This window comes from Peribacillus asahii (assembly GCF_004006295.1).
GTDB lineage: Bacteria > Bacillota > Bacilli > Bacillales > DSM-1321 > Peribacillus > Peribacillus asahii_A.
Genome location: NZ_CP026095.1, coordinates 730,001 through 960,686, shown reverse-complemented (window position 1 = coordinate 960,686; position 230,686 = coordinate 730,001). Strand labels below are relative to the sequence as shown.

The 230,686-nt window shown below is 36.9% G+C and carries 221 protein-coding genes, 16 tRNA genes, 2 rRNA genes, 8 pseudogenes and 4 riboswitches (2 of these 251 cut by a window edge); of the genes and pseudogenes, 90 read left to right on the top strand and 157 right to left on the bottom strand.

The genetic code is table 11. From position 1 onward, the window contains the following. A protein-coding gene (gene addB / locus BAOM_RS04840) for a helicase-exonuclease AddAB subunit AddB (protein WP_127759288.1) crosses the window boundary here: on the bottom strand, positions 1-999 show its start. It extends 2,493 nt beyond the left edge of the window; the window shows 999 of its 3,492 coding nt (coding positions 1-999); the start codon lies at positions 997-999; the stop codon falls past the left edge of the window. Positions 1,000-1,253: 254 nt separating this feature from the next. Further along, positions 1,254-1,868 (bottom strand): TVP38/TMEM64 family protein, encoded by a 615-nt coding sequence (locus BAOM_RS04835; RefSeq protein WP_127759287.1) that lies wholly within the window; start codon positions 1,866-1,868, stop codon positions 1,254-1,256. A gap of 248 nt (positions 1,869-2,116) precedes the next feature. On the opposite strand from BAOM_RS04835, the gene BAOM_RS04830 reads away from it, so the two are divergent. Then, complete coding sequence (locus BAOM_RS04830) at positions 2,117-2,515, top strand: YhjD family protein (protein ID WP_127759286.1); 399 nt, start codon at positions 2,117-2,119, stop codon at positions 2,513-2,515. Here BAOM_RS04830 and BAOM_RS04825 read toward each other — a convergent pair. Then, positions 2,498-3,070 carry a competence protein ComK gene (locus tag BAOM_RS04825; protein ID WP_127759285.1) on the bottom strand — a complete coding sequence of 191 codons (573 nt, stop codon included), beginning with the start codon at positions 3,068-3,070 and terminating at the stop codon, positions 2,498-2,500. The two genes, BAOM_RS04830 and BAOM_RS04825, sit on opposite strands and share 18 nt — an antisense overlap. A gap of 301 nt (positions 3,071-3,371) precedes the next feature. Here BAOM_RS04825 and BAOM_RS04820 point away from each other — a divergent pair, with 301 nt between their 5' ends. Continuing rightward, positions 3,372-3,608, top strand: a complete 237-nt coding sequence (locus tag BAOM_RS04820; RefSeq protein WP_127759284.1) for an IDEAL domain-containing protein — start codon at positions 3,372-3,374, stop codon at positions 3,606-3,608. A gap of 166 nt (positions 3,609-3,774) precedes the next feature. Here BAOM_RS04820 and BAOM_RS04810 read toward each other — a convergent pair whose 3' ends face one another. The 4 genes from BAOM_RS04810 to BAOM_RS04795 form a co-directional block, all read right to left on the bottom strand. Further along, complete coding sequence (locus BAOM_RS04810; protein ID WP_127759283.1) at positions 3,775-4,584, bottom strand: YitT family protein; 810 nt, start codon at positions 4,582-4,584, stop codon at positions 3,775-3,777. A gap of 178 nt (positions 4,585-4,762) precedes the next feature. Then, the gene (locus BAOM_RS04805) at positions 4,763-6,025 is read right to left on the bottom strand and encodes a M48 family metallopeptidase (RefSeq protein WP_127759282.1); all 1,263 of its coding nucleotides are present in this window, start codon (positions 6,023-6,025) and stop codon (positions 4,763-4,765) included. A 333-nt stretch (positions 6,026-6,358) separates the two neighbouring features. Next, positions 6,359-6,886 (bottom strand): HD domain-containing protein, encoded by a 528-nt coding sequence (locus tag BAOM_RS04800; RefSeq protein ID WP_127759281.1) that lies wholly within the window; start codon positions 6,884-6,886, stop codon positions 6,359-6,361. A 170-nt stretch (positions 6,887-7,056) separates the two neighbouring features. Continuing rightward, positions 7,057-8,604, bottom strand: a complete 1,548-nt coding sequence (locus tag BAOM_RS04795) for a fatty acid--CoA ligase family protein (RefSeq protein ID WP_127759280.1) — start codon at positions 8,602-8,604, stop codon at positions 7,057-7,059. A gap of 321 nt (positions 8,605-8,925) precedes the next feature. Here BAOM_RS04795 and BAOM_RS04790 point away from each other — a divergent pair, with 321 nt between their 5' ends. Then, positions 8,926-10,137 (top strand): CynX/NimT family MFS transporter, encoded by a 1,212-nt coding sequence (locus tag BAOM_RS04790; protein WP_127759279.1) that lies wholly within the window; start codon positions 8,926-8,928, stop codon positions 10,135-10,137. 269 nt (positions 10,138-10,406) lie between these two features. Here the strand turns inward: BAOM_RS04790 and BAOM_RS04785 are convergent, their stop codons facing one another. The 3 genes from BAOM_RS04785 to BAOM_RS04775 all read right to left on the bottom strand — a co-directional run bounded on the left by BAOM_RS04785 (position 10,407) and on the right by BAOM_RS04775 (position 13,495). Continuing rightward, positions 10,407-11,186 (bottom strand): SDR family NAD(P)-dependent oxidoreductase, encoded by a 780-nt coding sequence (locus BAOM_RS04785; protein ID WP_127759278.1) that lies wholly within the window; start codon positions 11,184-11,186, stop codon positions 10,407-10,409. A 553-nt stretch (positions 11,187-11,739) separates the two neighbouring features. Continuing rightward, a complete protein-coding gene (locus BAOM_RS04780; RefSeq protein WP_127759277.1) occupies positions 11,740-12,729 on the bottom strand; it encodes a lipoate--protein ligase in 990 nt (329 codons plus the stop codon). A gap of 25 nt (positions 12,730-12,754) precedes the next feature. Beyond that, positions 12,755-13,495 carry an MBL fold metallo-hydrolase gene (locus BAOM_RS04775; RefSeq protein WP_127759276.1) on the bottom strand — a complete coding sequence of 247 codons (741 nt, stop codon included), beginning with the start codon at positions 13,493-13,495 and terminating at the stop codon, positions 12,755-12,757. 308 nt (positions 13,496-13,803) lie between these two features. On the opposite strand from BAOM_RS04775, the gene yhfH reads away from it, so the two are divergent. Then, positions 13,804-13,932 (top strand): protein YhfH, encoded by a 129-nt coding sequence (yhfH, locus tag BAOM_RS04770; protein WP_127759275.1) that lies wholly within the window; start codon positions 13,804-13,806, stop codon positions 13,930-13,932. A 291-nt stretch (positions 13,933-14,223) separates the two neighbouring features. Here yhfH and BAOM_RS04765 read toward each other — a convergent pair whose 3' ends face one another. From BAOM_RS04765 to hemE, 4 genes are all read right to left on the bottom strand, one after another. Next, positions 14,224-16,431, bottom strand: coding sequence for a YhgE/Pip domain-containing protein (locus BAOM_RS04765; RefSeq protein WP_127759274.1), 2,208 nt, complete (start codon positions 16,429-16,431; stop codon positions 14,224-14,226). A 70-nt stretch (positions 16,432-16,501) separates the two neighbouring features. Next, complete coding sequence (locus BAOM_RS04760; protein ID WP_127759273.1) at positions 16,502-17,080, bottom strand: TetR/AcrR family transcriptional regulator; 579 nt, start codon at positions 17,078-17,080, stop codon at positions 16,502-16,504. A 315-nt stretch (positions 17,081-17,395) separates the two neighbouring features. Beyond that, a complete protein-coding gene (gene hemH / locus BAOM_RS04755; protein ID WP_127759272.1) occupies positions 17,396-18,325 on the bottom strand; it encodes a ferrochelatase in 930 nt (309 codons plus the stop codon). Positions 18,326-18,362: 37 nt separating this feature from the next. Next, positions 18,363-19,406, bottom strand: coding sequence for a uroporphyrinogen decarboxylase (hemE, locus tag BAOM_RS04750; protein WP_127759271.1), 1,044 nt, complete (start codon positions 19,404-19,406; stop codon positions 18,363-18,365). A 215-nt stretch (positions 19,407-19,621) separates the two neighbouring features. On the opposite strand from hemE, the gene BAOM_RS04745 reads away from it, so the two are divergent. After that, complete coding sequence (locus tag BAOM_RS04745) at positions 19,622-20,131, top strand: antibiotic biosynthesis monooxygenase family protein (protein WP_127759270.1); 510 nt, start codon at positions 19,622-19,624, stop codon at positions 20,129-20,131. 97 nt (positions 20,132-20,228) lie between these two features. On the opposite strand, the gene BAOM_RS04740 is transcribed toward BAOM_RS04745, so the two are convergent. The 5 genes from BAOM_RS04740 to BAOM_RS04720 all read right to left on the bottom strand — a co-directional run bounded on the left by BAOM_RS04740 (position 20,229) and on the right by BAOM_RS04720 (position 25,052). Continuing rightward, the gene (locus BAOM_RS04740; RefSeq protein WP_127759269.1) at positions 20,229-20,690 is read right to left on the bottom strand and encodes a PaaI family thioesterase; all 462 of its coding nucleotides are present in this window, start codon (positions 20,688-20,690) and stop codon (positions 20,229-20,231) included. Between the two features lie 157 nt (positions 20,691-20,847). Continuing rightward, positions 20,848-21,552, bottom strand: coding sequence for an EcsC family protein (locus BAOM_RS04735; RefSeq protein ID WP_127759268.1), 705 nt, complete (start codon positions 21,550-21,552; stop codon positions 20,848-20,850). Between the two features lie 223 nt (positions 21,553-21,775). After that, on the bottom strand, positions 21,776-22,981 hold the full coding sequence (locus BAOM_RS04730) for an MFS transporter (protein WP_127759267.1): 1,206 nt from the start codon (positions 22,979-22,981) through the stop codon (positions 21,776-21,778). A 126-nt stretch (positions 22,982-23,107) separates the two neighbouring features. Then, positions 23,108-24,316, bottom strand: coding sequence for an ABC transporter permease (locus tag BAOM_RS04725; protein ID WP_127759266.1), 1,209 nt, complete (start codon positions 24,314-24,316; stop codon positions 23,108-23,110). After that, a complete protein-coding gene (locus BAOM_RS04720) occupies positions 24,309-25,052 on the bottom strand; it encodes an ABC transporter ATP-binding protein (protein WP_127759265.1) in 744 nt (247 codons plus the stop codon). The genes BAOM_RS04725 and BAOM_RS04720 overlap by 8 nt, the downstream gene beginning before the upstream one ends. A gap of 713 nt (positions 25,053-25,765) precedes the next feature. Here BAOM_RS04720 and BAOM_RS04715 point away from each other — a divergent pair. The 3 genes from BAOM_RS04715 (at position 25,766) to BAOM_RS04705 (ending at position 28,230) form a co-directional block, all read left to right on the top strand. Then, the gene (locus BAOM_RS04715; RefSeq protein ID WP_127759264.1) at positions 25,766-26,188 is read left to right on the top strand and encodes an HIT family protein; all 423 of its coding nucleotides are present in this window, start codon (positions 25,766-25,768) and stop codon (positions 26,186-26,188) included. Positions 26,189-26,481: 293 nt separating this feature from the next. Further along, positions 26,482-27,567 (top strand): 3-phosphoserine/phosphohydroxythreonine transaminase, encoded by a 1,086-nt coding sequence (gene serC, locus BAOM_RS04710; RefSeq protein ID WP_127759263.1) that lies wholly within the window; start codon positions 26,482-26,484, stop codon positions 27,565-27,567. Between the two features lie 138 nt (positions 27,568-27,705). After that, complete coding sequence (locus BAOM_RS04705) at positions 27,706-28,230, top strand: tryptophan transporter (RefSeq protein ID WP_127759262.1); 525 nt, start codon at positions 27,706-27,708, stop codon at positions 28,228-28,230. A gap of 82 nt (positions 28,231-28,312) precedes the next feature. On the opposite strand, the gene BAOM_RS04700 is transcribed toward BAOM_RS04705, so the two are convergent. Further along, positions 28,313-28,492, bottom strand: a complete 180-nt coding sequence (locus BAOM_RS04700) for a membrane protein YhzF (RefSeq protein WP_127759261.1) — start codon at positions 28,490-28,492, stop codon at positions 28,313-28,315. A gap of 327 nt (positions 28,493-28,819) precedes the next feature. Here BAOM_RS04700 and BAOM_RS04695 point away from each other — a divergent pair, with 327 nt between their 5' ends. Both BAOM_RS04695 and BAOM_RS04690 read left to right on the top strand, forming a co-directional pair. Then, positions 28,820-29,188, top strand: coding sequence for a YtxH domain-containing protein (locus BAOM_RS04695; RefSeq protein ID WP_127759260.1), 369 nt, complete (start codon positions 28,820-28,822; stop codon positions 29,186-29,188). 190 nt (positions 29,189-29,378) lie between these two features. Then, entirely contained in the window at positions 29,379-29,960 is a 582-nt protein-coding gene (locus tag BAOM_RS04690) for an HTH-type transcriptional regulator Hpr (RefSeq protein ID WP_127759259.1), read from the top strand. Here the strand turns inward: BAOM_RS04690 and BAOM_RS04685 are convergent. After that, positions 29,954-30,286 (bottom strand): DUF1878 family protein, encoded by a 333-nt coding sequence (locus BAOM_RS04685; RefSeq protein ID WP_119117099.1) that lies wholly within the window; start codon positions 30,284-30,286, stop codon positions 29,954-29,956. The two genes, BAOM_RS04690 and BAOM_RS04685, sit on opposite strands and share 7 nt — an antisense overlap. A gap of 361 nt (positions 30,287-30,647) precedes the next feature. On the opposite strand from BAOM_RS04685, the gene BAOM_RS04680 reads away from it, so the two are divergent. Further along, positions 30,648-30,830: a hypothetical protein gene (locus BAOM_RS04680; protein WP_119117098.1), complete on the top strand. Its 183-nt coding sequence runs from the start codon at positions 30,648-30,650 to the stop codon at positions 30,828-30,830. A gap of 43 nt (positions 30,831-30,873) precedes the next feature. Here BAOM_RS04680 and BAOM_RS04675 read toward each other — a convergent pair whose 3' ends face one another. Beyond that, positions 30,874-30,966: a YjcZ family sporulation protein gene (locus BAOM_RS04675; RefSeq protein ID WP_127759258.1), complete on the bottom strand. Its 93-nt coding sequence runs from the start codon at positions 30,964-30,966 to the stop codon at positions 30,874-30,876. A 171-nt stretch (positions 30,967-31,137) separates the two neighbouring features. After that, positions 31,138-31,224: a YjcZ family sporulation protein gene (locus BAOM_RS04670; protein WP_127762448.1), complete on the bottom strand. Its 87-nt coding sequence runs from the start codon at positions 31,222-31,224 to the stop codon at positions 31,138-31,140. Between the two features lie 195 nt (positions 31,225-31,419). On the opposite strand from BAOM_RS04670, the gene BAOM_RS04665 reads away from it, so the two are divergent. Next, complete coding sequence (locus BAOM_RS04665) at positions 31,420-32,277, top strand: peptidylprolyl isomerase (RefSeq protein WP_127759257.1); 858 nt, start codon at positions 31,420-31,422, stop codon at positions 32,275-32,277. Positions 32,278-32,337: 60 nt separating this feature from the next. On the opposite strand, the gene BAOM_RS04660 is transcribed toward BAOM_RS04665, so the two are convergent. The 5 genes from BAOM_RS04660 to BAOM_RS04640 all read right to left on the bottom strand — a co-directional run bounded on the left by BAOM_RS04660 (position 32,338) and on the right by BAOM_RS04640 (position 37,183). Beyond that, positions 32,338-32,520: a sporulation YhaL family protein gene (locus tag BAOM_RS04660; protein WP_127759256.1), complete on the bottom strand. Its 183-nt coding sequence runs from the start codon at positions 32,518-32,520 to the stop codon at positions 32,338-32,340. Positions 32,521-32,615: 95 nt separating this feature from the next. Next, positions 32,616-33,554: a 3'-5' exoribonuclease YhaM gene (gene yhaM / locus BAOM_RS04655; protein ID WP_127759255.1), complete on the bottom strand. Its 939-nt coding sequence runs from the start codon at positions 33,552-33,554 to the stop codon at positions 32,616-32,618. 125 nt (positions 33,555-33,679) lie between these two features. After that, positions 33,680-34,600, bottom strand: a complete 921-nt coding sequence (gene cysK / locus BAOM_RS04650; protein ID WP_127759254.1) for a cysteine synthase A — start codon at positions 34,598-34,600, stop codon at positions 33,680-33,682. Positions 34,601-35,046: 446 nt separating this feature from the next. Further along, on the bottom strand, positions 35,047-36,291 hold the full coding sequence (locus tag BAOM_RS04645; RefSeq protein ID WP_127759253.1) for an ABC transporter permease: 1,245 nt from the start codon (positions 36,289-36,291) through the stop codon (positions 35,047-35,049). Further along, a complete protein-coding gene (locus BAOM_RS04640) occupies positions 36,284-37,183 on the bottom strand; it encodes an ABC transporter ATP-binding protein (protein ID WP_127762447.1) in 900 nt (299 codons plus the stop codon). Before BAOM_RS04640 ends, BAOM_RS04645 begins: the two co-directional genes overlap by 8 nt. 153 nt (positions 37,184-37,336) lie before the next feature. Here BAOM_RS04640 and BAOM_RS04635 point away from each other — a divergent pair, with 153 nt between their 5' ends. Further along, a complete protein-coding gene (locus BAOM_RS04635; RefSeq protein WP_127759252.1) occupies positions 37,337-37,525 on the top strand; it encodes a YhzD family protein in 189 nt (62 codons plus the stop codon). A gap of 93 nt (positions 37,526-37,618) precedes the next feature. Here BAOM_RS04635 and BAOM_RS04630 read toward each other — a convergent pair whose 3' ends face one another. From BAOM_RS04630 to BAOM_RS04620, 4 genes are all read right to left on the bottom strand, one after another. Further along, a complete protein-coding gene (locus BAOM_RS04630; RefSeq protein WP_180319843.1) occupies positions 37,619-39,235 on the bottom strand; it encodes a long-chain fatty acid--CoA ligase in 1,617 nt (538 codons plus the stop codon). 310 nt (positions 39,236-39,545) lie between these two features. Continuing rightward, entirely contained in the window at positions 39,546-40,211 is a 666-nt protein-coding gene (locus BAOM_RS04625) for an HAD family hydrolase (RefSeq protein ID WP_127759250.1), read from the bottom strand. A gap of 420 nt (positions 40,212-40,631) precedes the next feature. After that, positions 40,632-40,790 (bottom strand): hypothetical protein, encoded by a 159-nt coding sequence (locus BAOM_RS24170; protein ID WP_164853126.1) that lies wholly within the window; start codon positions 40,788-40,790, stop codon positions 40,632-40,634. A gap of 296 nt (positions 40,791-41,086) precedes the next feature. Then, positions 41,087-42,583, bottom strand: a complete 1,497-nt coding sequence (locus BAOM_RS04620) for a serine hydrolase domain-containing protein (RefSeq protein ID WP_127759249.1) — start codon at positions 42,581-42,583, stop codon at positions 41,087-41,089. A gap of 636 nt (positions 42,584-43,219) precedes the next feature. Between BAOM_RS04620 and BAOM_RS04615 the strand changes: the two genes are divergently transcribed. After that, on the top strand, positions 43,220-43,663 hold the full coding sequence (locus tag BAOM_RS04615) for a universal stress protein (RefSeq protein WP_127759248.1): 444 nt from the start codon (positions 43,220-43,222) through the stop codon (positions 43,661-43,663). Between the two features lie 597 nt (positions 43,664-44,260). Here BAOM_RS04615 and BAOM_RS04610 read toward each other — a convergent pair. The 15 genes and pseudogenes from BAOM_RS04610 to BAOM_RS04545 form a co-directional block, all read right to left on the bottom strand. Beyond that, positions 44,261-45,547, bottom strand: a complete 1,287-nt coding sequence (locus BAOM_RS04610) for an IS110 family RNA-guided transposase (protein ID WP_127759247.1) — start codon at positions 45,545-45,547, stop codon at positions 44,261-44,263. Between the two features lie 287 nt (positions 45,548-45,834). Beyond that, entirely contained in the window at positions 45,835-46,713 is an 879-nt protein-coding gene (locus tag BAOM_RS04605; RefSeq protein WP_127759246.1) for an IS3 family transposase, read from the bottom strand. Between the two features lie 8 nt (positions 46,714-46,721). Next, a complete protein-coding gene (locus BAOM_RS04600) occupies positions 46,722-47,012 on the bottom strand; it encodes a helix-turn-helix domain-containing protein (protein ID WP_127759245.1) in 291 nt (96 codons plus the stop codon). Positions 47,013-47,273: 261 nt separating this feature from the next. Then, complete coding sequence (locus tag BAOM_RS04595; RefSeq protein WP_127759244.1) at positions 47,274-47,714, bottom strand: SRPBCC family protein; 441 nt, start codon at positions 47,712-47,714, stop codon at positions 47,274-47,276. 266 nt (positions 47,715-47,980) lie between these two features. Continuing rightward, complete coding sequence (locus tag BAOM_RS04590; RefSeq protein ID WP_127759243.1) at positions 47,981-48,490, bottom strand: YfiT family bacillithiol transferase; 510 nt, start codon at positions 48,488-48,490, stop codon at positions 47,981-47,983. 556 nt (positions 48,491-49,046) lie between these two features. After that, entirely contained in the window at positions 49,047-49,481 is a 435-nt protein-coding gene (locus BAOM_RS24855) for a CBO0543 family protein (RefSeq protein ID WP_306821307.1), read from the bottom strand. Between the two features lie 150 nt (positions 49,482-49,631). Further along, positions 49,632-50,075: pseudogene (locus BAOM_RS25450) on the bottom strand (CBO0543 family protein); the annotation flags it as partial. A gap of 411 nt (positions 50,076-50,486) precedes the next feature. Then, positions 50,487-52,001, bottom strand: coding sequence for a coproporphyrinogen III oxidase (locus BAOM_RS04580; RefSeq protein WP_127759241.1), 1,515 nt, complete (start codon positions 51,999-52,001; stop codon positions 50,487-50,489). A 221-nt stretch (positions 52,002-52,222) separates the two neighbouring features. Further along, entirely contained in the window at positions 52,223-53,038 is an 816-nt protein-coding gene (locus tag BAOM_RS04575) for an urease accessory protein UreD (RefSeq protein ID WP_127759240.1), read from the bottom strand. Beyond that, positions 53,035-53,652, bottom strand: a complete 618-nt coding sequence (ureG, locus tag BAOM_RS04570; protein ID WP_127762446.1) for an urease accessory protein UreG — start codon at positions 53,650-53,652, stop codon at positions 53,035-53,037. Before ureG ends, BAOM_RS04575 begins: the two co-directional genes overlap by 4 nt. Positions 53,653-53,706: 54 nt before the next feature. After that, positions 53,707-54,408, bottom strand: a complete 702-nt coding sequence (locus BAOM_RS04565; RefSeq protein ID WP_257467632.1) for an urease accessory protein UreF — start codon at positions 54,406-54,408, stop codon at positions 53,707-53,709. After that, positions 54,386-54,832, bottom strand: coding sequence for an urease accessory protein UreE (ureE, locus tag BAOM_RS04560; RefSeq protein WP_127759239.1), 447 nt, complete (start codon positions 54,830-54,832; stop codon positions 54,386-54,388). Before ureE ends, BAOM_RS04565 begins: the two co-directional genes overlap by 23 nt. Before the next feature lie 10 nt (positions 54,833-54,842). Then, complete coding sequence (gene ureC / locus BAOM_RS04555) at positions 54,843-56,552, bottom strand: urease subunit alpha (RefSeq protein ID WP_127759238.1); 1,710 nt, start codon at positions 56,550-56,552, stop codon at positions 54,843-54,845. Next, entirely contained in the window at positions 56,549-56,872 is a 324-nt protein-coding gene (locus tag BAOM_RS04550; RefSeq protein ID WP_127759237.1) for an urease subunit beta, read from the bottom strand. Before BAOM_RS04550 ends, ureC begins: the two co-directional genes overlap by 4 nt. A 12-nt stretch (positions 56,873-56,884) precedes the next feature. Next, positions 56,885-57,187, bottom strand: a complete 303-nt coding sequence (locus tag BAOM_RS04545; protein ID WP_127759236.1) for an urease subunit gamma — start codon at positions 57,185-57,187, stop codon at positions 56,885-56,887. Between the two features lie 357 nt (positions 57,188-57,544). Here BAOM_RS04545 and BAOM_RS04540 point away from each other — a divergent pair, with 357 nt between their 5' ends. After that, a complete protein-coding gene (locus BAOM_RS04540; RefSeq protein WP_127759235.1) occupies positions 57,545-58,000 on the top strand; it encodes a DinB family protein in 456 nt (151 codons plus the stop codon). Positions 58,001-58,113: 113 nt separating this feature from the next. Here the strand turns inward: BAOM_RS04540 and BAOM_RS04535 are convergent, their stop codons facing one another. The 3 genes from BAOM_RS04535 to BAOM_RS04525 all read right to left on the bottom strand — a co-directional run bounded on the left by BAOM_RS04535 (position 58,114) and on the right by BAOM_RS04525 (position 60,710). Further along, positions 58,114-58,980, bottom strand: coding sequence for a Cof-type HAD-IIB family hydrolase (locus tag BAOM_RS04535; protein ID WP_127759234.1), 867 nt, complete (start codon positions 58,978-58,980; stop codon positions 58,114-58,116). A gap of 113 nt (positions 58,981-59,093) precedes the next feature. Continuing rightward, on the bottom strand, positions 59,094-59,450 hold the full coding sequence (locus BAOM_RS04530; protein ID WP_127759233.1) for a YlbF/YmcA family competence regulator: 357 nt from the start codon (positions 59,448-59,450) through the stop codon (positions 59,094-59,096). Between the two features lie 126 nt (positions 59,451-59,576). Then, positions 59,577-60,710 carry a DUF445 domain-containing protein gene (locus BAOM_RS04525; protein ID WP_127759232.1) on the bottom strand — a complete coding sequence of 378 codons (1,134 nt, stop codon included), beginning with the start codon at positions 60,708-60,710 and terminating at the stop codon, positions 59,577-59,579. Between the two features lie 137 nt (positions 60,711-60,847). On the opposite strand from BAOM_RS04525, the gene BAOM_RS04520 reads away from it, so the two are divergent. From BAOM_RS04520 to BAOM_RS04495, 6 genes are all read left to right on the top strand, one after another. Next, positions 60,848-62,206, top strand: coding sequence for a YheC/YheD family endospore coat-associated protein (locus BAOM_RS04520; protein ID WP_127759231.1), 1,359 nt, complete (start codon positions 60,848-60,850; stop codon positions 62,204-62,206). A gap of 21 nt (positions 62,207-62,227) precedes the next feature. Further along, positions 62,228-63,298, top strand: coding sequence for a YheC/YheD family endospore coat-associated protein (locus BAOM_RS04515; protein WP_127759230.1), 1,071 nt, complete (start codon positions 62,228-62,230; stop codon positions 63,296-63,298). Between the two features lie 7 nt (positions 63,299-63,305). Continuing rightward, on the top strand, positions 63,306-64,670 hold the full coding sequence (locus tag BAOM_RS04510; protein WP_127759229.1) for a YheC/YheD family endospore coat-associated protein: 1,365 nt from the start codon (positions 63,306-63,308) through the stop codon (positions 64,668-64,670). After that, positions 64,667-65,866, top strand: coding sequence for a YheC/YheD family endospore coat-associated protein (locus BAOM_RS04505; RefSeq protein WP_127759228.1), 1,200 nt, complete (start codon positions 64,667-64,669; stop codon positions 65,864-65,866). Before BAOM_RS04510 ends, BAOM_RS04505 begins: the two co-directional genes overlap by 4 nt. A 64-nt stretch (positions 65,867-65,930) precedes the next feature. Next, positions 65,931-66,140 carry a YheE family protein gene (locus BAOM_RS04500; RefSeq protein ID WP_119117058.1) on the top strand — a complete coding sequence of 70 codons (210 nt, stop codon included), beginning with the start codon at positions 65,931-65,933 and terminating at the stop codon, positions 66,138-66,140. A gap of 163 nt (positions 66,141-66,303) precedes the next feature. Beyond that, positions 66,304-66,492 carry a hypothetical protein gene (locus BAOM_RS04495; RefSeq protein ID WP_252283078.1) on the top strand — a complete coding sequence of 63 codons (189 nt, stop codon included), beginning with the start codon at positions 66,304-66,306 and terminating at the stop codon, positions 66,490-66,492. A gap of 51 nt (positions 66,493-66,543) precedes the next feature. Here the strand turns inward: BAOM_RS04495 and BAOM_RS04490 are convergent, their stop codons facing one another. Both BAOM_RS04490 and BAOM_RS24850 read right to left on the bottom strand, forming a co-directional pair. After that, positions 66,544-67,179 carry an MBL fold metallo-hydrolase gene (locus BAOM_RS04490; protein ID WP_257467628.1) on the bottom strand — a complete coding sequence of 212 codons (636 nt, stop codon included), beginning with the start codon at positions 67,177-67,179 and terminating at the stop codon, positions 66,544-66,546. A gap of 7 nt (positions 67,180-67,186) precedes the next feature. Further along, on the bottom strand, positions 67,187-67,357 hold the full coding sequence (locus BAOM_RS24850) for a hypothetical protein (RefSeq protein WP_257467627.1): 171 nt from the start codon (positions 67,355-67,357) through the stop codon (positions 67,187-67,189). A gap of 365 nt (positions 67,358-67,722) precedes the next feature. Next, positions 67,723-67,826: riboswitch (SAM riboswitch) on the top strand. 60 nt (positions 67,827-67,886) lie between these two features. Here BAOM_RS24850 and BAOM_RS04485 point away from each other — a divergent pair. The 5 genes from BAOM_RS04485 (at position 67,887) to BAOM_RS04465 (ending at position 72,570) form a co-directional block, all read left to right on the top strand. Then, complete coding sequence (locus BAOM_RS04485; RefSeq protein WP_127759226.1) at positions 67,887-68,897, top strand: methionine ABC transporter ATP-binding protein; 1,011 nt, start codon at positions 67,887-67,889, stop codon at positions 68,895-68,897. Beyond that, positions 68,890-69,552, top strand: coding sequence for a methionine ABC transporter permease (locus BAOM_RS04480; protein WP_373995316.1), 663 nt, complete (start codon positions 68,890-68,892; stop codon positions 69,550-69,552). The genes BAOM_RS04485 and BAOM_RS04480 overlap by 8 nt, the downstream gene beginning before the upstream one ends. Positions 69,553-69,618: 66 nt before the next feature. After that, a complete protein-coding gene (locus BAOM_RS04475) occupies positions 69,619-70,461 on the top strand; it encodes a MetQ/NlpA family ABC transporter substrate-binding protein (RefSeq protein ID WP_127759224.1) in 843 nt (280 codons plus the stop codon). A gap of 633 nt (positions 70,462-71,094) precedes the next feature. Continuing rightward, entirely contained in the window at positions 71,095-71,556 is a 462-nt protein-coding gene (locus BAOM_RS04470) for a dehydroquinate synthase/iron-containing alcohol dehydrogenase family protein (protein WP_435873557.1), read from the top strand. A 687-nt stretch (positions 71,557-72,243) separates the two neighbouring features. Further along, positions 72,244-72,570, top strand: coding sequence for a hypothetical protein (locus BAOM_RS04465; RefSeq protein WP_127759222.1), 327 nt, complete (start codon positions 72,244-72,246; stop codon positions 72,568-72,570). Between the two features lie 304 nt (positions 72,571-72,874). Here BAOM_RS04465 and fumC read toward each other — a convergent pair whose 3' ends face one another. Next, the gene (gene fumC / locus BAOM_RS04460; RefSeq protein WP_127759221.1) at positions 72,875-74,257 is read right to left on the bottom strand and encodes a class II fumarate hydratase; all 1,383 of its coding nucleotides are present in this window, start codon (positions 74,255-74,257) and stop codon (positions 72,875-72,877) included. Positions 74,258-74,550: 293 nt separating this feature from the next. After that, positions 74,551-74,665, top strand: a riboswitch (SAM riboswitch). A gap of 85 nt (positions 74,666-74,750) precedes the next feature. Here fumC and BAOM_RS04455 point away from each other — a divergent pair. The 3 genes from BAOM_RS04455 to BAOM_RS04445 all read left to right on the top strand — a co-directional run bounded on the left by BAOM_RS04455 (position 74,751) and on the right by BAOM_RS04445 (position 79,447). Continuing rightward, positions 74,751-75,860 (top strand): methionine biosynthesis PLP-dependent protein, encoded by a 1,110-nt coding sequence (locus BAOM_RS04455; RefSeq protein WP_127759220.1) that lies wholly within the window; start codon positions 74,751-74,753, stop codon positions 75,858-75,860. Further along, positions 75,860-77,044, top strand: coding sequence for a cystathionine beta-lyase (gene metC, locus BAOM_RS04450; protein ID WP_127759219.1), 1,185 nt, complete (start codon positions 75,860-75,862; stop codon positions 77,042-77,044). The genes BAOM_RS04455 and metC overlap by 1 nt, the downstream gene beginning before the upstream one ends. A 309-nt stretch (positions 77,045-77,353) precedes the next feature. Beyond that, on the top strand, positions 77,354-79,447 hold the full coding sequence (locus BAOM_RS04445; RefSeq protein ID WP_373995332.1) for a peptidoglycan D,D-transpeptidase FtsI family protein: 2,094 nt from the start codon (positions 77,354-77,356) through the stop codon (positions 79,445-79,447). A gap of 306 nt (positions 79,448-79,753) precedes the next feature. Here BAOM_RS04445 and BAOM_RS04440 read toward each other — a convergent pair whose 3' ends face one another. Beyond that, positions 79,754-80,626 carry a YitT family protein gene (locus tag BAOM_RS04440; RefSeq protein ID WP_127759217.1) on the bottom strand — a complete coding sequence of 291 codons (873 nt, stop codon included), beginning with the start codon at positions 80,624-80,626 and terminating at the stop codon, positions 79,754-79,756. A 477-nt stretch (positions 80,627-81,103) separates the two neighbouring features. Here BAOM_RS04440 and BAOM_RS04435 point away from each other — a divergent pair. From BAOM_RS04435 to BAOM_RS04415, 5 genes and pseudogenes are all read left to right on the top strand, one after another. Continuing rightward, positions 81,104-81,727, top strand: a pseudogene (locus BAOM_RS04435) (TIGR00266 family protein); the annotation flags it as partial. 203 nt (positions 81,728-81,930) lie between these two features. Continuing rightward, positions 81,931-83,271 (top strand): tyrosine-type recombinase/integrase, encoded by a 1,341-nt coding sequence (locus tag BAOM_RS04430; RefSeq protein WP_127759216.1) that lies wholly within the window; start codon positions 81,931-81,933, stop codon positions 83,269-83,271. Next, positions 83,268-85,631, top strand: coding sequence for a tyrosine-type recombinase/integrase (locus tag BAOM_RS04425; RefSeq protein ID WP_127759215.1), 2,364 nt, complete (start codon positions 83,268-83,270; stop codon positions 85,629-85,631). Before BAOM_RS04430 ends, BAOM_RS04425 begins: the two co-directional genes overlap by 4 nt. After that, entirely contained in the window at positions 85,612-87,510 is a 1,899-nt protein-coding gene (locus BAOM_RS04420) for a tyrosine-type recombinase/integrase (protein ID WP_257467623.1), read from the top strand. The genes BAOM_RS04425 and BAOM_RS04420 overlap by 20 nt, the downstream gene beginning before the upstream one ends. After that, positions 87,468-88,028, top strand: a complete 561-nt coding sequence (locus BAOM_RS04415) for a hypothetical protein (RefSeq protein ID WP_127759214.1) — start codon at positions 87,468-87,470, stop codon at positions 88,026-88,028. Before BAOM_RS04420 ends, BAOM_RS04415 begins: the two co-directional genes overlap by 43 nt. 50 nt (positions 88,029-88,078) lie before the next feature. Here BAOM_RS04415 and BAOM_RS04410 read toward each other — a convergent pair. The 8 genes and pseudogenes from BAOM_RS04410 to BAOM_RS04375 form a co-directional block, all read right to left on the bottom strand. Continuing rightward, a pseudogene (locus BAOM_RS04410) lies at positions 88,079-88,866 on the bottom strand (TIGR00266 family protein). Positions 88,867-89,337: 471 nt separating this feature from the next. Beyond that, positions 89,338-89,805, bottom strand: coding sequence for a hypothetical protein (locus BAOM_RS04405; RefSeq protein WP_127759213.1), 468 nt, complete (start codon positions 89,803-89,805; stop codon positions 89,338-89,340). A gap of 179 nt (positions 89,806-89,984) precedes the next feature. Further along, the gene (locus BAOM_RS04400) at positions 89,985-90,290 is read right to left on the bottom strand and encodes a hypothetical protein (protein WP_127759212.1); all 306 of its coding nucleotides are present in this window, start codon (positions 90,288-90,290) and stop codon (positions 89,985-89,987) included. Positions 90,291-90,700: 410 nt separating this feature from the next. Further along, on the bottom strand, positions 90,701-91,276 hold the full coding sequence (locus tag BAOM_RS04395; RefSeq protein ID WP_127759211.1) for a hypothetical protein: 576 nt from the start codon (positions 91,274-91,276) through the stop codon (positions 90,701-90,703). Positions 91,277-91,405: 129 nt separating this feature from the next. Then, on the bottom strand, positions 91,406-91,834 hold the full coding sequence (locus tag BAOM_RS04390; protein ID WP_127759210.1) for a barstar family protein: 429 nt from the start codon (positions 91,832-91,834) through the stop codon (positions 91,406-91,408). A gap of 155 nt (positions 91,835-91,989) precedes the next feature. Next, positions 91,990-92,181 (bottom strand): hypothetical protein, encoded by a 192-nt coding sequence (locus tag BAOM_RS04385; protein ID WP_127759209.1) that lies wholly within the window; start codon positions 92,179-92,181, stop codon positions 91,990-91,992. A gap of 43 nt (positions 92,182-92,224) precedes the next feature. Beyond that, positions 92,225-92,665 (bottom strand): YaiI/YqxD family protein, encoded by a 441-nt coding sequence (locus tag BAOM_RS04380; protein ID WP_127759208.1) that lies wholly within the window; start codon positions 92,663-92,665, stop codon positions 92,225-92,227. 424 nt (positions 92,666-93,089) lie between these two features. Continuing rightward, positions 93,090-93,407, bottom strand: a complete 318-nt coding sequence (locus BAOM_RS04375; RefSeq protein ID WP_127759207.1) for a hypothetical protein — start codon at positions 93,405-93,407, stop codon at positions 93,090-93,092. Positions 93,408-93,614: 207 nt separating this feature from the next. On the opposite strand from BAOM_RS04375, the gene BAOM_RS04370 reads away from it, so the two are divergent. Then, a complete protein-coding gene (locus BAOM_RS04370) occupies positions 93,615-94,148 on the top strand; it encodes a tubby C-terminal domain-like protein (protein WP_127759206.1) in 534 nt (177 codons plus the stop codon). Positions 94,149-94,271: 123 nt separating this feature from the next. Here BAOM_RS04370 and BAOM_RS04365 read toward each other — a convergent pair whose 3' ends face one another. The 4 genes from BAOM_RS04365 to BAOM_RS04350 form a co-directional block, all read right to left on the bottom strand. Next, on the bottom strand, positions 94,272-94,892 hold the full coding sequence (locus BAOM_RS04365) for a hypothetical protein (RefSeq protein ID WP_127759205.1): 621 nt from the start codon (positions 94,890-94,892) through the stop codon (positions 94,272-94,274). 167 nt (positions 94,893-95,059) lie between these two features. Next, positions 95,060-95,566, bottom strand: a complete 507-nt coding sequence (locus tag BAOM_RS04360; protein ID WP_127759204.1) for a DUF3916 domain-containing protein — start codon at positions 95,564-95,566, stop codon at positions 95,060-95,062. 164 nt (positions 95,567-95,730) lie between these two features. Continuing rightward, positions 95,731-96,219: a hypothetical protein gene (locus BAOM_RS04355; protein WP_127759203.1), complete on the bottom strand. Its 489-nt coding sequence runs from the start codon at positions 96,217-96,219 to the stop codon at positions 95,731-95,733. Positions 96,220-96,406: 187 nt separating this feature from the next. Next, on the bottom strand, positions 96,407-96,805 hold the full coding sequence (locus tag BAOM_RS04350) for a hypothetical protein (RefSeq protein WP_127759202.1): 399 nt from the start codon (positions 96,803-96,805) through the stop codon (positions 96,407-96,409). A gap of 808 nt (positions 96,806-97,613) precedes the next feature. On the opposite strand from BAOM_RS04350, the gene BAOM_RS24165 reads away from it, so the two are divergent. From BAOM_RS24165 to BAOM_RS04335, 4 genes are all read left to right on the top strand, one after another. Next, positions 97,614-97,760: a hypothetical protein gene (locus tag BAOM_RS24165; RefSeq protein WP_164853125.1), complete on the top strand. Its 147-nt coding sequence runs from the start codon at positions 97,614-97,616 to the stop codon at positions 97,758-97,760. 155 nt (positions 97,761-97,915) lie between these two features. Further along, entirely contained in the window at positions 97,916-98,422 is a 507-nt protein-coding gene (locus BAOM_RS04345; RefSeq protein ID WP_127759201.1) for a hypothetical protein, read from the top strand. 171 nt (positions 98,423-98,593) lie between these two features. Then, positions 98,594-98,941, top strand: a complete 348-nt coding sequence (locus BAOM_RS04340) for a DUF2750 domain-containing protein (protein ID WP_127759200.1) — start codon at positions 98,594-98,596, stop codon at positions 98,939-98,941. A 125-nt stretch (positions 98,942-99,066) separates the two neighbouring features. Beyond that, complete coding sequence (locus tag BAOM_RS04335; protein WP_127759199.1) at positions 99,067-99,540, top strand: hypothetical protein; 474 nt, start codon at positions 99,067-99,069, stop codon at positions 99,538-99,540. Between the two features lie 530 nt (positions 99,541-100,070). Here BAOM_RS04335 and BAOM_RS04330 read toward each other — a convergent pair. From BAOM_RS04330 to BAOM_RS04320, 3 genes are all read right to left on the bottom strand, one after another. Continuing rightward, positions 100,071-101,843: an ATP-dependent helicase gene (locus BAOM_RS04330; protein ID WP_127759198.1), complete on the bottom strand. Its 1,773-nt coding sequence runs from the start codon at positions 101,841-101,843 to the stop codon at positions 100,071-100,073. Between the two features lies 1 nt (position 101,844). Then, entirely contained in the window at positions 101,845-103,836 is a 1,992-nt protein-coding gene (locus tag BAOM_RS04325; RefSeq protein WP_257467621.1) for an ATP-dependent nuclease, read from the bottom strand. Between the two features lie 1,023 nt (positions 103,837-104,859). Beyond that, positions 104,860-105,579, bottom strand: coding sequence for a hypothetical protein (locus BAOM_RS04320; protein ID WP_127759197.1), 720 nt, complete (start codon positions 105,577-105,579; stop codon positions 104,860-104,862). A 455-nt stretch (positions 105,580-106,034) separates the two neighbouring features. Between BAOM_RS04320 and BAOM_RS04315 the strand changes: the two are divergent. After that, positions 106,035-106,196 (top strand): annotated as a pseudogene (locus BAOM_RS04315) (TIGR00266 family protein); the annotation flags it as partial. Positions 106,197-106,237: 41 nt separating this feature from the next. Here the strand turns inward: BAOM_RS04315 and BAOM_RS04310 are convergent. From BAOM_RS04310 to sigY, 8 genes and pseudogenes are all read right to left on the bottom strand, one after another. Then, positions 106,238-106,760 (bottom strand): annotated as a pseudogene (locus BAOM_RS04310) (glutathione peroxidase). 107 nt (positions 106,761-106,867) lie between these two features. Further along, a complete protein-coding gene (locus tag BAOM_RS04305; protein WP_252283469.1) occupies positions 106,868-107,629 on the bottom strand; it encodes an ABC transporter permease in 762 nt (253 codons plus the stop codon). A gap of 7 nt (positions 107,630-107,636) precedes the next feature. After that, positions 107,637-108,545, bottom strand: a complete 909-nt coding sequence (locus BAOM_RS04300; protein ID WP_127759195.1) for an ABC transporter ATP-binding protein — start codon at positions 108,543-108,545, stop codon at positions 107,637-107,639. Between the two features lie 16 nt (positions 108,546-108,561). Further along, entirely contained in the window at positions 108,562-108,762 is a 201-nt protein-coding gene (locus BAOM_RS04295) for a PLD nuclease N-terminal domain-containing protein (RefSeq protein ID WP_252283074.1), read from the bottom strand. A 34-nt stretch (positions 108,763-108,796) separates the two neighbouring features. Then, a complete protein-coding gene (locus BAOM_RS04290; protein ID WP_127759194.1) occupies positions 108,797-109,111 on the bottom strand; it encodes a YbjQ family protein in 315 nt (104 codons plus the stop codon). Next, complete coding sequence (locus BAOM_RS04285) at positions 109,092-109,310, bottom strand: sigmaY antisigma factor component (protein ID WP_127759193.1); 219 nt, start codon at positions 109,308-109,310, stop codon at positions 109,092-109,094. The genes BAOM_RS04290 and BAOM_RS04285 overlap by 20 nt, the downstream gene beginning before the upstream one ends. Then, entirely contained in the window at positions 109,303-109,656 is a 354-nt protein-coding gene (locus BAOM_RS04280; protein WP_127759192.1) for a YxlC family protein, read from the bottom strand. Before BAOM_RS04280 ends, BAOM_RS04285 begins: the two co-directional genes overlap by 8 nt. Then, the gene (gene sigY / locus BAOM_RS04275; protein WP_127759191.1) at positions 109,610-110,173 is read right to left on the bottom strand and encodes an RNA polymerase sigma factor SigY; all 564 of its coding nucleotides are present in this window, start codon (positions 110,171-110,173) and stop codon (positions 109,610-109,612) included. Before sigY ends, BAOM_RS04280 begins: the two co-directional genes overlap by 47 nt. A gap of 218 nt (positions 110,174-110,391) precedes the next feature. Here sigY and guaC point away from each other — a divergent pair, with 218 nt between their 5' ends. Continuing rightward, the gene (gene guaC / locus BAOM_RS04270; RefSeq protein WP_127759190.1) at positions 110,392-111,375 is read left to right on the top strand and encodes a GMP reductase; all 984 of its coding nucleotides are present in this window, start codon (positions 110,392-110,394) and stop codon (positions 111,373-111,375) included. Between the two features lie 208 nt (positions 111,376-111,583). On the opposite strand, the gene thiT is transcribed toward guaC, so the two are convergent. Further along, positions 111,584-112,159: an energy-coupled thiamine transporter ThiT gene (thiT, locus tag BAOM_RS04265; RefSeq protein ID WP_306821295.1), complete on the bottom strand. Its 576-nt coding sequence runs from the start codon at positions 112,157-112,159 to the stop codon at positions 111,584-111,586. A gap of 107 nt (positions 112,160-112,266) precedes the next feature. Then, a riboswitch (TPP riboswitch) is annotated at positions 112,267-112,369 on the bottom strand. Between the two features lie 233 nt (positions 112,370-112,602). Here thiT and BAOM_RS04260 point away from each other — a divergent pair. The 3 genes from BAOM_RS04260 (at position 112,603) to BAOM_RS04250 (ending at position 116,394) form a co-directional block, all read left to right on the top strand. After that, positions 112,603-113,481: a cation diffusion facilitator family transporter gene (locus tag BAOM_RS04260; protein ID WP_127759188.1), complete on the top strand. Its 879-nt coding sequence runs from the start codon at positions 112,603-112,605 to the stop codon at positions 113,479-113,481. A gap of 225 nt (positions 113,482-113,706) precedes the next feature. Beyond that, a complete protein-coding gene (locus BAOM_RS04255; RefSeq protein ID WP_164853124.1) occupies positions 113,707-114,783 on the top strand; it encodes a sensor histidine kinase in 1,077 nt (358 codons plus the stop codon). Between the two features lie 279 nt (positions 114,784-115,062). Continuing rightward, the gene (locus BAOM_RS04250) at positions 115,063-116,394 is read left to right on the top strand and encodes a hemolysin family protein (RefSeq protein WP_127759186.1); all 1,332 of its coding nucleotides are present in this window, start codon (positions 115,063-115,065) and stop codon (positions 116,392-116,394) included. Between the two features lie 157 nt (positions 116,395-116,551). Here the strand turns inward: BAOM_RS04250 and BAOM_RS04245 are convergent. From BAOM_RS04245 to BAOM_RS04235, 3 genes and pseudogenes are all read right to left on the bottom strand, one after another. Then, positions 116,552-117,183, bottom strand: a pseudogene (locus tag BAOM_RS04245) (DedA family protein). Between the two features lie 112 nt (positions 117,184-117,295). Continuing rightward, a complete protein-coding gene (locus tag BAOM_RS04240) occupies positions 117,296-118,015 on the bottom strand; it encodes a FixH family protein (RefSeq protein WP_127759185.1) in 720 nt (239 codons plus the stop codon). Between the two features lie 106 nt (positions 118,016-118,121). Further along, positions 118,122-118,745 (bottom strand): YitT family protein, encoded by a 624-nt coding sequence (locus BAOM_RS04235; protein ID WP_306821294.1) that lies wholly within the window; start codon positions 118,743-118,745, stop codon positions 118,122-118,124. A gap of 522 nt (positions 118,746-119,267) precedes the next feature. Between BAOM_RS04235 and BAOM_RS04230 the strand changes: the two genes are divergently transcribed. Then, a complete protein-coding gene (locus BAOM_RS04230) occupies positions 119,268-120,629 on the top strand; it encodes a hemolysin family protein (RefSeq protein WP_127759184.1) in 1,362 nt (453 codons plus the stop codon). A gap of 324 nt (positions 120,630-120,953) precedes the next feature. On the opposite strand, the gene ytvI is transcribed toward BAOM_RS04230, so the two are convergent. The 3 genes from ytvI to BAOM_RS04220 all read right to left on the bottom strand — a co-directional run bounded on the left by ytvI (position 120,954) and on the right by BAOM_RS04220 (position 123,390). Continuing rightward, positions 120,954-121,997 (bottom strand): sporulation integral membrane protein YtvI, encoded by a 1,044-nt coding sequence (gene ytvI, locus BAOM_RS04225; RefSeq protein WP_252283071.1) that lies wholly within the window; start codon positions 121,995-121,997, stop codon positions 120,954-120,956. 169 nt (positions 121,998-122,166) lie between these two features. Further along, on the bottom strand, positions 122,167-122,298 hold the full coding sequence (locus BAOM_RS24845) for a DUF6254 family protein (RefSeq protein ID WP_252283070.1): 132 nt from the start codon (positions 122,296-122,298) through the stop codon (positions 122,167-122,169). Between the two features lie 66 nt (positions 122,299-122,364). Then, positions 122,365-123,390 carry an NAD(P)H-dependent flavin oxidoreductase gene (locus BAOM_RS04220; protein ID WP_127759183.1) on the bottom strand — a complete coding sequence of 342 codons (1,026 nt, stop codon included), beginning with the start codon at positions 123,388-123,390 and terminating at the stop codon, positions 122,365-122,367. A 159-nt stretch (positions 123,391-123,549) separates the two neighbouring features. On the opposite strand from BAOM_RS04220, the gene trhO reads away from it, so the two are divergent. Together trhO and BAOM_RS24840 are read left to right on the top strand one after the other, a co-directional pair. Continuing rightward, entirely contained in the window at positions 123,550-124,506 is a 957-nt protein-coding gene (trhO, locus tag BAOM_RS04215) for an oxygen-dependent tRNA uridine(34) hydroxylase TrhO (protein WP_127762439.1), read from the top strand. A gap of 171 nt (positions 124,507-124,677) precedes the next feature. Beyond that, a complete protein-coding gene (locus BAOM_RS24840) occupies positions 124,678-124,812 on the top strand; it encodes a hypothetical protein (protein WP_257467618.1) in 135 nt (44 codons plus the stop codon). A gap of 82 nt (positions 124,813-124,894) precedes the next feature. On the opposite strand, the gene BAOM_RS04210 is transcribed toward BAOM_RS24840, so the two are convergent. The 3 genes from BAOM_RS04210 to BAOM_RS04200 all read right to left on the bottom strand — a co-directional run bounded on the left by BAOM_RS04210 (position 124,895) and on the right by BAOM_RS04200 (position 129,981). Continuing rightward, positions 124,895-128,407, bottom strand: coding sequence for a hypothetical protein (locus tag BAOM_RS04210; RefSeq protein WP_127759182.1), 3,513 nt, complete (start codon positions 128,405-128,407; stop codon positions 124,895-124,897). Positions 128,408-128,945: 538 nt separating this feature from the next. Then, on the bottom strand, positions 128,946-129,344 hold the full coding sequence (locus tag BAOM_RS04205) for an IDEAL domain-containing protein (protein WP_127759181.1): 399 nt from the start codon (positions 129,342-129,344) through the stop codon (positions 128,946-128,948). 403 nt (positions 129,345-129,747) lie between these two features. Beyond that, a complete protein-coding gene (locus BAOM_RS04200) occupies positions 129,748-129,981 on the bottom strand; it encodes a DUF1450 domain-containing protein (protein ID WP_127759180.1) in 234 nt (77 codons plus the stop codon). A gap of 132 nt (positions 129,982-130,113) precedes the next feature. On the opposite strand from BAOM_RS04200, the gene hppD reads away from it, so the two are divergent. The 3 genes from hppD to BAOM_RS04185 all read left to right on the top strand — a co-directional run bounded on the left by hppD (position 130,114) and on the right by BAOM_RS04185 (position 134,170). Beyond that, positions 130,114-131,232: a 4-hydroxyphenylpyruvate dioxygenase gene (hppD, locus tag BAOM_RS04195; RefSeq protein ID WP_127759179.1), complete on the top strand. Its 1,119-nt coding sequence runs from the start codon at positions 130,114-130,116 to the stop codon at positions 131,230-131,232. A 421-nt stretch (positions 131,233-131,653) separates the two neighbouring features. Beyond that, the gene (gene fahA, locus BAOM_RS04190; protein WP_127759178.1) at positions 131,654-132,961 is read left to right on the top strand and encodes a fumarylacetoacetase; all 1,308 of its coding nucleotides are present in this window, start codon (positions 131,654-131,656) and stop codon (positions 132,959-132,961) included. Positions 132,962-133,015: 54 nt separating this feature from the next. After that, positions 133,016-134,170: a homogentisate 1,2-dioxygenase gene (locus tag BAOM_RS04185; RefSeq protein WP_127759177.1), complete on the top strand. Its 1,155-nt coding sequence runs from the start codon at positions 133,016-133,018 to the stop codon at positions 134,168-134,170. A gap of 153 nt (positions 134,171-134,323) precedes the next feature. Here the strand turns inward: BAOM_RS04185 and BAOM_RS04180 are convergent, their stop codons facing one another. After that, the gene (locus tag BAOM_RS04180; protein WP_127759176.1) at positions 134,324-135,253 is read right to left on the bottom strand and encodes a manganese-dependent inorganic pyrophosphatase; all 930 of its coding nucleotides are present in this window, start codon (positions 135,251-135,253) and stop codon (positions 134,324-134,326) included. A 257-nt stretch (positions 135,254-135,510) separates the two neighbouring features. Beyond that, positions 135,511-135,691, top strand: a riboswitch (cobalamin riboswitch). A 172-nt stretch (positions 135,692-135,863) separates the two neighbouring features. On the opposite strand from BAOM_RS04180, the gene BAOM_RS04175 reads away from it, so the two are divergent. The 3 genes from BAOM_RS04175 (at position 135,864) to BAOM_RS04165 (ending at position 139,707) form a co-directional block, all read left to right on the top strand. After that, the gene (locus tag BAOM_RS04175) at positions 135,864-138,110 is read left to right on the top strand and encodes a ribonucleoside-diphosphate reductase subunit alpha (RefSeq protein WP_127762438.1); all 2,247 of its coding nucleotides are present in this window, start codon (positions 135,864-135,866) and stop codon (positions 138,108-138,110) included. A gap of 83 nt (positions 138,111-138,193) precedes the next feature. Next, the gene (locus BAOM_RS04170; protein ID WP_127759175.1) at positions 138,194-139,246 is read left to right on the top strand and encodes a ribonucleotide-diphosphate reductase subunit beta; all 1,053 of its coding nucleotides are present in this window, start codon (positions 138,194-138,196) and stop codon (positions 139,244-139,246) included. Further along, positions 139,243-139,707: a flavodoxin domain-containing protein gene (locus tag BAOM_RS04165; RefSeq protein WP_127759174.1), complete on the top strand. Its 465-nt coding sequence runs from the start codon at positions 139,243-139,245 to the stop codon at positions 139,705-139,707. The genes BAOM_RS04170 and BAOM_RS04165 overlap by 4 nt, the downstream gene beginning before the upstream one ends. Before the next feature lie 38 nt (positions 139,708-139,745). On the opposite strand, the gene BAOM_RS04160 is transcribed toward BAOM_RS04165, so the two are convergent. Then, positions 139,746-141,251: a LysM peptidoglycan-binding domain-containing protein gene (locus BAOM_RS04160; protein WP_252283066.1), complete on the bottom strand. Its 1,506-nt coding sequence runs from the start codon at positions 141,249-141,251 to the stop codon at positions 139,746-139,748. A gap of 160 nt (positions 141,252-141,411) precedes the next feature. On the opposite strand from BAOM_RS04160, the gene BAOM_RS04155 reads away from it, so the two are divergent. After that, positions 141,412-141,585, top strand: coding sequence for an SNARE domain-containing protein (locus BAOM_RS04155; RefSeq protein WP_127759173.1), 174 nt, complete (start codon positions 141,412-141,414; stop codon positions 141,583-141,585). Positions 141,586-141,623: 38 nt separating this feature from the next. Here BAOM_RS04155 and BAOM_RS04150 read toward each other — a convergent pair whose 3' ends face one another. Both BAOM_RS04150 and BAOM_RS04145 read right to left on the bottom strand, forming a co-directional pair. Then, complete coding sequence (locus tag BAOM_RS04150) at positions 141,624-141,821, bottom strand: cold-shock protein (RefSeq protein ID WP_110928937.1); 198 nt, start codon at positions 141,819-141,821, stop codon at positions 141,624-141,626. Positions 141,822-142,027: 206 nt separating this feature from the next. Further along, the gene (locus BAOM_RS04145; protein ID WP_127759172.1) at positions 142,028-142,507 is read right to left on the bottom strand and encodes a hypothetical protein; all 480 of its coding nucleotides are present in this window, start codon (positions 142,505-142,507) and stop codon (positions 142,028-142,030) included. A gap of 188 nt (positions 142,508-142,695) precedes the next feature. Between BAOM_RS04145 and spx the strand changes: the two genes are divergently transcribed. Beyond that, positions 142,696-143,091, top strand: coding sequence for a transcriptional regulator Spx (spx, locus tag BAOM_RS04140; RefSeq protein WP_119117017.1), 396 nt, complete (start codon positions 142,696-142,698; stop codon positions 143,089-143,091). Between the two features lie 43 nt (positions 143,092-143,134). On the opposite strand, the gene BAOM_RS04135 is transcribed toward spx, so the two are convergent. The 3 genes from BAOM_RS04135 to BAOM_RS24160 form a co-directional block, all read right to left on the bottom strand. Further along, positions 143,135-144,568 (bottom strand): HAMP domain-containing sensor histidine kinase, encoded by a 1,434-nt coding sequence (locus BAOM_RS04135; protein ID WP_127759171.1) that lies wholly within the window; start codon positions 144,566-144,568, stop codon positions 143,135-143,137. Beyond that, positions 144,552-145,247: a response regulator transcription factor gene (locus BAOM_RS04130; RefSeq protein WP_127759170.1), complete on the bottom strand. Its 696-nt coding sequence runs from the start codon at positions 145,245-145,247 to the stop codon at positions 144,552-144,554. Before BAOM_RS04130 ends, BAOM_RS04135 begins: the two co-directional genes overlap by 17 nt. A 262-nt stretch (positions 145,248-145,509) precedes the next feature. Further along, positions 145,510-145,653, bottom strand: a complete 144-nt coding sequence (locus BAOM_RS24160; RefSeq protein ID WP_164853123.1) for a hypothetical protein — start codon at positions 145,651-145,653, stop codon at positions 145,510-145,512. Positions 145,654-145,812: 159 nt separating this feature from the next. Between BAOM_RS24160 and BAOM_RS25445 the strand changes: the two genes are divergently transcribed. Continuing rightward, positions 145,813-145,944: a YjcZ family sporulation protein gene (locus tag BAOM_RS25445; protein ID WP_119117015.1), complete on the top strand. Its 132-nt coding sequence runs from the start codon at positions 145,813-145,815 to the stop codon at positions 145,942-145,944. A gap of 23 nt (positions 145,945-145,967) precedes the next feature. Here the strand turns inward: BAOM_RS25445 and BAOM_RS04120 are convergent, their stop codons facing one another. Then, positions 145,968-146,564 (bottom strand): DedA family protein, encoded by a 597-nt coding sequence (locus BAOM_RS04120; RefSeq protein WP_127759169.1) that lies wholly within the window; start codon positions 146,562-146,564, stop codon positions 145,968-145,970. 296 nt (positions 146,565-146,860) lie between these two features. On the opposite strand from BAOM_RS04120, the pseudogene BAOM_RS04115 reads away from it, so the two are divergent. The 3 genes and pseudogenes from BAOM_RS04115 to BAOM_RS04105 all read left to right on the top strand — a co-directional run bounded on the left by BAOM_RS04115 (position 146,861) and on the right by BAOM_RS04105 (position 150,603). After that, positions 146,861-148,394, top strand: a pseudogene (locus BAOM_RS04115) (spore germination protein). Then, positions 148,394-149,491 (top strand): GerAB/ArcD/ProY family transporter, encoded by a 1,098-nt coding sequence (locus BAOM_RS04110; RefSeq protein WP_127762436.1) that lies wholly within the window; start codon positions 148,394-148,396, stop codon positions 149,489-149,491. Before BAOM_RS04115 ends, BAOM_RS04110 begins: the two are co-directional and overlap by 1 nt. Further along, positions 149,488-150,603 carry a Ger(x)C family spore germination protein gene (locus tag BAOM_RS04105; protein ID WP_127759168.1) on the top strand — a complete coding sequence of 372 codons (1,116 nt, stop codon included), beginning with the start codon at positions 149,488-149,490 and terminating at the stop codon, positions 150,601-150,603. Before BAOM_RS04110 ends, BAOM_RS04105 begins: the two co-directional genes overlap by 4 nt. 356 nt (positions 150,604-150,959) lie before the next feature. Here BAOM_RS04105 and BAOM_RS04095 read toward each other — a convergent pair whose 3' ends face one another. The 4 genes from BAOM_RS04095 to BAOM_RS04080 form a co-directional block, all read right to left on the bottom strand. Beyond that, on the bottom strand, positions 150,960-152,342 hold the full coding sequence (locus BAOM_RS04095) for an allantoinase (protein ID WP_127759167.1): 1,383 nt from the start codon (positions 152,340-152,342) through the stop codon (positions 150,960-150,962). A 7-nt stretch (positions 152,343-152,349) separates the two neighbouring features. Then, the gene (locus BAOM_RS04090; protein ID WP_164853122.1) at positions 152,350-153,603 is read right to left on the bottom strand and encodes a pyridoxal-phosphate-dependent aminotransferase family protein; all 1,254 of its coding nucleotides are present in this window, start codon (positions 153,601-153,603) and stop codon (positions 152,350-152,352) included. Positions 153,604-153,618: 15 nt separating this feature from the next. Next, positions 153,619-154,863: an allantoate deiminase gene (gene allC / locus BAOM_RS04085; RefSeq protein WP_127759165.1), complete on the bottom strand. Its 1,245-nt coding sequence runs from the start codon at positions 154,861-154,863 to the stop codon at positions 153,619-153,621. A gap of 224 nt (positions 154,864-155,087) precedes the next feature. Continuing rightward, on the bottom strand, positions 155,088-156,140 hold the full coding sequence (locus tag BAOM_RS04080) for an aromatic ring-hydroxylating oxygenase subunit alpha (protein ID WP_257467616.1): 1,053 nt from the start codon (positions 156,138-156,140) through the stop codon (positions 155,088-155,090). Between the two features lie 204 nt (positions 156,141-156,344). Here BAOM_RS04080 and BAOM_RS04075 point away from each other — a divergent pair, with 204 nt between their 5' ends. From BAOM_RS04075 to uraH, 4 genes and pseudogenes are all read left to right on the top strand, one after another. Then, positions 156,345-157,961 (top strand): PucR family transcriptional regulator, encoded by a 1,617-nt coding sequence (locus BAOM_RS04075; protein ID WP_127759164.1) that lies wholly within the window; start codon positions 156,345-156,347, stop codon positions 157,959-157,961. A 195-nt stretch (positions 157,962-158,156) separates the two neighbouring features. Further along, positions 158,157-159,469: pseudogene (locus tag BAOM_RS04070) on the top strand (nucleobase:cation symporter-2 family protein). A gap of 15 nt (positions 159,470-159,484) precedes the next feature. Then, positions 159,485-160,033, top strand: a complete 549-nt coding sequence (uraD, locus tag BAOM_RS04065) for a 2-oxo-4-hydroxy-4-carboxy-5-ureidoimidazoline decarboxylase (RefSeq protein ID WP_127759163.1) — start codon at positions 159,485-159,487, stop codon at positions 160,031-160,033. Next, a complete protein-coding gene (uraH, locus tag BAOM_RS04060) occupies positions 160,030-160,389 on the top strand; it encodes a hydroxyisourate hydrolase (protein WP_127759162.1) in 360 nt (119 codons plus the stop codon). The genes uraD and uraH overlap by 4 nt, the downstream gene beginning before the upstream one ends. Before the next feature lie 59 nt (positions 160,390-160,448). Here the strand turns inward: uraH and ggt are convergent, their stop codons facing one another. Then, a complete protein-coding gene (ggt, locus tag BAOM_RS04055; RefSeq protein ID WP_127759161.1) occupies positions 160,449-162,023 on the bottom strand; it encodes a gamma-glutamyltransferase in 1,575 nt (524 codons plus the stop codon). A 221-nt stretch (positions 162,024-162,244) separates the two neighbouring features. On the opposite strand from ggt, the gene BAOM_RS04050 reads away from it, so the two are divergent. Both BAOM_RS04050 and BAOM_RS04045 read left to right on the top strand, forming a co-directional pair. After that, a complete protein-coding gene (locus BAOM_RS04050; RefSeq protein ID WP_127759160.1) occupies positions 162,245-162,841 on the top strand; it encodes a chromate efflux transporter ChrB in 597 nt (198 codons plus the stop codon). Further along, the gene (locus BAOM_RS04045; RefSeq protein WP_127759159.1) at positions 162,838-163,377 is read left to right on the top strand and encodes a chromate efflux transporter ChrA; all 540 of its coding nucleotides are present in this window, start codon (positions 162,838-162,840) and stop codon (positions 163,375-163,377) included. Before BAOM_RS04050 ends, BAOM_RS04045 begins: the two co-directional genes overlap by 4 nt. Before the next feature lie 201 nt (positions 163,378-163,578). On the opposite strand, the gene BAOM_RS04040 is transcribed toward BAOM_RS04045, so the two are convergent. Together BAOM_RS04040 and BAOM_RS04035 are read right to left on the bottom strand one after the other, a co-directional pair. Next, entirely contained in the window at positions 163,579-164,052 is a 474-nt protein-coding gene (locus BAOM_RS04040) for a chromate efflux transcriptional regulator ChrS (RefSeq protein WP_180319817.1), read from the bottom strand. 452 nt (positions 164,053-164,504) lie between these two features. Next, entirely contained in the window at positions 164,505-165,449 is a 945-nt protein-coding gene (locus tag BAOM_RS04035; RefSeq protein WP_252283051.1) for a DMT family transporter, read from the bottom strand. Between the two features lie 126 nt (positions 165,450-165,575). Here BAOM_RS04035 and BAOM_RS04030 point away from each other — a divergent pair, with 126 nt between their 5' ends. Further along, entirely contained in the window at positions 165,576-166,466 is an 891-nt protein-coding gene (locus BAOM_RS04030; protein ID WP_127759157.1) for a LysR family transcriptional regulator, read from the top strand. A gap of 92 nt (positions 166,467-166,558) precedes the next feature. Here the strand turns inward: BAOM_RS04030 and BAOM_RS04025 are convergent, their stop codons facing one another. Further along, positions 166,559-167,356 (bottom strand): enoyl-CoA hydratase/isomerase family protein, encoded by a 798-nt coding sequence (locus tag BAOM_RS04025; RefSeq protein WP_127759156.1) that lies wholly within the window; start codon positions 167,354-167,356, stop codon positions 166,559-166,561. Between the two features lie 520 nt (positions 167,357-167,876). Between BAOM_RS04025 and BAOM_RS04020 the strand changes: the two genes are divergently transcribed. Then, entirely contained in the window at positions 167,877-168,527 is a 651-nt protein-coding gene (locus BAOM_RS04020; RefSeq protein ID WP_127759155.1) for a hypothetical protein, read from the top strand. Between the two features lie 79 nt (positions 168,528-168,606). Here BAOM_RS04020 and BAOM_RS04015 read toward each other — a convergent pair whose 3' ends face one another. Next, complete coding sequence (locus BAOM_RS04015; protein WP_127759154.1) at positions 168,607-169,200, bottom strand: hypothetical protein; 594 nt, start codon at positions 169,198-169,200, stop codon at positions 168,607-168,609. Between the two features lie 190 nt (positions 169,201-169,390). Between BAOM_RS04015 and BAOM_RS04010 the strand changes: the two genes are divergently transcribed. Beyond that, positions 169,391-170,248, top strand: a complete 858-nt coding sequence (locus BAOM_RS04010; RefSeq protein ID WP_127759153.1) for a manganese catalase family protein — start codon at positions 169,391-169,393, stop codon at positions 170,246-170,248. A 146-nt stretch (positions 170,249-170,394) separates the two neighbouring features. Continuing rightward, the gene (locus BAOM_RS04005; RefSeq protein ID WP_127759152.1) at positions 170,395-171,054 is read left to right on the top strand and encodes a biosynthetic peptidoglycan transglycosylase; all 660 of its coding nucleotides are present in this window, start codon (positions 170,395-170,397) and stop codon (positions 171,052-171,054) included. Between the two features lie 245 nt (positions 171,055-171,299). Here BAOM_RS04005 and BAOM_RS04000 read toward each other — a convergent pair whose 3' ends face one another. The 3 genes from BAOM_RS04000 to BAOM_RS03990 form a co-directional block, all read right to left on the bottom strand. Continuing rightward, on the bottom strand, positions 171,300-172,715 hold the full coding sequence (locus tag BAOM_RS04000; protein ID WP_127759151.1) for a SpoVR family protein: 1,416 nt from the start codon (positions 172,713-172,715) through the stop codon (positions 171,300-171,302). 81 nt (positions 172,716-172,796) lie between these two features. Continuing rightward, positions 172,797-173,111 carry a DUF3889 domain-containing protein gene (locus BAOM_RS03995; RefSeq protein WP_252283047.1) on the bottom strand — a complete coding sequence of 105 codons (315 nt, stop codon included), beginning with the start codon at positions 173,109-173,111 and terminating at the stop codon, positions 172,797-172,799. A gap of 48 nt (positions 173,112-173,159) precedes the next feature. After that, complete coding sequence (locus tag BAOM_RS03990; protein WP_127759150.1) at positions 173,160-174,143, bottom strand: M14 family zinc carboxypeptidase; 984 nt, start codon at positions 174,141-174,143, stop codon at positions 173,160-173,162. A gap of 132 nt (positions 174,144-174,275) precedes the next feature. Here BAOM_RS03990 and BAOM_RS03985 point away from each other — a divergent pair, with 132 nt between their 5' ends. Then, positions 174,276-174,521 carry a YhdB family protein gene (locus tag BAOM_RS03985; RefSeq protein WP_127759149.1) on the top strand — a complete coding sequence of 82 codons (246 nt, stop codon included), beginning with the start codon at positions 174,276-174,278 and terminating at the stop codon, positions 174,519-174,521. A 150-nt stretch (positions 174,522-174,671) separates the two neighbouring features. Here the strand turns inward: BAOM_RS03985 and BAOM_RS03980 are convergent, their stop codons facing one another. Further along, the gene (locus BAOM_RS03980; protein ID WP_119116992.1) at positions 174,672-175,199 is read right to left on the bottom strand and encodes an NADPH-dependent FMN reductase; all 528 of its coding nucleotides are present in this window, start codon (positions 175,197-175,199) and stop codon (positions 174,672-174,674) included. A 267-nt stretch (positions 175,200-175,466) separates the two neighbouring features. Next, positions 175,467-177,197: a phospho-sugar mutase gene (locus BAOM_RS03975; RefSeq protein WP_127759148.1), complete on the bottom strand. Its 1,731-nt coding sequence runs from the start codon at positions 177,195-177,197 to the stop codon at positions 175,467-175,469. A 353-nt stretch (positions 177,198-177,550) separates the two neighbouring features. Between BAOM_RS03975 and BAOM_RS03970 the strand changes: the two genes are divergently transcribed. Next, positions 177,551-178,018, top strand: coding sequence for a thioredoxin family protein (locus tag BAOM_RS03970; protein ID WP_127759147.1), 468 nt, complete (start codon positions 177,551-177,553; stop codon positions 178,016-178,018). A gap of 138 nt (positions 178,019-178,156) precedes the next feature. On the opposite strand, the gene BAOM_RS03965 is transcribed toward BAOM_RS03970, so the two are convergent. Then, positions 178,157-178,573 carry a DUF5365 family protein gene (locus BAOM_RS03965; protein WP_127759146.1) on the bottom strand — a complete coding sequence of 139 codons (417 nt, stop codon included), beginning with the start codon at positions 178,571-178,573 and terminating at the stop codon, positions 178,157-178,159. A 230-nt stretch (positions 178,574-178,803) separates the two neighbouring features. Here BAOM_RS03965 and BAOM_RS03960 point away from each other — a divergent pair, with 230 nt between their 5' ends. Beyond that, on the top strand, positions 178,804-179,709 hold the full coding sequence (locus tag BAOM_RS03960) for an RluA family pseudouridine synthase (RefSeq protein ID WP_373995331.1): 906 nt from the start codon (positions 178,804-178,806) through the stop codon (positions 179,707-179,709). A 41-nt stretch (positions 179,710-179,750) separates the two neighbouring features. Here BAOM_RS03960 and BAOM_RS03955 read toward each other — a convergent pair whose 3' ends face one another. After that, complete coding sequence (locus BAOM_RS03955) at positions 179,751-181,217, bottom strand: alanine/glycine:cation symporter family protein (protein ID WP_127759144.1); 1,467 nt, start codon at positions 181,215-181,217, stop codon at positions 179,751-179,753. Between the two features lie 477 nt (positions 181,218-181,694). Further along, a complete protein-coding gene (locus BAOM_RS03950) occupies positions 181,695-182,525 on the bottom strand; it encodes an aldo/keto reductase (protein WP_127759143.1) in 831 nt (276 codons plus the stop codon). 276 nt (positions 182,526-182,801) lie between these two features. On the opposite strand from BAOM_RS03950, the gene BAOM_RS03945 reads away from it, so the two are divergent. The 4 genes from BAOM_RS03945 to ald all read left to right on the top strand — a co-directional run bounded on the left by BAOM_RS03945 (position 182,802) and on the right by ald (position 187,055). Then, complete coding sequence (locus BAOM_RS03945; RefSeq protein ID WP_127759142.1) at positions 182,802-183,419, top strand: DUF47 domain-containing protein; 618 nt, start codon at positions 182,802-182,804, stop codon at positions 183,417-183,419. A gap of 16 nt (positions 183,420-183,435) precedes the next feature. Next, complete coding sequence (locus BAOM_RS03940) at positions 183,436-184,434, top strand: inorganic phosphate transporter (RefSeq protein WP_127759141.1); 999 nt, start codon at positions 183,436-183,438, stop codon at positions 184,432-184,434. 110 nt (positions 184,435-184,544) lie between these two features. Then, complete coding sequence (locus BAOM_RS03935; protein WP_257467607.1) at positions 184,545-185,807, top strand: PucR family transcriptional regulator; 1,263 nt, start codon at positions 184,545-184,547, stop codon at positions 185,805-185,807. A gap of 114 nt (positions 185,808-185,921) precedes the next feature. Then, positions 185,922-187,055, top strand: coding sequence for an alanine dehydrogenase (gene ald / locus BAOM_RS03930; RefSeq protein ID WP_127759140.1), 1,134 nt, complete (start codon positions 185,922-185,924; stop codon positions 187,053-187,055). Between the two features lie 157 nt (positions 187,056-187,212). Here ald and proC read toward each other — a convergent pair whose 3' ends face one another. After that, the gene (gene proC, locus BAOM_RS03925; RefSeq protein WP_127759139.1) at positions 187,213-188,022 is read right to left on the bottom strand and encodes a pyrroline-5-carboxylate reductase; all 810 of its coding nucleotides are present in this window, start codon (positions 188,020-188,022) and stop codon (positions 187,213-187,215) included. A gap of 119 nt (positions 188,023-188,141) precedes the next feature. On the opposite strand from proC, the gene BAOM_RS03920 reads away from it, so the two are divergent. Next, positions 188,142-188,750 (top strand): DNA-3-methyladenine glycosylase, encoded by a 609-nt coding sequence (locus BAOM_RS03920; protein ID WP_127759138.1) that lies wholly within the window; start codon positions 188,142-188,144, stop codon positions 188,748-188,750. 96 nt (positions 188,751-188,846) lie between these two features. On the opposite strand, the gene cobT is transcribed toward BAOM_RS03920, so the two are convergent. Continuing rightward, positions 188,847-189,881, bottom strand: a complete 1,035-nt coding sequence (cobT, locus tag BAOM_RS03915; RefSeq protein ID WP_373995330.1) for a nicotinate-nucleotide--dimethylbenzimidazole phosphoribosyltransferase — start codon at positions 189,879-189,881, stop codon at positions 188,847-188,849. Positions 189,882-190,130: 249 nt separating this feature from the next. Between cobT and BAOM_RS03910 the strand changes: the two genes are divergently transcribed. The 5 genes from BAOM_RS03910 to BAOM_RS03890 all read left to right on the top strand — a co-directional run bounded on the left by BAOM_RS03910 (position 190,131) and on the right by BAOM_RS03890 (position 195,650). Beyond that, positions 190,131-191,204 (top strand): GerAB/ArcD/ProY family transporter, encoded by a 1,074-nt coding sequence (locus tag BAOM_RS03910; protein ID WP_127759137.1) that lies wholly within the window; start codon positions 190,131-190,133, stop codon positions 191,202-191,204. A 153-nt stretch (positions 191,205-191,357) separates the two neighbouring features. After that, positions 191,358-192,956: a spore germination protein gene (locus tag BAOM_RS03905; protein ID WP_127759136.1), complete on the top strand. Its 1,599-nt coding sequence runs from the start codon at positions 191,358-191,360 to the stop codon at positions 192,954-192,956. Between the two features lie 33 nt (positions 192,957-192,989). After that, positions 192,990-193,220 carry a hypothetical protein gene (locus BAOM_RS03900; RefSeq protein ID WP_127759135.1) on the top strand — a complete coding sequence of 77 codons (231 nt, stop codon included), beginning with the start codon at positions 192,990-192,992 and terminating at the stop codon, positions 193,218-193,220. Positions 193,221-193,255: 35 nt separating this feature from the next. Then, on the top strand, positions 193,256-194,464 hold the full coding sequence (locus tag BAOM_RS03895) for a Ger(x)C family spore germination protein (RefSeq protein WP_127759134.1): 1,209 nt from the start codon (positions 193,256-193,258) through the stop codon (positions 194,462-194,464). Positions 194,465-194,534: 70 nt separating this feature from the next. Further along, positions 194,535-195,650 carry a GerAB/ArcD/ProY family transporter gene (locus BAOM_RS03890; RefSeq protein ID WP_127759133.1) on the top strand — a complete coding sequence of 372 codons (1,116 nt, stop codon included), beginning with the start codon at positions 194,535-194,537 and terminating at the stop codon, positions 195,648-195,650. Between the two features lie 26 nt (positions 195,651-195,676). Here the strand turns inward: BAOM_RS03890 and yhbH are convergent, their stop codons facing one another. The 7 genes from yhbH to queG all read right to left on the bottom strand — a co-directional run bounded on the left by yhbH (position 195,677) and on the right by queG (position 203,654). Further along, the gene (yhbH, locus tag BAOM_RS03885; protein WP_127759132.1) at positions 195,677-196,846 is read right to left on the bottom strand and encodes a sporulation protein YhbH; all 1,170 of its coding nucleotides are present in this window, start codon (positions 196,844-196,846) and stop codon (positions 195,677-195,679) included. A gap of 305 nt (positions 196,847-197,151) precedes the next feature. Beyond that, positions 197,152-197,445 carry an SCP2 sterol-binding domain-containing protein gene (locus BAOM_RS03880; protein WP_127759131.1) on the bottom strand — a complete coding sequence of 98 codons (294 nt, stop codon included), beginning with the start codon at positions 197,443-197,445 and terminating at the stop codon, positions 197,152-197,154. 131 nt (positions 197,446-197,576) lie between these two features. Beyond that, positions 197,577-199,472, bottom strand: a complete 1,896-nt coding sequence (locus BAOM_RS03875; RefSeq protein WP_127759130.1) for a PrkA family serine protein kinase — start codon at positions 199,470-199,472, stop codon at positions 197,577-197,579. A 377-nt stretch (positions 199,473-199,849) separates the two neighbouring features. Continuing rightward, positions 199,850-200,599 (bottom strand): oxygen-insensitive NADPH nitroreductase, encoded by a 750-nt coding sequence (gene nfsA, locus BAOM_RS03870; protein ID WP_127759129.1) that lies wholly within the window; start codon positions 200,597-200,599, stop codon positions 199,850-199,852. Between the two features lie 289 nt (positions 200,600-200,888). Then, complete coding sequence (gene trmL / locus BAOM_RS03865; RefSeq protein WP_127759128.1) at positions 200,889-201,377, bottom strand: tRNA (uridine(34)/cytosine(34)/5-carboxymethylaminomethyluridine(34)-2'-O)-methyltransferase TrmL; 489 nt, start codon at positions 201,375-201,377, stop codon at positions 200,889-200,891. A 68-nt stretch (positions 201,378-201,445) separates the two neighbouring features. Further along, the gene (locus tag BAOM_RS03860) at positions 201,446-202,312 is read right to left on the bottom strand and encodes an amidase domain-containing protein (RefSeq protein WP_127759127.1); all 867 of its coding nucleotides are present in this window, start codon (positions 202,310-202,312) and stop codon (positions 201,446-201,448) included. Between the two features lie 208 nt (positions 202,313-202,520). Beyond that, positions 202,521-203,654: a tRNA epoxyqueuosine(34) reductase QueG gene (gene queG / locus BAOM_RS03855; protein WP_127759126.1), complete on the bottom strand. Its 1,134-nt coding sequence runs from the start codon at positions 203,652-203,654 to the stop codon at positions 202,521-202,523. A gap of 92 nt (positions 203,655-203,746) precedes the next feature. Here queG and BAOM_RS03850 point away from each other — a divergent pair, with 92 nt between their 5' ends. Beyond that, complete coding sequence (locus BAOM_RS03850; RefSeq protein WP_257467605.1) at positions 203,747-204,415, top strand: B3/B4 domain-containing protein; 669 nt, start codon at positions 203,747-203,749, stop codon at positions 204,413-204,415. A 148-nt stretch (positions 204,416-204,563) separates the two neighbouring features. Here BAOM_RS03850 and BAOM_RS03845 read toward each other — a convergent pair. The 3 genes from BAOM_RS03845 to BAOM_RS03835 form a co-directional block, all read right to left on the bottom strand. After that, positions 204,564-204,637 (bottom strand) — tRNA-Gly (locus BAOM_RS03845). Positions 204,638-204,878: 241 nt separating this feature from the next. Next, on the bottom strand, positions 204,879-205,670 hold the full coding sequence (locus BAOM_RS03840; protein ID WP_127759124.1) for an HAD family hydrolase: 792 nt from the start codon (positions 205,668-205,670) through the stop codon (positions 204,879-204,881). Positions 205,671-205,916: 246 nt separating this feature from the next. Beyond that, positions 205,917-207,242: a short-chain fatty acid transporter gene (locus tag BAOM_RS03835; RefSeq protein ID WP_127759123.1), complete on the bottom strand. Its 1,326-nt coding sequence runs from the start codon at positions 207,240-207,242 to the stop codon at positions 205,917-205,919. 238 nt (positions 207,243-207,480) lie between these two features. Here BAOM_RS03835 and BAOM_RS03830 point away from each other — a divergent pair, with 238 nt between their 5' ends. After that, entirely contained in the window at positions 207,481-208,395 is a 915-nt protein-coding gene (locus tag BAOM_RS03830) for a LysR family transcriptional regulator (protein ID WP_127759122.1), read from the top strand. A 150-nt stretch (positions 208,396-208,545) separates the two neighbouring features. Here BAOM_RS03830 and fabG read toward each other — a convergent pair whose 3' ends face one another. The 3 genes from fabG to phaQ all read right to left on the bottom strand — a co-directional run bounded on the left by fabG (position 208,546) and on the right by phaQ (position 210,411). Further along, on the bottom strand, positions 208,546-209,280 hold the full coding sequence (gene fabG, locus BAOM_RS03825) for a 3-oxoacyl-ACP reductase FabG (RefSeq protein WP_127759121.1): 735 nt from the start codon (positions 209,278-209,280) through the stop codon (positions 208,546-208,548). Between the two features lie 90 nt (positions 209,281-209,370). Further along, the gene (locus BAOM_RS03820; RefSeq protein ID WP_127759120.1) at positions 209,371-209,901 is read right to left on the bottom strand and encodes a hypothetical protein; all 531 of its coding nucleotides are present in this window, start codon (positions 209,899-209,901) and stop codon (positions 209,371-209,373) included. An 81-nt stretch (positions 209,902-209,982) separates the two neighbouring features. Beyond that, complete coding sequence (gene phaQ, locus BAOM_RS03815) at positions 209,983-210,411, bottom strand: poly-beta-hydroxybutyrate-responsive repressor (protein WP_127759119.1); 429 nt, start codon at positions 210,409-210,411, stop codon at positions 209,983-209,985. A gap of 176 nt (positions 210,412-210,587) precedes the next feature. Here phaQ and BAOM_RS03810 point away from each other — a divergent pair, with 176 nt between their 5' ends. From BAOM_RS03810 to phaC, 3 genes are all read left to right on the top strand, one after another. Then, positions 210,588-211,043, top strand: coding sequence for a polyhydroxyalkanoic acid synthase subunit PhaR (locus BAOM_RS03810; protein ID WP_127759118.1), 456 nt, complete (start codon positions 210,588-210,590; stop codon positions 211,041-211,043). A 65-nt stretch (positions 211,044-211,108) separates the two neighbouring features. Then, positions 211,109-211,852, top strand: coding sequence for a 3-oxoacyl-ACP reductase (locus BAOM_RS03805; RefSeq protein WP_127759117.1), 744 nt, complete (start codon positions 211,109-211,111; stop codon positions 211,850-211,852). 52 nt (positions 211,853-211,904) lie between these two features. Beyond that, positions 211,905-212,999: a class III poly(R)-hydroxyalkanoic acid synthase subunit PhaC gene (gene phaC, locus BAOM_RS03800; protein WP_127759116.1), complete on the top strand. Its 1,095-nt coding sequence runs from the start codon at positions 211,905-211,907 to the stop codon at positions 212,997-212,999. Positions 213,000-213,084: 85 nt separating this feature from the next. Here the strand turns inward: phaC and BAOM_RS03795 are convergent, their stop codons facing one another. The 12 genes from BAOM_RS03795 to BAOM_RS03740 all read right to left on the bottom strand — a co-directional run bounded on the left by BAOM_RS03795 (position 213,085) and on the right by BAOM_RS03740 (position 223,623). Next, complete coding sequence (locus BAOM_RS03795; RefSeq protein WP_127759115.1) at positions 213,085-213,816, bottom strand: alpha/beta fold hydrolase; 732 nt, start codon at positions 213,814-213,816, stop codon at positions 213,085-213,087. 469 nt (positions 213,817-214,285) lie between these two features. Beyond that, the gene (locus BAOM_RS03790) at positions 214,286-214,828 is read right to left on the bottom strand and encodes a histidine phosphatase family protein (RefSeq protein WP_127759114.1); all 543 of its coding nucleotides are present in this window, start codon (positions 214,826-214,828) and stop codon (positions 214,286-214,288) included. Between the two features lie 71 nt (positions 214,829-214,899). Further along, positions 214,900-215,361 (bottom strand): hypothetical protein, encoded by a 462-nt coding sequence (locus BAOM_RS03785; protein WP_127759113.1) that lies wholly within the window; start codon positions 215,359-215,361, stop codon positions 214,900-214,902. A 110-nt stretch (positions 215,362-215,471) separates the two neighbouring features. Continuing rightward, the gene (locus tag BAOM_RS03780; protein ID WP_127759112.1) at positions 215,472-215,975 is read right to left on the bottom strand and encodes a flavin reductase family protein; all 504 of its coding nucleotides are present in this window, start codon (positions 215,973-215,975) and stop codon (positions 215,472-215,474) included. A gap of 85 nt (positions 215,976-216,060) precedes the next feature. Continuing rightward, on the bottom strand, positions 216,061-217,617 hold the full coding sequence (locus tag BAOM_RS03775) for a solute symporter family protein (RefSeq protein WP_127759111.1): 1,557 nt from the start codon (positions 217,615-217,617) through the stop codon (positions 216,061-216,063). Positions 217,618-217,620: 3 nt separating this feature from the next. Then, positions 217,621-217,992, bottom strand: coding sequence for a DUF485 domain-containing protein (locus tag BAOM_RS03770; protein ID WP_257467602.1), 372 nt, complete (start codon positions 217,990-217,992; stop codon positions 217,621-217,623). Between the two features lie 98 nt (positions 217,993-218,090). Then, a complete protein-coding gene (locus BAOM_RS03765; protein WP_127759110.1) occupies positions 218,091-219,257 on the bottom strand; it encodes a homogentisate 1,2-dioxygenase in 1,167 nt (388 codons plus the stop codon). Positions 219,258-219,290: 33 nt separating this feature from the next. Further along, positions 219,291-220,598: a fumarylacetoacetase gene (gene fahA / locus BAOM_RS03760; protein WP_127759109.1), complete on the bottom strand. Its 1,308-nt coding sequence runs from the start codon at positions 220,596-220,598 to the stop codon at positions 219,291-219,293. Further along, positions 220,595-221,548, bottom strand: coding sequence for a hypothetical protein (locus tag BAOM_RS03755; protein ID WP_127759108.1), 954 nt, complete (start codon positions 221,546-221,548; stop codon positions 220,595-220,597). The genes fahA (BAOM_RS03760) and BAOM_RS03755 overlap by 4 nt, the downstream gene beginning before the upstream one ends. An 86-nt stretch (positions 221,549-221,634) precedes the next feature. Beyond that, positions 221,635-221,931 (bottom strand): hypothetical protein, encoded by a 297-nt coding sequence (locus BAOM_RS03750; RefSeq protein ID WP_127759107.1) that lies wholly within the window; start codon positions 221,929-221,931, stop codon positions 221,635-221,637. A gap of 33 nt (positions 221,932-221,964) precedes the next feature. Beyond that, positions 221,965-222,381, bottom strand: a complete 417-nt coding sequence (locus tag BAOM_RS03745) for a riboflavin kinase (RefSeq protein ID WP_127759106.1) — start codon at positions 222,379-222,381, stop codon at positions 221,965-221,967. Positions 222,382-222,555: 174 nt separating this feature from the next. Further along, positions 222,556-223,623, bottom strand: a complete 1,068-nt coding sequence (locus tag BAOM_RS03740; protein WP_164853121.1) for an LLM class flavin-dependent oxidoreductase — start codon at positions 223,621-223,623, stop codon at positions 222,556-222,558. 389 nt (positions 223,624-224,012) lie between these two features. Here BAOM_RS03740 and BAOM_RS03735 point away from each other — a divergent pair, with 389 nt between their 5' ends. Further along, the gene (locus BAOM_RS03735; RefSeq protein ID WP_127759104.1) at positions 224,013-224,789 is read left to right on the top strand and encodes an IclR family transcriptional regulator; all 777 of its coding nucleotides are present in this window, start codon (positions 224,013-224,015) and stop codon (positions 224,787-224,789) included. Positions 224,790-225,035: 246 nt separating this feature from the next. Here the strand turns inward: BAOM_RS03735 and sdaAA are convergent, their stop codons facing one another. Then, complete coding sequence (sdaAA, locus tag BAOM_RS25310) at positions 225,036-226,598, bottom strand: L-serine ammonia-lyase, iron-sulfur-dependent, subunit alpha (RefSeq protein WP_127759103.1); 1,563 nt, start codon at positions 226,596-226,598, stop codon at positions 225,036-225,038. Positions 226,599-227,625: 1,027 nt separating this feature from the next. Between sdaAA and BAOM_RS03725 the strand changes: the two genes are divergently transcribed. After that, the gene (locus tag BAOM_RS03725; RefSeq protein ID WP_127759102.1) at positions 227,626-228,180 is read left to right on the top strand and encodes a site-specific integrase; all 555 of its coding nucleotides are present in this window, start codon (positions 227,626-227,628) and stop codon (positions 228,178-228,180) included. Positions 228,181-228,192: 12 nt separating this feature from the next. Then, positions 228,193-228,387: a hypothetical protein gene (locus tag BAOM_RS03720; protein WP_127759101.1), complete on the top strand. Its 195-nt coding sequence runs from the start codon at positions 228,193-228,195 to the stop codon at positions 228,385-228,387. A gap of 213 nt (positions 228,388-228,600) precedes the next feature. On the opposite strand, the gene BAOM_RS03715 is transcribed toward BAOM_RS03720, so the two are convergent. The 17 genes from BAOM_RS03715 to BAOM_RS03635 all read right to left on the bottom strand — a co-directional run. Further along, positions 228,601-228,682 (bottom strand) — tRNA-Leu (locus BAOM_RS03715). Positions 228,683-228,687: 5 nt separating this feature from the next. Next, positions 228,688-228,761 (bottom strand) — tRNA-Cys (locus tag BAOM_RS03710). 7 nt (positions 228,762-228,768) lie between these two features. After that, positions 228,769-228,843: transfer RNA gene (locus BAOM_RS03705), tRNA-Gly, on the bottom strand. Between the two features lie 5 nt (positions 228,844-228,848). Next, a tRNA-Gln gene (locus BAOM_RS03700) sits at positions 228,849-228,923 on the bottom strand. Positions 228,924-228,941: 18 nt separating this feature from the next. Further along, positions 228,942-229,017, bottom strand: a tRNA-His gene (locus BAOM_RS03695). Positions 229,018-229,031: 14 nt separating this feature from the next. Continuing rightward, a tRNA-Trp gene (locus tag BAOM_RS03690) sits at positions 229,032-229,105 on the bottom strand. A 5-nt stretch (positions 229,106-229,110) separates the two neighbouring features. Further along, positions 229,111-229,194, bottom strand: a tRNA-Tyr gene (locus BAOM_RS03685). Positions 229,195-229,210: 16 nt separating this feature from the next. Further along, positions 229,211-229,286: transfer RNA gene (locus BAOM_RS03680), tRNA-Thr, on the bottom strand. Between the two features lie 3 nt (positions 229,287-229,289). Beyond that, a tRNA-Phe gene (locus BAOM_RS03675) sits at positions 229,290-229,365 on the bottom strand. A gap of 16 nt (positions 229,366-229,381) precedes the next feature. Beyond that, positions 229,382-229,458: transfer RNA gene (locus BAOM_RS03670), tRNA-Asp, on the bottom strand. Between the two features lie 3 nt (positions 229,459-229,461). Continuing rightward, positions 229,462-229,535: transfer RNA gene (locus BAOM_RS03665), tRNA-Met, on the bottom strand. 25 nt (positions 229,536-229,560) lie between these two features. After that, positions 229,561-229,636: transfer RNA gene (locus BAOM_RS03660), tRNA-Val, on the bottom strand. 11 nt (positions 229,637-229,647) lie between these two features. Beyond that, positions 229,648-229,722: transfer RNA gene (locus BAOM_RS03655), tRNA-Glu, on the bottom strand. Positions 229,723-229,735: 13 nt separating this feature from the next. Continuing rightward, a tRNA-Ser gene (locus BAOM_RS03650) sits at positions 229,736-229,827 on the bottom strand. A 4-nt stretch (positions 229,828-229,831) separates the two neighbouring features. Continuing rightward, a tRNA-Asn gene (locus tag BAOM_RS03645) sits at positions 229,832-229,906 on the bottom strand. A 9-nt stretch (positions 229,907-229,915) separates the two neighbouring features. Then, positions 229,916-230,031 (bottom strand): 5S ribosomal RNA (rrf, locus tag BAOM_RS03640). Positions 230,032-230,144: 113 nt separating this feature from the next. Next, positions 230,145-230,686 (bottom strand): 23S ribosomal RNA (locus tag BAOM_RS03635); it runs 2,392 nt beyond the window's last position.

The following is a 230,686-nucleotide window of genomic DNA, read 5'->3' as shown; positions in this document are numbered from 1 at the left end:
ATCCCGAACGAGCTTCACAATTGTTCTCGCAACCCCCTCCACTTCGGCACGTCGATTGACCGCCTGCGATACCATTACGTTCGCTGGACTCTCATATGGACGAACAGGCCGCACTGCAAAATGCTGCTCTAAATGTTTCAATACAGGATTTTCACTAAAGCGACCAACTTCTGTGAAGACCTTGTCTGCTTCAATCGGCACGCCTAATCGAAGCGCTGTTTGATAAATCTCATAATACGTTGTCCCGGTTTGTCTAAACAGTTCTAGAGGATCCGGCGGCATCGATGAATAAGGTCGATCCAGCGTTAAAGCGACCGTAACAGAGCAACCTCTTTTCATCATTTCTTCAAGAATAAGCAGCTCTTGTTGAGTCAAACTATAAAAGCCATCGACATAAATTTGTGCATTCGCGATATAAGAAGAATCTGCTAGTTTTTCAATCAATAGCGTAAAGTAATCCTCGGATTGAAGGTATTTGTCCATCAATTTCTCTTCAAACGATTGATAAATTAATTCTAAATCGTGTAATTTATCTTGAATGACACCGCTTGTTGCAGCTGACTGTTCTAAAAAACTTTGCAATTGTTCCGGCTGTATACAACAGCGCTTAAACTCAACGAGCATCTGCTCCATTTGCGTAACAAACCCCTGCTTGTCTGCAGAGCGTCGAAAAACCTTCAGCTCTTCTTTCTTTTCCTCCATAATTTTACGAATAAGCATATTCACCCCTACGCTATCTAAGTGAATACGGCTCATTCCTCCTGTTTCTTGAAGGACGCGCCAAGCAAGTCGACTAAAGCTGAACACTTGAGCCCGAATCATTCCTTCAAGTCCTGGTGTCTTAATTAATTTATATTCAGACAAAAATGTCATCTGATCGGGAACAAGATAGATGATAGGGTTTCCTTCTGGATGATGAGCTAATGTACTTCGGATTTCGTCTAACATAAAAGACGTCTTCCCGGTCCCGGATCTCCCCAATAAAAAACGAAGCGTCACCTGCTGTCCCTCCTTTTTCTACAAAAATTTCAATGTACTATCTATGATAACAGAAAAACCGACTTGCTTATGTCGATTTCATTTTCCATTTTTTCTACTTGTATTATAGTGCATCCACACCCTAAAATACAATCGTATGTTCGCCTTTTAAAACTGGTTTGGTTATATAACGCTGTTGATGTTATCAACAATATTGTTTGACAACACAAAAAATAAGTCGTTCGGTTTTCTGTATATAACCGAACGACTCTTTTCTAATATCCTCTTTCTCGTTTCATATTTTTATCCAAATGACGCTCAATCCTTTTCCCGACATACCAAAGAATAAAAATAACAATCAATACAATCACGGTTCGAACCGGTTGATGAATCAAGGAGGGAATGTCATACCCAATGAAACTAATTGTAAAAATCATGACCATCTTTCCCGATATAACCGCTAAAGCATATTGCCATAAACTTACTTTTGAAAGTCCCGCAACAATATTCACGACCGCTGACGGTGTAAAAGGAAAACAAAGCATTAAAAACAATGGACTAAATCCATGATTTTCAACCCAGTTCATAAGTTTTTGAACTTGCTTATGTTGTTGCAAAAAATGAAAAAACCTTGCTTGTCCAAATTTCCGGACAACTAAAAAAACAAGAAAAGCACCTATGACCGCCCCAAGCCAAGAAAATAAAAATCCCCACCACAACCCAAAGGCCGTTGCATTGGCCATAACAAAAATAAACAAAGGTAAAAAAGGTAAAAAAGCTTCTAACAATGGCAATACAATTCCCGCAATGGGTCCTAACGATTGATATTGCTGCATAATGTCTAATATGTTTTCAAGCGTCAGCCATTCCCGTAATGCTTCAAAATCCATAACAATCTCCCTCATATCAAGTTACGTAGCCATTCTCTATGTACTCTCATTATTTCACATATATAACATTCTTCTTAAAAGGCAAATATCGTTCCTTTTTCTTTATCATAACACTCCTTTTTTTCAGATTCCATAATCTATGTATGTAATCCGGAACGAGGCCTTGCATAATAAAACTTCATCATTTAAAATAGAACAAACGTTCCAAAAATAACCAAATCTTATATAGAGAGAAAGGAGATTGAACAATGGCTCGTATGACAAAACAGGCTCAAACAATGATTGAACAAGCCATTTATTTGCCAATGGTACTAAAGATTCTAAAAAGGGATTTACAAATCATCGAAACAAGCGAATTGAAGTTAAAAAGACCTTATCAGGATCTCATAAAAGACGTTTTCAAAAAAGTAGAACGAGACTTAGCAGCCGTTCTTACCTATTTACAGCATGAGGAGATTACAGTTAACGAAGTAGAGCGAGATGAAACGTTTACGATGTACTGCTTCACCTATAAAGGGCAGGAAGAACGCCATAATTATTTTAACCCCCGCCTAAAAAAACAAACGGAAAACTTACTGACGTATTACTTCTTTCAAAAAAGTCCTTATTCTGTTAGCCCATCCGCTGACTCAGGTTCGGCGCAATAAAGTATACTTGGATGGTACTTCGGCAGTTTGTGCCCAGTCTAACTGATTAGCTAAATCTTGCAGCATTCTTTGTATTTCCTCCAGTCGTGGAAGGAGCCTCGTTTTCAGAAAGGCTGTTCGATGCAGTTGCGTCTTAAATGAGCTGATTGACATATTAACAACTATACTTTGTTTATTACGAAGAACAACTGTAGTTTGTTTGGAGTCTAGGCGAGTAAATGACAGGATATGATCATGTGCCAACCAAATACATTGAGGACGTAAAGGAGAGGCAGTTGGAAAGAAGAAAAGCGAGCCAGAAGGATCAATCGTAATCGGAGCTTTATGTGTAAAACCTGTTATTTTCTTTGTTCCTGACCTCCTGCCTTCATAACTCACCCCCAAATATTCACAACTTTTCTTAATAATATCCGTTGGCTTAAGGGGACAAATAAATTCACCTTCTAATTCAATAATTCGCGAATATACTTTACTTCCATCTTGAACAGGTAACAGAGCAAGCGTATAAGGCGTCACTGTATATTCTGCCCTGAAATTGTTTTGATTGTGTTCCATATCATTTCTCCCTTCTTAATGAATAAATCCAAAACTTGCCCTAATCATACCACATACATAGGTATAAAGTATTGATTTCACAAAATATTCAAAAAATAACTACTCCTATGGAACACTCCACCTATCGACACAATTCCATAACTATATATATTCAACTTGTTAAACCGACATAAGAATGTTTATTTACATGCACTGTTGATTTATATACATACGTTAAAATTAATTTAATTTTTTAAAAAATCATACTACTTTTATCGCATAAACACTCATATATTAATAAAAAGGGCAGGGGTGATTTCCAATGAAAAATGACAAATCCTATTCAGAATTGGTAAAGGCTCACTCGACGAAAAAAGCCAAGAAAAATGAAACGATGCAGGAAATACTCATTGAGATGATTATTCGTGAATCCATCCTTAAGAGGAAACGAAACAAGCTGGCTCAGCAAATTGACGATGCCCTTGACAATAAAGACAAACCGTTATTTTTACAATTAAGCGCTGAAATGAAACAATTAATGAAACTATTTGGCAATTAAAAAAAGCTAACCAATCGTTCAGATTACGAACCTTTCTCACAGTCATCTATCCGGTGGAACTAGACAGCAACACAGGTTGAACATGTTATCTTTTGACAAAGCCTCCCATTATTTTGGGAGGCTTTACTTATGACAGATTAACCCTGTCGAAGAGAAACATTTCCTTTCACCCTCGATGGAAAAATCCAATTACTTCTGTTGTTTGTGTAATATTAACAAACGCATCTGCATCCACTTTATTCAGGATTGCCTTCACCTCTGCTAATTGATAACGTGTAATAACAGTCATTAATATTTTTTGTTTGTTGCCAGAATAAGCTCCTTCCCCATCCATGATTGTAATTCCCCGGTATAAATTAGCTAATAGCTGTTCCTTCACTTCATCGCCTTTTTTCGTCACAATCAGTAACGTTAATTTAATATGACTCGTATGAATCGTATCAATAACCTTACCAGCAGCATAAATCCCTACTAATGTGAGTAAAGCAGAATTCCAGTCAAAAATAAAACCGGAAATCACCACCACAACCGCATTCATTACGGAAAGTAACGTTCCAAGCGGGAAATCCCGTTTTTTTGTAAGTAACATGGCCAAAATATCAAAACCGCCAGAAGAACCCGATGCTCTAAAAATAATGGCAACTCCAAGGCCCGATATCACGCCGCCAAATAAACAAGATAGAAACTGGTCTGTTGAAATCGCTTCAACAGGAATCACATATAAGCTAACGGATAATACAACAACTGATAGAATAGTGTAGCAAATAAATTGTTTTCCTAATTTTAAAATGCCAATAATTAATAAAGGTAAATTTAATAAAAAATTCAAAATTCCTGTGTTAATAGGTGTGACGATTCCCAACATCATAGCAATTCCGCCTAAGCCGCTGCTCAATATTTGATGAGGAATTAAAAATAAATTAAATGCCAACGCCACAATGACTGAACCTATAATAATCGATACTATATTACGCATACCCCTTCTCCTTTATTTCTTTCTAACAATCAAGTTCTTTCCTTACTGTTAATCTGCGGTAAAAGTTGTATTCATTATAGTCAATAATCATATGCTGCCAAAAGTAAAAGTTTTTTCTAAACATTTACACTTTTTAGACATTAAAGCAAAAAAAGCCAGCCGCGTTAGCAGCCGACTCTTATTCATCCTTATCATACTTCTCAATAGTAGAAATTCGCTCAAGCATAGAAGGATGTGTATAACGAAGCCATTTAATCAGTAAAGGCGGATGAACTTGACTAAGTCCTGTACGTGTCAAGTCTTGAAAAGCATGAATAGCCGCTTCTTGATCTCCAGTCATTTCAATCGCATAGCGGTCCGCTCTCGTTTCCTGATAACGCGACACATAATTTGAAAGAGGATTAGAAGCGAATAGTAAGACACCAGTTAGTAATAGAAATAATGGCAGCGAGCTAATAGTGTCAACAGCAGAAATCTTTAATAGTTTCCCCCATCGCTCCACAATGTAATTCATCAGTCGTGAAATGAGCCAAAGCCCCACAAACGTTAGAGCTAAATAGCCTGCAATTCCAATATAAATATGCTTCTCAACATAATGAGCCATTTCATGCGCCATAATAAATAAAATTTCATCTTCCTGTAATTTGTTTAACGTCGTATCCCACAGAACAATTCTTGAATTCGCCCCAACGCCTGTCACATAAGCATTTAAAGCATTCGTTTCCTCTGACTTGTTCACTTCATACACATGCTCTGCCGGGATATTCGCTCGATCAGCGAGCATTAAAATCTTTTCCTCTAATTGTTTATTTTTTAATGGATAAAAGTCATTATAAAGCGGATCAATCAAAACAGGTTGTACAAACATAAGTAAAAAGGAAAACGGAACCGAGAGAAGCCATGCGTATAACCACCATTTTTTTGAGCTTTTTTTCATTAACCAATATAATACGGAGATAATGAGAAACATGAGAGCAAAGTTAACCCAAAATCCAATAATCTCATCCTTCATCCAAGCACTAAAGGATTGCGTATTAATATTATACGCTCGACTAAATGTATAGCTAATATATTGTATAGGGAATACAGTGATATAAGTAAGCAACGATAACCAAAATAAATAAATTCCCGTTTGGGCAACTCTCCATTTAGAGATCGACATCGACCATCTCTCAAATACCCTTGATACTCCACACAGCAAAATGAAAAAATAAATCAGCCATTCAAATGGAGTATTAACTAGAAAGATAAAGTTACGGATGTTGGAATATTCCTCACTTAACACAAGCTCTCTTGCGTTTAAAAAGGTTTGCGGATCTGCCGCCGTACCTTTTAAAACTTGTGGAATCGATGTATCCGCAAACAAAAAAATGTAGCCATACATACAAGCCACATAGACTAAATAAATGATAATAGCATAGCCTGCCCATTTTCTAGCCATCGTCCTTCCCCCTTAGTTGAAAACTACCTCTAACTGCCTTCTAGCTAGACGCCCAGTTGCTCTTATACTTTCCACGTAAAAAACAATATATTTACTATATTGTAAGCAAAGTTAGACAAGTTAGAACCTTTAACCTCTCAAGCAGATGGATAAACATTCTATTCCAGTTTATCCTCAATGTTTCGTAAATGGATGTAACAGGACCATTAACTCTGGACGATTCGCCGCATTCATTTTTGAATAAACTAAAAGGCGTGTGACGAGCAGGAGCAAAAACCAACAGCGTCATATAATAAAGCCTGTACATAAAAAATAAGCTACCATCCTATTCGCCTAGGATGATAACTTATTGTTTGCTTCTTTATCAATCAATTGGTCTAAGCGGATAATCATATCTTTTGCTCGAAGTGAATCGATTGTACGATAATGATGTTTGCCGCCTTCTTCTTCGTCTTTCTCATCAGCCCATTTTACAATCTGTTGTAATGGGGTGCGCATAATATCATTGGAAGGTAAAAATGAATCGGTGTGAAATAAAATAGCAAGGGAAATCGTTTTTGCTTTAATAGGATTTTCACCAAGTCGAATAAGAAGCTTGTGCGCTCTTTCGGCTCCTTTAATCGGGTGAATATCATTTTGACGATATAGGTCATAATCCCAATTTCCATTACGGTACCAAGTAAAGTGACCCATATCATGAAGAAACCCAGCTTTCGCAGCGATGTCCGGATCCACATTATGCTCCTTTGCTAAATGGAAAGCGTGGTAGGCAACAGCAATAGCATGCGCCATTCCAGAACGGTTCAAATACTTTTGTGTAATAGGATGTTCGTAAAGTTGCAATAAAGTAACCTCTCTCATCTAATCTCCCTCCTACTACTAAATTTTTACTATCTTATCGCGGATTATCCAAGAAATCAAGTTCCTAATTTTTTACATTAGTTTATGATTTCACACATAAAAATGTTTGTACAAAAGAGACTATAGCGAAGAAAATCGCGATAATCTCTAAAGGAAAGACAGCTATATGATTATTGTGTCATTTTAGTCTTTAATGCACGCCGTAAAATCTTACCTGTTGTATTTTTGGGAAGCTCCTCTATAAATGTAATACAAGCTGGAACTTTGTATTTCGCTAAGTGTTTTATACAGTAAGCTTTTAATTCTTCCTCTGTTAAAGCTGGATCTTTTTTCACTACAAAACAATGAACCACTTCACCTTGATTAGAATCAGGTACGCCAATGGCAGCCGCTTCTATAACATCCGAGTGAGCGAATAACACTTCCTCTACTTCACGCGGATACACATTGTATCCCCCAACAATAATGAGTTCTTTCTTACGATCGACAATATAAAAATAGCCGTCCTCATCCATGCGCGCTAAATCACCGGTATATAGCCAGCCATCTTTCAATACAGCGTTTGATTCCTCTGGCATTTTATAATAGCCTTTCATCACATTTGGACCGCGGACAATCAATTCCCCGACTTGACCCACTGGTACTTCTTCTCCAAGTGCATTAACGATTTTGTTTTCAACATTCAGAATCGATGTGCCGATAGAGCCTGGTTTAGCCGGGCGATCTAATGGGTTGAAGCATGTTACTGGTGACGCCTCAGATAACCCATATCCTTCTGAAACCGTAACATGAAACTTCCGTTCGAATGATGTTAAAAGAGCCACCGGCATAGGAGAGCCACCTGAAATCCAACGTTTAACAGACTGTACATGAGCGGCCGTTCCTTCCGGATACTGATACAAGAAATTATACATAGTTGGTACACCGGCAAAAACGGTTGCTTCATATTCCTGACTTAGTCTAAAAATTTCCTTCGGACTAAACTGCGGTACAATCAACAGCGTTCCTCCACTTATCAGCGGTGCATTTAAAGTGACGGTTAAACTAAAAACATGAAACATCGGCAGCGTTGTAATGACACGGTCGTTGGCACCTATTTTTAAATAGTCTGCAACATCTCGCGCATTGGAATAAAGGTTCCGATGTGTCAGCATCGCCCCCTTCGGCTTTCCTGTCGTTCCTGACGTATACAAGATAAGAGCTGTCTCCTCTTCATCTGGCACAGGGCCCTGAAATTGCAAATCCCCAGAAGCAATAACCTCCGCAAACGATTTCATCTTTGAATAAATAGAAACTGGACTGTTACTTGACTGTTCGTTGCTTGAATCTGTTTCACAAATAATATATTGCTCAACAGTTGTTAGGAGCGGATCGATTTTCTCTAGCATTGGAATAAGAAGATCGAGGGCAATAACTGCCTTCACATCCCCATTATTGACAATGTAACTAATTTCATCTGGAGTATAAATTGGATTGATTGGAATAACTGTTGCACCTGCTCGCAATGCACCGTACATCCCAATAATAAAATGTGGAGAATTCCCTAAAAGCATAGCAACATGATCACCCTTTGAAACACCTAGCTTATGTAAACCATCTGCGAATTTGGTCACCGCAGCATCTAATTCACCGTACGAAGTCGATTGGTCTAAAAAATAATAAGCAGGTTTTTGTGCATTTTCTATGGCGGTTTTATGAAGCTGTTCAGATAAATTCATTCTTCTCCCTCCATTTAGACACAATGAATGAACAATCATTCACAAAATCTGTAAATTAATTACAATTTTATTATAATAAATGAATTTAATTCCAGCAATGTTTTTTATACAAGAAAAGTCAAATGAGTTTTATCACTAAAGTTAAGTTCGCTTTACATACTAGTATTATTGGCCAAATCTCACAGACCTTCTGCTTACCTGCGTTTCTTTTTTTCTAAATTTCACCAATCGATGAAGCAGATGCGAAATTCATTTTATCTCTGCCTTAAATTACTGTAATATATTGTAGGAAGTTTGTTCATCTAGGAGGAGATTATTTTAATGGAATTACAAAAGGTACAAAAGGAACATGCTAATACGAACTCCTTTTATACTTTCTTGCTCATTGCTGGTATTGTGCTAGTAGCATTTAATTTGCGGCCAGCTATTACATCATTAGGACCATTAGTTGGGATGATTCAGGAAGATATCGGGTTAGCCCATTGGAGTGCAGGCTTATTAATGAGCTTGCCATTAATTGTTTTTGCCGTGATGTCACCCATCGTTCCCAAGATAGCCACCCGTTTAACCAATGAAAGGACCTTACTATTAGGTTTGCTTTTTCTTTTAATTGGTATATGTATTCGATTCATTCCGATGGTGTTTTTTCTTTTTATCGGAACTCTATTTGTCGGTATAGGCATTGCCATTGGAAATGTTCTTTTGCCCGTTGTTGTAAAGGATAAATTCCCAACAAAATTCGGTCTAATGACAAGTGTTTATTCCACTTCAATGGGGTTGATTGCATCGTTAGCATCGGGGGTTAGTGTTCCTTTAGCCACTGGTTTAAATCTAGGATGGCAAGGGGCCTTAATCGTATGGGGGATACCAGCATTGGTCGCTATCTTGATTTGGTTTTTTCTGCTCAGGTTTAGTGATAAAAATCATCAAGTAGTGAGAAATGTCCGTTCTAACTCTAATCGAATTTGGCGTTCGCCGCTTGCCTGGCAAATAGCTATTTTTATGGGATTTCAATCCTTTTTATTTTATGTAACAGTTGCTTGGTTACCTGAAATATTACATAGTCATGGAATAACTATAGAGACAGCCGGCTGGTTACTTTCGTTTACTCAACTAATGGGATTGCCTGCTAGTTTCTTCGTCCCTGTTCTGGCAGCACGTTTCCGTTCTCAAGTATGGCTTGCCTTCATATTAGGTATGTTCCCGATTGTTGGTTATGGAGGATTACTGCTAGGTTCATCATATCCCGTTTTAATAGCAAGTATTATTTTAATTGGCATTACATTAGGCGGGTGCTTCCCATTGGCTCTAAGCTACATAGGGCTTCGTACTCGGAATACAAGTCAGGCTGCAGAGTTATCCGCGATGGTACAATCAACAGGCTACCTGCTTGCTGCTGTAGGTCCTATGTTTATTGGATATTTGTATGATGTCACTCATGTGTGGACTGTTCCACTCATCACCCTAATCATTGTTTCTGTAGTAGTTATGACATTCGCTACGGCCTCTGGACGAAATCAGTATGTACAATAGTTTGGATCTAGAGTGAATAGTTTGCATACGTATTCAGATTGAATGAAAAATAAATAACTTAATCTCACATTTCGCACTCCCTTGAAAATTTCAAATTCAATGTATTTTAATCTCTTGGTATCTATGAATCTCTTCCATTTAGATAGATTATCCAATGCCTATCATTTATTGAAAAGCCCGTTATATCAAGACTTAAAAACACATCAGAAATTTTTCTTTAGAGTCCGAAATGTGAGGTAATACTAACACCAGTAATTGTTTAATAACGTTTAATACATAACTACTCCAGAACTCACATTTACATCTTCTCCAGTGATTCCAATTGCCGCGTCGGTCGATAAAAATACGGCCGTCTTGGCAATTTCTTCTGGTTTGACAAAACGTTTTAATGGAGATGAACTTTTTAATTCACGTTCCACTTCCTCTTTATCAATTCCTCTTACTTTTCCTTGGTTTGAAATAACACTATCAATTCGTTCACCTTCAACAAATCCAGGACAAATTGCGTTAACGGTAATGTTATGTTCACCTAGTTCAGCTGCTAGTGTTCTTGTTAAACCTATGACTCCCATTTTAGCCGCACAATATCCTACTCGATATGGCAGAGCGCGCTTTCCTGAAACAGAAGATAGGTTAATGATACGACCTGATTGGTTTTCCATCATGTTTGGAACGACAGCTTTAATGCATAAGAATGTACTTGTTAAATTGTCATTTAGAACAGCTTGAAAATCTTCAACTGCCAAATCTTTAACAGAGGTAGTTGGACCTGCAGTTCCAGCATTATTCACCAGTACATCAATTTTGCCGAATACCTCAATTGTTTTTTCTGCCATATGTTTTACTTGTTCTTCGTTGGTAACATCAGCAATGACACTAATAACATTTGGATTTTCCTCTTTTAATTCTAATTCTACCTTTTCTAAAGCCTCTTTCGACCTGCCTACTAAAACAAGATTTGCTCCTTCTTTTGAAAAGGAATAAGCAATAACCTTTCCAATCCCTCTGCTTGCACTCGTAACGATAACAACTTTATTTTTTACTGACATATGATCCTCTCTTTCTCACTAGTTCTCGCTGAATTATACTTGGAATCTAGAGTTTGTTTGAAATTTACTAATGACATTAACGTTCGGTCACGCCACATTCTTCGTTGTTCTAACTCATCGTGATTTAATAGTGACCTTCTTTGAGATTCAATCTTTTCAATCTTTTTCTATGTAACAAACATAGTTAATGAATTTGAATACGTATGCAAAATAAGACATAATTTCTACTTTTATTACACCTTTCCTTTTTGAATACGTATGTACACATACGTCAAATTTTGGTTTTTTTAAGTAAAAATGTAAATATTTATTTTTAAATATAGTTATAAAATTTGGAGGTGTCAACATTTTTTTGGTAATTCTATTAACGGTGTATTAGAGAAAATTAATTAATAAAATATTGAATTTGCTAGAAATAAGCCCCTTACTTAGCTCCCCAGCATCCGCCCCCAAGAAACGAAGGTGCTTAAATGAGCCGAAAATCAACAACGTTATTTAACAGAACCTCTACACACAAAAAAACGCCCTAACTAAGCTAGGACGGATTTTCCAATTAAAAAATCAATTTCAATATATCTTCTTTTGTTACATTGCCAAAATAATGTTGTACATCGACCTCTTCTAATACCGCATCAATCGCTTGTTTTTCATAACGAACGCCCGTTAATTTGTGTTCAATGTCTGTTACTTCTCCTACACCGAAGAAATCACCATAAATTTTACAGTTTTCAATTATCCCTTTATTTACTTCTAGTCTTATATCAATCGAACCAACTGGAAAACGATGAGAATGCTGTAAATTAAACTTTGGAGATCGACCATAATTCCAATCCCATTGCTGATATCGTTTTTCCGAGATTTTATGAATCTCCTTCCAATCCTCTTCCGTTAACACGTATTCTGGAATTTCCTCAGTTCCTTCAAAAATATTTTTTAATAAGAAGCTGCGAAATTCTTCAATTGTCATTGGTTCTTTTAAGAAGTCTGCAATATTGCCAACACGGCTTCTAATAGACTTAATGCCTTTGGATTCGATTTTATCTTTCTTTACTTTCAATGCTGATACGATATGCTCCATTTCAGAGTTAAACAATAACGTACCGTGACTGAACATCCGTCCTCTTGTCGCAAACATCGCATTGCCGGAAATCTTCTTCCCTTCCGCCATAATATCGTTACGCCCGCTTAGCTCGGCTTGAACGCCCAGCTTCCCAAGCGCTTTCACAACAGGTTCAGTGAATTTTTTAAAATTATGAAAGCTATCTCCATCATCTTTCGTAATAAAGCTAAAATTCAAGTTGCCTAAATCGTGATAAACAGCTCCACCACCGGAAAGACGACGAACAACCGTAATGCCCTGCTCATCTACATAGTCCTGATTAATCTCTTCAACCGTATTTTGATTCTTCCCGATAATAATCGCATTTTTATTAATATAAAATAATAAGTACGATTCATTAATATCTAAATGTTTTAGCGCGTATTCCTCAATCGCCAAGTTAATTCGTGGGTCGGTAATTCCTTTGTTATCAATAAAAAGCATCCTTGCTCCTCCTTGTGTTCATTCGTCAAAGCTGAAACTCTAAGCAGCTTTTCGCCAGTGCAATTTCACGCATAAATACTTCACCGGCTTCTTTCTTTAACTGCTGGTGATCTCCGTAATGCGGTAAATGAGTTAAAATTAAGAGCTGTACATTCGCCTTCTCCGCAATCATTCCTGCTTCTCGCGCTGTCATATGCCCTGCTTTCGAAGGGTCTGTATTTGTATCGCTGTAAAAGTTACTCTCGCACAACAATACGTTAGCCTCGCTCGCAAATTCCGCCAATTCATCCATATATGTAGTGTCTCCCGTATATACGAGCGTGTCTCCTCCTGCTTCAATTCTCATGGCAAAGCATGGAGCCGGGTGATTCGTTTTCATAAATCGAAACGTAAAGGGGCCGATTTGTACGGGCTTTTCAGTTGAATAAGCGATTCCCTTTGTAATGTTTTTATATGAAAGTTTATTAAATTCAATCTGATCTAAAGAATGTCCATAGATTGGAAGTGTTTTCTGCTTACTGCCCAGCATTTGTTGAATTAAGAGCGCATGCTGTAATACCCCAATATCCGCCACATGATCTGGATGATAATGACTTAACACAACCGCATCTAATTCTTCTGGTTTCAAATGGTTTTGCAATTGAGCTAACACACCGCTGCCACAATCAAGCAATACGCGATAATCCTCATATTCCAATAAGTATCCTGAACTTGCTTCATTTTTCGCTGGGTATCCACCCCAAAAACCAATAACGGTAATCTTCATGCTTATTGTCACTCCTTTTATCGCTTCTGCATTTAGTCCATATTGAATGGACAATAAAGTGAAACTTCTATCAATGGAGGTACTTTTGACTGTTGATGATTTGAACTGAAACTGCGGCTTCAGACGCAATGAGCTACCCATTATTTTATGAAAAAATATTGAGCAACGAAGCCTACCACAAATATAAACTATTTGCTTACGTTTTGCATCTTTTCAAGAATGTTATAAAACATATATTGACACAACGAAACTGTTATAATACAATCAAGTCATAGATAACCGATAAGTTGAACAGGAGGATGGATTTCATGATTAAAAGTAGCGTTGAATTCTTCAAAAACCTACCACCGAAGCAATGCGTAGAATGTGGAAAAAAAATCGAAGAACAACATGAATGTTACGGAAACAAATGTGACCATTGCTTGTCTACAAAATAACTTTTTTAAAATTGGTTCCATCATCCACTTTTTTAAAGTAGATGCTTCTATATAAGGGCTAGTTCACCACTGGCCCTATCCCCAAATTGTAAGACGGTTCTTTTTAATGGGAATCGTTTTTTTTATTTATTGGCTTTACTACAAGGTGTGTAAGGATAGGGTTTCACACGAGCAAGAGCCAAACATCAACATTGTTCTATAACAAAATAAGAGTCACCAAAAGACAACAAACAATCTTTTGGTGACTCTTATTATTTTCTATCTAATCTAAACGAGCTAGTTCCGCTCTTCTTATTCTTCTGCTAATTCATTAACACCGGAATACTTCTTTTTATGGCTAATCACAAAATACAACAATGTCAACACCATAAAACTTACCATAAAGCCGATGAGCACATATCCATTTTGCCACATTAAACTAAAGTTCCCACTAGAAATGACTTCTTTATAGCCTCGAACGGTATATGCCATTGGCAATAAGCCATTGAAATCTTGTAGTGGCTGCGGAACTAATTCAATCGGAAATGTTCCCGCACTTGTTGTTAATTGTAAAATTAAGATGAGAATTGCTATAAAACGGCCTGGGTCTCCTAATGTTGTCACTAATAATTGAACTAATGTAATAAAGACTAAGCTTGTTAAAATAGAATATAGAATAAACAATGGTACACTTTGAACATCCATATCTAATACCCATAATGTGACTCCTGAAGCGATTAAAGCTTGGATTGTTCCAATAACCGTGATAACACTTAGTTTACTAGTAAACCAGCTAAACCCGCTGCGCGGAATATCAACTGGATCTTTATATGGAAATACAATAGAAAGTATTAGCGCTCCAACAAACAATCCTAACGATAAGAAATAAGGAGCAATACCTGTTCCGTAGTTTGGAACTTTATTTATGCTTTCTTTTTCAACAGTTACTGGCTCTGCGACCATATTATACGTTTTGTCGTTTGCCTGAATCTCGGATGCCTCTGTTGCTGCTTCATTGATTTCATCTTTAAATTCTGTAGAACCCTCTGCTAACTTATTAGTTCCATTCACGATTTGACTAGAACCTTCTGCTAGTTGACTAGACCCATCTGCTAATGCTGTTGAACCTGTTTGTAACTGATTGACCCCATCAACAAGTGTTGTCGAACCTTTAGCAAGATTTTGACTGCCGGCCGATGCTTCAGACAGCTTCTCACCAAACGTCACTAAGCCCACCCGTAATTGAGTTTGCCCTTCTGTTAATTGAGCGGCACCGTTTTTCAACTGCTCTGTCCCGTCGCTCAGTTCAGAAATCCCTGTTTGAAGTGCTTTTTGTCCGTTATTTAGTGTTGCGATTTTCTCAGATAACGTGGATGCTCCCGACTCTATTTGGCCTGCAGAGCTAGCTAATGTTTCATTGCCTTCTCCAAGTTTTGTTGCTCCTGCTGACAACTGTGCTAGTGCTTGCTTCAAGGCAGCCTGTTGTTCTTCAGGCAACGCGGGCATAACAGGCTCTAATTGTGATTGCAGTGCAGCAACTCCCTCTTCTAATTCCTTTGCCCCTTGAGCCGCACTGTTCGCTCCTGTTTGAAATTTTTGTAACGAACCCTCCAATTGCTCGCTGCCCTGATGAATTTGATCCGTTCCTGATACAACTTCGTTCATTTTCTCCTCAACTGTACCTATGCCAGTATGAGCTTGATCAATTCCAGCTTGAAGGCTTCCTGCTCCCTCTTCTGCTTTTTGCGCTCCTTCAATCAACTGATTTTGAGCATTGGCCAACTGACTTAAACCATCTGCAAGTGTTGCTGCTCCTTTTTGCAGCTCAACAGTCCCATCATGTACTTTTTTCGTACCGCCTGTAAACTCGACCTGCTTTTTAGCTAATAAGGTTAATTTCTCTTCTAGTGTTTTCGCTCCTTCATCAAGATCCATAATGCCATCTTTCAATTTTCCAGCTGCTTTGTCTGTAGACTCATATCCATCGGCCAGTTTCGTCATAATATCAAACATCGTTTCGGCATAAGTCTCTGTTACTTTTTCTGATAGCGCCTTTTGAATTTTAGCAACCGCTGTCTCGCCAATTTGAGCTGATAAAAAGTTAAAGCTCTCATTCGGCACGTACTTTAACTGTAACTTTTGCGGATCTTCATCCATCAATGTTGTTGCATTTTCTGAAAAGTTCTCGGGAATTTCGACTAATAAGTAATATTTTTGATTCTCTAAGTTTCGATAACCGGTTTCTCGATTCACAAACTGAAAATCAAAATCTTTGCTTTCCTTTAACTTATCAACAAATTCATCTCCAAGCTGCAACTTTTCTCCTTCCATTTCAGCCCCTTTATCGTTATTCACAATTGCTACAGGTAAATCTTCTAAATGACTGTATGGATCCCAAAAGGCCCATAAAAACGTCCCGCTATATAAAATTGGAATAAACAAAATAGCAATAATCGAGACGAGCATTTTTTTATTTTTAAACAGTTCGACTACTTGCTGTTTTAATAAACTCGGTTTCAAAGTATTCCCTCCTAAACACAATTGACCATTTCATTCAATTGGTCATAATGTTGCAAAAAAATATGGATTATCATGGAGCAATCGACAATCCAGTAAATAAATATAACTCAAATAGTTCAGCTATTTCTTTTTTTTCAAGAGGCTTATGATTTCGTTCCCAATCAGAAATAAACGCTAAATACAGCTTGAACATTAAAAAAGCGGTGATTTCAGGGTCACATGGGCGTATATATGCTTTCTCTATCGCTATCGAAATTTTTTCCTTCAAATACGAAACGATAGCAAGCTCCACCTCATTGAGCATCTCTTGAACAGCTGGTGTTCCCATTTCCTTTTCTTCTTGAACTAATTTAAGCGATAATTGATGCTCTTTTCTAAATTCAAGAATGCGATATACAGCTCGATGTAAATTCTCTTTGAAGCTTAATTCAGGCTGGATGGCTTGGTCCGCCTCCTGCTTCATTTCCTCAATCATCTGCAGTACAATCTCTTTAAATAACTGCTCTTTATTCGCATAAAAAGTATAAATCGTCCCTTTTCCAACATTCGCAATTTTTGCTACTTGATCCATTGTAGTCGCCTTATATCCAAACAACGAAAAAGACTTCGTAGCCGCTTCTAAAATGAGTTGCTTACGATCAATAGACATATCTCACCTCTCACTGACCATTTTTCAAAATCGGTCATTCGGTTCTTTATGATGGTAACAAATTTTATTTTTCATAGCAAGCACTTTTCAAAAGACTTGATAAAACACTACTGATTTTTGGCTCATTTCGTGTGAGACCTCGGTCTCACACGCCTTTCAGCATAGCTGAATTAAATGAGCCAAAAACCATTTGCAATCTTCTCTAACATTCCCACCTTACGAAAAGCAAAAAGCGCTAGAATTAGACAACAAAAAATCTATCAAAAACTAAAAAAGAATGACCATCCCACAACATATTGGACAGTCATTCCTTTTTTATCCTTGTAATTTATTTAACACAATTGTTGCTAAAGCATCAATGAACGCTGGCTGCACATCCGGCATAGCAGGTCTATAATAGCTCGCCCCAATTTCATCCGTTACGACTTTACATTCATAATCATTATCATAGAGAACTTCTAAATGCGTCGATACAAATCCAACTGGGATATAGATAAACGCTTTATATCCTTTTTCCTCATATAAATCTCTCGTTAAATCTTGAACATCCGGGCCAAGCCAAGGTTCCGGTGTTTGTCCAGCGCTTTGCCAGCCAACTGCATAATTTGAAACGCCTGCACCATCAGCAATCAGTTGAGCAGTTTCTTCTAGCTGCTTCGGATACGGATCGCCCAATTGTACAATCTTTTCTGGTAAGCTATGAGCCGAAACAATTAATGCATAATTGTCTCGTTCTTCTGCTGTCATGCAATCAATGACATCGTTTAACTCATTCACCCAAAATTGAATAAATTTCGGCTCGTCATACCAGCTTTCAACAGAAGTAATTTTTAGACCGTACTTTGCTGCCTCATCTTGAGCACGTCCATTATAAGATTTTACACTAAACGTTGAAAAATGCGGTGCTAATACAATGCTTACGGCTTCTGTAATTCCATCATCAGCCATTTGTTTCACCGCGTCTTCAACAAACGGCTCGATATGCTTGAGTCCTAAATACGCTTTAAATTCAATCTCATCTTGAATCTCATTTAAGCGTTTTTCAAGCCCTTCTGCCTGCCCTTCTGTAATACGTGCGAGCGGAGACAAACCGCCAATCGCTTTATATCTTCCTTTTAAATCTTCTAGTAATTCATCCGATGGTCTTCTGCCATGTCTAATATGTGTATAATATCTTTCAATATCCTCTTCTTTATTCGGTGTTCCATAGGCCATAACTAAAAGCCCTATTTTCTTCCTTGCCACACATGTCACCTCTTTAGATTCATCTACATTCCATTATTTATTTTTGACTAGCAGAATATTCATGGATAAAATTCGTTAATCGTTTTAAAACATCCGGATTCACAGAAGGGAACACACCGTGTCCAAGATTAAAGATGTATCCGTCTTGTGCCATACCTTCATCAAGGATTGCTTTTGCCCGCTCCTCAATGACTTCCCAAGGAGCTAGTAGAATAGCTGGGTCTAGGTTTCCTTGTACGGTTTTGTGTATCCCGATGTTTCTTGCTTGCGAGATTGGTAAACGCCAATCTAAGCCAACTACATCAAGAGGTAAATCGTTCCACTCTAGTGCTAGATGACTCGCACCGACTCCAAACATAATTAACGGGACATTTTCTTCTCGTAAAGAGGAGAAAATTCGCTCCATCACAGGTTTAATAAATACGCGGTAATCCGCTACATTTAATGCCCCTACCCAAGAGTCAAAAATTTGCACAGCTTTTGCGCCTGCTTGAATTTGAGCCTTCACATATACGATAATCGTATCAGCTAATTTATCCATCAATGCGAACCAAGCTTTAGGTTCTGCATACATAAACGCTTTTGTTTTATTGTAGTTTTTCGATGGGCCGCCTTCAATCATGTAAGAAGCAATCGTAAAAGGAGCACCCGAGAAACCGATTAACGGAACGGATAACTGCTCCGTTGTTAATAGTTTAATCGTATCTAAAACGTAAGGAACATCTTGCTCAGGATGCAATTCGCCTAATCTTTCTACATCTTGCAGTGAACGAATCGGATTTTCAATGACAGGGCCGATTCCCGCTTTTATATCTACATCTACACCGATTGCTGGAAGCGGTGTCATAATATCTTTATAAAGAATCGCCGCATCTACACCATACTGTTCAACTGGTAATCTAGTTACATAAGCTGCTAGTTCCGGCTGATGCGTAATTTCAAATAGAGAGTATTTCTCTTTTATTTTTCGATATTCAGGCTGAGAACGACCTGCTTGACGCATATACCAAACCGGTACATGATCTGTCTTTTCCCCGCGTGCCGCTCTTAAAAATGTATCATTCGTAATTTCCTTAGACATTCAAATCCACCTTTCAAGCATGTCAAAGTATTTATATTTTTTATAGTTACCTACAATAGAATATCAGATGAAAAGAGAATTTCAAATCGTAACACATTGAGGCTCGCCATTTCATAAAGATAAATATAGACAACTTGTGAACATCCCGAAGCGCTTTTATTAATATGGAATTTATTGATAATATATAGGAAAGAATAATGACTTGAGGTGAATGTATGAATATATATATGACAACTGGAACGTATGATTTTTTAAAGATTAAAAAGAACAAACATCCAAATGAAAAAATCTTTTTAATGCAAAATCCTCAAAACACTTTGCTATTGCATGAAACATCCGGCAAAACGGTCTTTGCCTCACCGCGCCGTTTTGAAATCGTGGAAGGAAAAGGGGAATTACAGGACCGAGGTTTTGTTGTCATGAATAATATTCCTGTTACCGAAGAAGGGCGGCCGAACTTAGAATATCAGTTTAAAAACCGAGCAGGCTTAATTGAGAAAGAACCAGGCTTTATCGCTATGCGAGTTTTACGTCCTATTAAATCAGATACGTATGTCATTTTAACAGTATGGGAAAAGGAAAGCGATTTCGATAAGTGGACACGTTCTCAGTCCTTTAAAGAAGCACATAATATAGAAAAACCAAAACCAACTTCTACTGGGCACCTCTTTTCTGGCGCACCGTACATTACAAAGTATTCTATGGTTTCGAAAGACAAAGAGTAAAGTGAAACTTTCATCTAAATAAAGGTATTTACAGGTTGGACACAACTAACCTGTAAATACCTTATTTTTTAAATAGAGCAAAAAATAATATCGTATTCTACACTTGAACTTGTTCATCAAGTTCAATGAAATAGTGATCCTTACGATAGGACACTGCCTCCATGGTTGCTATCAGATTTTGTTCATGTAAGATGTCAATTCGGTAGAACCCTGTACGATAGTTTCGTTTTACTTCTGTTGCACGGGCAACTATCTGATTTCCAGGTTTAGCTGATTCAATAAATTGAATAGTTGTCGAGAGTCCTAAGGATGTCTTTCCATATGCATTACAGGCTACCGAAAAAGCGTGATCTGCTAAAGCATAAATAACTGCCCCATGAACAGTTCCATATGCATTTACCATATGGCTTTGCACTTCTAACATTGCTTCTGCAAAACCAGCCTCAAATTTTGTTAACTCAATTCCTAATGACTGCGCATACGGATCGTTTTTTACTTGCTTCAAAATTTGTTCATGATGTTTTTCATAAATTAGTTCCTCATCAATTTTCTTTTTCAATCTAGAAACCTCCCTACTTATTTCGCCGAACCTATTTTAACTATTTTTACAAATTATATAAAAATATGTAAAATATTCAGCTCATAGGACATTTTTTTACATAGTTAAAGAGGATAGACGCCCTCATTCGACATCGTATCCTCTTCTAATTATCGGTTTACCTTTCTTGAGCAATCAATCGAATACGATAACAATTCATCGCCGTTTCCCCTAATTGGTCAATGAGTTGACGATTCGCATATGCTCCTACCACCGCTCCAATTCCTGGAATGAGCTGAAACATCTTCACTAAATCAATATGATCCCGATATTCCTGCTGCAGCACTTGCCAATCAATATCTGTTGCTTCGCCCCATCGCTCAATAACCTGCAGCGTTTCGACTCTTTTTTCATCGCTGCAAAAAGCAAGCTGAAATACATATAAAATAAATAATCGTTCTTCATATTGTTTCGCATCAAAACCATATAAACGAGCGATTTCAAATAATAATTTCATTTTAATACTGAGCAGCAAAGGAAAATCGGCTAAGCCTAGGAACAAACCGCCAGCTCCCGTTCCAGCCCCCTCTACTACCGCCGTTTTCCGGTACGTCGAAATCGTCTCCTTCACCCATTCTTCTTTTTGTTGAAGAGACAACAGGTCTACCTGTTTCTCTTTTGAAATATAAGAAGAGCCTGATAGCACCCCTTCAACAAGTCCTTTGATACTTTCCGTTATAGCTCGATGTACTTTTTCGGGGATATATTGATTAATTTTTCCTTGTGTTTTTTTCGAAATACGTTCAAATGTACTCGGCTTATGAAACATTTTCTTTTTCCAAGCGATTACTTCTTGCCAGACTTCTTGCTCATAGCGTTCCATTATTACTCCCTCCATTCATTCCCGCTTTAAATTTGCAGAGTTAAAAAAAAGCCCTCGCCTGGCAGCGAAGGCATAAAGAACCTTATTTCCTAAATCTATATCTCTTATGGATAAATTATGTGTTTCCCTTATTAACATCCTAACATATCAGCCTATATAACTCTTCTCCAAAAGGCTTAATACTTTACTCTTTAAAGCTAATTTGCAAGCAAACTCAACGAGATTATGCCCCTTCTCTTTGTGAGTCAACTATTCTTTCATTTTTACGTTTGCGACTAGACAGTTGTTTGTACACAGGAATGGTTATGACGACTATGATGCCACAAATGATATAAAGCATCGAATAGCCAAGATAGGATGAAATAATCCCTAGCACGAATGCACCTGCAGCCATCCCAGAATCAAACAATGTGAAGAAAGTCGATGTAGCATGACTGCTTCGATGTTTCTCAGCAGATTGGATCGCCAGCGTTTGAAAACAAGGTACGATTGATCCATAGCCCATCCCTATCAGCGCTCCAGCTATAAGCAACATTGTTACTGAATGCATACTACTTAATACGAATAAGCCGATTGCAAAGAAAATGAAGGAAGGGTAGATCACATAGTTCGGTCCTCGTCGATCATAGAGTCGACCGGTAAACGGACGAACAAGAATCATTGCTGAAGCAAAGACAACAAAGAATAAACTTACATATTCAAATACACCCTCACCTTCTGCGTAAACAGAAATAAAAGATATAATACTTGAATAAGAAAAGGCCGTTAAACACCCAACAATGGCAATCGGAATAGCCCGTACTTCAAATAAATCATGAATAGATAAAGGTTTGCGTTCTAAAATGATTGGTCGATTTTCTGAAATTTTTATACTAAACGAACCTAGAAAGCCAATTACTATAGCAACAGCCAGGCCTAAAAATAACGATTGATATGGAAAAAATTGAACGGCCGTTAAGGCAATAAATGGACCTACTACGATAGCTAGGTTCATAGACATAGCAAAATAACCAAGACCTTCCCCTTTTCGTTTATCTGGCACAATATCATTAGCAATGGCAATTAGTACAGTCGTTACAATACTAAACCATATTCCATGAAAAAAGCGTAAGGCCAACAATAAATACAGGTCATCCACCCATAAATATAAAAAAGTAGAAAGACCAAAAAACAATTCAGCAACAATTAGTGTTTTCCGCTTCCCTAGTACATCAATAATCTTTCCAGAGAATGGACGAACAAGAATTGCTGATAGCATAAATATAGTCATCATAAGACCAGCCTGTACCTCTGACCCTTTTAACTCCCTTATTACATAAACAGGTAAAATAGTTATAAGAGAATAATAAACAATAAAAAGAAAAAAATTGTTAATTAGGGCCACAAAGAAAGGCATCGTCCAGATTTTTGATGCGTTTGTATAATTCATAAAAATTCCCCTTTTTGTCTATAAGGCTATTATAGACCTAATTCATTCATTTCCACAGTATATATAGTAATAACTATAATTAAAAGAGCCACCCAAAAGTAAACTTTTGGGTGACCTCTCGTGCTCTTAAAACGTTCTTATTTTTTTCACCGCATAGCTTTTAAAGCCAACAATGAACAGAATACCGACTATTAGCGCAAGTCCCGCACTCATCCATTCACCTTTACAAAGCAACACAACAACAAATACCACAGCTTCTAGTGATAAAAAGTAAGAAATCCATCGAATAACCGCTGCCTCACGCATGTTAGCTGGTAACGGATACAACGAAACCCAAATTTTCCATTCATGTATTTTCCATACTGGTAACAATTGAATCGCTGTTATAAATAAGAATAAAGCAACGACAAATAAATAGGCCCATTGATTGGACAGTACAACTAAAATAACTGAACCGATTAAGGTTAAACGAACTAACAAACCTGCATAATCATTCGCCCGTAAAAATGTACGTCCATATAAGTACATATATGTTGAGGATTGTTTATATGGAATAAAGGATAAAAGAAAGTCCAACCACTTTCTTCTCGCCACTTTGCTTCCTAAGCTTGGTACATCGGTAAACAAATTGGCCAGCCTGTAAAAAGCTTGAAGCCGTTTGCTTTCAAGTGCCACTAACCGCTCCCATTGCAAAGCTTTTTGACGAGTAGCTCCGCGATAATAAGCAAACAAGCCAAGCAAAATACATAGGATAAGGACTGACACCCAAATGGACGCTTTATCCAATACAACATACAGCAATACTACATTAATGACAAAACGAAGCAATAAATCGATACGACTTGTGGAAACCTCTTGATACTTCAACACATACCACTGAATATTCAAGTTGATTATTTTTACAAGCAATAGCACAATCAGCACGGTCACAAAGTCGTTCATACCTGAGCCTGTCACTTTCGCATACATTGGCATTAAAGCCGCTAATACAAGCAGCAACATATAGCTTTGCAAAAACCAGCTTAATAAAATAGAACGTGTAAAATAAGGCTTTAACTGCGTTTCAACAGGTAAAATAAACACGGTATCTGCTTCTCTTAAAAACGTATGAATCGGACTTCGTGTCACAAGAAGCGCCAAAATAACAGCCATAATCGGCACAGCAGGAAAATCACTATGTAACGTTTTCACCCAGTTGCTATAATAATACGCTGCTCCCCCAAAGGCTATCACCATTACGAATACTAGATGACCATTGAAAATATAACGCAAATACTTTTGCATTTCTTTGCTGTAGCTGACAAATCGCTCTTTCCAAAACTGCCCGCTATTCATGACGATGATCTTCTTTCGTCAATTGAATATAAATATCATCAAGCGTTGCTCCCGGCATCGCAAATTGAGTACGAAGCTGTTCCAAATTCCCTTTCGCTCGAATTTCACCATTATGTAGAATAACAAAGGAATCACAATAGCGCTCCGCTGTTGCTAAAATATGAGTAGACATTAAAATTCCTGCCCCACTCTCTTTCATTTTCGTCATTAAATCAAGCAAAGATTGAATCCCTAATGGATCCAGCCCTAAAAACGGCTCATCAACAATATAAAGCGAGGGCTGAACTAAAAAGGCACACATAATCATCACCTTTTGTTTCATCCCTTTGGAAAAATGAGCAGGAAACCATTTCATCCGCTTTTCCATCCGAAATTCCTTCAACAATACACCGATTCGCTTTTCATAGACCGTTTCCTCAATTCCATGAGCCATTGCCGTTAAACGTAAATGCTCCTCAAGTGTTAATTCATCATAAAGAATCGGCGTTTCCGGAATATACGTAAATTTCTTACGATAGCCATCGGGATCTTCTGAGAAAGTTTTCCCGGCAATCGAAATGCTGCCGCCCTTTGGCTCCATTAAACCGATAATATGTTTAATCGTCGTACTTTTCCCAGCTCCATTCAATCCAATTAAACCGACTAATTCATTCGGCTGAATCGTAAAGCTGATGCCTTTTAATACAGGCGTCTTTGTATACCCCCCGACAAGGTCTTTAATATCTAATAAGGACATAAATAACGATCCCTTCTTTATAAGCTTTGTGACGCTGTTCATGAACAAAGCCTTAAATAAAATATGTTTATAGTGTAGCAAATTTCTGTTTGATTATATAGTGACGCCCTCTTTTACTCCCTAAATAAGCAAGTCCGAAAATCATTTCATCAAAAAAAATAAAAAGGATGTATATAACTCGCAATTACTGGCCATGATAAATAAGGAAGAAGGGGTTCTTCATTACAAGTGATTCACATCATATTGTAAAATGAGGTGTCAGTTAAAGAAACTATAACTGCTTTCTAAAAGAAACTTCCTTACAAATGAATCATATCATGTTGTAAATGAGGTGTCAGTTGCAGACTACTAACTGAAAGACCCAGAGAAATTTGCTTACGAAGTCATTTCATTAGGAGATGGTTCGCTTGCACGTAGAAGAGATTCAATTCAACAGTTATCAAATATACTTTAGTCGTTCATAAAACGATGAAAATATAGGAGATGGTTGCCTTGAATACAAAATCTTTTATCCAATAACCGTAATTTACAAAAACGTAAATGAGGTGTTGATCAAAGGTTATTCTCGTTGATACGCCAAGAAAAGCATACCCCTTTTTCAAACGACAGGGTGCAACGTAAAGTTGCATCCTGTTTTTCATTTCACTTTTCTAAGGCAGTCATCTTGTGGTACGATTAACAATAATTTCATAAATTAGAAAGGAAGTTAAACGATGAGCGATTGTATTTTTTGCAAAATCATTAAGGGAGATATTCCAAGTACAAAAGTATTTGAAAATGAGCAGGTCGTAGCGTTTCTCGATATTAGCCAAGTAACGAAAGGCCATACACTCGTTATTCCAAAAGTACATAAAGAAAATGTGTTTGAATTAACGCCGGAAATTGCAAAAGAAATATTCGCCGTTGTCCCTGAAATTTCTCGTGCCATTAAACAAGAATTCAATCCAATCGGCTTAAATCTAGTTAATAATAATGGAGAAGCGGCTGGACAATCTGTTTTCCACTACCATATGCACATCATCCCTCGCTATGGTGAAGGTGATGGCTTCGGAGCAGTTTGGAAAACGCATGACAGCGAATACACACCAGAAGATTTACAAAACATTGCAAACGCCATTGCACAGCATATTCAATAATGTATATCTGATTCTTCACATATGTGGAGAATCTTTTTCTTGATACGAAAAGTATAGGTGAATCGCTGTCGGAAAGCATTCCCTGCCTTCCGAAGCGATTAGCTAAAATAAATCTGATGAAGCTAAATATCAAAAAATGTCGAAAAATTCCGTCTTTATTTGTCTAAAAAAGTGAAATTTTCTTAAAATACAAAATAAAAAATCGAATTTCCTCTCCAATTAAATTTATTTTTCTGTTAGGATATAATAGACTTAGTACAGTAACTACATTTATTTTTTAGGAGGAAGAAAAAGTGAAACGTGCACGGAATTTTAACGCTGGGCCAGCAGCCCTTCCAGAAGAAGTATTAAAACGAGCTCAAAATGAATGGTTAAATATAGAGGACTCAGGTATGTCTGTTATGGAGCTTAGCCACCGCAGTGCTCAATTTGAAAAAATTCATAACCATGCAATCGCAACACTTAAAGAATTAATGTCGATTCCAGAAAATTATGAAGTGCTTCTACTTCAAGGCGGTGCGAGCCTGCAATTCTCAATGGTTCCAATGAACTTATTGAAAGAAGGTAAACGCGCAGATTATGTTTTAACTGGAGCTTGGTCAGATAAAGCATTAAAAGAAGCGAAAAAAGTTGGCGAAACAGCTGTTGTTGCTTCTTCAAAAGAGGAAAAATATTCATTCATCCCTTCATTAGAAGACATTAAAGTAAATGAAGATGCTGCTTATCTACATATTACAAGCAATAACACAATTTACGGAACACAATGGAAACAGTTCCCTGAAACAGGAAATGTTCCATTAATCGCTGATATGTCAAGCGACATCCTAAGTGAAAAAGTGGACGTAAGTAAATTCGGCATCATCTATGCAGGTGCACAGAAAAACCTTGGACCATCTGGTGTAACGGTTGTGATTATCCGCAAAGATTTAATCGAAGATAACGACCAATTACCAACGGTGTTAAATTACGCAACTCATGCAAAAAATAATTCTTTATACAACACACCGCCAACATTAGCGATTTATTTATTATCTCTAGTATTAGACTGGGCAAAAGAACAAGGCGGCGTGGAAAAAATAGCAGAAATCAATCACCAAAAATCAAAAATCATTTATGATGCGATTGATGAAAGCAATGGTTTCTATAAAGGACATGCACGTCCAGACAGCCGTTCACACATGAATGTAACATTTAACCTACAAACAGAAGAAGCAGAAAAACAATTTTTAGCTGAAGCAAAAGCTGCCGGCTTTGTTGGTCTTAACGGTCACCGTTCTATCGGTGGTTGCCGTGCATCTATTTATAATGCGGTACCAACAGCTCACTGCCAAGAGCTTGCTGACTTCATGAAAGAGTTCCAAAAAAACTACCAAAAATAAGCTTCTATACTAATTAGAAACCACTTCTAAAAAAACGAAGCGCATGATATACTGATGTATACTTTTCGCGGCAGGCAACGAGTGCACTGCCGGAAAAGTATACATTTTTTAGTTGAGAAGAGAAGAGGAGAGATTCATATGAACACAAAAACACTTGTATCAATTGCCATGTTACTCGGAATTGGAACGGCACTACATTTTATCATTCCAGGATATTTATTAATGAAGCCGGATATGATGCTATTGATGATGTTTTTAGCGATTGCTTTATTTCCTGAGAAGAAAAATGTATTCGTCATTGCTCTAGGTTGCGGATTACTTTCAGCTATAACAACATCCTTCCCTGGAGGTTATATTCCAAACATCATTGATAAATTTGTTACTGCGTTCTTGTTTTATTTCTTAATCGTTACTTTTAAAAAGCTTTCAACAAACGTTGCTGGTTTAGTTGGCTTAACAGTCATTGGAACGCTTATTTCTGGAGTCGTTTTTCTTGGATCTGCCTACCTAATCGTTGGCTTACCAAAAAGCTTCGTTCTTTTAGTCGGAGGCGTGGTTGTACCAGCTATGGCAGCAAATGCAATCGTTATGGCGATTATTTATCCAATTATTGCGAAAATCTTGAAAAAGACGTCCATTCCTTCTGCTTCTGTAGAAGCCTAACATCAGCATACAGTAAAAAAGCGCCGGTTTTTCTCCGGTGCTTTTTTACTAAATTATTATATTCATCAACTATATGACATCCCTAACGAATAAAGAGCATCACAAACCAAATAAAAAAACAACATCCACTAGCCATTCCCCATTTTCTTGCACGTGATTGCACGACCCTTTTAGGCGGATAAATCCCCGATTTGCGTAAAAGAGCTGCATAGTACCCCGTCACACATAAACAGACGACCCATATCATTAATAGCATGTTCATCTATGCCCCACCAGATTAGCTGAATTTTTATCCCACACTGACGCAAGTTTCACTGTACTATGTATATGTGTTTTCTGCTTATAATATGTCCATTCCCATATCTTGTTATCGTCAAATATCTTATCAAAAAATTGTTACATCCCCTTAATTATTTTATCAATATAAAGATAAAATAACAGATACTCTTCCCCATTAAAGCAAATTATGATATTTTGTAATCATTAGTCTTATTATATAACCTATATTCTTTTTCCAATTAAACTTTGATATTTGGAAGGGATTTGGCTATTTCAGAGCGAAATAAATAAAACATGAGGTGATAATACAATGAAGATTAAATCATTGCTTATTGGATTTGTAACAGGAGCAGTCGTAGCAGGAGCTGCAACCCTCCTCTCTGCCCCCAATTCTGGTAAAGACTTACGAATTCGCTTACAAACTAGTAAACAAAATCTAAGTGCATCGATTGAGGAAGTATTAACCAAAATTCAAGACATAAAAAGTGAAGCAATAGAAGCCGCTCAAACAAGCAAAGATTCATTAAAATTGTTCGTTTCTGACGTCCAATTGCTCATAGAGGATTGGAAACGAGATATTGAACCGAATAAAACCGAATTATTTAAAAATATCGAAGAAATCGAGCAATCTTTAAAAGAATTGGAAGAAATCATTCCTGCACGTTCGAACAAAGAGTAAGCGTTAAGAAGCCCAGTTGTTTATTCTTTTTACAAAAATTTTATAATCCCTATATAAAATTGGAAATTTTCTATTTTATCAGGATTATCGGAATAAAATTTCTAAAAATTTCGCAAACTTTTACTTTATTAATTTTTATTTTATTGTCATAATAAATGTACACACTCTGATAAGTAGGTGATCTTAAATCATGCAAGATAAAAATTATTCTATGAAAGAAGCAATGATTTTTAGTCAAAGAGTTGCTCAGCTAAGTAAAGCATTGTGGAAAGCTGTTGAGAAGGATTGGCAGCAATGGATTAAACCACATGATTTAAACATTAATGAACATCATATTCTTTGGATTTCGTATCACTTAAATGGCTCCTCTATTTCCGATGTTGCGAAGTTCGGAGTCATGCATGTATCTACAGCATTTAACTTTTCAAAAAAGTTAGAAGAGCGCGGACTGCTAAGATTCTCCAAAAAGGAAAATGACAAGCGAAATACGTACATCGAAATTACACCCGAGGGGGAAAAGGTGTTACTAGATTTAATGGAAACCTATGACCCTGGCAAAAATTCGGCTTTTTCAGGTGCACTTCCCCTTCGTGAACTTTACGGAAAATTCCCTGATTTAATTGAAATGATGGCCATTATTCGCAATATTTACGGAGAAGACTTTATGCAAATCTTCGAGCGTTCATTTGCAAATATCGATCAGGAATTTACAGATGTAGATGGAAAAATTACTAAGAAGGAAAATGAACAGGAAATTGAGTCTGTTCAATAATAAAACTTAGACATTTCTTGCATGAATGATTTATGTAAACCTTGAGCAAGAAAAGCTTCAATAACTTCTTTTACAGTAAGCTTAGGTGTTAAATGCTTCTGTAAGTCATTAAAAAGCGGTTGAAAGTTCATGTACCCCTCCGCTTTTTCTGTTACAAACTTTTTGCTCAACGATTCACAAAGTTCTAATAATTGTTGAGCCTCCTCTTTTGTCATGTTTTTTTCAACAATTAATAAATCCAGCTTCGCCTTCGGATTTTGAATAATCTTTAGCAATAATTGTTGATGATAACGCAGTGTTTCAATTTCTTTCTCTAAATGTCGCATACCTTCTAATCCCCCGTCAGTCTAAATGAATCTACTGTCTATTTTACATTATGACCTCAAGTTTGACCTTTTATATAGCTATCTTTTCATTATACATGTCTTTTTCTCTCCAGGTCGAATACTAATTTAATAGGAATGAATTAATCTAAATTGATTTCCCATCTAGTTGACGGAACGATGTCTGGCTTCCTTTTAGCTATGCTGAAAGGGAGTCAAACATCAACAGAGTATTGAAATAAACATTGTTATGTCTCGTTAACAAGTTGAACACACATAAACAAGCAACATTTTTCAGTATCTTTTTTCGTCATTATTTGGTATCGTTATAATACATGAATGTTTTGCAAGGAGGGATTCAGGCTTGGTCTCATTTTGGTTTATCTTGTTTTCGCTCATTATTTTATACAATATTAATAGAATGACAGATTCTTTATGTGTACAAAAGGAGATTCCTGAAGACCGACAACCTAAGGTATTCAGAACGATTAATATTTTAATTACCATTATGCTCCTATCTTCTTATGTAGAAATACTGTATACATAGCCAAATAAAAAGGGTGAAGCATTATGCTTCACCTTTTATTTTGTTAGAACCATGAAGCCCCGATAATAATTAACAAAATGAACAGAACGACAATTAAAGCAAAACCGCCGCCGAATCCAAAACCACCACCAGACATGGAATCTCCTCCTTTCAAATAACCATTCAAGCTATAGGCACACTCGTATTTAACACGTTCAACTTCATTTAATGATCTCACTTGTACATAGCGTCCAACAATAATTGAGCGGCTACTTTATCCTATTCACCATTCCAATAAAGGGACTGGGCACTTTATTTATTACGAGAATCAACAGAAGAATGCTGCCCCTACAATAATTAACAAGATGAAAAGGACTACTAACAAAGCGAAACCGCCACCGCATGTATGACCCATTTTCTGTACCTCCCCTTTGCTGTCTTCGTTCTATACTATGTTTGGGTTCTAAAATGGGGTAGACCATTACCTATTTTTTATGAAATAACTTCTAATTTTTGTACGATTTTTTTTTGAAAAAATTCATTATATGTTATAGTAATATTTATGGATTTACTCACACAAACCAGAATTTTAAACTAGGAGTGTTTTCTCATGAAGAAATGGGTATTAACTGCTGCTGTTACAGCTGGATTAATGGGGCTAACAGCTTGTAGCGGTGGAGATTCGGAAACAGTCGTTGAAACAAAAGCAGGCGATATTACAAAAGAAGAATTTTACACAGCTATGAAGGATAAGTACGGCGAACAAGTTATTCAACAACTAGTTTATGAAAAAGTATTGTCTGATAAGTATGAAGTAACGGATAAAGAAATTAACGCAAAATTGGACGAGCTCAAAGAACAAATGGGTGATAATTTCCAAATGGCATTAGCATCTTCTGGATATAGCTCAGAAGAAGATTTAAAACGCGACTTAAAAATAGGGCTCCTTCAAGAAAAAGCGGCAACTGCAGATATTAAGGTAACCGAAAAAGAACTAAAAGAAGCTTACAAAAATGTTAAGCCAGAAGTAAAAGCGAGACATATTCTTGTTGAAGACGAAAAAACAGCTAAAAAAGTCAAAGCTAAACTTGATAAAGGGGAAGACTTTGCAAAATTAGCAAAAGAGTACTCTAAAGATACTGGCTCTGCTGCAAATGGAGGCGACCTTGGCTGGTTTGGAGCAGGGAAAATGGTACCTGAATTCGAAGAAGCAACATATGCTTTAAAGAAAAATGAAATCAGTGAACCTGTTAAATCTGAACATGGCTACCACATCATTCAATTGTTGGATAAAAAGAAAAAAGAATCATACGAGAAAATGAAAGACAAACTGGAATACGATTTAAAAGTATCCAAAATCGATCAAGCGAAAGCACAAAGCATTTTAGATAAAGCGGTTAAAGATGCTAAGGTAGAGATCAAAGATAAAGACTTGTCATCTGCCATTCCTACAGGTGAAGAGAAATAATTACTTCCATGCTGCCCCTATCTATAGCATATAAAAAAGCGACCGTAATGGTCGCTTTTTTTATATGCCATGTTCCGCTTCACTCTTCCGCTTTTCCTGTTCGAGCTTCATCCGTTCTATATACTTTTGTCCTTCCTCCTCAATCCAGGCGTTTTCCGTCATTCGTTCTTGTCTAGCTGCTCGAATCGCCATAATGGCACTAACTACTATTCCAATAAAAACGAACCAAATCCAAATAGGCATGTCCCTTCCTCCTTCCTAAAATTTCAATCGTATTAGACAATATGCAAGTAAACAAAAAATATGCTTCCTCTTCATGAGAAGAGAAAGCATATTTTTTAAAAGTTTGGTTTATAAAATGAACGATTATCTAGTGCAAATACTCTTTCCGTAAATTCACCTGGTCTAACTTTTTCTAACGCACGATCCATCATATTAATTTTAGCATCCAAATTATCGATATAGTGCAGCACTTCTGCTTCACGAACTAATGGCGGCTTCGGACTCCCCCACTCTGCTTTACCATGATGACTTAGTACAAGGTGCTGCAAAATCATAATTTCTTCTGCCTTAATCTCTAATTCCTCTGCTGCTTTACCAATTTCATTTACCATAATGGTAATATGTCCAAGCAAGTTACCTTCTACCGTATACACCGTTGACACGGGACCTGATAGCTCGAAAACTTTTCCAAGGTCATGAAGAATAATCCCCGCATACAATAAGTCTTTATCGAGCGATGGATATAGCGCTGCAATTCCTTTGGCCAAATCCAGCATAGACACAACATGATACGCAAGGCCTGACATGAATTCATGATGGTTTTTTGTCGCTGCAGGAAAAACTAAGAAATCCTCTTGATACTTCTTAAGAAGATGACGTGTTACTCTTTGAATATTAGGATTTCTCATTTCAAAAATATATTGTGTAACTTTCTCCAGCATCTCTTCTTGGCTTAATGGAGCTGTTTGAATTAGATCACTTCTCTTCACACCATCATTATCTGTTGTTAAGCGAATCTGACGAATTTTTAACTGACTGCGTCCGCGAAAGTTTTGAACCTCGCCTTGTACCTTGACCGTCGCTTCAGCCGCATACGCTTTCTCATCGTTGTCTGAAACATCCCATAACTTTGCTTCAATTTCACCTGTTTTATCTGCTAATATTAATGTTAAAAACGGTTTACCGTTACTTGCGACTGCCTTCGTGCTTGTTTTTATATACATATATGTATCTACAGTCTCGCCAAACCCATAATGAACAATTCCTTTTTTCATTCGCGATTGCCTCCGTTCAAGGAAATATCAACATTATACCATAGCCAACACGTCCACGCCGTATTGTTGATAAAGAAAACCCGAATTCCTTAGCATATGCGTGAAATTCGGGTTAAGTGATGTAATTAAAAAATATTCATACTTAAGTAGCGTTCACCATTATCCGGGGCAATACAAAGGACGCGTTTGCCTGCTCCTAAACGGCGTGCTTCTTGAAGCGCAGTCCATACAGCCGCTCCAGCCGATGGTCCTACTAGAATCCCTTCCTTAGCAGCTAAAGCTTTCATCGTATTAATAGCATCATCATCAGCTACTTGAACGATTTCATCCAATATCTCCATATTTAAGATGCTTGGAATAAAGCCAGGGCTCGTTCCAACAAGCTTGTGAGGCCCTGGTTGTCCACCTGATAATACAGGTGAACCTTTAGGCTCTACAACCACGACCTTTACATTAGGAAGCTCAGCTTTTAACGCTTCACCCGTTCCTGTAACCGTGCCCCCCGTACCAGCTGTCGCCACAAACACATCTAAATTGCGGTCCATTTGTTCCAATATTTCTACTGCTGTCGTTACACGGTGAATATCCGGATTGGCATGGTTTTCAAACTGCTGCGGCATGAAGCTTCCCGGAATTTCTTCAAGTAAACTCTGTGCTTTACGAATCGCACCTGGCATTTTCTCATCAGCAGGTGTTAGCACCACTTCTGCGCCATATGCTTTTAAAATATTAATACGTTCTTTTGACATATTATCTGGCATAACCATAATAGCGCGATATCCTTTTGCTGCTGCATTCATCGCTAGACCAATGCCTGTATTCCCGCTCGTTGGCTCGATAATCGTCGCCCCCGGCTTTAATACTCCATCTTCTTCCGCCTGCTTAATTAAATTGTATGCAGCACGGTCCTTTACACTGCGGCTCGGATTGAAATATTCCAATTTCACATACACTTCCGCGTCTCCTTCTGCTGTTAAACGATTTAACTTAACAACAGGAGTATTACCAATTAACTCTGTAACATTATTAACAATTCGTACAGTCACGTCTTGATGCCCCTTCCATCTTACCTATTAACGATATATCACTAAGTTATCCACTCTTTATCCCACACTTAACGGGCAGTAGGCCCCTCACCTCAAGCGCATGAGGAACCAAAGAAGATAGGTGGGGGACAACTGCCCTCATCTAGCTGCGGCTCCTAGCCCCTCGAGGTCATAAGCTGTAATGCTCTGTGGCAAACTGCGCCACGCCGCATTTCATCTTATGCTTGTCGGGGCTGAACAGTCGCCTCGCTTTTGTAGTAAAGGTCCGATTGGTGAGATACAGTGAAACTTACCTTTGTGGTTTTCAAAGGTATAGTTGAATCAATCAGGTTCGTACGGTCACTTGATTGCAGCGAAGCGGAAATCTTAGTGACCGTAGAACGTGACTAACCATCAGTGAGGGATAAAAGCCCCCCACTGATGGAAGTTTCACTTTATTATACCACTTAATCTTTTTTTGTTAATTGCAGCGCTTTTCTTATATTTTTTAACGATTTAGCACTACCATACATTAAAACGCCGCCTTTATATACTCGTGCACCGAATACAGCTAAAATGATGATACTCGCAACCAGCAGGCCGATACTTAAACTAATCTCCCAAAATGGGACATCCAGCATCCCTACCCGAAGGAACATAATCATTGGTGCAAAGAAAGGAATAAAAGAGGTCACGGTAATATAGGTAGCCGATGGATTATTTAACCCAAACATCGCTAGCATAAAAGCAGCAACCACAAGCATGATCATCGGTGTAATCATTTGCTGAACATCCTCAATTCGGCTGACAATTGAACCTAAACAAGCAGCTAATGTGGCATACAAGAAGTAACCAAGTAACGTAAAAATAATCGCATACATAATCGTCGACATACTCGTACTTCCAAAACCCATAAACGAAAAAATACCTTCATTCATATCGGATAAATTTCTTTTAATACTCCAATATCCGACCCCAAAGAAAAGAAGCATTTGCGTTAAACTTAGCAACGCAATTCCCAGGATTTTAGCAAACATTTGTTGAACTGGTGATACGCTAGAAATTAAAATTTCCATTACGCGTGATGTTTTCTCAGTTGCCACTTCCATCGCAATCATGTTCGAATACATAATCACAGCCATATAAATGATAAATAAAATAATATAGACAAGCCCTCTGGCTTGATTCAATTCTTCTTCTGTCTTAGCATTTTCTTCAAAAGCAACCGTATCTAATACAACTGGAGAATGTAACGCCGCGATTTGCTTATCCGTTAATTGCAGTTCATTGGCAATTATTTTTGTTTTTAGTTGTGACAGCACAACAGCAAGCTCCGAGCTAACCGTTGTATCAGCTAACGTATTGGCCTTATACGTCCCTTTTATTATCTCTTGTTCATCGCTTTTAATCATTAAATAAGCAGTTAATTCTTCTGAATCGATAAGTTTCTCTGCTTCTTCTTCCGTTTTAAGTTCGATTAACTCTACATCCTCATCAATGGCCTTCATTCCAAGTTGTACATCACCAAACATGGTTCCCGTTTGATCGATGACCCCAATCTTCTCTTCTGAATCATCAAATAAAGCAATAATTTTTGTAATATTGCTCAAACCGATTACAAGAAGAAGCATAATGGCTGTTGTAATGAGAAATGACTTCGTTTTTAGCTTCATCAAGTATGTATGAAACAGGACAATCCAGAACTTATTCATAAGCAGCCCCTACCTTTTCAATAAAGATATCGTTTAATGATGGCTCCTGTAATTCAAACTTCCGAACAAACCCTCGCGGTACAAGTGCTTGCAGCATTTTCTCCGCAACCGTCTCATCTACTACTTGTAATACTTTCCCTTCCATTGTCGTTTTAACTTTCGTTACACCAGAAAATGTTTCAAGAAAATCTAAATTAAAGTCGGCATGTACAACGACATTTTTCTTTCCAAAAGAGCGCTTGATTTCTTTTAAATGACCGGCAACTACAGGAGAACCTTTTTGTAAAATGCATAGATTTTCACATAATTCCTCGACATGCTCCATCCGATGACTGGAAAATACAATCGTCGTTCCTTGATTTCGCAAGTCAATGACTGCTTCCTTCAACATTTCCACGTTCACCGGATCTAACCCGCTAAACGGTTCATCTAAGATAAGTAACTTCGGCTTATGCAGCACCGAAGAGATTAATTGAATTTTTTGTTGATTTCCCTTTGACAGTTCCTCAACACGCTTATTCTTATATTCAGGCACTTTAAAACGTTCAAGCCAAACATCCATTTCTTTATTGGCATCCGCCTTACTCATTCCTCTTAATCTCGCAAAATACAATAGCTGCTCACTTACCTTTAGTTTTGGATATAACCCCCGCTCTTCCGGTAAATAACCAATTAACGAACTCATCGATTGATCAATCCGCTTACCTTCCCATGTAATTTCCCCTTTTGTAGGCTGAAGCAATCCAATAATCATTCGAAACGTTGTCGTTTTTCCCGCTCCATTTGCCCCTAACAGACCAAACATTTCTTGCTCGGGTATCGTAAAATCTAATTCATTCACAGCCGTATAATCTCCAAAGCGTTTCGTTACATTATGAACATGTAAGACCATATAAGTTTCCACGCCTCCTATCACCTTGATAGTTTAATAGTATCGAAAGACATCCCCCTTTACAATATAATTGGCAAAACATACAAAAAATGATAAAATATTTTACAATAGTTATATTTTATGTAAATTTATGATAAAAGAGAGGCGTTTCATATGAGTAAAACTTATAAATTAACAGTGTTTGAACCTTCCGGAGAAAAACTATTAGACGAAGCGTTTACAGCAGAACATGATAAGCAAGCGAAAGAAATTGGCGAAAGACTATTAAAAGAAAAAAACTACTCTCAATTTACTCATCGTTGTACATCATCAGCAGGGAAATTAGTTTTATTTCATATCTAAGGAAAAAGGCCATTCCATTTACACGTGGAAGGCCTTTTTGCTTCTTTATTTTCCAATAAAATTCGGTTTTCTTTTTTCAACGAACGCCTTTAATCACTTCTTTAAGTATTGATCCTTCAGCTGCTCTCGCAACGCCCGTTTTAAAAACTTGCCGACGGATGTTTTCGGAATATCTTTTACAAACAACACTTCATCTGGCAGCCACCATTTAGCAAATTGCGGTGTTAAAAATTCAAGAATGTCTTCCTGTGTTACTTTTCCAACGTACCCTTCCTTCAACACGACACAAGCAAGAGGACGTTCCTGCCATTTTTCATGCGGCACAGCAATAACTGCCGCTTCAAAAATCGCTTCATGCGCCATTAATGCGTTTTCTAAATCAACGGATGAAATCCACTCTCCCCCGCTTTTAATTAAATCCTTCGTACGATCGACAATTTTCACATATCCTTCTTCATCAATTGTCACGACATCTCCTGTATGCAGCCAGCCATCTTTAAAGGCTTCTTCCGTTTTTTCATTTCGATAATATTCGCTAGCAATCCAAGGACCGCGAATCAACAGTTCCCCCATCTCTTTTCCATCCTGCTTCACTTCACCATCTTGTCCGACTACTTTTATATCAATCATCGGAACGACAATGCCTTGTTTTGCTTTTAAATCCAGCAATTCTTCGTCCGACAAATCATCTTGGTAGCTTTTTGGCTTAGAGATGACAACAAGAGGGCTTGTTTCCGTCATTCCGTAAGCATGCAAAAATGGGATTGAATACTTCTGTTCAAACGTCTTAATTAAACTTTTCGGAGCAGCTGCACCTCCGCATAGCAGAGCACGTAAACTGCTTGTATCATAGTTTCCAGTCTCTAGCTCTTGTAATAATCCGAGCCAAATCGTTGGAACACCAGCGGAAATCGTCACTTGTTCCGACTGAATAAGCTCAGCCAGAATTTTCGGTGTAAAATAAGGACCTGGCAACACTTGTTTCGTCCCAAACCATAGGCAGGCAAAAGGCAAGCCCCATGCATTCACATGAAACATTGGAACAACCGGCATCGCGACATCCCGCTCACTCACTGCTCCTGTATCTACTAACCCAAGCGCCATACTATGAAGAACAATGCCTCGATGTGAATAGATGACACCTTTTGGATTACCTGTTGTGGCCGATGTATAACACATGCCCGCTGGAGCATTTTCATCTAAATCTTGTCTCAACGCTTGCTTTGGATTTCCTTGTGCTACTAATGTTTCATAATGGTACACAGGAGAAAGAGAAGTTTTTGGAAGCTCGGCTTGATCTGTCATGATGATGTATCCTTCAACGGACTTTAATTGTGGAGAAATAGCCTCAATAAGCGGAATCAAATCCGCATCGAGAAGCAATAACCGGTCTTCCGCATGATTGATGATATAGGCCACATGCTCAGGGGACAATCGAATATTAATCGTATGCAATACAGCACCATAACAAGGAATCGCAAAATAAGCTTCAAGATGCCGGTGATGATTCCAAGCAAGTGTACCAATCCGGTCTCCCTCTTGAATCCCTAGCTTCTCAAAGCTGCTTGCTAATCGTCTTGTTCGCTCCGCAATTTGTGCATACGTAAGTGTATGGATTCCTCCATCTGTTCTCGATACAACTTCTTTCTTCGGAAAATATTTCTCCACTCTTTCAATCATTTGCGTCAAAATCAAAGGGGTATTCATCATCATAATCTCCTCCTTTTATAGAAAACGCTCTCATTTTATAGTATTCGCTCACCTTTTTGGTAAATCCTGTTAATACACCTTAGGCTTTTTTATTTTCTAGGAAAAATGTGACTTTGAAATAAAGGTTGATCAAAAACACCTCACAAACTCGTATTTTACGATAAATAAAAAGAATCCATTTTGAAAAAGAGTAATCAAAATGGATTCTTATCTAGTAGATTTAAATCTTATTTTTATAAAAAAAATTTGATAATTTCTGTAATCCTTATGCCATTAAAGCGTCCTTAGCTAAATAATAACATGTCGTCATTTATTCAACTTTACTTGCTATTAGAATCTCTTTTATCTCTTCAACACTATTGACAATATGTGTAGGGTGAGAATCACTTAATTCTTCAAATGAACCATATCCATAAGTTACTCCAATAGAGTCAATACCCGTATTTTTCGCACCAATCATATCGTATTTTCTATCGCCAATCATAACAAAATCATCCAGCTTATACTTATTATACTTATCAAGTATGTATTGAATAATTTCAGTTTTTGCTGTTCTTGTTCCATCAAGGTTACTTCCAACAACAAGGTCAAAATACTGGTCAATATTAAAGTACTTAAGTATTTGTTCAGAAAATACAGTAGGCTTTGAAGTTGCAACAACTAAAGTATATTGTTGTTCTTTTAATGATTTTAATAGTAAAGAAATATTTGAATATAGCTTATTCTCAAACATCCCCTTATCTTTGAACCTTTCCCTGTAATAATCAATTGCCCTTTGTGCATTTTCCTCATTAAAATCGTAATATTCAGCAAATGAAACTTTAAGGGGCGGACCAATAAAACATTCAAGTTTATCAATATCAGGCTCATCAATGCCCATTTTCTGTAACGCATATTGAACAGATTTAGTTATACCTATTTTTGGGTCTGAAAGAGTTCCGTCTAAATCAAATAAAATTACTTGGTATTTTTTCATATTAAGATTCCCTTCTACATCTAATGCCTCCTCATTTTACCATATAAAATTCAGAATAATTTCAAATTACTCCTTCTTCCATTAAATAGCCCGTTAATGGAAGAACGAAATATGATCTCAATCATAAAATCCATTCTTTCTTCTAAAGAATGATACGATTCTCCGTTACTGGTCTAAACGCGGTTTTTGACAAGGTTTCGTAACCTGTGATTTTCTGGACAAATATGTTGGTAGTAATATTTACACAACAAAATATATAGTTTAAGAAGGAATCCGGTCCTTATTCGTTATTAAGCAAACAGGCCCGGTTGCAACCGGGCTTTATCATTAAAATTGTAGCATTTCTATCAAATTGAAATGAAGGATGTAAAGTATTTAATTTTTGAAGTAGAAAAATAAAAAACCACTCAGAGTGGTTTTTTAATCGCGCATTGCTCCTGCCTCTCGGGAAGTCATTGCACCTTGTCCTTCGCTTACATCTTTTTGAATTTCTTGTTTTACTTTTTGCGCATCAGTTCCGGCAAATCCTGATTTCATAATAGAACTCAAATTCTCAGTGGCTTGTTGATCTGGTTGCATACTAATCCTCCTCTATAATATATTATTTAACAATCTTATTTTTCACAAAAACACTCGGTATATCCCGAGGTGTCACTTTAAGCAATAATTTGCGCTGATTTTAAGTGCTATTTTGCACATCCAATTTTAAAATCTAGCCGTCTTCACACGGATAGCATCAGGAAAATGCGGATTTACAGCGTTAAAGAAAATCCAAATATAAAAAGCCTAATTTCTCGGTGTTGTAAGAAATTAAGCTTTAATTACTTCATAAAAGCGCCCGATTGTGGAAGTTCATGCAGAAAAGCAACCCTTTGTTATGAAGAATAATTTGAATGTAATTTTTTTTGGTTCCTCCATACTTTATCAAGTACTAGTTTACCAATATTAATTACTCCAATAATTATAAGGAATAATGGAATGATGAATAAAGCATGCCCAATACCTGGAGCAAATATTGTTGCCACTGACAATGGTACTACTTGAGTTACAAAATACAATAGTAAAAATGGTAATAAGAAGTTAAAAACAATCAAAGACACTACATTAAGAAACAACCTGAAAGATGTTATTTTACGTTTTTGTTGGTTAAATATTTTATAGATAGAAAAGAATATGTATGCTATCGCTACAGCAATTATTAAATCAAACATAATATAAATCATAAAAGGATTCTCTTCACTGGCTTTAAGAGGTTCATTATGTTTAATAAAATTGTATAGATTCGTCATTATCTCATCGTACCGATTACTATTATAATAATCGAATGAATTGATCAGTAAGGTAATTCCATACTCTTCATCTAAAATGACTCTTGAATATGTATTTTCCGTCCAGCCATTATGAGTAATCACATCCTTATTTACTTCCCATCCCATCGCATAATAAATATCATTCCCAATGAAAGATGATGGTTGATGCATTTCGTTTATACTTTGTTTTGATAAAACACTCTCACCTTTAAATTGTCCTTTTTTTAATATTGCAATCATATAATTTGCCATATCTTCAGCACTTGAAATGAGATAACCATGAGGAACGTTCGCTTCATGATTTAATTGTTCTGTTGGCATTTTAAATCCAAACATCGTTTGATATCCAACAGCTATCGTATTGTTTTTATCTTCTTTTGAATCTGCATAACTATTTTCCATCTGAAGCGGTTTAAAAATATTGCTGCTTATATATTCAGCATAAGGAGTCTTCGTGACTTCTTCGATGACTAAACCTAAAATACTGTAATTCAGATTGGAATATTGGTATGTTTCACTAACTCCTTTTGTTAGGTGTACATCCCTTAAGCTCTCTACAAGTTTTTTAATCGATTGATCACCTTGAGAAATAGCAACTTGTCCATCATATTCAGAGATTCCACTCGTATGATTTAATAAATGTCGGATGGTAATTTCTTTTGATGCTTCCTCATTTGCCAAAGTAAACCAAGGTATATATTGTTGAACTGGATGATCCAATTGAATCATTCCCTGATCTACTAATTGCATGATGGCTAGTGCAGTAAATGACTTACTAACAGACCCCAGGACAACGGGCGTCTGTGATGTCATTTCCTTTCCATTAGGACCTGATATTCCATAACCTTTGATATACTGTACCTTTTCATCTTTTACTATCGCTATTGAAGCACCAGGGATATTAAGTCTCTCAAGTTCATTATTCATGTATTCATCAATTTTAGAAATGTCTACATCATTATGATTTTCGGTTGCCAGAACCTTCTCGTTTAATGATGTAATAAAAAAGAAAAGAATGATTAGTATTAGTTTTCCGATTTTTGATAGTTTTACATTTTTCATGGTATAAGGTCCTCCAAATTCTATAAAACGAACTATATTCTAATATCAATGAAAAATTGTCTATTCCTTTATTTCCAATACGTGTTTTTATATCTGCTTTATTCACACTTGTAAAAGTTATTTAATTTAATATTATTTATCTCCTCTTCTCAGTATTTCAATATTTGAGTATGAAATCCAAAAAAACCATAATTTTACCATAACATCTCAATTATTAAATTTAAATAATGTTATTAATTTGTTAAAAATTTCAAATGGAATAAAACTTAACCCGGCGTAAGTTGTATCGATACTATCTTATTCTGTATCCTTGGAATAAAGTTTGATTAAATTAACTTAATAAACCTTAATAAAAGAGCAAATAGAAAAAGCGTGTTTTGAAAAAAGATTGATCAAAACACGCTTTTTCTATAATCAATTGAATCATCCTTTTATAAAAAAGTTTGATAATTTTTGTGATCCTTGCCCAATTAAAGCGCCCGATTGTGGAATAGAATGAATCACATTTTTTAACAACTTTATTGTAAATAAAATAACTTTTTAATATTCACAAAATTGTCTTAATATTCACAAAATTGTTTCAAATCCTTTTCATCGCTATTGTTATAATAGATTTATAAAAGGAGGAGATATATCATGAGTGAACATTATAATACTATTTTAGCAGCTGTTGACGGTTCCAAAGAAGCAGAATGGGCTTTTAATAAAGCGCGTACAATTGCCAAAAATAATAATGCAAAACTAATTTTAGCGCATATAATTGATACAAGAAGTTATCCGATTATTGAAGAATACGATACAACTATTCGTGATCGTTCTGAAACATTCGCTGACGATCTTGTTAAAAAATATAAAGAACAAGCAAAAGCTGCTGGTATAGCAAATATTGAAACAGAAATCGTATTCGGTTCTCCTAAAGCACAACTTTCAAAAGAATTACCTAAAAAGCATAATGTAGACTTAATTGTCTGTGGTTCAACAGGTCTAAACGTAGTAGAACGTTTCTTCATCGGTAGCGTATCAGCAGCTATTGTTCGCCATTCTCGTTGTGACGTTGCTATTGTTCGCACTAATGATTAAGAAGCGTAATAACAAATATTGTACATAAAAAACCTTGCTCCAAAAGGGGATGCAAGGTTTTTTACATTGCTTATTAAACATACTGCGAAACTTCCATATTAGTTAATTTTCTTTTAATTGTATTTATAAAAGAAAATTTTGGGTAACGGTATATATTGTAAAATCCCTCTTGAACTATACTCCCTCTATAAAATAAGGAATATCTCTTGTTTTCTCCTGTTTTCTTAGAATTTTAAAGTCGCTTACAGGTGTTAGTCATTCTCTTATTGGGATTAGAAGGAAGTGAAGGATATTTTTGGAGCCAAGGAGTAAAAAAACCTTTAGCCACTTAACCACCTTTATCCAATAAGTGGGTATCCAGTTAAATTATAGTTGCACTAGTGGTCTCCACGTCTCTCATGGAGGTCAACCCTCCCATGTCTCACAGAGTCTTCGCTCCAAAATTCCTTCGTCCAACCTTTCCATGAGGTGGATGTCAGTTTATGCTGCCCGACAGGGTCCTTGCCCGAAATTTAGTTGAATACTGACTAATCCGTGCTTCAAATGTCTACTAAACCATAAACGTTCCTTTATTCTGATTAACAGGGCTACAAAAGCCTAAGCTACCTTCAGCATCACAGCCATATGAGGGATGTCCTGTAACATTCTTTCTTCGCTAAATTCACATTGTTTTTTACCGATGGTAAACAATACACGTATCAATTTATTGCACAGGGCGATAAGAGATTGCATCTTTTTTAAAGGATGGTTCGGACGTTTTGTATAGTACGCATGTAGGGCTTTAAAAGCAGAGTTCTTGGCGACTAATGGCATGACAACTCGGAAAAGGAGAGCTCTCAGCGTCTTCCTACCTCTCTTCGTAATCTTCGTTTGTCCCTTATGTTTACCTGACGTATTTTCTTTTAAGCTTAGTCCTGCCAACTTAATGATTTGGCGAGGATGTGAATAATCGTTTAGGTCTCCGACCTCTGCCAAGAATCCAGCCACTGTATCTTTACCAATCCCTTTGATTGCCAGCATTTGATGAACACCGGGTATCTGTTCAAGTAAGGCATCTATTCTAGGTTCCAGTTCTTCGAACTTTTGTTTAATGAGATCATACTTGTCTAATAAAATGCGAATCTCTAATTTCGCCAGCTCTGATCCCTCACGAATGCCGATTGAAAGACCGGCGACTCGTTTTAACTCTCTTACTTTCCCAAGACCAACTGCACGTTTTACGGCCTTTTTAAGATGGGCTAAGATTTCTTCATCAGAGATCTTTACTAGCTCACTTGGCAGTAAGCTGAGCCTTAATAATTGTAGTGCTGCTTTTCCCTCCCAGTCTTTAAAAACCGTGAGAAACTCAGGAAAATACCGATCCAGCCAGTTGTGAATTTGCCCTTGTACGGATTGAAGATCAACAGATAAAAGATCACGTATTTTTCTTGCCGCACGAAGTTCGGCATACACTCCCTGCGGAATCTTAGGTTCAGCATATCTTCCATCTTTGACTAGCTGTGCAATCACTCTGGCATCTTTGACATCATTTTTGGTAGGTGAATTATCATCTAATTCTTTACTTTTCTTGACGTGCATAGGGTTCACGACCACAAACTTAACGTCCTGTTCTTTCAAGAAATGAGCTAGATTCAGCCAATAATGACCGGTCGGCTCCATCCCTACGATAGCCTGATCCATGTCATGTGTAGTGATAAGCTGTTGAATCCAACTCGAAAATCCATCAAAGCCAGGCTTTGTATTTTCAAAGTATAAAGGTTTCCCAAACTCCATTCCTCTAAAGTCCTGTGCACGTGCAACATGTTTCGATTTGGCAATATCAACACCGACAATAAGTGTTTGGGAAGTGATTTGAGCGATTTTTTGATTTTGGTTATAATTCATAGTGAGCCTCCTGGTATGCGAATAAGTAGTCCTTTTTGCCGGCAAGCTTTAGGACCCTCTTATCATACCAAGAGGTGTTTTTTATGTTCAAACCCTCTATTTCTTCATTACAGGAATGCTGCCCGTTCGTTTAAGTGCAAACCTTCACAATCTCTTCTGTATTTCAAACACAAATATCTAATTTTCAATACAGGTGCTGTTCAACAATCTGGCCCTTAAATGAAAATTAGCGCTATTCCTTATTTTGATCTGACCCCTGTCAAGTAGACATAAAAAAATAAGCGCAGTTAAGAAGCCTGACTTCTATATTCGATAGGAGTCAGGTTGTTTAGCTTGGTTTGAAACCTTTCGTGGTTATAAAAGTGAATGTAGTCTTTAATAGCCCTTCTAACCTCTTGTGAAGTTTTAAAAGTATGCAGGTTAAAACATTCTGTTTTTAAATGACTAAAGAAATTTTCCATACTAGCGTTATCCCAACAGTTGCCCTTTCTAGACATACTAGCTTTCATTTTATTTCTTGTGAGTAGCTGATTATAGTTATGGGAAGTGTATTGGTATCCTTGATCACTATGGAGAAGGAGTCCCTTTACATTCCTTCCTTTTATGGCTTTTTTAAGAGTATCCAAGACTAGTTTATAATCATTACGTCTACTAATTTGGTACGCAACAACTTCGTTATTATATAGGTCTTTGATGGCAGACAAGTATAGTTTCTGTCCATTGAAAATGAGGTACGTAATATCCGTTACCCACTTTTCATTAGGGCGAGAAGCGTAAAAGGATCTATTTAAATAATTATTCGAGATAAGATAAGGTTCTTTCTTACCGTAATAAATTCGTTTCTTCCTGATAATTGCTTTAATACCTAGCTCACTTAGTAACCGTTGAACTTTTTTGTGATTAATATGAATATCATAGGTCCTCTTTAACCAAATTTGTATTCTTCTATAGCCATAGATGCCCTTATATTTCTGATGACATTCTATTATTTTCTGCTTTAGCTTCTCATCCTCTATCTGCTTTTCCGAAGGTAATGCTTTACGCTTTATCCACTTGTAGTATCCACTTCTTGATACTTTAGCTAGATGACAAAGTAGCTGTATAGAGTGAGCTTGTTTAGATAAATCATTAATGATTGGAAATAGAATACTAGGTTTTAGATTCATTCCTCCTTTCACATCTTTAAAAGCTTTTTTAACAGTTCATTCTCAGCTTCTAATCGCTTTATTTTCTGTTGGGTATTTTCAAAGGTAGATGAAGAGACTCTACTAGACCCACTTTTTCTGCCACGTTTTTCTCTAAGACCAACCATCCCATCTTCACTAAACTGTTTAACCCATCGTTGTATGTTTTTTCGATGAGTGTTTAATTCTCTGGAAACGGCTGCATAATTCTTCTTTTGATGAAATAAATCCACTGCTTTTTTCTTGAATGATATATCATAAGTCTCTGCTTTTTTCTCCATAAAAAATACCCCCTTAATAATAGACAGATTAATGCGCTTTTTAAAACGTGTCTACTATAAGGGGAGCATACCAATTTCAGGAAAGCGCCCGATTCTCGAATATTGAAAAAAGAGACCATCCTTTTTTGAACAGTCCCCTTTCCGCTAATTATAAAATTTCTAGTAGAACTTCTATATCATTACATTGGTCACTTCAGAATGTTACCATCTATACTTCAGAGAAGGTATCTCCAAAATGAATCGACTTTCAATCTTTGAAAACTATGAGAATACTGCAATTTTACGTGCGATAGATTCTGTTAAACGAGAGGCTACTTTCGGAACAGCCCATTTAATAATTGGTGTTAATACGGCACCAGATAATCCACCTGCACGGACTTCTACCGTACAAGTCATTATTGTTTCACCATTAACATCTTCTGCAGTAAAGTGACCGCTTCCTGTAAAATTATCTGATAAACCTTTTAGTTCAAACTTAATATTTGAAGGTTCATTCCATTCGGTAATATCTACCTGCGCTTGTATTGTTTTTTTAATACCTTTCACACTGCCTTCAAATGTCCAAATAGATTGCTTGTCATTTATGATTTCATGTTCTTTATAGGCTGGTACTGTCGTTGCCCATTTTTCAAGATCACTGACATAATCCCAAACTGCTTGTACATCTGCTGGAACTACTACAGTATGCGTTCCCGTTGCCATTATGATCCCCACCTTCACTATGTATGAATTGTAACTTTACATCTCTACAAAATAATTATTACATAAAAAGCATAAACTTACATCATTAATTATACATAGCTTTCCTTCTTCCAATCCTCCACAACCTGGTCCTAAAATGAAAATAAACGCTAATCCTTGCTACAGGATAGTGCCCTTTAGTTGAATAAAACTTCTATAATTATTCCTTATTTTAATTTTAAAAGTGGCTTATCGAGGTTCGATAAGCCACTTTTATACATATTGTATTATTTTGATAATGCGATTTTTATATGGGCTAAATGATGCTCTTCGTGCCAAGCTAATTTTGCAACTTTTGTTGCGACTGTTATTATACCATTTATCTGGTGAGTAAAAGCTCGATTTAATTGCTCTTCAGTTAAATTATGTCCTAAAGATACGATGCGCTCATTTATACCTTCTAACATTTTAATAGAACTTTCTACAGGAAGCTTTGTATCCGGTTGAATAGCCCACTTTTCTTCATCAAAAGCTGGTACTGTTGGATTCTCATCTGTTAAAGCCAGCTTCAAACGTTGATACATGTTCAACTGAGAATCTGCAATGTGATGAACAAGTTGACGAACTGTCCAGCTACCTTCACGATAAGTTCTACCTAATTCCTCATCACTTAATGAATCGACAGTTTCTCTTAATCGAATCGTGTAAGTTTCGATTTCCTTTAGCCATTCTTGAATATTTTCTAATGTTACTTTTTCAGGAACTTGCAGTTTCCCAATTGGGTATCTTACATCCATTTTCAATCCCCCTTTTCCTTATTCTTTATTTCATTATATTTCGGTATTAACGTTTAATTTTATTTAATTATATCACTTCAACAAACTGTATCGTAATTGAAAAGCTTATTCAATTTATAGTAATAGGTAAGCTTTTGAAGTTATCGCCATCTTTTCTCTCACTTCACACCGTACGTGAGACTTTCACCTCATACGACGTTCCACAGGCTATTACCCCTTTAAAATTTATAGACTCGATGTGAAACTCATAATCTATCTACACATAAAAAGAGAATATGCCGAAATAAAGAATATCAAATTAAGCATTCTTAAAATGGTGAAGAAGGTAACGCGACTGGAATAAACCTTGAGCAGATAGAAAAAGTACAATTCTTACTGCAGAATTGCGCCCTTTAATGGAATGACAGAACTAGGGCTTTAAACATCTTATTGTTAATCAACATTATGAATGCTATATTGCTGCTAAAAGTCGAAAAGGAATTTAGTCCCTGTTTTATAAACGTTTAAAGCTTATACATATATCCTTCTTATAGACTTACGGGTAATATTTCTCGTTTTATCTTTCCTGCTTGTTAATTAATTGCATCAGGATACGGATAAACATGAATAAAAAAAAGATACTGATAAACGTGTGTATCCATGTCCATGTATGATATTTAATTAAATCTGTATACCTTTCAAAAATAACCTCAATGATCGTTAAAAAAGCGGTATACAATGTACATTTCAGAATAATGCTGGGATATCTTGAATAATAAGTTGCTTGATAAAAGTAAATACAGACAACTGGAAGTATAAGATATTCATACAGAATGCTAGAACTGAAATAGTTACTTAAAAAGCTTATAGGATATTCGAGCATTTTTTCTTCTACAACAATAACACCAAGAAATGTTGAGAAAAAAGAGGTTAATAAGAAAATTAAAATCAAATCTTTAGTTGGTGGTTTTCTTAAACTAAAAAAGAGTAGGGCGATTCCTATTATGAGCATTGACCATAAAATTATTCTTTCCATGATAATCAATCCTTCAAAAATTGTTAATTTGCTCAACAATCATTGCAACCAAAGTCAGGAGTTGCCGAACACCTTATGAATATACCACTTTTTCTTACTAAAGGAATTCACCCGTAACTTCAAAAATTATTTCATTTTATTTAAAGGAAAATCAAATTCAATGATAAGTACTATAAATATTCCTAATACTATCAGCCATGCTAACAGTGGTTTTTTATAATGAATAGGAAATACAATAAACATAGCAATAACGAATAGAACCGAATTCCACATACTCCAACCATTATGATGAGATATTAAACCAATTTGTAGGTTGATATATTCAACTGCAACATATAGAACAACCCAAAATATGAAGTGAAATATTCTTACTCTCCATTTGTTCGTTCCGAAGAAATATTTTAGATAAATCAAAATGGTCACAGGATAACGAACAAACATAATCATTAGCGAAATAATTGTATGGTTAAAGAATGGCAATGAAAATGCTGTTTCTTCAAAGTGCCAAAATGGGTGATTATAGGTTAAAAAGTTATGTAGAAGGTCATTTAAGATAAAGAAGAGTATTGTTGGATAATACTTTTCCTAATTCCTCCCATCACCCCATCGCCAACCAGCTAATAAAAATAAAAAGTTATAGATGATGTGCATAGATGTATCATTCCTAATGTAGTTTGTGGACTATATATCTTATATCTTCTACATTTATTGGATTCTCTAATCCATTTCTAAAAAGTAACAAATACCAAAACTGCCTATAATAATTTTTCTTGAAATAACCTGCTTCGTTCAGTACAAATTTTCACAATCTGGCCCGAGTGTTGAACAAAGAAATACTCTACAAAATAGATCTTTTTATCAAACTTTATTTTAAATCAACAAAAACACAACTTATCGCCCTAATGGCGAAAGCCGATGTAAAATACTTCCTTTAATCCTTTAAAGAAATTAAACTTCTTAACGTACAAAAAACCCCAAGCATTAAGCTTGGGATTTCTCATTATCCAATAACTCTTCCAACATTTCAATTTTCTTTTGTGTATAATGCTCGAAATGATCATTGTACGATTTTGGATCTTTCGGATTTGCAAAGTGAGTAATTTTCCCTGTCACTGGGTCAATAAATTTACTCGCTGCACCGCAGCCAAGGCCGAGAATCGTTTGCTGCTCTTCCATAATCATAATGTTATAAATGCTTTCCTGACCTGGCAATGAATAGCCGACATTTTCTAAATTACCGAGAATGTTTTTCTGACGATATAAATAATAAGGAACATATCCATGATCCGCTGTCCACTTCTCTGCTGCATGCATCATTCTTTCTACTTCATCGCGAGATGCGACTTTATACTTTTGTTTATTCTTCGTCATTTCTGAAGCACGTTTAAAAGAAAGTGTATGAACGGTTAAAGATTCCGGCATCAATTTTTCCGTTTCAGCCAGCGTTGTTTCAAACTCCGGTAATTCTTCACCAGGGAGACCGATAATTAAATCCATATTGATGTTATTCATCCCCATGCTGCGTGACAAGTGGAATTTATCAATCGTTTCTTGAACAGTATGATGCCGGCCAATCGCTTTCAATGTTTCTTGGATGTACGATTGCGGATTTACACTAATTCGGTCGATATTCCATTTCTTCAACACTTCCAGCTTCTCAGGTGTAATGGTGTCTGGTCTTCCCGCTTCAACCGTAACCTCACGAACATTGGCGACATCAGGGAAGGAAGTGTACATTTCTTCATACAACATATCCATTTCTTCGGCTGTAATACTTGTCGGTGTACCACCGCCATAATAAATCGTCGTAATCTTAATGCCTTTTTCTTTTAAATAACGACCCATTTCTCTTATTTCATAATGAAGACCGCCAAGGAAAGAATTAACTGAACCTTGACGTCCATTAATCGCATAAGCAGGAAATGTACAATACGCACATTTCGTTGGACAAAACGGAATCCCAATATAAATACTCACTTCTCTTCTTAAATCATACAAATCTGGAACAGCCGCTAATTGACGTTCGGTAATTTTTTGCATTAAGTCAATTTTCTCATCCGAAATTAAATAATCTTCCTTTAACTCCGCGTGCGCTTCTTCCATAGATAACCCTTGCTGAAGCTTTTTATGAAGCAGCTTGGTCGGACGAATCCCTGTCAAAATCCCCCACTTTTGAATCGTACCCGTAAGCTGCTGCAGCACTTGTAAATAAGCATGTGACACCGCACGCTTCACTTGCATGAATTGTTCTTTTTCTGTAGCTGGCAATACAAGCGCTTCTTCGTGTGCTGCCTCAAAGCGTTTGTTCGTTGATTGCTCTATCAGTACTGCGGAAACAGTAATTTGCTCTGTAACATGCCACTCTAAATGAACAACGAGTTCCGCGGCTTCTTCTTCCCCAAACTGAATGGTTGTTTCTTCAAAAAATAAATTAGCTATATTTTGAAGCGGTCGTCGAAACCGCTCATCTGTAATACCATGTATCGCAATTTGCAAATTAATCACCTATCTAATTTTTTTATCCTTTAAGAAAGTTTACCTTGTTTAAAGGATTAAAGCATAAGAAAAAACAGCGACTTTCACCATTAAGAGTAATAAGTCGTGTTTTTCTAATAAATATCCATGATAAGTGTACCTAATCGAGATAACACGGTCAACAGAGGAGAAACTGGGAAGAAATAGAATAATCCATATAACTGTTCTCGCACTCTACCAACTTAATATTTCCGATAAAAAACAGCTTCTTTTTGCAACACTTCGCTTCGTAAAATCGTTTCACAAATCGCAAAGATTTTCTCGATTATTTGAGTTTGATTGGCCAAAACCCGTAAAAGCAGACCGGCAACCGGTAAGCGGGAGAGGCCGACTCTTGCCTCATTTTCAAATATATGTAGTGCCTCTACTAATTCATGAAAAGCAGCATCATTCAACTTTTCATGAATAAAAAGCAGAGAACCAAAATGGGTATAACCTTCTAATAAGAGGATGGAATCTAGTTGATCCTTAGGCTGTAATAAGAGGTGATCGATTACTATTTTCCTTCGATCATAAATGACTGTCATATCGGAGTGAATCCAATCATAGGTAAAGCTCTGTTGCGTCGCTGACCAGCCTGGAGTGTACATATCTGTTAGTAATAAGCTAGAGCCTGCTTCCATTTCAATGGTCGTTTCTTGTATATACTTTGCCTGTTCATAAGCAATAACAGGATCTTGTAAATACGTTAGAAAACTACCTTTTTCAAGAAAAATCGTTGTTTGCTGCTTAGCAGGTAACGCTGTCGTTTTATAGACTTTCGTCGCTGACTGGGTCGTTAATGTTAGCACAGCCCCTTCTTCTAAATGAAAGCATTGATTGTATCGGTCTCCACCTACATAGCCGCCGCCGACATGAATCAAAAAATAAGTTGGGGAGTCCTCTTCTAAAAAAACGGGACGAGATACTTTAAACGTCCCTTCATAATAGCTATCACATAAAATGGTCTTCCCATTTTTTAATGAAGCCGTTAAATGTAATTGTCCCGTCCAATTCATTGCTCTAAACCTATTAAGAAAACCTCTGATTTAATCCAATTCACAACATCGTCTAAGCCTTGTTCATCTTTTAAATTAGTAAAGAAAAACGGCTTATCTCCACGAGTCATTAACGTATCTCGCTCCATGATTTCTAAGCTTGCACCAACATAAGGAGCCAAATCTGTTTTATTAATAATAAAAAGATCAGATTTAATCATACCTTGCCCGCCCTTACGCGGGATTTTCTCTCCTTGTGCTACATCGATAATATAAATCGAGAAATCAACAAGCTCTGGACTAAATGTGGCGGCTAAATTATCACCGCCGCTCTCGACAAAAATAAGATCCAAATCAGGATGATATTCCATCAATTCATCAATTGCTGCAAAGTTCATGGAAGCATCTTCTCGAATGGCTGTATGCGGACAACCGCCTGTCTCCACTCCAATAATTCTCGTTTCAGGAAGCACCCCGTTTCTCATTAAAAAGAGCGCATCTTCCTTTGTGTAAATATCATTTGTTACAACGGCCATACTAAAATCATTCGCCATCGCTCTCGTTAATTTTTCCACAAGCATCGTTTTTCCAGCTCCAACCGGACCACCTACACCAATTTTAATAACATCTTTCATCAACTATGGGCCTGCCTCTTTCTCCAGAGACAAACCTCTTCACCTCTTTTCCTATTAGCTCATAAATAGTCTTACATGTAATTGTTCATGTCTCATTTGCGCAATTTCGAGACCTGGTTGAGTTCGGCCAAGTGCTGATTCAGATAGCCCTTCGACCACCTCAACAGCCGATTGGATAACTTCATGCGCCCATAATAATAATAATTGTCCGTCTGTTTGCCCTAAAGGAATACCACGCACAGCATTTTGGATAAGAGAAGATACTCCTGCATATAAACAACTCATAACTGCTAACTCTCTTGAAATAGTAAGCTCATAACATACAAGCGCAAATACAAGTGCTGGATGGCCGTAACATTGCTTTTTCTTAATCTTCTGTTGATAATCGGCCAATGTATCAGATGGATATAACACTAAACAAATACGTGCCATTTGCTGGCCAATCCGCCGCGATGCTTCGCGTGATTCTGCAGAAGAACAGCTTGCATATAAGACTTCATCTAACCCCCACAACTCTTCAAGCTTCTGTTCTGCTGCTAAATCATAGGCAATCCGGCAGCCAAGCCCATCTGTATACGTTAATGATTTCAAAATATATACATGTAAAAACTGTTTAAACTCCTCAACAGTAGTTACATAGTCTTCTTGAATATACGTTTCCAATCCAAAGGAATGGGAAAACGCTCCAGATGGAAAGTTCGAATCACAAAGCTGAATTAACGGAAGAATTTCTTTAATCATGCGCATGTCCGACATGACGAAATGCTTCTTTAACCTTTCTTTTCTCACGACGATATTGAACCTTCATATCAGTCAATAGCTTTTCAACGAGATAATCATATTGAACGAGCATTTCGTCTCCTTCAAACTGCGCTGGTAAATGGCGATTGCCTAATTGATGTGCAACTTCTCCCATTTGACCAATAGATGCAGGCTGAATAGCTAATACATCATCAGCCAATGTTTGAATGGCAATGATATTCTTTTCATCCATATATAGAATGTCGCCATCTGCTAAATCTTTATTTCCTTTTAAACGAATCCCTAACTCTTTTCCATGATCGGTTTTAACGCGCTGAATTCTTTTACGAAGTGCATCACTTTCTAAATAGATGCGTTCAAGATGTCTTCCTGCTCTATCAACCTCACGTAAGTTTCCAATTACTTTTTCAATAATCATCTATTTCACCTCAGAATAAGAAATATCGTTGTGCCATTGGTAAAATTTCAGCTGGCTCACATGTAATCAATTGCTGATCCACTGTAACTTCATATGTTTGCGGATCCACTTCTATGACAGGAGTTTCTCCATTAAACTTCATATCCTTCTTTTGAAGCTGACGAACATTACTCACTGGTTTAATCAGTTTGTTTAACCCTAATTCATGATGAACGCCTGCTTCATAGGCTGCCTTAGAAAGAAAAGTAATGGATGTTGCAGCAGTGGCCTTGCCAAAGCTGGCAAACATCGGGCGATATGTGACAGGCTGCGGAGTGGGAATAGACGCGTTCGGGTCTCCCATGATGCTAGCAGCAATCATTCCGCCTTTTAAAACTAAATCCGGCTTCACTCCAAAAAAGGCGGGGTCCCACACAACTAAATCAGCGAATTTCTCGACTTCTATTGAACCAACTTCATCCGCTATGCCATGTGCGAGCGCAGGATTGATTGTGTACTTGGCCACATATCGTTTCACGCGAAAGTTATCGCCTTCACACGTTTCTTCGCTTAAACGTCCATGTTGTTTTTTCATTTTATCTGCCGTTTGCCATGTGCGCATAATGACTTCTCCAACTCGACCCATCGCTTGGGAATCCGAGCTGATCATGCTGAATACACCTAAATCATGTAAAATATCTTCAGCCGCAATCGTTTCTTTTCGAATACGCGAATCAGCAAAAGCAATGTCTTCTGGGACAGAAGGGTCTAAATGATGACAAACCATCAGCATATCTAAATGTTCTTCAAGAGTATTAATCGTATAAGGTCTCGTTGGATTTGTTGAGGATGGTAAAATATTAGGAAAACTGGCTACTTTAATAATATCGGGTGCATGACCGCCGCCTGCTCCCTCTGTATGATATGTATGAATAACACGACCGCCAATTGCTTTAATCGTGTCTTCTACAAACCCTGCTTCATTGAGCGTATCGGTATGGATGGCAATTTGAATATCATATTCATCCGCAACCGTAAGGCTCGTATCAATCGCTGCAGACGTAGTTCCCCAGTCTTCGTGCAGCTTCAGACCAATAGCGCCAGCTTCAATTTGTTCAATTAGAGGCTCTTTTGCCGAGGCATTTCCTTTTCCTAAAAATCCTAGATTCATAGGGAAGTGTTCAGCAGCTTGAAGCATACGGTGAATATTCCAAGCACCTGGTGTACATGTCGTGGCATTCGTTCCCGTTGCTGGTCCCGTCCCACCGCCAATCATCGTTGTAACTCCGCTCGAAAGTGCCGTTTCGATTTGATCGGGGCAAATAAAATGAATATGGGCATCAATGCCGCCAGCTGTAACAATCATCCCTTCAGCAGCAATAATCTCTGTAGCGGCTCCAATCACCATTGTCACATCATCCATGAGCAGCGGGTTTCCTGCTTTCCCAATGGCAGCAATTCTCCCATCTTTCACCCCGATATCCGCTTTAATAATCCCGGTATAGTCAAGAATAATCGCGTTCGTCAAAACTAAATCCATTACTTCACTTCTAGATGCAAGCGGGTGCTGACCCATACCATCACGAATGACTTTTCCTCCGCCAAATTTCACTTCATCACCATACACCGCATAATCTTGTTCAATTTCGATAAATAGCTCTGTATCAGCGAGTCGTATTAAATCTCCCTTTGTCGGACCGAACATATCAGCATATTGCTTACGTGACATTTCAAGGCTCACACTTTCCCCTCCCCATCTAATTTTCTATCGGTCTGATTATTTAAGCCGTACACTTCTCGTTTTCCGCTAAAAGCCACGAGCTCAATTTCCTTCGCATCCCCTGGTTCAAAGCGGACAGCCGTTCCTGCTGGAATATTCAACCTCATACCAAACGCCTGGCTACGTTCAAATTCCAACCCTCTGTTCACTTCAAAAAAATGAAAATGAGAGCCCACTTGAATTGGACGATCACCACGGTTAATTACGGTTAATTTTGTTACTTCTTTGCCTTCATTGCACACAATCGGCGTTTTTTTCAATCTATATTCACCAGGTATCATCTGTTCCTCTCCTTACTGAATCGGATTATGAACCGTCACAAGCTTCGTCCCGTTCGGAAATGTCGCCTCAACTTGAATATCATGAATCATATCGGGAATTCCTTCCATTACGTCTTCACTTGTTAATATCGCTTTTCCAAACTGCATCAGCTCAGCTACAGTTTTTCCGTCGCGGGCCCCCTCCATCATTTCGTATGTAATCAGAGCAACCGCTTCAGGGTAATTCAACTTCAAACCACGATCCTTACGTCGTCTTGCTAAATCAGCAGCGACTACAACTAACAATTTCTCCTGCTCCCTGGATGTTAAGCGCATAGAATCCTCCCTTCAAAACCTACAATAATATAACCTACTCACGTTACTTTTCCTCACATTAATAACTTCATTATAATCAATTTTCTGACATTTTCAAGTAAAATTTACAATATTCAAAATGGAATATACCTCCAATCAAATAAAAGCCCCTTCCATTTTCAAAGGGGCTCACAAAGTATGAAACTTATTTAAACAACCAAAAACTGTTCAATATCCTTATAATTAATTTTCTGACAACTTCAAGTGAAATTTTATTATTCACAATCTCAATATTTGCTTCTATAGGAAACTACTTGCTATAATTTCATTTATGCAATCGTTTTAATTCAAATAATTATAATTAAGGAGACTTTCCACATGAACTATTTAAACAGTCAACTTCAATTGACACGTCAAAAAATATTAAGCGAAATCGAAGGAATCAATCCGGAGCTGTTCGATATCCAAACGAAGGGCTTCAATAACACACTTCATTGGCATATCGGCCATATCTTAACTGTCACTGAGCAATTTTTACTTGGCTATCCTCACACAAATCACCTGCCTGCTAATTATGGTGAATTATTTGGATATGGATCGAAACCAGCGGATTGGAAAGGGGACGTACCAAGCGTCGAAGTATTAGTACAACAACTGCAAGAGCAAGCGAACCGCATTCTTGCCATTCCAGAAGAACGCTATAGCGAAAAATTGGCACAGCCTTTTTTAGGCCTTGAAACAGTAGGGGAAATATTTACGTTTGCTTTATTCCATGAGTCTAATCACCTTGGACAAATTCACGCGATGAAACGCGTGATTGATGCAGCTAACTAAGATAAACTAAAAAGGTGTACGAGACTACAGTCACACATACCTGAACCAAAAGATCTTATAAAGCGAAACCATCAAACAACAAGCCCTTCACTCATTAAGTGAAGGGCTTGTTGTTATTTCAACATATTCATTTTTTGTAAAAATTCAATAGGCGGCTGTTTACGGAAAAACTCTTTCAACATGTACGCTACACCATTCTCATCATTAGAACGGGTTACCCATTTAGCTACTCGCTTCACTTCTGGTGCAGCATTTCCCATCGCCACACCGAGACCGACTCCATTAATCATATCTATATCATCTAGACCATCACCAATGGCGACCATATCCTGCCTCTTGATTCCTAAATAGTCGGTTAAATATAGCAGCCCGCTCCATTTTGACACACCTTTTGGTACAAGTATCAGCCTTTGATCGGATTGATCAATCACTTCTACTTCCGGAAACAACTCTCCAATCAACCTCTTTATATCTCGTTGGTCCATTCCTTTTACAAATTGAATATCAATTTTTATTGGTTCACACGGCTTTTTTTGAAGCTCCTCACTAAGCACTTCTACATACTGCTGCGCAAACATACTTGGTTCATTTAACGTCATTTTAGCTCGACTTACTAGTTTTTCCGGAAGATGAATTCTATTTCCTAACGATCCTTTTTCATGAATAAGCTGAATCTGACACGATGTCGTTTCTAGCAATCGGACGATTTCTAACGTAAGCTCCTCTGTCAACCTCTTTACAAATAAAGGCTTTTCAATCGTCTCTCCAACAAAAGCCCCTTGATGAGCGACCATCATTGGATTTACCTTGAGCGCCTTCGCTACTTTTTTAGCAGAGTAATAATTTCTATTCGTTACAAGTGCAATGTGCACACCTTTTTGGGATACGTATTCAACGGCCTCTTTCGTAACTTTATTTAAACGGCCATTTGACTGCAGTAACGTTCCGTCAATATTAACCGCTAATAGACGATACACCATGTTGATCTCTCCCATCTGTAATGTCTACCCTAATTTATGAATGAACTACGCTAAGTAGAACAAAACGGAGACCGTAAAAAAACTCCCTACTATTCAAAGCAGGGAGTACAAGCTTATGATCCTTGACCAGGAAGACCGTATAGTTCTTCAAGAGGCTTCATAATAATCTTATTTAAATCTGCAATTACTACACTCATTCTTTGTTCCGCTTCCATCAATTGAGCAATTGTTGGATGCTGTTGAACAAGTTGAACCGTTTTTTGCGCTTGCTCAATTTCTTCGGGTGTAATTTCTTGACCCATCATTTGTTTTTGCTGAAGCATCATTTGGATGTTACGAAAGTTATCAAACATTCCCTTTGAAGCCGGATCAGCGTTCACAAGATCATATAATCGTTTTAATTCTACATATTCATTACTAGAACGAATCGCTCGCTCCATTGCATAAGCTGCATCATATGAATTACTCATGTTTCTCCCTCCTCCTGTCCATTATATTATTACATCTTCCCCACTATAACATAATCATCCTAATAAAGCCGAACTAATCGTCGTCTCTATTTTTTTCAGAAGGGAATAGTATTGAATCATATTAGTCTATAAAAGCGTAACGAATAATCCTTGAAACAACCCAATAATCCCGCCTAAAAGCGCTCCTAAATACGTAATCATTGCCAGCTCGCGCTTTGCAATTGCTATAACTACTTCTTCTAATTTTTGAACTGAAAAAGCCGCTACTTGTTCTTCAACGATTTCGTCTAAACGAAGCCTTTTAACTAACGCTGGCATATGTTCACTTACACGGTCTACCAACTGATCCAGCATAGCCGGCACAGCTTTATCAACAATTGAATCAACAAATGGACCTGCTACGTCTTTTACCGGCTTGTTCATAACAGCATCCACTGAAATCCATTCAGATGTTTTTTCGATAACTACTCGTTTTATCTCATGCGGACCAACTAGATTCTCAACTTTTTGAATCTCCCACTCACTAATCTGACCCCACTCTTTTTGTAACAGTTCTTCTACAAAATTGGTTGTACGTCGTTGCTCCAAAAATTTCAAAATTTCTGGTTGTATTTTATCAATTAAAGCATCATTTCCAATAAACATTTGAATTAAATTAATCAGCTTTCCGCGCTCTTTAAAAAAATCATCCAACATCGCCTCTAAGCGAGCTTTCCCTTCCTTACTTCGGAAGTATTCTTTCCCCTTCGTAACAATGTAAGCAGAAAGTTCCGGGATTTGTTCCGTCACTTTTTCATGCAGCTCAGGTGAGATAATTTGGCGAAGGTTTTTGCCGCGATTCGCTGCCATCCACTCTTCATATTTGTCAAGCACAAAAGCTTGTACACGCTGCTCTACTGTCTCCCCCACACGACTTAACCCATATTGTTCTAATAACTCTGCAATACTTTTTTCAGTCGTTAACACTTTCTTCACTTCTGCCCCAACAAACTCTTTCATATTTTGTTTAGAGGTATCATTAACAATACGTTGTTGCAGACTCTCAGGAGTAATTAGATATTCCACTACAACCTTCCCAAGCTGATGTGCCAATTCTCCTTGACGTTTCGGCATTAAACCAGGAGTAAACGGTAGTTGTTTCCCAAAAATATACACCGCTTTATACGGACGGAACAACATTTTAATGGCAATTAAATTCGTAATTCCTCCAATGATTGCACCTACCACAACCATGAATACAAGTTTCATCCATAAATCCATGATGATTTCTCCTTTTATTGCTAAATGTATTGATTTCTAGACACACTCTATTTCCACAAAACATAGAATACTTTATCCACATTTGCCCATTGTCTTATTATAAAGCATCCGAAACTAAGTGCAAACGGGGAATATACATGAACGGTCATTCTTCTAAATTATTGATATCTACTATTCAAGAAAAAAAAGCATTGATGTATATCGATGAAACTACCTTTACAAAATGGCAGCTTCAATACGGGGAAACTCTTTCGCTCAAGGCTGGTCAACGTTCTATAGAAATAGCAGTGGAGTCCTTTTCTTCAACAAGCAGGGAATGCAAATTATCAAGTTTCGCTTCACAATACTTAACTCTTCCACCATTCACTCACCCAATCTCCGTCACGTTCTTACCATCCACTAAAACCGTTATCATCGGCCCATTTCTTGCCCTATTAACCAATCAATCTCTTCTTACAGATGGAACATTCGGTGAGATAGACGTTTTTTTTCAAGAGATGCATACCTACTCTACTACTCTAGGCATCCCCTTTTATTTAACAACGTTACAGTCGCTTGAAAGTGAAGTCATTACGGGTTATTGGTTCCATGAGAACGGTTGGGAGCCCTGTGTTCTTCCATTTCCCAGTGCACTATACAATCGGATTCATTCACGTCGTTTAGAAAGGACCGATCGTTTTGAACAATTCACAGCCCATTTACAAGCAAAAAAAATCCCACTCTTTAACTCGTGCTTTCTTTCTAAATGGGAAGTCCATGAAATGCTCGTACAAGACGAAAGCCTGCAGCCGCACTTACCAGATACCATTTTACTCAGAGCGCAAGAAGCCTTCTATTCTTTTCTCCAACATCATGCTGTTATTTATGTAAAGCCGATTTTTGGAAGTCAAGGCAAACATATTGGCAAAGCGACCAAACTGGAGAAAGGCTGGCTATTTGAACATTCGGGTAACACTCAGGATACTCACTTTGTTCAATCGGAAGCGGAACTGTTCTTTTACCTAAAGAAATTTTGCAAGAAACACTCCTTTATTATTCAAAAAGGGATCCCCTTGCTTGAATGGGAACAGAAGAAAGTCGATTTTCGTATACTCCTTCATCAAACGAAGGAAGACGTTTGGAAGGTAACCTCTGCGGTTGCGCGAATCGGCGATACTGGACATATCGTCTCCAATATAGCACGTGGAGCAGAAATGAAGAATGGCATTCAATTTTTAAAAGAGCTATTCGATCGCCAGCAGGCCATTCACCTTTATCACACTCTTACTCACCTTGCTAAAAAGACGGCTCACTCCCTAGATAAACAACATGAAGGATTACTAGGAGAGTTAGGGATTGATTTAGCACTTGATGAACAATTCCATCCATGGATTATTGAAGTAAACTCTAAACCTTCTAAACGATTTGATGGTACAAGGGATAAATTACGACCATCAGTAAAAGCACTTATTGATTACATGAGTACGCTTCATCATACTTTAAAAAATGAAGGATGATAGAAAGGAGTTTGTCTCTATATGCTATTTGGAATTATGACGACAAATTTCTCAAATGAACAGCAGTATGTAACGGAATTAGCCAAAGCTGCCCAGCAGCATCAAGTGGAGGTTTGTCGTTTCTCGCCTCTTCAAATTGATATAAAAACAAAGGAAATCCAAGCAGAGATATGGGACTCCGAAAAGGAAAGCTGGATGAACAAAACGGTCCCTCTGCCCGATTTTGTTTATGATCGCAGTTTCTATGGTTTAACTCGTGAAACAACAGAAATCACAGAAAAAGTAAATTGGCTCAAAAAACAGAGCGTCTTTTTAGGGTACGGTCTCCCTAGTAAATGGGATGTCTATAAAGCGCTGAAAGACCATCCGCTTTTACAAGCATTTTTACCGAAAACCGTACAAATTGAAACAGCAGAAGATATGTGGACACAGCTAGCGGAGCACGAACGAATCGTTTTAAAACCCTCTTTCGGTGCACGCGGAACAGGCATTTACTTACTCGAGAGAACAGATGCCGGCACAAACGTCACAATGACGAAGAAAACAGAAACTTACAAGCGCCTCTTTCAATCGAAATCGCAATTAAATAAATGGGTCGATCGCTTATTACAACGCTACAGTTACCTTTGTCAGCCTTATTTAGAACTGGCCACTGCTCAAAATGAACCATTCGATTTCCGTATTCTGATGCAAAAAGACAAACGAAATCAATGGGTGGAAAAAGGGCGCGGCATTCGACTCGGACAAAAAGATCATATTACCGCTAACATCGCTACAGGCGGACTCTTTCTTCCAATTACAGCCTTCTTACAGCAATACCGTGACATCCTTCCACTAGCCGCCGAACAAACGATTCACCATATTTTGCGGACACTGCCTGAACAAGTAGAAGCAACCTTCCACCGATTATTCGAACTTGGCATTGATCTTGGAGTCGACCGAAGTGGTCAGGTGTGGATTTTAGATATTAATTCAAAGCCAGGAAGAAAAATGATTGAGGTACTCTATCCTGACCAATACGATCGGCTCTATCACTCCCCTATTTTATACAGTCAATATTTAGCTCACTCTCTCTTGAAAGCAGGTGAATAATTACTTTATGAAGAACGTGTATCCTGTTGAGATTACAAAGCTTCCGAACGATATACTTTTCTATCCTTCAGAGCTAGAATTTGCTGCCATTGACATCGTTTGTTTTGGGCAGCATTCCTGTCCCGCTGCTGCAAAACGAAATCCTGCTAATACACAGAAGATTGTCCTATCAGAAAGCTTAGCAAACTCTTTACGATTTACCGAAACAAATACGCCACTTCATCTATTCGCAGATAAAAACCGACTTCATATTGGACCGCTCGTTGGTATCTTTTCATCTGGATTTACTGGATTTCATAATAAACCACTAGGCGAACGGTCTCATTTTTTCTCTAAATTACTTTCACTTAATACAGAAACAGGTTGTATTCCCTTTGTTTTCGGTGAGCAGCATATTAATTGGGATGATGAAACGATTCATGGTTTTATATACGAAGAGAATGAATGGAAAATGAATGATTTTCCACTTCCAAATGTCATCTACGACCGGCTTCCGAATCGAAGAACAGAGAACCAAAGCGGTCCCAAAGAAGTAAAACGCAAATTCCAAAAACTATATAGGATTCCATGGTATAATCCAGGATTTTTTAATAAATGGGATGTCTATGAACGATTAAGTGATGATGAAAAAGCACTCCCTTACTTACCAGAAACATATCCTCTTTCTTCTTTTTCTACAATCGAGCATCTACTTTCAAACTACCGACAAGTGTTTATTAAACCCATTCACGGAAGCCTTGGACTTGGCATTCATCAAATTTTATATGATAAGCATGAACATATGTATTATTGCCGATATACAAACGAAGAAGAAGAAACTAAACTACAACGTTTTTCATCTTTAGAAGCTCTAATGAATCATGTTTTTCGAAATCGCCCATTGGAAAACCTAATTGTTCAACAAGGAATTTCCCTTATGCGTTCTGAAAAACGCCCTGTTGATTTTCGAGTTCATACGAATAAAAACAACCAAGACGAGTGGCAAGTCACCGCTATCGCAGCAAAAGTAGCGGGTTCCGGCAGCATTACGACTCATGTAAAAAACGGCGGGGTCATTAAAACCATCCAAGAACTATTCGAAGATCGCCAAACGACACTAGAGATAGAACAAAAGCTAACAAAAGCTGCGCTTACTTTAAGTGAAAGCATTGAAAATCACCTTGATGGAATTATCGCGGAAATCGGCTTTGACCTAGGGGTTGATAAACATGGTCAAGTATGGATGTTTGAAGCTAATTCCAAACCTGGCCGCTCTATCTTCTCCCATCCTGAACTTCAAGAGTTTGAACTTTTAACGAGGAAAATGAGCCTAGATTATGCCGTTTATCTCGCCGAACAATCGATTACACACGCTATCGGTGGCGTAAAATGAAAATCTTTTATAACTCATCGACTAAACAGTGGTGGCACGGGCAAAACGGATTCACCGTTACGTTTGGGGCTGATCAAATAGAAATTCCTTATCAACATCCCTTATTTCTTCAAGATGTTCGAAGCTTTGACGTAAAACCCTTTCATAGGAACGAAATATTAACAATTGGCATTTTAACAACAAGTGGAAAAAACAAAATAGGATTGGGCGGGAACCTTCCCTTGTTCCAATCCTTGCATTCTTATTTATTACAGCACGGTATTTTATGTTATGTTTTCACAGCAAACGATATTCTGCAGGAACAACCTTATGCATTTATATACTGTTCCGAACTAAATACCTGGAAAAAAATCACCGTCCCTCTCCCTCATATTGTCTATAATCGAATTCCATCCCGTCCCTTTGAAGCATCCGACTCCTTTCAACAACTAAAAACTCTATTCTCCAACAAGCACATTAAGATGTTCAACCCTTGTTTTATTGATAAATATGAGATGTATACAACCTTTCAACAACACGAAAGGCTCAAGCAGCTTCTACCGAAAACGATCGTTGTCGACAATGTAAATCAACTAGCTTCTTTTCTCCGCACCTATTCAACCATTTATTTAAAACCTAGAGATGGAAATCGGGGCAAAGGGATTCATACCTTAACTTGTAAACGAGATAAATCCATCCAATTAGTAAGCCCGACAGAGGCAGAGACATTCCCTACTCTTCAAGCCTATTGGGATGTTTACAAACAGCAGCTTCAATCGAAGAAATATTTAGCCCAACAAGCGATTGTTCCTAAGAAGAAAAATGGACATCGCTATGATTACCGCCTGCTTGTTCATTACGAACAAGGTCGTTTCAAGCTAAGCGGTAAAGGCGTCAGGATGTCACAAACACAAGAAATCACAACTCATGTGCCAACGGGAGGGAAAATCATTCCTTATCATGAAGTGACAACACCAGCTTTAGATCAACAATTAACAGAAATTGCTCAAACTTGCGGTGCCGTTCTATCTCATCAATTAGGCTTTATCGGTGAATTTTCAATTGATCTTGGTGAAAACGCAGCAGGGGATCTCTTTATTTATGAGGTGAATTCAAAACCGATGCAATTCGATGAAACCGATATTGAAACAACTCGACTGCATCAATTAAAAAATTTATTTATTGAATTAAAATACCCAAATGATGATAAAAAATAACCTCTTCTATTCTTTTTTCCAGTATAATGAAACAAATGAGAATAGCTATAGAGGAGGTTTTTTCATGATTACTCATTTTCAATGGAAACCGTTGTTCAAAGACAATACTTTACCTGGCTGGAAAATTTCTTTTTATGTAAACAAACAACATTATCAAGCCATTTACCATAAAGATGGACAAATTGAATGGAAGAACATACAGCCTTCGGATCATTTAGAAGCTGAATTAAAACAAGCTATACATGAGCTCATGCTATTTCATGTATATGAGTGATACAACTGGTCCTCTGCGTTACAAATATACACTGAATAAAAAAGACCCTTCCCTGCTCAAACTATAATAACAACTTCCGTCAGTATTTCATTGCCCTGATGGCTAGTTGAATTAAAGATAGCACTGTATGTTGCAAACTACAGAAGCTAAGGAGGGACTTTTTTTGGACAAAGATAAGTTTTTAAAAGATTCGGAATATGATAAGAAAGATTCTGTCTACTTAGACATTGATCGGATTATCAACGAAGGAATGGCTGGAGGAAATGTCTATACATCAGGTAATAACCAAAACATCGAAGAAGCTCATGAGTTCTATGATGAAACGCCTCCAAATGTAAATCGTTTAGATTAAATAAATGTGAGCTGGTCCTATAAGGTCAGCTCACATTTATTTACTACCTATTCATCTTACACTAGTGGATTGCGCCTCTCTAAGAATGGACGTAATAATATGTTTCGAATCCCATTCATAGTCCGAGTACTCTATAATCGGATACTGCTTCGGTAAAACCTTCTGTTGAATCTCCTCAACGGTTAACCCTTGTTGATGCAGTCGAATAATTTCTCCCTGTAAATTTTCTAAATAGTCAAGCTTCACTTGAAATAGTTCCCTTCCATTTGGAAGATAGCCTGCATGACAACAGAAAACTTCTTGAAAATCATATCGCAATACCTTCTTAATAGAATGTATAATTGTCGGAATAGACTCCTCCTGCAAAATCACTTTCGTTTTTGGCGTAACAAATAAATCACCTGAGAAAAGTACACCGTTGCTTTGATTCAAATAAGATATATGATCCCTTGCATGTCCCGGTGTAAAAATAGCCTTCCATGTATGATGACGGGATTGTATCGTTTCTCCAATTGGTCGTGCTTGAAACCCTTCTCGCACTCCCCAAATCCGTTTACGATAATCCGGATATTCTCCCTGTTTTGAACAAACATCAAGCGACATCGAATGAATAAATAATGGTACTTGTTTATGTTTTTGAATCCAAGCGCAACCACCTGTATGATCTTCGTGATAATGCGTAAGCACTACTTGATCAAAATCGACCGACTGAAAAAAAAGGAATCAAGCCAGACAGTAAAGACTCTGACCCTGTATCAATCATTAGACCATCTGTTACAAAGACATTTACACCCATCTTAGATTGCGCAGATTCTACTTTTCCATGTACCCATTCTACATCTCCTACCCGCTTCCTTTCTATCATCCTTATCCCCCATTCGTTTTTATTGATGTCTATCAGATGAAGCCTTATTACTATTAACTGTATATAAGACGCATAACACTTACAAGGAATATATGGAAAATATTAAGAATGGAAAGGCACACTTCCATGACGAATAATAAATTCATCAAAATCACAAATCTATTTCTTATCTAAAAATAACAAATACACCTAAGCTTCAACTAACAATTTTCAGATAGGAAGAGTAAGTTAAATCCTATAATGTAATAATATACAAGGGTTTTTTGAATATTATTACATTATTCACTGAAAAAATATATTGACTTTTCAAACTATAACAAATAATATTCTAATATAAATATTCTAAAATATCTCAAAATAATAAATACTTATCGAGAGTGACGGAGGGATCAGGCCCAATGACGTCCGGCAACCTCCTATTTGGGAACGGTGCTACTTCCTGCAGAGATACAATTCTGGAAGATAAGTCGTGATATAGATTATGTCGCCTCTTTCACTCAGAAAGAGGCTTTTTTAGGGGGGAACGTCCATGATTGAAATTCAATCGTTACGAAAGGAATACATCACGAAGAAAAGTCGAGTTGTCGGAGTTGATGATGTATCCTTGACGATTCAAAAAGGAGAAATTTTTGGAATTGTTGGATATAGCGGTGCTGGTAAAAGCTCCTTAATTCGTTCGATTAATTTATTAGAACGTCCGACAAAAGGCCAAGTAATTATTGATGGTGTTGATTTAACGAAATTATCGGGTCAAGCATTACGAAAACAACGACTGAAAATCGGAATGATTTTTCAGCACTTTTCACTCATCAGTTCGAAAACAGTGTTTGATAATGTTGCTTTCGCCTTAAAAGCTGCACATCAATCGCCTGAAGCCATTCGCAAACGTGTGCTTGAATTACTCGAAATCGTTGGTCTTAGTGATAAAAAAGATGTATACCCTGCTCAATTAAGCGGTGGACAAAAACAACGTGTTGGAATTGCCCGTGCATTAGCAAACAATCCTACCGTTCTTTTATGTGATGAGGCAACATCTGCCCTTGACCCAACAACAACAAAAGCCATTTTACAATTACTGAAAAAAATTAATAAAGAGTTCGGAATTACAATCGTCTTAATTACCCACGAAATGGAGGTTGTAAAAGAACTTTGTCATCGGGTAGCCGTTATGCAAGATGGGCGCATCATTGAAGAAGGCGATGTATACAGTGTGTTCGCTCAGCCTAAACAAGCATTAACGAAACAATTTATCGAAAGCGTCTTAGATTTTGAACTTCCTTCTCATTTAATTACGGAAAGTAAAGGAAGCATTATCAAAATTCAATTTGAAGGACAGCTCGCTAGTGAGGCCGTTCTTTCAGACTTATTACAAGAACATCCTGTAAAAGCCAATATTTTGCACGGAAAAATCGAATATATCCAAAACATTCCTTTAGGCATACTTATTGTTGAATTAACCGGTAACACTAATGACATTCAAGCGGCTTTAGACTATATCAACAAACGAACTAGCTATGTGGAGGTGATACATCATGCTTGAATCGATTACAGCTATACTTCCCGATCTTAATAAAGCATTCCTAGAAACGGTGTATATGGTTGGCATCTCGCTTATCATCGCCCTGTTTCTCGGTTTACCACTTGGAGTTTTACTGTTTATAACAGCGAAAAATTTATTTTTTGAAAATTCGTTTATCAATAGTCTGCTTGGATTCATCGTAAACCTTGTACGATCTATTCCATATATCATTCTATTAGTAGCATTGCTTCCTTTCACTAACTTAATAACAGGAACAACGATTGGACCAATCGCTGCCTCTGTTTCATTATCCGTAGCAGCGATTCCGTTTTTCGCTCGAATCGTTGAAACCTCTTTACGTGAAATTGATAAAGGCATTATTGAGGCGGCGATTGCCGTTGGCGCTTCACCATGGATGATCATTAAAGATGTCCTGCTCGCTGAAGCAAAACCAGGCATCATTCAAGGTCTAACCTTAACAACGATTTCACTCATTGGATTCTCAGCTATGGCAGGGACAATTGGCGGCGGAGGAATCGGCGATTTAGCTATCCGCTTCGGGTACTACCGCTACGACAATACCGTTATGATTCTGACGATTATTGTTCTCATTTGCCTTGTTCAAATCATTCAAATTATCGGGGATAAGCTTTCTTATTTAGTTGATAAACGATAAGCACAATTATTGCTTTCTTCATAGAAAGTTTTAATACATTATTCAATATTTAGGAGGATTTACAAGATGAAAAAATGGGCATCCTTATTACTCGTTCTTGTTCTTGCCCTTGCTTTAGCAGCTTGCGGCAATAACAAAGACGAAGAAAAAGATACGGCTTCAAACACAACTGAAGAGAAAAAAGAACTTAAAATTGGTGCAACAAGCGGTCCTTTTGCTGACATGGTTAAAAAAGCGATTCAACCATCACTTGAAAAAGCCGGATATAAAGTAGAAGTCGTTGAATTTAGTGATTATGTTCAACCAAACCTTGCTCTAAGCAATGGATCCATTGATGCAAATCTATTCCAACACAAATACTACATGGAAACATTTGCAAAGGAAAACAACTTACAACTTTCTGAATTGATTGTTGTTCCAACAGCACCAATGGGAATTTATTCAAAAAAATATAAATCTTTAGATGAAATAAAAGACGGTACATCTATCGCTGTTCCAAATGATCCATCTAATATGGCTCGTGCGCTAAAAATCCTAGTAGATGCCAAACTAATTGAAGTTGATCCAGCTGCTAATCAGTTAACATTGTCAGAAAAAGATGTAACAAGTAACCCGAAAAACATCCAAATTAAACCATTAGAAGCAGCTCAATTACCACGTGCTACAGATAGCGTTGACTTATCTGCTGTACCTGGAAACTTTGCTATTGCAGCAAAAATGAAAATCGAAGATGCAATTGCTGTTGAAAATATGCCAGATGAGTATCGTAATCGTGTCGTAGTGGATACGAAAAATGTAGACGCTCAATTTGCTAAAGATATTAAAGCAGCTGTTGAATCAGATGAATTTGAAGCAGTTATCGACAAAGAATTTAAAGGCTTCGGTAAACCGGAGTGGATGAAGAAATAATTAAACAAACGACAAAAGGACCTGCTCCACTATCGGAGATCAGGTCCTTTATCTTACATATTTTGCGAAAAGAAAGCCCATTACGGTGCGCTGGCACCCCCTTTAGGAATGGGATGAATGTTTGCTCAAATGCGGTGTACAGATAAAATATCGAAAATACGTTCTGTACACTATGCATTTGAAATGGTATGATTTGGTACACGGGATGTTCTTTGAAAACTGAACATAGGTGGTTGTGACAGGAAAAACGTCTGTCACGTAAAATGTTCAACGTTCTGCCGACCAACACTCTTCATAGAAAGAGTGCGGTATCATAATCCTAGACAAGTATCGCCGATTGAACGGCGTAGTTGGCACCGACCTTGCCCTCTTGAAAGACTGTTTTTCTCTCAAGCGTTGCTCACCCAAGTCTCGCCTCTGCCTCTTCTTATGGAAGATGGTAAGTGAGATATTTGTGAGAAAGAACCCCAGCGGCTTTAGCCATGGGAGTGGTCAGGAGCAGGTATTGGCGATACACTTGCCAAATGGTACGAAGGAAACGCACTAGTCGAACGTTTAGAGGAAACATCCGTTTGCATTGACCTTGCCCACCTTTCTGCCAAACAATGTAAATCAGTTTTAATCGAGAATAGTATGCAAGCTCTTACAGACTTAGAAAATGGTTCTTGGACAAATGCACTCAAGAGAGTCATTGAAACAAATATTGTAACAAGCGGACTAGTTGGCGGTTTCGGAAATCAATACCTTCGCATTGCGGGCGCTCACTCCATTCACAATGGAATGACAAAGATTCCACATACACACCATTTGCTTCATGGAGAAAAAGTAGCCTATGGTATTCTCGTACAGTTGGTGCTAGAAAATAAATTCGAGGAGCTTGAACAACTGCTTCCTTTCTATGAATCCGTTCACCTCCCTAGCACATTAGCGGATATTGGATTAACCATTAATCAACAAGCAGAGTTGCTGCAAATCGCTCGGTTTGCCGTTCAGCCTGGTGAGGATATTTATCTCCTCTTTCCAAACATCACAGTAGACGAAGTACTAAAAGCAATGACTGAACTCGAAAACCTTATGACAAACTATGTAAAATAATTGTTATAAAAGAGACGATCTGATGGAACGCTTCCTTTAGACCGTCTCTTTTTAAACGCTGGATACATATAAAAAATCATTACATTTTTCCACTATCCACAAGTCTTGCGTGCCACTTCTTACTGATTAAGGAACCTTATCTAAAAAACACAACACTCCCTTTTTATTACAACTCAGGATGAATAGAAATCGATTGTCTAGCCGTCTATATTCAATGGAACCATGAATCTTTACTAAGAATGATTGATACCTATAAATTAGTACTACCCCCTATATCCGTTGCATATAATGAAAATCATCCATAGATAAGGCTTCTTCCTAAACTAAAATTTTTTATAGTACGAATAGATATTCCTCACATTATTCATACTAAAGATTGAAGTAAGATTCACGCTCATTATGTCACAAGCGAAGTAAGAATAGTTGCCTTTCCAAGAAACCGACACCTTTTACTACAATAATAATAAAAAGGAGGTTTTTTTATTTTCTTCTTTATTTAAATAAAGAGCTTTGTTTGAAATTTGGATTAAAACAGTATTTTTTTCACATATTCAAGCATTTATTCACCTGATAAAAACAACGTACAATTGTGAATTTTCCGTAAAATTTTAACTTTTTAGGTATTTTTGTATTTTTTATTTTATCTGTATATGTTATAATTGGAATAATATAGAAAGGAGTGATAATATGCAGTTTGCTGATGTATATTTATTCGAAAAAAAGACGGATTCTAATCCAGTAGAGTGGAAACAAGTAGAGGTCCTCTTCGAGAGTAACGGTATTCAGAAAACGACTCCTAGTTTTGAAGTAGCAATAAACTTAGAAGAAGAGTTAGAAAGACTTCGGCCATTTGAAGGCGAGCTTCTTCGTCTAAAAACAATTGAAGTAGATGATGATGAAATCCCAACTAGATACCTTTGCTATGATTTGGCGAATTGGAGCTTTTCTGGTAACCGTTTAATCGTCACAAATCCAATTGAAAATGTCCACCAATACACCCTCCCTTTTAATTAAAACCATCATTTAGAAAGGCATCTCTTCATTGGATGTCCTTTCAACAAGCATTACCACCTGTTTGTCTTAAGCTTAGATTATCCCATGAATTATGAAGTATGGAACTTGCCCATTCAGTACTGAATGGGGAAATCCATCACTTTTCTTCAAAAATAGATTGATTCCTCATAGATGTTATCTCCACTACGATCATTCATTAATTTCTACTTTATTTTCCTCGCATATGAAGTGTACATGTGCATATTTCTGAGACCATGACAAATGTACCCTTTCACAATCATGCGAAAGGGTACATTAAACTTTCTTATTTATTCACCATATTAGCTGGGACGACCCATTTATCGAATTCTTCTTCTGTTAAATAACCAAGTTGAAGGGCTGCTTCTTTCAAAGTAGAATTCTCCTTAAATGCGTGTTTCGCAATTTTCGCCGCCCTTTCATAACCGATGTATGGATTAAGCGCCGTAACAAGCATAAGAGATCGTTCTACATTTTGTTTAATAGCTTCTTCATTCGCTGTAATTCCAACCGCACAGTTGTTATTGAAGGAAAGAATTCCTTCTGTTAATAATTTAACCGATTGTAAAAAATTATAAATAATAACCGGTTTAAAGACATTTAGCTCGAAATTACCTTGGCTGGCTGCAAATCCAATGGTCGCATCATTTCCAACGATTTGAGTCGCAATCATCGTTAAGGCTTCACTTTGAGTCGGATTTACCTTACCTGGCATAATAGAACTTCCTGGTTCATTTTCTGGAATCGCAATTTCGCCAATACCGCTTCTTGGACCACTTGCTAACCATCTAATATCATTAGCAATTTTCATTAAGTCAGCAGCTAGTGCTTTTAACGCACCGTGGACGTAGACCATTTCATCATGACTTGTCAGTGCATGAAATTTATTATCAGATGTTTGGAACGGATGTCCCGTATCCTCAGCAATTTGTTTCGCTGATTCCTCTGGAAATTCAGGGTCTGTATTAATCCCTGTTCCTACCGCTGTCCCACCAAGAGCTAAGTTCAATAATTTTTGACTGCTCTCTTCTATCATAGCTAAACTCTTATCTAACATCGCTCTCCATCCAGATATTTCTTGACCTAATGTAAGAGGCGTCGCATCTTGAAGATGTGTTCGACCAATCTTCACTACATCCCAAAATTCTTTTTCCTTCTCTTTAAACGTATCACGCAGTACTTTAATAGCTGGAATTAGTTGATTGACTACTTCCATATAGGCAGCAATATGCATCGCCGTTGGAAACGTATCGTTCGAACTTTGTGCTTTATTTACATCATCATTTGGATGAAGTCTTTCCGATTCTCCAATCTCCTCCAACCACTTATTACCTTTATTAGCAATAACCTCATTGACATTCATATTACTTTGCGTCCCACTACCCGTTTGCCAAACAACAAGCGGAAAGTGCTCATCAAGCGTTCCATTCAAAATTTCTCTACAAATCGTTATAATAGCATTTTTCTTCGCTTCTGATAAATCTCCAAGCTTATGATTTACTTTAGCTGCTGCTTGTTTTACATAAGCGAATGCCCGAATTAATTCAATTGGCATCTTTTCCTTACCAATTTTAAAATTATTGCGACTTCTCTCTGTTTGAGCTCCCCAATATTTATCAGCAGGGACCTTTACCTCACCCATCGTGTCACTTTCAATTCTAAATTCCATTATTCCTTGCCTCCCATTTACATATAAAATCATATAGTCCGTTAATTAGTTTCTCTTAATAGACCACATGCCATTCATTGATATTGATTCTCATTTACATTGTACAAGTTTTCCATGTATATAGCAAAAAAATAGCTTATTTTCGTACGTTATACGATAAAATTCATTAGTTTATGTATGTCTGTAAACAAAATAGACAATATAAAGATTGACGATATCATCGAACAAATTTTCCATTGGTATTGACATTAAGAAAAATGTATAGTAAATTCAAAAAAAACAAACTATTTGAACTCTTATCCAGAGAGGTCGAGGGAATGGCCCGTTGACACCTCAGCAACCTTCATTGACCCGTGATCAATGAAAAGGTGCTAATTCCTCAAGTTCCTGTAACTTGGCAGATAAGAAGAATGACTCAACTTACTCAAATTAAAGTCTTCTTCTTAAAGAAGACTTTTTTTTATTTCGTATCTTTAAAGGAGCCGTGATGGTGATGTATAAAAAGGAAACATATCTTGCTCAAATTGGAAATAGAAGCGAAACAACTACAGGAACAGTCAACCCTCCTGTCTATTTCTCAACTGCTTATCGACATGAAGGAATTGGGCAATCGACTGGATTTGACTATACTCGTACTGGAAATCCAACTCGCCAAATTCTTGAACAAGCAATCGCTGATCTTGAATCCGGCGATCGAGGCTTTGCTTGCAGTTCAGGCATGGCAGCCATTGCGACAATCTTAGCTTTATTTGAATCAGGCGATGAATGGATTGTTAGCGGCGATTTATACGGTGGAACGTACCGCCTTTTAGAACAAGGGTTTAAAAAATGGGGCTTAGGCTGTAAATATGTAGATACTTGTTGTTTGAGTGAAATTGAAGGAGCAATTACTCCGCAAACAAAAGCCATCTTTCTAGAAACCCCAACAAATCCCCTTATGCAGGAAACAGATATTCGAGCTGTTGCCGACATTGCTAAGAAATATAACTTAATATTAATTGTGGATAACACATTCTATACCCCACTCCTTCAACAGCCAATTTTAGAAGGTGCTGATATTGTCATTCACAGTGCAACGAAATATTTGGGCGGGCATAATGATGTACTAGCTGGATTGATTGTCGCAAAAGGAACAGAATTATGTGACGCGTTAGCGTTCCACCATAATGGATACGGCGCTGTATTGAGCCCATTCGATTCTTGGCTTCTTATGCGCGGAATGAAGACTTTAGCTCTACGCATGAAACAACATGAACAAAATGCTAAAGCACTTGCTGAATATTTAACAAATCATGAATGCGTTACAGATGTACTTTATCCAGGAAAAGGCGGCATGCTTTCCTTCCGCATTATCGATGAAAAAGCCGTTAATCCATTCTTACAATCTTTACAATTAATTTGTTTCGCTGAAAGCCTTGGCGGAGTCGAAAGTTTCATTACGTACCCTGCAACGCAAACACATGCTGATATTCCGTTAGAAACGCGACTTGCAACTGGCGTATGTAATCGACTGTTGCGCTTCTCTGTTGGCATTGAAGATTATAACGATTTAACTCAAGACCTAGAACAAGCTTTTGCTCGTGTAAAACAGGAGGTATTATAATGAAAAACGGGGAACAATTTAGCTTTGAAACACGTTTGCTTCATAATGAACATAAAGTAGACCCATCAACTGGTGCCGTTAGCGTTCCGATTCAGCACGCATCTACGTTCCATCAATTTGATGTTGATCAATTTGGTAAATACGATTATAGCCGCAGTCTAAATCCAACTCGTGAAGCATTAGAAACGATTATTGCTGAACTAGAAGAGGGAACACATGGTTTCGCTTTCGCATCAGGAATGGCGGCCATCTCAACAGCCTTCCTATTATTATCAGCAGGTGACCATATCGTCGTTACAGAAGATGTATACGGTGGAACATTCCGAATGGTCACAACTGTATTAAACCGCTTTAACATTGACCATACATTTGTCGACATGACAGATTTTGAAAGCGTGAAAGCAGCGGTTCGACCGAATACGAAAGCTATTTATATGGAAACACCATCAAACCCAACTCTTAAAGTAACCGATATTAAACAAATTTGTGATTTCGCTAAAGAAATTGGAGCCTTAACGTATGTAGACAATACATTCCTAACTCCAGCTTTACAAAAACCACTTCAACTAGGGGCCGACATTGTACTTCATAGTGCAACGAAGTTCCTATCTGGACATAGCGATGTTGTAGCAGGACTTGCTGTTGTGAAAGATCCCGAGCTAGCAGCTAGACTTGGCACACTTCAAAATGCATTCGGAGCAGTACTTGGCGTACAAGATGCTTGGCTAGTAATGCGAGGGTTAAAAACATTATCTGTACGGATGGAGCATTCTCAAAAAGGAGCTCAAAAAATAGCGGAATATTTAAATCAGCATCCACTTGTTAAAAGCGTCTATTACCCAGGGTTAGCTGATCATCCGCAATACGACATTCAACATAATCAAGCAAGCGGAGCTGGCGCGGTTCTTTCATTTGAACTAGAAAATGAAGAAGCACTCCGAACATTTGTCGATCACGTACAATTACCTGTTTTTGCAGTGAGCTTAGGGGCCGTTGAAACGATTCTATCTTATCCTGTAAAAATGTCTCATGCAGCTATGCCTGCTGATGAACGTGAAAAGCGCGGCATTACTAATAGCTTACTTCGAATTTCCGTTGGATTAGAAAATGCTGATGATTTAATTCAAGACTTTGAACAAGCGCTGCAAAAGATCCAAGCAAGCCACACGATAACTGCACAATAATTGATAATCGCTAGGATAATTCATATATCCTAGCGATTATTTGTTACTGAAGCAAAAATAGCACTTATGACTCAATTAACTTTATGTCCCCCTACTTAATATACAGATTAATACAAATTCCTTACTTTTTAATAGTTTTATATACCCACTTATTGCATTGATTCATTTTTAAAAAGAGACTTAAGCACATTCAAGCTTTTTCTCTTCTAAACTGACTTATTGTAAAACTCCTGTAATTTTTGCAAAACCATAGAAATAAAAGTGAATTTTCTATATCATGGAACTAACGATATTTGTAAGGAATGATGAATATTGAATAAAGGGAAAAAGAAAAAGAAAAAAAGGAGAACCGTCTCTCTTCGATTGAATTTTCTATTTTTTATCGTTTTTTTATTATTTTCTGGTTTAATCATCAAGCTTGGAGTCGTACAAATTGTATACGGTGATGAATATTTACGCGAAGTTGAACGAACGGAAAATGATACTATTAGCACACCGGTTCCCCGTGGCAAAATGTATGACCGATACTTCAATCCAATTGTGGATAATAAGCCGCTTAAAGCGATTACTTATACGAAGTATCCAAATACTAAATCAAATGAAATGCTTGAAACAGCAGAGAAGCTTGCTACATTAATTGAGCAAGATACGGAAAAAATTACGGAACGGGATAAAAAAGATTTTTGGCTTTTAACACATCAGAAAGAAGCAGAAGCTCTTATTACTGATAAAGATTTAGAACTAGTTAAAAACCATAAATTAGAAGAAAAAGATTTATATAAACTTCAGTTAGAGAGAATTAAAGAAACAGAGTTGGATAAATTCACAGATGATGAGATGGAAGTATTAGCCATTTTCCGTGAATTCAACAGCGGCTACGCTCTCACCCCTTCTATTGTGAAAAATAAAGATGTAACAGAGCAAGAATTCGCAAGAGTGAGTGAACGACTAGACTCCCTGCCTGGCGTAGGTGTTACAACTGACTGGGAAAGAGACTATCCTTATGACGAAACGTTGCGCTCTGTTATTGGGAAAGTATCTTCTTCTGACGAAGGTCTCCCACGCGACAATATCGACTATTACTTAGCACGGGGATACAGCCGTAACGATCGTGTTGGGCTTAGTTATCTAGAGAAGCAATATGAAGATATTCTTCATGGGAAGAAAGCGAAGATGGAAGCCGTATTACGACAAGGAGAAGTCGTCGATACAAAACCACTTTCCGAAGGAGAACGAGGCAAAGACTTAGTTTTGACCATCGATATGGAGCTGCAATTAGCTGTTGAAGAAATTATCGAAACAGAATTACGAAGAACAAAAGCAAAAGGAAATACATACTTACTAGATCGAGCATTCGTTGTGTTGATGGACCCGAATACAGGGGAAGTATTAACAATGGCAGGAAAGCAATATGTACGAAACAGCGAAACTGGAGCCATGGAAATTAAAGACTTTGCACTAGGAAATATTACAACGTCCTATACGATGGGGTCATCTGTCAAAGGAGCAACCGTCTACACAGGCTTTCAACTAGGAGCCATTTCTCCAGGAACAACATTCTATGATACAAAGATGCGTATTGGCAGAACGTTAAAAGGTTCCTATGCGAATTTAGGTCCTGTCAGTGATGTTACAGCTTTAAAGAAATCATCCAACGTATACATGTTCCAAACAGCAATTAAAATTGGCGGCGGAAACTATGTTCCAGGTCAAGCTCTAAGAATAAATCCAAATGCCTTTTCCGTTATGCGAAATCATTATGCCCAATTCGGTCTTGGCGTACGAACTGGTATCGACCTTCCAAACGAAACACCTGGAGCAAGAGGACCAGATACTCTTCCTGGTTTATTACTAGACTTATCGATCGGACAATACGATACCTATACTCCGATGCAATTAGCTCAATATGTTTCCACGATTGCAAATGGCGGGAAACGTCTGCAGCCGCAAATCGTGAAAGAAATTCACGAGCCTAGTAATGAAGAAACGATTGGACCAGTCTTTCAACAAATTCAGCCGAAAGTATTAAACGATTTGAACGGCCAGGAAGTATGGATTGATCGTGTACAAGAGGGATTCCGCCAAGTCGCTCAAGAAGCCGGTGGAACAGCTGCTAAGTATTTCATGGGAAAATCATATAGACCAGCTGCTAAAACAGGAACAGCAGAAGCTTTCTATGACGGACCGCGTAAAAATGAGTTCAGCGGGCTAGTACCAACGACTAATTTAACACTCGTTGGTTATGCTCCTTATAATAATCCAGAAATCGCTATGTCTATCGTTGTACCTTGGGCCTATCAAAGCGGCGGCTCTGACGACATTAATAAACGAATCGGCCAGCAAGCTTTAGATACGTATTTTAAATTAAAAGAAGAACGAGCATCTGGTAAAAAAAGCGAATAGAAGAAGTTCACGGCTTTAAAATGCAGAACACAAAAAAACATAATAATAGCAAGAGGCTGTCCCAAAAAGTCATAAAAAATGGCTTTCAGGGCAGCCTCTGCGCTTAAATGGACAATTATCATATTTATTTTTTTAGATATATCTATCTTAAATCAATAAATATTTTGTTAAAACGCCTAAACTTTATGAGCCTATGCATCTCTAATAAGGAAAAAGGGATTTGCCGCAGCAAATCCCTTTTAATCCATTCATATATGTAACAGCGTCACGTTAATGACTTTAGTTGTTCTATTTTCACGTATGTAATTAATGAATATCCTGCTTTTTGAAGTTGCCTCCCCTAACTTCTGCTACGTCATATACCGTAACAAAGGCAGTAGGGTCAATTTCACGAATGATTTCTTTCATTTTGCTTTCTTCTAAACGGTTAATCACACAAGTAATTTCTTTAAATTGTTCGTTTGAATAGCCGCCCTCAGCCAGTTTATACGTTGCCCCGCGACCTAAGCGATCACGAATTGTCTCTACCATTAATTCAGGTTGATTTGTAATAATGTTAAAGGTTTTAGAACCGCTTAACCCTTCTTCAACGATGTGAATGACTTTAGAAGCAATAAAGTAAGCGATTGCCGATAAGATAGCGCCTTGAAGACCGAATATCGTGGAAACAACAATAAAAACAAATATGTTTAAGAATAAGATGAGATCACTTGTTCCAAAAGGTAATTTTCGAGAAAGTAATACGGCTAACATGTCAATTCCATCTAATGCACCGCCGTTTCGTAATGCTAGCCCCATTCCAAAACCGATGATAATACCACCCACAACGGTTACTAACAATGTATCACCTTGAATAATAGTTGGTACATGATGCATAAGAATAGTGCCGACTGCTAGTGAAGCAATACCGATAACCGAATAAATAGCAAAGCTTTTCCCAATTTGTTTATATCCTAAAAATACGAATGGAATATTCAATACTGCAATTAGAAGTCCCAGAGGTAATCCAATTAATTGTGAACCAACGATACTTAGACCTGTCACACCACCGTCTGATACGTTGTTTGGGATTAATACCGCTTCTAGTCCATATGCTGTTGTAAAGGCCCCAATAATAACCATTAATGCGCGTAAAACCGCCTTAAGTTTACGGGGTTTTTGCTTTGTAATTGCACTCATTCTAATGTCCTCGTTTCAAACTTTTTTCGTTTTTACACTTTTTTCAAGCATTTATGTAATCACACTTTAACCTTTTAGCCCCTCTCCAAGCTTAATTATATTCGTATCTTATTTTTTTGGCAAAGCACTTTTGAAAGCTCGAAGAACAATATAGTTCATGTTTATCTTCTTGCTTCTGTTATAGGACGTTGTTAGTTTTGGTATCCTACTCGCTCTCCCCAATACAATAAAAATAAGACTGTCCCCAAAGTCATGAAGGATATCATTCTAGGAATCCAGCCAGGGAATGTCCCTCATTAAGGTCATGAAGGACATCTGCCCAGAATCCAGCCACGAACATGGCCCTCATCAGAGTGATGAGTGAAACCTCTATCGGTAGAGCCACCACTTAAAGAAGCAATTTTTGTAAAAAACAGTCGCACATTTATTCAACCTCTTTTACAATGAAAGAAGACGTATAAAAATGGAGGTAGTCGGATGAATAATCATGAAATTGATTACAAAATTTTTGGCGATGATATGCAATTTGTTGAAGTAGAATTAGATCCGAAAGAAACAGTCGTTGCCGAAGCCGGAAGCTTTATGATGATGGATGGTAATATTAAGATGGAAACCGTGTTTGGTGATGGATCAGCGGGAAGTAGTGGAATCATGGGCAAACTGTTTGGTGCGGGCAAACGTATCCTAACCGGGTAAAGTTTGTTTATGACGACTTTTACAAACGAAGGAACGGGAAAAAGCCATGTATCATTCGCTTCTCCTTATCCAGGAAAAATCATTCCAATGGATTTAAGTGAACTAGGCGGCAAAATTATTTGTCAAAAGGACTCCTTCCTTGCTGCGGCCAAAGGAGTTTCAATTGGTATTGAGTTTCAGCGTAAGCTTGGGGCAGGATTCTTCGGTGGTGAAGGGTTTATTATGCAAAAGCTTGAAGGCGATGGCATGGCCTTCGTTCATGCTGGGGGTACTATTCACGAAAAACAACTGGCTCCGGGCGAAATGCTGCGTGTTGATACAGGCTGCTTAGTCGCTATGACGAGCGGTGTGAATTATGATATTGAATTTGTTAAAGGAGTAAAAACAGCCTTGTTCGGCGGTGAAGTTATCCAACGTTGGGAATATGTCCATCAGAACAAGTTAATAGAGGCTAAAGAAAACACAAGGATGTTTTTTTTATGCCCCTACCATACATTAAGCTACCTTGAATAGTGTCCACTATTATGATATGTTTATTTATAAGAGGATTGAGAGATTTATTAGAGAAACTTAGAGATTACTAGGGATTTTAGAGAGTAGGTGGATATGTGGATAAGATTATTGAATATAAGGGGTATTTTGGAGTTAAGTATAAGAGGCTTAGAGAAAATAAGCCATATGAAGTTATGGTAGCTGGTATCACCAAAGAATATAACGATTTTACATATATGATGGTTATAGGCACGAATGGGAAAGTTTATTTTGATACTTATAAATATCTGAATGGAGAATTAGGAAATGAGGGATTTAGCAAAAGAGAATTAGCACTTCGTGCTTTGAAATTGCTTTACTCATACATTGAGCTTTTTAACACTGAAATAAGATATTTAGATGTGGATGATAAGAATAAAATTATAGCTTTCCTTCAAGGTGGTCAAGGTATTGGGCAATATATATCGTATGACTTTAAGACCGTTCGAAAGAATGATACTGTAAATAATTATTTGGGCGTGTATAGAAGTTTTTTTCGTTATTTAGGAATTAAAAACAGCATATTTGAAGAAATAAGTGGAACGAAAAAAATCATAGGTAGTGGAAGTGCTTTTAACTCTAAAGCTAACGCACTAGAAGTACAAACATACTCAATGAACTTAAAGGAAATTAAAACGAAGGTAGTTCCAAAATACATAAGGTACTCTGAGTATTTGGATATCATAAAGCTAATTGAGGATAAATATACACTACGAGAGAAGATTATTGTTAAATTGATGTACGAATACGGACTTAGAATTGGTGAGGTTTTAGGTTTAACCTTGGAGGACATTCAAGGCGAGGACATAACAAAGCAAAAAGGCAAATGCCGATTAATATTAAGGAATCGTTTTACAGATGAACCTTGGCAAAAAGCAAAAGGTTGTTTACCGGTTATATCACGCGATACTTACAATAAAGATGAATATTATGAAGAAGATAACGGTTTTCAGATTGTTAAAATTCTACCTACAACGTTTGATTTGATTCAGGAATATATTGATGAAACTACCTCCCCTTTTTCAATGAGTGATAAAGCATACCAAAACTACTCCGAGAAGAATATAGCCGATAAAGTTAGCCAAATCGATATTGATAGAAACGCATATGTTTTTATTAGTAAGAACTATAAACCAATATCCGGTGGAGGTTGGAATGAGATTATGAAAAAAATTTTTAAAGAAATTGGGATTAAAGTTGATAAAGGAAAGAAAACTGACAATTTGAACCATCGTTTTCGTCACGGTTTTGCGATGTTTAAAGTGTTACAAGAAGAGTTTGATGAGTTCAAGTTAGCTCACGTTATGCGTCATTCAAATATAAACAGTGTTAAGAAGTATTTTAACCCTACAGAAGATGATTTAATTGATTTCGCTATCAAGCAAGACGAACTAACTAAGAAGGGTTTAAATCTGTGAGACGACGGACAGATGATAAACTAAACAATCAAGAAGTAACAACTGTTAAACAGCATATACAAACACACCTAAAAGATGAAAAATTTAAGTCCTTATTTTTGAACTTTTTTGAGGATGATTATTCACAACGAATTTTTACAAGACATAACCGTCAGACAATTATAAAATGTTTTGAAGAATACTTAATTACCATATTTGGAAACTACACTATCGAACTCATTTCTTGGAAACAGTATTGTTTAAGTATGAAGATTATCCGTGTTCGAAATTGGGGTGACCGGTCCTCCAGCGAACTGCGTTTAATTCAAAGAAATGCAAGAAAAATGTTGTCAGATTTATATCATTACCTAATAGAAAATGTACATTTGAATACGGAAGGTTTTAATGAAATCAAAGAAAATAAAGAATTTCTAATTTGGGAAGAACGAAAGTTCTTAGAAATAGACGAGTATCTAGTAGATAGAGTTGGCACTAACTTCCCTCTTGAGAGCTCACTAGATCAGTTGCATTTTATTCCGGAAGATCAAATGATAACGAGAGATAATAAGAGTAGTAATTCTAACATACTTAACTTAAACATTTCTAAAGTTGAAATAAAAAACTTACTTATAGGATTTTATCAAAGTGAGAATCGACAGACCCCTTTGTTAAGATGTTTTTTATACTTGTTACGGTACAGTTTAATGGCGGTGGATAAAGAACCTCAATCCATTACTGACTTTACATTTGAAGTTTTCAAAAAGCAGTATCGGTTTTATCAGAATCAGAGGCTGAATTATGTATTTCGTGCAAGTACTGATAGTAGTTATACACTTTCTCGATATCTCGTTCGATTTTATACATATCTTTGTAAGGTTATAAAAGAGCAGAACATTCAACACAATATCTTTGAGGGAACACTCTACAACGAACACATTTTAGGAAAAAACTCTTTTTCGGTTTACTATGAAAGAGGATATAAATTAATTCCTTATAATCCTTTTGAAGAGGTGCCGTTTGAAAATAGATGGCAACTAATACCTTCTGATAGTTATGCAAACACTAGTAAAAATAGGCCCTATGGTATTGATTTTTTACAAATTAAAGATAAGTCTCTTCGTGAAGATTTAAAACATTACGTTTGGAAACAGTCTAGTATGTCGGTAAGTTCGGTGGCAAGAAATATTTATACGGTCATTGAATTTCTGAATTGTATCTCTATCTATAAACAATTAAACGAACTTAATGATTATGTTGATGTGGATTTGTTGGAACAATGGAGTTTCTATATAGGAAGTAAAGAAACAAGCACAATGAATTGTTATGTCAAGAATTGTAGAGCTTATTTGAGATTTTATAAAGATAAATATCAAATTCCGCAATTGTTAATCGATATACTCAAGCAAAAACCACAAGATTATGATGGCGGTAACCCAATGACTAAACACGATGTCGATTTATTTTCTAAAAAGTTTCAAGAACAAAGATCACGAAGTATTATGGGAGAACTTTGTTACATAATTTTTAATTTGGCTGCAACAACTAAACTTCGTTCGGGCGAAATTTTAAATTTAGATAGAGACTGTATTTTAGAAAAATCTGAGCAAACTGGAGTAATTCAATATTATTCAAAAGTAACCGGCAACCAAAAGATTAAGTTAACCCTAGCGATTGAAAAGATTAACCTTATTGAAAAGGCTATACGTCTCACAGAAGATGCACATAGTAAAGCTAGTGCAGATATTGCAAAATATATATTTGTGAAAGAAGATGCCCAAAGAAAAGGTAGGATCGTAGATTTTATCTATCAATTTTGGAATGTCTTTTCTAAGATTCAAAAAAAACTAGAAGGACAACTTGATGGCAAATATCGTCCTTATGATCTTCGAACTACTTTTATAGACACTATATATACCGAAGGTATAAACGATGGACTACCGACTGCTGTAATCGCTGAAATGGCTGGTAATGGTGTTCACACAGCTAGGAAGTATTACCGTAAAACAACTGAAGCTCAAGAATATGCCGAAATATTTGCGGGAGTGACAATTTCGGGAGTTGATGTTTATGGAAACATTTTAAATGAAAAAGATGTTGAGGAACTTAATCCAGTGGAACAGGGACTTGGTGGATGTACACAAAAAGGTTGTGTAATTGACGATGAACAATACAAATGCCTTGTTTGTCCTCATTTCGCTACCACTGTGAATAGAATACCGTTATTTAAGAAACACATAACAAGGCTAAAAACACTTAAAGAGAGTACATTAAATAGCCAAGAACGAAGTCTAATCGACGCTGAACTTAAGTTATATACAGCCTATTATGTAAGACTACTCGAAAAAATTGGAGTTGAGCAAGATGTTTCAGACGATGTTTGAGTCCGTAAAGGAATTACCAACTTATACAAATGTGCGGGCGCAACTTATCGATATAAAACCCAAAACTTTTGTAGATTTTTCTGTAACTCCTACTATAAATTTCGCAGATGATTTATGGGTCTTTAACGAATTCAAAAGATTTCCAGGTGAGGATTGGGCATATAGTTACGATTTTAGGCAACTAGATATAACATATAAGAATTACGCTAAATATATGATTTTAAGAGAGTTATTTAATAAACATAATCGTTTTACAACTCTAAAGAAAAAATTCTACACCATAAGAAATTTTATTAATTATTTGTCCGAACATCATATGTTCTATCCAAATCTTATTGATACTTCTTTTCTAAAAGAATTTTTAGCTGACGCTCGATCGGAACGTAATCTATCAGATCAAAAACAGGCCATTAAGATGTTTTTGTCGGAGATAGAACTTAGAGTATCGGGTGTTAATTTTTCTGAGTGTTATAAGTATCTTAACAAGATTGATGGCAGAAAAATTAAGGCTGAGAGAGAACGAGGAAAACATAAATTTGTTCCGATACATATACACAATAAAATAATTTCTATCGCCATTAAAGATTTACGCAATGAGAATTTACGCATCACTCAACGCGCAGCTGCCTGTATGATTGTTTTATTAGCTGAAACGGGAATGCGTATTGGCGAATTTAGAATTTTGGAAGTAAATAGGTTGGAAGAAACAAGGGTTAAGGGTGAGCCTAAAGCCTTTCATCATCTCAACTTTAAGACTTACAAGACAGTGAAAGAAAAAGATTTCAAATGGACTAGAAGTTTTATTACAGAAAATGCCCTACTTGCTTATAAAACACTTACTGAGATATACAGAGAAAGAAGGAAGTCTCAATATTTGTTTGTTAATGATAAAGGAATGGCAGTATCAAAAACGATGTTACGTATTCGCCTCGTGCAATTCTTTTATCGACATCAAAATGAATTCCAGATTGATAAAATTATCGACCACGAAGTAAACCAATTTGCCGTGACGAGAAAGAGAAATTTTAAAACACTAGATTTTGTTCCAAATGATGAAATGGATAAAGATATATACTATGTTACTTTCCATCAATATCGAGTCGTACTAGCTACGATTTTATACAATAAGGGTTATCATTTAGATTGGATTCGTCAACATATGAACCATTTAACCGAAGAAATGACCCAACATTATATTCGACTTCAAGAGATGGAAAAATTAGAGGTAAATGCTGTCGAAACGTTGATGAAAAGGTCATCTAAGGACGGTTCGACACTTATCACAGATACAAATAAATCCTCTGATAAATATATAAGAGAAGAACTTCAATCTGAGCAATATCAAGAAATTTATGACCAAATAAATAAGTTTTTGAAAAAGAATAAACTTAATATTTTCAAGGATATAAACGAGATCGTATCTGTACTTTCAAGAACTAATAACCCGATTGCAGATATGGAATTAGGTATATGTGCGAAGTCCTTCAACAAACTATGCGAACGGAATCAATATATATCAAGTATTAATGATGCTTATTATCTCGGTGTTCAGATTCATTCGTTAGACGATTTACCACATTCGGTAAAAAGATTTCAGGAAAAAGCTAGCATCATTGCATACAATGAAAGCTTGTACAAAAAAAATACAAAGTATCGTAATGAATTTGAAAGAGAATTAAAAGGTATCAAAAAGTATATTGAGCGAAAATTGAACCCTGAGTTAATGTTACTTAAAGATGAGATAAGTATAATCGGACTTGAAACAGTTCAAAACAAATACCCCCAATTGGCAGAAATTATTGGGAACATTAAATTGATTGAAGAGGAAGCAGAAAAATGGAAAGAGAAAACATTATTGCCGCAACCCAGAACCGTTTAAAACAGTTTAGTATGAGCGATTTTAATCATTATAAAGAAAATACCCAAGAACAGTTTATTAAGATTGAAAAATACTTTCTAGAAGCTGAGGAGCGTATTTATAAGGCACTTAAAGTAGTAAATTCCATAAAATTCAATATGCGTGAGGTGTGTAATGAGATAAACATTTCTAAAAGCACCATCTATAATAATCCGAATACTCTACGTTTTTATATTGAAAAACGTATTGAAGATATTGAAAAGCAAGACCTACTACCAAAAAATAAACAAGAAAAGACACAGAAACGAATGTCAGAACTTGAGGATTTCCTTGATAGAGCCATTATAGATCAAATAGAATTTAATAATTTGAAACTGCATAATGAACAATTGCAAACTGAGGTTAATCGACTTGCCGAAAAAAATGAGTTGTTGAACTTGGAACGTGCCGAGCTTGTTAAAAAACTAAATGATATGGAACTAGAACTTAGGAGATTACGAAATAAAAAAGGAAATGTTGTTTCGATTAATAATGAATAATGGAACTAAGAGATTGGTTCCGTCAGCAACGGTTCCAACCTCTTTTTTTATTACTTATCACTGAACAAATTAAATAAGTTACCTATACCGCCTTCATCCGTTGATTTGCCATTATGCGGCATAGCAGCAAAGACGCGACTAGCAAGTCTACTGAATGGAAGGGATTGTATCCATATGGAGCCTGGACCACTCAACGTTGCCAAAAATAACCCCTCCCCACCAAATAATGCTGTTTTGATTCCTTTAGCAAACTCTATATCGTAACTGACATCACTCGTCATTGCTACCAAGCAACCAGTATCAATACGCATTGTTTGACCAGGAAGGAGGTCCTTCTTAATAATGGTGCCACCAGCGTGAACAAAAGCAAGTCCATCCCCTTCAAGACGTTGCATAACAAAACCTTCCCCCCAAAAAATCCAACACCGATTTTCCTTTGAAATTCAATTCCAACTGAAACACCTTTTGCGGCTGCTAAAAAAGCATCCTTTTGACAGATTATTTTTCCGCCTAATGTGCTTAAATCCATCGGAATAATTTTACCTGGGTATGGTGATGCAAAGGAGACACATTTTTTCCCCATTCCTTCATTTGTATAAGCCGTCATAAATAGACTTTCACCGGTAAGTACTCGTTTTCCAGCACTAAACAGCTTGCCCATTAAGCCTCCACCGCCGCCATTTGCCCCATCACCAAAAATGGTCTCCATCTTAATTCCATCTTCCATCATCATCAAACTGCCAGCTTCAGCTATTACTGTTTCTTTGGGATCCAATTCAACCTCAACAAATTGCATATCATCCCCATAAATCTTGTAATCAATATCGTGATTATTCATAATTTTACCTCCTAAAATCATTTTGTATTACTGTGTTTTTTTGTAATTATATATAAATTATACCAATTTAAACAGAATACCGATATATCGATAAATTACATAATGAACACTTACAAGCTAAGGTTGATTGGATTGCCACAAAAAATAAGTTATGGGTCTCGGAACGTGCCAGCTTGTAAAAAGCTAAATGATATGAAACTAGAACTTAGGAGATTGCGAAATAAAAAAGCTGCCTCAGCAAATATACTGTATCCTTCCGTTACTCTCATCCGGCTCCCTCTTATTCCAAGAATCCTCTTCCATCTCCCTCAAAATGTGTAACTTTTAATTCAATAGTTAAAAAAACGCGACCTTCTTAAGGTCACGTCATTCTTGTATAGTAGTGCATAAAGCCTTGCATATTTTAGGCTCTTTAATTTTATTCCTTATTGTGTTAAAGCTATCCGTTAGTTGAAGAAATCATATCCTTGTTTAGTTTCCCAAATATACGACACTGTTGCTTCTTTCTACTTGAAAATTTAGATCATCCTTAACATTAAGCATATAACCAGTATCTTTATAATCCTCAGACTCAAAAGATATACCATATCCATTATTCTCAGGATACCCATATAAATAGCAGACTACTTTTCCATCTTTCAAAAATACAATTTGATTCATTCCTTCATTTACAGTTTCGCTAATAGTATCCCATTTATAACCTACCGTTTCATATATATTTTCTTTCGGGGTATATGGTTTAAAGGAATATACTACATCCCAGTCAAATGGTGTTACATCTAATAAATTTATCGTTTCAACGGAATGTCCAATTGATACTACTTTTTCTTTTAACAACTCTTCGTTTACATCCCATAAATCCTTTTTTAATAGATTTATTATGATAGCTATACATATTATACTGAAAGCAATAATCACTACTGTCTTTTTAGATTTCATACTTTATACTCCCCTTGAACAGCAACTTTCCTAACGACGATTTCTCACTCCATTATAACAATGATTTCCAAAATAAGCGTAAATTCTTATTGAACTAAACTGCCCCTTAGCACAATAAGAAAAGCGATACCTCTTATTCAAGTATCGCACCCTATAGTTGAATAAGGATGTGATGTTTACTAATCGCCAGCAATATGGACTTTACCTATATCTGACCTAGAAATTTGTTTAATAAATTCCTCGTATTCGTTCAGTTTATTGACCGAAATAAATAATTTGTAATTATTAAGGTCTGAAATTAGATTGGATAACCTTTCTCCTGAAAAGATTTCGTCAGTAAGATAATAATCGCTTAATCTTCTAAGTTCCGAATAACTTCGCCACATTTTATTTGAATCAAATATTTCATTATGGAGATGTTCTGTTAATTCGATTAGTCGAAGTTTACGACCTTCGCGACTGTATAAGACCACATCAAATCCCATATAAAGCACCACCTTAAAGCCTTTTTACTCAACTTTATCATATTAGATTTCTTCGCTTCTTTTCACATTATCCTGCGCCGTTAGCACAATAAGCAACTGTTCTTATTGAACAATCGCACTCCGTTAGTGAAAGAACCGAAAATAAAGTGCGACCAGATAATTAACAATTATAAAAATGCAATAAATTTTAAATATAGATGTAAAGATGCCTTTGTCTTTTCGTGTGAAAATTAAGTAGCCAATACAAAATATCAGTTGAATAATATACAAGGGGGCTACCGCGAGTTTTGAATATAGTTCTGGTAAGGGTGTTTCCATAATCTTGTCATCCACTATAATTTCTCTCCTAAATTAAACTAATGCACCCGTAGTTCAACGAGGAATCGGCACTTCTGTCACTCGTTCATTTCTTACTGTCGTATAAATAAACCATTTTCTTCGACAATCTCCTTACATTTCTTAAAACCTATTGATGTCTTAGAATAAACAGGAAAAGACAATTCATAACTCCCGATTATCACTGTATCAAGAGAAGGAAAGAAAAAATTTGAAAAATGCAGTTCATTTACTGAAAGTTTCGTTAAAAAAATAAGGGCTTCCACATCACCTATCTTATAAATTCCCTTATTGGTAGAAAATAGTTTTCGAAAAAGACTTGCCTCTGCTCGATTTAAGGAAGCTAATATAAATTTGAACACTTTTTTGTTTTGTATAAACCCTTTTTTATAAATGTGTACATACACCTCATTATCTTCCATATGAAAAAGTTGAGTAAATGTACTAACGAATTTTGTGCCGTGCTTTAAATTATGGCTTCTTCCCAATAGCTCACTTGCCTCTTCTTCAGTAAGAACACGATTAAATACATCCATAATACCAATAAAAGGATACATCTTTCTTGGCTCTTCAAGAAGATCGGTATTAAATTTTTTAAACTTTAAATGCAGCATATTAATTTCTTCATTCGTTGCCAATGTTAACTTCATAATTTTACCTCGTTGTTCATTTTGTTCTAACAATATTTTATCATCTTGTTACGCTAACCTGACCGTTACTTGAATAAGAAAAAGGCTTCACTCCATATTGAAGTAAAGCACCCGTTACTTGAAGAAGAATTACTCTAAAATCAAAGTTACATTTTTGTTATCTAGTATGATTTCTTCTATCAAATCAAATAAGGTTGGACCTTTTTCCATCTTTGCATTACTAATTTCTTGGATTACCTTTTCTTCATTACTTGGATGGCAACTTTCCAACACTTTATATAGTCGTTTTATTGTTTCACTATAACCTAAGTCTTTTCTTGATTTAGTAGTGTTTTTCCAAATAATTGTATATTCTTCTTCGCCTTCTATATCTCCGAAGCCACCCCATAAAATATCATTAAACGCGTCAAGACTTCCATTCCATTGATATTTTCCTGAAAGAACTATATTGGAAAACTCCTTACAAAATCCTTTAAAGTTATTAAAATTTTCTCCATCGATAATAAAAACTTTATTCATAACAGCACCTTTACCAACTATTTTTCCTGATTTTATCACGAGACCTTATTCAACTAAACTGCCCGTTAGCTTAATAACTTCCGCAAAAAGGGGACTTATCCTTCTTAAAGATAAGCACCCCTTTAACTTAATTCACCTATAACCATCCAACATTTATAACAAAATTTTAGTAAGAATAAACAAAAGAAAAGAATTTACTTTTTGGACTGATCAAGTGCTTGGTAAGCTACCTGGTACTTTCCTCCATCGGCAACTTCCGAATGGTACAAGGCCTTGAGGGCATTGTTTTTTTCAAGACCCATTTCTGCCTTCAGTTCTTTAAAGCGGGTATGCAGTTCTTTATTTTCCTTAATTAGTTGTTGCATTTGCGATTTTATGTACTTCAAAATATTTAGCTCCTTTCTGAATCTCTGAGTTTAGCCTAATTTTTTAAATAGAAATAACCTGTTTAAAAAGACCCCTAAATCGCTCCCGGTCTTCTGCTGTAAAAGGCTTTGGTCCCTTTGTTCGCTGTCCGCTTTTTCGAGCCATTGCACTTAAATAACGTGTTTGCAATAATTGGTCAATATTTTCATTTGTATAACTGAATCCTGTATGGTGGAGGACGATAATTCCTTTTGCTAAACCTAGCGACGCAAGACCATAATCTTGCGTCACAATAATATCCCCTTTTTCTACCAACTTCACAATCCGATAATCTGCAGCATCTGCTCCAGAATCAACATAAATGGTTTCCACTCCTGTTGGCTGTTCTGCATTAGAAAAATGAGAAAAGCTTGTAACAAGGATAACCGGGATTTCTAAATTCCTTGCTTCAGAAATAATAATATCTTTCACCGGACAAGCATCTGCATCCACATAAATTTTCATCCTTCTTCCTCCTGTTAAGAAGTTCGACTTACTATTTAACTGAATCTTTTTCAACTATAAAAGGGACTAGTGACTTTTATATAATAATATAAAGGAGTTCTTCTGCTGTATTTTTATCCTCATATTATACTTTATAGGATTTTTTGGCAATTGGTCGTCCAAGTTAAACGCCCAGAAAATAGGTTGCTAAATCATCTGCTTTTAGTTACAAGTCAACAAAGCATCTAGGATACCTTAGAAATAAATACTTGATTATACTGTCACACATTTTATAGGTGTAAAAGAAAAAGGATAGATGAACAGAATGATTACCTGTATAAATTAAACTGCTTCGTTAGTGAAGCAAGAAAAAAAGGCTCTACTCCTTATTGAAGTAAAGCTACCCGTTAGTTCAATAAGAATCTTTATAATTCATCGCTTTTTTTTATTCGTTGACTGGTTCTATCGTTTCAACTTCTAATTTATTTTCCTTTGTGTAACCTTTTCTTAAGGTAACAGGCACTTTATCCCCTTCTTTTATCTGATTGTAATAGTCCGAATGGTCATATCCATATACGATGACGTTATTTTTATATCGGAGGGTGAGTTCCCATTCCGACGCATCATCTCTTACGTGTTCTTTTTTGACTACGGTTGCTTCTACTATTTTCTCTTCAAAGTGGTCAATCGGAGGACCTTCGGAACAACCAGATAACATACCTATTACGATTAATAAAACCCATACTACATTCATTATTTTCATTTTGCGAACCTCATTCCTTACACCCTCTAAAAAAGAATAAAAAACTAAACTGCCAGTTAGTACAATAAGAAAACGGGATCGCCGCAGCCATCCCTTCTTTAACATAAGCACTCCTTTAGTTGAAGAAGAATTCTAATAAAAATGGCTTTTCATAATGAAACTTTTTTATATAATAATAATTGATGAATCTAATTGCTGGGGGAAGCTATGGAACAGTTTACTTATCAAGTACCTGAAGAGATGCATATTTCAACAATAATACCGATAATAAACGAACAAAGAGAAGCTGTATTCGAAATAAGAAAACAACAACATAAATTCCTTGCCCGTTTTGTTCACAATACATTACGTGGTGGCCTTCCCTATAGTTATAAAATAGCTAATGCGTATGGAAAACCACTTTATACCATAGTCTGTGCGTTTCCTGGCATTAGGTACAAATTAACTGACCATTTATCCTCACAAACCGTGCCGATAGCTTCCCATAGAGTTCACTTAATTGAAAAAGCGTATCATTTTAGATTAGATAACCTCGAATACTCTTTTGAAAAAGATTATAAGGATGTTGGTTACTTAAAATGCAACAATAAACAAGTAGCTACTGTTTCGATGCCTATCAAGACAAATATTTCGTTGTTTAAAAAGTTGGAATTGGATACTATTATTATAAAATCAACGACGCAGGAAGTTGCATCTCTTGCTGCTGTGTTATATCATACGTTTTATTATTACGATGCTTAAAAGTAATGTACAAAAATCAAACTTTTGTTCAACTAAACTGCAACGTTATGACAATAAGAAAAGCTGCCTTCGATAGCAGCTAGATTTTAAACATAAGCACCCGTTACTTCAATAACAAATATTTTATTCGTATTCACATTTTGTCGGTTTAACAAATGGTGGTAAAGTTTCGCAAATAGTTTCATAAGTAGAGAAATCTGTGTTGTCGGAAAGCGCAACAATACTATGTCCGTCATAACCTATCCAGAAAACACTTTTCTCCTTACCGATTTTTACGACAACCACCTCGCCAATTTTCCCTTCCCAATTACCTTTCCATTCACGTTCTTCTACACGAAAAAAGTCTTTATTTGTTGACCATATCACTAAGTCATTACTACTGCCAATAGAAATAAAGATAGGGAAAATCTCACGAAATTGATTTATATCTATAATTTCAGTAACGGACACGGAGAATCTAGAATTATTAGATAAATATTTATATTTAATGTTACATTTCCCACATAATTCCTCATATTCTTCTTTCCAATAGGAGGGAATTTCAGCACAAAAATATACTGGAAATGCTTTAATATTTTCCATCCATAGTGGAACAAAATCCTCATTACAATCAGGAAGGTAAAATCCGTCCATTGAAAAGACGTATAAAGGAAGTTCTCCATCTATAGCAAACGGAAAATGCCCCCCAGCATTAGGTTGGGGACTATAATAATATCTAGGAAAATACCCAATTTCTATTTCCATCTTGGTTTACCTCCGTCTATTCATATTATTCCTAATTATACACTGAAGGTTGTACTGAAATGGTTATTTAACAGTTTCCTTCTTCCACTAAACTGCTTCGTTACTTCAATAAGAAAAAGTGATCCTGTACTATTAAAGCATCGCACTCGTTACTTGAAGAAGAAATTTTACAATTCACCAATAAACCAGATTTCTCCATTATAAATTTCTCCATCTTCATCAGTTATCACTTCTTTAAAGCCTTTTACAATCAAATTTTTTGAGACATTTATTCTCCACTCACTTTCAAAGTTCCTATCTTTAGAAATGGGTGTCCACTTCTGATATTCGTTATCCCTTTCAAAGAAACCATCAAAGTGTGAATTACCAGAAAACACTATAATTTGGGAGTTCCACAACCCTGGTAAATCTATTGCAATCACTACACGAGTTTTTTCGGATGTCATTGGCTTTATTTTAATTAAGTGTTCAGCCCTAGATATAAGAGTTTCAATACATATCTTCCTAATTCCAATAGGTGTATTACTTGAAGAAATAAAATCTTGTGAAACTGGCAAGTGTAAATGCCAATATCCGTTATAAAAATCTGAAGGGAACTTAATTGTTTCTTGTACAATTCTGTTAACCATATTTCTTGTTTTTCGTTTTAAACCTCGTATTTTTTTATCACGCATTTATTAACCCCTTATTATTTTAAATTTAAGATATTTTAATTATATATTTTTCTTATGGAACTAAACTGCTTTGTTAGCACAATAAGAAAAGCGATACCCCTTATTGAGGCATCGCTACCCATTACTTTAATAGCTTTCGTATAAATCTCACTGAAATTGTGGCACTAATGTAAATAAGGAGAATTAAAATTCTCAACAAATAACCCAGAAGCTCTAACTTTTTTACGGGCGTTAGGACAATCCTTATTTGCTCCAATGTACATATAGTAATCGTATCCGAAATGAACAAAAAAATCATTTTTGTAACTTAACTTACACCAAATAACATTCCTTAAAGTTAACTTTGCCAACTCATTGATTTCTTGAGTAGTTACACCTTTGCCCACCCACATTTTTGATAAAAAGCCAGAAGCATTTTGATTCGCAACCTCGTCAGACCACATCTCTAAAGCATTTAAATAAACCCTATTTAAACCCATCTCACCCATAAAAGTAGTGATTGCGTTTATGTAATTTGATTCTGTTCTTAAATAATCTTCTTCGCTTACTTTAGTTCCTACCTCTGAAAAACAAGTCCATTCCCTGCCATCAAGATAAGAGCCTCTTTCATCTCTGTTTTTAGGATTATATTTTGTTATCCGCCAAGAAAACAATTAGTTTCACACCTACTTTTTTATCTTTATTATAAGGGTATTGTATAGATTATGAGATAATTTCTTCTTACACTAAACTGCCCGTTACTTCAATAAGAAAAAGCCCACAAAATACTGCGGGCTTTCAAATCCGAATTCATACGGTCCGTTCTTATCAAACATAAATTTTCTTGCATACAGATATATACTAATTGTCTTTATTCATTGCATCCCTCAAATTTTTTATAAAAAAATATGGTGAATTAGCAGAACCAGAATACGGAAGAAAAGCAAATTCTGGCTTACCTGCCGAATCTAATTCAATTCTCGCAGTAGCGGTTTTTTTACCTCTAGCAGACTTAAAACAATACTCCAATGCGTTACCAACAATTTCTGCTTTCAAGCCTCTAGATGTATTTAAGGCAATCTCATTTAATTCACTTTCCTTGAGTCCAGCAAAGGTCTTTTCTGGATTAGTTGCAGAATTAGAAACAGCTTGGGCTATGCCAGAAACCACGCTAGATGACTTTTTCCCCTTTATTACAGCATAACCAAGAAGTGCTGCTGCCGGAATTATCAGCGGCTTAATCACTTTTGACATTTTCATATCCACATCTACCCCCAATTCTAATTTAATCAATTTTACGTGTCATACGAACAATTTCTTCAGCGTGATTTGTTTACAGTTCCAAATTCATCTCTACTTTACTGACAATTATATCAAAATTCTCAATTTTATGTTCTACTTACAACGTTAGTTGAACGAGAACATAATAATGGTTAATGATTTATTACAATTTTTTGGTATTCCAATGGTTACTAATCTGCAACGTTAGTACAGTAAGCACTGCTTCATAATTATGTATAAATATTAGAACCTATACAGCTTCTCTTTGATTAATGATTCAAAAAGATTAATAAACATACTGCCGAAACATACATCAATTAATTGCCAGAAACAAATCGGTAGGTAAATCTTCACTAATATCAAATAAATCGATAAGTGAAATTCCTAATGCTTCAGTAATTTTCAGAGGAGTATCAACAGATGGAGACTGAACATTTCGTCGCACCCTTAGCTTAATGTTGAATTTTTTTATATTTTATTTCCAGGTTAGCCGATATAAAAGTAAAGCTTTTTTATATTTTTCGTAAAATTATTAATATATCAAGAAAATATAAATAAGAGGAGAAATCAACCTCCATCTAGACCTCCCCCTTGTTTTTCTCTTAATCTTCCCTTGACCTTACCTTAATTTCCTTATTTTCTTAAAAAATATTATTAATTAGAAGAATTCTAGCAGGATTCTTTATTGTTATTCTAGAAATAACAATAAAGGTTTATTCTTCCATTAATTTAATTATTCCTATTGATTTAATATGTTTAAATAATTGAATGTAAGGAGGATTATTCAATGTTTGGTTTTAGAAGAAAATTAACTGAAAAAGAAGAGAAAGAAAGAAAGAAAAAAATACTCAGGAAAATGCTTAAACACTCTCAAAAATTCGGACCTATAAAAAAAATCCGGATTCATTACAATAAACCTGATGAGAATGAATAGATTTTTATGATAGCTTTCGAAAGATAGAAAGTGCAAGGTGGTGCGATTTTCTAAGTGGGAGAATCACTTTATTCTTATTCAAGTAACGGGGCAGGTTAGCTCAAGAAGAAGTGGGCTTAATATATGAAGAATATGTAATAAGAGAGGCAATGAAAATGATAGAGAAAGGTAAAGGGAAAATTAACGAAATAGTGTACAATAACACTGTTTACTACAATGGAAAATATAGATATTACCCGACCATTACAGAGTTAAAAGGAATATTAGATGAGATTATTAGTTCTGATTCAACTACCGAATACATTAGGATTACACCATTCTATATAAATGAAGAAGTAGATATGCAAATTGAATTCGAGGAATTTATGTTTTATATAGAATGTAGAGATTGGTTTGATGAGAAGATTCAAGAGATGCACATCCTAGATTGTCTCAACCCCATTGATACCCAAAGAACACTTAATAATTTAAGATTAGGGGCAATTTTATATCCTTTATGTAAGAATAACGATGTGGATTCTTATCAAAAAGCACTTGAAAAATATAAAGAATCTTTAAGGGAAATCCTGCCCAAAATGATGGAAATTGCAAAATCAGAAATGGAATTAAAAGAAGAACATTTGCCTTTTGGATATTTCTACTTTGAAATTCATAGTGAGTAATATGTTGTTCCACTAACGAGTGCTTATGTTTAAGATCTAGCTGCTATCGAAGGCAGCTTTTCTTATTGTGCTAACGTCGCAGTTTAGTTGAACAAGAACTGGTGATAAAATAGCAGAAAATGATATTTTAATAATCGAAAAAGGAATAATGCTAATGAATAGGAAGCAGTAATGAAACAACCACCAAATATTAGATACGAGTATTTCATAAAAAAGGTTGTAGATTTTGAAGAAGTTTGGGGCTTGTACAATGATGGTTGGGCAACAGGACAGAATGAGGAAGGTAATACAATTATTCCATTATTCCCCAAAGAGGAATTTGCAGAAGCCTGTGCTAAAAATGAATGGTCAGAATGTAAAGCTAAACCGATTGACTTGAATGATTTTGTTGATAAATGGCTTACTGGAATGAAAAATGATGGCATAAAACCATCTATTTTTCCAACTGATGATGATACAGCAGTGGTTAAAATAGATGTAATCTTAAAAGATTTAGAAGTTGAACTTGAAAATTATTAAACTAATGGGTGCGATGCTTCAATAGCGCAGAACCGCCTTTTCTTATTGAAGTAACGGAGCAGGTTTGTTCAAGAAGGAATGGAGAATATAAGCTATAGAAAATTATAAATGAGGTTGGTTGCTTAATGAAACTTCCTAATGGCGTAACTGGTTTTTATAATGCAGAACATAATAAACCAGCAACAATTGATGAAAAACAATTTAAACAGATATGTTTTAGTCTGATTAGCAGGAATGGCGGAAAAGTGTTGGATTTTAAAGAACCACAGGTAGCCACTAATTTTTTTGATGTCGAAGCTAAAGTTTTTAATAAACATTTGCATATATTGCTTAATGTACATTATCCTTATATGGCTTTTGCTTTTGACGTAGAATTTGGAAAGATTACTTTTATTGATGAACCTGAGTTATTCAAACAGTTTAGCCCTTTTTATAATGTTCTGGATACTAAGGAACTAAATGCACCCGTAATACTAAGGCTAGGTTCTAAAAAGAGTATTTTACAAAATAACAATGAATTGAATAGTGCTGAATTGGAACTAATAGCTTTTTGGAAGCCTGAAAGAATTGGAGAGATAATCTTTAATTGTTGGGATTAGAACTACGTAAATCGAAATTGTCTTATTCAACAAACGGGTGCTTAAACACAATAAAAAATTAAATAAAAGAGCCTGAAATATGCAAGTTTTAATGCACTTCTTATATATTCCGGCTCTTTTTCCATTCAGAAAACATACTGCCATAACCAGCATTTTTCGATTACCGAATACACTACCGATTTAGTAAACTTGGTTAATACAGCTAAAAAATTGACTCCTCATCAAAGGTAAAAAGTTACTGAAATGATTCAATCATTTTTAAATTAGTATAGTCGCGTGACTTATATTGTTTAAACCAACAAAAAGAGACTAGTCGCTAGTCTCTTTTTGTTGGTTATATGCTTTTTACTTGCTATGTTAATACTATAAAAAATGCGTTTTAATGATTTCAGATATAATGTCTTAATAGAGATCACATTTGATCTTTTGTTCCTTTTGCTTATGCTGGTTCATCAAATCACCCTAAAACAGGAAAGTTTTTAAGCAAAACAGAAATACGTTACTTAGATGTACCTCAGATCAAGGAATCATTATTCTTCTTTGATTGAGGTAAAATCAATATCTTTTATAAATCTGGATGGTTCTTTCCTATATCCAGATAAACTTTTTGACATTAAGAAATAACAAATTGACTCAGCTCTAGTCAATGATACAAAAAATATTCTTTTTTCCTCTTCCATTTCAGATTCTTTAACTCTATAAAATGGGAATGTCCCTTCTTCCATCGCAGGCATAATAACTACTTCATACTCTAATCCTTTAGAACTGTGCATTGTAAGTAATGATACAGTATCACCTTGAACACCTAAATTTGAAAATTTCTCAATATCCAATTTTTCTTTATTCTCTGTAATAAACTTTACAAAAGCTCTCAAATCTTTAGTATCATCAATATGTCTAGAAGATGAAACAATATTTTTCTTTAAATCTAAATTAATAAAGATATATTTTACCCACTCTACAAGGTTTGATATATGTTCTTTAGAATTTATTAACGTTAAGTATAAAAATATTCTTTCTTCATTAACTATTTTACTTGATGGTGCTGTATCATACTTAAAAGTAATCCATTCATTAAAAAGATCTTTAAAGTAAATTTTGCGATTATTTAATATCCAAGCAGCACTGTCTTCTAAGAATCTAATAAATTTCCCTCTGTTAAAATCAAATACCATTACATAGTGTGGAATACCGTTTTGCTCAAGAATTTTTTGACAATCTTTCACTTTATTTTTCGCTCTAATAAGAATTGCAATTTTACTGTATTCTATGCCCTTTTCTAAACAAGTAGGTATTATTTCATCAGCAATATATTGATATTGAGCAATATGGTCCCCTTTAAGTTTTATGAGATTGATTTCTGGTGCTTTTTTAACAAGTTTCTTAGCATTAAAAAAACCTGCGGGTAAGTTCATAGTATTTGACGATATATCTAATATTTTTTGATGACTTCTATAATTATTTTTCAATTCTACACTTTCAAACTTTTCTATGTTTTCAAGTTCTAATAAATATGCCGGTATTGCACCATTAAATCCATAAATAGTTTGGTTTGGATCACCTACAACTACTATCTTTATATTTGTCTTTTGAATTAGTGTTAATACCATTTCGTGTAGAGGTTTTCCTAAATCTTGATATTCATCTATCAATATATAAGGAAATTTGGCCTCTAAACATTTCCTCAGATAAGGTTCATTTTGTATCATTTCTGTAGCAATTTTTACCATCGAGATAAAGTCGACCATATTGTTCTCTAAAAGTCTTTGTTCAAAGGCTTTGGCGACTCGTAAAGCAATATCAAATATTTCAATGCTCACTTGACTATCGCCTTCTATCATATATGTTCTTTCTTTATCAATCTCTGTGATACTTAGCATATCTGGACTAATAGATAAGTTTTCTTTGATCTCGTCAATCCACTTAGCTTTATCCTCTTTTGAAATAATTTTAAAGTCTTTGTTTATCCCATATTCAAAGAGCTTTACATACGGCTTTAATATTTGGGATAAACAAAAAGAATGAATAGTACCTATGAACGAGTTATTCTTATCATAGTCAATTAGTTGCTGAACCCGTTCTTTAATTTCCTTAGTAGCTTCATTACTGAAAGTTATACACGCAACTTTTCTTGGAAACTTAATTTTTTCTTTTAACAACTTTGCCATTTTTAGAGTTAAAACATTTGTTTTTCCACTTCCTGGTCCAGCCTTGATAACAATTGATCCCTTAGAGTTATATGCTATTGTCTGCTCTCTATCATTTTCTAACATTTTCACTTTTTCTAAGTAAGTTTCATTCACCTTAATCACCTGTTATTTTTGATATAAGACTTTTCAAACCATTTTCAATATACGAAGGGACCAGTAAGTGTGAATATGTAGATAACCTTTGGGCAAATCTTCCTTTACCTACTTTATTTTGACTGTTTTCAATCTTTCTTAAGCAACTATAGAAATCTCCTGCTTCAAAATCATTTGTAAAATTTTCTTTTTGTTGATCTCCTCCTATTGTTAATTCTTTAAATGTATTACAAATAGATTCTGAAGCCACTCTGTCTCCAGCATTCACAATCATTAAATCAATTTCTAGAGTATAGTGACTAAAATAATAACCTTCTTTATTATAATCCTCTTCCGAAGAACCATCCTTATCCGAATTAAATATCCTTAATTCTTTTAATGCATCGTAAGCTAGATCTAAGCCTAACCACCCTTTATTTTTGTGATCATCTTTTTCTAATTCGTGATATATTCGTTTAGTTTTAGCTTTTGAAGAGGAATTATCTTCAATTTCATAATAATAGTCACCGTCTGTGAAAATTATATAAGGAATACCAAGCTCCCTAAGTAGAGCAATATAAGGTTTAAAGTTAGTAGAATTGATATTACAACATACGATCCCATAAAAGTCTAAATCTATCCCTAAATTTAAAGCTAATCGTGGTATCAAGTATTCCTCGGCAATTCCTTCGACTAGTATTACACCTTTTCCAAAATATAATTCACTTCTTTTTACATCCATATATCTTTCTATATCTAACTTATCTTTTGTATTAAGATTAATATTATTGGTTGAATGTATAGATGTCGAGTCTTCTTCCAGTCTCAAATGAACAATTGAGTTAATAGGAGACACTGACGTTATATCTGTAGAATGAGTTGTTAAAATAATAGACAATGGCTTTCGCATTACATCTCTAAAAATACACCGTTGTAAAATAGGATGTAGATGTGCCTCAGGCTCTTCAATCACTAAGATTGTGTGACCCTTATCAGAATCATAATTATTACTAAAGAATTTATATAACTCAAGAGAGATTTCTTTTTCTTGAGATAATTTATAATATCTTTCTCCCTGTACTTCATAAAATTCATCCAGTAGATTTTCACTATCAATTTCTCTTAATTTCTCTAACTCTTCTTTTATTATTAAAGTAGGAATAGTTTTATCCTCTAAAGAGAGTAACACTAAAGATATGTATAGTATATTTGTGACACCTAAACTTACTTCTGACGTAGGACGTTGTTTATTAGAACCAATCATTAACTTTAATGTATTTAGAATTTTATCAGGATTAATATCAACAGTTTCTAAAGAAATATCAGAGTAGGAAGTTTGATTACCTACAATCTTGATAATATTTTTATTAATTTTTTCTTTTAAATCGATTAACTCTTCAAAACTCAAAATAGATTTGCCTTCATCTTTCATATTTTGAGCTATCTCTTTTAAAACCGCTTTATCAAAATCATATTGTTTAAGTAATTGATTTAGGGGAGATTTTCTTAAATTTTTAAAGTCACTATTTGCATCTCGTAGGCCATTAATTACTTTTAAATTTAACATTTTACGATGTTGATGGGTGAAAGCAAAACTTTTATCTTCGCCCAAATAGATTAAATAACCATATTCTTTATCGCTAATTGGGGCAAACTCATATGTAATTCTTATAGTTGGTGGATTTGTATTAATAGTTGCATCACAAAATGTCGCTAAAAGTGCTGTGTTATGTTCGAATCCCTGAATTTCTAATGATATTTCAATTATCTCCTTATTATCGAACGGTGTTTCGATTGTATCATTAAAATCTGTCTCTTCTAAGTACCTATCATAGTCTGATAAATTAGGATCTAAGACTAATTGTAATGCTTTTATAAAATTTGTTTTTCCAATATTATTTTCTCCAAGGATTACTTGTTTATTAGTTAAATCAACATCTACATTTTTGAAATTTCTAAAATTTTTAATAATAACTCTCGATATGAAAGGATATTTTATCGTTTCTTTATCCAAAATATATCACCTCTTAAATGAATCATAGCATAAAAAACACATAATATTCCAATTGGATTTTTTGAAGAAATGCTCTTTATTTTATATCACTTAAAAATAAATTGGGCTGTCTTATAGAAATAAAGTATACGCCAAAAGCAACGCCAAGAAATTTTATTTAAAGACCTAAAAAGTTTTAAAAACCTTGTAAAGCAAAGGCCTTTATATAAAGTCACACATAAAAGGAACGTGAGTCACGTTCCTTTTTGGTTGTTGTGGAAGAGGTCTTATTAGAGATCTAAAACAACAAAATAAATCGTTTATACAATGTGTGACATCAAATAAAGACACAAGCAAATCAATGCTTTGTGCCTTATTTAATTTTACATAGTAGCGTTGCTTTTATAACTCTTGCACCTGTTAGTTCAATAAGGATTTCAATAAAAGGGGCGTTAATCCCACATTGTTTAATGCACCGTTATAATAGTTTAAATTTAAGCGATTTGAAGTCTTAATCGATGCTAAGAGCTCTCTGCTAGATTTACAACAAAAATATTATTGATTTGTTCTATCATTCCAAATTCTCTCATTTTCGGTTTTGACACTTCAAGTGCATATAAAATATCAGACCCACGTTGATTGTCATAATGTTCTTCGTTAGCGAATCGTGCGAAACTAGAATTCGTTGACCGTGCCCTCCAGCTATAAGTTTTTTAAAAGTGGTTATTCTGATTTTATCAGTTGGTGCCTTCAAAGGATTCAGGAAAGCGAAACGTGGAGCAGTAAATATATCAAATTTCAAGGAAAACATCACGCTTTGTAAGTTCTACCACTAAACTCACCCTTTCCTACAGGAAAAGCGACTTCAATGTGAGCGATAATGACTTTGTGTGGTGGAACACCCTTCTCCGTTAGGATTTGGACAATATCCACCGGAGATAGTGAATTAAAACCTGGATGGACCATAAATAGGTGCTCCCGTAAAATTAACAGCATCATTTAACAGAGTCAGATTCTTGTTAAAAGAACAGGGGTATTAGTTACCTACAATAATTTTTTTAATTTCACATTAAATTCTTCCTTTATAGAAAGATTTGTTTCACTTATTGTATCTTTTTGTTGGTTACCGTTACTCCAAATAATATTTAAAAGTAAAGGATATCCAACATATTTATTATTGCTTATTGAGTCGAAGGTTCTTTTAGACCATACTTGTAAGTTTATTTTATTCTCTTTTTTCAGAACTCTTCTTAGCCAACAGCCCCTTAGTTTACGGAAAACTTCTATACTTTGTGTTTTATACTCTTGTTCTTCGGACCCACGAAACAAAGCTATGTTTTTTTTAACCATCTTTGGAGTAAAGTCAGGGCTTCTACACTCATATAAAAATGGTTCTCCATCGGGTTCGCAACCAAAAATCATTGTAATAGAAGTACCATCATAAGCCTGTTGATTATATGTCTTGCTATACACATTGGCAATTTCATTAACAATCTGCTTGTAAGACTTTCTTGTTCCATTATTATTATTAATTTTATCTATTATATAAGAGCCAATCCGAAGATGATCATCAATTGAGGGAATATACTCTCCCTTTAAAACTGTTCCAATTGTTGCAAAACTTATATTATAATTATCTAGCCAATATAGTTTTCTTGAACCCTCTTTAGTTTCTTGAGGACCATCACTATTTTTTATAGTTGCTCTGGTATCAATAGCTGCAAATACAAACTGTTCTGTTCTAATGCCCATAAAGATTGTCATCAATAAAACCTCTCATTCATAAGAAAATTTCCCCACTAATATTCTAACAAATAAATTAAGTTTATCATCTTTAACTGAAAATATTTCTAATTGATTCAATGGATTTGGCCTTTTATTGGAAGCATAAGAAAATAGGTTTTAGGCAAACACGCTACTTTTTAGGTAACGGGTTCAGTTTTGAAGTACAAAAATGCAATTAGTAACTGAAACCGCAATCAAATTAGCCCCTAGATTGAAAAGTAAATTAACATTAAGTAGAATAAAAATTGCTCAAGACCAATAAAAGCGTCCAATAAAAATGGGTAAATTAGGATATTGTTTCACGCTCACGAACTCTCGATTTCCCATTTTAACCATTTTCACATAAAAAGAGTGTCCAGAAGACTGCGATAGAAAAACTCAATGTCCTACTAGGTTTGCCTTTAGTGGACATATTTCAAGGTAGTATAAGAGCAGGCTTGTTCTTTGCTACATTGCGCGGCCCTGGTAAAGTGTGGATTCAATCCCTTCCATTCAGCCGTCTATCAAGCCGTGTTTTTGCAGCAATGCCGCATAATGGCGGTTCTTCTGATGAAGGAAGTATCGCAAAAGGAATCTTTAATTTATTTGAGAAATAAAAAAGAAGACTGTCGAGCTTTCGACAGTCTTTGTTTTCCGCTTATAATAACTTTTCAATATCCTCTTCCATATCAAGCGGGCTATCTGTTGATTCAAATCGCTTCATAACATTTCCATCGCGGTCGATTAAAAACTTGGTGAAATTCCACTTAATAGAATCTCCAGGCAATAACTCAGGATATTCCTGCTCTAATCTTGCTTTCAACAGTTTCGCATTGAAACTGTTTGTTAAACCTTCAAATGGCGCTACTGAAGTTAAATATTTAAACAAAGGATGAGCACCTTCTCCTCTTACTTCCACCTTACTAAATAACGGAAAAGAAACACCATAGTTCAACTGACAAAAAGCTTCTACTTCTTCATTTTCCCCTGGTTCCTGTTCTCCAAATTGATTGCAAGGGAATCCAAGAATCGTTAATCCTTTATTCTCATATCGTTTATACAGCTTCTGTAAATCCGCATTTACTAGCAGTATTTACAATAACGAGTACCTCTCCCTTATATTTCTCTAAAGATACTTCCTGTCCATTCATTCTTCTAGCTGAAAAATTGTAAATACTCATGTCATTCCTCCTAGTTGTATACGGCACAATTATATAAAATTTATAAATAAACCAAAAGGAATATGCATAAATACCCATTTTAAATATAAAAATATCTCATTATAATCTTAAATTTCCTGTTTTCTAAATACATATGTGCCTAACAATAACAAAACGGAAATTAGACATAAGGTGCTAAACAAAGGAACCATAATTTCATACGAATCTCCATTTATTACTTGATTTGCATTTTGTATCAGATTATAAGGTGAAATAGATTGAAGCGAATCATGCAAATATTGAGGAACTTTTGTAATCACAAGATACGTAACAAACGCAAGCAAACCACCTGATACAGAATTTTTTACAAAAGAAGAAAAAAAGATTGAAAGTGTAATAACAAATAATAAAATAGGTAGATACAACAAGGTGCCCAGAGCCATATCTCCCCAAATTAGTTTTTCCTCAAAAAGATAATTCGTATAATAACTTGTTATTGTCATTCCAATTAAAAAGCTTACACTAGCTAATAAGGAATAAGTGAACCATTTAGATAGAAAGTAGACATTTCGGCCGACTGGCTTAACTAAAACCATCGGTGCAATCGATTTATCTCTCTCACCAGAAATGGTTCCCATCGAAATAAGAATAAGAATTAATACACCCATCATTTCAAAATTCAAAAAGACGTTTGCCATAATTTCATGTGCAGTAGGCATCGGTATATCCACAGTAGCCCCTTTTGGTAATTCCCTCTCTAACAAGGTAGGAAGAAGCTTGATTGAAATTGGATACGTAATCATCAAAATAATCGATACAATCGGTACAATTAACAATTTATGTGAGCTTACTAATTCATTCATTTCTTTTTTTAATAACGTATAAAACATAGACACATTAACTCACCAACCTTAAATAAATATCCTCTAATGACGCAGTTTCAATTCGATAATTAATTAACGTCAAATTTTGATTCGTGATAAGTTTTGGTAACTGTCTTTTAGCCATCTCTAGTTCTTTCACTGTCACTTGGTATTCATTAAGATTCATTCGAACCGTTTCAATCCACTCTTGATTATTTAAAATGTGAAGAAACTCATGATTCGTCTCTAGCAGTTCAAATGTAATAATCGGGTGTGAATGCCTATTTTTTAATTCTGCTAAACTCGATGTAATCAGGATGTTCCCTTTATCAATAACCGTAATATGATCCGCCACTTTTTCGACATCTTCTAGAATATGACTAGACATAAAAATCGTCATATCTCTCTTTAGTTTTGAAATCATCTGTAATACTTCATAGCGTCCAACAGGGTCTAAAGCCGAAACAGGTTCATCTAAAATAAGCACTTTCGGTTGATTAATTAACGCTTGAGCCAAACCGAGGCGTTGTTTCATTCCTCCACTATATTCTCCAATTTTCCGATTTCGTGCTTCCCATATTCCACAATCTTTTAATAATGATTCCGTTCGCTCCGCAATCACTTCTTTAGACAAACCAAATAATTCTCCAACCCAATACATCCACTGTTTTCCAGTCATATGGTCAAAGAAAGCAGGATGTTGCGGAAGATATCCAAGAAGATGAGCAATCTTATCTTTTTCTTTCACAACATCAACACCTGCTACTTTTATTTCTCCAGATGTTGGTTTAGCGAGCCCCGCGAGCATTCTTAAAGTTGTCGTTTTCCCCGCACCATTTCCCCCTAAAAAACCGAAACAACCAAATTGATTGATATCTAAATTAATGCCTTTCACAGCGGTTGATGATTGAAAAGTTTTCACTAAATCTTTACAATAAATCATAAAAAAATTCCCCCATCTACCCTTTTTTCTTTCCAATCACTAAATACATAATTGGACCGATTATATTAATAAACAAAATTACTAATACCCAAATGAGCTTACTTTCTCCTTGTAAAGTCGATGCGTCCCGTTTCGCTACATCTAGTAAAGTAATAATGATTAAAATAAGCTGCAGCATGACTAATGGCAAAATTAACATAAAATCAAATGTTTCCATATGCCTCCACCCTTTCAAGCTTCATAAAGAACGCCTATTCCACATAAACAGCCGTACCATACGCAATAATCTCACATGCATTTTGCATGATCGATGAAGTTTCTAATCGAACGGCAATAATTGCATTAGCTCCTTTTGCCTTTGCATCTTCTGTCATCCTGCCAATAGCCTTCTGCCTCGCCTCCGTCATCATTTCTGTATATTCGTCAATTTCACCACCGACAATCGTTCTAAGCCCTGCCAGAATATCCTTTCCAATATGTTTGGACTGTACGCAATTCCCTCGAACAAATCCCTTTAATTCTGTAATTTCTTTTCCTGGTACAAAATCAGTAGTCACGATAATCATTTAATTCATCCTCCTCTTTTTTTCGCGAACGTTTAACTAATAAATAAAAGATAAGCGGCATAGGTGTTTGAATTAACCCAATAATGCCCCAAAACCAATAGTTCATTCCATTTTTTCTAGCGTCCGTAAACAAATAAATACTTTGAACGAGCAGCAGCAGGGCAACTATAGGCAGTATATATAAATCGACTTTACTCATGACGTACCCGCTCCTTTCCCTTCCTAAATTCATACCCTGTATAGCCAACTAAAGAAATGACAGTCGCAACTTGTAAAACGACAAATACATAGGGCTGTTGAAAAAACGCTGTAAACATCAGGCTAAGGATAATGATGGCTATCGTACTAAACAGGAGAAGATCCTGACGCCACTTTTTCCGTATTTGCTTTTTTTGTTGTGCAATTTTTTGTTCAAAAAAATTGACATCTGGAGTTGTAAATGAAAAGGATTGCTCTAATTTTTCAAAACTATGATTCATAGATTGTACAAACTCTGCTTCAGTTTTGCTCGACTGTTTTTCCGACGGGATATTGTCCTTTGTCATCTTCATTTAACTCCTTTCTCACCATTTGAATTCCTTTATGAACACGGGACTTTACCGTTCCTTCTGCTATTTGCAGCATAGCGGCAATTTCTTCGTACGAATACCCATAGTAATGTTTTAGCAAAATGGGGATTCGAAAATCATCCTTTAACTTTCCTAATGACTCTAACATCATGTGCCAATCTTCATTAACGGATTGTGCCTGCCACCGAATCATCCTTAACGCTTGCTCCTGCTTTTGCCACGATTGTTCTCGTTTTTGCCTTCGTTTTTGATCGATATATAAGCGTGTGGCAATGGAAATCAGCCATGTTGAAAACTTCGATTTTCCATTGAACTTCGCTACATGTTCAATCGCTTTTGCCATTGTATCTTGCGCTAAATCTTCTGCCTGCTCAAGGCTATATGTTAACTTAATTAAATAATGAACAAGAAACGAATAATTTTGTCGAAACAACTGAGCTAACGCGTACTCATCTCCCTTTTTTGCAGCAGTAACCCACTCTCTTTCTTCCATGCTCTCCCTCCCTCCGCCGCTTCGATTTATTATTATGACGTTTTGCTTTCCAATTTCGTTCACTCGATTTTTAAAAAATTTTTAAATCAGAAAAAACACTAAGCGAAATCTTATAGTATAAAAAGCTTTGACAAACTGATAATAATGATGTAAATTACCCATTAGACGAACATTTTTATTTATTGTTAATTAAATATTCGTATTTAGAGGTGTAAAACATGGATAATGTGTTTGATTATGAAGATATTCAATTAATTCCGGCAAGATGTATAGTACAGAGCCGTTCTGAATGTGATACAACGGTAACTTTAGGGAAACATACATTTAAGTTACCTGTAGTACCTGCCAATATGCAGACTATTATAGATGAAAAGATTGCTATTTACTTAGCAGAAAATGGCTACTTTTATGTGATGCATCGCTTCGAACCAGAGAAGCGAGTATCTTTTATTAAAGATATGCAATCACGAGGATTAATCGCATCGATTAGCGTTGGAGTTAAAGATGAAGAGTATGAATTTATCCAACAATTAGCAGAGGAACAGCTTGTGCCTGAATATATTACGATTGATATTGCACACGGTCATTCGAATGCAGTCATAAAGATGATTCAACATATTAAAAAATACTTACCTGATAGTTTTGTGATTGCTGGAAATGTAGGCACTCCAGAAGCAGTAAGAGAATTAGAGCATGCTGGTGCGGATGCGACAAAAGTAGGCATCGGGCCAGGAAAGGTATGTATTACAAAAATTAAAACCGGATTTGGAACAGGTGGTTGGCAATTAGCTGCACTGCGTTGGTGCGCAAAGGCAGCAAGCAAGCCGATTATTGCTGACGGAGGAATTCGTACACACGGCGATATCGCTAAATCGATTAGATTTGGTGCAACTATGGTCATGATTGGTTCATTATTTGCTGGACATGAAGAATCACCAGGAGAAACGTTTGAGAAAGATGGGAAACTCTATAAAGAATACTTCGGTTCCGCTTCAGAATTTCAAAAAGGCGAAAAGAAAAACGTAGAAGGCAAGAAAATGTTCGTCGAGCACAAAGGTTCTTTGCAAGATACATTAACAGAAATGGAGCAAGATCTTCAGTCCTCTATCTCTTATGCAGGTGGAAATAAGTTAGAAGCAATCCGCAATGTAGATTACGCTATCGTTAAAAACTCTATCTTTAACGGTGATAAAGTGTATTAAAAGCTTTTAAGCACCCTGGATAGTCAACCATATCCATATGATTTTTTCATACCAAGCTGAGCGAGAGACTTTCATACTTGCTCAGTTTTTTTCATAGATTAATTTGTGGCTCATTTAAGCCACAAATCAAATGGAACAACCATATTCACGAACACTTAAAAATTAAACGATAGAAAAAGCCGGACCTATAACAGATCCGACTGAAGATTTAATACGCTTTTCTTATTAATACATTTCTTGCCGTTGAATAAAGCATGGCCACGATAATAGCAGATAGTACAAAGCATCCTAGCATATACGTGCCGTTATAAACGAGCGAGTAAAGCGCGACTGGTTGGCCTGGCGGCGCATACTCTCCATAAAGAATAATACCAGAAGCAAAATGACATAAAAATCGTAAAAAGCTTCCTAACAGCACTCCGCTTATAATGTAAAAGTTAGCTTTCGAATAGTTCCCTTCCCTTAAGCTCACATTTACCTTATTCACATATACACCAGCGAACCCTACCACTCCAAAAGCTAAGAAATAATCTATAATCCATGAAGCAAAATGATACGGAATGGCTCCCGTTATAATTTGCAATCCTCCTAATAAAACTCCAGTAAGGACTCCGCCTTTAACTCCCCAACGAAAGGCCATTAGAAAAACAGGAACCATCGCAAGGGAAATAGAACCTCCTTGCGGCCAAAACCTTCCCATAATCGCACCTGATACAAAATCAAGCAGCAACGCCAAAGCAGCAAAAATCGCTACTTCCACTAAAAATAGTGTTTTATTATTCATTATACTTCCTCCTTCTCCTATTTAGAGAAGCGTGATGAGCTGCCCGTATTGCTTTTTTTCCAAATAAAAAAGCAATACTAGGGCGGTAATGGATGGCCCGTATTGCTTTATATCCAAAACCACATCCCTACGCTAGCATTAACTAACAGGTTCATAGGGTCAGAACTCATTCGCTCACTCTCAGCCTCTTCGGCTCCCCTTGTGGACGTATTTAATTTTTATCCTAGGTTAGAATATACTACTAGTTTATTCATAAAACAAGTACTAATCTTTTCTCCCTTCCTAATTAAGGATGTATTTTTAGCTGTGACCAACTTATTTTTAGCCCATCAATACAAATGCAAAGATACAATTTAGATGGATGAGGGAGACATTGTTGCTATAGACCCACTACGGTTTCATTTGATATCGTTAATACGCAAGTTTGCAATGGGGGTACAATCATGGATACAGATCAAAATTCTCTTTCAGCTGAAAGAGGGGCCTATATTAGTATCATCGCTTACATATTTTTAGCATCGCTGAAATTAACGGTGGGCTATTTTGGTCACTCCAAAGGCTTATGGGCTGATGGATTAAATAATGCGACCGATATTGTCGCTTCGGTTGCCGTATTAATTGGATTAAAAATTTCAAAAATCCCGCCAGATAAAAACCATGCATATGGCCATTTGCGTGCAGAAACAATCGCTTCTTTAATCGCTGCTTTTATCATGATTACGGTCGGTATTGATGTCATTACCGGTGCTATTGAAGATTTTTTTACAGAAGATACTCAATCACCAAGCATATTGACAGCAATTACAGCATTATTCTCCGCGGCGTTTATGTACGGTATTTATCGTTATAATGTAGCGCTTAGTCGAAAAATAAACAGCGCTTCTATTTATGCGGTTGCACAGGATAATCGATCGGATGCACTCGTTAGTGTAGGGGCTTTAGTTGGAATTTTAGGAACCTATATCGGCATCGCATGGCTCGATGGAGTCGCTGCTATCGTTGTCGGAATTATTATTTGTAAAACAGCTGTCGAGATTTTCCTAGACGCTTCCCACTCCTTAACCGATGGCTTTGATGAAGAGTTATTACAAAAAATTGGAGTGACCATTTCAAAAACAGAAGGCGTTAAAGACATGAGCGCAATTAAAGCTCGTATGCATGGAAATGAAATTCTTGTTGAAGCAACCATTCATGTAAACCCGCTTTTAACGGTTATCGAAAGCCATGAAATCACGGTTCAAGTCGAACAAAACTTACTATCGGAACATAATGTTAAATATGCAATCATTCATATAGAACCTTATACGACTTCACAACAGTAACCAACAGCTATTTTGTTGGTTACTTTTTTATTGGCTCTATTATATGACTTTGTTGATTACTGGCTTATTATTGAATACAACCTTTTTACTAGTTATAAAGACACAAAAAAACGTTTTTTTAGAATTTTTGCATAATTTTCTTTAGAAGTTAAAGGATTTTCGTTTCCTATTAGCGAAATAGGAATAATCAACGAAAAAAATCTTTTCCTGTCAATGGAGGGCGAGATGCTATTTAATAACGCTACAGCAATTGATTTCTTAATGGATCATAAAGATCGTATTATTAGCCAGTGGACGCAATTCTCCCTTTCCGGAGAAAAAGTCGAACATTTTTTCAAACTATTTATAGAAAAAATGAAAAAGCAGCAATCAACGCTTGAAGAGTGCTTAGATTCATTATCGGAAAATATTGCGACAGAACAATTTCTTCAGATTATGAGTATGGAGGAATTCACTAAAACGATTACAGCTGGAAGATCCATTATAATAGAAGAAGTACTTACTTTACATTTAACACCCTGTGATTCACTTCGTCTCATTAATGAAATTAACCGTTCACTCGATCAATTGATTCAACAGACCATTACTTATTACGCAAAATTACAAGCAAAATCGCTAGAAGAACAGTACTATTTCATTAGTCAGACACATAAAGACCGCTTGACTCTGCTCGGTCAAATGACATCTAGCTTTGTTCATGAATTTAGAAATCCATTAACATCCATTATGGGATTTATCCAATTGCTACAATCGGAACATCCAGAAGTAAAATATTTAGATATTATCTCAAGTGAACTTAATCAACTAAACAGTCGAATCACACAATTTCTAAATTTATCAAAGAAAGAAAAAGCAAGTGAATATATTGATTCCTTTTCTATTTCAAAGCTTGTCGATGATGTTATTGAATTTCTTTACCCAAGCATATTAGAAGCGAATGCTACCGTTTCGTATGCCATTCCAGACGATATAATGATTAGCGGCTCTAAGGAAGAAATACGTCAAGTATTGTTAAATATTATCTTAAACGCACTAGATGTCATTCCCACAACCTCTGTACCGACTATTACTATTTCTGGTACACAATCTAGAGAAGGATTACTCTTAACGATTGCTAATAACGGTCCAAAAATCCCAGACGATGTATTGCCAACTATTTTTGATCCTTTCGTCACCACCAAAACAAAAGGAACTGGACTTGGCTTATTTGTTTGTAAAGAAATTATTGAAAAACATGGCGGCTCTCTTACATGTAATTCTTCAAATTTCTTAACAACCTTTACGATTCATCTTCCTATTTGAAGGTGAATTTTTTTATGGGCATTATTTCATAGAAGGATACTATTGATTTTTTAATGGAATGAATCCTATTTCCGTATACTAATATTAACTTTCCATTAGGCTATGAATAAGATTTAACGAAGCTTTCAATTAAAATGAATAAGCGATAAAATAATAAATAGTTGGAACTACTTTCATACCGTTATTGAAGCAGAGGTATGATTTTATAAATTTTATTGTATTTTGGGAGGTGACTGAGATCGATCAAACTCCATAGATTTGATTTGTATCTCGCACTAATTGGACACTTTTAATTTAATACTAGTTATTCTTTTAATTGCATTAACAGCTTTCTTCGTTGCTTCGGAATTTTCTATTATCCGAGTTCGCAGCTCTAGAATTGATCAGCTCATCGAAGAAGGAAATAAAAATGCAATGGCCGCAAAAAAAGTGATATCCAATCTGGATGAATATTTGTCGGCAACACAACTTGGGATTACCATTTCAGCTTTGGGATTAGGATGGCTTGGTGAACCTACTGTTCTACATCTCATTAAACCTTGGTTTGATTTATTACATATTCCAGCTCAAGCAGCCGAAATTTTATCATTTGTTATTGCCTTTTCGCTTATTACTTTTTTAAACGTTGTTGTAGGTGAATTAGCGCCCAAAACGGTCGCTATCCAAAAAGCAGAACAAGTGACGCTGCTGCTTGCTAAACCGTTACTATTCTTTCATAAAATTGCCTTTCCTTTTATTTGGCTGCTGAATCATTCAGCTCGTGCCGTAGTAAAAATGCTTGGATTTAAGCAAACGAATGAAAATGAAGCCCATTCTGAGGAAGAATTACGATTTATCTTATCCGACAGTTATGAAAATGGAGAAATAAACCAGTCAGAATTCAAATATGTAAGTAATATCTTTGAGTTTGATGATCGTCTTGCCAAGGAAATTATGGTACCGCGAACAGAAATTTTGACCATTTCAAAGGACGAAATACTTGAAGATTTCGTCAACATGGCGAAGCAAGAACGGTATACACGCTATCCTGTTGTGGAAGGCGATAAAGACCATGTAATTGGCTTAGTTAACCTAAAAGAAGTGTTCGCTGATTTAATCAAAAAACAAGATAATCGCTTTAACAAAATTGAAACATATACTCGCCCTATCATCCGAGTAATGGAAAATATCCCGATTCATGATCTGCTGCTAAAAATGCAGAAAGAACGGATTCATATGGCGATTGTTATGGACGAATACGGCGGGACCGCTGGGCTTGTTACAGTGGAAGACATACTCGAAGAAATTGTCGGTGAAATTCGTGATGAGTTTGACAATGACGAAGTACCGTCTATACAAGTTCTTTCAGATGGACATTATATTCTTGATGCAAAATTACTCGTTAAAGAAGTCAATGATTTACTAGATTTAGAAATTGATGATGAAGATATCGATACGATTGGCGGCTGGATTTTAACAGAAAATTATGATGTATCTCTTGGCGATATCATTCAAAAACAAGATTTTGCTTTTAAAGTTATCGAAATGGAAGATCATACAATTAAATTTATTGAAGTACAGAAAGTGAAACAACCGATATTACAAGCAGACAATCAACTAGAAGAATCCTGACAAAAGGAGCTGTCTAAAAACGGACAGCTCCTTTGCTTGTTTCCTGGATTTTGTCCTTCATGATTCCGTTGAAGAACATTTCCCTTCCTGGATTCCGGATTTTGTCCTTCATAACTCCTTTGAAGGATATTTTCACTTTTAGGACACCCTTCTTCCTCTAGCCCTTCCGATTATAATCGTTCATTTTCTTCACGGTTATAATCGGGGGTGTGCGTTTCTGACTCCACATAATATATCCACTAATAAACAATACAGATAGCACAGTTAGCGGAATAATATATGGCGTCGCAAAGCTTCTCACCTCTTGCCAATTTTCCCCGAGCAATTTCCCTAATAGCAAAAATAAAACGGTCCATGGAATAATCGCCGCAACAGTATAAATAAGAAACTTCCAATGAGACATTTTCGCAATGCCTGCCGGGATGGAAATGGCATGGCGCACAACAGGAATGAAGCGTGCCGTAAAAATTACCGCTACCCCATAACGCTCAAACCACTCCTCTGCCATCGTTATATGCTTTTCTTTAATCAATACATATTTACCATATTTCAATAAAAATGGCCTGCCTCCAAAATAACCGGCCCAATATAGAAAGAGCTGGGCTAATGTCCCCCAATTACCCCTGCAATTAAAGCTCCACTAAAAGTCAATTGTCCAATTCCTACTAAATATCCACCGTACCCTAGTACTAACTCACTTGGGATGACTTCCACCATCAACCCTAACATAATGCCTATGTACCCTAAATCCGAAAAAAACTGCAAAGCTAACATAATCCATTCTGACATAATTAGCCCGTTCTCCCTTATTGTATTTTCGAAATCGCTCGTCCCTCTATTCATAAAGTTATTTCAACTTCACAAAAAAAAGACCAACTTTACAGTTAGTCTCTTCCCTGTCTTACTCCACTTCAATCGTTTGTAATTGATGCTCATGGAGCTCGCCTTTTTCTACATGTACTTGGATTTTATAAGTACCTTCGTCTTGGAAGGATACTTTATTTTGATATTTCCCGCTCTCTTTTTCAATCGCTTTAATAAAATGGCTTTCTTCGCTTCCCTCTTTCCAAACTTCAAAGCTCACATTGGCCGCTGTTAACGGTTTTCCATCTAAGATTATAGCTGCTTCCACATCAGACTTTTGTCCAGCTTTTGCCCGGTTATTAAAGAACTCAATAGAAAAGTCCGAACTTGGATGAGCCGATGTTTCTGAAGGCTTATGCTCTTCGATTACAAATTCTTTCTCTGGCATAACATGAAGACCCTTTGTCGTTACATGAGCGATTACAAAATATTTTCCGCTATCCGGGAACGTATGTAATACTTGATACTTACCTTCTCCAATATTTTTCGCACCTAACATCGTTCGCTCATCGCTTCCAGATTTTCGAATTTCAATAAGCACTTCATCCGCTTCCTGAATGACTTCCTTTCCTTGTTTCACTGAAGCCTCAATAATAATCTCCTTGCCTGCTACAAGATCGCCCACACTTGAAATTGAAGCGACTAACGGAGTAGTAACCGTACTATTTACTTCCTTCCCCTCTGGCATTTCTGTTTCTTGACATCCTGCTAATAGTACAAGTACAAGCAGTATACTAAACGCTGGTAATTTCTTCATCGCATAACTTCCTTTATATTAAAATGAAATATAGTGGAATATTTGTCTTCACCAACCTCCACTAAATTCCATATTTACCCAAAAGGAATGATTTTATACAAAAAAATCACCAGGATCTCCTCACCGTAATCGACGTCATAAAAGCTCCAGCAATAATGGTGAGCACAGAATAACAAAAAATGCTTACACCAACAATATTAATACCTGATACGAGTACACAACTATCTAGGAACAAAATAATTAACCCGACATTCCATCCGCTTTTTTTAGAAATAATGTGAGCCAGCATATCTGTTCCTCCTGTTGATGTTTCATAACGAAGCATAAGACCAATACCTAACCCAATTAATAAACCGCCTACTATAGCACTAAGCGCAATTGGCACCTTCCAATGTATAATAATGTTTGAACAAAGATCGATACACAAGGAAGAAACGAGTAAACCATTTAAACTGCGAAAGAGCCAACTCCTTTCAAAGAACCAAACATATGCATAAAGGGGTGCACTAAGTAAAATAATGCTTAATCCAGCAGGAAGATGAAAATAATAATGAACAATAAGCCCAAGTCCAATCAATCCGCCATCTAATAAATGATAAGGAACTAAAAAAAGGTTGATAGCAATTCCAAGAAGCAAGCTACCAACAATCGTCGCTGCTACCTTTTCAATATATGATATATAAATCCCCCCATCATAAGCTCGTCCGTTTCTACACAATATGTCATACAAGATAAAAAAATTAATCTTAATGCTTCTATTTTTTCAACCATACAAGAATGAATGAACAAGCAACCATATAATGTAACAGAGTGATTATTTCAAAAAGAGGGTTAATTGACTGAATATTCTATAATATCGAGAGAGAAGTAAAGAAAACGGCTAAAAAACGCTAATATTCCTTTAAAACATTCATATATTAAGCAATAATCGTCAAATTAGCCCTTCTAGTCGGTTTGACGGAATTTATGACTATTTCTATAATGAAGATATTTAATTAATTAGAATTCGAGGTGATTGGATGGGGCATTAAAGGATATTCGTAGTGACGAGCGGATACTACGTATTCCGATGCAAAAGTGTATATGGAAGAAGCTACTAATCTTACAGCACTTATTCACGGAAAAAGTTCTTGTAGCTCCCGTCTCGTCGTAATCCAGCATCACATATTTAACGAACAAAAATTCAGTATATTTTAAAAATCTAGGAGGTGGACTCCTGATTCGCCTTAAAGGCGAGTTAAGGGAGACTTATTTGGACATAATAAACTTGGTTTTGATTGCCATTCTAATTGCTTTGACAGCATTTTTTGTAGCTTCAGAGTTTGCAATTGTTAAAGTAAGGAGTACAAGAATTGACCAATTAATTGAAGAAGGAAAAGCGAATGCCATTCAGGCAAAACGAGTAACCTCTAATTTGGATGAGTATTTATCCACCTGTCAGCTTGGTATTACGATTACCGCACTTGGTCTTGGTTGGCTGGGAGAACCGACTGTTGAAAGAATTTTAGGACCGCTTCTAACTCAACTTCATATCCCTAATTCTGTTGCTCATATTTTATCAATTATCATTGCCTTTTCCCTTATTACCTTTATTCACGTAGTTGTCGGAGAATTGGCACCAAAAACGTTAGCGATCCAAAAAGCCGAACAAGTAACTTTGCTCGTATCGAAACCATTAATTTGGTTTAACAAAATCATGTACCCATTTATTTGGATACTGAATGGAAGCGCGCGAATGCTTACAAGAATGTTTGGTTTAAAAGCTGTATCTGAACATGATATCGCTCATACAGAAGAAGAGCTTCGTATTATCGTTTCAGAAAGTTATAAAAGTGGTGAAATTAACCAATCTGAGTTTAAATATGTAAACAAAATTTTCGAATTCGATGATCGGATTGCAAAAGAAATCATGGTACCTCGTACAGAGATTGCCACATTATCTAAAACAGATACGATTCAACAATTTTTTGAAGTTTTATCAGAAGAGAAATACACACGTTATCCTGTTATTGATGGGGATAAAGACCATGTCATCGGGATGGTCAACATGAAAGAACTATTTACGCAAATGATTGATAAGAGCAACCAGTCAACTCAAACGATTGAACAGTATATTCGTCCAATCATTCGAGTGATCGATAGCATCCCTATTCATGACTTATTAGTCAAAATGCAGAAAGAACGAATTCACATGGCGATTTTAATGGATGAATATGGCGGTACATCAGGGCTCGTTACAGTTGAAGATATTCTAGAAGAGATTGTCGGCGATATTCGCGACGAATTCGACTTAGACGAGGTTCCAGATATTCGTAAACTCAAAGACGATCACTATATCATCGATGCAAAAGTATTAATTAGCGAGATCAATGATTTACTCAAAATTGATATTGATGATGAAGATATCGATACAATGGGCGGCTGGATTTTAACGGAGAACTATGAATCTAAGCAAGGCGATGTTCTCAAGTATGGTGATTATCATTTTAAAATAAAAGAAATGGAAGATCATCATATTCACTATATTGAAATTTACAAACCAGCTACAGTCATTACAGAAGTGGCAGAGGTGAAAGATTTCCCAATCATCTCCAAAACAGAGATTGTTTCATAAACACAAAAACCCCGCACTTTTATAAGCGCGGGGTTTTTGTTGTGCTCATTTCTGCTCTATTGCACATATACTATAATTTAACAGATATCTTTATTCATCCTAAATTATTGTAATTAAGTATAATTATTCCCTTCTTGCTCGATACTGTTAGTAAAAACGACTTCAAGGAGGTAGAAACATGAAAGTCATCTCAATCTGTCAACACTGCAAAGGAAGAGGAAAAAAGAAATTTCTCCAATTCTTCTCACGCAGTTGCTCCCACTGTCAGGGAAAAGGCAAAAAGGTAAAAAACATAAACGACGTTAATCAACAGTTTAAAAGCTTCTAAAGTTTAAAATTAGGCTTAATTACCCCTACCTTTTTTAATGTTTCATAGACAATCACTAAGGCGGGACCAACAAAAAGCCCAATAAATCCGAGCAGCTTAAATCCTAAATATAAACTGATTAAAGCGGCTAACGGTGTTAATCCCATATTAGCCGAATAAACTTTTGGTTCGACCGTTCTTCTCACTATTGTAATGACAAGAAAGAGAAGCAATAAACCAATTGCCAAATGCTGATTCCCTTGAAAGAAAACGATGATTGCCCATGGCACAAGCACGGAACCTGTTCCTAGAATAGGCAAAATATCCACAATAACAATTAACAAAGTAAGTAATAAGGTATAAGGAACGTTTAATAACCATAAGCCTGCGTACGCCATAACAAACGTAAGTAAACTAAGCAACACCTGTGCTTTCAAAAAACCAACGGCTGCTATACTTAAATCTTGATACACGAAAGAAATCTTTTGGTAAGTGGAATCTCTAAAAAACTGTTTCACCCTTTCCCTGATAACCGGCAGTTCTAAACAAATTAAAAACACGGCAATTAAATAAATTAACAAATCAATAAATAAAGCCGGCACTGATGTAACAAACTGAACCGTTCCTTGTACAAAGTTTTGCGTAAAGCCTTCTAACGAACGAATTCCTCTTTCCATTGCATTTTCAATAGACCAAATCGTATCAGCCGGAAGAGTTTTGGAATATTGCTCCCACTGTTTAATGAATGGGAGCATCACCGTTTGATACAACTCTCTCGCAATATCTGGCACCTTTTCCGAAACAGTAATGATTTGCCTCGTTAAAACAGAAATTAACAGAAAAGTTAAAGTCGTTAAACTCCCCACATACAAAACGAATACAATAAAAACTGCCCATAACCGTTTCATCGAAAAACTTTTACACAACCAATCTACAATCCCATTCAATAAAAGCGCTGTAAACAAAGCTAAAATTAATGCCCATGAATACGGAATTAACCAGAATAAAAGGAGAAGAAATCCTATCCTCCACATCCAAAGAATCCATATAGAACGATTCACTTTAACACTCCTCTATTTAGCCATTCATTCTTATATGTATGTGAGGAAGTCCAGTATCTTTCGTCATCCTTTTGTTTTATATTCAAACAAATAAACATGCCATTCTAAATCGTATAGAATGGCATGTTTATCGTTTAATTAATATTTTCAAATTCCTACGGAAATCATGTTATTCCTTATTAGCTTCACTTTTTACTGTTCCCTCAGCTAATTGCTCAAAAGAGTTGACTTTTCCATGAGGATTTTGCGATTGTTTTCTTTTTGTCCATTGTCTTTCCTCTTGTCGTTTGGATTGCGTCATAACTATAAAAACCCCTTTACGTAAATGTAATCAATAATAGATTAACCTTAGGGGCTATTTTCATGCCTAAAATTTTAAATTAGCCATCTGTACGATTTCTCGAACGACTTCTCCTGCTGGCAGCTCCTTGGCTAGTCTATGCCCCTGCCCTGCCCACAATGCCATAAGCTCTGGTTCATTTTTTTGCCCGGCTACCTTTCGCATCGTCTTCGTCATATGGTGAAGATGTGGATAAGCCGCTGGAGCTTCAGCACTATAAGTTGTTAAAAAATAATTGACTAACCCGCGTGCACGTCGGCCGCTAAAAGCACGTGTCAAAGCAGTTTTCTTAAATCGAGAATCAACGAGTGCTGCTTTATGAACAGAACTCGCTCCACTCTCTGGACAACGAAGAAAAGCGGTTCCTAATTGAGCGGCCGTTGCACCTGCTGTTAGTACCGCGGCAACGTCTTTCCCATTCATAATTCCACCTGCTGCAATAATCGGCAGGTCTATTTCTTGTTGGATGAGGCGAATTAATACGAGTAACCCATAGTCTTCCTCTGTTTCATTCTTAAAAGAACCGCGATGACCACCTGCCTCTATTCCTTGTGCACAAATGGCATTCGCTCCTCGCTCTTGCGCAATTTTTGCTTCCTCTACATTTGTAACGGTCACGATAACGATTGAGCCTGCCTGTTGGAGTTCACGAATGACTTCTTCCGCTGGACACCCAAATGTAAAGCTGACAACCGGTACTTTTTCTTCTTTTAAAACAGCTATTTTTTGACTCCACTCATCATCATCACTGTATGCTTCTCCAATGGTTGTTTCGATCTTTAAAGCTTCTTGTTCAATTTTTTGCCGATACTCCACTAAAACGCCTTCGTCCACTGATTCATCGCTTGGGACAAATACATTTACACCGAAAGGCTTTTCTGTCATTTGTCTTATTTGGACAATTTCTTTTCGCACATCTTCAGCTGTTTTATAACCAGCAGCTAGAAAACCTAAGCCTCCTGCATTTGATACTGCAGCGGCTAATACAGGATTGGATGCTCCTCCTGCCATTGGAGCTTGAATAATCGGATATTTCACTAAGTTTTGTAACATTTCCTTCACCTCTTGGTTACTTTTTGGAAAATAAGCTGTTTTCTTATCTTTTATGCATTAATTTGATACAATAATGGTCTGTAAGAGAAATGTTTTAAATAGATTATCTGCCTAAATACATTATACCTTGCAAATATAACCAATAGGTGGTAAAAAATGATGACAGAAAATAAACCATACAGAGTATTGCTGTATTATAAGTATGTAACGATTGAAAATCCTGAGGAATATGCGGCTGAACATCGAGCATTTTGTATCGAGCACGGGTTAAAGGGCCGTATTTTAATTGCGAAGGAAGGAATCAATGGTACTGTTTCTGGTACAGTTGAACAAACAAATCAATATATCGAAATGATGAAAAACGATCCGCGATTCGCGGATATGGTTTACAAAATAGACGAAGCAGATGAGCATGCTTTCCCTAAAATGAAAGTTCGCGCTCGTCCAGAACTTGTTACACTTCGCTTAGAAGATGATATTAACCCGAATGAACTAACAGGCCGCCATTTAAGTCCAAAAGAATTTTTTGAAGAAATGCAGGATGAAAATACGGTTGTACTCGATGCTCGTAATGACTATGAATATGACTTAGGTCATTTCCGCGGAGCAATTAAACCAGATATTTTAAACTTCCGTGATTTACCGCAATGGGTACGTGACAATAAAGAAATGTTTGAAGGAAAAAGAGTGTTAACCTATTGCACAGGTGGTATTCGCTGTGAAAAATTCTCAGGCTGGCTCGTTCGTGAAGGTTTTAAAGATGTTGGTCAACTGCACGGTGGAATCGCTACGTATGGTAAAGACCCTGAAGTAAAAGGTGAGCTTTGGGACGGACAAATGTATGTATTTGATGAAAGAATCTCTGTTCCAATTAATCAAAAAGAGCACGTCATTGTTGGTCGCGACTATTTTACTGGCGAACCTTGTGAACGCTATGTAAATTGTGCAAACCCAGAATGTAATAAGAAAATCTTAGCGAGCGAGGAAAGTGAACATAAGCACCTGCGCAGCTGTTCTCATGAATGCCGCGTGCATCCACGCAACCGCTATGTAGCTGAGCATAACTTAACTGAAGAAGAAGTGGCAGAAAGACTACAACAATTAGTAACTCAATAACTCATTAATCGGTGCAATGAATGAAAAATCATTCATTGCACCGATTTTTCTTTGCCTATCTGCTAATTCGGCTTATTATCTTGCTCATGACAAACAGCTCGATAAAAATCGCATAAATCCGCTCATACTGGATAACCTATACAAGTAAACAGTTAAAAGGAGCGATGAACAATGAACTCAGAACAAGATTATACTGCAGCAAGCCTATCGCAAGATGCTCTTCAAGATTTACAACAATTCGAAAGCAAATTACGTACTGAAACGAATAAAGAAGTTATCGTTATTGCGTATGAAAGAGAAAAATAAGCTCCAAAAAACGGTAAGCGTGTTCGCTTACCGTTTTTTAGGAAAGATAAAGTCAAATAAAATTCTCTACATGTTTCGGTGTCTAACTCCATTTATTAAACCAATTTTTAATTCGTTGTTTGTTCCTCTCCAATATTTCCTTCGAAGTTGTGTTTTCTTTTTGTTTTTTCCACTCCAAAAAGCTAGCAACAGCAATGAGCAAAATACCACCAATAATTAAATAAAACCACCATGGCATTTGCCCCCATAACGAATTCGTATTCATATAAATATTAAGTAAAATCGTCCCTGTTCCAGCAAGGAAGAACGATTTATATTTCATCATAAATCCGAATAACAGAGAGATTAAAGAAATCGTTCCGATAATCAGCGCATCTGTTAATGTATTCCCTTCCATTGCATCAAAAATTAATACAAAAAACAGAAAAGAAACAATAACGAGCTCAACGATTTGAGTTGTTTTTCCAAATGCGAAAATCTTTCTACATAACACCGGCACAATAATCAATAACGGCACAACATACACTTCCGTAACAAATACATCTGGAATAGACAGTTGCTCAACAATCACCTGATATGGATATAAACATAACGTGATGGCAGCAGCCGCATATATCTTTCGCTCTTTCAAATCAATAGTCCACACTCGAATCGCAAGGAAATATAGAACAACTAGGAGAGACACAAAAATCTCTACACTCATCACACTCGTTGTATTCGCAAACACTTTCGCATTCATCGCGATTACATAAAACAAACCGAAAATCCGATAAAAATCAATAATAATCGTTGATTCTGTCCGCTTTATCAAGCCCAAGAAGTCTCGTTTACTAAGTAGAAGCATGACAGCCATTAACACGAATAACACAATCATGCCCAGTACAAGAGATAAATTCCCGACATACATAACAAAATAAATGAAGGCTAATAAAAGCGGTGCTACAGTAGCATTTTCCCACTTCTTCTTCCGTAACAAATATAAGGCACCAGCTAATAGAACAGTTACAAGCCCTGCCCAAACTTCTGTCCATTTCTCTGGAAACCCATAGGCATATACTTCTGCAATATGAACGAACGTAACCAAATGTAAGAAAGGAATTAAGTACCATTCAATAAGATGCTTCCATCCCGTATTAGCTGCGCTCCACAACACGATGATGATAATCGCGGTCGTTACTAACGTAAGAGACATTGTATACTCCACTAATAAAGAACGTTCAAATACTAATAGCACTTGGACATAAAGTGTGACGAAACCAACGTAAGTAAACACATATCTTTGCCAATTAATCTTTGTTCGTAAAGCACTCCATATATAGACAGCCAAGATTAATACATACAGCCAAGGTGTTGCGCCTTCTATGCGGATAAGCAGATACCCTATAGGAATCGCTAACATATTCATCAGCTGACTCCACCAAAAGAAATATTGCTTGCCGTTCCTTGCGTATTTGCCAAGCCACTCAGCAAGCAATAAGAAAAGTAACGGACCTAACAAATAATACGCAATATTGAAGGAAGGCTGCTTGAAGTCGAATACTGAAAACAGTGAACCATAGACTCCTACACTCGTAATAAGAACCGGGATCCAAAGCAAGTGATGACGATACTGATGTACGGACCATCCGTTAATAGCGGTCGTTAGAGTGATTAGCAGCGTGATAACTAGTGGAGGCAACGAGCTGCCAACTAAGAATAAAAACGCTAGAAACGATAACACTTGCCCAGCAATAAAAAACACATGAAAGAATACTTTTTCTGTTTTCTTAAACAAACTGCCGATTCCAATAGAAAGTATAGCGACTATCATCGTATGAACACTAATCTCTATATTATTTTCATAAAATGGACTTATTTGATTGAAATATGGATACAGTGTCATACAGGCGACAACTAAACTAATTGGGAATCCATAAGCGCTTACTCTTCTCATCTCTTCGCTGCGATCTTTTCGATACGTAACATAGAGTAATCCGGAAATAATCGCTAAACCTGCACTAAGGTCAAGCCATTGTAATGCAGCTAATTTCAACGTTAACATACCTAGCATACTGCTGCCTGCAATATATAACGCACTTTCCTTAAATAAGCGTAGTTTCTCAGAATAATAGATATATAAACCTAAATAGAGCAAAAGCTGAATCACAAACAGCAAATTTACCGTATTCGAAAAATCTAAATCCAAAGCAAAGCCTAAATAAACAAAGGCTAAACTAAATAAAACAAGAGCTGGATATGTGTAAGCCTTTCTTTGCGTTGTAAAAGAAAGATACACAAATTGACAGGTTAGTACGAGCAAAGCTAAAAAGATTTGAGCTTCCTGGTCGGTCCACGCCATTGCATTCACATAGATAAAGACTAAGCCGCCTGTTACTAAACTTGTCTGTCTAAAGCTTGTCGCTAATGCTTGATTTCCTTTACCCAGATAGTTGGACAAACCGATAAATATCAACGGCAGTATAGCAAAGGCAACAATTGAATATTCTTTCAAAAACGATTGATACACCGTATGAACAAATCCATAGGTAAACACGATACTAAAGACAAAATGAAAATAAAGTTTTTGATGCTTAACAGCCAATAGTAAAAATAATACAGATAGGATTAGTAATGTGAATGAATACATACTATTATTTGAAAATAAAGTAAGGGTGACAAACGTTTCTGCTATTATTTTAAACATCATAAATTGAAAAACATACGGTTTAAATAACATCAGCTTCGTCTGGCTCTTCACATAATCAAGATTCCATAGGAACAACACGTTTAATAAGGCCATCAGCAGCAACAACACGTCTCTTGAGAAAGTGATATAGGCCAGGCCAAAGTACGTTGTCATCGCAAAAGTAACTAATGAAATCAACACAAATACTTTTGACTGAAAATATTGAGCAATTTTCATATAAATCGCAAAACAAATGACTCCCCCAATTAACCCAAGCAACCCTCTTCCATTCCCTTGAAGCGATAAATATTCTCCAAAAATTTGATAATAGGAAGCAGATAAAATCGAGATGGGGATAAACAAACTCGCTAAGGTTAAAAAGGCAAAGGCTGTTTGTTTAATTTTCAGTTTGGAAGCAATAAAAGCCATACCGGCAAAAAACACAGACACTAAGCTAATACTCATCACTTTTAAAACAGCATTTAACTCTCCCCATGTGGAGGTAGCCAAAATAAGACCGCCAAACAATAGAAAGATAACACCTGTAATTAACACAATGGAAATGTTTCGCTCCCGAAGCTGCTCCGCCGTTTTTTCAGGCTTTACTGTAACTTTTGGAACGATTACCGGCTTGATTGGTGCTTGAGCTGTCTCTATTTCGTGTGAAATGATTGGTTCTTCAGAAACAATTTCCTTCACTTTTTCTTGTGATGGTATCGTCGGTTCCATCACATTTTTCTTTTCTTCTTTTACAGTATGATTCGTTTTCTCCTTATGAATCATTTGCATGCTATAGCGATCGTACAAACGACTGATTCGAATATAATCTGTTTTTGGAATAAGTCTTTGTTCTCGCAACACCTGCAGCTCTTGTTGAAAAATCCGCCGCCGCGTCTCTAATGGTATGTCTTCTTTAAAAGGATCGCTCATTCTAAGCAAAGCCCCCTTTCTCTCCCTGCCTTTATTAGGCATATTTATTATCTTTTGCAAATATCACTATCATACCAAATATCCCCTAATCAAAATAGTATAAGTTTCCACCCCTTTCCGTATTACAATTTATTAAGCCAATATTAAAATGCCACTTCATCCAGGACAACAGATTACCCGGAATAAAATGGCATATACTTGTAAATTAGTTTGATTTTTCCGACACAATTGAATCGTGTACTAAATCAATATCCTCCATTCCCTTAAGAATAAACGAAATATTTCTCCAGAAACCGTTTGTTAATCTATTAGAATGAGAAAACATTGAATTCTATGTAGTGAATGCTAATAACTCAGAATTCCCAACTGCACCTTTTTTCAGATATCAGAAAGAGGAAGATTAATATCAATGACTTCGATAACATTTAACAAAGACTTACTTGTACGAGGTTAATAATTTTTTTATAGTCCACAACCTACTTGCGTATAGATTAAGAATTTTATTCATATTCTTGTCCTTTTGAATTGTCTTATTTACTTAAAAAGCCTGCCTATCAGCACATTGCATTTTACTCTTGATTTCCTTTATGCTGCACAGTTCATCCACGAAGGAAAGAAATGACTCTCGATCATGTGCATCAAGTGCTTCGTCTACCTTAAAACGCAAATAATTAATCCTTAGTTCTAAATCCGAAATGGAGCAGACGCTTCCCTTAGAATGCAGGTCCTCAATCTCTGCTGCATACATAAAAAATTGAAACTCATCGTTGATATCTATTAAAACGTGCCATCCTAGGCAATCAACGTACTTCCGCTCACCTGTAATTGTCAAAACATCACCTTGACGGAACTCAATTATATGTTGATGCTGTTGCCCTGGACAACAACAACTTACTTGATGCTGCAACAACTCTAGTACTATAAAACGCTCAATCATAGCCAGTCCTCCTTTATTTACCTTCAGTTTTTTCAAATTCCCCTTTAATCACAAAATCTCTTCTAATTGACTTGCAAGAGAAACTTACAAAAATTCATTAAGATTAATTATCAATTATATTTAACATTATATATGATAATGATTATCAATTTCAATTAATTTTCAACCTTTCTATATACTCCTGTTTCACTGAAAATAAGTATTTCTCTCCTAATTTAAGTGTATTAGAGGAAGAATATCATGCGTTTAAAAATGAAAAATTAAAAGACTGCCCACAATTCTCCTTTGCGGACAGCCGTTATTCTTCATATTATTTTATAAAAATATCTATTAACACCGGTACAATTTGTTTTTCACTAAAAATATCTTCCGGTGGATTTGCTGATATGGAATATTATCACTTTTATTCAATACACATATCAATGTAGTGTTCAATTTTTTCAAGCAGTTCATCAGCATTATTGGCCGCAATATTTTGGCCATTTACAAGGGCAAATGGTTCAACCAAACATTGCCCGCAAAAAAGCAAGCAGCGTTCTTCTATAACGTTCACATCGCTTCGCTCCATCAACTGTTCTTTAATACTTTCCATATCATCCTCAAAGTTACAAGGGCAAAATTTTACTTCTATCTCCATTTCCAGCACCCCTTTTTATATTGCTAGTATATTAACTCGATTTTCGAAAGGTACGTAGGCATATGTCGAAACTCGTTCTTGCATGAGCTCAATGAAACATCAATGCCCTAAAACATTAAAGGAGTGTTAAATATGGCTAAAAAAAGACCATCTACAAAAACAAAAAAAGAAGAAATTTTTCCGATTAAAAATGTACATTACATGGAGATTTATACAGGTAATGCAAAACAAGCAGCATATTACTACGCAAATGCATTCGGCTTTAAACTTGTGGCATACAAAGGGCTTGAGACTGGCTCGCGTGACCATGTTTCATATGTGCTGGAACAAGGCGCTATCCGATTGATTTTAACAGGAGCACTTTCAGATAGCACGAGTATTGCCGAGTTTATTAAAAAACATGGAGAAGGTGTCAAAGATATCGCCCTTCTTGTTAAGGATTTGGAGAAAACATACACAGGTGCCATTGAACGCGGAGGTATAGCAATCCAAGAGCCTTGGGTCGAAGAGGATGAAAATGGAAAATTAAAAAAAGCCATTATCGGCACATACGGTGACACGATTCACACACTCGTTGAACCTATTGATTATAAAGGCCCCTTTATGCCAGGATTTGTAGCATACGAACACCGTTTTGAAAACGCTTCCTCTGGTTTAATTGGCGTGGACCACGTTGTCGGCAACGTAGAAGTAATGGAAGAATGGACAAATTATTACGAAAAAGTTTTTGGATTTAACGTCCTAAAACATTTTGATGATGAGAATATTTCAACAGAATATTCTGCACTTATGTCGAAAGTAATGATAAATGGAACAGGACGTATCAAATTCCCCATCAACGAACCAGCAGAAGGAAAACGCAAATCGCAAATTCAAGAATATCTTGACTACTATAATGGACCAGGCGTTCAGCATCTTGCCCTATTAACGAATGACATTGTCGGCACAGTCGCTCTGCTAAAGGAAAATGGTGTAGAATTCCTGAGTACACCAGACACGTATTATAAAGATTTAGCAAACCGTGTTGGAGATATTGATGAAGATATAAAAAAACTTCAAGAGCTGAGTATTCTTGTCGATCGAGATGACGAAGGGTATTTACTTCAAATCTTCACAAAACCAGTTGTCGACCGTCCGACCCTGTTCATCGAAATCATTCAGCGTAAAGGCGCACTCGGCTTTGGTGAAGGAAATTTCAAAGCACTATTTGAATCCATTGAGCGCGAGCAAGAACGCCGTGGAAATATTTAATTTAAACGGTCATGCCTGCATATTAACGGGTATGACCTGTTTTAAAAGGCAGGATAAATTTGGTGTTAACAAAAATAAAGGCAAATTGGAAAGGAGAAGCGGTCCGTCATTTTATGACCGAACTCATTGATTATGCAGGGTTATTTCCATCGGCCTCCCTCCCGCTTTCAAAGGCTATTTCAAGCTATCAATCTTATATAAAGGGCTCTAATGGCTGGATGCTTCGTACATTTGTTATATCTGTAACACGCTTAAAAGAACTCGAACCCTTTGAGGCTTGTTTTAACGAAACTGGAAGAGTTGAGAATATAACTATCAATCCATACAACTCACAGTGTCTTTGCTGCTTCATGCGGAATCTGCAGTTTTGATGAGCCGCGTGAAGAACTGGGAGAGTTATTTTTTCATAGGAGGAAGTAGAATGAAATATTCTTTTATCGAGACCAAACAGGATTCACATTTTCCCATTCAAAACTTGCCATATGGAATTTTTCAGCCGATGGATAAAGAGCCGCGTGCCGGTACAGCCATTGGTGATTATGTTCTTGATTTATCTGTGATGGACGAAGCAGGATTATTAAATGGAACTGGAGCAGAGAACAAAAATATCTTTAATGATTCGTCGCTTAATAAATTTATGGCTCTTGGCCGTCCGGTCTGGACAGCTGTACGTACGAAACTTCAGCACCTTTTAGATGCAAACACACCAAATTTAAGAGATAACGAATCGCTGCGTGCAAAAGCATTTTATCGATTGACTGATGTCAAGATGCTTCTACCAGCCAAAATTGGGGACTACACGGACTTTTATGCATCAAAAGAGCATGCAACAAATGTCGGCACTATGTTTAGAGGTAAAGATCATGCGCTTATGCCAAATTGGACCTATATCCCAGTTGGTTATCACGGACGAGCCAGCTCTATTGTCCCAAGTGGCACAAAGATTCGGCGTCCATTTGGACAACGCAAGTCAAAAAGCACAGATCAGCCCGTATTTAGCCCATCTGTTCAGCTTGATTTTGAACTGGAAATTGGATGGTTCATTGGTCCGGGCAACGACCTTGGCAAACCGATACCAGTTGATCAGGTTGAAGATCATGTTTTCGGACTCGTGCTTGTCAATGACTGGAGCGCCCGTGATATTCAAGCGTGGGAATATCAGCCGCTTGGCCCTTTCCTAGCAAAAAATTTTGCAACATCCATTTCACCATGGGTTGTTCCGCTTGAAGCATTAGAACCATTTCGCGAAGCTGGACCAATCCAGGATCCGGCGCCATTTTCATACTTACAGCAAACAAAAAACGGAGCATTTAATATTGAACTTGATGTATATTTGAGACCAGAAAACCAGCAAGAAGAAACAAAAATCACTCAAACGAATTTCAATTATATGTATTGGTCCATTGCTCAACAAGTCGCCCATCATACGATTACAGGCTGCAATATGCGCCCCGGTGATATGCACGCATCTGGTACAATCAGCGGACCGGAACGAAGTGAACGCGGAAGTATGCTTGAACTTACTTGGCGCGGAGCAGAGTCCATTCAACTCAATAGTGGTGAAAAGCGCGTTTGGATTGAAGACGGCGATGAACTGATCATTCGCGGCTCTTGCCGGGGAGATGGCTACCAGATTGGGTTTGGCGAAGTGCGCGGTACCATCTTACCAGCCTTTTCAGAAACAGAGATTTTAGGGACAAAAAAGTACAGAGGTAAAAACAAAGCGTGAATCACTGGCACAAAATATCATAAAACATCCACATAAAAGAAAGAGGTGTATATCATGCCGCATTACGTAAAAATGGGCCATATTCCTCATAAACGCCACACACAGTTTCGAAAAGAAAATGGAGACCTTTATTATGAGCAGTTAATGGGGACAAAAGGATTTTCCGGCATCCAGTCGCTCATTTATCACATCCATCCGCCAACACAGGTTAAGAAAGCAGAAAAAATTTGCGATATCCGTTATGAATACGAGGAAAAAGATGCGCTTAGACATAGACATTTCCGTACATGGAATACGAAAGCAGGCGGTGATTTTCTTGAAGCACGCCGCATTTTCATGGCAAATGATGATGTAGCAATCGGTATTGCGCGGCCCAATCGGCAGATGAAGTATTTTTATCGAAATGGTGAAGGAGATGAACTGCTATTTGTACATGAAGGAATCGGCAAAATTGAAAGCATTTTCGGAGAATTAAGCTTCACCCCCGGTGATTATCTTGTCATCCCAATCGGCACGACCTATCGTGTTATGCTTGAATCAGAAGAAGCACGATTTTTAATTCTTGAATCTAATTCGGCAATTGTACCGCCCAAGCGCTATCGAAACGAATTTGGACAATTGCTTGAGCACTCTCCATTTTGCGAGCGCGACTTTCGCACCCCGGAAAGATTAGTGACGAAAGATGAGAAAGGAGAATTTGAAGTGCGCGTCCGTGCACAAGGAATGCTTACATCCTATACGTATGATTTCCACCCGCTTGATGCAATCGGATGGGATGGGTACTTGTTTCCATACGCGTTCAGTATCCATGATTTTGAGCCGATAACAGGCCGCGTTCATCAGCCGCCGCCAGTCCACCAAACGTTTGAAGCACACAATTATGTTGTTTGTTCCTTCGTACCTCGTATGTATGATTATCACCCAAAAGCCATTCCCGCTCCATATGTTCATAGCAATGTAGATAGCGATGAAATGCTTTATTACGTAGACGGCAACTTTATGAGCCGGCGCGGGGTTGAAAAAGGATCTATCACTCTGCATCCAAGCGGTTTGCCGCATGGGCCGCATCCTGGGAAAATTGAAGCTAGTATCGGCAAAAAAGAAACGCTCGAACTCGCGGTCATGGTCGACACATTCCAACCGCTCCATATTGTAAAAGAAGCACATCCAACAGAAGATAACAAATATATGAGCAGCTGGCTTCCTTAATCCATCTTCTACAACGGCAGCAACAATGGATGAACGATACGAGCAGTAAATGCGATGAAGTAAGTTCCTTCAACCATTAAGCTGTCCCAAAAATACGTTTACATGTAAAAAGGCTGCCCGAAAGCAACTTTCGAACAGCCTTTATTCTACAAATTATTTTGTAAAAGCATCCGTTAATACTGGAACGATTTGCTTTTTACGAGATACAACACCTTTAAGCGTTGCTGCGTTGTTTGTTAATGATACATTATAAGCTTTTTCAACTGCGCTTGCTTCTTTACCAAGTGCAAGACCTACAGAATCATTATTTAAAATATCTGTTACAACGAAGAAGAATAAATCTAATCCTTTTTCGTCAATCACTTTATTAATCACTGCTTCGATCTCAGCTTGACGAGCAAGTACATCATTTGTATCTACCGCATTTACTTGAGCGATTTCTACTTTTGCTTCTCCCATTGAGAATTCTTTTGCATCAAGAGAAATTAATTGCTCTACTGTTTTGTCGCTTAAATCTGCACCAGCCTTAAGCATTTCTAAACCGTATATTTGAGCATCTACACCAGCAATCTCTGCTAATTCTTTTGCAGCTGCTACATCTTGGTCTGTGCATGTTGGTGATTTAAACAATAATGTATCAGAAATAATAGCTGATAACATTAAACCAGCAATTTCTTTCGGAACTGATTTTCCATTTTCTTTATACAATTTATTTAAAATCGTTGCTGTACATCCAACAGGCTCAGCACGATAATATAACGGATCACTTGTTTCAAAGTTAGCAATACGGTGATGATCAATAACCTCTAACACTTGTACTTGATCGATATCATCTGCACTTTGTTGACGTTCGTTATGGTCAACTAAAATAACGCCAGCTGCTTCGCCAGCTACTTTTTCAACAAGGCGAGGCGCATCGAAATTAAATTGCGTTAATGCATATTGTGTTTCACCATTTACTTCACCTAAACGAACTGGTTCAGCTTCAACACCTAATTGTTTTTTTAAATCAGCATAAGCGATACTAGAACAAATTGTATCTGTATCTGGATTTTTATGTCCGAAAATAAGTACTTTTTCCACGTTATTTCTCCTTTTGTGTAAAATTTTATTGGTAATCTTCCTTTGAAAGGATACCATATGTCCCCTCTATTCTATCACAATTTTAGCCATTTTAAATTCCTAATATTCCTTTTTCCTACTTTTTATATAGGTTAAATAATATAATTCATCCTTTCTATGCTCAAAAATAAATAGTTGAAATTTAGCAAAAGATAGATTATGATAATACTTGCAATCAATACTAGATATTGACAAAAATAAACCAAAAACATCTATATATTGATATATAAAGTAAAGGTGCCAGAGATGGCTAAATAGGGAATCCGGTGAGAATCCGGAACTGTCCTCGCAACTGTAAATGTGACGAAATGAGAAAGCCACCGTATTAATCGGAATACGGGAAGGACTCAAAGTAGAGAGATCATAAGTCAGGAGACCTGCCTATACTTCATTCTAGTTTCTTATTCTTCGAGGATTGAGATGATGAAACGATTGCCTAAAAGCTATCTTTACTAGTCTTTTATTTCAGTCGTTTAATCCACTCATTCTTGAGTGGATTTTTTTATTTACCTAAAATATAAAAAGGAGGCTTCTTCCCTTGACTACTCTAACAAATTCAAAAGAACAAAGCATGTTGCAGCTGGCTTCCCTATCAAATGATTTCGAGCATACACTCCATATGGATAAATACAAACAACGCTTTCAAAAATGGTTGGACCGACAAACAGATGTAAGTGCTGCACAAACGTCTAAGAAGCTTATCCAAATGGCACTTGAGAACGTCGATATTGATGCTCCAGACTGGACATTCGTTGCTGCTGCAGAATTATTACACTCTATGTATCGAGAGGCGCAAATCAATCGCGGATATACAGACACTTCTTACGGCCCGTTCTACGATTTAATCAAACAGCTATCAAGCGTACAAGAAGGACAACGTTACCCTGTTTATAAAGCGGAATTACTAGAATCCTATACAAAAGCAGAAATTGATGAATTAGGCCGCTCTATTGACCCTGAGAAGGATAAGCTTTTCTCTTATATTGGCATCTATTTGCTAAATGACCGTTACTTAGCTCGCCCTGAGAAAAATGCTGTCTATGAGTTACCGCAAGAGCGCTTTATGATTATCGCGATGGAAATTATGCGTAATGAACCGAAAGACAAACGTCTAGATCTAATTAAAGAAGCCTACTGGGCGATGTCTAATCTTTACATGACCGTTGCCACTCCTACACTATCGAATGCAGGAAAAACGCACGGACAACTAAGTTCTTGTTTTATTGATGCTGTAGAAGATTCCATTGATGGCATTTATCTTTCAAACTACGATGCCGCAAAAGTATCCAAGTTTGGCGGCGGCGTTGGATTATACGTAGGAAAAATTCGTTCTCTTGGCTCAGATATTCGCGGCTTCTCTGGAAACAGCTCTGGCACTACTCCTTGGATTCGCCTATTCAATCAAACAGCGGTTAGCGTAGACCAGCTTGGACAACGAAAAGGTGCGATTGCTATTTACTTAGATGCCTGGCATAAAGACATTATGAGTTTCCTAGACTTAAAAACACAAAACGGGGATGACCGTTTGAAAGCTCATGATATTTTTACTGGGGTTTGTATTCCTGATTTATTTATGGAAGCGGTTCGAGACCGTAAAGAATGGTACTTATTCGATCCGCATAGTGTGAAGCAAAACCTCGGCTTCTCTCTTGAAGATTTTTACGATGAGGAAAAGGGCAACGGAAGCTTCCGTAAGCACTACGCACTCGCTGTTGAAGCAGCGGAACATGGTAAACTCCCAAGCTATGCTTACGAAAAAGTACAAGCGATTGATGTCATGAAAGGAATTATGATTTCACAATTAGAAGAAGGAACTCCTTATATGTTCTATCGCGATGAGGTGAATCGGAAAAATCCGAATCGTCATAAAGGAATGATTTATTGCTCGAATCTATGTACCGAAATCGCCCAAAACCTAAGTCCGACATCGATTACAGAAGAATATGAAACAGAAGATGGCGACATTGTTATCGTAAGAAAAAGTGGAGACTTCGTCGTTTGCAATCTTTCTTCTATTAATTTACCGCGTGCTGTTGAAGCGGAAGTTCTAGAACGCTTAATTCCTATCCAAGTACGCATGCTTGATAATGTGATCGATATTAATACCTTACCTGTTAAACAAGCCAAGATTTCTAACCAACGTTATCGTGCGATTGGCCTCGGAACATTCGGATGGCATCACCTGCTTACAGTCAAAAAAATCTATTGGGAATCGGAAGAAGCTATTCAGCTTGCTGATTCTCTATACGAAACAATCGCTTACTTAACGATTCAAGCATCATGCGAACTAGCAAGAGAAAAAGGCAGCTACCGTTATTTCGAAGGTTCAGACTGGCAGACTGGTCACTATTTCGAACTACGCGACTACCATGATGAGAAATGGAACGAACTGAAACAAAACATTCAACAAAACGGAATTCGTAATGGATATTTGATGGCTGTTGCACCGAACTCGTCCACTGCAAAGATCGGAAATTCTACAGACGGCATCGATCCATTATACGAAATCGAATTTTACGAGGAAAAGAAGAACTTTAAATTCAAAGTGACAGCGCCTGGTTTAACACCAAATACGTATGAATACTATAAAAAAACGCGCTTCCATTTAGATCAAAAAGAAAGCATTAAACAAAACGCCGCTCGTCAACGCCATGTAGACCAAGCCATCAGCTTTAATTTATATGTTCATAATACGATTAAAGCGAAAGACTTATTAGATATTCACTTGACCGCTTGGGGAAGCCAATTGAAATCCACCTACTATGTTCGTTCGACTTCTTCGGAATTTAACAATGCTTGTGAAAGCTGTTCATCTTAAAAGCGGAGCCGGTAGAGCTAGACACCAATATTAGCTGAAAAACTACCTACTTCTCTATCTATCAAGAAAAGGAGCTTAAACATATGACAACTCACATTAAAAAAATCCGAATGTTAGAACCAACGTATCCGACAAAGGCAACCGGCGTATTCAAAGGAGAAGCTTCAGGCTTTCTCCTTTGGAATGACATTCAATATGAGAAATTTTATGATACCTACATCCAGCTGATTAATAACTTTTGGAAGCCTTCAAGTGTCAATATGATTCAAGATAAGAAGCAATGGGGCGAGCTCGATGAAGATATTCAAGATGTATTTCTAGATATTTTAACGATGATTGCAGGAATGGATAGTTTACAAACGCCTACATTAGTGGAATTTTTACGCTATGTAAAAGACCCGGCCGTTAAAGCAATCTTAGCGAATATGGCGCAGCAAGAATCGATTCATAATGAGTCTTACTCGTATATTCTTGCTTCGTTAATCCCTTTAGATAAACAAAAACAGCTATTTGATCGAATTAAACAGCACCCACAAGTCATCAAGCGAAACCAGCCAATTGTCGATGCGTATCAAACCTTTGTAGATGACCCTACGCCTCAACATTTATTCGAGGCATTGATTCACTCCACAAACCTTGAGGGCATCTATTTCTATTTAGCGTTTGCCTTCTATTATAACTTAGGCCGCCAAAATCTGATGACAGGCTCAGCGACGATGATTTCTTATATTCACCGTGACGAGATGGTTCACTTTGACTTCATCGGGATGCTGATTCAAATTTTAATGTACGAATACCCTGAACTGAATACAGAAGAAAACAAACAGTTCATTTACGATACACTCCAACATGCTGTCGAACTTGAAAAGGAATGGTCTGAGTATATGTTAGAAGATATTCAAGCAAAAGCCGACCTCGACCTTGAAGAGTTCTATGAATACATCGAATACATTGCCAACAAGCGACTTCGCATGCTTGGACTAGATAATTTATATAAAGACTATCCGGATAACCCAATGCCTTGGATTAAGACATTTGATGATGAATCCATTAGTTTAACAAAGACGGATTTCTTTGAACAAAAATCAAGAACCTACAGCCAAGTGAATGCGAGCAACGGATTTGATGAACTATGAGAATCGCCATCGTCTATCATTCTGGAAGCGGAAATACGAAAGCACTTGCTGAAGTAATCGCTTCTTTTTTACCTGAAGCGAAGCTCTTTAAACTAGGCGAATTCGATTCTGCAACTCTATCTGCCTACGACGGCTTATTGATTGGCTCATACACATGGGGAGATGGTGATTTACCAGCCAAAATGATTCCCTTTTATAAAGAATTAGAAACAGCTGATATCTCTCACCTGACGACGGCTGTGTTCGGAACAGGTGAAACAAATTACCATCACTTTTGCGGCGCTGTCAATTTATTACGTGACATGCTATATACGCATAGCTCTTTAGCCGTTACCTTGAAAGTCGAGCAAATGTATCAAACTACTGATTTACCAAGAATCGAAAAATTCACGACTATTTTCAAGCAAGCTTTACAAAGTAAAATGAAAAATACATGTATTACAAAAGAGCTTATCAGTTAAGTCTGATAAGCTCCTTTTCTGTAAACTGTTCATTACGATTAAATTAAATGATATACATCCCAAATGTCAGAGGTTTCTGCTCCCATATACCAAGCAGCTACACCGCCTAAGTAATGTTGTTTTATCAGGTTCAGTCGAAGCTTCATCGATTTTTTATCTTCTATCCATATTTGATGTCTCTTCCCATTAGAAGTATATTCCACGTAATTTTGTGAGGTCTTTTTATCCCATACCTTTTGAAGTCCTTTAGATAAAATAATTTGCTCAACCTCAGCCATAGTACGATCATAGCTCTTCACTTTGCTTGTCGATAAATCCGTTACCCATTCCCTCGTGTAAAATGGCACAGCCAATATAATCTTATGAGAAGGTACCTCTTGCATTAAAAGCTCTATTCCCTCCTTGACCCAAGGCAAAGAGGCAACAGAACCAGCTGTTGGACTTCCTCCCCAGTGCTCATCATACCCCATCATGATTATATAATCTGCTAGCTTGCCAAGTTCTTTCCTATCTAAACTCCCTGACCAAAAAGGGTCATTATTTGCCCGAGTGACATCCACAGATAGTTTCATTCCATGCGGTTTAAGCGCCTTTTTAAGTTCTTCTATGAAAAGCACATAATCCCGCTCATTTTTTGGATCAATATTTTCAAAATCCACATTTATTCCATCACTATTAGTTTGTACGAGTGAATCTCGCAAAGCTGAAACTAATTTTTGACGATTTGCTGCACTACCTAGTATAAAATCAGTTAAAACAGGGTCAAATTTATTACCAATTAGCGGCCAGACTTGTTTCCCTTGGCGATGAGCGTCTTGAACATACTCTGTATCCACAGAAAGGGAAACAAAGTCCCCTGAATTAGTTAATGTATAAAAACGAGGAGATACTACATTTAAATTAGGTTGTTTCATGTAGTTCCCTTTCGTTCCATTATGCTTCCACCCCATAACGATATGGGGTTGCTTTTTTTGTTTAAGAAGGGATTTCTTAACCCAGCCCTTTGTACCATCAAGCAATTGAATTTGGCAGTAATAATCAGGAATCTTCAATTTTTGACCAACATCAAGATTAACGGTGCGCAAGTTATTTAATTTCTTTAAATCACTTATCGTTATCCCATATTTAGTAGCCACTTTCCACAATGCATCTCCTGATTTAACAGTATGTATCTGATATTTTTGTGGAATCTTCAGTTTTTGACTAATAGTAATCTTCTCCGATGTTAATTTGTTTTCTTTCTTTAACGCACTTTCTGAAACTCCATATTTATTCGCTATTCCCGATAATGTATTTCCCCGTACTACCTTATGTATAATAAGGCTCGCAGAGTCTCCTACGGCAGAAGAAATAACAGGAAAATTCTCACCTTTTTTTAAGACTGTTACTCTAGTAGAACCTAATTTAGGCGCACTAAAAACGCTTGCCTTGTCTACTTTCACAGAACCTATGGAAAGAGTATTGCTTGATGCTTGTCCATCGCTTGGAAATAGACTTATACAAAGAAGGCTTAATATAATAAGACAGCCAAATAATTTTTTCACTATTTGCTATTCCTCTCTAATTTTAAACATTATAACTTTTATAGTTTACTATGAGGAATAGCTATAAAAACAGCGGTACTTTTTAGGGAGTTTCCATAAAATACTCTCTATTATTCCATTTATTGATATAATATATGGATGAAAGGCAGGGGATTGTAAGATGCACTTTAATGTTGGAGATATTATTTTTCAAGTAGTCTTCCTTATTTCTCTCATAGTACCAATTGTTCTTATTATCCTATTTATTACATATCTTACAAAGCAACGACAGCAAACAAATAGAATCGAAGAAAAGCTGGATCAGCTACTAAAGGACAAGAATAGCACAAAATAAAAAGACTCCGATAAACGGAGTCTTTTCTTAGCGTTCAATTATTTTTGAACGTTAGCAGCTTGTGGTCCACGAGCACCTTGCTCGATTTCGAAAGTCACGTCTTGACCTTCTTCAAGAGTTTTGAAACCTTCACCTTGGATAGCTGAGAAGTGTACGAATACGTCGTCTTGACCTTCAACTTCGATGAAACCGAAACCTTTTTCTGCGTTAAACCATTTTACTTTACCTTGTACCATTGTAGTGCCTCCCATTTGGAAAAAATCCATTTTATTACTATTCTTGATTCTGGATAATGTCTGAAGAGGAAACCTATAACGGTACTTCCTTCTATCAATCTTATTCCGAACAAAAATAATTATCTATAGTATATCATGCAGATGCTAAAAAAAACAAGGTTATCCCTTAATAATTCAACGACAAATTCCGCCAAAATCCCACGAATTTAGCTCTTTTTTTTACGAAATCCCTCTTCCAATAAGTAACGTTCTGCTTCAATCGGTGATTCAAAACATTCCTCAAGATTCACTCCTGCATATACATTCCAGAGTAAATCTTCTTGAGCAAGCGTTAACTCTTGCTTTTCCGGCCCTATCCAAACTCCTTCAAAATCAGCAAATTCGTCCACCATTTCTTCCGCTTCGTCAAAGTGAGATAAATAAGCGATGCTGTCTTCTACTACTGTTCGAAGCTCTTCCTCTGAATATTCACGGATATTAACCATCCCTTTTTTATCCGTCATGTTAGGAGATAAATGACCTGCATAAACAAATCCATTACCGTTTGGATGTAAATGCTGCACTACAACTTTTCTATCATACACACTTTCTTCAAAGTGAAAATTAACACGTCCTAATGACACATCTTTTCTTTGTAGCTGTGGAAAAGATTCAATAATAGCTAATTTTTCTGCAAACGTTAACAAACACTCATCCTCATTTCCTGTAAATCATGTTGTACATTGTACCACAATCGCCTTTAGCATATTCAAAAAAAAAAAGAATTTTATTCTTGACATACTGCTGACACATAACAAGGTTAAAGTAAATGTATCATCATCCAATACAATAACTCACTTAAATAGAAAAGAAAATATAAAGGAGTCGATGTGAAATGGTTACAATTTATACTACTCCAAGCAGTTTAGCTTGTCGTAAAGCGAAAGCCTGGCTTCAAAAAAACGACATTATTTATACAGAACGCAACTTATTCTCACAACCTCTTTCTGTCAAAGAAATTAAAGCGATTTTACAAAAAACAGAAGGTGGAACAGATGAAATCATCTCGACACGTTCTAAAAAATTTAAGAGCTTAAAAATGGATATCAACAGTATCCCTTTAAATGAGCTGTGTGAATTAATTCAACAAAATCCTGACCTTCTTCGCCGCCCTATTATTTTTGATGAAAAAAACCTACATGCAGGGTACAACGAAGAAGAAATGGGCCGCTTTCTTCCTAGAAAAGCCCGCCACCTTCAATTATGGCAAGCAATCAGTCAATTAGTATAAGAACAAAAAGCCTTTTCCTTAGTTTTGGAAAAGGCTTTTTGTATTATGCCTGGCTGTCTTTTTCAATATATAAAGTGAAAGTCGTTCCCCGCTCACTGCTTTCTTTTAAAACGAGGTCACCATTTTGTGCTTTAGCCAGCATTTTGCTAAATGGAAGCCCTAGTCCTAAACCGCGAATTTTCAATTTTTTATTTTCCCCACGATAAAATGGTTCAAAGATAAAGTCCTGTTCATGTTTGGGTATCCCTCTTCCATCATCTTGAATATCAATACCGATTAAAGCTTCGTCCGCTTCATATACAAGCAGGCTAATACTTCCTTTACCCTCTATTGCTTGTTTAGCATTATTCAACAAATTAATCATTATTTGCTGCATTCTTAATGAATCAATTCGCCCGAATAAGACTTCATCTGGAAGATGAACAACCAATTCAGTCTGTTGTTCTTCTTGCGTAACCTTCCAACGATGGGAAATCTCCTGAATAAATTGATTCATATTTTCTTTTTCTACTTGCATTTTAAAAGAGCCTGAAGACATTGCATTATAATCCAGCAAATCTTCAATCATTCGTTGCAATCGCTGTGTTTCTTTTAAAGATATATCTAAAAATTCCTTTCTTTCCTCCCCTGTTACCACATCATCTTTTACAGCTTGAATAAGTCCACTTATAGAGGTTACGGGGGTTTTTAGATCATGGGTCACTCCAGCAAGCATTTCAGCTCGCATTTTATCACTTTGTTTCAAGCGACTTGTCATCGCCTTAAACGACTCCACCAATTCATAAATCTCTTCTTCACGGGGTTCTTCTTCTTTTAAATTAGTATCATAATTTCCTTTGCGTACTTGAACAGCAGCATTGGCAACATTTTGAATAGGGCGTGATATTTTTCGTGAAAGAACATAAATGACACTACACCCTAATACAAGTACTGCCCCCATCATCATCGCCAACCAGCCATGATCTTGATTTACTTCCTTCAACGCCCCTTCTTCTTGAGCGATTACGACCCATCCTCTTGTCTCATAGTCAAAATTAATTGGAGACTTAATGACATATAATTGACTATCATCCTTTATTTCAACTCTTTGGATACTATCCTTACTATCCATAATGATAGACGGAAGCTGCCTGTCCTCAGGCTTAATGTATAATTGCGGCATCGTATAAATAATAGTACCGTCCACATCCACAATATAAATAATAGGCTGTTGATCTAAATGAAGGATTTTTTCTCGTTCTTCAATAATTTCAGCCAACATTGGTCCAACAACAATTTGTCCGTTATCCTTAATCGCACGATCGGATGTTTCATCTGCTAAATACTTAAGCAGACTTAAACGATATTCCAGTGCTGTTTTTTCCATCCACCATAAAGAAAAAAATGATAAAATAAGCACGCCTGTCATCAAAGTAATAATATATCTAGTAGTCCAATACCGTAATAATGTCGTCCTTTTTTTAACTTTGATAGACACTTAACTGATACCCCAATCCACGCAACGTTTTAATTTCCCCTTCTGACTCAGGCCATTCTTCCAGCGCCTTCCTTAAACGTTTAATCGCCAAGTCAACCGCTCGATCACTTCCGCCGTAATCCATTCCCCAAACATGTTCAATCAACTGCTCCCTTGTAAAAATTTGATTAGGATGCTTCGCAAAGAAAAGGAACAACGACAAATCGCGTGGAGTTAAATTAACTTCTTGATTGTCTAGCTCTACAGTATAGGCCTGAAAGTCTACACGTAATCTTCCAAACTTACGAATATGCTCTTCACTTTCATCCGTAACAAAACGGGGCGACCGACGCAATACCGCTTGTACCCTTGCAACAACTTCATCCGCTACAAACGGTTTAGCAATATAATCATCCGCCCCCGATTGAAAGCCAGATAATCGATAATCTACATCCGTTAAGGCTGTTAACATAATTACTGGACATGCACTTTCCTCACGAATTTCATTAAGGATGTCCCACCCTTCTTTTCCCGGCAGCATGACATCTAATAACACAAGATCCGGCTGAACATCCGTAAATACAGACATTGCTTTAAGCCCATCATATACTTGAATTACTTCAAACCCCGCACGCTGTAAATATGCTTTTAACACCATAGAAATGGCGATTTCATCTTCCACCACTAATATCTTTTTCATACTAATCGGATGCCCCCTCTCCCTAGATTATAATCAATTGATAAAACAAGCGCCATTGAAGGTAACAGCTCCTGACAGACATAGCTTTAGCATACTTTAGAAATGTGTCAAGAACATGTTAACTGTCCCCCTTTAAAATAGGCTTTGTTAACTAATATTATTGATTATACAATTGAGGGCGTTTCATGGGACAGAACGAAAATGAGTCATACATCAACAGAGCCTTAAAGTAAAAAAGAGCTTAGCCAGCTCTTTTTCTCATTTACATGGAAGTTTCATCCTCAGCACGAGCCGTATCATCCACAATAGCTCTCAAGTCTTTTTCAAATAATTCATCACTGCAAACAAAACTATGCTGATCTAAGGATTCTTCCTTTTGCTGTAAATTTAGATTCTTTTCTTTCATAAGTTAAGCCTCCGTTCTTTATTTGAGACTTATTTTATCCAAACTGTTAAATCCTATGAGAAGGATGAAAAGTCCGCCCATTTTTCTCAATACAATAAACAATCCAGCCTAGTTGGCATAGTATGAATGTATTCTAGGCTTCAAAGGAGGAATGCACAAATGGGTGGTCATGTTGATGGAGGCTGTGGTGGACACTGTGGTGGACACAGCTCTGGCTTTGCATTGCTAGTTGTTTTGTTTATTTTGTTAATTATTATTGGTGCTAGTTGGGGATTTGGCGGCTGCTTCTAAGAAAACAAAAAGGTGCCTCTTTTTCAGGCACCTTTTTGTTTATTTTTTCTCGCTTTCACAATAAGCCAAACAACAAACAAGAAAATCGGAATTAATAAATAGTTTGCATATTGAGAGAAAATTTCACCAGCCTGCTCCCAGCGCGGTCCAAGTTTATACCCTAAATAGACATAAGCGGCCGTTACGGGCAGCATAGCAAAAAAAGTATACACACAAAACTTCCATACGCTCATCTTCATGATGCCGCATGGCAATGAAATCGCAGTCCGAATTCCTGGAACAAAGCGCCCAAAAAAGGCGATGCTTGCACCATACTTACCAAAAAAGCGATCCGCTTTATCGATTTGTTCTTCCTTAATTAAAAAATACTTTCCATACTTCTTAACAAGCGGGCGTCCTCCATATCTTCCTAACGCATAAAGCGTCAAAGGACCAAGTACTCCCCCGATAGTTCCAAAGAGAATAACAACATATAAGTTCATATCGCCTTGATACACCCAGTATCCTGCAAGAGGCAGTACCAACTCCGCCGGCACAAATTCAAAACATAAAGCGAGCATAACGCCAAAATAAGATAATGATTTAAACGCTTCAATCATACTAAGAATGATGTCTTCCATATTGTTTGTCCTTTCACATACATAAAAGAAGGAGCTCCTATTTGAATATCTAGGCACGCCCCCGCTTACCGTTCTTACATTCCTATTAACTCGTTATATCGTATAATATCGCAAATAGAAGAGTCAATCTTTTGTTACCTCTATTTTAACATAAGGAACTATACAATATAACACGGTTAACCAACACTATCCTTATTACGGCTATGACATAATGTGCTTTTAAAAAGAAAACAAATGCATGATTTTCCAACCTAAGATACAAACTAAATCATCATAATATTAGGTGGGAATCCTTAATGCCGTTTTTTCGAAGGTACAACAAGAAACCCAGTTCTTCCCGACAACTTAATAATATCCTTCACCAAGGTCTGATAAGCTCCGAATTAATGGATAATATTGCAGAAATTCATTCTATTTTTTGTGATACACCAGATCTCATTGTGAGGTATTTAGTGCTAAAGCAAACACAGAGCCAAGCAGCACTAGTGTATTTGAGTGGAATAACCGATAGTACGACAATTTTTAATCATGTGCTGAACCCACTTTTATTTGAGGATAGCAAGAATAATAGTGAATCTGATTTAAGGGTATCACTTGGTCATATCAAAGAAACGAATATGTGGCCACAAATTGAGAACGCGATTTTAAATGGGGAATGCGTCTTGTTTGTAGATAAACGTACAGAAGCCTATATATGATACGACTAACTTTCCTAAAAGGCCTATTGAAGATACACCAATAGAATCTTCCCTAACTGGATCACATGTTGGATTTACCGAGACCGTAAGTGATAATGTTGCGCTAATTCGTAACCATATTCACAACCGTGAACTGAAAATAAAGGAAATGACTGTTGGTAAAAGGGGAAAATCGAAGCTCTCTATTCTATATCTAGCAGATGTTGTAAATCCAGACGTATTGAAGGAGCTTGAAGAACGAATACAGAAAGTGGATGTCGATAGCATTATAAACGCAGGTGTACTTGCAGAATACATTGAAGATCATCCATACTCTCCTTTTCCGCAACTATTATTGACAGAACGTCCTGATTTTGCGGCTTCAGAGATTTTACAAGGAAGAATCGCAACAGTGGTAGACCGATCACCCAATGTAATGATTGGACCCGTAACATTCGATTCTTTCTTCAAAACCATAGATGATTATAGCTCCCGCTGGATGGTCGCTTCTTTTATTCGTCTAATGAGATATTTCGGTTTTTTTATGGCCATATTTCTACCTGCTACATATATCGCAATTATTTCCTTTCATTTTGAAGTCATCCCTTTAAAGCTGCTATTGTCCGTAGGCGCATCAAGAGAACGGATTCCCTTTCCCCCTTATATTGAAGCATTTATTATGGAGCTTACTCTAGAAATGCTAAGAGAGGCAGGGATTCGACTTCCAACTAAAATTGGACAAACGGTAGGGATTGTTGGCGGTATCGTCATTGGTCAAGCAGCTGTGGAGGCAGGAATTGTAAGTAATATCATGGTGATTGTTGTAGCTTTGACAGCCGTAGCCTCTTTTATTATTCCCAACTATGAAATGGGTTCAGCCATTCGAATCGTCCGGTTCCCGATGATGATACTTGCTTCGTTATTCGGATTTGTGGGACTTACTGTTGGTTTAATGATTTTACTGGGGCATTTCATTGCGCTTGAATCTTTAGGAACTCCGTATGGCAGTCCAATTGCACCTTTACGATTTCCAGATTGGAAGGATGTATTTATTCGATTTCCACAGTGGTCAATCAATAAGCGCCCTTTAAGCACAAAAGCCATTCAAATGCTAAAAGCAAATTCCAATCGTCCAAAGGGTGACGAACAGTGATGAAAAACATAAACAATAAAATTACATTGAGGCAATTTATTTTATTGATTCACGGGGTACAAATGGGAGTTGGCGTATTAACACTGCCACGTGAATTAGCTGAAAAAGCAGGAACAGATGGTTGGATGGTCATCATCATTTCTTGGTTTCTTGCGACAATGGCTAGTTTAATCATCATCCAAATTATGAAGAAATACCCGAATGGAACAATCCTTGATCTTTTAACCCATTATTTTGGAAAATGGATTGGAAGAGTAGCTACCATCACATTTGCATTGTATTTTGCTTTATTAGCCCATGTTGTTTTTATTAGAGAGGCTCTCTTTATCCAAGCATGGATTTTACCCCGTACAGAGGTATATATATTAATTTTGCTGTTATCGATTCCTAGCTATCAAATTGCTCGAAAAAACATCGTTATATTAGGCAGGTATTCTGAATTCGTTTTTTTCATGACATTGTGGACGTTTATCATTTATTTAATTCCTTTGAAATATGCCCAGTGGCTTCATCTACTTCCTGTTCTTAAGGAAGGATGGGTGCCAATTCTTACCACTTTAAAAACGGCTATTTTTTCTTTTATAGGTTTTGAAATAGTATTTTTCCTCTATCCTTTTTTACAAAAGAAGGAGAAAGCCTCTATGGGAGTTGTGATTGCTAATACACTTTCGTTGCTCGCGTTCTTGATGATAACCATAGGAGCCTTTGCCTTTTATAGTCCTGATGAAATTACCATATATAATGAACCTGCAATTGAGATGTTAAAGGTCCTTGAATTTAAATTTATAGAAAGACTGGAAATTGTGTTTTTTTCCTTTTATTTATTTGTGATGTCTACAACGGTCCTGCCATTCATGTTTATGACAGTATTTTGTACAAGTCAGTTGGTTGGAAAACAAGATCATAGTAGACATTTAGCCTGGTTTTTGCTAATTGAATTTGCATTTGTTGTGTTGTTTCCTCCTAATTTCGATAGAAATACCTTCCTTCAACAAGTAATCGAACAAGTTGGAATGATCCTTGCGTTTGCTTTTCCTTTATGTTTATGGGGATATGTCTGGGTGCACGGGCTTCTTAAAAGGAGGACAATCAAATGAAACGCATGTGTCTTGCCATTCTTTTCGTTTTTCTTATTACGATACTTTCAAGCTGTGGAAGACATATCCCGCTAGAGGATTTAACGATTTCCTTGATACTTGGTGTTGATCTCGATGATGAAAATAATCTAATCATTTCTGAATCAAGTCCAGTGTTTAATAAAGATGTCAAGAAAAAGATTGAAACCTATCAATTAAAGGCAAAATCAATACGGGAATCTAGGAAATATTTTGATGCTTTGGCAACAGGAGAGGTCACTGCTGCGAAAATTCAAGTATTACTGTTAGGAAAACGAGTACTAGAACATGAAGATTGGTTTTCTATCTTGGATACAGTATACCGAAATCCTAATTTTCCCATAAACACAAGAGTCATTGTAGTCGACGGTCCCGTATCTGACGTTATTTTTTATGAACCAGCAGATAAACCACAATTAGCTTTGCATTTGAAAGAAGCCATTGATAAAAACAATGAGAGATCAAGGACTGTAAATAACACTCTTCAGGTGCTTCATAGACAAATGTACGAGAAGGGATTAACTCCTTCGATTTCGGAAATAAAAAAAGAAAAAGATGTTGAATTCGTTGGAGTGTCATTGTTGGATGAGAATGGAAAGTATGTTGACACTCTCGGTATTCAAGATTCGTCACTCCTGCTTGTTTTAAAGGATGAACAGAAGCAAGAATTAACCTTTACCATTCCGATGACATCGTTGGATGATGAGGGAGGAATCTTTAATAGGAACGAGTTAAGTATAGATGTTAGTCGGGTTACATCTAAAGTAAAGACCAAATACAATCAGGATAAATTTCATTTCAACTATAAGATTCATATGACCGTGAATATTATAGAACGATTATTTCCTGTAGATAGGGTAAAAGAAAATGAACTGGAAAAAATGATTGAGAAAGAATTGGTATCTCGATTTGAGGTTCTTATTAAGAAGATTCAAGAAAATAAAATTGATCCAATCGGACTCGGACTTTATGCGAGAGCCTATCAATATGAACAATATAAAAAAGTTGAGGAGCATTGGGGTGAAGCTCTTGCGGAATCAAACATTAATGTTTCCGTAGACATAGACATAAAATCGATGGGTGCTATAAAGTGATTTCTTACAAGTTCAACGGTTAAGGCGTGTGATAAATACAATCGGGAACATTCATAAATTCGCTCACATAAGTATCAATGATTGTAAAATGTTCGAAGACTTTATGACAAAGTGTTCTACATATAAACATTCTCCATCTTTTAAAATACCAGCCGTGTTACCTGAACTAGTGTAGCTTTGAAATAAGGTTTGATCAAAAAGCGCATGACACGAAAAAGTATCATGCATTTTTGCAACTTAATAGCAGCATATCCGAACACCGGTCAATGGATGATGAAAGCTTTCTACATACATATCAATTAGATGTTAGCGAGTATGAAGAGTTTCTAACTTTTTTCATATCCGGAAGTTTCACTTTATTTAAAAATAATAGCCGGCTCTTCTTTTCGCTTGTTCTTCATCCATTTTCCTTTATATTTACTAAAGCTTCCTCTATGATACACAACACGTCCACGATTCATTGTGGCGACGACTGTACAAGGAAATGTATGACCGTTATAAATCGTTTGCTTATGCTTCGCAAAGAATCGATCCTCTGTCACCATAAACGGCTCCTTCAAGGAAACAATGGCAAAATCAGCATCCATTCCGACCTGTATGCTCCCTTTCGTAGCTGATAATCCAAATCTTTTTGCAGGAGCAGCAGCGGTTACTTCAGCTATTTTGAAAAAAGGAATATCATGCTCGATTGCCAATTGAATGACGGACAGCAATGAAAATTGGCCGCCGCTAATTCCTCCCCAAGCTTCAAAAAAACTATGAACCGCTGGATCCTTCAATTCATACGGACAAGGTGAATGATCGGAAGAAATCATATCAAATTTGCCTTCTTTAAATAATTCGATAAGCTTTTCTTGTTCAGATTGAGATCGTAACGGTGGGGCACATTTTGCAACTGGTCCTTTTTCTACCACTGCCTCATCATTAAATAGTAAATAATGCGGACAAGTTTCTACTGTAACATTAAGCCCTCGTTTTTTCGCCTGATCAATTTTTTCAACAGCCGCCGCACTGCTAATGTGAACAAAATGGAGCGGACATCCCGTTAATTCTGCATACGTTAATGCACGTTCTACAGCCTCTACTTCCGCAAGCACCGGTCTTGCAGAAGCATAGTCCTTTGCACTGACTAGCCCTGCCTGAACTTTTTCTGCTTGTAACCAGCTCGTGATTGCTTCGCTTTCAGCATGCAATGCCAATACTTTTCCTAATGAAGCAATCTTCTTCATCCCGTTCAATAAGGTTAGATCGTCCACTCGTTCAAACTCTTCATTACCAGACGCTGAAAGAAAGGCTTTAAACCCTACTACTCCGGACTCCACAAGCTCTCTTAAATCCGCAATATTTCCTGGAATAAGTCCGCCCCATAATCCAAAATCAACAGATGATTTTTGAGCAGCTATATTGGCTTTCTCAAGCAATGCTTCTTTATGGATCGTTGAAGGAATCCCATTCAGCGGCATGTCGAAATACGTTGTACAGCCTCCTGCTGCCATCATTTGAGATCCTGTTTCAAATCCTTCCCAATGCGCACGTCCCGGCTCACTGAAATGAACATGAACATCAACCATCCCTGGAAAAACATATTGACCATCTGCACGCCATTCCGCTGCAGCCTCCCCAACAAGATGATCGGCAATCTCAACAATCACTCCATCTTTCACCGCAATATTCGTTCGTTTAACTTCCGTCGGTAACACAACTAAGCCATTACGGATAATTAAATCGTATGTCTCCATAATACTCCTACACCTCCTTCACAGGCTCTTTCACTTCCGCCATGTAAACATTAAGAGCGGCTTGTAATGCTTCTCCTCGCTTCACTTCAAAACCGTGACGCAATAACACCGCCTCTAAAGCACCTAGCACAAACAAAACATTTTCCTTTCGACAGCTATAGCCCATCGTTCCAATTCTCCAAATCTTTCCTTGAAGCGGTCCAAAGGAAGACGCAATTTCAATTCCAAATTGATTTAATAGCATACTGCGTACGGATTCCCCGTCTACACCTGAAGGAATTTCGATACACGTGACACAAGGCAGCTTATGTTTGCGACTTCCGAACAAGGTTAACCCCATTGCTTCTAGACCGGCAACTAATGCCGCTTCATGAAAGGCGTGACGCTTAAATCTCTCTTCTAGCCCTTCTTCCAAAACGAGACGTAGTCCCTCTCGAAGCGCGTACAACATTGAGGTTGCTTCTGTATGATGATTTAAGCGGCGCGGTCCCCAATAATCTTGAAGCATACTTAAATCAAAATAATTACTTTTAATCGGTATGCCCTTTCGAACTTGTTGTAAGTCCTCCGCTGTCGCAATCCCGTGCTCTACTTTTTTTCTTTCTGACAGAATTTTCTCAATTCTATCGTTATACGTAATCGGCGCCATACCAGAGGGTACCGATAAACATTTTTGAGTACCACCAATCATAGCATCGATACACCATTCATCTACTTTAATATCTGTACCGCCAATTGAAGCAACCGCATCAACGACTAGAAGAACATCTAGCTCTCGACACGCCTGACCAATCTCCTTCAATGGCTGCATGCAACCTGTTGACGTTTCCCCATGAACTAGCGCCACAATCTTCGGCGAAACTTTTTTCATTTCCGCAATAACCTCTTCCGGTTCAAATACTTCTCCCCAAGGACATTCCATCGTGTGCACTTCAGCACCATAGCGTTCGCAAATCTCGACAAACAAATGACCAAATCGACCGAAAATCGGTACTAATACACGATCTCCCGGTTCAATAATGCTGCAAAGAACCGCTTCGTTTCCTGACCTTGATGTCCCATCTACCGGAAATGCCCAACGATTATTCGTTTGAAAAAGTTGGCGAAGCATCTCCATAACCTCATTCATGATGTTTGTAAAAGCAGGATCAAATTGTCCTAATATAGGTGTGCTCATTGCTCGTAGCACTCGTGGATCAACTTCAACTGGCCCCGGTGTCATAATCGTTCTTAGCGGGGTATGTAGTTCAGAATATTTCATGATTGTCAGCTCCCTTTAATACGCTAATTTATATAATATTTCACTTAAAATCTCGATTCCTGTTTCTAAATCTTCAACGCTCGTAAACTCTCTTGGAGAATGGCTAATTCCATTATGACTAGGAATAAAAATTAAGTTCGTTGGACAAAAACTTCCAAATACTTGCGAATCATGTCCAGCGCCGCTTATCATATTTTGATAGGAAATCTGATGTGTATCAGCCAATTGTTGAATTACTGTATTCATTTCATGATTCAATTCAACAGGCTTTACATCCATCCATTTCGAAATTGTAATGGTCATACCTGCTTTTTCTACTTTTTCCTCCATATATGCAAAGAGTTCTTGGCAATATCGCTGTAACACTTCTTCTTGATGATGACGAATATCTAGACTAAATTCGATTTCTCCAGCAACTACATTCGGAACATTCGGCTTAACCGCTATCTTCCCAACCGTTGCTACTAAATGCGAATCGATTTCTTGTGCACGCTTTGTTAAAAAAGTAATAAGCTCCGAAGCAGCGCTGACAGCATCTTTTCTAAAATACATCGGTGTTGTCCCAGCATGGTTACTTTCACCAACAATTGTGACTGTAAAACGACGTTGACCAACAATATGACTTACAATGCCTAATGATTTCTTATTCTTCTCTAACACAATGCCTTGCTCGATATGAACTTCAACAAATCGTTCAATATCCTGACGTTTAGGTGATTCATAATGCTCCGGAGGAAAACCCGCTTCCCTCATAGCGTCAAGGAATAGGACCCCTTCTGAATCCTTTACAACCCGTACTTGATCCAGACTGTATGCACCTTGAATATTTTTTGAACCCCAAAATGTTAATGGAAAACGACTTCCTTCTTCTTCACATAAAGACACGACCTCAATTGTTTTTTTCGGTGTTCCATACCTAGCTTTCAATCTCTTTACAGCTAGTAAACTGGCAATAACCCCGTAAGCCCCATCATATTTTCCACCATCAACAACCGTGTCAATATGAGAGCCTGTTAAGATTGCTTTACCAGCTGATTCAGTTCCGTCTAATCGACCGAATAAATTCCCTACACTATCAAAATATGCATCGAGTCCAATCGATTTCATTTCTGCTTTTAATGCTTGCTGTGCTTGAACCCATGCTTTCGAATATAGTAAACGAGTAACGCCTCTATTTGCTGTAGCTCCAAAGGAAGCCAGCCATTCAATCATTGAGACAACATTGTTTTTCCCTGAAATAGTTGCTAGCGGTATCGCCATCACAATCCTTCCTTTCAACTGTTCTATATAGTTAACTACTATTTTACGTTTTAGCACCGCAAGCTTCATTAGCAAATATGCGCGAATTTATTTATCTTATTGTGCAACTTAACCAATGTTAAAGCTGAATTGTATAAAGTGATTAATTGGCAATATCGTTTAACATAGTCGAGGTTAAAAAGAAGAGCGTGCCTACAGATTATAGGGCACCCTCTTCATACAAATTAACTCGTATAATTCTCCCCTAATCCCATTTGTCTCAGAATTTGACGATAATTAATCGATGTTTTATCTGCTACAATATGAGCCTCCGCTTGCAGGTCTAAAGGCAACTCTTCGGGCTTTTGATTTTCCACCATTTCACAGTCTTCATTAAAAATTTGCAAATTAAACTCGTACGTATCTTCAATCGGTGCATCTTTATCGAAATTTCTTGCCATTGGGGAAAACATGCGCGTTTGACGGGCAGAAACAGGACTTACACAATTTAAAATAAACAACTTCCCGTTATTCGGAAAATGAACAGTCAAACGAGCAGCAAAAGGAGGATATACATCAAACACTCGTAACCATTTAAAACCGGGCGGCTCTAAATGTTGTTGACTCTTGCCATAATTGCTAACCGTACTTACATACTCGACATGCAAACCATAATCTGTTTTATCTACTTTGTAGCTTGGAACAAATGCATTATTTCGGTCAGCAAAGCTTTTCGAATGAACCCAAGCAAAGTGGGCCACATCTAAAAATCCTTCCATTTGACGACCAGCAGATCCTGCAATATCAATAAACGGCGGTAAAATATTCAAATATTCTTCATCATCCCACGCCTCAAGCGGCGGAATATTCTCTTCCTCTCCAGCTAGCGAAGTCCATACTAACCCATAGCGCTCTACAGTCGGATAAATGGTGATACAAAGACGCGGAGAAATTTTTGCATCAGGATGAGCTGGAATAGATGTACAATTTCCTTCAGGCCCATAACGAAATCCGTGATAAGGACAAACGATGTCATCTCCTTCCACCCACCCCATACTAAGTGGAACACCACGATGAAGACATAAATCGCGCGCGACAATAATCTTTCCATTCGCCCGATATAACACAAGATGAACATCTAATAACTTAATACCGGTTGGCTTTTCCGTCACTTCTTCAATCGTTGCCACCGGATACCAATATTGAGATAAAACGGTCCAATCTTCCGTACTAAACGTACACTGTTTCGGCATTGGAGTGACTCTTTTTTTCTTTTTTATCGCCATAGATTCATTCATCCGTATTCGCTTCCTTTCATGCTACTTTTTTTAAATAGTAGCAAAAATTGTAACAAAAATCATTCTTATATGTTACATTTCCTTACATATATTGATATTTTGTAACCTTTCACAATCGAAAACGTTCGTTTTAGAAGATATGCCAAAGGAATTGTATGATAATATAAAAGAAATTTTATTTTTAGCACACTAAGGAGGTTCGTTATGAAGATTGCCGAATTATTGCAAATTCCCAACTTAGCCAACACAAATCTCATCGCCGGATCAGCAGGAATGGAACGCGAAGTTTTTACCGTCAATATGATGGATGCACCCGATATCATCCCTTATCTCAAACCAAACGAGCTGCTCGTCACAACAGCCTATCATTTAAAAGACCACCCAGATGCCCTTCTCGAGCTTGTTGAGGCTATGGCTGAACAAAACTGTGCTGGACTTGGCATTAAAACAAAACGCTTCGTTCAGGAGGTACCTGAAAAAGTTATCGAGACAGCTAATCAATTAGCCTTTCCTATCATAGAGCTCCCATTGGAACAATCACTCGGCGAAATTGTCAATCACGCCCTCCATGCAATCCTTAATCAAAGAGCCAATGAATTAACGTATGTCATGGAAACACATAAACAATTCACTAATTTAATCATGGACGGAAAAGGGATTCCAAAATTATTAGACCGTTTATCAGAAATGATTGGCTTTCCTATCGTATTAATTAACCAATACCTAAAACCAACTTCACAGCCCAACTCAAACTCCAAGCCTCTCACCATCATCAAGCATTTACTAACAAAAGGGTTTAGTTTTTCCATCTCAAAGACAATGTTCCTTTCTTTTTCCGTTCTCTTTAACCGGCAAACCTATTCCGTCTTTCCTATCTATACAAGTGGTAAAAATTTTGGTTATTTAGCTATTTTAGGAGAAATCAAAGGGTCCGATCATCTTACTACACTAACAATCGAACAAGCTACCAATGTCATTTCTTTTGCCCTTATGCAAGAACATACACTCAAACAACATGAACGTAGTGTTCACAATGATTTTTTCACTCATTTTCTAGAAGATGCTTTCTCATCCCAGGAGGAAATTACAAATCGCGCAAAAGAATTTTCCATACAAGTGAACAAACCGTACATATGCTTAGTCGGCAAATTAGATGAAACAAACATAAACACTAGTTATAGCGAGCTCCAACAAAAAATAGATACGATTTTTGAATTCATTGAAGAAGAGTTGTTCGATTCAACAATTTCCATTCACTTTTTTTCAAAAGGAAAGCTATGCATTCTGTTATATGAAGGAGAAGAAATTTCAAGTGACACGATGGACTTCATTACCGAACTATTGAGTGAACTTCAAACGAAGATCTCCACACACTTTGAAACAACGATTTCATTCGGAGTTAGTAACTTTAGTCAAAATTTCTTTCATATAAAAAACGCCTTCATAGAAGCAAAGAGCGCTTTAAAAGAAGGCAGTCTTTCAAGAAAAACGCAATATATTAGCTTTTATCGAACAAAGGACATTATCGAATTATTACGCGCTATTCCTCAAGAGGATCTTAAAAACTTCTATACTTACACATTGCAAGGATTTACTACAGCGAATAAAGAGGAAGAGAATATTCTGCTGCAAACCATGTCTGTTTATTTAGAAACGCACTGTCAAATCTCGGAGACAGCTAAACGTCTATATGTACATCGCAATACAGTCATATACCGGTTAGAGAAATGCGAAGATTTATTAGGAAAAAGTTTAAAAGATGCCGATACAACCCTTCAAATCCGAATTGCTCTGCGAATTAAAACATTATTAAATCTATAGGAGAGACTTTCGAGTTAGATTTTTCTAACTTAGAAGTCTTTCTTTTTTATCCCGCACTTAGACAAAACGCCTAGATAACTAGATAAATATTGTCTATATTATCTAATGACAATTTTCAGAATATTTATTAATATGTAAATACCAATAACATATTATGTTAAAAAATATAACATTTATTTCGGGAGGAGTTTTATTATGGGTGATCAAATCGGAAAAACAAAAACGCTTTCACTCGGGCTTCAACATAGTATGCTGGTGCTGTTCTTGTCCCATTAATTGTTGGCGGAGCACTAGGATTTAATGCACAGCAGCTATCTTATCTAATCGCTATTGATTTATTAACGTGCGGAATTGCCACTTTACTTCAAACATGGAAAAACAAATTTTTCGGCATTGGATTACCTGTTGTATTAGGCACTTCCTTCGTTGCTGTGACACCGATGATTTCAGTCGATGTAAACTACGGAATCACCGCTATATACGGAGCTATTATCGCAGCCGGACTATTCATCATTCTCTGCTCAAACATCTTAGGTAAACTGATTAAATTATTTCCGCCTGTTGTAACAGGTACGGTAGTCATGATTATCGGACTTTCACTCATCCCTACAGGTATTAAAAATATGGCTGGCGGACCAAACAGCCCTACTTTTGGATCAGCCCAAAATTTAATTCTTTCCCTCGGTGTTTTAACAATCATCTTATTAATCAATCGTTTCTTCACAGGCTTCATTCGTTCCATTTCCGTTTTGATCGGTATTATCATTGGAACAATTGCCTATGCATTCACAGGTAAGATTGATTTAACTCCTGTTCGCGAAGCATCTTGGTTCCACTTACCAATGCCCTTTTACTTTGGTGTCCCGACATTCGAGGTTATTCCTGTCCTAACAATGATTATCGTTGGAATCGTCATTATCGTGGAATCTACCGGTGCTTTCCTTGCACTTGGAAAAATTACGGGTCGAGAGCTTTCTGAACAAGATCTCGTTCGCGGCTATCGAGCGGAAGGACTGGCCTTCACATTAGGAGGTCTTTTCAACGCTTTCCCCTACAGCACTTTCGCTCAAAACGTCGGACTTGTTCAATTATCAGGCATTAAAACACGAAATGTTACAATCGCCGCTGGATTTCTTCTAATCGGACTTGGTTTAGTTCCAAAAATCGCGGCATTAGCAACAATCATCCCAACACCTGTACTCGGCGGCGCAACGGTTGTCATGTTCGGAATGGTTGTTTCATCCGGTATTAGAATGCTGAATAATGTAGATTTTTCCGATAACAACAACTTACTGATTATCGCTTGCTCAATCTCACTAGGTCTTGGTGCAACAGTAGTTCCTGAATTATTCTTCAGCCTTCCGGAAGGTTTAAAAATCATTGTCGGAGATGGTATCATTACGGGGAGCTTAGCAGCGATTTTAATCAATTTACTTCTCTCTAAAACCAAAACAAAGCAGGCAGATCCTGTCTCTCAACAAGTCGAATTATCATCTAAAATTTCTTAAAAGGAGCTACCATATATGTTAACTCTTGAAACCGTCAATCAAACAAGCCAGGAGGAGTTCGTCCAACTGTTCGGCGATTTATTTGAACATTCAGCTTGGATTGCTAAAAAAGTATATGATGCCAAACCATTCTCTTCTTTTCAAGAGATGCATCAACATATGGTGAGCATTGTTAAAAACGCCTCCACTGAAGAAAAGCTTACACTCATCCAAGCTCACCCTAATCTCGGCGACAAAGTGCAAATGAGCCAAGATTCCATCAATGAACAGCAAGGAGCTGGATTACAAAATCTCACTCCTGCAGAATACGAAAACTTTCTTACATTAAATCAAAATTACCAATCTAAATTTGGCTTTCCATTCATCATTGCTGTTCGCGGCAAAGATAAACATCAAATTTATGAAGCGATGAACATAAGAATTGACAATCCAACAGAAGTGGAATTCGAAACAGCGTTATTACAAATTTACCAAATATCTAAACTGCGGCTACTTAAAAAAACGACCATGAAAAACGAAGCTGCAGCAGCAAACAATAATCTTACCAATAAGGAGCGCTTATGACAGGCTTAACAACACATATTCTCGATTTATCTCACGGCCAACCCGCTGCCAACGTAAAAATTGAACTGTATTATTTCGAACCAACATCAAACGAACGAAAACTTATTCGTACAGCTGTTACGAATGAAGATGGACGCTGTGACGCTCCCCTGCTTTCAGATGAGGAGGTCACAGCAGGAAGCTATGAACTACTCTTTTATATTGGTGAATATTTCAGAAATAAGGAGGTAGTTTTACCAGATCCTCCTTTTCTAGAACAAATCCCAGTCCGGTTCAGAATCTCCAATCCTGCGGCCCACTATCACGTACCCCTGCTTGTTTCTCCTTGGGGATATCAAGTGTATCGTGGAAGCTAAACAAGTAAGAAATATAAATCCCTCCGCTCATACTGAACGGAGGGATTTATATTAATATTTTAAGACCCAATTGCAGCGCCATCGCCCCTTGGATCGACTCCACCTTGAAGGAAATTATGCTCATCAATTCGAATGGCTTGAGCGTGCCCCATGATGCCATCGAATTCTTCAACTACTTCTACGAGATGACCTTTGTTCTTTAACGTTTGAATGGCATCAGCTGCTACTCGACTTTCGATTTTTAAAGCCTCACTATCTTCTCCCCACGTTCTTCCCCAAACAAAGCGCGGCTCACTAATAGCCTGTTGCGGGTCCATTCCGTAATCAATCATCCGAGTAATAATCGCGGTTTGCGTTTGCGGCTGTCCTTCCCCGCCTTGCGTTCCGTACAAAATACGAGGCTCTCCATTTTGACAAGCGATAGCCGGCATTAACGTATGAAACGAACGCTTAGCAGGCTCCAACGCATTTACATGATGCGAATCCAATGAGAAGAAGGAACCGCGGTTTTGCAAAAGAATACCCGTATTCCCAGCAACAACCCCTGAACCAAATTCAAAATATAAACTTTGAATAAACGACACCGCATTTCCATCACAATCAACGACTGCGGCATAAGCTGTATCACTTCCAAGCGAAGGACTCGTCAATGGCTTCGCATCCGTTTGAATCGCATCAGCTAGTTTAGACGCGTATTGCTTACTTAATAATTTTTCAAGCGGGATATCAAAAAACTCCGGATCTGTTAATACTTGATTTCGATCACGGAAACCTGATTTTAAAGCCTCTACAAGTAAATGATAATATTCAGCCGATCCATGTTCAATCTCTTGTAACTGAAAGTTCTCAAGAATATTTAATGCCATCAAACCAACAAATCCTTGAGAGTTAGGCGGCACTTGATAAATCGTATAACCGCGATAATCTGTTGAAATAGGCTCTACCCAATTGCCACGGTGAGCGGCAAAATCATCTATTGTAAGCAATCCGCCTTGTTCTTTTAAAAAGGAAACAATCTCTTCTGCTAGTTCACCTTTATAAAAAGCATCTCGCCCTTTTTCTGCAAGCAACGCTAATGTAGCAGCTAAATCCTTTTGAATAAATCGCTCACCAGCTTGCGGAATCTCTCCATTAGGCATATAAATATCCGCAGTAACTCGGGTTTTCGCAATCCATTCTTGATTCTTCTCTGTATAGACAACTTGATTTTTTGTAATGGGGAAGCCCTTTTCTGCATACTCGATTGCAGGCTGTAATACTTCAGCTAATGTCATCGTTCCATACTCTTGTAAAATAGCATCCCAGCTATCTAGCATTCCAGGTACTGTAATGGCACTGCGAACTCCGCGAAACGGAATGCTCGTCTCATTCTTATAAGCTTCTCTTGTCACACCCATTCCAGATCTTCCACTGCCATTATAACCGCGAATTTTCCCTTCACTTTTCTTATACGTTAACCAAAAAGAGTCACCGCCTAATCCCGTCATATGCGGATAAACTACCGCAAGACAAGCACTCACTGCAATCGCAGCGTCAAAAGCATTTCCTCCTTTTTCTAACATTTGATTCCCTGCCATTGAGGCTAAATAATGAGGACTAACAACCATGCTTTTTGTACCAACAATCGATTTCATCTTCTTCCCTCCTGTAATTTATTAACTATTCAGTAAATTTATTATACCTCTTTTTAACAACAATTTGTTGATTCATTCATCATTTTTTATTTCTTTTTTTATATATAATCCCTATTTTTATTTCACTTCGTAACTTTTAAAAAAACTTTATATACTTTTGGAAATATTTTTTGTTATTATAAATACAAATAGTTTAGAAGATTCAGTAAGGAGGAACCCATATGGGAAATCGGTATAAAGAATTAACACTGGGCATGATGCGCAGCGGAATTTTAGGATTCGGCGGTGGACCTTCCGTTATTCCCTTAATTCGCCATGAAGCGGTTACCCGTTATCAATGGCTGGATGATGATGAATTCGGTGAAACGCTAGCGATTGCCAATACATTACCTGGACCAATCGCAACCAAAATGGCCGCTTACTTAGGCTATGTAACAAAAGGATGGACTGGAGCACTTGTAAGCGTATGTGCACATATTTTACCAACTTGTTTTGCGATGGTATTTTTAGCCGCTTTTATAAGCGTATTGAGCAGTTCTGCCGTTGTAGCGAGCATGATTGCAGCTGTGATGCCCGTTGTTGCTGTAATGCTTGGACAGATGGCGTATGAATTCGGTGAAAAATCAGTAAAAGGGCTAGGTATCATCCTTGGTATTTTCTTCTTCGCTCTTTCTTTTATCCTTCTGCAAGTTGTTTCTTTACACCCAGGCATTGTTATTATGATTTTCCTTGCCTACGGAACAGTTCATTTTAAGTTCAAAAGTAAATTCGCATCAAAACGCCATTCTAATGATAAGAAGGAGGAATCTGCCTCATGATTTGGTTTCCCATCTTTTTAGCCTTTTTCATTGCCAATATTCTTGGATATGGCGGCGGCCCTGCATCGATTCCACTCATGTACGACCAAATTGTTACGCGTTATGGTTGGCTCAACAATACGGAATTTTCAAATATGCTGGCACTCGGTAATGCTCTTCCGGGACCTATCGCTACGAAAATCGCCGCCTTTGTTGGATATGAAGTATACGGATGGCCAGGGTTCATTATGGCGTTAATTGGTACAGTTGTCCCTTCAGCGGTTGCACTCATTTTATTACTGAAAATCATTCGACGTTATCGTCACTCCCTTGTCTTCAAAGGGGTATCCCTGCTCGCCCAACCTGTTATTGCCATTATGATGCTTCTTATTACTATAACAATCGCAACCGATGCTGTTCATTCAATCGGCTACGTACACTCACTCATTATTGCGCTTTTTGCCTTTCTAGCATTAGGTAAATTCAAGATCCATCCGGCATTTGTCATTATTCTTGCCTTTATGTATGGTGGAATTATTATCCCATGGACGTCATAATCCACCTTAAACAGGTGGATTATTTGATTTTTGGCTTAGGAGGCTGTCCCAAAAGTTATGAAGGACAACATTCCGGAATCCAGCAAGAGAAATGTCCTTCAGCCGAGTTATGAAAGATAAAATCTAGAAATCCAACAAAGAAATTGGACTGTCACATTGGATTTTCGTTGATGCTTTTTATTTCAGGGACTTAGTCAGCCCTTATAACTTCATGCCCATTCTACTTTTATAACGCTTAATTAAAATTTGACAATCTACACTGACAACACCCTCTACGGCATATAACTTTTCCGTTAAAAAGCGTTCCATTTCTTGATTATCACTAAAAATGCCATGCATATGTAATTTACTAGGGCCTGTCATATGATATAAGCTCGTTACAGCGGGATCTTGTTCAAGCAGCTCAGCAACAGACTCTAGAAACTTTGGTTCGACTTCTACATTAAAAAACGCCGAAACATGAATTCCAACCTTCGTTGGATTAATAACGGTCGTGAACTTTTCAATCACACCCTTTTCCAGTAAATTATTAATTCGTGTTTGTACAGCGACACGGGATACCCCTACTTCTTTTCCTAAATCCGTATAAGAAATCCGTCCATCTTCATGTAAGATAGAAAGAATTTTTTTATCTAATTCATCGATTTTTAAATTCGGAATTTGATACTCCTCCATTTTTTTCATCACCCGCTTTCTTTTTCTTTTATTATCTCAAAAAAGGTCTGGAACTTAAAATATTTCTAGGACTTTCCTTGCGATATATTCACTTTGTCTCCTTCTTTCTCATTCACCTGCTTTAGTTTTATTTGCACTAAAAAAAACGGCTCATCCGCAAGCCGTTTTTTAATGCTCCTTCACTTGATATGTCTCAACAATATATTTATATTCCGCCTCATTAAAAATTCCGAGCTTTTTAAACAAGAGTGAATAGCCTATAATTTTATGTTGGATGCGGTTTGAACAAATCATCTGAACCAACTCCTTTTTTATATCCTATTCATAAATCCCAAAAAGTTTCCTTTATACAACATATTTGTCATCGCGAATACCTTATTTATCACCATACAACAAAAAACCACCAAGGGAACTTAGTGGCTCAATGTCTTTATGCATAACCCATTCTACAGCTAAGCTTCAGAACCTTCAGCTGTTTTGCTATATCTTTTTCTCATTAGGGTTTTATTAAAATCTATCTTGGAAATTAAGAGACCTATTAAGACAAGACTTGCTCCTAGATACCCTCTTTCTGCCAATACTTCGCCTGCGAAAACAAAAGCAAATAATGCTGCAAAAACGGGTTCTAATGAAAATATGAGACCTGTATGCGTTGGTGTCGTATATTTTTGGGCTACGGTTTGACCAATAAATCCAAATGCACTGCAAATTATGCCTAATATCAAAATAGAAACCCATGATTCCGTTGTGGTAGGAAGATGCGGAGTTTCAAAAATAGATGAAAATAGCAGCCCCCACGCCCCCGTAAAGCCAAGTTGTAAGACTCCAAGCATAATAGAATCTGAATTTTTCGTTACCTTATCTGTAACAATGATGTAAACAGCATACAATAATGCACCTAAAATGATGAGGAAATCTCCAGAACTAATTGTTAATCCATTATTTAAAGTTAAAAGAGCGATACCTATTATAGAGAAGCCTACGCCAAAAACAATTCTTTTCTCAAGTTTTTCTCTAAACAACCCGGCTAATAACAAGGGGACAAAGACAACTGTAAGACTGAATAAAAATCCTGCATTTGAAGCAGATGTGGATTTTACTCCTATGGTGACAACCGAAATTGCTGAGAACAAGATGGTCCCTAATAAAAATCCATATTTTATAGTACGAAAATCCACACGCACAAAGCGTTTATAAAATATGATCCCAGCTAAAATAAAGGCTATTCCAAACCGTAATGCGACCAAGTTAAATCCTTGAATAGATTCCAGTCCCATCTTCATAAATAAATAGGATGAACCCCAAAACATTGTGACTATCAACATGGTGAAATCTGCTTTCAATTGAGCATTTGCACCTGCGCCCTTTGTTACACCGAGCATTTTAATCCCGTTCATTTTTTACCACCTGACCTAATTCTTATGTATTGATTATTAATTAGTATAAAAGTAAAATTTTAATAAGAAAAATGAATGTTTTTAAGTAATCAGATGAAAAAAATTCATGTAAGTGGAGTGAGGAATTTGTCGCTTGCTAAGTTTGAAGTTTTTAGTACGGTGGTAGAATTAGGGAGCCTTACAAAGGCGGGAGAAACTCTTGGTTTAACCCAGTCTGCGGTCAGTCATGCCATCGCCAGTCTTGAATCGGAATGGGGATTTTCGCTTCTCAATAGAGGACGATCAGGTATTAATTTGACAAACAATGGAGAACATGTCTTAAAATACATACGGGAAATTTTAAAATGGAACGAGGAAATGCTTCAAGAAATAGCTAATATCAATGGTCTAACAACCGGTAAGGTACGTATTGGAACGTTTTCAAGTGTATCGGCTCAATGGCTGCCGGAAATCTTGAAAAATTTTCATACATATTATCCTTCTATAGAAATTAAATTGCTGGAAGGAAATTATGATGATATTGAGTATTGGATATCAAACGGTATCGTTGATTTTGGTTTTGTGTCTTTACCAACTTTGCATCGCTTTGAAGTAATCCCTTTAAAAAAAGATAGAATGCTTTGCCTCCTCTATGATGAACACCCTCTTGTTCAACAAAAGGAGCTTAATTTTAAAATGATTGAAGAGGAGCCATTAATCATGTCAAAGAAAGGGAGCGATAATGATTTAAGACGGCTCTTAGAAGAAAACAACATAACACCTAATATAAAATTTGAGCTTGCAGATGATCAAGCCATATTTTCAATGGTTCAACATGGTATCGGAATCGCTATTCTTCCTGAAATGGCTTTGTATCGCGTTCCAAAGAACGTTCGTATTCTTAACTTTGAACAAGAGAATTACCGTACTATTGGCATCGCTGCTACATCTTTTAAAAACCTTGCTCCAGCTACGAAAAAGTTCATTGAATATTTGAAATCGTGGTTAAATGAGCCTGCACACCGCAATACACTTTGAAATGCTAGTTGTTGAACAGATGAGGCTGATCCACAAGTTGTGGATCAGCCTCCTGTTTTTGCACGAATAAGCAATCGCTTATACCATCCGTATTATTCTTTATTAAACTTCAAATAGTCAGCCTCTCGTTTTTCCAAAAATGCTGAAATCCCTTCTCTTCCCTCTACGCTATTTGCTCTTTCGGCCAATGATTGTGTCTCTAAACTCATTTGAGATTCTAGAGTTTCCTGCAAAGACTGATAAAACAATTTCTTAGTTGCACCATATGCTTCCATTGGCCCGCTCGCCAGCTTCTCTGCTAGTTCATGAACAACACTCATTAATTCTTCTTCAGGAACAACTTGGTTAATGATTCCCCACTCATATGCTTCTTTAGCATCCAACATACGATTTGTATACATCAACTCTAACGCACGTCTTACTCCAACAATTTTCGGTAAGAAATAACTGCCTGAACCATCAGGAGTTAATCCGATTTTATTATACGCCATCACAAACTTTGATTTCTCTGAAGCATATGCAATATCGCATGCACAAGCAAGACTCATCCCTGCACCTGCAGCTACTCCATTAATAGCTCCAATAAATGGCTTATTCATTCTAGCAAAGTAGGAAATAGCTTGATGTAAATAGGCAGTAACGCTTTTTAAATGGGAACCAATTTGATTACCTTCGTTAGCAAAACTTTTCAAGTCGCCGCCGACTGAAAATTTATTTCCAGCTCCAGTGATGACAACTGCTCTAATTTCATTACTTTCTGAACAATGGATAGCTACTTCCATCAACTCTTTGGCCATCGCTAGATTCAAAGCATTACCAACTTCTGGACGATTCAAAGTAATTACGCCTACATGGTTTTGAACTGATAAAAGCACAAATTTATTATCCATATGTATTTCCCCTTCATATTAAAATAGTATTTCTTTACATTTATTCGTTAATTGCATTAAACTATCCTGCTTCATTCAGTACAATTAGTTCTACAAAAATAAGCGTTAATCCTATTTAGATCAACGCACCAGTTACTTTAAGTATACTTTGATTTTTTTTAGTGATAAGGCCTTCCCGAAAAGAACTAACATTAACTCTGGTATCAAATTGCAAAAAGGTATATTTGTTATAACAGTAGAGTCCATATTTTAAAACCAATGGAAGAGTTCACCTGATAAACCAAATTATGTCATGGTAAAGACAAGGAACTTCTTAAGTTATATGGAAGAAGAGGTCTTTAGCTAATGTAAGCAGGTTTCTTAGGAAAAATATAATATTTTAGTTATTTTTTGAATGGCATACTGATGTTATTGGTTTTATTCAGTATGTGACTTGTTGCCGCAGCCTGTACACCAAAAGAAACGGTTAATAGAAAAATAGTTTTAATCGATATTAATGTAAAAAGGCAGGAAATTCACCATGAATACATTCTTAAAAGGATTCCTTTTGGTAATTGGGATTGGAATCGTTGGGATTGGAATCATTATTTTTTCGTTTATACAAGATATGAAGTCAGATCCTGATGAAGAAGCGAAAGTTAAAGAACAAGCTCAACAATATTTAGACCAAACATTTAATTATGAAACCGAAATATTCGATACTCTTTATGACAATATGGGCAACTTCAATTTCGAGTATGCAGCTAAAGTCGAGAGTAAAAAAGATCATATTCAATTTTTAGTTTATCTAAATGAGGGAAGCAATGAAATGGAGGATAGTTATATCTCTGAAAAGTGGACAAAAGAATTAGAAACGGTCATTCAGCCTCCCCTTGAAAGAAAACTTGGAAAATTAGATGCCAGCCAATTCTTTGTATTCTATGATCATAGTGTAGGAAGTACATTTAATATCGATCCAAATAAGCCTTCCAGTTATAAAGATTCACTAGCAAGCCCGTCTATTAAAATTAGCCTGGATAGAAAACCCGAAGTTGGAGATGAGAATCTATTTAATGAGTTAGTCTCTATTATTAAAAAAGAATCACAATTAAAACATGCAAGTATTACTCTAAATTATATAGATAAAACAGGTGTCATCTTAGATGAAAAAGAATGGATACATACTTTTTAAAAATAGACTTGTGGCAGTCACAAGTCTATTTTGTTATTGTCCATGTTCAAGACCATTCATTGATCTTCCACCCTTAAGTTTAATAAGATGCTACCCAATACCAATTTTCATCTAACTTTTTTATTTCTTTAAAGTCCCCGTCAAAATCATTTCTAGAAGGTTGTTGGTCAGTTGGTGAATATACAAATCCTGAAAAACCCTCTAAAATGCCTCGAAAAGTAAAAAATAGAATGGAAGAGCGATCACCTTTTTTCTCTACAACAATCTCCCCTCCTCCTTTAGATAGTTGGTCAAATTCTTTAGGTAAATGAATAAGGGATGAATCGTGTGAAACATTCGGTTTAAATGTTCCATTCTCCACCTTACTTACAACCTTTTCTCTTTCGGATTTATTCATTTTAAAATCTAGATCTAATACGACTTGTGTAAAAGGAAAGAAGATCCATAACATAATGACAATAGTTTGGATGACGAATGGCTTCCAATCTTTCTTTTTGAACAGAGTAGTTACGGTACGTACTGTTATAACAAAGAAAAAGCCAAATACCAATAACCATAGGAAAGGCATAAGAAATGGTGTCAATACTTCAACGATTTGCCATTCGAGAAACTTATATAAAACAACTAAAATGCTACTTAATAAAGCTAAAAAGAATAATTGATTATGTTGCACTATTTTCCTCTTTCTGAATTAAATTCCTTTCTGAACTTAATTGTACACTAAAACTAAAGCATAGATGAATGTGTCTACTATTCAGCAAATCCCAGCCTCTATATTGTACTACCTCCGTTTAATTCCTACAGCATATATAAAGTTAGGTTGGATAATCTATAAGTACCCTGAACAAAAGGAGGATAATAAAATGTATTTTTACAAAGAGGATCTAATCAATATGATTGTTCCAGATAAACCCGATCCACATGCAGCTAAAGTTCTTCAAGAAGCACTCGGAGGGCAATTTGGCGAGATGCGCACATTGATGCAGTTCTCCTTTCAAAGTGCAAATTTTAGAGGAAAAGCAAAGAAATATCGAGATCTTATTAGAGGTGTATTCTTAGAAGAACTCAGCCATGTAGAACTTGTTCAATCAACAATTAATCAGCTCTTAAATGAGTCTGGTGGAGATATGCCTGGTAATCAGGCTGCTGATAGCGCCCCTTTAAATGCTGTAATACAAAATGGCGCAAACCCCCATCATTACATCATGGGAGCTAAAGCATCCCTACCTGTTGACGCTGGAGGTAACCCATGGAATGGATCTTGGGTTTATGACCATGGTAACTTAGCAGCTAATTTACTTAATAATGTCGTCTTAGAGTCGACTGGCGTACTCCAAAAATCTAGAATTTATGAAATGAGTAACAATAAAACCCTTCGAGAAACCATTGCGTTTTTAATAGTGAGAGATAATGCTCATCAAAATGCATTCGCAAAAGCTCTTGAAACATTAGGTGTAGATTGGGGAAAACTTTTTCCAATCCCTAACTATGATTTAAATAAATACCCTGAATGTCGTAAATATGTCGAAATGGGCTTCCATAATGCTCAATTTAATTTTAGACTCGACGATACTTTAATAGGTGAAATTTTCACTGGTACAACACCTAGCAGGAATGGTGGAGAGCTTAAGGTAACAGAACCACCAAAAGGATATCCAGTACCAGAAATGCCTGATATGCCAAATGAACATGCACCTGGACTATATGACCTAAACAATTAGGAGCCTGCATAGGCTCTTTCTTTTTGATAACCTCCATGCTCATTTTCGTCTCCTAGTCCCTGCCCCCAGCTTTTTTGATGATTCCTTATACTTTTTCCTCTATTTGATATACTAAAACTATAAGTCAAAATATAGGAGGTAAATTCATGATTAGATTGATAAAAAAACTAATAAAATTAGGATTAATCATTGCCCTCCTTGTCGGTTCAATTATTGGATTGCTTGGCTATTTAAAATATAAAGAAGCCGTTACAGAGATTCCGCTTAACGAAAAAGTTGCCTCTATTAGGGAAGATGAAAATTTCGTGCCTTTAGAGGAAATCACTCCTGATTTCACGGATGCGGTTGTCGCTATCGAGGATCATCGCTTTTACAAACACGGGGCCTTCGATTTTATTTCACTCATCAGGGCAACTTTCGTGAATTTAACAGCAAAGGAGGTCACACAAGGCGGCAGCACATTAACACAACAAGCTGCCAAAAATCTTTATTTCAGCAATGACCGAACCTTTATCCGAAAAGTTGCAGAACTATTTGTTGCCTTCGACCTTGAAAGAATCTATAACAAAGATGATATTTTAGAACTCTATGTCAATATTATTTATTATGGAGCTGGTAATTATGGCATTAAAGAAGCTAGTGAGAATTATTTTGGTAAAACACCTGCTGAACTAAGTTACGATGAAGCAACTCTCTTAGCAGGCTTACCGCAAGCACCTAGCGCTTATGCTTTAAATTCAAATAATGACCGAGCGAAACAAAGACAATCCGAAGTTATAAAAGCATTAACTGAGTATCGAAAATAATGCAGGAAATTTGACTTTGTACTTATTTTTATCATGTTGTTACTTTAGATTGAACGCCCACCTCCTTCCATTACGCTGCGCCAAGGCAGGGGACGTTCTCGCCTATTTTTTAATAAAAATGACATTGTTGTAAAGAATGGTATAGAAAGTCCAAATATATAAACAAACCTATAAAGAAAATAACAACATAAAAGCCATCCCATAAGTGGATTTTCCCACTACGAGACAGCCTTTTAACATTACGCTTATAAATACTTTCGATGAAGTCCCTTTCCATCATATGAAAACAACATCGTTTTATTTTCCATAATCGATTCCATGTGAACTGGACGTCCCCAAAGCTGGTAAATGTATGGCAACACTTTCTCCAAATACTTCAGATCGAGCTCAATTCCTTCGTACCAATGCTTTAAATATAGCTCGCCATTTCGCATATAGTCACCATCGTTTACCGTAATATACGGGAACCCTCCATTCACACGCATGCTGACAAGCTGATCGCGCACTTGCTCCCACGCTTTATCCACAATTTTATAGTCTTTCCCTTGTTTCTGAAATAAGTACATATCTTCCCGCATGACAAGATCTTTTGTCAAGTAATTTCGGATAAACGAAATATCCGATTCAATTTCGCGTACTTCAAACAGCTTTTCTCTTCCAGACCCAGGCTTCACGCCCCTCTTTTTCATCTCATCTGTCGGATTATCGTATCTTTCTTCAATATCTTCAAGCACCTTTAAGCCGAGATAATAAGGGTTAATACTTGTTCGGGAAGGTTGAACGACACCCGCATTGAGTTTAGCAAATTCAATTGCTTCTCCTGAACTTAAATCCATCTCACGAATAATTCTTTGATGCCAGTAAGAAGCCCAGCCTTCATTCATGATTTTCGTTTCTAATTGCGGCCAGAAATAAAGCATTTCTTCACGAATCATCGTCATAATATCGCGCTGCCAATCCGTTAATTCACGACTGTAGTGTTCAATAAATAGCATGATATCTTTCTCTGGTTTTGGCGGGATTTTCTTACGTCTTTTCACAGGTAACTTTTTCGGCTTATTAGCTCCATCTAATGACCATAGCTCATCATACGGAGTTGGAGACGGCTTGATTTCTTCCTCTTCCTCCTCATCATCGATTGACCAAGAAAGTTTAGGTCTCATGAGCGATGGATCAATATGCTCTTCAATAGCCAGTACCGCATCAAGAAACGTTTCAACCTCTTTTTTGCCATGAAGAATTTCGTATTCACGAATACGGTCGGCAGTCGCTGCCATACTTTCTACCATATCGCGCTTTGTATTTTGAAAACGAATATTATTTTTGAAAAAATCACAATGAGCAAGTACGTGCGCCACAATTAATTTGTTTTGAATGAGTGAATTCGAGTCTAATAAAAAGGCATAGCATGGGTTTGAATTAATCACGAGTTCATAAATTTTACTTAACCCGAAATCATACTGAAGCTTCATTTTATGAAATTGTTTTCCGAAGCTCCAATGAGAAAATCGAGTAGGCATCCCATATGCCCCAAACGTATAAATAATTTCCGATGGACAAATTTCATAACGCATCGGGTAAAAATCAAGTCCAAACCCTTTTGCAATCTCCGTTATTTCACTAATCGCATATTCTAGAGCTCTTTGCTCCGTCTGATTCATGCAGATCCCCCTCGTCTTTTCGCCTTACCATAATGTATGACCAAATAGTAGGAAAATGACGAGAATCCTTACATAAGATATCTATCGCACCTCTTCAACCGATAAATTCAATAGCTTATTATTAGATAAACTATGCTTAATTTTGACCCTTACATTAAATTCTTTTCCCTGCTCCTTCACTAAAAATAGAAAACGATCTTCTACCGTTCCTTTTTCCAGAACTTTTCGTCCTTCATATTGATAATCCGTTACCTCATCGCCCGGATAATCTGCTTGCACGACCGCTATAGCAATCCTTCCATATTTCTCATAATTGTTTCCTTGTTGAACAGATATAAAACCAGCTTGAGTCAGCATCATAAACATTAACACAATAAACGACCATTTTTTTAACACTGTACTTCCTCCCTTTAGTTTACTTACGGATAGTATGGGAAGTACTCACTATTTTATTCCACTGACTGCTTCCTTAACGAGCATCATTCCTACCAATCGATTGCGTTTCCATTCTTCAGGAAAAACCGATAGCGGCGGATTCGTTTCCTCCACTAAATAACTTAATTCAATGGTCATACCCGGCCGTTTAAATTCGGTTATAAACCAATCGGTAAAACCGCTTCCAACAGCATGCTTCTCAGGCTTTGAAAGCTTATATCCGGTCAATTCCGCCGTCTTTTTTGCCAATTCATAATCTCTTGCCATATGCTCCTGTTTATTATGGTAATGCCAAAAGATTTCACGCCCTGATGTATGATAACTAACTGCAACGAGCGGTTCTATACGATAGGTGAATTGGGCTAGAGCCTGAACTTCGACTGCTTCAAATGGTTTTTTCCCTTTATAAAATTGATAAAATGGTTGGGAGACATCTGTCTTCACTTCATCCCATCCAGCTGGATATTGACGATTTAAATCGATTCCCTTTGCATTAGCTTTCCATCTCGTCCAATCCATACTGTAATTATTTCGCTGCCACGTTACTATTTTTTCATAATGAGAAAAACCGGATAAATTACCTTGTTGAATCGATACACCATCGGGATTTATCATCGGTATGAACCAAATGCTTATCTCATCTAATAATTTCGTTGAATACTCTCCAAGTTGTTTCCCTTTTTCATAAGCCGTCCCATATTGTTCAAGCATTTTCACTAATAGATGTGTCGTTAGCCATTCCCGACCATGATGAGCACCTACAAGCAAAATAGACTTCTGCCCTTTCCCAAGCTTTACTGCCCAAATATCTCTTCCTTTTTCAGATTTTCCAATTGAATGCACCTCAATAGGAAGCGTTTGCTGCAGCCTCTTTAAATCCGCTTCCATCATTTCAAAGCTATATAAATTTTTGTCTTCATTCACGACTTTTGCCATTGCATGAAACGGGAAAGCAAACAAGCTGACCAAACATACTAAGATGATTCTTCTCATATCCTCACCATATTTTTTTATTCAGGTAAATACAAACAAGCCTATCTCTACCGTATCACCACATTTTGTCTGAAAAATTTTTATCCGAAATGAACAACATACAAATAGCTCCTTATTAAGGAGGAACTTTTAATGACAACTTCTATTTACGATACAGCTTTATTTTATATCCATCGCTCAGACTGGGATCAACTACTCATTTTAATGGTCCGGACCGAGGATCAGTTCTTGTCAAAGAAAATTGAACATTTCTTACACGCTTATCATTTCGAACACGATTATCAAATTATTGAAGCAAAATTGTACGCCTTATTGCGCTACCTGGATCATGCATCAGAAAAAACGATGTCCCACTATTTGCATGAACTTCCTATCTAAAATTCATCAATAGTGTTTACAAAACCGGGCATTTTATACAATAGGGATTTTACTATGGCTGGTAACCCTTATAGCGAAATAAAGAAGGAGCAAACACATTTATGTGTCTGCCCCTTCTTTTTATGAACTGATTATAGTAAATAAAGCCTGTTATTTTGTTACGGCTTGAAACGCTTTTGCATACAGGTTAAGCTCGTCAATTAATTCAGCAACAGATTTTGCAGCTGCCTCATTTAGTCCATCATGTTCATAGTCGAACTGATCTGGATCTAACGCTAATTGTTTCGGAATAACATTCGCATACACACCGCGTCCAACAGTTCTCATGGAATTTAATGCGTTAATTCCGCCTTTTCCACCACCAGCTACTGCTAGTAAGGCAACCGGTTTATTTGTAAACTGCTCAGCACTTAAGAAGTCTAATGCATTTTTCAAAGCACCGCTCATAGAATTATGATATTCAGGAGTGGCTAAAATCACGCCATCTGCTTCTTTAATTGCTTGTTGTAATTGTACAACCTCTTCTAATTGATATTGTTCCGCTTCACCTTTATATAATGGTAATGAAGATGTGCTTAAATCAATAAGCTCCGCTCCGTATGTTCTTGAAATAAAGCGAGATGCAATACCTGTACGTCCTTGTTTACGTGGTGATCCATTAATGATAACTAATTTCATATCCAAACTCCTCCAACTTGGCCATTGCGTGAACAACTTTCATGCAACCATATAAGTTTTAATGAGATGAAGAAACATAGTTCCTCATTCATTACAATGTTTTCACTTATAAAGTATAAACAAATAAGTTAATATTTCAAAATAATAGGCTTACAAAAAATAAATAAGAATATCCCGCTGCCAGTAAAACATGTTCATAAAAAGACGAAGAGTGTATCACCCTTCGTCCGCGCTTGAACAGTAAGCCCTATTAACAGAGCCTGCTATTTAAATAAGTTCTTCAATATTTTTCATGAAAATATCGGTAACCTTCGAAAGCTTTTCTTTAGCTTCTTCCATCGATTTTCCTTGAATGCCGAAGTAAAATTTAATTTTTGGTTCCGTGCCGGATGGGCGCAGGCAAACCCATGTACCGTCTTCCAAAATATACTTTAGTACATTAGAATTCGGAAGTTCAATCGTTTCCTCCATTTTTGTTTCCATCGATACTCTTTTTCTACTCTTATAATCCTCTTGAATAGACACCTTTTGTCCAGCAATCTCAGTCGGAGGATTTTGGCGGAAGTGTTCGAGAATTCCTTGAATTTGTCTTCCTCCTTCAATGCCTTTCAATGTAAGCGAGCGTAACCCTTCTAAATAGAATCCATATTTCCCAAAAATATGCATTAGCCCTTCATAAAGTGTCATTCCTTGCTTTTTGTAATAGGCACACACTTCAACAGCCAATACAGCCGCTTGAATGGCATCTTTATCACGCGCAAAGTCTTTAATTAAATAGCCATAACTTTCTTCATAGCCAAATAAGAAGGTATTAGAACCGCTTTCTTCATATTCATGAATCTTCTCAGCAATAAATTTAAACCCTGTTAACACGTCAACCGTAGTCAAACCATGTGTATCTGCAATCGCTCGACCAATTTCTGATGTAACAATTGTTTTCAATACAACTCCATTTTTAGGAATTGCCCCTTTTGCTTGCTTTTGTGTGAGTAAGTAATCTAAAAATAACGCTCCTGTTTGGTTCCCCGTTAAAACTACATATTCCCCGTTTTCATTTTTTACCGCAATTCCAAGACGGTCAGCATCCGGGTCCGTTGCAATTAATAAGTCCGCATCCACTTCATTCCCTACTTCAATTGCTTTTTCAAACGCAGCATGCTCTTCAGGATTCGGAGATTTCACCGTTGAGAAATTCGCATCAGGCAGTTCTTGTTCTTTAACAATATGAACATTTTGATAGCCTAAATCATGTAATGCACGACGAACCGATTTATTGGCTGTACCGTGAAGCGGAGTGAATACAAGCTTCACATCTACTTCCTCGGCAAGCTGCGGATTTTCTGGCACTGTTAATAGCTGCTGATTATACGCTCGGTCAAGCCCTTCTCCGATTATTTCAATAAGCCCTTGTTGTTTAAGTTCGTTAACCTCTCTCACTTGAATAGAAAGCTCATTTTCAATGGCTTCTACATATTGAATAACAAGATCAGCAGCTGTTGGCGGCAGCTGCGCCCCGTCTGGTCCATACACTTTATATCCATTATATTCAGGAGGATTATGACTTGCAGTAATGACAATACCCGCAAAAGCCTGCAGCTCGCGAACAGCAAATGAAAGTTGCGGCGTTGGGCGCAATTCATCGAATACATACGCTTTAATCCCTTCTGTTGCTAACGTTTTAGCTGCTTCAAACGCAAACTCCGGCGATTTATGACGTGAATCATATGCAATCACAACACCGCGCTTCTTTGCTTCCTCTCCAAACGATTGAATATAGTCGGCTAAACCTTTTGTTGCTTTGCGAACGGTATACACATTCATTCGGTTTGTTCCAACACCAATTTCTCCTCGCATACCGCCTGTACCAAACTCTAAGTTTTTATAAAAGGCTTCCTCTAATTTTGCTTCATCGTGTTTGATTGCTTCTAATGCATTTCGTAATTCTTCATCCAGATTTGAATCACTTACCCACTTTTCAAATGTTGATTTCCATGTCATATACCAACAAGCCCCTCTCCATGCCTTTAGTATTAATTCTCTTATAACTAAAATTATCATAATATTTCCAGCAAATGAAGTGAATACCCTTTAAAGGCTTTATTATATTATTATAATTTGTTCATTTTTAGACTTCACTTTCATTTATAGAGACAAATCTTAGTTCATAAAAGAACATATATTTTACACAAGCGCTTTAAACATACTATAATTTCAACAGAAAAGAATAAAACAAAAACATAAAAGAGGGTCTTATACTGAGCTATATAGTAACTTCCATTTTTAGTTCTAACGGCATTTTTCATCCTCTATCGTTATATCATTTGGAACAAATCTAAGGAGGCCAAAGCTTCATGAAAAAAATGCTGATTCTTTCAACGGCTCTGATTGCCTTTACTGCCGTTATCTTAATTACAAATACAAAACAAGAAGAACAATCCAATAGCAACCCGTATGGTAAAAAAGAACTTCATCCTGCGACTATTAAGCAATTAACAGATCCTAATTATCAAAATTTAATTTTACCAGACGAATTATCAGCAGATCTTCACAACAAAAAAAATAAGACCGTCTATTTCTATAGCTCTAAAGATTCTCAGTCTCAACACATAACACCGATTGTCGCTCCACTAGCTGAGAAAATGGGAATTGATTTAGTTCAATTTAATCTATTAGAATTTAAAGAAAGTCAAGACGACTATCATATAGATATACTGCCAACAATCGTGTATTTTAAAAACGGAGTTGAAGTGGAACGTATAGTAGGCTCTAACGAGGAAGCCACCTTTCGAAAGTGGTTTGAAAAGAATGAAATCAATTAAAATCTAGGGTTTGTTAACGATTATGGTTAATAACACGTTCTCACACAAATGAGCCCCAATCTAATACAGAAAGAGCCAGCTTATATGAAAGAAGGACAAACCTTTCCCATTCATATAAACTAGCTCTTTCTTTAACATTTAAATTAAAAATTCGTTATCCGGCTGAGTGTACATCATATTTGTATTTTCAGGACTTTCCTTTTGAATACGATTAAAATGTTTATAATAAAAAGGAAAGAAAATCCCGTATTCATTCAAAAGTGTAATATTTTGCTCAAATTGTTTAACTAACTCAGAATCAACTGAAGAAGCATCCTGTTCTTTTTTCTCAAGAATAACAATCATTACTTGCAAACATGCGATAACTTGAAAAGCCGCTCTTAACGTACCGCTATACGGAAAATCACTCTTATTCACTTGTAGTACACCAATCTCTTGAAAGTGTCGAATCTCTTCTTCTGTAAAAAATTTAGGAAACACAGAATCATAGAGATACGAGGCAAGGTTAGCAATTTCTTGTTCCTGTTCTACCGTTGAAGAAAGTACAATCTTCATAAAAACACCACCTTCTTTAACACATTAGACCTATAGCCATATGTATAGATAATCTGTGTAACAATGCTTTCTCTAGAATAACATAATAACTGTAAAAAAACTGTGGGAATTATCCCCACAAACAAAAGAACAATAGGTCTAACGATAGAATAAAAATCCTTATATTGTTATCGGTGTACCTACATTCACCAAGCTATCCATATTATATTTTGAAAGTAGGAAGAAAATTGATTCATACTAGTAAAAAAGCCAACCACTTACTTATAGAGGTCCCGGAAAAATGGAGTAAACTTACAATCGAAGATCTTTTTAAGCAATACTGGCAAGCTCCCAAAAAACTCATACATGAGTGGCGAATGAGTAAAGAAGTAACGATAAACAACGAACAAATGCCTTGGTCAACGAAGCTTGTAAAAGGGGACGAATTGAGCATCCCTCTTTTTACAAATAATGCAACAGAAAAGGTTCCCCCTACAAATTTACATATTTCTATTTTATATGAAGATGATCATATTTTAATTGCTAATAAACCCGCGCAAATGGATACTCATCCTTCTCAAGAACATGATCATAAAACATTGATTAACGGTGTTGCTTATTATCTGCAACAAACGGGCCAAAACTGTATGATCAAGCATATCCATCGTCTAGATAAAGACACAACAGGAGCGGTTCTTTTTGCCAAAAATCGTCTTGCTGGATCCATGTTGGATAAAATGCTGGAAGAACGGAAAATCAAACGAACGTATTATGCCTTAGTAGAAGGAATTATGAAGCTAAACCAAGGAACCGTTCAAGAGAAAATCGGCCGTGATCGCCATCACGCTACAAGACGCAGAGTTTCGCCTACAGGTCAAACTGCCCGAACAAACTATCAAGTGTTACAGCGTTACCCAGATCAAAATAGAACACTCGTTAGCTGTACATTAGAAAGCGGAAGAACACATCAAATTCGCGTCCATTTCAGTCACATTCATCACCCTTTAGCAGGTGATACATTATACGGCGGAAAACGAACATTCCCCCGCCAAGCTTTACATGCAAAAAAAATTGAATTCATCCACCCTATTACCGAAGAAAAAATCGTATGCATAGCTCCTTTTTTAGACAAACCAGCTATTTTTCCACATATATAAGAAGAAGAGCATCCGCCAATGAAGCAGATGCTCTTCTTTTATTATGATACTTGATCCTTTTTCTTTTCTGGATGTTTATAACCATTCGCCCAGAAATCAGCGTTCTTAATACCGAGTTTCGTCGAGTTAAAAGTAGGATCCAATCCTTGCTTCTTCTGTTTCTCATAGTCTCTTAATGCGATAAACGCCGGTTTAGCCAATAGAACACAGGCAATCAAGTTCAACCACACCATAATTCCAAGTCCGATATCCCCTAATGTCCATGCTAACGTAGCTTCTTTTACAGCTCCATAGAAAACAGCTGCTAAGAAAACAATTTTTAACGCTGCTGAAGCTACCTTACTACTTCTACCTTTTAATAAATAAGCTACATTGGTTTCAGCAATATAGTAATAAGCCATAATTGTTGTAAAAGCAAAGAATAGTAAAGCAATCGCTACAAACCCAGACCCAAAGCCTGGGATAATTGTTTCAATAGCTGCTTGTGTATAACCAGGTCCTTCTTCTACACCTTCAATATTTTGAACAATATATTCTCCAGATTTTTCATCAATCGTATTGTACGTACCTGTAAATAAAATCATAAAGGCAGTCGCTGTACAGATTAAGAATACATCAAGATAAATCGAGAAAGCTTGTACTAAACCTTGTTTAGCCGGATGAGATACTTCAGCTGCTGCCGCTGGGTGAGCACCTGTACCTTGTCCAGCTTCATTAGCATAAATACCACGTTTTACTCCCCAAGCAATCGCAGAACCAAGAATACCACCAAACAACGAATCTGCTCCAAAGGCACTGCTAAAAATAAGACCAAACACAGCTGGAATTTGAGAGAAATTCATAATAACAACAATAATAGCTACAAGAACGTAAGCACCAGCCATAAACGGAACAACATATTGTGCAACATTAACAATCCTTTTTACTCCACCAAAAATAATAAGAGCTAATATGACAATAATAACAATACCGACCCAAAGTTTATTGATATGAAAGGCATTGTCAATAGCTACAGCAATTGAATTGGATTGTACTCCAGGCATTAGCACCGCCATCGCAATTGTAATAGCAATGGCCATAATGACCGCAAACCATTTCAACCCTAACCCTTTTTCAATATAATACGCGGGACCACCACGATACTCTCCATCTTGCTTCTCTTTATAGATTTGAGCTAGCGTCGACTCAACGAATGCTGTCGCTGCACCTAAGAATGTAATCATCCACATCCAAAAAACAGCCCCTGGTCCACCGAACGCAATCGCTGTTGCTGTACCCGAGATATTCCCTACCCCAATACGACCAGATAGCGCCAACGCTAATGCTTGGAAAGATGAAACACCGGCATCAGAACTTTTCCCAACAATCAACAATCGCACCATATCTTTTACATGACGAATTTGTAGAAAACCAGAACGTACACTGAAATATAATCCCACTAGCACACAAAAGATAATCAGTGGTGGGCTCCATAAAAACTCACTAATTTTCGTTACTAATTCTTCCAAAGAAATCCCTCCCTCAGCCTATTCATTTTTTATTTATAAAACCAAGTATAAAGTATATCATTATATTAATTCAATATTTTTTTCAAAAATTAACAAAATTTTCTGAAATTAATCTCCCTCAAATCGCCTTTTATCCCCTTATAAACGAACGTTATTAATGAATAAGAGGCGAATATTCGCCAAAATTAGACACCATTCAATATGTAAATAAGTAAATTGCATGAAATATGGATAAATATGTATTGTAGAATATCATCAATGCTTTCTGCATCCTGTATTTAATAAAAAATAACTAAAACGATTTACCAAACAAATAGAATAGTAGATAAATCAACCAATAATCAATCTATTTCTACGATTATTATTTTAAAAATAGTTTTTTCTCTAAATATTCCCTTTAAAGAGCATGGATTATACATAAATTCGGCTCCCTTCAACAATGCTGAAGGGAGCCGAACTATTCACTCATATCATGCTTTAAAAAAGCAGCTCATCTGGATTGCTTCCAACCCGTTCATTTGCATGTAATCCATCAATTTCCTTCATTTCTTCAACACTTAACTCAAAATCAAATACTTGAGCATTTTCTTCGATTCTTGCAGGTGTCACAGATTTTGGAATCACGACAATCCCATGCTGAAGATGCCATCTAATAATAACTTGGGCTGAAGTTTTACCATGTTTCTTTGCAATCTCACCAATCGTTGGATTATCTAATAAAACTCCGCGTCCTAAAGGAGACCAAGCTTCTACCTGAATATCATGCTGTTGGCAAAACTCACGAATTTCCACTTGGGTTAAACGCGGATGAAGCTCAATTTGATTAATAACCGGTTTCATTTCACTAGACTTCAACAAGTTCTCTAAATGATGAATATGAAAATTACTCACACCAATCGCTCTTACTTTTCCTTCTTTATATAGCGTCTCCAACGCTCTCCATGTGTCTACATATTTATCTTTACCCGGCCAATGAATTAAGTATAAATCTAAATAGTCTAGCCCTAATCGTTTTAAACTAGCGTCAAAAGCGGCTAATGTCGATTCATACCCTTGATCCGTATTCCATACTTTAGACGTTACAAAAATATCTTTACGTGGAATGCCGCTCTCTCGAATCGCTTGTCCTACTCCTTCTTCATTTTGATAAATCGCAGCTGTATCAATGGAGCGATATCCTACCTCTAAAGCTTTTTTCACAGATTGTACCGTCTGACTTCCATTCTCTACTTTAAATACCCCAAAACCGAGCTGTGGAATTTCCACTCCATTATGTAAGGTGATGGTTTCTTTTATATTAGAGATCATTCGAACCCCTCCTTTTTTATTTTCCAATTATATCATAAAGGCCCTTTATATTCCAACTATCCAACTTGGGATTGATGACTCATCTCCACTTTTATTAATTTTTTGTGGAGAATATTTATCCCCTTTTGATTTTTTGTAAAGTTTTATTAAGATTTTGTAAAGATTCATTAAAATCTCTTCATGTTCGATAATGTATTCGCTACAATGATTTAGCAAATACTATTGATACATAGCATTTTGCTTATACGTTTTACTAATTTTAGGGGGCTTTTAAATATGGCTTTTAAGAAAAAAGATAAGTTTGCAGTAATGCTGCTAGACATTGCACACAATATTAAAGAAGGAGCAGACTATTTCGCAGACTATAAACTACAAAATATTAGTGATTTAAAGGTATTTTCTGAAAAGATGAAAGAGTATGAACATAAAGGAGACTCTATGGTTCATACAGTCATTAAAGAATTAAATAATGCCTTTATCACACCAATTGAACGAGAAGATATTCTTGAATTAACAATGAGAATGGATGATGTGCTAGATGGCCTTGAACATTGTGCTGCTCTATTCGAAATGTACTCGATTGTAAATGCAGACGAATACATGCTGAAGTTTGTTGAAGCGATTAAACAATGTGGTGCTGAAATTGAAATAGCTGTTGATAAGCTTTCCACGAAAAAGCTAGCAGCGATTCGTGAAAACGCCATCAAAATTAAAGATTTAGAATCCGTTTGTGATGGTGTTCAACGCCAATCCATTAAAAGCTTATTTACAAATGAAAAAGATCCGATTCGCATTATTCAATATAAAGAAATTTATGAAAGTCTTGAAGACATCGCTGATGATTGCCAAGCCGTTGCCAACACATTAGAAACAATCATCATGAAAAATGCGTAAGGGGTCTTCCTAAAACATGGATACTTTATTAATTTTAACTATACTTATTGTCTTCTTTGCTTTGGCATTCGACTTTATTAACGGATTTCATGATACAGCGAACTCAATTGCTACTTCCGTTTCAACAAAAGCTTTAAAACCGCGTCATGCAATTATTTTAGCAGCTGTGATGAACTTTGTCGGTGCAATGACATTCACTGGCGTAGCAAAAACGATTACGAAGGATATTGTGGATCCATTTACTTTACCTAATGGTTCATATGTTATTCTTGCTGCCTTAATTGCGGCAATTGCATGGAATTTAATTACTTGGTATTACGGAATTCCAAGTAGTTCTTCACATGCCCTAATTGGTTCTATTGCAGGTGCAGCTATCGCAGCGGCTGGCTTCGGTGCAATTAAATGGGAAGGATTCCTTAAAATTGTCCAAGCATTAATTATTTCACCATTACTTGCTTTTGCTGTCGGTTTTCTTGTATACAGCATTTTTAAAGTCATCTTTAAAAACAACAACTTAGCAAAAACCAATAAAAAATTCCGTATGATGCAAATTGCAACAGCCGCTTTACAATCGTATACACATGGTACAAATGACGCTCAAAAAGCGATGGGGATTATTACAATGGCCCTTATTACTAATGGATATGCTACAACAACAGATATCCAACTTTGGGTTCAAGTATCCTGTGCGCTAGCTATGGGTCTTGGTACATCTGTCGGCGGTTGGAAGATCATTAAAACGGTCGGCGGTAAAATTATGAAAATCCGTCCTGTTAACGGAGTTGCTGCTGATTTAACTGGAGCAAGTGTTATTTTCGGAGCAACAGCTATGGGAGTACCAGTAAGTACAACACATGTTATTTCATCTTCTATTCTTGGTGTAGGTTCCGCTCACCGTGTAAAAGGGGTTAAATGGGGCACAGCACAAAGAATGATTATCACATGGTTTATTACATTGCCGATTTCTGCTACTATCGCAGGAGTGACATATATCATCATTAATTTCTTATTTTAAGTAAAAAATCCTTTCTAATTCTTGTTAGAAAGGATTTTTTTGTATGCTTAAATATGGTAAAATCAACTAAAATTTAACTCGATAGTATAGATCGCGAGGGGCAAAAACGTATGACAGAATATATGAACAACAGACATATTTTCAAAGACCTATATGGAGACTTAATGGAATTCGCTGACCGAATTAGTTCTGTTTTAGGCTGCCCAATTACAATAGAAGATGGCAATCATCGTTTACTCGCCTACAGCACCCATGAAGATACAACTGACCAAGCACGAATCTCCACGATTATCGGTCGCCGCGTCCCAGAAAAAGTCATTAATAGCTTATGGAAAGATGGCATTATTCCCGCTCTTTTAAAAGATGATACACCGATAAAGATTATGGCTATTCATGAGGTTGGTCTCGGCAACCGTGCAGCCGTCTCTATTCGGAAAAACAATGAAATTCTCGGTTTCATTTGGGCATTAGAAGCCAATAAACCATTTAACGAAGAAGCTTTAGACTTTCTACAGTTTGCTGCAAAAGAAGCAAAAAACCAACTTCAACAACTTCAATTAAAGAAAAAAAGAACAGAAGCCAGTCAACAAGAATTTTTATGGCGTTTAATCACTGGACATTACCAGGATGAAGCAGAAATTACCGCTAACTTCAAGAAACTTTCGCTTTCTACACCACAAAATTTCGCCATTATCGTCTTCGAATTTCCACAGGACATTACTAGGGAAAGCGAGCGTTATATTTCCTATATGCTAACAACCTCTCAAAAAATAAAAACTTTTTTATTTACGGTTGACCAAAACAAACTCATTATTTTAACTGGCACAGAACGAACCAATGATGCTTCCCTCTCTTCATCTAGTTACGAATTTATCCCGTTTTTTATTTTAGAAATGAGGAAGCGCTTCGGTGTAGAACCTATTCTCGGCGCATCAGGTCATTGCTATCAACAGATTGAAAATGTCATGCTTAGTTATGAGGAAGCACTATACACATTAAAATTAAAACAGATTTTCCCACTAGAATTAGCTTCGGTTCTTCATTACGAAGAATTGGGCATTTTTCAATTACTAGAAAAACTAAGCAACAAGAACGATTATCTCCCTCATCCGTGCATTCGCAAATTACAAGAATATGATGAAAAACACCAAACATCATTATTGCATACCCTGACTGTATATTTAGAAATGGATGGAAATCCAAATGATGCATCCAAGCAACTTCATATACATGTCAATACACTTACGTATCGTTTAAAGCGCATAACAGAAATCGGGCATGTTCGACTGAAAGACCCTCTCCAAAAGATGTCAATCTTTTTAGACCTAAAGCTTATACAATATCAACAAGCCGTAAAAAAAGAGTCTTTGTGAAATTCCACAAAGACTCTTTCTTACGTTCTTTCTTTTTCACAAACACGTCTTCCTCATTTCAAGCTTATAATATTTATATTAAGAATATTCAGAACAATAGGGGGACTGAAAAATATGCGTATAGGTATTCCAAAAGAAATCAAAAATAATGAAAATCGTGTAGCCATCACTCCAGCCGGTGTCATCGCATTAGTCAGTGCCGGTCATGAAGTATTCATCGAACAAGATGCTGGACTGAGTAGTAGTTTTACAAATGAAGCTTACCAACAAGCAGGAGCTGTACTTGTTGAAGATGCGTCCAGTGTTTGGGCAAGCTCCGACATGATTTTAAAGGTAAAAGAACCAATTGCAGAAGAATATCAATATTTCCGTAAAGATTTAATTCTATTTACTTATCTGCATCTAGCAGCTGATCCAGCATTAACACAAGCATTAAAGAACAGCGGCGTTATGGCTATTGCCTATGAAACAGTATCCGTTAATCGCACCCTGCCGCTATTAACGCCAATGAGTGAAGTAGCAGGACGAATGGCAGCACAAATTGGCGCTCAATTTCTTGAAAAACCAAAAGGCGGAAAAGGAATTCTTCTCGGAGGAGTACCTGGTGTCAAGCGTGGAAAAGTCACGATTATCGGTGGCGGGGTCGTTGGAACAAATGCAGCGAAAATCGCTATCGGCTTAGGAGCTGACGTCACGATTCTTGATTTAAGCTCAGAGCGCCTTCGCCAACTGGATGATATATTTGGAAACCAACTGACTACTTTAATCTCTAATCCTTATAATATTAGCGAAGCGGTAAAAGAAGCTGACTTAGTTATTGGCGCCGTGTTAATTCCAGGAGCAAAAGCACCAAAGCTTGTCACAGAAGAGATGGTTCAATCAATGTCACCAGGTTCTGTCATTATCGATGTAGCAGTTGACCAAGGAGGCATTTTTGAAACGGTTGACCATGTTACAACACATGATTATCCAACGTATGTCAAACATGGTGTTGTCCATTATGCAGTGGCAAATATGCCTGGTGCAGTTCCGCAAACTTCCACAACTGCATTAGCGAATGTCACAATCCCTTATGCTTTACAAATTGCTAATAAAGGTGTCATAAAAGCCATTCTTGAAAATGACGCACTTGCACAAGGAGTAAACGTAGCGAATGGCGAAATCACCTTTGCTGCCGTCGCACATGATCTTGGTTATACGTACGTACCTGTTCAAGATGCAATAAATCCGAAAAATATTAGTGCTTAATGAACAAGGAAACCCCATTGTAAGTTTAGTCTTAGCGGGGTTTCCTTTTCCTTTATCCCAACACTTAACAGGCAGTAAGCCCCCCATGGAAGTTTCACTTTATCGTTAAAATACATTATGTATCAGCGAGAACCCCTATTAAGTTAAACGGGAAAAATCAATGATCCTTTAAACATTTTGTCTTGCTCGTACAAGCTTTCATCGCTTCTAAAATCGAAGCTCTAAATCTATTTTCTTCTAATACAGCGACTGCCTGAATAGTTGAGCCGCCTGGCGTGCATACATCATCCTTCAACATACTAGGATGTTGCTCCGTTTCTAATACCATTTTAGCCGCACCTAGTACTGCTTGCGCTGCCATGCGATACGCTTGTTGTCGTGGAATCCCATCGCGAACTCCCCCATCTGCTAACGCTTCAATAAACATATAGACATAAGCTGGTGAAGAACCACTAATCGCAGGTACAGCATCCATTAATGACTCTTGAATTAACTCTGTTTTACCAAAACTATTGAATAAACGTTCTACTTCTACTAATTCTTTTTTCGTCATTTCCTCATTTACACTCATTGCCGTCATCCCTTCTCCAATTAACGAGGGTGTATTCGGCATTGTCCGAACGACTTTCACTTTCCTGCCTATCCCTTTTTCAATTTGTTCAATACTCACCCCGGCAGCCATCGTAATAATCGTGACCTCTTCTTTTAGAACAGATTTTATTTCCTTTACTATCTCCTGATGAAGGGCCGGTTGAATCGCCAAGAAAAGGTAATCAGCGAACTTGGCCACCTCTTGATTATTTAAACTTCCTTTTATCCTATATCTTTGTTCAACTTTTGTAAGAGTAGAAGCTGTTGAGGCACTTACTTTTATATCAGCCGGCTGTACAACTTCTGCTTTTAACATCCCTTCTATCATGGCACTTCCCATTTTTCCACAGCCGATAAACCCAATCTTCTTGTCCATCTACATTCACGTCCATTCTTCCCTTATCTCAACCTTCATTATATCCAAACAAAGCTGAATTTTAGAACTGATTCCCTCTTTGTTAAAATACAGTTGAGACATTCAAATAGGAGGATACTATGAATTATACTCAAGGTCTACCTGCTGACTTTTTTCAACAACCAACCCTACAGCTTGCTCAATCATTGCTTGGCTGTCTTCTCGTGAAAGAAACAGCAGAAGGAACAGCTTCCGGCTATATCGTTGAAACAGAAGCCTATATGGGACCAGAAGACCGTGCAGCTCATAGCTATAACAATCGACGGACAAAACGGACAGAAGTGATGTTTGGAGAAGCAGGCTTGATTTATACATACAAGATGCACACACATACATTGGTGAATGTTGTCAGCGGCCCACTTGAAAAACCAGAAGCAATCTTAATTCGAGCCGTCGAACCTTATATGGGAATTGACTTAATGCAAATAAGACGTGGTACAGACAATCTAAAAAACTTAACGAGCGGACCCGGCAAACTAACGAAAGCATTGGGCATCACGATGGAAGATTACGGACATTCTTTTTCAACCCCTCCCCTAGTTATTGTCCAAGGGAAAATTCCAGATGAGATTTCATCTGGAGCTCGTATCGGAATTGACAATACAGGGGAAGCGAAGGAATATCCTTGGCGTTTTTGGGTTACTAATAACCCCTTTGTATCACGTCATCGAAAAGGCACCTCTAAATAGATTTTTCTCATTCTTTCTTACCTATTTAATCTAGCTAAAATAAAAAACGTACCTGAAATAGTTACTGATTATAACCATTCAGATACGTTTTTATCATTAATTTGAAGACACGCCTGCATCTGCAAAAGTTGCCATTTCTTTAAGCGCAAGTGTCGCTGCTTGCAAAATCGGAAAAGCAACAGCGGCCCCTGTTCCTTCACCTAATCGCATGCCTAAGTCTACAAGCGGTTTCTTTCCTAATAATTCAGCTGCAGCTTTGTGACCTGGCTCAACAGATTGATGACCAACAAACATATAGTTAGAAGCGCCTTCTGCAATCATATTAGCTAGTAAAGCAGAGACTGTCGCGATAAATCCATCAACGAGAATCGGTACACGATGACTAGCTGCCGCAAGCATCGCCCCTGCCATTCCCGCAATTTCTAAACCACCGATTTTTGTTAACAGATCAATTGGGTCATTCGGATTTGGTTGTCTATTGTTAATCGCTTGTTCAATTACTTTTTGCTTATGTAAAACACTCTCACTCACAAGTCCTGTTCCAAAGCCAACAAGTTTTTCCATATCTTGTCCACTTAAAACAGCGGTAATCGCACTGCTCGGTGTCGTATTACCGATTCCCATCTCACCAAGAATGAAGCACTTCACTCCTTTGGCAAGCATTTTTTCGCCTTCTTCATAGCCAATTTTCAGCGCTTGAATCGCTTCCTCACGCGTCATCGCTTCTTCTTTATAAAAATTTCCTGTACCACGGCGTACTTTTTTAGATGTTAATCCTTCTGCTTCAATCTCAGAATCAATACCAATATCAACAATCGCAAACTCGGCACCAATCGCTCGGCTAAACACATTAATCGCAGCTCCACCATTTAGAAAATTACGCACCATTTGTTCCGTTACTTCTTTCGGAAATGCCGACACGCCTTCCGCTGTAATCCCATGATCTGCCGCAAACACAATGACACCTGGTTTTGTTACTTGCGGAAAAGCTTCTCCCGTCATTTTCCCAAGCTCAATCACTAATTCTTCTAATCGCCCTAAACTACCAGGCGGCTTTGTTAAAGTATCTAAATATTTCTCTACCGTTGCCCCCATCGCTTCATCAAGCGGTGGAATCTTAATCGCTGACACAAATTCTTCCGTCACTTTAATATCCTCCCATACCAAAATCCAGATAACTTGAAAACATTTTCATATACGATCTCATCTCATTTTATCATGACTCGTCAAGCATGATAAAACAAACACTTTAAAAAGCATTTCGCACGAATAGATGGTGTTATTAAATGCTAAAAACTCGGCTCTTTATGAACTGGGTTTTAATTTTTTTTATTGGTAATAATTTATAGTAGTGTGTCACGCAAAGAGAGGTGTGGAAAGGTGCTTAACAATGAGAAGATATCTGTACGTCAATTTAGAGTGTTGGTAACCTTGTTTACGATTGGAACAATTGCCCCTGTTGCCGAAGCAAAGCGAGATGCTTGGATTGCGGTCATATTTAGTGCGGGATTAGGACTATTGGTAATTTGGTTGTTTAATACGATTGCTTTATTATTTCCTACTATGAATTTTGTTCAAATCATTGAGACACTTTTCGGAAAATGGTTGGGAAAAGCCATTTCCCTTTTCTTTCTTTCCTTACCTTTCGTTTATACGGCTGAAATGTTATATTATTCAGGAAATTTTCTCAATACACACCTCCTGCCAGATACACCTGTAGAAGTGCTTTATATCCTGACAGCCATTATTGTCGTAATGGCTGTCCGCCACGGACTAGAGACATTTTCACGGACCGCAGAACTTTCATTCATCGCCTTTATGATTCTTTTTTTATTATTGCTATTTATTTCTCCTCAAATTAAGTTTGAAAACATACAACCTGTATTAGAGGATGGCATAAATCCTTTGCTGCACCCAACCATACAATTATTAGCGCTTTTCGCTTTCAATGCTGTTATTTTATTAATGATTTTCCCCTCCGCTGTGAATCAACCGAAAGAAGCTCAAAAATCATTTTTCATTGGAAATCTAATGGGTATTTCTATCATTTTAATTATGACCATATTATCTATTTTGGTTCTTGACCCGTATCAGATTGAAAGAAGACTATACCCTAATTATGCAATGGTCAAAATGATAAATATTGGTAACTTTCTGCAACGAATAGAAGTAGTCATAGCAACCATGTGGATTATAACAGTTTATTGTAAGACGGTTCTTTATTTTTATGCTACTTGTTTAGGGATTGCACAAGTTTTAAATTTGAAAGATTATCGACCTCTAACTTTACCTTTAGGTATGATTATTGTGACTTTTGCTTCAATGCTCTTTCCTAATGTTATTGAACAGCGATATTGGGATAGTGAAATTGGTTTTGTATTCTCTTTAGTCATTGGTGGACTTTTGCCATTATTCATGTTAGGCGTAGCCATATTCCCCAAAAAACGTACATGAGTTAATCTCCCCCAACCCATTATGAAATGTAGTTAATATAAAATAACCGGCAATAACCTAAATGTATTAAAAATTGGAAAATCGACATGCTAATAAGGAACCTAATAAGTCTACTTTCTGAAGAATCGAAAGACTAAGAAGGGGATAAAATGTATGAGTTTGTTTAAGAAACAACGAGGAAAAAACAACGTTAACCGCTCCTTATTCAAGAAAGACAATCAAAATAAGGAAATAAACGAAGACTTATTAAAAACAAACCTTCAAGAAAACATTCAACAGGTACAGCAACTGCTTGGAAATAGCAGTGACATCGTGATTAGAGAAATCCAAATTGGCAAAGAGCGATTCATTAGAGCCTGCATTTTTTATACGGATGGATTGGTAGACACTAATGCTATTCAGAACTTTATCATGGAATCACTCCTATTAGATATCCATACCGATCAAGAACAAATGATAGCATCTCAACAGAATGTTTTACAAGTATTGAAGGAGCGCATCCTTGCAGTTGGAGATATACGAGATGTGACGGAATTCAATTCTTTATTCACTTCCTTGTTATCGGGGGATGTTATTCTCTTATTGGATGGCTATGCACAAGGTTTTACAATCAGTATGCGTGGTGGAAAAGACCGTGGTGTAACGGAAGCTACCACAGAAACCGTCGTTCGAGGACCAAAGGAAGGTTTTACAGAGAACTTGCGTACCAATACGGCGTTAATTCGCCGAAAAATAAAAACACCCCAACTTTGGTTGGAATCGAAAAAAATTGGAAAATTGACTAAAACCGATGTAGCGATCATGTATATCGATGGAATTGTGAATGACAAAGTCGTCGAAGAAGTGCACAGGCGTCTGGATCGGATTGATATCGATGGAATTTTAGAAAGTGGTTATATCGAGGAATTGATTCAAGATGAAACATACAGTCCTTTTCCGACTATCTATTATTCGGAACGTCCTGATGTGATTGCTGCCGAGCTTTTGGAAGGGAAAGTCGCCATACTAGTCGATGGAACGCCTATTGTTCTAATCGTCCCGGCACTGTTCGTCTCCTTTATCCAATCTCCAGAAGATTATTATCAGCGTGCAGATATTAGCAGCCTTATTCGTTTGACTCGTTTTTTTTGTATTTTTATTGCTCTACTAGGACCATCCCTATATGTCGCCATCACCACGTTTCATCAGGAAATGTTACCCACTCCACTGCTGCTAAGTTTAGCCGCTCAACGGGAAGGGGTTCCCTTCCCTGCATTCATTGAAGCTACCATTATGGAAGTGTCGTTTGAAATCTTACGGGAAGCTGGTATACGCATGCCCAAGGCTGTAGGACAGGCTATATCTATTGTAGGGACACTCGTGATTGGGACAGCGGCTGTAGAAGCCGGAATTGTATCGGCTGCCATGGTCATCGTTGTTGCAGTCACTGCGGTTTCAAGTTTTGTACTTCCTGGCGCAACTATGTCCATGTCCGTTAGAATGCTCCGTTTCCCATTGATGGCGCTTGCCGCTTCGTTTGGCTTGTTCGGGATATTAGTCGGGGTCATTGCGCTTGTACTTCACATGTGCAGCTTGCGTTCTTTCGGGGTTCCTTATATGAGTCCTTTAGGTCCTTTTATCAGTAAGGATCTAAAAGATACGCTTATTCGGGTACCTCATTGGGGAATGTTTGCTCGCCCTCGTTTAATCAGTCAGAAAAACAACAAACGTGAACAAACATCACCCCCGAAACCGCCGCGGAATAAAGTGTGAGATTAACAACAAAGAAAGGAGTAGTCGAAAGTAATGGCTGTTGCTGGAATCCTTCTCATCGTGGCGGTGATTATCGCGATTGATGTTCCTCCTCTGTTGAGGAAAAAATTAAAAAAGGAACTATGGATATTTTCCATTCTTCTACTATTCGGAACCGCGTTAAGCATTGCTCAAGTCCTGAATATCAAGATTCCCAATCCGATGGATTGGATTACAGCCATTTATAAACCGCTTTCCGACATACTTGAGAAATTATTAAAGTGAAAATAGAAATAAATAAAGCTAAAGGAGCTTAATCTATGAAACGGAGCTTGACAATTCTAATCATGCTGATTGTATTTCTATTATTCACTACGGGTTGCTGGAATAGTCGTGAATTAAATGAACTTGCCATTACACTGGCCATGGGGCTAGATCGTGCAACGGACGGTCAATATCTTGTAACCGCCCAAGTAGTAAATCCAGGGGAAGTAGCCGGAAAAGGCGGTGGAGCTACTGGCCATTCACCGGTCATCATCTATCAAGCGACAGGAAAAACTGTATTTGAAGCTATTCGAAGAATAACAAAGGAATCTCCAAGAAAAATTTATCCCTCACATCTTCGAATACTCGTGATTGGAGAGTCTTTAGCAAAAGAAGGGCTTGGAAAACCATTAGATCTTCTCTCAAGAGACTGGGAACTACGATCAGATTTTAATATCGCTGTAGCTAAGGGAATGAGAGCAGAAGATATCTTGAAGGTACCCACATCTTTAGAAAAGATACCTGCCAATAGTTTATTTAGTACTCTTGAAACTTCAGCAAAAGCATGGACAGCGACAAATGCCGTTACGTTAGATGAATTGATCGCGAATATAGTAATGGACGGAAAACAGCCAGTGTTAACTGGAATCCGCGCCGATATAAAAGGCGACAAAAAAACAGCTTTAGGCAAACAGAATGTAGAAATGATTGATTTCCCTGCTCGATTACGCTTTCAAGAATTAGCGGTATTTGATCGAGATAAATTAGTTGGCTGGTTAAATGAGAAGCAAAGCATAACGTATAGCGTCATTACCAACAAAGAGCATAGTACAACTGTGAATATAACGTGCCCTAAAGGTGGAAAAGCTGTGTATGAAGTGAAAAAATCAAACACGGAAATGAAAGGAAAGGTAAAGAACGGAAAACCGGAGATTGATCTACATATTTATGTCGAAGGCGATGTAGGCGAAGTAGAATGCCAAATCGATTTGACAAAACCAGAATCGATTGATCAATTAGAGGATAGTTATGAAAAAGGATCGGAGAAAATGTTTCAACAATCAATCAAACAAGTACAGGAAAATAATAAAGTAGACATTTTTGGATTTGGTGAGGCAATCCATCGAGCTGATCCTATAGCCTGGAAACAACTCAAAAAAGATTGGGATAAACATTTTGAGAACGTATCTGTAAATATAAAAGTACAAGGAGAAATCCGACGCGTAGGCACAATTAGTAATTCATTCCTAGACAAATTAAAGTAATAGGCTTGGTTTGGGAATTCTCTTTAATAACAAAGAACTATGATAGCACGTAACAAGAAAGGAGTATACATTGGTAAAAAACGTTAAAATCAGCTCTCGTCAATTTAGCATTTTGGTGATTTTATTTTCAATAGGAACGACCATCTTAACTATTCCAGCAGCTATCATAGGAACGACACAACAAGATGCCTGGATCTCAGCTATACTCGGTATAGGACTAGGTTTATTACTAGTAGCATTAATCACTACCTTAGCAATCCGCTATCCGAATATGACATTGGTCGAAATCAATGAAAAACTTCTCGGAAGATGGTTAGGAAAGACCGTTTCTCTTGCGTTTGTTTTCTTTTCTTTTATCTCTGCAGCAGGACTATTATTCCAAGTTGGGACTTTTTTGACGACACAAATAATTCCTGAGACACCCATCGAAGTGATTAATTTTATTTTTACGTGTGTCGTGATTATGGGAATTCGCCTTGGACTTGAAACCTTGGCTCGTTCAGCCGAGCTTTTCTTTGCTGTTTTCATTATCCTATTTACCATTTTGGTCGTTTCTATTGCTCCTCAAATCGATTTTCAGAACATACAACCTGTATTCGAAGTGAGAATGAAACCCATTATATGGTCAAGCTTAATTTTTGTCAGCATTTTTTGTCTGCCTTCTGTTGTATTATTAATGGTTTTTCCCGTTTCAGTAAATCAACCCAAACAAGCCAAACAAGCCTTTTATTCAGGAATAATCATTGGGGGACTCTTGTTAACCATCATTATCGTTTTATGCATTTTAGTTTTAGGTGTTGATGCTTCTTCGAGACACATGTATCCAAGTTATGTGTTAGCCAGAAAAATCAATGTAGGGGATTTTTTCCAACGAATAGAAGCCCTAATGGCCATCATGTGGATTATCACAATTTATTTTAAAATGATCTTTTATTTTTACGCAGCGATTACAGGGCTTGCCCAAACATTAAATGTAAAAGACCATCGACCACTTGCTTTACCATTAGGGATGATTATGGTTGTCATGTCCCTGACCTTACATCCTGATAGCCTCGATTATAATCAATACAATAGGGGCGTTTTCATGGTACACGCTTCAACCTATGGGCTATTTCTTCCTCTATTATTGTTGGGAATCAGTCTATTACGAAAAAAAAGAAAGCCCCCTAAGTCCATATCGACTTAGGGGACTACCTCTTTATGAATAATCGTTTAAACATACTGCTGATCTTCTTGTTTCTTGAAAAAGCTCTTCATCGCATGAAAAACATCGGATTTTTGTTTTAAAATATAATAGTGAAACTTCTCATTATTGATATTTTTATAAGCAGTCATTAATGTCGAATGACGGTTATACTGATTCACTTCTCCATACCCGAACATATTCGATATCTTCATTAATTCTTCAACGAGCTTCACGCAACGAACGTTATCTGAAGTTAAATTATCGCCATCAGAAAAATGGAACGGGTAAATATTAAATTTAGCTGGGTCATACTTATCTTCTATGATTTCCAAAGCTTTACGATAAACGGAGGAGCAAATGGTTCCTCCACTTTCACCTTTTGTAAAGAAATCGTCTTGTGACACAACTTTTGCTTCCGTATGATGTGCAATAAATTCAATCTCAACCGTTTCATACTTTGTCCGTAAAAATCGGGTCATCCAAAAGAAGAAACTACGTGCCATATACTTCTCCCAAAGCCCCATGGAGCCTGACGTATCCATCATCGCTAACACAACAGCTTTAGAGTCCGGCTTTTGAACCTCATTCCACGTTTTAAATTTAAAATCTTCTTTATAAATTGGATGAAAACCTGGTTTACCGCTTAACGCATTGCGTTTAAAAGCAGAGATCATCGTTTTCTTCTTATCAATATTCCCCATTAACCCTGTTTTACGAATATCATTAAATTCGATATGCTCCAATGTATGCTCTGCCTGTTCTTTTTTCTGAAGGTTTGGCAACTCTAGTTGCTTAAATAAAGCCTCTTCTAATTCCATCATAGATACTTCAGCTTCGTAATAATCTTCACCAGCTTGATCTCCTGCTCCTTTTCCTTTTCCAGGGCCGCTTTCCGATGGAGAGCCGTCACGTGCAACGACATCCCCTACTTTGCTGTCCCCGCTTCCTTGACCTACATGCTTATTTTTATCGTAATTATAGCGAATCTTATACTCATCAAGAGAACGAATTGGAATCTTTACAACATCACGACCATTAGACATAATAATACTTTCTTCAGAAATTAAATCCGGTAAATTGTTTTTGATTGCCTCCTGCACCTTTTCTTGATGACGCTGCTGATCATCATAGCCTTTTCGATGGAGGGACCAATCTTCCTTAGAAATTGCAAATTGATGGTTATTTTCTTCCTTCATCTTCTTCCCCCTCAAAAACATTATGCACCTTTTTTGGCATTCCTTCATAAGATAGGTTAGTGTGATATGAATAGAATCTTTCATTTTTGCCCATGATTTCCCTTGCTCTTTCACCGTAATAAAAGAAAAGTATTACTCTATCCTATGCAATAAAATCAATAAATTTACACTATTTTTCAAGATTAGACGATTGCCTATGCTCAAATGTTAACTAAACATGAATAAATAAGAATACAAGCCCTCTAAGCAAGAAATCACTCGGCCTTACAGCCGAGTGATTTTTTACTTATTAATATTTTGCAACTTTAGGTGAAGTCCACCTTACCATCTACTTTTAAAGAGCCAGCCATAAAAGCTTCCGTTGCACTCGAATCGTCGTTTAGCAATTTGAATAAATTCTCAGCTGATAGTTTTAGAGTGATTTCAGGATGATAAGGCGTTCCCTCTAGCACTTTCACCTTACCCTCTTTAATCAGCAACTGAAATGAACCACTTTCTTCTAAATCAAACTGATACACACGTGTCCGCTTACCAAAAGTGCGCTTTCCATTACTATTTAGTTTCTCCGCTAATTTGTTCAACTCATCTAATATACTCATGCCAGCCCTCCCTTATTGGATTACAAGTCCATAGATAAGGAAACTTTTCCATCCCAAGCAGGCACTCTTATTTAACATACGTTTAAATAAGAATAACCCCCCACCTCTATTTGGCAGGGGAACATCTTCTGTTAGCGATTTAACAAGCTGCCTACATATCTCAATAACTCATTAGCAGAAGTTGAGTTATAGCCATGCTCTTCAATTAATCTAGCAATCACTTCATTTACTTTCTTCAATTGACGTTCATCCGGTGTTTTGGTTGACGTTGTAATCTTCACTACATCTTTTAAGTCAGCGAATAACTTTTTCTGAATTGCTTCACGAAGACGATCATGCGAGCTATAATCAAATCGTTTTCCTTTACGAGCATAAGCAGAAATACGAATTAAAATTTCTTCTCGGAACGCTTTTTTCGCATTTTCTGAAATGCCGATTTGTTCTTCAATAGAACGCATCAGCTTTTCATCTGGATTGATCTCTTCTCCTGTTAATGGATCGCGTAATCTTGTTTTATTGCAGTAGGCCTCGACATTGTCGAGATAATTGTCCATAAGAATTTTGGCAGACTCTTCATATGAATAAACAAACGCCTTTTGAACCTCATTTTTAGCAATCGCATCATATTCCTTACGCGCAAGTGAAATAAAGTTTAAATAACGCTCCCTAAGCTCGTTCGTAATCGAAGGATGCTGATCAAGTCCATCCTTTAAGGACATTAATACATCCAGCGCATTAATCGATGGATTTTCCTTTCTTATAATCGTCGAAGAAATGCGGTTAATCACATAACGCGGATCGATTCCGCTCATTCCCTCATCTTGATGTTCTTTTTTCAATTCACGAATATCAGCTGAATTAAACCCTTCTACATTTTCCCCGTCATATAGACGCATTTTCTTCACTAAATCGATATCGCCTTTTTTAGGATCCTTCAGACGTGTTAAAATACTAAACATCGCTGCAATCTTTAACGTATGCGGTGCAATATGAACATTGGAAACATCGCTCTCACGAATCATTTTTTCATAAATTTTTTCTTCTTCCGACACTTTTAAGTTATATGGAATCGGCATCACAATAATCCGTGAATGAAGGGCCTCGTTTTTCTTATTAGAAATAAACGACTTATACTCTGTTTCATTCGTATGGGCAACAATTAGTTCATCCGCTGAAATTAATGCAAAGCGGCCTGCTTTAAAATTTCCTTCCTGTGTAAGAGACAATAGGTGCCATAGGAATTTCTCATCACATTTCAACATTTCCTGGAACTCCATCATCCCACGATTTGCTTTATTTAACTCCCCATCAAAACGATAGGCGCGTGGGTCAGATTCTGAACCAAACTCCGCAATTGTAGAAAAGTCAATGCTTCCTGTTAAATCGGCGATGTCTTGTGATTTAGGATCAGACGGACTAAATGTACCAATCCCTACTCGACGGTCCTCCGAAAGAAAAATTCGTTCAACCATGACATCTTCAATACGATTTCCATATTCTTTCTCCAGCCTCATTAAGTTCAATGGAGATAAGTTTCCTTCAATTCGAATACCATACTCTTCATAGAAATCATCACGTAAGTATTGTGGAATCAAATGTAGAGGATCCTCATGCATTGGGCAGCCTTTAATCGCATAAATAGCACCTTGCTCCTTTAAAGAATATGACTCCAGCCCTCTCTTTAATAAAGAAACAAGCGTCGATTTCCCACCTGAAACAGGACCCATCAACAACAAAATTCGCTTACGAACATCTAGTCGCTTTGCCGCTGGATGAAAATATTCTTCAATCAAGCGCTGCAATGAATCTTCTAAACCAAATAATTGACCACTAAAGAAGTTATATCGCTTCACACCATTGACTTCTTCTATCCCAGCATCTTTAATCATGTTATATACACGCGAATGTGCAGACTGTGCGACTAAAGGCTTTTCTTTAAGGATCTCTAAGTATTCTGCAAAAGTCCCTTCCCACTTCAGCTTCTGTTCATCTTCTCTAAACTTTTCAATTTTTCTTAAAATGTCCATTACTGGAGCCTCCCCCTATCCCTTTATAGAGAATACTTAAATCTATGCGACAACTTTGACAAACATGTGCATAGTTTCAAAAGAGGTTGTTTAAACTACGATTGAATTGCGATAAAATCAGTAAATATTCTCTAACAAATTATACAAGCAATGGTAACAAATAATTCACATTTTTTGGTAACTGAGGTATACTACATGTATAAATTTGGACAATTCAGTTTAAAGGAGGACTGCGATAATGGGCGCAGGTACAATTATCATTCTTGCTGTAATTGTGACATTTTTATCCGCTATCTTTACTGCAGGTTATAACGACAAACCGAGTGTTAAATAAAAAAAGCTGAGTTGCTTATTTTTAGCAACTCAGCTTTTTTTATTTAACGCTTTTTCAATCCTTTTCCTTCCACGTACTCTTTCATGTACATACGGCTTTTTTTCCCTAACATATCAGCCATTTGCTCTGTCCATGTATCTTTACGCTTTCCTTTTGTTCTTCTATCATAATAACTTGAGATTGTTTCATTATATGCTTGTAACTGTTCAATGAATACTTGTTGGTCCGCTTGGTAGCCATTTTCATGATACACGTTAGCAAGCGGTAAACGCGGCTTCTTCTCAGAGCGATTTTTCGGATGACCGATAATAAGTGCAAATAACGGAAGCACACGATGTGGAATGTTTAAAATTTCACTAACTGCATGTAAATTATTACGAATACCACCAATATAACAAATACCAAGATCCATCGATTCCGCAGCGATTGCAGCATTTTGTGCAGCAAGAGCGGCATCTATGCAACCAACCATAAACTTCTCTGTACTTTCAATCGACTCGGATAAATCTCGTCCTTCCATCTCGGCAACCATATCATGACGGTGTAAATCAGCACAAAAAACAAACACGTGCGCGCTTTTCTCTACATATGTTTGCGGCCCAGCAAGTTCAGCTAACTGTGCTTTCTTCTCTGGATCCGATACCCCAATAATGGAATATGCTTGAATATAGCTTGAAGTGGATGCTGCCTGAGCACACTCCACGATTGTACGAATTTGTTCCTCCGTTACCGGCTTGTCCTCAAATGAACGAATAGAACGGTGATCTAGTATTTTTTCGATAATCTGATTCATCTTTATTCCCCCTGTACATTATGTATAAAAAACTGCAAGACGCCCGTAATTGGCGACAAACATAAAGCGGGTACTTCTGAAGGCGCTTTCTTCCTTTAGAAATACTTCTCGAACCACTGACATATCTAGAGCTAACTAAACACATATCAAAAGCGCTTGACGCTATTGATTTCTAGCTCTCATCTTAGCGCTTTCTCTAAATACTTATAGAGAAAGCGCCCGCCGTCAACATAGTTAAAACGTGTGTGAAACCCCGATTTCACACATATAAGCGAAAAAATGAATGATGTCAGCCTTCTCTTATAATATCTAAATCACGATAATTTTGCTGTCTTAATGCTTCATATATTAAAATAGCTGCTGTATTTGATAAATTTAACGAACGCACCTTATCCGTCATCGGAACACGTAAACAACGATCCATATTCTCCTGAATTAAATCTTTCGGAAGGCCTGTTGTTTCTCTACCGAAAATAAAGAAGATTTCTTTATCTTGATTACTATAATCAAATGTCGTATGAGGCTTTTCACCAAATTTAGATAAATAGTAGAAATCCCCACCAGCATTTTTCTCAAAGAATTCATCCATAGAATCATAATAATGAATCTTTACATGTTCCCAATAATCAAGACCCGCACGCTTTAAATATTTGTCATCTGTTGAAAATCCAAGCGGACGAATTAAATGTAACGTTGTATTTGTTGCCGCACAGCTTCTTGCAACGTTTCCTGTATTTGCCGGAATTTCAGGTTGATATAAAACTACATGTATGGCCAATTCCTGTTCACCTCTAGTATGAGTGTCTCCCTTCATTATATCATTAATCAAACCGACAAAAAAACGTTTCATCTTCCATCTAAAATTCTAAAAAACTTATATACAATATTCGGAGTATAACGAGTAGAATCTTCATACGTCCAATAACGCCGGCGGCTGTTTACCGTATGAGCATTCACAAGCGGCATACCGTATATATCTTTTGCTGTTACAATGAGGGAGTGATCAAAACGGCCATCTCCTTCAAAGTCAATGCATATAATGTCTCCAAGGTTTAACTCTTGTGCATACGTCACTTCTTGCGTTCGAATACCTTTACCACCTGCCAAAAGCCTATAGAAACCATGCGCAGACGTCCAACTATAACTCCAGCTTTTTCCACCCATCCACCAGCCTTTAGTTCGATTGGGACTCCCCCACATTGGAATATTTCCCGCATGTAAGCATTGTGATATATAATTTGTACAATCATCCGCGAATTTATTATAAGCAGGATTAAACTCATTCCACCACCGCTCAGCATATTGAACCGCTTTTCTTCGATCGTACGTATACGTGACTCTTTGTACATCTTCTACCCTTTGCTCAGGCAGAAAAGTATCTTCTGAAATTAGCTCTACCTCATAATCATTCACAATGAGACCATTTTGAAACCTAGCCTCACGTTCTTCTATCTCTTCTTCAATCAAAAAAGTATCTCCTTGTTTAATTAAACATTGCAAATGCACTTGATAGGCCAGTACTGTATCTTGTCGATCATAAAACAAAGAATGCACTTTACCTGCTGCATGAACTCGAACAATATCGGCCTCTCGCTTCTCTAACAATTGCTTCTTTCGTAACGGCTTCTCATCCGTTTGTTCCGCCCGCCTCTCATCACTCGATATATACTGTTCGATGCGTGTCTGTAATAATTCCTTTAATTGTTCCCTCAAGCTTAAGCCCTCCTTTATCACTCCTACTCAATATGTATGAAGAGGGCTTGATTAAAAATACAAAAACTACATCAAGGTTTCTTATTCGCTAACGGTGTCTACAATCTAATTGTATAAAAAAAATCACTCTGAATAATACGAGTGATTTCCTCTACTTAATCCAACGCTTAACGAACAGTAAGCTCCCACTGATCGAAATTTCACTTTATCAATGTGCCGCTAGCATTAACCCCTTCTTTATTTCTGCTAACACGTCTTCATCTTTCTCTTTATCTAATGCACTTTGTAAAATGCCTTCTGCTTCTCCTCCACCAATCTTTCCGATTGCCCAAGCAGCTGTACCACGAATGACAGGGCGAGGATCTTCTTTCATCACCTGAATTAATTCAGGCAAAGCCGTTTCATCTTTAAAATGTGCCAGCGCCAAAATTGCATTTCGTTGAATCGGCTTTTTTCCGCGCCATGATCCAGATACATGACCGTACTTCTCTTTAAATTCCTTATTCGAAATCGTCAATAAAGGCTTTAACAACGGTTTTGCAATGTCTGGGTCCGGCTCCATTTCTGCATGAATATGAAAATCGATGCCTTTATTTTTCGGACAAACGGTCTGACATGTATCACATCCATACAAGCGATTCCCAATTTTGGAACGAAATTCGTCTGGCAAGAAGCCTTTTGTTTGAGTTAAAAAAGCGATACAACGCTTTGCATTTAACTGTCCGCCTTGTACAAGTGCTCCCGTTGGACAAACATCTACGCATTTATTACACGTCCCACATTGATCTTCCATCGGTTGATCGGGTTCAAAAGGTACATTCGTAATCAAATCACCTAAATATACATACGATCCAAACTCTGGAGTAATGATCATCGTATTTTTCCCACTCCATCCTATGCCGGCACGCTCAGCTACTGCTCGATCAGACAATTCCCCTGTATCAACCATTGATTTCGTCAATGCATTCGGTATTTTCTCTTTAATAAATGATTCGAGTAATTGTAACTTCTCTCTCAACACAACATGGTAATCCGTTCCCCAAGAAGCTCGACAAAAAATACCACGTCGTTCTCCTTTTGTACTTAACGGAGCATCCTTCATTTTAGAAGGATAGGCTAACGCAATGGAAATAATCGATTGCGGATGTTCTATAATTAACTCTGGCCTTACTCGCTTTTCAATATTTGGCTCCTCAAATCCAGACTGATAATCTAGTGTTTGCTGCTCTAATAAACGATTCCTTAACGAATCAAACGTCGAAGCCGTCGTAAAACCGATTTTATCGATACCAATTTCTTTACTATAAGCAATTAGCTCTTTCTTCAATTCTTTCATATACATCTCTATTCACCTTCGTACGTAAAAGTCTGTATTATGTTCAACCATTTCCATCTATGTTAAACTATTTTCAATCATTTTTGGAGGTGAAACACTTGGAAACAACCATTGCTGACAATCTTAAAGAAAAAATTCCACACTTTAAAGTCGGAATCATTACATACAACGATATCGAAGTCGGACTATCCCCTCAAATGTTAAAAGGAAGATTGCAACTATTTCAAGAATCTTTATACTTTGATCTTCAAGAAAAAGAATGGACGGATTTCGACAAAATTCAAGAATGGAGAAATGTCTTTAAATTAATAGGAACAAACCCGTCAAGATATCGCCCATCTGCAGAAGCACTGTATCGCCGCATCCAAAAACAAAATTATTTATCACCTGTGCATTCAGCCATCGATTTAAATAACTTCTTTTCCCTTTTATTCGAAGTACCTATTGGCATCTATGACCGCGCTAAGCTTACAGGAGATATAACGATTAAAATTGGTGAACACGAGGATACATATATGGGGCTTAACGGTCGAATGAACTCTATGGAGCATATGATTACGTCCGTTGATCAAGAAGGGCCTTTCGGCAGCCCATTTGTAGATTCTGAGCGTACAAAAGTAACAGAAGAAACAAAACAAGCCTTACAAATTATTTATTTCACTCCTTCTACTTCAATAGAAGAAGCCGATAAGCAAACAAAATCTTTACTAGATATGTTTCTGCAAATTCATGGCGGAAAAGGGCATTACTCGATTTCAACTAATTAAATAAAAAAGCGTATCTCCCAAATCGATGATAAGGCGATACGCTTTTTTTTAACTATAAATATAGCAGTTTTTTACATTTATAAAATTTAAAAAACGCAAAGCTTCGTTCTCTCTGTGTAACGAAACTCTGCGTTATCAACGTATGTAATGGAGCGGGTGAAGGGAATCGAACCCTCATCATCAGCTTGGAAGGCTGAGGTTTTACCACTAAACTACACCCGCATTTTGAAGGTTTATGTTGAACTTTGTCGAATCAACATAAGTAATTATATATCGAAGTTTATGAGAATGCAATAGCTTTATTTAAAAAAAGTAAAATTCACATAAAGTTTTGTAAAGCAGATCATCTTCCGCATCCTTACTTCATCGCAATGTAACACAACTGGCACATAAAAACGGATTTTAGTGAATTCTCAGTGCAGCTAAAAAAAGACTTCGGCAATCATACCGAAGTCCTTTCCTTTTATTTATTCTTTAGTTCTTCAATAATCGGATAAAGTTCTTCCAAATGAGTAATTTCATAATCTGGTACAACTTCATTGCGTTCTTTATTATGACGATTAATCCAAACTGATTTAATTCCTGTTCTTGAAGCACCAAGAATATCTGTCATTAAATTATCTCCGACCATAATAACTTCGTCTTTATTTAGACCAATTCGCTCTAAAGCATGTTCAAAAATCGTTTGATCAGGCTTTCCTCTGCCAAATGCCCCAGAAATGATAATTTCATCGAAATAAGGCACTAATTCAGGCGTAATCGTCAACTTTGTATTTTGTAAATCTGGAGAACCATTTGTTAATAGCAATAATTTATATTTACCTTTTAGCTCATCTAACACTGTAAATGTTTCATCATAAATAAAAGGTTTTTTGCGACGTTCTGCTGGAAAACGCTCTGCGAGTTCCGCTCCAAATGCCTCATCGTCAATCCCTAAAGCCTTTAACCCACGTGTCCATGCCTCTTTACGATAAGCCGGTACAATCTCTGCCATTTTACGGAAATCATCTGTGTCATCTAAGAAATTTCCCCATAGCCCTTCAAAAGGATTAATACCGATCATTTGTGTAAATTCATACGTCTCATATGAAGCATACAGCTCTCTTGCTTCCTTTCGAACCGCTTCTTCAAACTCTTCAACATCTACCCCATATTTCTCTTTTGCCACAAGACATGTTGCTACAAACGCTTCTTTAACACTCTTTTGATCCCACAATAATGTATCATCTAAATCAAAAAATACTGCCTTCACCATAGCTGCAACCTCATTTCTTTCACAATAATCTCACTATTTTAATAATAAACTACACGAATGTGAAAATAAATAACTATTGAAAAAAAGATAGACGAGCTTAATGAAAGCGATGCAGAAATTCTCCTGCATAATCTCTAAAAAAGACCTCAACATAATCGTTGAAGTCCTTGATAACTCAATCATTCATTTACTATAAGGGCTATGTGATATAACACTTTAAATTACCATCATTATCCAATATACCCATCATAAAAAGTAAAAGACGGCAGAAATAAAAATCCCTGTTATACACATGATTACTAAACCATACCCCATAATATCCTTTGCTTTCAAACCGGCAATGGCTAATGCTGGCAATGCATAGAATGGTTGAATCATATTCGTCCAAGCGTCTCCCCATGCAACAGCCATCGCTGTTTTCGGTAAAGAAACTCCTAAATCTTTTGCAGCCTCTAACATAACAGGAGCTTGTACAGCCCACTGTCCTCCACCTGAAGGTACAAAGAAGTTTACCAAACCTGCACTCCATAACGTGAACATATGGAATGTATTCTCATTTGAAATAGATATAAACGCATTAGATAAAATCCCAGCTAGTCCTGAAGCGGTCACAATACCCATTAACCCTGCGTAGAACGGAAACTGAATAATAATTCCACTTGCACTTTTAACTGAACTTGAAATAGCTTCTAAAAATAATCTCGGTGTTTTGTGCAATATTATCCCAATAAAAAGAAAGATAAAGTTCACAATATTAAGATTAATAACAAATCCGTTTTTCACGATATAATAGGCTAAAAAAGAAAGGCCTAATAAACCAATAAGCAAAGATAATATCTTACTGTTTTCTAAACGCTCAGCAGGTGTCAGTTCAGCTTGTTCTACTGCACTTGCCTGTACACTATCTACATCTTCTAATAGCTTGCGATCAATCAAAAAAGCTTGTTCTTTTGAAGGTATCATAAATCGGTTTATAATTGGAACTAAAATAAGCAGCCCGATTACAACAATTAAATTAAATGGAGAAAAAAGAGTTTCACTTGTTGGAACAATCCCTATAAGATTTTCCGTAAAATGACCAGGTGTAGCAATCGTTAATGCAACAGATGAAGATAATCCCCCGCTCCAAATAATAAATCCACTATAAGCACTTGCAATTAACAATCGATAATCGACACCATCGACCTTTTTAGCAATCTCTTTTGCAAACAACGCTCCAATGATTAGACCAAATCCCCAGTTAATCCAGCATGCAATTAGAGCTACAAGAGTAACCAGAATAATAGCTTGCCCCGGTGACTTTGGGATATTGGCTAAGTTCCCCAATAATTTCTTAAAAAATGGACTGCTCGCCATAACATGTCCTGTTACAACAATTAAAACCATTTGCATGGAGAATTCTAACAAATTCCAAAAACCATCTCCCCAGTAACCTACAATTTGAGCAGGTGTACTATCTGTCAAAAAAATAGCAAGACCGATGACAAAAAAGGTAAGCACAATAACAAGCAAAAATGGATCAGGCATATACCTTTGCATCAATCTGTTTGAAAATGAAATCATCGCCTTCAACTTATTCTCCCCCTTTGTTTATTTACTATAATTTTGTATATAAAAATAAGATGAAGCTGCAAAATAAAAGGTGATACATCCTTATTCATCATCCAAGAAATTATTAGCAAAAAATGTTTCTAATTATTTGGAAATACTAGAATTATCTTACTGGGATAACTTTACTATTTTAGTTATTGTAAGTAAAATAGTAAAAAAGAATAATAGTTATTAAAAAAATGAATAGAAGGGATTTTTTATGGAGATTCAACAATTAAAATGCTTAATAGCTGTCGCTGAACATCAAAGTTTCACTAAAGCTTCTTCTCATGTTCATTTATCACAACCATCATTAAGCAAAATCATTAAAAACTTAGAAGAAGAACTACAAGTCACACTATTTGATCGTACAACGCGACAATTAAAGCTTACAGATGCAGGAGAAATTGTATATGATTCGGCTCTAAAACTTATTTCCACATTAGATGATCTTTCTGTACGTTTAGATGACTTAATGCATATACCATCAGGTGAAATTAAAATTGGAATACCACCTTTAATCGGAACGCTATTTTTCCCTTCCATAGCTATTCCATTTAGAAAGCTTCACCCTAAAATTTCATTAAAATTAGTTGAGTTAGGAGCAAAACGTGTAGAAAGTTTAATAGATGAAGAAAAAATTGACTTAGGCATCAGTGTTTTTCCAACTAATACAGAAAAGTTTATTGTCCATCCATTTACGAAAGATGAGTTTGTAATTTATGTCTCTCAACACCATCGACTAGCCCATAGAGACTTTGTAAGTCTACATGAATTACAGGATGAACAGTTTATTATTTTCAACGAACAATTTGCTTTACATGATCGAATAATCCAAGAGTGTCTAAATGCTGGGTTTAGTCCTCAAATTACATACCAAAGCTCTCAATGGGATTTGATTGCCGAGCTTGTTAAAGAAGGTTTAGGTATTACGATTCTTCCAAAATCGATTTATTCAAAAATAAACCACCATAATATTAAAATGGTCTCTTTAGTCAACCCAACTCTCATGTGGGAATTGGGAGTTATCACAAAAAAGGACTGTTATATCCCATTCGCAGCAAGAAAACTACTCAACTTTTTAGTGAATAATCCAGTCAATCAGCTAAAACAACTTAATAAAAGGCTAGGTTAAACCATATTGTTGATAAAACGATTGGGGCCCCAGACCAAAATCAACAGCGTCCTATAACAAAGCCTAATAAAAATACCGATATGAAAAGAACTACTTAAAACAGCAGCTCTTTTCATATCGGTATTCATGTAACTGTTATATTTGTAACTACTAAACTACTAATCCGCCATCCACACTTAAAATGGTTCCATTAATATACCCTGCAGTATCGGAAGCTAAAAATAAATAAGCCTCTGCAATATCTTCTGGTGTACCTAGCTTTTTAAGCGGCGTCTTTTCTTTCATTGCATCAATGACTTTTTGCGGTACGGTCGAGACCATATCCGTTGCAATGAAGCCTGGTGCTATGGCATTCACACGAATCCCTTTTGGACCAAACTCTTTTGCCCACCCTTTAGTCATCCCAATAATACCTGCTTTTGTGGCCACATAATTACTTTGACCGATATTCCCATATATTCCAACTACAGAAGAGGCATTTAAAATAACTCCCGATTTTTGATCCAACATAAATGGAGCGACAGCTTTTGTACATTTAAAGACACCTGACAAATTGACAGCAAGCACCTTTTCCCAAGCTTCTTCACTCATCTTTACAAGAAATCCATCATTTGTAATGCCTGCGTTATTAATCAAAATATCTATTCTGCCATATGTATCAATTGTTGATTGAACCATCGTTTCTACTTGTGCAGTATTCGTTACATCGACTTGAAAGAAGCTTACGTCATTACTTCCAAGGTCAGCTAATGCAGCTTGCCCAGCCGACTGGTCATAATCACAGATTACTACTTTAGCACCTTCTTCAAGAAATCTTTTGGCTGTTACTTTTCCAATCCCTTTCGCACCACCTGTAATGATGGCCACTTTTCCCGCTAACTTCACAGCCTTGCACCTCTTTTCTTAATCTTTATAAAGTGGGAGGACACTAAATCCTCCCACTCTACTTGTTTGATTATTCCATTGGCACCTTACTTAAATTTTATAAAGACTCAACGCTAGTTTTGTATTAGATTCCACTAAATCAACAAACCCTTTTTGAGCTGATTTCATTTGGTTTAAGAAATTTTCACGAAGGCTTTGTTGTTGAGTGATTCCTTTTTTAATAGAATCTTGTAATTGATCTTGGGATTGATTTAAAAGGTTAAAAGTTTCTTTCAAAGGAGTTACTGTAAATTGCTGAACACGAAGGCTCACCTCATCAAAGTGCTCATTCCATTTATCAAAAGTCTCCCCTGCTTCTTCACCGTAAAGCGTTTGAATATTTTTCTTTCCTACTACACGAAGTTCCTCAACTAATTTCTTTTGTTCTTGTTCAATTCTTGTTAAATCTTCCGTCAATTTCTCCCACACCTCTCTTTGATATCCGATTGCTTGAATTGACACATTCTCCACCTCTTTTTGCGAAGCATGAATTGTATTCAAACTATTTGTCCAGCTGTCCAGCAAAGAATCACCTAAATTACGAACATCCTTATTATTTTGATCTTTTTTGTTTACTGCCATGATAAAAACCTCCTAAAAGTAGAAATTTATTGTGATTGCAGGAATACTGCAAATTCACTTTATAAGTAAATACAACAAACATTAATTCTCCTCTTTATCATCATCGCGTTGTGATAAAGATGTAGGGAGGAACATATCCATATAGATAGTAAAAAAGCGATTTAATATGGATTGGTATTGCGTAAGCGAATCAGTGCAAGTTTGCAAATACGCCTCACCAGCCTCTGTTAATGAATAAATTCGCTTAGCTGGGCCCCCTGTTGACATATCCCATTCAGATTTCACCATGTTCTCTTTTTCTAGCTTTCTTAATGTTCGATACACATTTCCTTGATCTACAGATGTAAATCCAAATCGGCTTAACTCTTGAATTAATTTGTAACCATGTAAATTCCAACCTCGAAGACTTAACAGAAGAACAGGTATCATTAAATTTTTGGGCATATTGTTCATCATACTCTCATCTTTGGCTGTCGAATCTATAGAAGTATTTTTCTTATCTGTTGTCATCTTGTATCACCCACTCAATATGTTAAATAGTCTCTATGTGTAATTTACACCTATATGTTCCAATTGTCAATTAATTTTGGTAAATATTAAAAAAATTACCTTTCCTTATTCTGGTTTAGTTGGTATTATAAATTTGTAATATATTTCAAACAAAACTCATGGACGGGAGAGGGCATATGAATCAGCAAAAAAACTTAAACCCATTTGAATTGTGGAAAGACCTTTTTAATCAAAGCAGTACCATTATTGATGAAAATCTGAAAGACGAATCAACTTCTAAGGTAATGGGGCAAGTCCTTGAGATGAATCTTCTATATAAGAAGATGCTAAATGAAACAACAGAACAGTATTTCGAGCAAGTTAATATTCCAACTCGCACTGATCTGTCAAATATCTCAGCCCTAATCATCAACGTGGATTCAAAAGTGGATGATTTAGAAGATTTAGTTGAAGAAACTGCCTCTAATTTAGTGAGCCAGGCAGAATTAAAGCGAGAAATGACAGATGTAAAAAATAAAATTAAAACCCTAGACACTAAACTTAATGAAATTATCAATTTATTAACAAAAGAAACTACTACTAATAATAATAAAGTAGCCAGCAAAGAAACAACTAAGATACAGCAAGGGTAACTAAGTAATCTATAAAGATGTTTTACTATTTTTATGTACATAGTAACTAAAAGGAGACTAACAAAATGACAGAGTTAACTAACAAAGTAGCTATCGTTACAGGCGGTAGCCGAGGAATTGGTGCAGCAATCGCAATGGAATTAGCAAAAAACGGAGCAAAAGTTGTTATTAACTATAATCGCAGTGCGGGATTAGCTGAGCAAGTCATCGAAAGCATTAAAAAGATTGGCGGAGAAGCTTATGCGGTTCAAGCAGATGTTTCAAATTCAGAAGAGTCAGAGAATTTAATAAAAGAAACTATTAATCACTTTGGTAGATTAGATATTCTTATCAATAACGCTGGAATTACAAGAGATAGCACATTTAAGAAGCTAAGTGAGGAAGATTGGAGAACTGTTATTGATGTTAACTTAAACAGCGTTTACAATACTTCTTCTATCGCTCTTCCATATCTTTTAGAATCAGATGCAGGAAGAATCATTAACATCTCTTCTATTATTGGACAAGCTGGAGGCTTCGGACAAACAAACTATGCTGCAGCAAAAGCTGGAATTATTGGGTATACAAAATCTCTTGCTTTAGAACTTGCAAAAAGCAGTGTAACAGTAAACTCTATCTGCCCAGGATTTATCGACACAGAGATGGTTCAAGAAATTCCAGAGAATATTCGTGAAAACATCGTAGCTAAAATTCCAGCACGTCGTTTTGGACAACCGGAAGAAATTGCACGTGGAGTTGTTTTCTTATGTAAAGACGGTGGATATATTACAGGTCAACAGTTAAATATTAACGGTGGACTTTATATGTAATTCTTTGAACATGCTATAAAGCTCTTCATACTACAACGAAAGGTGTGGAACAATGAGTAACACTAGTTTAAAAGAATGGACAGAATTTTCGAATTTAACTTTAGTACCTGAGGAGGTTAAGGGCCAATATGAACGCTTCACGAAAGCAACGAACGTATTGGTAAGAGAACCTGAACCAGAAGTAGGCCAATCACCGAAAGAAGTGATTTGGACTAGAAATAAAGCGAAGCTATATCGCTACACATCTGAACAGCCCCGAAAGCATGCTGTTCCACTTCTACTCGTTTATGCATTAATCAATAAGCCATATATTCTAGATTTAACAAAAGGCAGCAGTTTTGTTGAATACTTAGTTGACCGCGGCTTTGATGTTTATTTACTTGATTGGGGTACACCAGGCTACGAAGACAAAAATATGAAAATGGATGACTATGTTCTAGATTATATTCCTCGTGCTGTTCGAAAAGTATTGCGAGCATCCAACGCAAAGGAAGTTTCAATTCTTGGTTACTGTATGGGAGGAACATTGACATCTATCTTCGCTGCTCTTCACTCTGAATTGCCAATTCGCAACATCGTGTTTATGACGAGCCCATTTGATTTTGAAGATACAGGCTTATATGGTTCTTTCCTTGATGAGAAATACTTTGATGTCGATAAAGTCGTCGAAACTTTAGGAAATGTTCCACCAGAAATGATTGATTTCGGAAACAAAATGTTAAAACCGATGGCAAACTTCTACGGACCTTATATCAGTCTAGTAGATCGAGCTGACAATGAACAGTTTATCAAGAGCTGGAAGCTTATACAAAAATGGGTAGGCGATGGTATTCCGTTCCCAGGTGAAGCTTACCGTCAATGGATTAGAGACTTCTATCAACAAAACAAGCTGATTAAAGGAGAACTTGTCATCCGTGGTCGTAAAGTTGATTTAAAAAATATCACGGCAAATGTCCTTAATTTAGCAGCTGAAAAAGATAATATTGCTCAACCACATCAAGTAGAAGCATTGATGAATGCTATCTCTAGTAAGGATAAAAAGTACGTGCTCCTTCCTACTGGACATGCGTCTGTAGCATTCGGACCTAAAGCTTCCAAAATCACTTACCCAACCGTTGCAGATTGGTTAGAAAAACGCTCATCATAAAGCGCTAATATCATCTGAATAAAAATAAAACAAGGGACAAAGTCATATTGTACTTGTCTCTTGTTTTTTTAAGCACTTGATTGAATTACGCACATGATTTTAAAAAATCCGTAACGTATTGATTAAAAAGCTCCTTCTGTTCGATATTACTTAAGTGACCGGCATTTTTTAAAATCGCTGAATGCGCTTTCCTTAAAAACGCTTTCATTAAATAAATATTTACAGACGGTGTCACTTTATCATGCGTGCTTCCAATTAGTAATACAGGTTTTTGTATACTAGGAAGCATTGAGAAGTAATTGACTCCAATTGGAGCTTTGGCTGCTTCAATATAAGTGTCCCGTATATGAAAAGCCTTCTTAGCCTCCTCTTTATACACTTCATCATACAGCCCTCTTGTCACAATATGTTCAATTAAATCCTCTTCACCTTTTCGAAGAAGCTTAGATGATTCATTAATAATACTGCTAGCTAATATAGATGGTACATAAGATGTTGTATTTGAAAGGATAAGCCCCTTTACTAAATCTGGACGCTGCTTATATAATTCCTGTGCGACAATTCCTCCTAAGGAAAATCCACATATGAACGCTGACGGAACCTCTAAATACTCCAATAAATCAATAATATCTAATGCGAAATTCCCAACGGTAAGACTTTCATTAATTTCCGTTTCTCCGTGACCTCTCATATCTGGAATGACCAATCTATACTGATCTGCTAAATCATGCTGCGGGATCCAAGCTTCCTTCTTGCTCCCTAAACCATGTATAAATACAACTGGTGTTCCTGTACCTAAATCGTTGTACTTTAACATTTTCAGTCCACCTTTCAAATGATGAGGCTTTAAAAATGAGTGTGGTCGAACTAGCCCTGTAAACGTTTTCACATTTACTTTCCAACTTCCATTACTCAACTCACCTTTTATATTGTATTACCAACGTAACCAAACCGTTAATTTCCTTTTTTATTATTTTATTGTAGAACCGAAGAAATAATTTATAAAAAATGTCTCAAATTCATAATTTCTTAAAGATGAAGATATTCTCGTTATTTAGAATATCCAAAAAACACCCAAATTATAATCGTATTTATAATAAAATATAACTATTCTCTTACTCTAATCGAAATACAAAAAACGTCTCCCTACAAATTAATGTAGAAAGACGTTATAAAATAGCGATTAAAAGAAAAAACGATTCCTTCATATGAGGCAGATATTGACGATGGCAGTTACATTGAACAAACTTTCATATAGATGATCGATTCTCTCCTTATGTCAAAAACTACACGTTTTCCTTCTCAAATATATACAATTGTCCATTATTCGCCACTTTAAACTTCGGACCCTTAAATCCTCGATTTAGTAATTCCTTCCGTATATAAATCATAATGGCTGCATGACTGACGATTAAAACATCCTCCTCGCCACTCTTTATTATCTCATCAAACACTCGTTTAATCTTCTCTTTTGTTTTTCGAATATCTGAACGAGTATCCTTTTTTAAGTAAGCAAAAAAACGAACCCCAATTGCCCAGAAAAGAAAAGGCAATTTAATTTTGCCATTAAAAGTAGGAGCTGGAATTTCACAAAGATCATCAAGATGTACAATCTCCCCTTGATAAATGTGCTGCGCCGTCTTAACAGCCCGCGGCAGCGTACTTGAATAACACTGTTTCCATTTAATATTTCCTAAGTCACATTTCATATATTCAATATCTGCCACATCATATTCATCAAACCACTTTTTTAAATCCGCTGGTGTAGCCATCTTGCCTTTTGGCAAATCCTTTTGGACTCTAAAATGTCGTACTAAACCAATTTTCATTTCTCTTTCCCCTGTTCTCTAAACGAATAATTTATCTATATGATTAGACGTATGATGTGGTTTCTCTATTTCTATTCACTGACCATAGATAACTCTTGAATGCTACATATTTTTCTAAATCGGTATTTCCCACTAGGATCTGTAAATTGATAATCATTTACTAATTTCTCCAGAGCCCCTTTTAATTGTTCCTCAGTGACATAAGCGTTTATTTCTTTTTTCCAATTCTCGTTTTCTATTAGAACAGTATATGGAATAGTCGTTAATACTTCCTCATAAATTCCAATTCTCTCATCAATTCCAAAGCTAGAATAGATACTCTCGCCTTGCTCCGCATAAATATAATCGGACTCTAGTTCCTCTACTAACACCTCAACAAATGCTTTTGCTTTTACAGGCTTCACCCGAATTTCTGCCTTCGCCTTTACTTGATCAATGCGTTTATCTTGAATCCCCATCGTTAACTGGACATACACTGGTCCATACATCTGCTCAATATTTTCAACTAATTCTTCTTCTGATTGAAATAACATCTGCCATACCTCCTCGATTTCTCTCAATTATATAATAAATTACATCAGTAAAAAGTAAACAGACTCCACACAATTTAGTGTGAAGTCTGTTTTTTGACCTAAATAAATGATTAATTATTAACTACATAAAACTCCGGTGGAATTGAATCAAAATGTCTTCTGTGGTATAACATTGGTTCCTTTTGTTCAATCTGAATATCAACAACTTTACCAATTAGAATAGTGTGATCTCCAGCTTCAATCGTTTGAAACGTTTCACATTGAAGGACTGCAAAAACTCCCTCAATGATTGGAAGATTGTGTTCTGAAACCTTCCATTCACATGTACTGAAACGATCAACATTTTTACTAGCGAAGTTTTTACATACATCTTGTTGATCACCTGCTAAAATGTGTACAGCAAATTTCTCTCCATTTACAAAAGAATCAATAGTACTAACTTTATGATCAATTGACCAGAGTACTAGAAGAGGATCCAGCGAAACAGAAGCAAACGAATTTACAGTTAAACCAACAGGATTACCACCTTTATCCGTTGTCGTCAGCACAGTTACTCCAGTTGGGTAATTTCCCATTACCTCTTTAAATAAGTTTTGTTTTTGCTCGATTGACATTATAAATCTCCCCTTTTTTTCATTCTTTTAATTTTTAGATTTCATAGTTAACTTGCTATCATTTCATACACTTCTTAACAGAAAATCAGTGATTAGCAATTCCTTTAACGTCATTTCCTGTATTCGCCTTAACAAGAATTTCTGAAAAATTATCCTCTACAACCGGTTGCCTACGTGCACCGATTAGTGTGCCAATATAAGCAGCTAAGAAACCTAACGGAATAGAAACGATGCCTGGTGATGCAAGTGGGAAAATAGGATCTCCAGTAAATAAAGCAGCTCCTGGTACCGGATTCCAAACATTTGGACTTAAAGCAAGCAGACCAATTGTACTGATTAAACCTACAAGCATCCCAGCGATAGCCCCTGTTTTATTGAATTTCTCCCAAAAAATCGTAAACAAAATAACCGGTAAATTCGAACTTGCAGCAAGTGTAAGGGCTAGTACGGCTAAAAATGTCACATTAAACGCCTGTAAGTATAAGGATAAACCAATCGAAATAATCGTGATTACAATGGATGAAACACGAACCATAAACATTTGTTGTTTTTCCGTCGCTTTTCCATCTTTTAAAATTTCATTATAAAAATCATGTGAAAATGCCGTTGCTCCTGTTACAACAATTCCAGAAACAACTGCGAGAATAGTAGCGAAAGAAACGGCTGAGATGAAAGCAAACAAGAAGTCTCCCCCAACTAGCTGAGCTAACAGAGGGCCGGCCATGTTCCCGCCTGGGCTAGCCTCTATAATATTAGCAGATCCAACTAATTTCGCTGCTCCAAAGCCAAGGAAAATAACCATAACGTGGAAAATACCTAAGATCCACATCACCCAAACGACAGATTTTCTAGCTACTTGAGCATTAGGTACAGTAAGGAAACGCACTAAAACGTGAGGGAGACCTGCTGTTCCTAAAATAAGGCCAAGGGTTAAGGAAGCGGCCTCCAAACCACTCGTATATTTTACACCTGGATTTAAGAACTCTGCTCCAAATGGCGTAGTTGTTTTCATTTCAGTAAAGATTCCAATAAAATTAAAATCTAACCTCCACATGACAAGGACAAATAAAATAATGGATCCAGCTATTAAGAGAATAGCTTTAATGATTTGTACCCAGCTTGTCGCCGTCATACCTCCGAACAAAACAAAGGCTAACATAAAAATTCCTACAATGATGACCGAAGTATTATATGGAATACCTAATAATAATTTAAACAAAGCACCCGCGGCCACAAGTTGTCCAAGCATATAAAAAATCGAGATAATCATTGTATTGAGAGCGGTTACACCACGCACCTGCTTATACTTAAAGCGAGCCGTTATCATATCACCTAGCGTATATTTCCCTAAGTTACGTAACGGTTCTGCAACTAAAAATAAGATTACTAGGAAAGAAACGAGCGCACCGTACATCAAAAAAAATGCATCATACCCAGTTAATGCAAATGCTCCAATTAACCCTAAAAATGTAGATGCAGACATAAAATCCCCTGCTAAGGCAAGGCCATTTTGTCTAGCCGTCAAGCCACCTCCGGCTGTATAAAAAGAACCCGCTGTTTTTGTTTTTTTAGAAGCGAAATACGTAATGAAAAGCACCCCTATTGACATGAACACAAAAAGAATAATGACATTCAAACTCATCGTTTATAGTCCTTCCTTTTCCAAAATTTCTTTAGCTGCTTCATCAAATTGAGCCGCTTTCTTTATATACATCCTACACACCCATAGCGACATCGCAGTCATAGAAACACCGTAAATCCAAGCCCACGTAATATCTCCTATTACAGGATGATTTAATATGTCTGTATAAAAAGCTAGAAGTGGTAAAAGAAGTGAATAAGCCATATAAAAAATGGTATACGAAACAATAAACCTTTTCTTTTGTGAAAGCAACTGTTTAAATTCCTCAGATGAAGCGATTCTTTTGTAATCAATAAACTGTTCTTCTTCTTTAACGATAGCATTGCCTTCTAATTGAGCCATATTTAACAGCACCCCAAGTCGAAATAATTTCATATTCCTTTAAAGTTTAGGCTGCCCCCATCTATTCTTAAAAATTTTGAATATTAGGGAAGCAGCCTGACACTTCTCTATATTCTTATACAGAAAACCCTTTAATTCTTTTTCTCAACCCAGCTATATTGATAGTTTTCATCCTCTAATCGTTGTGCTTTCTTAACGACTTTTAAAGGACGGAATGTATCGATCATAACGGCCAATTCCAATGTCTCTTTCTTGCCAATACTATCTTCAATTTTGCCTGGATGCGGACCATGCGGAATGCCCGATGGATGAAGCGTAATCGATTCTTCTTTTACTCCCTTTCGGCTCATGAAATTTCCTTCAACATAATACAAGACTTCATCGCTGTCTACGTTACTATGGAAATATGGAGCTGGAACAGCCTCTGGGTGATAATCATATAAACGTGGAACAAAGGAGCAAATAACAAAATTTTGACCTTCAAACGTTTGATGGACTGGAGGCGGCTGATGAATACGCCCAGTTATTGGTTCAAAATCACTTACATTGAAAATCCAAGGATATAAATATCCATCCCAGCCAACAACATCAAGTGGATGATGCTCAAAATAATGGGCATGTAAGTATCCCCTTGATTTTGTTCGAACTTCGAATTCCCCTTTTTCTGTGTAAGTAGCTAGACTCTCCGGTCCTCTTATATCTCTTTCACAAAAAGGACTATGCTCGAGCAATTGACCAAATTCATTTCGGTAACGCTTAGGTGTTGTGATCCAGCTGGATGTTTCCACCACAAGGAACTTAGATTCTCCTTGATCCGGTGTTACTCGATAAACGGTTCCCACAGGAATTACAATATAATCACCTGGCTTATATTGAAGAGTTCCAAACGTAGTTTCAATTTTTCCAGAACCATGATGGACGAATAACAGCTCATCTCCATCGCTATTACGATAGAAATAATCCATCTTTTCAGTAGGGTTTACTACCCCAATTAACAAGTCCTCATTCCCAAGTACATATTCTCTTCCCATGACAGCGTCACTTGGTTCTTTATTAACATTGTCAGAATAAAAATGACGCGGACGAAGCGCACCTTGCTCCTCATACTCTACCTTACATTCTCCAATTAAATGCGTTTTAGAAAATGCAGTAGGAGCGTTATGGTGATATAAAATAGATTGAATCCCTGAAAACCCTTTTGTCCCCATTACTTGCTCTTTAAATAAGCTTTCGTCTTCCTTTCGAAAAACAATGTGCCTTTTGTTAGGCACTTTTCCCATTTGACGATAAAATGACATATCCTTTATACCCCCTGCAAAATTGAGATAAATCTATTTTTCATCATACACAAGTGCTTGTTTTGACAATATTTCCTGTACGTCATGCGCAGGCGCTACCACTCCTGTCACTTCACCAAACCCTACCCGATAACCTTCGCCTTGACACCATCCGGTAATCGTAAGCTCATCTCCATCTTCTAACCATTCTCTCTGCTCGCCTTCACCTAGATTAATTGGCTCTGTTCCACGCCATGTTAATTCTAATAAACTTCCACGGGATTCTTTTTCCGATCCGCTAATCGTCCCCGTACCCAGTAAGTCCCCAGGATTCAGATCACACCCTCCAATAGTATGATGTGCAACCATTTGAGCTGCACTCCAATATAGTGAACGATAGTTACTAGAACTGATTCGCTTTGGCGTACTTTGCTTTTCTCCCTTTAAATAGACTTCTAGTTGAATATCAAAAGAGCTGTCCCCTTGCTGTCTGAGATACTCTAATGGCTTAGGTTCTTGTATAGGACCAGGTACACGGAAAGATTCTAATGCCTCTAATGGTACTACCCATGGAGATATAGAAGTTGAAAAGTTTTTCGCGAGGAAAGGCCCTAATGGCTGATACTCCCATGCTTGGATATCACGAGCACTCCAATCATTCACTAACACCGCACCAAAAATATGCTGCTCTGCTTGTTCAATTGGAATAGGTTCGCCTAATTTATTCCCCGTACCTATTAAAAATCCCATCTCAAGCTCAAAATCAAGTTGTTTACAAGCTCCAAAAATCGGAGCATCAGCATTTTTCGGTTTTGTTTGACCAACCGGACGTCGTATCGTTGTTTCACTTAAAACGACTGAACTAGATCGGCCATGGTATCCTACCGGTAAATGAGTCCAATTGGGCATTAAAGCGTTTTCTTTCCCACGGAACATAATTCCTACATTGGTCGCATGCTCTTTAGACGCATAAAAATCAGTATAATCTCCAATTTCTACAGGAAGATGAAGCTGCACTTCATTTTGTAAATAAAGAGATAGGTTACGAAGAGCATAATTATCTCTTAAGCGTGGTTCATCTGCTGACAATAAAATTTGGATTTCTTTTCTTACACGGCTCCAAACATCCCTTCCCAAACTCATAAAGTCATTTAAGGCTGGACGATTAAAAACCGTGATATCCTCCGTAATGATATCGTTAAAAAACCCTTCTTTTTCTAATACAGATAAATCCAATACATATTCCCCTATTGCCACTCCAATTCGAGGTGTTTTATTATTCTCTGTACTAAATACACCATAAGGGAGGTTTTGAATCGGAAAATGAGAATCCTGATTTACTTCGATAAATGATTTCTTCACAAGATTGCCTCCTGTTGATTTTTTAATTCCATTAATTCATCTTTTGGTTCATCAAAACTGCAGCTGCCAAATGATAATAATGATGTTTTTCTTAACTTTTCTATTTCCTGAGAAGTCACACTTAAATGCTGCCATGCTAAACGATCCTCATGAAAAGAGAAACTACTTGAGTTTTCATCCAAGAGAATTTCTTCTATCTTTTTTACATGTAAATTTTGAGTGGCGGCCAACATTCCAGCCATAAAAATATTGAAAAATCCATGCATCTTTGTTTTTACTTCATCACGATACATTCGAATAGGATGGTGTAATCCAGCTGTGAACTTCATTGCTAGATTTCGATCTCTACATGAAGCCATTACAAAGGCTACTTGTTCAGGGCTAGGAAACATCTCGGCTTTAATCCCACCTGTACGAAGCTTTACTCCAATCCATGATTCCTTCAACGAATTGTGCGCTGTTATTGCATCAAGAGTTTCAGATACATGATTTTTCCAATCTCTAATTAGCGGCACTTCACAAAATACTTTCATGTTTAAATCTGATGCTGAACTGGATATTTCAACCAATAAATCCAAACTTGGAACATCAGGTGGCAAAGGAATTTCAACCATTTCAACTTTGACCTTATTTCCATACTGATCAATAAAAGCAGAAATGTGCTTTATATCTTCTTGAAACTGCATTTTACACTCTGTTTCAGAGCTGCTCTTTCTTCCAGTAATAGAAAGAGTTAAGGGAATTTCTTCAGAAAATAAGTGAATATACGAATCTAACTGCTTTAGTTGTGATACTGGTAAAATAAACGGTCCCAACATCCAAGAATCGTCGCTATTCTTATAATGCGAATAATTGTTAATAGCGGAGTCTAATGATAGATTCGCTGGAGGGAATAACCCTGCGTAATCAATCAAACGATTCTGGAAAACGGAAAGACTAGTATTCATCATTCCAACTTTCCTTTCTTATCTAATCTTTAAATTTATATCATTAACTCGATAATTCCTATTTATTTTTCTAGATTAATCATCTCTATTTACATGGCTTTATGTTTGAATGTCTGGATTCGTTCTTCCCAAAATTGATCCAGTTTTCTCGTTAATCCTCCAGAACCAAACTTGACCTTCTTACCTTGATTTTCAGTTACACTTATATATTGAATAAAAGATAAAATCATTTCTCTTCTTTCTACAATTAGACTTAATCCTTGATTATAAAACCAACGATCAATCGTATTGTAAACACCCTTATTAATTTCATATCTTTCTTCACAAAGCTGTGAAAAAAGCAAATCTGGCATATTTAAGATTTCCTCTAATTGACGTTTCCTCATTACAACACTCCTCCAAACTTGTGATGTAAAAAGCTAACAATTCACAAGAAGAAATTGTTCATTTGCTTTTTCAATATCATTTTTCAGCTGTTGAACCAGCTGTTCAATCGAGTCAAATGCCTGCTCATTCCGAATAAAAAACAAAATATCTATCGTCAATTGTTCCCCATAAATATCTTGATTAAAATCAAGGATATACACTTCAAAAGAAACAGTTGGCTTTTCTCCCTTAAATGTTGGCCTGATTCCAATATTCATAACCCCTCTATACGAAACACCTTTATAATAAACTTGGACCCCGTATACCCCCTTTGGAAAATAAGGTTCCTCCTCAGAGTTAACACGCAAGTTTGCTGTAGGAAATCCTATTGTCCTTCCAATTTGACGACCGGGAATGACTTCACCTTTAAAAACCGTTTTTTTATTATCTTTCTCTAACACTTTCATCATTTCACCTACATTCTCAAAAATGGGAAGATTAAATAGTTTTCATTGCCTACTACAGATAGTTTATTGGCCAACTCGAATTTTTTCATACGGATTGACACGATATTAATAAGAGTAGCCCTCCTCTTAAAATCTGAAGAGGGCGATAGATTACTTGAATATTGTCACAATACACGATTAAACATTTAGCGCTTTAAATGCAGGGATTACTTTTTCCCCTAATAAACGAACGGATCGAAGAGCATCTTCATACTTCATGTTCCCAAAATTCAGTTGAAGCGAGAATTGATGAACATCGAAAAATTCAGATAATTCTTTGAATCGTTTTATTACCGTTTCAGGACTACCAATAGCTGCACGACCTTCATTTAAAACTTTTTCATATGTCATAGCTCGTAAACCTTCAGCTATTTTATCGTATCCTTTGTACTGTTCAGAAGAAGTAGCATCCCATGCCGTTGCTGATTCAAGGAAAACGTTTACATAGTGCTCCATATAACCTTTAGCGTCTGCAATCGCCTGTTGCTCATCTTCATGAATATACGTATGTAGCGCCATTTGAATTTGGTCTTTCTGAACTGTTCCATGACCTGCTTTTTCATAAGCCTTCTTATATAATTGAATATTTTCACGTAATTTATCATAATCCGCTAAATAAGGTACAACCATCAAATTATGACCATTTTCGCCAGCCCATTCAAAAGATTCAGCAGTTTGGATTGCTGCTACCCATGTAGGAATTTTCTTTTGAGTCGGACGAGGCACAACGGATACATTTTCAAAATTGTAGATTTCTCCATTATGTGTCACTTTATCTTCTGACCATAAGCGACGAATGACTCCTAAACTTTCACGGTAACGTGTGTTACTTTCTGACATTGGTACACCGAACGTATTAAACTCATGAGGCAAGAAAGCACGAGCAAATCCAACTTCTAATCTTCCGCCACTAATGGCATCTAACATAGATAACTCATGTGCTAATTTAACAGGGTGAGTAAAAGCTGGAAGTACACAACCCGTTACAAGACGAAGATTTTTTGCTCTTTGTGAAGCTGCTGCTAAGAAAATACTTGGGTTTGAAGAATAACCACCGTAAGCATGTTCATAATGCTCAACGATACGAACGTGATGATATCCTAATTGATCTGCTACTTCAGTAAGATCAAGCGCCTCGCGAAAATATTGTTCTCCTGACTTATCCTCTGGATGACTATCTGGAAAAAATGAAAGACCAAATTGCATATTCAACATCTCCCTTTACTTTTTTAATTTTAATTAAAGTTTCCATGCACTAAATTCACTATGTGAATTAAGTGATTCACTTTATAAACTGATTATATATCGCTTATCGAAGGAAATCAATGAAAAATGTTCAAAAAAATGTAATAAATTTTCTAAAAAAATCAAAAAAAGTAGTTTTTTCCTATCTAAACAACTGTAAACTAGTATGTAATAAAACAATTTCGGGCTCATTTTGCCAAACAGAGTTGCACAAAATGAGCCCAAAATAAATAATGGTATAAATTTCATGAAATATACCTTGCTTTATAATTTGAAATATATATACTATTCACCAAACTAGTAATTCAATATGTGAATTGTTATTAAAATTTAATTGGAGGTAAACACCTATGAGAGAGGTAAACATTAAATTAAACCACTCACTTGAAAAGGCGATTAGCATCTTAGACTGCTTTTCTCTCGATACCCAATATCAAACAATCGAGAATATATGTAAATTAGTAAATATCCCAAAGCCAACTGCCTATCGCCTTCTTTACACAATGGAGACGCTAGGGCTAGTTCATTATAACGCTGAGGATTCTACTTACTGTCTAGGGATGAAAATGTTTGGATATGGTGGCATTGTTCTTCAGCGTTTAAATGTCATCCATGCAGCGGCCCCCTACCTTACTGCCCTGCATCATAAAACAGGCTTTTCTGTTTTATTAGCTATCCTTGAAAGTAACCACCTCGTTTATATTGATAAACGAGTAACTATCGAAGGAATAGGATATACATCTACAATTGGAAGATTTAGAGATCCTCATTACGGAGCTCTAGGAAAGGTTTTAATGGCGTATCTCGAAGATTCAAAAATTGAAAAGATGCTGCAAACATCACCCTTAATAAAATATACCGATTTCAGCATTACAGATTCTGCTGCTTTTTTAGAACAGTCCCGACAAATAAGGGAACAGGGATACTCTATTGATAACGAAGAGGTAATCTTAGACGTTACTGCTGTTGCAGCACCTGTTAAAAACAAATGGGATCAAGTTATAGCCGCGGTAACAGTAGTTGGACCTAAAAGTAAGATGCATGAATATTCCATTTCAGAGATCATTAAAGATGTCTGCCACTCTACAGAGCTCATTTCTGTGGAATTAGGAAACAAAACTCATTAATTTATATCCTATAGAATGTATGGTCCAAGCAAAAAGAAAAAATGAAAGGAGCAAGAGGAACTGTCAAAAACGACAGTCCCTCTTGCTCCATATATCGCACTTAAATCTCTGTAAATAAATCACTGCATTATTAAAATTCTTTATACTGACTACAAATCCTTCTCCAACTAACCTGGGTTCTTACGTACTTTGGGTGAAGGTTTAATTTTTTTATTCTGGAAAACTAATTAATACCTTTCTAGGGAGTTAATTAGTTTGAACCAAGACAATTTCGTCAATAATCGGAATCTCCTTTTTTAATAAAGACGAGAGAGTCGCTTCGATTTTATTATCGATTTCACAAATCGTGATTGCAGCACCATTGATTTTTGAACGTTCATTTGCCATACGGGCGATATTAAATCCATTTTGATAAAGAATCCTCGATAATTCAGCAATAAACCCTGTTCGGTCGGTATGGCGAATTACAAGTGTTGGCCGTTCTCCTGAAAATTTTAATGGATAGTCATCAAATTCCTGAACCTCTACTTTACCACCGCCTAAAGAGCTGGCCAATACCTTGACAGTACGTGAAGCTCCTGTCAATTCTACAAGAACTGTATTCGGATGATAGCTTCCAAGCACCCGTTTCGTGAATTCGTATTGTAAGCTATTTTCTTCAGCAATTTTTTTGGCATTTGGAATGCCCTCATCCATTGTAGATAACCCAAGAACACCTGATAATAGAGCTAGGTCTGTTCCATGGCCTTGATAGGTTTCAGCGAAGGAGCCCGTCAGCGAGAACTTTACATATAATGGATTTTCGTTTAATAGCTGGCGGGCAATGTTCCCGATTCGGACAGCTCCAGCTGTATGAGAACTCGAAGGGCCGACCATTACGGGACCGATAATCTCATACGCACTTTGGTATTTTGCTGGCCCAAGGCCGCTAGTTTTTTTGCTTAGAATTTGTTCCTTCAATTTTTGCCCTGTGGGAGTTCCGGCAAGACCGCCTATCCCCGTTTCTCTCAACGATTCGGGCATTTGCTGTCCTACTTCATGCATCACATGGATGACTTCATCTGCAGGAATGACGCTGGCTACCCCAGCTAAAGCCATATCTGCCGCAGCTTGGGCGGTAATTGCATGTAAACCGTTGCGAATGATACAAGGAATTTCCACCAGTCCAGCAACGGGATCACAAACCAACCCCAGTGAATTTTTCAAAGCAATTCCGATGGCATTTCCAACCTGCATCGGTGTTCCGCCGGCAAGCTCAACTAAAGTACCAGCTGCCATTGCGGTTGCTGATCCGACTTCAGCCTGGCACCCGCCAGCAGCACCTGATATCGAAGCTTTATTTGCAATTACTAAGCCGAGGGCGGAGGCAGTGAATATTGACTGTACAATCTGCTCACGTGTAAACTTTCCGCTGTCAAGAGCGTGAACAAGTACAGCTGGCAGGATTCCTGCTGAACCAGCTGTTGGCGTCGCCACAATCCGTCCCATTGCCGCATTTACTTCTGATACCGCAAACGCATTCGCTGCGGCATTTAATGTGGCAGGATTGACAAAGGAATTCCCATCTTTAGCATACTGATAAAGCCGGTTTCCATCCCCTCCTGTTAAACCAGTACGCGACATAACGGGACTCAGTGTCCCTCTGCGGACAGCCTCTTCCATTACCGTAAATTGTTCCGACATTTTTTCAACGATCACTTCTCTAGGATACCCTTTCTGATGTACCTCAGTTTTGATCATTAATTCTGAAATGGTTGTTTTCTCTTGATCTGCAAGTTCAATTAATTCTTTTAAACTTGTAAAAGACATGTGATCACTCCTAAAAAAAGACTGTCCCTATGCCAGATGCATAAAGAACTGCTCGCTTTATTTACTCTTATCCAAGACATTCTATTATAACAGCTGCCATGGCTTTTGCTACAATTATTAGGGTATCTTCATTAATGCCAATATTTCCTTTTCGTTAATATTCCGATTATCCCTTGATTCTATTCCAGTTCGTTTCGCTTTTATGAAGTTTACCATGACCTCTTGTAAAACTAACTTGCTCCTTTAGTTGAAGAACAACAATCCTATAAACATTCATTTTCAGTGCTTTTTTTCTACCAACTGTTTATACTTTAAATACTGCAAAATTTCTTATATATCGGAAAGCCTCGTTAGGTTTGGGGCGGTCTTGCTGCTCTGATCTATGCTTGTATTGTTGGTATTATTTATCCAAGTATGCTTTTACCATATCCAGCAGATACCTATAACGATAGCTTAACTAAAACGTTTCTCCTTATCTTGTTCTTCAGCCAATTAGTTGCATTATTCGTTTACTTAGGATTTGCAATGTACAAGCTAACGAATGATAAAGATGAATCTTAAAATTATGAAACGGCCTCTTATTGTAAGGGGCTTTTATTGTCTCTTTTAAAACTCCCCCCTCCCTTTTTGAAATAGCTCCAAAATGTTTGGTTAGGAGTGTCTCTTCGTTTTTTAATATTCAACTATACAGAATATAAACCACCCGTGCCTCTCACCTTTTAATTAATCCTTATTCATCGGCCTCCTTTGCTACTTTCTTTGGATCAGGCAACAGTCTGACACCCTAGAACGTATTCATATTAACTTGTACTATCATCAACACTATGAAGCCTTGGCCAGATAAGAAGCAAAAGGTAAGAGTTGGCTAATAACTAGTCACACAAATGTAAACTAATACATAAAAGTTTACTTTCAAAACACTGATTTAATTGACTTTATTCCATTACCAGTGATATTGTTAAATCACTAAGAAAAGTATACATTCAAAACGTTGATTCTACTGGTATGAATGAAAGGGTGAGGCATAATGGCAAAGGAACATTTAATTGACGTTCAACCTATTAGATCATTGAAAAAATTAAATGATATGAAATGGTCGTTGAAAAGACATTGCAGTGAAAGAGACTACATATTGTTCCTGTTAGGCATTAATACCGGTTTACGTGTATCTGATCTATTATCGTTAAAGGTAAAGGATATTAAAGGTAAGATGAAGGTTATTATTAAGGAAGGCAAGACAAAGAAGCCTAGAACAATACAGCTTAATAATGTATTTAATGAATTAGCAGCTTATATTGATACTGTTGATAGTGAATGGCTGTTCCCTTCACGTAAAGGTGATAAACCTATAAGTAAAATACAAGCCTATAGACAGCTTAATAAGGCCGCAGATATGGTAGACATTGAAAGTGTAGGTACTCATACCATGCGGAAAACGTTCGGGTACTGGTTCTATAAACAGAGTAAAGACGTGGCTAAATTACAAATAATCCTTAACCATTCACACCCTGAAATTACTTTAAAGTACATTGGAATTACTGATGAAGAAATAGAAGACAGCTTAAACAACTTTGTACTATAGGAGGACGGAAAAATGACACTAACTGAATACAATGCAAGATATGAATATATCATTCACAGTAATATTTCTGACAGACAAAAGGCGCTGAAATTAGCTGATTTAATGACCGATATGGAAGGACAACTAGGAAATGAAATAGGAGAACATCAGAATAAAGAAGTAAATGCTTTGTATAGAAAAGTATCTCTTCTATCCAACTTGTTATAATCGAGCTTGAGACCTTGCCTTATGTGCAAGGTTCTTTTTTTGCGCTTACTAAACCGTATAACTAAAGTCGAAATGAGGTTAATATTTCGTTTTCCTTATCGTTACTCATCCCCTTTTTTACATGTTATTAATTTAATCGTGTGCAAACAAAGAAAAAGGATTCCTACATTTCTGTAAGAATCCTTTTTTCTTAACTTTTCTTCGACCTATTGATACCGGTGGCCGGGGTCGAACCGGCACTCCCGAAGGAACACGATTTTGAGTCGTGCGCGTCTGCCAATTCCGCCACACCGGCATTGTTGGAGGCGGCAACCGGATTTGAACCGGTGATAAAGGTTTTGCAGACCTCTGCCTTACCACTTGGCTATGCCGCCAACTTTCTGGAGCGGAAGACGGGATTCGAACCCGCGACCCCAACCTTGGCAAGGTTGTATTCTACCACTGAACTACTTCCGCAAAAATGGCTGGGCTAGAAGGATTCGAACCTTCGCATGACGGAATCAAAATCCGCTGCCTTACCGCTTGGCTATAGCCCATTAATGCTTTATTTTAAATGGGGCGACTGATGGGAATCGAACCCACGAATGTCGGAACCACAATCCGATGCGTTAACCACTTCGCCACAATCGCCATAATAATTAAATTGGCAGGGGTAGTAGGAATCGAACCCACACTGAAGGTTTTGGAGACCTTAGTTCTACCTTTAAACTATACCCCTATAGATGGTGGAGGGGGGCAGATTCGAACTGCCGAACCCGAAGGAGCGGATTTACAGTCCGCCGCGTTTAGCCACTTCGCTACCCCTCCATATATAAATGAAACGTGGTGCCGGCAAGAGGACTTGAACCCCCAACCTACTGATTACAAGTCAGTTGCTCTACCAGTTGAGCTACACCGGCAAATGGTGGCTCAGGACGGAATCGAACCGCCGACACAAGGATTTTCAGTCCTTTGCTCTACCGACTGAGCTACTGAGCCTAATACTTTTTAAAAATGGCGGTCCGGACGGGACTCGAACCCGCGACCTCCTGCGTGACAGGCAGGCATTCTAACCAGCTGAACTACCGGACCATATTGCGGGGACAGGATTTGAACCTGCGACCTTCGGGTTATGAGCCCGACGAGCTACCGGACTGCTCCACCCCGCGACGTTAAAAATGAAAGATTTATAAATGGTGGAGGATGACGGGATCGAACCGCCGACCCTCTGCTTGTAAGGCAGATGCTCTCCCAGCTGAGCTAATCCTCCAATATGATTAATGGTGACCCCTACGGGATTCGAACCCGTGTTACCGCCGTGAAAGGGCGGTGTCTTAACCGCTTGACCAAGGGGCCATACTATATAAAATGGCGGAGAGCAAGGGATTTGAACCCTTGAGACAGGGTTACCCGTCTACACGATTTCCAATCGTGCTCCTTCGGCCACTCGGACAGCTCTCCAATATGGCTCCGCAGGTAGGATTCGAACCTACGACCGCTCGGTTAACAGCCGAGTGCTCTACCACTGAGCTACTGCGGATCGATATCAGCTTGGCGACGTCCTACTCTCACAGGGGGAAACCCCCAACTACCATCGGCGCTGAAGAGCTTAACTTCCGTGTTCGGAATGGGAACGGGTGTGACCTCTTCGCTATCGTCACCAAACATTACTTCTTTCAGTCACTATTCTATTATAGTACTTTATCAGAAGTTTTGCAAGAATTTTTTTATTCTTTCAAAACTAGATAATAAGAAAGCATTGCGTATTATCAAAACAATAGGTTAAGTCCTCGACCGATTAGTATCAGTCAGCTCCATGTGTCGCCACACTTCCACCTCTGACCTATCAACCTGATCATCTTTCAGGGGTCTTACTAGCTTGCGCTATGGGAAATCTCATCTTGAGGGGGGCTTCATGCTTAGATGCTTTCAGCACTTATCCCGTCCGCACATAGCTACCCAGCGATGCCTTTGGCAAGACAACTGGTACACCAGCGGTGCGTCCATCCCGGTCCTCTCGTACTAAGGACAGCTCCTCTCAAATTTCCTGCGCCCACGACGGATAGGGACCGAACTGTCTCACGACGTTCTGAACCCAGCTCGCGTACCGCTTTAATGGGCGAACAGCCCAACCCTTGGGACCGACTACAGCCCCAGGATGCGATGAGCCGACATCGAGGTGCCAAACCTCCCCGTCGATGTGGACTCTTGGGGGAGATAAGCCTGTTATCCCCGGGGTAGCTTTTATCCGTTGAGCGATGGCCCTTCCATGCGGAACCACCGGATCACTAAGCCCGACTTTCGTCCCTGCTCGACTTGT

Excerpts from the sequence above, each read along its gene's own strand:
- BAOM_RS04835 (WP_127759287.1), bottom strand. The coding sequence starts at position 1,868 with ATGGATTTTGAAGCATTACGGGAATGGCTGACGCTTGAAAACATATTA.
- BAOM_RS04830 (WP_127759286.1), top strand. The coding sequence starts at position 2,117 with ATGGCTCGTATGACAAAACAGGCTCAAACAATGATTGAACAAGCCATT.
- BAOM_RS04825 (WP_127759285.1), bottom strand. The coding sequence starts at position 3,070 with ATGGAACACAATCAAAACAATTTCAGGGCAGAATATACAGTGACGCCT.
- BAOM_RS04820 (WP_127759284.1), top strand. The coding sequence starts at position 3,372 with ATGAAAAATGACAAATCCTATTCAGAATTGGTAAAGGCTCACTCGACG.
- BAOM_RS04810 (WP_127759283.1), bottom strand. The coding sequence starts at position 4,584 with ATGCGTAATATAGTATCGATTATTATAGGTTCAGTCATTGTGGCGTTG.
- BAOM_RS04805 (WP_127759282.1), bottom strand. The coding sequence starts at position 6,025 with ATGGCTAGAAAATGGGCAGGCTATGCTATTATCATTTATTTAGTCTAT.
- BAOM_RS04800 (WP_127759281.1), bottom strand. The coding sequence starts at position 6,886 with ATGAGAGAGGTTACTTTATTGCAACTTTACGAACATCCTATTACACAA.
- BAOM_RS04795 (WP_127759280.1), bottom strand. The coding sequence starts at position 8,604 with ATGAATTTATCTGAACAGCTTCATAAAACCGCCATAGAAAATGCACAA.
- BAOM_RS04790 (WP_127759279.1), top strand. The coding sequence starts at position 8,926 with ATGGAATTACAAAAGGTACAAAAGGAACATGCTAATACGAACTCCTTT.
- BAOM_RS04785 (WP_127759278.1), bottom strand. The coding sequence starts at position 11,186 with ATGTCAGTAAAAAATAAAGTTGTTATCGTTACGAGTGCAAGCAGAGGG.
- BAOM_RS04780 (WP_127759277.1), bottom strand. The coding sequence starts at position 12,729 with ATGCTTTTTATTGATAACAAAGGAATTACCGACCCACGAATTAACTTG.
- BAOM_RS04775 (WP_127759276.1), bottom strand. The coding sequence starts at position 13,495 with ATGAAGATTACCGTTATTGGTTTTTGGGGTGGATACCCAGCGAAAAAT.
- yhfH (WP_127759275.1), top strand. The coding sequence starts at position 13,804 with ATGATTAAAAGTAGCGTTGAATTCTTCAAAAACCTACCACCGAAGCAA.
- BAOM_RS04760 (WP_127759273.1), bottom strand. The coding sequence starts at position 17,080 with ATGTCTATTGATCGTAAGCAACTCATTTTAGAAGCGGCTACGAAGTCT.
- hemE (WP_127759271.1), bottom strand. The coding sequence starts at position 19,406 with ATGTCTAAGGAAATTACGAATGATACATTTTTAAGAGCGGCACGCGGG.
- BAOM_RS04745 (WP_127759270.1), top strand. The coding sequence starts at position 19,622 with ATGAATATATATATGACAACTGGAACGTATGATTTTTTAAAGATTAAA.
- BAOM_RS04735 (WP_127759268.1), bottom strand. The coding sequence starts at position 21,552 with ATGGAACGCTATGAGCAAGAAGTCTGGCAAGAAGTAATCGCTTGGAAA.
- BAOM_RS04730 (WP_127759267.1), bottom strand. The coding sequence starts at position 22,981 with ATGAATTATACAAACGCATCAAAAATCTGGACGATGCCTTTCTTTGTG.
- BAOM_RS04725 (WP_127759266.1), bottom strand. The coding sequence starts at position 24,316 with ATGAATAGCGGGCAGTTTTGGAAAGAGCGATTTGTCAGCTACAGCAAA.
- BAOM_RS04720 (WP_127759265.1), bottom strand. The coding sequence starts at position 25,052 with ATGTCCTTATTAGATATTAAAGACCTTGTCGGGGGGTATACAAAGACG.
- BAOM_RS04715 (WP_127759264.1), top strand. The coding sequence starts at position 25,766 with ATGAGCGATTGTATTTTTTGCAAAATCATTAAGGGAGATATTCCAAGT.
- BAOM_RS04705 (WP_127759262.1), top strand. The coding sequence starts at position 27,706 with ATGAACACAAAAACACTTGTATCAATTGCCATGTTACTCGGAATTGGA.
- BAOM_RS04700 (WP_127759261.1), bottom strand. The coding sequence starts at position 28,492 with ATGAACATGCTATTAATGATATGGGTCGTCTGTTTATGTGTGACGGGG.
- BAOM_RS04695 (WP_127759260.1), top strand. The coding sequence starts at position 28,820 with ATGAAGATTAAATCATTGCTTATTGGATTTGTAACAGGAGCAGTCGTA.
- BAOM_RS04690 (WP_127759259.1), top strand. The coding sequence starts at position 29,379 with ATGCAAGATAAAAATTATTCTATGAAAGAAGCAATGATTTTTAGTCAA.
- BAOM_RS04685 (WP_119117099.1), bottom strand. The coding sequence starts at position 30,286 with ATGCGACATTTAGAGAAAGAAATTGAAACACTGCGTTATCATCAACAA.
- BAOM_RS04675 (WP_127759258.1), bottom strand. The coding sequence starts at position 30,966 with ATGTCTGGTGGTGGTTTTGGATTCGGCGGCGGTTTTGCTTTAATTGTC.
- BAOM_RS04670 (WP_127762448.1), bottom strand. The coding sequence starts at position 31,224 with ATGGGTCATACATGCGGTGGCGGTTTCGCTTTGTTAGTAGTCCTTTTC.
- BAOM_RS04665 (WP_127759257.1), top strand. The coding sequence starts at position 31,420 with ATGAAGAAATGGGTATTAACTGCTGCTGTTACAGCTGGATTAATGGGG.
- BAOM_RS04660 (WP_127759256.1), bottom strand. The coding sequence starts at position 32,520 with ATGCCTATTTGGATTTGGTTCGTTTTTATTGGAATAGTAGTTAGTGCC.
- yhaM (WP_127759255.1), bottom strand. The coding sequence starts at position 33,554 with ATGAAAAAAGGAATTGTTCATTATGGGTTTGGCGAGACTGTAGATACA.
- BAOM_RS04645 (WP_127759253.1), bottom strand. The coding sequence starts at position 36,291 with ATGAATAAGTTCTGGATTGTCCTGTTTCATACATACTTGATGAAGCTA.
- BAOM_RS04640 (WP_127762447.1), bottom strand. The coding sequence starts at position 37,183 with ATGGTCTTACATGTTCATAATGTAACGAAACGCTTTGGAGATTATACG.
- BAOM_RS04635 (WP_127759252.1), top strand. The coding sequence starts at position 37,337 with ATGAGTAAAACTTATAAATTAACAGTGTTTGAACCTTCCGGAGAAAAA.
- BAOM_RS04630 (WP_180319843.1), bottom strand. The coding sequence starts at position 39,235 with ATGATGAATACCCCTTTGATTTTGACGCAAATGATTGAAAGAGTGGAG.
- BAOM_RS04625 (WP_127759250.1), bottom strand. The coding sequence starts at position 40,211 with ATGAAAAAATACCAAGTAATTTTATTTGATTTAGACGGAACTCTTTCA.
- BAOM_RS24170 (WP_164853126.1), bottom strand. The coding sequence starts at position 40,790 with ATGCAACCAGATCAACAAGCCACTGAGAATTTGAGTTCTATTATGAAA.
- BAOM_RS04620 (WP_127759249.1), bottom strand. The coding sequence starts at position 42,583 with ATGAAAAATGTAAAACTATCAAAAATCGGAAAACTAATACTAATCATT.
- BAOM_RS04615 (WP_127759248.1), top strand. The coding sequence starts at position 43,220 with ATGAGTGAACATTATAATACTATTTTAGCAGCTGTTGACGGTTCCAAA.
- BAOM_RS04610 (WP_127759247.1), bottom strand. The coding sequence starts at position 45,547 with ATGAATTATAACCAAAATCAAAAAATCGCTCAAATCACTTCCCAAACA.
- BAOM_RS04605 (WP_127759246.1), bottom strand. The coding sequence starts at position 46,713 with ATGAATCTAAAACCTAGTATTCTATTTCCAATCATTAATGATTTATCT.
- BAOM_RS04600 (WP_127759245.1), bottom strand. The coding sequence starts at position 47,012 with ATGGAGAAAAAAGCAGAGACTTATGATATATCATTCAAGAAAAAAGCA.
- BAOM_RS04595 (WP_127759244.1), bottom strand. The coding sequence starts at position 47,714 with ATGGCAACGGGAACGCATACTGTAGTAGTTCCAGCAGATGTACAAGCA.
- BAOM_RS04590 (WP_127759243.1), bottom strand. The coding sequence starts at position 48,490 with ATGGATGTAAGATACCCAATTGGGAAACTGCAAGTTCCTGAAAAAGTA.
- BAOM_RS24855 (WP_306821307.1), bottom strand. The coding sequence starts at position 49,481 with ATGCTCATAATAGGAATCGCCCTACTCTTTTTTAGTTTAAGAAAACCA.
- BAOM_RS04575 (WP_127759240.1), bottom strand. The coding sequence starts at position 53,038 with ATGAATTGGACGGGACAATTACATTTAACGGCTTCATTAAAAAATGGG.
- ureG (WP_127762446.1), bottom strand. The coding sequence starts at position 53,652 with ATGAAAGATGTTATTAAAATTGGTGTAGGTGGTCCGGTTGGAGCTGGA.
- BAOM_RS04565 (WP_257467632.1), bottom strand. The coding sequence starts at position 54,408 with ATGTCGGACATGCGCATGATTAAAGAAATTCTTCCGTTAATTCAGCTT.
- ureE (WP_127759239.1), bottom strand. The coding sequence starts at position 54,832 with ATGATTATTGAAAAAGTAATTGGAAACTTACGTGAGGTTGATAGAGCA.
- BAOM_RS04550 (WP_127759237.1), bottom strand. The coding sequence starts at position 56,872 with ATGATACCTGGTGAATATAGATTGAAAAAAACGCCGATTGTGTGCAAT.
- BAOM_RS04545 (WP_127759236.1), bottom strand. The coding sequence starts at position 57,187 with ATGCGCTTAACATCCAGGGAGCAGGAGAAATTGTTAGTTGTAGTCGCT.
- BAOM_RS04540 (WP_127759235.1), top strand. The coding sequence starts at position 57,545 with ATGAACTATTTAAACAGTCAACTTCAATTGACACGTCAAAAAATATTA.
- BAOM_RS04535 (WP_127759234.1), bottom strand. The coding sequence starts at position 58,980 with ATGGTGTATCGTCTATTAGCGGTTAATATTGACGGAACGTTACTGCAG.
- BAOM_RS04530 (WP_127759233.1), bottom strand. The coding sequence starts at position 59,450 with ATGAGTAATTCATATGATGCAGCTTATGCAATGGAGCGAGCGATTCGT.
- BAOM_RS04525 (WP_127759232.1), bottom strand. The coding sequence starts at position 60,710 with ATGGATTTATGGATGAAACTTGTATTCATGGTTGTGGTAGGTGCAATC.
- BAOM_RS04520 (WP_127759231.1), top strand. The coding sequence starts at position 60,848 with ATGAACGGTCATTCTTCTAAATTATTGATATCTACTATTCAAGAAAAA.
- BAOM_RS04515 (WP_127759230.1), top strand. The coding sequence starts at position 62,228 with ATGCTATTTGGAATTATGACGACAAATTTCTCAAATGAACAGCAGTAT.
- BAOM_RS04510 (WP_127759229.1), top strand. The coding sequence starts at position 63,306 with ATGAAGAACGTGTATCCTGTTGAGATTACAAAGCTTCCGAACGATATA.
- BAOM_RS04505 (WP_127759228.1), top strand. The coding sequence starts at position 64,667 with ATGAAAATCTTTTATAACTCATCGACTAAACAGTGGTGGCACGGGCAA.
- BAOM_RS04500 (WP_119117058.1), top strand. The coding sequence starts at position 65,931 with ATGATTACTCATTTTCAATGGAAACCGTTGTTCAAAGACAATACTTTA.
- BAOM_RS24850 (WP_257467627.1), bottom strand. The coding sequence starts at position 67,357 with ATGATAGAAAGGAAGCGGGTAGGAGATGTAGAATGGGTACATGGAAAA.
- BAOM_RS04485 (WP_127759226.1), top strand. The coding sequence starts at position 67,887 with ATGATTGAAATTCAATCGTTACGAAAGGAATACATCACGAAGAAAAGT.
- BAOM_RS04480 (WP_373995316.1), top strand. The coding sequence starts at position 68,890 with ATGCTTGAATCGATTACAGCTATACTTCCCGATCTTAATAAAGCATTC.
- BAOM_RS04475 (WP_127759224.1), top strand. The coding sequence starts at position 69,619 with ATGAAAAAATGGGCATCCTTATTACTCGTTCTTGTTCTTGCCCTTGCT.
- BAOM_RS04470 (WP_435873557.1), top strand. The coding sequence starts at position 71,095 with ATGCAAGCTCTTACAGACTTAGAAAATGGTTCTTGGACAAATGCACTC.
- BAOM_RS04465 (WP_127759222.1), top strand. The coding sequence starts at position 72,244 with ATGCAGTTTGCTGATGTATATTTATTCGAAAAAAAGACGGATTCTAAT.
- fumC (WP_127759221.1), bottom strand. The coding sequence starts at position 74,257 with ATGGAATTTAGAATTGAAAGTGACACGATGGGTGAGGTAAAGGTCCCT.
- BAOM_RS04455 (WP_127759220.1), top strand. The coding sequence starts at position 74,751 with ATGTATAAAAAGGAAACATATCTTGCTCAAATTGGAAATAGAAGCGAA.
- metC (WP_127759219.1), top strand. The coding sequence starts at position 75,860 with ATGAAAAACGGGGAACAATTTAGCTTTGAAACACGTTTGCTTCATAAT.
- BAOM_RS04440 (WP_127759217.1), bottom strand. The coding sequence starts at position 80,626 with ATGAGTGCAATTACAAAGCAAAAACCCCGTAAACTTAAGGCGGTTTTA.
- BAOM_RS04420 (WP_257467623.1), top strand. The coding sequence starts at position 85,612 with ATGTTTCAGACGATGTTTGAGTCCGTAAAGGAATTACCAACTTATACA.
- BAOM_RS04415 (WP_127759214.1), top strand. The coding sequence starts at position 87,468 with ATGGAAAGAGAAAACATTATTGCCGCAACCCAGAACCGTTTAAAACAG.
- BAOM_RS04405 (WP_127759213.1), bottom strand. The coding sequence starts at position 89,805 with ATGAAATCTAAAAAGACAGTAGTGATTATTGCTTTCAGTATAATATGT.
- BAOM_RS04400 (WP_127759212.1), bottom strand. The coding sequence starts at position 90,290 with ATGGGATTTGATGTGGTCTTATACAGTCGCGAAGGTCGTAAACTTCGA.
- BAOM_RS04395 (WP_127759211.1), bottom strand. The coding sequence starts at position 91,276 with ATGAAGTTAACATTGGCAACGAATGAAGAAATTAATATGCTGCATTTA.
- BAOM_RS04380 (WP_127759208.1), bottom strand. The coding sequence starts at position 92,665 with ATGAAAATTTATGTGGATGCAGATGCTTGTCCGGTGAAAGATATTATT.
- BAOM_RS04375 (WP_127759207.1), bottom strand. The coding sequence starts at position 93,407 with ATGAAAATAATGAATGTAGTATGGGTTTTATTAATCGTAATAGGTATG.
- BAOM_RS04370 (WP_127759206.1), top strand. The coding sequence starts at position 93,615 with ATGGAACAGTTTACTTATCAAGTACCTGAAGAGATGCATATTTCAACA.
- BAOM_RS04365 (WP_127759205.1), bottom strand. The coding sequence starts at position 94,892 with ATGGAAATAGAAATTGGGTATTTTCCTAGATATTATTATAGTCCCCAA.
- BAOM_RS04360 (WP_127759204.1), bottom strand. The coding sequence starts at position 95,566 with ATGCGTGATAAAAAAATACGAGGTTTAAAACGAAAAACAAGAAATATG.
- BAOM_RS04350 (WP_127759202.1), bottom strand. The coding sequence starts at position 96,805 with ATGAAAATGTCAAAAGTGATTAAGCCGCTGATAATTCCGGCAGCAGCA.
- BAOM_RS24165 (WP_164853125.1), top strand. The coding sequence starts at position 97,614 with ATGTTTGGTTTTAGAAGAAAATTAACTGAAAAAGAAGAGAAAGAAAGA.
- BAOM_RS04345 (WP_127759201.1), top strand. The coding sequence starts at position 97,916 with ATGATAGAGAAAGGTAAAGGGAAAATTAACGAAATAGTGTACAATAAC.
- BAOM_RS04340 (WP_127759200.1), top strand. The coding sequence starts at position 98,594 with ATGAAACAACCACCAAATATTAGATACGAGTATTTCATAAAAAAGGTT.
- BAOM_RS04335 (WP_127759199.1), top strand. The coding sequence starts at position 99,067 with ATGAAACTTCCTAATGGCGTAACTGGTTTTTATAATGCAGAACATAAT.
- BAOM_RS04320 (WP_127759197.1), bottom strand. The coding sequence starts at position 105,579 with ATGACAATCTTTATGGGCATTAGAACAGAACAGTTTGTATTTGCAGCT.
- BAOM_RS04305 (WP_252283469.1), bottom strand. The coding sequence starts at position 107,629 with ATGTTTTATACGTTATTAAAAAAAGAAATGAATGAATTAGTAAGCTCA.
- BAOM_RS04300 (WP_127759195.1), bottom strand. The coding sequence starts at position 108,545 with ATGATTTATTGTAAAGATTTAGTGAAAACTTTTCAATCATCAACCGCT.
- BAOM_RS04295 (WP_252283074.1), bottom strand. The coding sequence starts at position 108,762 with ATGGAAACATTTGATTTTATGTTAATTTTGCCATTAGTCATGCTGCAG.
- BAOM_RS04290 (WP_127759194.1), bottom strand. The coding sequence starts at position 109,111 with ATGATTATCGTGACTACTGATTTTGTACCAGGAAAAGAAATTACAGAA.
- BAOM_RS04285 (WP_127759193.1), bottom strand. The coding sequence starts at position 109,310 with ATGAGTAAAGTCGATTTATATATACTGCCTATAGTTGCCCTGCTGCTG.
- BAOM_RS04280 (WP_127759192.1), bottom strand. The coding sequence starts at position 109,656 with ATGACAAAGGACAATATCCCGTCGGAAAAACAGTCGAGCAAAACTGAA.
- sigY (WP_127759191.1), bottom strand. The coding sequence starts at position 110,173 with ATGGAAGAAAGAGAGTGGGTTACTGCTGCAAAAAAGGGAGATGAGTAC.
- guaC (WP_127759190.1), top strand. The coding sequence starts at position 110,392 with ATGGATAATGTGTTTGATTATGAAGATATTCAATTAATTCCGGCAAGA.
- thiT (WP_306821295.1), bottom strand. The coding sequence starts at position 112,159 with ATGAATAATAAAACACTATTTTTAGTGGAAGTAGCGATTTTTGCTGCT.
- BAOM_RS04260 (WP_127759188.1), top strand. The coding sequence starts at position 112,603 with ATGGATACAGATCAAAATTCTCTTTCAGCTGAAAGAGGGGCCTATATT.
- BAOM_RS04255 (WP_164853124.1), top strand. The coding sequence starts at position 113,707 with ATGCTATTTAATAACGCTACAGCAATTGATTTCTTAATGGATCATAAA.
- BAOM_RS04240 (WP_127759185.1), bottom strand. The coding sequence starts at position 118,015 with ATGAAGAAATTACCAGCGTTTAGTATACTGCTTGTACTTGTACTATTA.
- BAOM_RS24845 (WP_252283070.1), bottom strand. The coding sequence starts at position 122,298 with ATGACGCAATCCAAACGACAAGAGGAAAGACAATGGACAAAAAGAAAA.
- BAOM_RS04220 (WP_127759183.1), bottom strand. The coding sequence starts at position 123,390 with ATGTTACAAAACTTAGTGAAATATCCGATTATTCAAGCTCCAATGGCA.
- trhO (WP_127762439.1), top strand. The coding sequence starts at position 123,550 with ATGACAGAAAATAAACCATACAGAGTATTGCTGTATTATAAGTATGTA.
- BAOM_RS24840 (WP_257467618.1), top strand. The coding sequence starts at position 124,678 with ATGAACTCAGAACAAGATTATACTGCAGCAAGCCTATCGCAAGATGCT.
- BAOM_RS04210 (WP_127759182.1), bottom strand. The coding sequence starts at position 128,407 with ATGAGCGATCCTTTTAAAGAAGACATACCATTAGAGACGCGGCGGCGG.
- BAOM_RS04205 (WP_127759181.1), bottom strand. The coding sequence starts at position 129,344 with ATGATTGAGCGTTTTATAGTACTAGAGTTGTTGCAGCATCAAGTAAGT.
- BAOM_RS04200 (WP_127759180.1), bottom strand. The coding sequence starts at position 129,981 with ATGGAGATAGAAGTAAAATTTTGCCCTTGTAACTTTGAGGATGATATG.
- hppD (WP_127759179.1), top strand. The coding sequence starts at position 130,114 with ATGGCTAAAAAAAGACCATCTACAAAAACAAAAAAAGAAGAAATTTTT.
- fahA (WP_127759178.1), top strand. The coding sequence starts at position 131,654 with ATGAAATATTCTTTTATCGAGACCAAACAGGATTCACATTTTCCCATT.
- BAOM_RS04185 (WP_127759177.1), top strand. The coding sequence starts at position 133,016 with ATGCCGCATTACGTAAAAATGGGCCATATTCCTCATAAACGCCACACA.
- BAOM_RS04175 (WP_127762438.1), top strand. The coding sequence starts at position 135,864 with ATGTTGCAGCTGGCTTCCCTATCAAATGATTTCGAGCATACACTCCAT.
- BAOM_RS04170 (WP_127759175.1), top strand. The coding sequence starts at position 138,194 with ATGACAACTCACATTAAAAAAATCCGAATGTTAGAACCAACGTATCCG.
- BAOM_RS04165 (WP_127759174.1), top strand. The coding sequence starts at position 139,243 with ATGAGAATCGCCATCGTCTATCATTCTGGAAGCGGAAATACGAAAGCA.
- BAOM_RS04155 (WP_127759173.1), top strand. The coding sequence starts at position 141,412 with ATGCACTTTAATGTTGGAGATATTATTTTTCAAGTAGTCTTCCTTATT.
- BAOM_RS04150 (WP_110928937.1), bottom strand. The coding sequence starts at position 141,821 with ATGGTACAAGGTAAAGTAAAATGGTTTAACGCAGAAAAAGGTTTCGGT.
- spx (WP_119117017.1), top strand. The coding sequence starts at position 142,696 with ATGGTTACAATTTATACTACTCCAAGCAGTTTAGCTTGTCGTAAAGCG.
- BAOM_RS04130 (WP_127759170.1), bottom strand. The coding sequence starts at position 145,247 with ATGAAAAAGATATTAGTGGTGGAAGATGAAATCGCCATTTCTATGGTG.
- BAOM_RS24160 (WP_164853123.1), bottom strand. The coding sequence starts at position 145,653 with ATGAAAGAAAAGAATCTAAATTTACAGCAAAAGGAAGAATCCTTAGAT.
- BAOM_RS25445 (WP_119117015.1), top strand. The coding sequence starts at position 145,813 with ATGGGTGGTCATGTTGATGGAGGCTGTGGTGGACACTGTGGTGGACAC.
- BAOM_RS04120 (WP_127759169.1), bottom strand. The coding sequence starts at position 146,564 with ATGGAAGACATCATTCTTAGTATGATTGAAGCGTTTAAATCATTATCT.
- BAOM_RS04110 (WP_127762436.1), top strand. The coding sequence starts at position 148,394 with ATGAAAAACATAAACAATAAAATTACATTGAGGCAATTTATTTTATTG.
- BAOM_RS04105 (WP_127759168.1), top strand. The coding sequence starts at position 149,488 with ATGAAACGCATGTGTCTTGCCATTCTTTTCGTTTTTCTTATTACGATA.
- BAOM_RS04095 (WP_127759167.1), bottom strand. The coding sequence starts at position 152,342 with ATGGAGACATACGATTTAATTATCCGTAATGGCTTAGTTGTGTTACCG.
- BAOM_RS04090 (WP_164853122.1), bottom strand. The coding sequence starts at position 153,603 with ATGAAATATTCTGAACTACATACCCCGCTAAGAACGATTATGACACCG.
- allC (WP_127759165.1), bottom strand. The coding sequence starts at position 154,863 with ATGGCGATACCGCTAGCAACTATTTCAGGGAAAAACAATGTTGTCTCA.
- BAOM_RS04080 (WP_257467616.1), bottom strand. The coding sequence starts at position 156,140 with ATGAATGAATCTATGGCGATAAAAAAGAAAAAAAGAGTCACTCCAATG.
- BAOM_RS04075 (WP_127759164.1), top strand. The coding sequence starts at position 156,345 with ATGAAGATTGCCGAATTATTGCAAATTCCCAACTTAGCCAACACAAAT.
- uraD (WP_127759163.1), top strand. The coding sequence starts at position 159,485 with ATGTTAACTCTTGAAACCGTCAATCAAACAAGCCAGGAGGAGTTCGTC.
- uraH (WP_127759162.1), top strand. The coding sequence starts at position 160,030 with ATGACAGGCTTAACAACACATATTCTCGATTTATCTCACGGCCAACCC.
- ggt (WP_127759161.1), bottom strand. The coding sequence starts at position 162,023 with ATGAAATCGATTGTTGGTACAAAAAGCATGGTTGTTAGTCCTCATTAT.
- BAOM_RS04050 (WP_127759160.1), top strand. The coding sequence starts at position 162,245 with ATGGGAAATCGGTATAAAGAATTAACACTGGGCATGATGCGCAGCGGA.
- BAOM_RS04045 (WP_127759159.1), top strand. The coding sequence starts at position 162,838 with ATGATTTGGTTTCCCATCTTTTTAGCCTTTTTCATTGCCAATATTCTT.
- BAOM_RS04040 (WP_180319817.1), bottom strand. The coding sequence starts at position 164,052 with ATGGAGGAGTATCAAATTCCGAATTTAAAAATCGATGAATTAGATAAA.
- BAOM_RS04035 (WP_252283051.1), bottom strand. The coding sequence starts at position 165,449 with ATGAACGGGATTAAAATGCTCGGTGTAACAAAGGGCGCAGGTGCAAAT.
- BAOM_RS04025 (WP_127759156.1), bottom strand. The coding sequence starts at position 167,356 with ATGGATAATAAATTTGTGCTTTTATCAGTTCAAAACCATGTAGGCGTA.
- BAOM_RS04020 (WP_127759155.1), top strand. The coding sequence starts at position 167,877 with ATGAATACATTCTTAAAAGGATTCCTTTTGGTAATTGGGATTGGAATC.
- BAOM_RS04010 (WP_127759153.1), top strand. The coding sequence starts at position 169,391 with ATGTATTTTTACAAAGAGGATCTAATCAATATGATTGTTCCAGATAAA.
- BAOM_RS04005 (WP_127759152.1), top strand. The coding sequence starts at position 170,395 with ATGATTAGATTGATAAAAAAACTAATAAAATTAGGATTAATCATTGCC.
- BAOM_RS04000 (WP_127759151.1), bottom strand. The coding sequence starts at position 172,715 with ATGAATCAGACGGAGCAAAGAGCTCTAGAATATGCGATTAGTGAAATA.
- BAOM_RS03990 (WP_127759150.1), bottom strand. The coding sequence starts at position 174,143 with ATGAGAAGAATCATCTTAGTATGTTTGGTCAGCTTGTTTGCTTTCCCG.
- BAOM_RS03985 (WP_127759149.1), top strand. The coding sequence starts at position 174,276 with ATGACAACTTCTATTTACGATACAGCTTTATTTTATATCCATCGCTCA.
- BAOM_RS03980 (WP_119116992.1), bottom strand. The coding sequence starts at position 175,199 with ATGAAATTAGTTATCATTAATGGATCACCACGTAAACAAGGACGTACA.
- BAOM_RS03975 (WP_127759148.1), bottom strand. The coding sequence starts at position 177,197 with ATGACATGGAAATCAACATTTGAAAAGTGGGTAAGTGATTCAAATCTG.
- BAOM_RS03970 (WP_127759147.1), top strand. The coding sequence starts at position 177,551 with ATGAAAAAAATGCTGATTCTTTCAACGGCTCTGATTGCCTTTACTGCC.
- BAOM_RS03965 (WP_127759146.1), bottom strand. The coding sequence starts at position 178,573 with ATGAAGATTGTACTTTCTTCAACGGTAGAACAGGAACAAGAAATTGCT.
- BAOM_RS03950 (WP_127759143.1), bottom strand. The coding sequence starts at position 182,525 with ATGATCTCTAATATAAAAGAAACCATCACCTTACATAATGGAGTGGAA.
- BAOM_RS03945 (WP_127759142.1), top strand. The coding sequence starts at position 182,802 with ATGGCTTTTAAGAAAAAAGATAAGTTTGCAGTAATGCTGCTAGACATT.
- BAOM_RS03940 (WP_127759141.1), top strand. The coding sequence starts at position 183,436 with ATGGATACTTTATTAATTTTAACTATACTTATTGTCTTCTTTGCTTTG.
- BAOM_RS03935 (WP_257467607.1), top strand. The coding sequence starts at position 184,545 with ATGACAGAATATATGAACAACAGACATATTTTCAAAGACCTATATGGA.
- ald (WP_127759140.1), top strand. The coding sequence starts at position 185,922 with ATGCGTATAGGTATTCCAAAAGAAATCAAAAATAATGAAAATCGTGTA.
- proC (WP_127759139.1), bottom strand. The coding sequence starts at position 188,022 with ATGGACAAGAAGATTGGGTTTATCGGCTGTGGAAAAATGGGAAGTGCC.
- BAOM_RS03920 (WP_127759138.1), top strand. The coding sequence starts at position 188,142 with ATGAATTATACTCAAGGTCTACCTGCTGACTTTTTTCAACAACCAACC.
- BAOM_RS03905 (WP_127759136.1), top strand. The coding sequence starts at position 191,358 with ATGAGTTTGTTTAAGAAACAACGAGGAAAAAACAACGTTAACCGCTCC.
- BAOM_RS03900 (WP_127759135.1), top strand. The coding sequence starts at position 192,990 with ATGGCTGTTGCTGGAATCCTTCTCATCGTGGCGGTGATTATCGCGATT.
- BAOM_RS03895 (WP_127759134.1), top strand. The coding sequence starts at position 193,256 with ATGAAACGGAGCTTGACAATTCTAATCATGCTGATTGTATTTCTATTA.
- yhbH (WP_127759132.1), bottom strand. The coding sequence starts at position 196,846 with ATGAAGGAAGAAAATAACCATCAATTTGCAATTTCTAAGGAAGATTGG.
- BAOM_RS03880 (WP_127759131.1), bottom strand. The coding sequence starts at position 197,445 with ATGAGTATATTAGATGAGTTGAACAAATTAGCGGAGAAACTAAATAGT.
- BAOM_RS03875 (WP_127759130.1), bottom strand. The coding sequence starts at position 199,472 with ATGGACATTTTAAGAAAAATTGAAAAGTTTAGAGAAGATGAACAGAAG.
- nfsA (WP_127759129.1), bottom strand. The coding sequence starts at position 200,599 with ATGAATCAGATTATCGAAAAAATACTAGATCACCGTTCTATTCGTTCA.
- queG (WP_127759126.1), bottom strand. The coding sequence starts at position 203,654 with ATGTATATGAAAGAATTGAAGAAAGAGCTAATTGCTTATAGTAAAGAA.
- BAOM_RS03840 (WP_127759124.1), bottom strand. The coding sequence starts at position 205,670 with ATGGTGAAGGCAGTATTTTTTGATTTAGATGATACATTATTGTGGGAT.
- BAOM_RS03830 (WP_127759122.1), top strand. The coding sequence starts at position 207,481 with ATGGAGATTCAACAATTAAAATGCTTAATAGCTGTCGCTGAACATCAA.
- BAOM_RS03820 (WP_127759120.1), bottom strand. The coding sequence starts at position 209,901 with ATGGCAGTAAACAAAAAAGATCAAAATAATAAGGATGTTCGTAATTTA.
- phaQ (WP_127759119.1), bottom strand. The coding sequence starts at position 210,411 with ATGACAACAGATAAGAAAAATACTTCTATAGATTCGACAGCCAAAGAT.
- BAOM_RS03810 (WP_127759118.1), top strand. The coding sequence starts at position 210,588 with ATGAATCAGCAAAAAAACTTAAACCCATTTGAATTGTGGAAAGACCTT.
- BAOM_RS03805 (WP_127759117.1), top strand. The coding sequence starts at position 211,109 with ATGACAGAGTTAACTAACAAAGTAGCTATCGTTACAGGCGGTAGCCGA.
- phaC (WP_127759116.1), top strand. The coding sequence starts at position 211,905 with ATGAGTAACACTAGTTTAAAAGAATGGACAGAATTTTCGAATTTAACT.
- BAOM_RS03795 (WP_127759115.1), bottom strand. The coding sequence starts at position 213,816 with ATGTTAAAGTACAACGATTTAGGTACAGGAACACCAGTTGTATTTATA.
- BAOM_RS03790 (WP_127759114.1), bottom strand. The coding sequence starts at position 214,828 with ATGAAAATTGGTTTAGTACGACATTTTAGAGTCCAAAAGGATTTGCCA.
- BAOM_RS03785 (WP_127759113.1), bottom strand. The coding sequence starts at position 215,361 with ATGTTATTTCAATCAGAAGAAGAATTAGTTGAAAATATTGAGCAGATG.
- BAOM_RS03780 (WP_127759112.1), bottom strand. The coding sequence starts at position 215,975 with ATGTCAATCGAGCAAAAACAAAACTTATTTAAAGAGGTAATGGGAAAT.
- BAOM_RS03775 (WP_127759111.1), bottom strand. The coding sequence starts at position 217,617 with ATGAGTTTGAATGTCATTATTCTTTTTGTGTTCATGTCAATAGGGGTG.
- BAOM_RS03770 (WP_257467602.1), bottom strand. The coding sequence starts at position 217,992 with ATGAAATTATTTCGACTTGGGGTGCTGTTAAATATGGCTCAATTAGAA.
- BAOM_RS03765 (WP_127759110.1), bottom strand. The coding sequence starts at position 219,257 with ATGTCATTTTATCGTCAAATGGGAAAAGTGCCTAACAAAAGGCACATT.
- BAOM_RS03755 (WP_127759108.1), bottom strand. The coding sequence starts at position 221,548 with ATGATGAATACTAGTCTTTCCGTTTTCCAGAATCGTTTGATTGATTAC.
- BAOM_RS03750 (WP_127759107.1), bottom strand. The coding sequence starts at position 221,931 with ATGAGGAAACGTCAATTAGAGGAAATCTTAAATATGCCAGATTTGCTT.
- BAOM_RS03745 (WP_127759106.1), bottom strand. The coding sequence starts at position 222,381 with ATGATGAAAGTGTTAGAGAAAGATAATAAAAAAACGGTTTTTAAAGGT.
- BAOM_RS03740 (WP_164853121.1), bottom strand. The coding sequence starts at position 223,623 with ATGCAATTTGGTCTTTCATTTTTTCCAGATAGTCATCCAGAGGATAAG.
- BAOM_RS03735 (WP_127759104.1), top strand. The coding sequence starts at position 224,013 with ATGAGAGAGGTAAACATTAAATTAAACCACTCACTTGAAAAGGCGATT.
- sdaAA (WP_127759103.1), bottom strand. The coding sequence starts at position 226,598 with ATGTCTTTTACAAGTTTAAAAGAATTAATTGAACTTGCAGATCAAGAG.
- BAOM_RS03725 (WP_127759102.1), top strand. The coding sequence starts at position 227,626 with ATGGCAAAGGAACATTTAATTGACGTTCAACCTATTAGATCATTGAAA.
- BAOM_RS03720 (WP_127759101.1), top strand. The coding sequence starts at position 228,193 with ATGACACTAACTGAATACAATGCAAGATATGAATATATCATTCACAGT.